Source organism: Sphingomonas sp. CV7422 (assembly GCF_027945725.1).
Taxonomy (GTDB): Bacteria; Pseudomonadota; Alphaproteobacteria; order Sphingomonadales; family Sphingomonadaceae; genus Sphingomonas; species Sphingomonas kyungheensis.
Map to the genome: position 1 here is coordinate 2170255 of NZ_CP115900.1, position 230686 is coordinate 2400940.

Annotated in this window: 194 protein-coding genes and 1 tRNA gene (2 of these 195 running past the window's edge); 134 read left to right on the forward strand and 61 right to left on the reverse strand. The window is 67.1% G+C overall.

Annotated elements, in window-relative coordinates:
* A protein-coding gene (gene secB, locus PBN85_RS10570; protein ID WP_037534356.1) for a protein-export chaperone SecB crosses the window boundary here: on the reverse strand, nt 1–107 show its 5' end (the start). Its footprint begins 403 nt before the window's first position; the window shows 107 of its 510 coding nt (coding positions 1–107); its start codon is at nt 105–107; its stop codon lies off the left edge, out of view.
* 191 nt (nt 108–298) lie between these two features.
* Here secB and PBN85_RS10575 point away from each other — a divergent pair, with 191 nt between their 5' ends.
* The 3 genes from PBN85_RS10575 (at nt 299) to PBN85_RS10585 (ending at nt 3185) form a co-directional block, all read left to right on the forward strand.
* A complete protein-coding gene (locus PBN85_RS10575; protein WP_271298933.1) occupies nt 299–949 on the forward strand; it encodes a Tim44/TimA family putative adaptor protein in 651 nt (216 codons plus the stop codon).
* 330 nt (nt 950–1279) lie between these two features.
* Nucleotides 1280–2641, forward strand: coding sequence for a murein transglycosylase A (mltA, locus tag PBN85_RS10580; RefSeq protein ID WP_271298934.1), 1362 nt, complete (start codon nt 1280–1282; stop codon nt 2639–2641).
* Nucleotides 2622–3185 carry a Smr/MutS family protein gene (locus tag PBN85_RS10585; protein WP_271298935.1) on the forward strand — a complete coding sequence of 188 codons (564 nt, stop codon included), beginning with the start codon at nt 2622–2624 and terminating at the stop codon, nt 3183–3185. Before mltA ends, PBN85_RS10585 begins: the two co-directional genes overlap by 20 nt.
* Nucleotides 3186–3341: 156 nt before the next feature.
* Here the strand turns inward: PBN85_RS10585 and dnaA are convergent, their stop codons facing one another.
* From dnaA to mutM, 3 genes are all read right to left on the reverse strand, one after another.
* Complete coding sequence (gene dnaA, locus PBN85_RS10590) at nt 3342–4766, reverse strand: chromosomal replication initiator protein DnaA (protein WP_037534839.1); 1425 nt, start codon at nt 4764–4766, stop codon at nt 3342–3344.
* Between the two features lie 431 nt (nt 4767–5197).
* Entirely contained in the window at nt 5198–5461 is a 264-nt protein-coding gene (rpsT, locus tag PBN85_RS10595; protein WP_037534840.1) for a 30S ribosomal protein S20, read from the reverse strand.
* Between the two features lie 161 nt (nt 5462–5622).
* On the reverse strand, nt 5623–6438 hold the full coding sequence (gene mutM, locus PBN85_RS10600) for a bifunctional DNA-formamidopyrimidine glycosylase/DNA-(apurinic or apyrimidinic site) lyase (RefSeq protein ID WP_271298936.1): 816 nt from the start codon (nt 6436–6438) through the stop codon (nt 5623–5625).
* 55 nt (nt 6439–6493) lie between these two features.
* Between mutM and PBN85_RS10605 the strand changes: the two genes are divergently transcribed.
* From PBN85_RS10605 to PBN85_RS10655, 11 genes are all read left to right on the forward strand, one after another.
* Entirely contained in the window at nt 6494–7240 is a 747-nt protein-coding gene (locus PBN85_RS10605; RefSeq protein ID WP_271298937.1) for a class I SAM-dependent methyltransferase, read from the forward strand.
* Nucleotides 7241–7259: 19 nt separating this feature from the next.
* A complete protein-coding gene (ubiB, locus tag PBN85_RS10610; RefSeq protein ID WP_037534843.1) occupies nt 7260–8795 on the forward strand; it encodes a 2-polyprenylphenol 6-hydroxylase in 1536 nt (511 codons plus the stop codon).
* A gap of 7 nt (nt 8796–8802) precedes the next feature.
* The gene (locus PBN85_RS10615) at nt 8803–9921 is read left to right on the forward strand and encodes a hypothetical protein (protein WP_271298938.1); all 1119 of its coding nucleotides are present in this window, start codon (nt 8803–8805) and stop codon (nt 9919–9921) included.
* Nucleotides 9918–11117 carry a bifunctional phosphopantothenoylcysteine decarboxylase/phosphopantothenate--cysteine ligase CoaBC gene (gene coaBC / locus PBN85_RS10620; RefSeq protein WP_271298939.1) on the forward strand — a complete coding sequence of 400 codons (1200 nt, stop codon included), beginning with the start codon at nt 9918–9920 and terminating at the stop codon, nt 11115–11117. Before PBN85_RS10615 ends, coaBC begins: the two co-directional genes overlap by 4 nt.
* Before the next feature lie 10 nt (nt 11118–11127).
* On the forward strand, nt 11128–11574 hold the full coding sequence (gene dut, locus PBN85_RS10625; protein WP_271298940.1) for a dUTP diphosphatase: 447 nt from the start codon (nt 11128–11130) through the stop codon (nt 11572–11574).
* Nucleotides 11571–11966: a hypothetical protein gene (locus PBN85_RS10630; protein ID WP_037534847.1), complete on the forward strand. Its 396-nt coding sequence runs from the start codon at nt 11571–11573 to the stop codon at nt 11964–11966. The genes dut and PBN85_RS10630 overlap by 4 nt, the downstream gene beginning before the upstream one ends.
* The gene (locus PBN85_RS10635) at nt 11963–12724 is read left to right on the forward strand and encodes a HesA/MoeB/ThiF family protein (RefSeq protein WP_037534848.1); all 762 of its coding nucleotides are present in this window, start codon (nt 11963–11965) and stop codon (nt 12722–12724) included. The genes PBN85_RS10630 and PBN85_RS10635 overlap by 4 nt, the downstream gene beginning before the upstream one ends.
* Before the next feature lie 23 nt (nt 12725–12747).
* Nucleotides 12748–13881: a non-hydrolyzing UDP-N-acetylglucosamine 2-epimerase gene (gene wecB / locus PBN85_RS10640; protein ID WP_271298941.1), complete on the forward strand. Its 1134-nt coding sequence runs from the start codon at nt 12748–12750 to the stop codon at nt 13879–13881.
* Nucleotides 13865–15163, forward strand: coding sequence for a UDP-N-acetyl-D-mannosamine dehydrogenase (gene wecC, locus PBN85_RS10645; protein WP_271298942.1), 1299 nt, complete (start codon nt 13865–13867; stop codon nt 15161–15163). Before wecB ends, wecC begins: the two co-directional genes overlap by 17 nt.
* A 77-nt stretch (nt 15164–15240) precedes the next feature.
* Nucleotides 15241–16011 carry a metallophosphoesterase gene (locus PBN85_RS10650; RefSeq protein ID WP_037534851.1) on the forward strand — a complete coding sequence of 257 codons (771 nt, stop codon included), beginning with the start codon at nt 15241–15243 and terminating at the stop codon, nt 16009–16011.
* 124 nt (nt 16012–16135) lie between these two features.
* Nucleotides 16136–16381, forward strand: coding sequence for a hypothetical protein (locus PBN85_RS10655; RefSeq protein ID WP_037534852.1), 246 nt, complete (start codon nt 16136–16138; stop codon nt 16379–16381).
* Between the two features lie 130 nt (nt 16382–16511).
* Here PBN85_RS10655 and PBN85_RS10660 read toward each other — a convergent pair whose 3' ends face one another.
* Nucleotides 16512–17111, reverse strand: coding sequence for an FKBP-type peptidyl-prolyl cis-trans isomerase (locus tag PBN85_RS10660; RefSeq protein WP_037534853.1), 600 nt, complete (start codon nt 17109–17111; stop codon nt 16512–16514).
* A gap of 109 nt (nt 17112–17220) precedes the next feature.
* Complete coding sequence (gene rpsU, locus PBN85_RS10665) at nt 17221–17427, reverse strand: 30S ribosomal protein S21 (RefSeq protein ID WP_271298943.1); 207 nt, start codon at nt 17425–17427, stop codon at nt 17221–17223.
* Between the two features lie 351 nt (nt 17428–17778).
* Between rpsU and PBN85_RS10670 the strand changes: the two genes are divergently transcribed.
* The 4 genes from PBN85_RS10670 to PBN85_RS10685 all read left to right on the forward strand — a co-directional run bounded on the left by PBN85_RS10670 (nt 17779) and on the right by PBN85_RS10685 (nt 23227).
* Nucleotides 17779–18918, forward strand: coding sequence for a fumarylacetoacetate hydrolase family protein (locus PBN85_RS10670; protein WP_271300879.1), 1140 nt, complete (start codon nt 17779–17781; stop codon nt 18916–18918).
* Nucleotides 18915–19709 carry an SDR family NAD(P)-dependent oxidoreductase gene (locus tag PBN85_RS10675; protein ID WP_271298944.1) on the forward strand — a complete coding sequence of 265 codons (795 nt, stop codon included), beginning with the start codon at nt 18915–18917 and terminating at the stop codon, nt 19707–19709. Before PBN85_RS10670 ends, PBN85_RS10675 begins: the two co-directional genes overlap by 4 nt.
* A gap of 242 nt (nt 19710–19951) precedes the next feature.
* On the forward strand, nt 19952–20665 hold the full coding sequence (locus tag PBN85_RS10680) for a class I SAM-dependent methyltransferase (RefSeq protein ID WP_271298945.1): 714 nt from the start codon (nt 19952–19954) through the stop codon (nt 20663–20665).
* A 165-nt stretch (nt 20666–20830) separates the two neighbouring features.
* The gene (locus PBN85_RS10685) at nt 20831–23227 is read left to right on the forward strand and encodes a DUF3772 domain-containing protein (RefSeq protein ID WP_271298946.1); all 2397 of its coding nucleotides are present in this window, start codon (nt 20831–20833) and stop codon (nt 23225–23227) included.
* 7 nt (nt 23228–23234) lie between these two features.
* Here PBN85_RS10685 and PBN85_RS10690 read toward each other — a convergent pair whose 3' ends face one another.
* Both PBN85_RS10690 and PBN85_RS10695 read right to left on the reverse strand, forming a co-directional pair.
* Nucleotides 23235–23843, reverse strand: coding sequence for an RNA polymerase sigma factor (locus tag PBN85_RS10690; protein WP_051583478.1), 609 nt, complete (start codon nt 23841–23843; stop codon nt 23235–23237).
* A gap of 95 nt (nt 23844–23938) precedes the next feature.
* Nucleotides 23939–24634, reverse strand: a complete 696-nt coding sequence (locus PBN85_RS10695) for a TetR/AcrR family transcriptional regulator (protein ID WP_271298947.1) — start codon at nt 24632–24634, stop codon at nt 23939–23941.
* 138 nt (nt 24635–24772) lie between these two features.
* Between PBN85_RS10695 and PBN85_RS10700 the strand changes: the two genes are divergently transcribed.
* The gene (locus PBN85_RS10700) at nt 24773–26158 is read left to right on the forward strand and encodes an FAD/NAD(P)-binding protein (RefSeq protein WP_271298948.1); all 1386 of its coding nucleotides are present in this window, start codon (nt 24773–24775) and stop codon (nt 26156–26158) included.
* 10 nt (nt 26159–26168) lie between these two features.
* On the opposite strand, the gene PBN85_RS10705 is transcribed toward PBN85_RS10700, so the two are convergent.
* A complete protein-coding gene (locus PBN85_RS10705; protein WP_271298949.1) occupies nt 26169–28655 on the reverse strand; it encodes a TonB-dependent receptor plug domain-containing protein in 2487 nt (828 codons plus the stop codon).
* A 218-nt stretch (nt 28656–28873) separates the two neighbouring features.
* Here PBN85_RS10705 and PBN85_RS10710 point away from each other — a divergent pair, with 218 nt between their 5' ends.
* The 7 genes from PBN85_RS10710 (at nt 28874) to PBN85_RS10740 (ending at nt 37570) form a co-directional block, all read left to right on the forward strand.
* The gene (locus tag PBN85_RS10710; protein ID WP_443026739.1) at nt 28874–30094 is read left to right on the forward strand and encodes a hypothetical protein; all 1221 of its coding nucleotides are present in this window, start codon (nt 28874–28876) and stop codon (nt 30092–30094) included.
* Nucleotides 30095–30119: 25 nt separating this feature from the next.
* Nucleotides 30120–30749: a LysE family translocator gene (locus PBN85_RS10715; protein WP_271298950.1), complete on the forward strand. Its 630-nt coding sequence runs from the start codon at nt 30120–30122 to the stop codon at nt 30747–30749.
* A 52-nt stretch (nt 30750–30801) separates the two neighbouring features.
* The gene (yghU, locus tag PBN85_RS10720) at nt 30802–31671 is read left to right on the forward strand and encodes a glutathione-dependent disulfide-bond oxidoreductase (RefSeq protein ID WP_271298951.1); all 870 of its coding nucleotides are present in this window, start codon (nt 30802–30804) and stop codon (nt 31669–31671) included.
* Between the two features lie 144 nt (nt 31672–31815).
* Complete coding sequence (locus PBN85_RS10725) at nt 31816–34329, forward strand: TonB-dependent receptor (protein WP_271298952.1); 2514 nt, start codon at nt 31816–31818, stop codon at nt 34327–34329.
* Nucleotides 34323–35495, forward strand: coding sequence for a YdcF family protein (locus PBN85_RS10730; RefSeq protein ID WP_443026740.1), 1173 nt, complete (start codon nt 34323–34325; stop codon nt 35493–35495). Before PBN85_RS10725 ends, PBN85_RS10730 begins: the two co-directional genes overlap by 7 nt.
* A 14-nt stretch (nt 35496–35509) precedes the next feature.
* Nucleotides 35510–36487 (forward strand): nuclease, encoded by a 978-nt coding sequence (locus PBN85_RS10735; protein WP_271298953.1) that lies wholly within the window; start codon nt 35510–35512, stop codon nt 36485–36487.
* Nucleotides 36488–36553: 66 nt separating this feature from the next.
* Nucleotides 36554–37570 (forward strand): LLM class flavin-dependent oxidoreductase, encoded by a 1017-nt coding sequence (locus tag PBN85_RS10740; RefSeq protein WP_271298954.1) that lies wholly within the window; start codon nt 36554–36556, stop codon nt 37568–37570.
* Nucleotides 37571–37576: 6 nt separating this feature from the next.
* Here PBN85_RS10740 and nhaA read toward each other — a convergent pair whose 3' ends face one another.
* Nucleotides 37577–38968, reverse strand: a complete 1392-nt coding sequence (gene nhaA / locus PBN85_RS10745) for a Na+/H+ antiporter NhaA (RefSeq protein WP_271298955.1) — start codon at nt 38966–38968, stop codon at nt 37577–37579.
* Between the two features lie 295 nt (nt 38969–39263).
* Between nhaA and PBN85_RS10750 the strand changes: the two genes are divergently transcribed.
* Nucleotides 39264–39773 (forward strand): MucR family transcriptional regulator, encoded by a 510-nt coding sequence (locus PBN85_RS10750; protein WP_037534867.1) that lies wholly within the window; start codon nt 39264–39266, stop codon nt 39771–39773.
* 342 nt (nt 39774–40115) lie between these two features.
* On the opposite strand, the gene PBN85_RS10755 is transcribed toward PBN85_RS10750, so the two are convergent.
* On the reverse strand, nt 40116–40391 hold the full coding sequence (locus PBN85_RS10755; RefSeq protein WP_037534868.1) for a DUF1488 family protein: 276 nt from the start codon (nt 40389–40391) through the stop codon (nt 40116–40118).
* 153 nt (nt 40392–40544) lie between these two features.
* Here PBN85_RS10755 and PBN85_RS10760 point away from each other — a divergent pair, with 153 nt between their 5' ends.
* The 3 genes from PBN85_RS10760 to PBN85_RS10770 all read left to right on the forward strand — a co-directional run bounded on the left by PBN85_RS10760 (nt 40545) and on the right by PBN85_RS10770 (nt 46375).
* Nucleotides 40545–42281, forward strand: a complete 1737-nt coding sequence (locus tag PBN85_RS10760) for a copper resistance system multicopper oxidase (protein WP_271298956.1) — start codon at nt 40545–40547, stop codon at nt 42279–42281.
* A complete protein-coding gene (locus tag PBN85_RS10765) occupies nt 42278–43291 on the forward strand; it encodes a copper resistance protein B (RefSeq protein WP_271298957.1) in 1014 nt (337 codons plus the stop codon). The genes PBN85_RS10760 and PBN85_RS10765 overlap by 4 nt, the downstream gene beginning before the upstream one ends.
* An 81-nt stretch (nt 43292–43372) precedes the next feature.
* Nucleotides 43373–46375: a ligand-binding sensor domain-containing diguanylate cyclase gene (locus PBN85_RS10770; protein WP_271298958.1), complete on the forward strand. Its 3003-nt coding sequence runs from the start codon at nt 43373–43375 to the stop codon at nt 46373–46375.
* A gap of 4 nt (nt 46376–46379) precedes the next feature.
* Here PBN85_RS10770 and PBN85_RS10775 read toward each other — a convergent pair whose 3' ends face one another.
* From PBN85_RS10775 to PBN85_RS10785, 3 genes are all read right to left on the reverse strand, one after another.
* On the reverse strand, nt 46380–47393 hold the full coding sequence (locus PBN85_RS10775; RefSeq protein WP_271298959.1) for an SMP-30/gluconolactonase/LRE family protein: 1014 nt from the start codon (nt 47391–47393) through the stop codon (nt 46380–46382).
* Nucleotides 47390–48742 carry a carboxylesterase/lipase family protein gene (locus PBN85_RS10780; RefSeq protein ID WP_271298960.1) on the reverse strand — a complete coding sequence of 451 codons (1353 nt, stop codon included), beginning with the start codon at nt 48740–48742 and terminating at the stop codon, nt 47390–47392. The genes PBN85_RS10775 and PBN85_RS10780 overlap by 4 nt, the downstream gene beginning before the upstream one ends.
* A gap of 66 nt (nt 48743–48808) precedes the next feature.
* Nucleotides 48809–50299 (reverse strand): glycerol-3-phosphate dehydrogenase, encoded by a 1491-nt coding sequence (locus tag PBN85_RS10785; protein WP_271298961.1) that lies wholly within the window; start codon nt 50297–50299, stop codon nt 48809–48811.
* A gap of 109 nt (nt 50300–50408) precedes the next feature.
* On the opposite strand from PBN85_RS10785, the gene glpK reads away from it, so the two are divergent.
* A complete protein-coding gene (gene glpK, locus PBN85_RS10790) occupies nt 50409–51914 on the forward strand; it encodes a glycerol kinase GlpK (protein WP_271298962.1) in 1506 nt (501 codons plus the stop codon).
* A gap of 85 nt (nt 51915–51999) precedes the next feature.
* Nucleotides 52000–54291, forward strand: coding sequence for a TonB-dependent receptor (locus PBN85_RS10795; protein WP_271298963.1), 2292 nt, complete (start codon nt 52000–52002; stop codon nt 54289–54291).
* A 67-nt stretch (nt 54292–54358) separates the two neighbouring features.
* On the opposite strand, the gene PBN85_RS10800 is transcribed toward PBN85_RS10795, so the two are convergent.
* Nucleotides 54359–54685, reverse strand: a complete 327-nt coding sequence (locus PBN85_RS10800; protein WP_271298964.1) for a hypothetical protein — start codon at nt 54683–54685, stop codon at nt 54359–54361.
* Here PBN85_RS10800 and PBN85_RS10805 point away from each other — a divergent pair.
* The 14 genes from PBN85_RS10805 to PBN85_RS10870 all read left to right on the forward strand — a co-directional run bounded on the left by PBN85_RS10805 (nt 54657) and on the right by PBN85_RS10870 (nt 71039).
* Complete coding sequence (locus PBN85_RS10805) at nt 54657–56654, forward strand: TonB-dependent receptor (protein ID WP_271298965.1); 1998 nt, start codon at nt 54657–54659, stop codon at nt 56652–56654. The two genes, PBN85_RS10800 and PBN85_RS10805, sit on opposite strands and share 29 nt — an antisense overlap.
* 191 nt (nt 56655–56845) lie before the next feature.
* On the forward strand, nt 56846–57952 hold the full coding sequence (locus tag PBN85_RS10810) for a Gfo/Idh/MocA family protein (protein ID WP_037535404.1): 1107 nt from the start codon (nt 56846–56848) through the stop codon (nt 57950–57952).
* Nucleotides 57949–58428, forward strand: coding sequence for a cupin domain-containing protein (locus PBN85_RS10815; RefSeq protein WP_235199795.1), 480 nt, complete (start codon nt 57949–57951; stop codon nt 58426–58428). The genes PBN85_RS10810 and PBN85_RS10815 overlap by 4 nt, the downstream gene beginning before the upstream one ends.
* Before the next feature lie 222 nt (nt 58429–58650).
* Nucleotides 58651–58968, forward strand: a complete 318-nt coding sequence (locus PBN85_RS10820) for an STAS domain-containing protein (RefSeq protein ID WP_051583539.1) — start codon at nt 58651–58653, stop codon at nt 58966–58968.
* The gene (locus PBN85_RS10825; protein ID WP_037535405.1) at nt 58965–59333 is read left to right on the forward strand and encodes a response regulator; all 369 of its coding nucleotides are present in this window, start codon (nt 58965–58967) and stop codon (nt 59331–59333) included. Before PBN85_RS10820 ends, PBN85_RS10825 begins: the two co-directional genes overlap by 4 nt.
* The gene (locus PBN85_RS10830) at nt 59330–61330 is read left to right on the forward strand and encodes a chemotaxis protein CheA (RefSeq protein ID WP_271298966.1); all 2001 of its coding nucleotides are present in this window, start codon (nt 59330–59332) and stop codon (nt 61328–61330) included. The genes PBN85_RS10825 and PBN85_RS10830 overlap by 4 nt, the downstream gene beginning before the upstream one ends.
* A gap of 3 nt (nt 61331–61333) precedes the next feature.
* Nucleotides 61334–61804, forward strand: a complete 471-nt coding sequence (locus tag PBN85_RS10835) for a chemotaxis protein CheW (protein WP_037535407.1) — start codon at nt 61334–61336, stop codon at nt 61802–61804.
* 41 nt (nt 61805–61845) lie between these two features.
* Nucleotides 61846–63774: a methyl-accepting chemotaxis protein gene (locus PBN85_RS10840; protein ID WP_271298967.1), complete on the forward strand. Its 1929-nt coding sequence runs from the start codon at nt 61846–61848 to the stop codon at nt 63772–63774.
* 97 nt (nt 63775–63871) lie between these two features.
* Nucleotides 63872–65671, forward strand: coding sequence for a methyl-accepting chemotaxis protein (locus PBN85_RS10845; RefSeq protein ID WP_271298968.1), 1800 nt, complete (start codon nt 63872–63874; stop codon nt 65669–65671).
* Nucleotides 65668–66201: a chemotaxis protein CheW gene (locus tag PBN85_RS10850; protein ID WP_271298969.1), complete on the forward strand. Its 534-nt coding sequence runs from the start codon at nt 65668–65670 to the stop codon at nt 66199–66201. The genes PBN85_RS10845 and PBN85_RS10850 overlap by 4 nt, the downstream gene beginning before the upstream one ends.
* Nucleotides 66198–67049, forward strand: a complete 852-nt coding sequence (locus PBN85_RS10855; protein WP_271298970.1) for a CheR family methyltransferase — start codon at nt 66198–66200, stop codon at nt 67047–67049. The genes PBN85_RS10850 and PBN85_RS10855 overlap by 4 nt, the downstream gene beginning before the upstream one ends.
* Before the next feature lies 1 nt (nt 67050).
* Nucleotides 67051–68127 (forward strand): protein-glutamate methylesterase/protein-glutamine glutaminase, encoded by a 1077-nt coding sequence (locus tag PBN85_RS10860; protein ID WP_037533737.1) that lies wholly within the window; start codon nt 67051–67053, stop codon nt 68125–68127.
* Nucleotides 68128–68136: 9 nt separating this feature from the next.
* Nucleotides 68137–69801 carry a hypothetical protein gene (locus PBN85_RS10865; protein WP_271298971.1) on the forward strand — a complete coding sequence of 555 codons (1665 nt, stop codon included), beginning with the start codon at nt 68137–68139 and terminating at the stop codon, nt 69799–69801.
* 41 nt (nt 69802–69842) lie between these two features.
* Complete coding sequence (locus tag PBN85_RS10870; protein WP_271298972.1) at nt 69843–71039, forward strand: histidine-type phosphatase; 1197 nt, start codon at nt 69843–69845, stop codon at nt 71037–71039.
* Here PBN85_RS10870 and PBN85_RS10875 read toward each other — a convergent pair.
* The gene (locus PBN85_RS10875; protein ID WP_037533734.1) at nt 71033–71641 is read right to left on the reverse strand and encodes an NAD(P)-dependent oxidoreductase; all 609 of its coding nucleotides are present in this window, start codon (nt 71639–71641) and stop codon (nt 71033–71035) included. The genes PBN85_RS10870 and PBN85_RS10875 overlap by 7 nt on opposite strands.
* Nucleotides 71642–71693: 52 nt before the next feature.
* On the opposite strand from PBN85_RS10875, the gene PBN85_RS10880 reads away from it, so the two are divergent.
* Together PBN85_RS10880 and PBN85_RS10885 are read left to right on the forward strand one after the other, a co-directional pair.
* Nucleotides 71694–72113, forward strand: a complete 420-nt coding sequence (locus PBN85_RS10880; RefSeq protein WP_271298973.1) for a winged helix-turn-helix transcriptional regulator — start codon at nt 71694–71696, stop codon at nt 72111–72113.
* Nucleotides 72113–72613 (forward strand): metallophosphoesterase family protein, encoded by a 501-nt coding sequence (locus tag PBN85_RS10885; RefSeq protein WP_271298974.1) that lies wholly within the window; start codon nt 72113–72115, stop codon nt 72611–72613. The genes PBN85_RS10880 and PBN85_RS10885 overlap by 1 nt, the downstream gene beginning before the upstream one ends.
* A gap of 119 nt (nt 72614–72732) precedes the next feature.
* Here the strand turns inward: PBN85_RS10885 and PBN85_RS10890 are convergent, their stop codons facing one another.
* On the reverse strand, nt 72733–72996 hold the full coding sequence (locus PBN85_RS10890) for a hypothetical protein (RefSeq protein WP_271298975.1): 264 nt from the start codon (nt 72994–72996) through the stop codon (nt 72733–72735).
* A 117-nt stretch (nt 72997–73113) separates the two neighbouring features.
* Here PBN85_RS10890 and PBN85_RS10895 point away from each other — a divergent pair, with 117 nt between their 5' ends.
* The 6 genes from PBN85_RS10895 (at nt 73114) to PBN85_RS10920 (ending at nt 80575) form a co-directional block, all read left to right on the forward strand.
* Complete coding sequence (locus PBN85_RS10895) at nt 73114–73623, forward strand: TspO/MBR family protein (protein ID WP_271298976.1); 510 nt, start codon at nt 73114–73116, stop codon at nt 73621–73623.
* Between the two features lie 39 nt (nt 73624–73662).
* The gene (gene lldD / locus PBN85_RS10900; protein WP_271298977.1) at nt 73663–74808 is read left to right on the forward strand and encodes an FMN-dependent L-lactate dehydrogenase LldD; all 1146 of its coding nucleotides are present in this window, start codon (nt 73663–73665) and stop codon (nt 74806–74808) included.
* Nucleotides 74809–74883: 75 nt separating this feature from the next.
* A complete protein-coding gene (locus PBN85_RS10905) occupies nt 74884–76035 on the forward strand; it encodes a glycosyltransferase family 4 protein (RefSeq protein WP_271298978.1) in 1152 nt (383 codons plus the stop codon).
* Between the two features lie 421 nt (nt 76036–76456).
* Nucleotides 76457–78106, forward strand: a complete 1650-nt coding sequence (locus PBN85_RS10910; protein ID WP_271300882.1) for an ABC transporter permease — start codon at nt 76457–76459, stop codon at nt 78104–78106.
* A 14-nt stretch (nt 78107–78120) separates the two neighbouring features.
* The gene (locus tag PBN85_RS10915) at nt 78121–79395 is read left to right on the forward strand and encodes an ABC transporter ATP-binding protein (protein ID WP_271298979.1); all 1275 of its coding nucleotides are present in this window, start codon (nt 78121–78123) and stop codon (nt 79393–79395) included.
* A gap of 70 nt (nt 79396–79465) precedes the next feature.
* Nucleotides 79466–80575 (forward strand): ABC transporter ATP-binding protein, encoded by a 1110-nt coding sequence (locus PBN85_RS10920; protein WP_271298980.1) that lies wholly within the window; start codon nt 79466–79468, stop codon nt 80573–80575.
* On the opposite strand, the gene PBN85_RS10925 is transcribed toward PBN85_RS10920, so the two are convergent.
* From PBN85_RS10925 to PBN85_RS10935, 3 genes are read right to left on the reverse strand one after another with little or no spacing between them, the layout of a single operon-like run.
* The gene (locus PBN85_RS10925) at nt 80536–81387 is read right to left on the reverse strand and encodes a carbohydrate ABC transporter permease (protein WP_271298981.1); all 852 of its coding nucleotides are present in this window, start codon (nt 81385–81387) and stop codon (nt 80536–80538) included. The two genes, PBN85_RS10920 and PBN85_RS10925, sit on opposite strands and share 40 nt — an antisense overlap.
* The gene (locus tag PBN85_RS10930; protein ID WP_037533729.1) at nt 81378–82259 is read right to left on the reverse strand and encodes a carbohydrate ABC transporter permease; all 882 of its coding nucleotides are present in this window, start codon (nt 82257–82259) and stop codon (nt 81378–81380) included. The genes PBN85_RS10925 and PBN85_RS10930 overlap by 10 nt, the downstream gene beginning before the upstream one ends.
* Nucleotides 82256–83479: an extracellular solute-binding protein gene (locus tag PBN85_RS10935; protein ID WP_051583381.1), complete on the reverse strand. Its 1224-nt coding sequence runs from the start codon at nt 83477–83479 to the stop codon at nt 82256–82258. Before PBN85_RS10935 ends, PBN85_RS10930 begins: the two co-directional genes overlap by 4 nt.
* A gap of 224 nt (nt 83480–83703) precedes the next feature.
* Here PBN85_RS10935 and PBN85_RS10940 point away from each other — a divergent pair, with 224 nt between their 5' ends.
* Both PBN85_RS10940 and PBN85_RS10945 read left to right on the forward strand, forming a co-directional pair.
* Nucleotides 83704–86619 carry a TonB-dependent receptor plug domain-containing protein gene (locus tag PBN85_RS10940; RefSeq protein WP_271298982.1) on the forward strand — a complete coding sequence of 972 codons (2916 nt, stop codon included), beginning with the start codon at nt 83704–83706 and terminating at the stop codon, nt 86617–86619.
* 49 nt (nt 86620–86668) lie between these two features.
* Nucleotides 86669–87400 carry a glycosyltransferase family 2 protein gene (locus PBN85_RS10945; protein WP_051583380.1) on the forward strand — a complete coding sequence of 244 codons (732 nt, stop codon included), beginning with the start codon at nt 86669–86671 and terminating at the stop codon, nt 87398–87400.
* Here PBN85_RS10945 and PBN85_RS10950 read toward each other — a convergent pair.
* The 7 genes from PBN85_RS10950 to PBN85_RS10980 all read right to left on the reverse strand — a co-directional run bounded on the left by PBN85_RS10950 (nt 87397) and on the right by PBN85_RS10980 (nt 93600).
* The gene (locus PBN85_RS10950) at nt 87397–87996 is read right to left on the reverse strand and encodes a DUF1989 domain-containing protein (protein WP_037533727.1); all 600 of its coding nucleotides are present in this window, start codon (nt 87994–87996) and stop codon (nt 87397–87399) included. The genes PBN85_RS10945 and PBN85_RS10950 overlap by 4 nt on opposite strands.
* Nucleotides 87993–88673, reverse strand: a complete 681-nt coding sequence (gene gntA, locus PBN85_RS10955) for a guanitoxin biosynthesis heme-dependent pre-guanitoxin N-hydroxylase GntA (protein ID WP_271298983.1) — start codon at nt 88671–88673, stop codon at nt 87993–87995. The genes PBN85_RS10950 and gntA overlap by 4 nt, the downstream gene beginning before the upstream one ends.
* Before the next feature lie 133 nt (nt 88674–88806).
* Nucleotides 88807–89652 (reverse strand): Brp/Blh family beta-carotene 15,15'-dioxygenase, encoded by an 846-nt coding sequence (locus PBN85_RS10960; protein ID WP_271298984.1) that lies wholly within the window; start codon nt 89650–89652, stop codon nt 88807–88809.
* Nucleotides 89649–90362 carry a bacteriorhodopsin gene (locus tag PBN85_RS10965; RefSeq protein ID WP_271298985.1) on the reverse strand — a complete coding sequence of 238 codons (714 nt, stop codon included), beginning with the start codon at nt 90360–90362 and terminating at the stop codon, nt 89649–89651. The genes PBN85_RS10960 and PBN85_RS10965 overlap by 4 nt, the downstream gene beginning before the upstream one ends.
* 216 nt (nt 90363–90578) lie before the next feature.
* Nucleotides 90579–91499, reverse strand: coding sequence for a dioxygenase family protein (locus PBN85_RS10970; protein ID WP_271298986.1), 921 nt, complete (start codon nt 91497–91499; stop codon nt 90579–90581).
* Between the two features lie 96 nt (nt 91500–91595).
* A complete protein-coding gene (locus PBN85_RS10975; RefSeq protein WP_271298987.1) occupies nt 91596–92891 on the reverse strand; it encodes a sensor histidine kinase in 1296 nt (431 codons plus the stop codon).
* Nucleotides 92875–93600 (reverse strand): response regulator, encoded by a 726-nt coding sequence (locus tag PBN85_RS10980; RefSeq protein ID WP_271298988.1) that lies wholly within the window; start codon nt 93598–93600, stop codon nt 92875–92877. Before PBN85_RS10980 ends, PBN85_RS10975 begins: the two co-directional genes overlap by 17 nt.
* Before the next feature lie 328 nt (nt 93601–93928).
* Between PBN85_RS10980 and PBN85_RS10985 the strand changes: the two genes are divergently transcribed.
* On the forward strand, nt 93929–94942 hold the full coding sequence (locus PBN85_RS10985) for a cupin-like domain-containing protein (protein WP_271298989.1): 1014 nt from the start codon (nt 93929–93931) through the stop codon (nt 94940–94942).
* Here the strand turns inward: PBN85_RS10985 and PBN85_RS10990 are convergent.
* From PBN85_RS10990 to PBN85_RS11010, 5 genes are read right to left on the reverse strand one after another with little or no spacing between them, the layout of a single operon-like run.
* A complete protein-coding gene (locus PBN85_RS10990) occupies nt 94939–95949 on the reverse strand; it encodes a cupin-like domain-containing protein (RefSeq protein WP_271298990.1) in 1011 nt (336 codons plus the stop codon). The genes PBN85_RS10985 and PBN85_RS10990 overlap by 4 nt on opposite strands.
* The gene (locus tag PBN85_RS10995; RefSeq protein WP_271298991.1) at nt 95946–97472 is read right to left on the reverse strand and encodes a tryptophan halogenase family protein; all 1527 of its coding nucleotides are present in this window, start codon (nt 97470–97472) and stop codon (nt 95946–95948) included. Before PBN85_RS10995 ends, PBN85_RS10990 begins: the two co-directional genes overlap by 4 nt.
* Nucleotides 97469–99067 (reverse strand): tryptophan halogenase family protein, encoded by a 1599-nt coding sequence (locus PBN85_RS11000; RefSeq protein ID WP_271298992.1) that lies wholly within the window; start codon nt 99065–99067, stop codon nt 97469–97471. Before PBN85_RS11000 ends, PBN85_RS10995 begins: the two co-directional genes overlap by 4 nt.
* On the reverse strand, nt 99064–100548 hold the full coding sequence (locus tag PBN85_RS11005) for a tryptophan 7-halogenase (protein ID WP_271298993.1): 1485 nt from the start codon (nt 100546–100548) through the stop codon (nt 99064–99066). Before PBN85_RS11005 ends, PBN85_RS11000 begins: the two co-directional genes overlap by 4 nt.
* Nucleotides 100545–102053 (reverse strand): tryptophan halogenase family protein, encoded by a 1509-nt coding sequence (locus PBN85_RS11010; RefSeq protein WP_271298994.1) that lies wholly within the window; start codon nt 102051–102053, stop codon nt 100545–100547. Before PBN85_RS11010 ends, PBN85_RS11005 begins: the two co-directional genes overlap by 4 nt.
* Before the next feature lie 308 nt (nt 102054–102361).
* Here PBN85_RS11010 and PBN85_RS11015 point away from each other — a divergent pair, with 308 nt between their 5' ends.
* Complete coding sequence (locus PBN85_RS11015) at nt 102362–105814, forward strand: TonB-dependent receptor (RefSeq protein ID WP_271298995.1); 3453 nt, start codon at nt 102362–102364, stop codon at nt 105812–105814.
* Between the two features lie 106 nt (nt 105815–105920).
* Here the strand turns inward: PBN85_RS11015 and PBN85_RS11020 are convergent, their stop codons facing one another.
* Both PBN85_RS11020 and PBN85_RS11025 read right to left on the reverse strand, forming a co-directional pair.
* Nucleotides 105921–108209, reverse strand: a complete 2289-nt coding sequence (locus tag PBN85_RS11020; RefSeq protein ID WP_271298996.1) for a putative bifunctional diguanylate cyclase/phosphodiesterase — start codon at nt 108207–108209, stop codon at nt 105921–105923.
* Entirely contained in the window at nt 108209–109792 is a 1584-nt protein-coding gene (locus tag PBN85_RS11025; protein ID WP_271298997.1) for a ShlB/FhaC/HecB family hemolysin secretion/activation protein, read from the reverse strand. The genes PBN85_RS11020 and PBN85_RS11025 overlap by 1 nt, the downstream gene beginning before the upstream one ends.
* Nucleotides 109793–110040: 248 nt before the next feature.
* Between PBN85_RS11025 and PBN85_RS11030 the strand changes: the two genes are divergently transcribed.
* From PBN85_RS11030 to PBN85_RS11080, 11 genes are all read left to right on the forward strand, one after another.
* Nucleotides 110041–112239 (forward strand): FecR family protein, encoded by a 2199-nt coding sequence (locus tag PBN85_RS11030; protein ID WP_271298998.1) that lies wholly within the window; start codon nt 110041–110043, stop codon nt 112237–112239.
* Between the two features lie 219 nt (nt 112240–112458).
* Entirely contained in the window at nt 112459–113205 is a 747-nt protein-coding gene (locus PBN85_RS11035; RefSeq protein WP_037533707.1) for a Crp/Fnr family transcriptional regulator, read from the forward strand.
* 154 nt (nt 113206–113359) lie between these two features.
* A complete protein-coding gene (locus PBN85_RS11040) occupies nt 113360–114541 on the forward strand; it encodes an inositol-3-phosphate synthase (RefSeq protein WP_271298999.1) in 1182 nt (393 codons plus the stop codon).
* Between the two features lie 5 nt (nt 114542–114546).
* Nucleotides 114547–115470, forward strand: a complete 924-nt coding sequence (locus PBN85_RS11045; RefSeq protein ID WP_271300883.1) for a hypothetical protein — start codon at nt 114547–114549, stop codon at nt 115468–115470.
* Complete coding sequence (locus tag PBN85_RS11050) at nt 115467–116579, forward strand: class I SAM-dependent methyltransferase (protein ID WP_271299000.1); 1113 nt, start codon at nt 115467–115469, stop codon at nt 116577–116579. Before PBN85_RS11045 ends, PBN85_RS11050 begins: the two co-directional genes overlap by 4 nt.
* Nucleotides 116579–117574, forward strand: a complete 996-nt coding sequence (locus PBN85_RS11055; RefSeq protein WP_271300884.1) for a Gfo/Idh/MocA family protein — start codon at nt 116579–116581, stop codon at nt 117572–117574. The genes PBN85_RS11050 and PBN85_RS11055 overlap by 1 nt, the downstream gene beginning before the upstream one ends.
* Nucleotides 117565–118380: a hypothetical protein gene (locus PBN85_RS11060; protein ID WP_271299001.1), complete on the forward strand. Its 816-nt coding sequence runs from the start codon at nt 117565–117567 to the stop codon at nt 118378–118380. The genes PBN85_RS11055 and PBN85_RS11060 overlap by 10 nt, the downstream gene beginning before the upstream one ends.
* A gap of 14 nt (nt 118381–118394) precedes the next feature.
* A complete protein-coding gene (locus tag PBN85_RS11065; RefSeq protein WP_271299002.1) occupies nt 118395–119882 on the forward strand; it encodes a YcaO-like family protein in 1488 nt (495 codons plus the stop codon).
* Entirely contained in the window at nt 119879–120709 is an 831-nt protein-coding gene (locus PBN85_RS11070; protein WP_271299003.1) for a sugar phosphate isomerase/epimerase family protein, read from the forward strand. Before PBN85_RS11065 ends, PBN85_RS11070 begins: the two co-directional genes overlap by 4 nt.
* Nucleotides 120706–121920: a glycosyltransferase family 4 protein gene (locus PBN85_RS11075; RefSeq protein ID WP_271299004.1), complete on the forward strand. Its 1215-nt coding sequence runs from the start codon at nt 120706–120708 to the stop codon at nt 121918–121920. The genes PBN85_RS11070 and PBN85_RS11075 overlap by 4 nt, the downstream gene beginning before the upstream one ends.
* Nucleotides 121917–122606 carry a PIG-L deacetylase family protein gene (locus tag PBN85_RS11080; protein WP_271299005.1) on the forward strand — a complete coding sequence of 230 codons (690 nt, stop codon included), beginning with the start codon at nt 121917–121919 and terminating at the stop codon, nt 122604–122606. The genes PBN85_RS11075 and PBN85_RS11080 overlap by 4 nt, the downstream gene beginning before the upstream one ends.
* Before the next feature lie 49 nt (nt 122607–122655).
* On the opposite strand, the gene PBN85_RS11085 is transcribed toward PBN85_RS11080, so the two are convergent.
* Nucleotides 122656–123720: a spore photoproduct lyase family protein gene (locus PBN85_RS11085; protein ID WP_271299006.1), complete on the reverse strand. Its 1065-nt coding sequence runs from the start codon at nt 123718–123720 to the stop codon at nt 122656–122658.
* Between the two features lie 149 nt (nt 123721–123869).
* Here PBN85_RS11085 and PBN85_RS11090 point away from each other — a divergent pair, with 149 nt between their 5' ends.
* The 7 genes from PBN85_RS11090 (at nt 123870) to PBN85_RS11120 (ending at nt 134644) form a co-directional block, all read left to right on the forward strand.
* Nucleotides 123870–124493 (forward strand): class I SAM-dependent methyltransferase, encoded by a 624-nt coding sequence (locus tag PBN85_RS11090; protein WP_271299007.1) that lies wholly within the window; start codon nt 123870–123872, stop codon nt 124491–124493.
* 29 nt (nt 124494–124522) lie between these two features.
* On the forward strand, nt 124523–125230 hold the full coding sequence (locus tag PBN85_RS11095; protein ID WP_271299008.1) for an ABC transporter ATP-binding protein: 708 nt from the start codon (nt 124523–124525) through the stop codon (nt 125228–125230).
* On the forward strand, nt 125223–127736 hold the full coding sequence (locus PBN85_RS11100; protein ID WP_271299009.1) for an FtsX-like permease family protein: 2514 nt from the start codon (nt 125223–125225) through the stop codon (nt 127734–127736). Before PBN85_RS11095 ends, PBN85_RS11100 begins: the two co-directional genes overlap by 8 nt.
* The gene (locus PBN85_RS11105) at nt 127736–128788 is read left to right on the forward strand and encodes a lipocalin-like domain-containing protein (protein WP_271299010.1); all 1053 of its coding nucleotides are present in this window, start codon (nt 127736–127738) and stop codon (nt 128786–128788) included. The genes PBN85_RS11100 and PBN85_RS11105 overlap by 1 nt, the downstream gene beginning before the upstream one ends.
* A gap of 71 nt (nt 128789–128859) precedes the next feature.
* On the forward strand, nt 128860–129834 hold the full coding sequence (locus PBN85_RS11110; protein WP_271299011.1) for an SDR family oxidoreductase: 975 nt from the start codon (nt 128860–128862) through the stop codon (nt 129832–129834).
* Nucleotides 129835–130346: 512 nt separating this feature from the next.
* The gene (locus PBN85_RS11115; protein WP_271299012.1) at nt 130347–131738 is read left to right on the forward strand and encodes a glycoside hydrolase family 43 protein; all 1392 of its coding nucleotides are present in this window, start codon (nt 130347–130349) and stop codon (nt 131736–131738) included.
* On the forward strand, nt 131735–134644 hold the full coding sequence (locus PBN85_RS11120) for a TIM-barrel domain-containing protein (RefSeq protein WP_271299013.1): 2910 nt from the start codon (nt 131735–131737) through the stop codon (nt 134642–134644). The genes PBN85_RS11115 and PBN85_RS11120 overlap by 4 nt, the downstream gene beginning before the upstream one ends.
* A 176-nt stretch (nt 134645–134820) precedes the next feature.
* Here the strand turns inward: PBN85_RS11120 and PBN85_RS11125 are convergent, their stop codons facing one another.
* Nucleotides 134821–136428 (reverse strand): alpha-N-arabinofuranosidase, encoded by a 1608-nt coding sequence (locus PBN85_RS11125; protein ID WP_271299014.1) that lies wholly within the window; start codon nt 136426–136428, stop codon nt 134821–134823.
* Between the two features lie 765 nt (nt 136429–137193).
* On the opposite strand from PBN85_RS11125, the gene PBN85_RS11130 reads away from it, so the two are divergent.
* Genes PBN85_RS11130 through PBN85_RS11140 form a run of 3 tightly spaced genes read left to right on the forward strand, consistent with a single transcriptional unit; the run spans nt 137194 to nt 140374 of the window.
* Nucleotides 137194–137493 (forward strand): hypothetical protein, encoded by a 300-nt coding sequence (locus tag PBN85_RS11130; RefSeq protein WP_037533674.1) that lies wholly within the window; start codon nt 137194–137196, stop codon nt 137491–137493.
* A 23-nt stretch (nt 137494–137516) separates the two neighbouring features.
* Nucleotides 137517–139859, forward strand: coding sequence for a PAS domain-containing protein (locus tag PBN85_RS11135; RefSeq protein WP_271299015.1), 2343 nt, complete (start codon nt 137517–137519; stop codon nt 139857–139859).
* Entirely contained in the window at nt 139856–140374 is a 519-nt protein-coding gene (locus PBN85_RS11140) for a response regulator (protein ID WP_051583371.1), read from the forward strand. The genes PBN85_RS11135 and PBN85_RS11140 overlap by 4 nt, the downstream gene beginning before the upstream one ends.
* Nucleotides 140375–140441: 67 nt before the next feature.
* Here the strand turns inward: PBN85_RS11140 and PBN85_RS11145 are convergent, their stop codons facing one another.
* The gene (locus PBN85_RS11145) at nt 140442–140822 is read right to left on the reverse strand and encodes a winged helix-turn-helix transcriptional regulator (RefSeq protein ID WP_271299016.1); all 381 of its coding nucleotides are present in this window, start codon (nt 140820–140822) and stop codon (nt 140442–140444) included.
* 102 nt (nt 140823–140924) lie between these two features.
* Here PBN85_RS11145 and PBN85_RS11150 point away from each other — a divergent pair, with 102 nt between their 5' ends.
* The 5 genes from PBN85_RS11150 (at nt 140925) to PBN85_RS11175 (ending at nt 145099) form a co-directional block, all read left to right on the forward strand.
* Nucleotides 140925–141986 (forward strand): SDR family oxidoreductase, encoded by a 1062-nt coding sequence (locus PBN85_RS11150; RefSeq protein ID WP_037533670.1) that lies wholly within the window; start codon nt 140925–140927, stop codon nt 141984–141986.
* Nucleotides 141987–142008: 22 nt separating this feature from the next.
* The gene (locus PBN85_RS11155) at nt 142009–142929 is read left to right on the forward strand and encodes an EthD domain-containing protein (protein ID WP_271299017.1); all 921 of its coding nucleotides are present in this window, start codon (nt 142009–142011) and stop codon (nt 142927–142929) included.
* A gap of 1296 nt (nt 142930–144225) precedes the next feature.
* Nucleotides 144226–144432 carry a hypothetical protein gene (locus PBN85_RS11165; protein ID WP_037533666.1) on the forward strand — a complete coding sequence of 69 codons (207 nt, stop codon included), beginning with the start codon at nt 144226–144228 and terminating at the stop codon, nt 144430–144432.
* A gap of 113 nt (nt 144433–144545) precedes the next feature.
* A complete protein-coding gene (locus PBN85_RS11170) occupies nt 144546–144857 on the forward strand; it encodes a hypothetical protein (RefSeq protein WP_051583370.1) in 312 nt (103 codons plus the stop codon).
* Between the two features lie 20 nt (nt 144858–144877).
* The gene (locus PBN85_RS11175; RefSeq protein ID WP_271299018.1) at nt 144878–145099 is read left to right on the forward strand and encodes a hypothetical protein; all 222 of its coding nucleotides are present in this window, start codon (nt 144878–144880) and stop codon (nt 145097–145099) included.
* A gap of 60 nt (nt 145100–145159) precedes the next feature.
* Here PBN85_RS11175 and PBN85_RS11180 read toward each other — a convergent pair whose 3' ends face one another.
* Nucleotides 145160–145468: a hypothetical protein gene (locus PBN85_RS11180; protein WP_271299019.1), complete on the reverse strand. Its 309-nt coding sequence runs from the start codon at nt 145466–145468 to the stop codon at nt 145160–145162.
* 410 nt (nt 145469–145878) lie between these two features.
* Between PBN85_RS11180 and PBN85_RS11185 the strand changes: the two genes are divergently transcribed.
* The 4 genes from PBN85_RS11185 to PBN85_RS11200 all read left to right on the forward strand — a co-directional run bounded on the left by PBN85_RS11185 (nt 145879) and on the right by PBN85_RS11200 (nt 149073).
* Nucleotides 145879–146133: a hypothetical protein gene (locus PBN85_RS11185; RefSeq protein WP_271299020.1), complete on the forward strand. Its 255-nt coding sequence runs from the start codon at nt 145879–145881 to the stop codon at nt 146131–146133.
* The gene (locus tag PBN85_RS11190; protein WP_271299021.1) at nt 146130–146351 is read left to right on the forward strand and encodes a hypothetical protein; all 222 of its coding nucleotides are present in this window, start codon (nt 146130–146132) and stop codon (nt 146349–146351) included. The genes PBN85_RS11185 and PBN85_RS11190 overlap by 4 nt, the downstream gene beginning before the upstream one ends.
* 600 nt (nt 146352–146951) lie before the next feature.
* On the forward strand, nt 146952–147530 hold the full coding sequence (locus PBN85_RS11195) for a cation:dicarboxylate symporter family transporter (RefSeq protein WP_271299022.1): 579 nt from the start codon (nt 146952–146954) through the stop codon (nt 147528–147530).
* A gap of 67 nt (nt 147531–147597) precedes the next feature.
* Complete coding sequence (locus PBN85_RS11200) at nt 147598–149073, forward strand: carbohydrate porin (protein ID WP_271299023.1); 1476 nt, start codon at nt 147598–147600, stop codon at nt 149071–149073.
* 139 nt (nt 149074–149212) lie between these two features.
* On the opposite strand, the gene PBN85_RS11205 is transcribed toward PBN85_RS11200, so the two are convergent.
* Nucleotides 149213–149824 (reverse strand): TetR/AcrR family transcriptional regulator, encoded by a 612-nt coding sequence (locus PBN85_RS11205; RefSeq protein WP_271299024.1) that lies wholly within the window; start codon nt 149822–149824, stop codon nt 149213–149215.
* Nucleotides 149825–149874: 50 nt separating this feature from the next.
* Here PBN85_RS11205 and PBN85_RS11210 point away from each other — a divergent pair, with 50 nt between their 5' ends.
* Nucleotides 149875–150744, forward strand: a complete 870-nt coding sequence (locus PBN85_RS11210; protein WP_271299025.1) for an oxidoreductase — start codon at nt 149875–149877, stop codon at nt 150742–150744.
* Between the two features lie 305 nt (nt 150745–151049).
* Here PBN85_RS11210 and PBN85_RS11215 read toward each other — a convergent pair.
* The 3 genes from PBN85_RS11215 to PBN85_RS11225 form a co-directional block, all read right to left on the reverse strand.
* Nucleotides 151050–152149, reverse strand: a protein-coding gene (locus PBN85_RS11215) for an IS3 family transposase (RefSeq protein WP_271299026.1) whose coding sequence is annotated in 2 segments (ribosomal slippage) — nt 151050–151897 and nt 151897–152149 — 1101 coding nt in all. Because the reading frame shifts where the segments join, the coding sequence is not laid out codon by codon here.
* A gap of 447 nt (nt 152150–152596) precedes the next feature.
* Nucleotides 152597–153361, reverse strand: a complete 765-nt coding sequence (locus PBN85_RS11220; RefSeq protein ID WP_271299027.1) for an enoyl-CoA hydratase/isomerase family protein — start codon at nt 153359–153361, stop codon at nt 152597–152599.
* Nucleotides 153362–153459: 98 nt separating this feature from the next.
* Nucleotides 153460–154338, reverse strand: coding sequence for a LysR family transcriptional regulator (locus PBN85_RS11225; RefSeq protein WP_271299028.1), 879 nt, complete (start codon nt 154336–154338; stop codon nt 153460–153462).
* A gap of 114 nt (nt 154339–154452) precedes the next feature.
* Here PBN85_RS11225 and PBN85_RS11230 point away from each other — a divergent pair, with 114 nt between their 5' ends.
* From PBN85_RS11230 to PBN85_RS11245, 4 genes are read left to right on the forward strand one after another with little or no spacing between them, the layout of a single operon-like run.
* Nucleotides 154453–155088: a glutathione S-transferase family protein gene (locus PBN85_RS11230; protein ID WP_271299029.1), complete on the forward strand. Its 636-nt coding sequence runs from the start codon at nt 154453–154455 to the stop codon at nt 155086–155088.
* A 24-nt stretch (nt 155089–155112) separates the two neighbouring features.
* Entirely contained in the window at nt 155113–155787 is a 675-nt protein-coding gene (locus PBN85_RS11235; protein ID WP_037534801.1) for a peroxiredoxin-like family protein, read from the forward strand.
* Nucleotides 155788–155837: 50 nt separating this feature from the next.
* Entirely contained in the window at nt 155838–156554 is a 717-nt protein-coding gene (locus tag PBN85_RS11240) for an SDR family oxidoreductase (RefSeq protein WP_271299030.1), read from the forward strand.
* Between the two features lie 25 nt (nt 156555–156579).
* Nucleotides 156580–157266: an SDR family NAD(P)-dependent oxidoreductase gene (locus tag PBN85_RS11245; protein ID WP_271299031.1), complete on the forward strand. Its 687-nt coding sequence runs from the start codon at nt 156580–156582 to the stop codon at nt 157264–157266.
* 116 nt (nt 157267–157382) lie between these two features.
* On the opposite strand, the gene PBN85_RS11250 is transcribed toward PBN85_RS11245, so the two are convergent.
* The 3 genes from PBN85_RS11250 to PBN85_RS11260 are packed head-to-tail and all read right to left on the reverse strand — an operon-like array spanning nt 157383 to nt 159744.
* On the reverse strand, nt 157383–158510 hold the full coding sequence (locus PBN85_RS11250; RefSeq protein WP_271299032.1) for an acyltransferase family protein: 1128 nt from the start codon (nt 158508–158510) through the stop codon (nt 157383–157385).
* Entirely contained in the window at nt 158507–159055 is a 549-nt protein-coding gene (locus PBN85_RS11255; RefSeq protein ID WP_271299033.1) for a sugar O-acetyltransferase, read from the reverse strand. The genes PBN85_RS11250 and PBN85_RS11255 overlap by 4 nt, the downstream gene beginning before the upstream one ends.
* Before the next feature lie 5 nt (nt 159056–159060).
* Nucleotides 159061–159744: a DUF1349 domain-containing protein gene (locus tag PBN85_RS11260; RefSeq protein ID WP_271299034.1), complete on the reverse strand. Its 684-nt coding sequence runs from the start codon at nt 159742–159744 to the stop codon at nt 159061–159063.
* Between the two features lie 100 nt (nt 159745–159844).
* On the opposite strand from PBN85_RS11260, the gene PBN85_RS11265 reads away from it, so the two are divergent.
* From PBN85_RS11265 to PBN85_RS11285, 5 genes are all read left to right on the forward strand, one after another.
* On the forward strand, nt 159845–160414 hold the full coding sequence (locus PBN85_RS11265; RefSeq protein ID WP_271299035.1) for a TetR/AcrR family transcriptional regulator: 570 nt from the start codon (nt 159845–159847) through the stop codon (nt 160412–160414).
* A 368-nt stretch (nt 160415–160782) separates the two neighbouring features.
* A complete protein-coding gene (locus PBN85_RS11270; RefSeq protein WP_271300885.1) occupies nt 160783–161934 on the forward strand; it encodes an alginate export family protein in 1152 nt (383 codons plus the stop codon).
* A 300-nt stretch (nt 161935–162234) separates the two neighbouring features.
* A complete protein-coding gene (locus PBN85_RS11275; protein WP_271299036.1) occupies nt 162235–162840 on the forward strand; it encodes a class I SAM-dependent methyltransferase in 606 nt (201 codons plus the stop codon).
* Nucleotides 162841–162867: 27 nt separating this feature from the next.
* A protein-coding gene (locus PBN85_RS11280; protein WP_271299037.1) for an IS3 family transposase occupies nt 162868–164033 on the forward strand; the annotation gives its coding sequence in 2 pieces (ribosomal slippage) (nt 162868–163129 and nt 163129–164033; 1167 coding nt in all).
* A gap of 631 nt (nt 164034–164664) precedes the next feature.
* Complete coding sequence (locus tag PBN85_RS11285) at nt 164665–164844, forward strand: hypothetical protein (RefSeq protein WP_271299038.1); 180 nt, start codon at nt 164665–164667, stop codon at nt 164842–164844.
* A 740-nt stretch (nt 164845–165584) separates the two neighbouring features.
* Here the strand turns inward: PBN85_RS11285 and PBN85_RS11290 are convergent.
* The 3 genes from PBN85_RS11290 to PBN85_RS11300 all read right to left on the reverse strand — a co-directional run bounded on the left by PBN85_RS11290 (nt 165585) and on the right by PBN85_RS11300 (nt 167365).
* The gene (locus tag PBN85_RS11290; RefSeq protein ID WP_271299039.1) at nt 165585–166037 is read right to left on the reverse strand and encodes a hypothetical protein; all 453 of its coding nucleotides are present in this window, start codon (nt 166035–166037) and stop codon (nt 165585–165587) included.
* A gap of 384 nt (nt 166038–166421) precedes the next feature.
* Nucleotides 166422–167180 carry a Crp/Fnr family transcriptional regulator gene (locus tag PBN85_RS11295; RefSeq protein ID WP_271299040.1) on the reverse strand — a complete coding sequence of 253 codons (759 nt, stop codon included), beginning with the start codon at nt 167178–167180 and terminating at the stop codon, nt 166422–166424.
* Between the two features lie 32 nt (nt 167181–167212).
* Nucleotides 167213–167365 (reverse strand): hypothetical protein, encoded by a 153-nt coding sequence (locus tag PBN85_RS11300; protein ID WP_163956801.1) that lies wholly within the window; start codon nt 167363–167365, stop codon nt 167213–167215.
* 61 nt (nt 167366–167426) lie between these two features.
* Between PBN85_RS11300 and PBN85_RS11305 the strand changes: the two genes are divergently transcribed.
* The 7 genes from PBN85_RS11305 to PBN85_RS11335 all read left to right on the forward strand — a co-directional run bounded on the left by PBN85_RS11305 (nt 167427) and on the right by PBN85_RS11335 (nt 175247).
* Complete coding sequence (locus PBN85_RS11305) at nt 167427–168374, forward strand: alpha/beta hydrolase (RefSeq protein WP_271299041.1); 948 nt, start codon at nt 167427–167429, stop codon at nt 168372–168374.
* Between the two features lie 59 nt (nt 168375–168433).
* Entirely contained in the window at nt 168434–169516 is a 1083-nt protein-coding gene (locus PBN85_RS11310; protein WP_271299042.1) for a catalase family protein, read from the forward strand.
* Nucleotides 169517–169541: 25 nt separating this feature from the next.
* Nucleotides 169542–170648, forward strand: coding sequence for an NAD(P)-dependent alcohol dehydrogenase (locus PBN85_RS11315; RefSeq protein ID WP_271299043.1), 1107 nt, complete (start codon nt 169542–169544; stop codon nt 170646–170648).
* Between the two features lie 62 nt (nt 170649–170710).
* Nucleotides 170711–171262, forward strand: coding sequence for a carboxymuconolactone decarboxylase family protein (locus PBN85_RS11320; protein ID WP_271299044.1), 552 nt, complete (start codon nt 170711–170713; stop codon nt 171260–171262).
* Nucleotides 171259–173307: an L-dopachrome tautomerase-related protein gene (locus PBN85_RS11325; protein WP_271299045.1), complete on the forward strand. Its 2049-nt coding sequence runs from the start codon at nt 171259–171261 to the stop codon at nt 173305–173307. The genes PBN85_RS11320 and PBN85_RS11325 overlap by 4 nt, the downstream gene beginning before the upstream one ends.
* 11 nt (nt 173308–173318) lie before the next feature.
* Entirely contained in the window at nt 173319–174404 is a 1086-nt protein-coding gene (locus PBN85_RS11330) for a catalase family protein (protein ID WP_271299046.1), read from the forward strand.
* 81 nt (nt 174405–174485) lie between these two features.
* A complete protein-coding gene (locus PBN85_RS11335) occupies nt 174486–175247 on the forward strand; it encodes an SDR family NAD(P)-dependent oxidoreductase (protein ID WP_037534818.1) in 762 nt (253 codons plus the stop codon).
* Nucleotides 175248–175449: 202 nt separating this feature from the next.
* On the opposite strand, the gene PBN85_RS11340 is transcribed toward PBN85_RS11335, so the two are convergent.
* Together PBN85_RS11340 and PBN85_RS11345 are read right to left on the reverse strand one after the other, a co-directional pair.
* Nucleotides 175450–176508: an acetate/propionate family kinase gene (locus PBN85_RS11340; RefSeq protein ID WP_271299047.1), complete on the reverse strand. Its 1059-nt coding sequence runs from the start codon at nt 176506–176508 to the stop codon at nt 175450–175452.
* The gene (locus PBN85_RS11345) at nt 176496–178910 is read right to left on the reverse strand and encodes a phosphoketolase family protein (RefSeq protein WP_271299048.1); all 2415 of its coding nucleotides are present in this window, start codon (nt 178908–178910) and stop codon (nt 176496–176498) included. Before PBN85_RS11345 ends, PBN85_RS11340 begins: the two co-directional genes overlap by 13 nt.
* A 519-nt stretch (nt 178911–179429) precedes the next feature.
* On the opposite strand from PBN85_RS11345, the gene PBN85_RS11350 reads away from it, so the two are divergent.
* From PBN85_RS11350 to PBN85_RS11365, 4 genes are all read left to right on the forward strand, one after another.
* Nucleotides 179430–180662, forward strand: coding sequence for a glycoside hydrolase family 27 protein (locus PBN85_RS11350; protein ID WP_271299049.1), 1233 nt, complete (start codon nt 179430–179432; stop codon nt 180660–180662).
* Between the two features lie 356 nt (nt 180663–181018).
* Nucleotides 181019–184150, forward strand: a complete 3132-nt coding sequence (locus tag PBN85_RS11355; RefSeq protein WP_443026741.1) for a PAS domain-containing protein — start codon at nt 181019–181021, stop codon at nt 184148–184150.
* A 477-nt stretch (nt 184151–184627) separates the two neighbouring features.
* Nucleotides 184628–186016: a glycoside hydrolase family 47 protein gene (locus PBN85_RS11360; protein WP_271299050.1), complete on the forward strand. Its 1389-nt coding sequence runs from the start codon at nt 184628–184630 to the stop codon at nt 186014–186016.
* Nucleotides 186017–186125: 109 nt separating this feature from the next.
* On the forward strand, nt 186126–186569 hold the full coding sequence (locus tag PBN85_RS11365; RefSeq protein WP_271299051.1) for a hypothetical protein: 444 nt from the start codon (nt 186126–186128) through the stop codon (nt 186567–186569).
* A gap of 135 nt (nt 186570–186704) precedes the next feature.
* Here PBN85_RS11365 and PBN85_RS11370 read toward each other — a convergent pair whose 3' ends face one another.
* On the reverse strand, nt 186705–187280 hold the full coding sequence (locus PBN85_RS11370) for a TetR/AcrR family transcriptional regulator (RefSeq protein WP_271299052.1): 576 nt from the start codon (nt 187278–187280) through the stop codon (nt 186705–186707).
* Nucleotides 187281–187397: 117 nt separating this feature from the next.
* On the opposite strand from PBN85_RS11370, the gene PBN85_RS11375 reads away from it, so the two are divergent.
* The 4 genes from PBN85_RS11375 to PBN85_RS11390 all read left to right on the forward strand — a co-directional run bounded on the left by PBN85_RS11375 (nt 187398) and on the right by PBN85_RS11390 (nt 191954).
* Entirely contained in the window at nt 187398–188096 is a 699-nt protein-coding gene (locus PBN85_RS11375; protein ID WP_271299053.1) for a glutathione S-transferase family protein, read from the forward strand.
* Between the two features lie 50 nt (nt 188097–188146).
* Nucleotides 188147–188551 carry a VOC family protein gene (locus tag PBN85_RS11380; protein WP_271299054.1) on the forward strand — a complete coding sequence of 135 codons (405 nt, stop codon included), beginning with the start codon at nt 188147–188149 and terminating at the stop codon, nt 188549–188551.
* 1012 nt (nt 188552–189563) lie between these two features.
* The gene (locus tag PBN85_RS11385; RefSeq protein WP_271299055.1) at nt 189564–190196 is read left to right on the forward strand and encodes a tyrosine-type recombinase/integrase; all 633 of its coding nucleotides are present in this window, start codon (nt 189564–189566) and stop codon (nt 190194–190196) included.
* A gap of 267 nt (nt 190197–190463) precedes the next feature.
* Nucleotides 190464–191954, forward strand: coding sequence for a recombinase family protein (locus PBN85_RS11390; RefSeq protein ID WP_271299056.1), 1491 nt, complete (start codon nt 190464–190466; stop codon nt 191952–191954).
* A 40-nt stretch (nt 191955–191994) separates the two neighbouring features.
* Here the strand turns inward: PBN85_RS11390 and PBN85_RS19005 are convergent, their stop codons facing one another.
* Complete coding sequence (locus PBN85_RS19005) at nt 191995–192345, reverse strand: helix-turn-helix domain-containing protein (RefSeq protein ID WP_443026742.1); 351 nt, start codon at nt 192343–192345, stop codon at nt 191995–191997.
* 164 nt (nt 192346–192509) lie between these two features.
* Between PBN85_RS19005 and PBN85_RS11395 the strand changes: the two genes are divergently transcribed.
* The 6 genes from PBN85_RS11395 (at nt 192510) to PBN85_RS11420 (ending at nt 198800) form a co-directional block, all read left to right on the forward strand.
* A complete protein-coding gene (locus PBN85_RS11395) occupies nt 192510–193490 on the forward strand; it encodes an aldo/keto reductase (protein WP_271299057.1) in 981 nt (326 codons plus the stop codon).
* 155 nt (nt 193491–193645) lie between these two features.
* Nucleotides 193646–195643 carry a pilus assembly protein gene (locus PBN85_RS11400; RefSeq protein ID WP_271299058.1) on the forward strand — a complete coding sequence of 666 codons (1998 nt, stop codon included), beginning with the start codon at nt 193646–193648 and terminating at the stop codon, nt 195641–195643.
* On the forward strand, nt 195640–196236 hold the full coding sequence (locus PBN85_RS11405) for a TadE/TadG family type IV pilus assembly protein (RefSeq protein WP_271299059.1): 597 nt from the start codon (nt 195640–195642) through the stop codon (nt 196234–196236). The genes PBN85_RS11400 and PBN85_RS11405 overlap by 4 nt, the downstream gene beginning before the upstream one ends.
* Nucleotides 196233–196886 (forward strand): TadE/TadG family type IV pilus assembly protein, encoded by a 654-nt coding sequence (locus PBN85_RS11410; protein WP_037535354.1) that lies wholly within the window; start codon nt 196233–196235, stop codon nt 196884–196886. Before PBN85_RS11405 ends, PBN85_RS11410 begins: the two co-directional genes overlap by 4 nt.
* Before the next feature lie 652 nt (nt 196887–197538).
* On the forward strand, nt 197539–197994 hold the full coding sequence (locus PBN85_RS11415) for a hypothetical protein (RefSeq protein WP_271299060.1): 456 nt from the start codon (nt 197539–197541) through the stop codon (nt 197992–197994).
* Nucleotides 197991–198800 (forward strand): hypothetical protein, encoded by an 810-nt coding sequence (locus tag PBN85_RS11420; protein ID WP_271299061.1) that lies wholly within the window; start codon nt 197991–197993, stop codon nt 198798–198800. The genes PBN85_RS11415 and PBN85_RS11420 overlap by 4 nt, the downstream gene beginning before the upstream one ends.
* Nucleotides 198801–198806: 6 nt before the next feature.
* Here the strand turns inward: PBN85_RS11420 and PBN85_RS11425 are convergent, their stop codons facing one another.
* Nucleotides 198807–202340, reverse strand: coding sequence for a CHAT domain-containing tetratricopeptide repeat protein (locus PBN85_RS11425; protein WP_271299062.1), 3534 nt, complete (start codon nt 202338–202340; stop codon nt 198807–198809).
* A gap of 160 nt (nt 202341–202500) precedes the next feature.
* Here PBN85_RS11425 and PBN85_RS11430 point away from each other — a divergent pair, with 160 nt between their 5' ends.
* Nucleotides 202501–202944 carry a hypothetical protein gene (locus tag PBN85_RS11430; protein ID WP_271299063.1) on the forward strand — a complete coding sequence of 148 codons (444 nt, stop codon included), beginning with the start codon at nt 202501–202503 and terminating at the stop codon, nt 202942–202944.
* 319 nt (nt 202945–203263) lie between these two features.
* On the opposite strand, the gene PBN85_RS11435 is transcribed toward PBN85_RS11430, so the two are convergent.
* Entirely contained in the window at nt 203264–203545 is a 282-nt protein-coding gene (locus PBN85_RS11435) for a hypothetical protein (RefSeq protein WP_271299064.1), read from the reverse strand.
* Nucleotides 203546–204617: 1072 nt separating this feature from the next.
* Here PBN85_RS11435 and PBN85_RS11440 point away from each other — a divergent pair.
* The 7 genes from PBN85_RS11440 (at nt 204618) to PBN85_RS11470 (ending at nt 210592) form a co-directional block, all read left to right on the forward strand.
* Entirely contained in the window at nt 204618–205109 is a 492-nt protein-coding gene (locus PBN85_RS11440; RefSeq protein WP_271299065.1) for a hypothetical protein, read from the forward strand.
* Between the two features lie 37 nt (nt 205110–205146).
* Nucleotides 205147–205854, forward strand: coding sequence for an NUDIX hydrolase (locus PBN85_RS11445; RefSeq protein WP_271299066.1), 708 nt, complete (start codon nt 205147–205149; stop codon nt 205852–205854).
* On the forward strand, nt 205841–207349 hold the full coding sequence (locus PBN85_RS11450) for an ADP-ribosylglycohydrolase family protein (RefSeq protein WP_271299067.1): 1509 nt from the start codon (nt 205841–205843) through the stop codon (nt 207347–207349). Before PBN85_RS11445 ends, PBN85_RS11450 begins: the two co-directional genes overlap by 14 nt.
* Nucleotides 207346–207978, forward strand: a complete 633-nt coding sequence (locus PBN85_RS11455) for a DUF2924 domain-containing protein (protein WP_271299068.1) — start codon at nt 207346–207348, stop codon at nt 207976–207978. The genes PBN85_RS11450 and PBN85_RS11455 overlap by 4 nt, the downstream gene beginning before the upstream one ends.
* A complete protein-coding gene (locus PBN85_RS11460; protein ID WP_271299069.1) occupies nt 207971–209584 on the forward strand; it encodes a recombinase family protein in 1614 nt (537 codons plus the stop codon). The genes PBN85_RS11455 and PBN85_RS11460 overlap by 8 nt, the downstream gene beginning before the upstream one ends.
* 289 nt (nt 209585–209873) lie before the next feature.
* Nucleotides 209874–210233 (forward strand): hypothetical protein, encoded by a 360-nt coding sequence (locus tag PBN85_RS11465; RefSeq protein WP_271299070.1) that lies wholly within the window; start codon nt 209874–209876, stop codon nt 210231–210233.
* A complete protein-coding gene (locus tag PBN85_RS11470) occupies nt 210230–210592 on the forward strand; it encodes a hypothetical protein (protein WP_271299071.1) in 363 nt (120 codons plus the stop codon). Before PBN85_RS11465 ends, PBN85_RS11470 begins: the two co-directional genes overlap by 4 nt.
* 71 nt (nt 210593–210663) lie before the next feature.
* On the opposite strand, the gene PBN85_RS11475 is transcribed toward PBN85_RS11470, so the two are convergent.
* Both PBN85_RS11475 and PBN85_RS11480 read right to left on the reverse strand, forming a co-directional pair.
* On the reverse strand, nt 210664–211728 hold the full coding sequence (locus tag PBN85_RS11475) for a hypothetical protein (RefSeq protein ID WP_271299072.1): 1065 nt from the start codon (nt 211726–211728) through the stop codon (nt 210664–210666).
* A gap of 470 nt (nt 211729–212198) precedes the next feature.
* A tRNA-Ser gene (locus tag PBN85_RS11480) sits at nt 212199–212289 on the reverse strand.
* 87 nt (nt 212290–212376) lie between these two features.
* Here PBN85_RS11480 and PBN85_RS11485 point away from each other — a divergent pair.
* Both PBN85_RS11485 and PBN85_RS11490 read left to right on the forward strand, forming a co-directional pair.
* Nucleotides 212377–213216, forward strand: a complete 840-nt coding sequence (locus PBN85_RS11485; protein ID WP_037534822.1) for a peptidylprolyl isomerase — start codon at nt 212377–212379, stop codon at nt 213214–213216.
* Between the two features lie 429 nt (nt 213217–213645).
* The gene (locus PBN85_RS11490) at nt 213646–214947 is read left to right on the forward strand and encodes a CitMHS family transporter (protein WP_037534823.1); all 1302 of its coding nucleotides are present in this window, start codon (nt 213646–213648) and stop codon (nt 214945–214947) included.
* A 17-nt stretch (nt 214948–214964) separates the two neighbouring features.
* Here PBN85_RS11490 and PBN85_RS11495 read toward each other — a convergent pair whose 3' ends face one another.
* Complete coding sequence (locus tag PBN85_RS11495) at nt 214965–218093, reverse strand: family 78 glycoside hydrolase catalytic domain (RefSeq protein WP_271299073.1); 3129 nt, start codon at nt 218091–218093, stop codon at nt 214965–214967.
* 246 nt (nt 218094–218339) lie between these two features.
* Here PBN85_RS11495 and PBN85_RS11500 point away from each other — a divergent pair, with 246 nt between their 5' ends.
* Nucleotides 218340–219497: a glycoside hydrolase family 68 protein gene (locus PBN85_RS11500; protein WP_271299074.1), complete on the forward strand. Its 1158-nt coding sequence runs from the start codon at nt 218340–218342 to the stop codon at nt 219495–219497.
* A gap of 9 nt (nt 219498–219506) precedes the next feature.
* Here the strand turns inward: PBN85_RS11500 and PBN85_RS11505 are convergent, their stop codons facing one another.
* Entirely contained in the window at nt 219507–220607 is a 1101-nt protein-coding gene (locus PBN85_RS11505; RefSeq protein WP_271299075.1) for an alpha/beta hydrolase fold domain-containing protein, read from the reverse strand.
* A 177-nt stretch (nt 220608–220784) separates the two neighbouring features.
* Here PBN85_RS11505 and PBN85_RS11510 point away from each other — a divergent pair, with 177 nt between their 5' ends.
* The 3 genes from PBN85_RS11510 to PBN85_RS11520 all read left to right on the forward strand — a co-directional run bounded on the left by PBN85_RS11510 (nt 220785) and on the right by PBN85_RS11520 (nt 225642).
* Nucleotides 220785–222161, forward strand: coding sequence for a neutral/alkaline non-lysosomal ceramidase N-terminal domain-containing protein (locus PBN85_RS11510; protein ID WP_271299076.1), 1377 nt, complete (start codon nt 220785–220787; stop codon nt 222159–222161).
* Between the two features lie 82 nt (nt 222162–222243).
* Nucleotides 222244–223290, forward strand: a complete 1047-nt coding sequence (locus tag PBN85_RS11515; protein WP_271299077.1) for a LacI family DNA-binding transcriptional regulator — start codon at nt 222244–222246, stop codon at nt 223288–223290.
* 168 nt (nt 223291–223458) lie between these two features.
* Nucleotides 223459–225642, forward strand: coding sequence for a TonB-dependent receptor (locus PBN85_RS11520; protein ID WP_271299078.1), 2184 nt, complete (start codon nt 223459–223461; stop codon nt 225640–225642).
* Between the two features lie 72 nt (nt 225643–225714).
* On the opposite strand, the gene PBN85_RS11525 is transcribed toward PBN85_RS11520, so the two are convergent.
* Complete coding sequence (locus PBN85_RS11525; protein ID WP_271299079.1) at nt 225715–226608, reverse strand: SGNH/GDSL hydrolase family protein; 894 nt, start codon at nt 226606–226608, stop codon at nt 225715–225717.
* Nucleotides 226609–226797: 189 nt separating this feature from the next.
* Here PBN85_RS11525 and PBN85_RS11530 point away from each other — a divergent pair, with 189 nt between their 5' ends.
* Nucleotides 226798–228120 carry an SGNH/GDSL hydrolase family protein gene (locus PBN85_RS11530; RefSeq protein WP_271299080.1) on the forward strand — a complete coding sequence of 441 codons (1323 nt, stop codon included), beginning with the start codon at nt 226798–226800 and terminating at the stop codon, nt 228118–228120.
* Between the two features lie 23 nt (nt 228121–228143).
* On the opposite strand, the gene PBN85_RS11535 is transcribed toward PBN85_RS11530, so the two are convergent.
* Nucleotides 228144–229421 carry an MFS transporter gene (locus tag PBN85_RS11535; protein WP_051583361.1) on the reverse strand — a complete coding sequence of 426 codons (1278 nt, stop codon included), beginning with the start codon at nt 229419–229421 and terminating at the stop codon, nt 228144–228146.
* A 110-nt stretch (nt 229422–229531) separates the two neighbouring features.
* Nucleotides 229532–230686, reverse strand: partial view of a metal-dependent hydrolase family protein gene (locus tag PBN85_RS11540; protein ID WP_271299081.1) — the 3' portion only. It continues 123 nt past the right edge of the window; only the last 1155 of its 1278 coding nucleotides appear in the window; its start codon lies beyond the right edge, outside the window — the gene reads right to left on this strand; it ends in the stop codon at nt 229532–229534.

The following is a 230686-nucleotide window of genomic DNA, read 5'->3' on the forward strand; positions in this document are numbered from 1 at the left end:
GACAGATCCTTGACATATTGCGAGATGAGGCCGGCGGCGGGCGCATCGTCGGCGCCGTTGCTGAGCGGCTGCGTGTCGATCGTGGTGCCGTTGTCCTGGTCGGCCATGAGATGATCCTCAAATGAAACGAAAAGAGGGGGACCGAAGCCCGGGGTCGGGCGTTCGATGCCGATGGCGCCCGCGCTAGCAGCGTGCCGACGCGGTTTCAACGGGCTGGGCGCAAAAGCCTGGCCGATGCGCGGGCAGGTTTGAATCGAAGGGGTTTTGCGCCTATGTATCGGGTTGGATCGGAGGCACGGTGTTCTACGTAGTTCTTCTCGCGATGGTGGCGGCGTTCCTGGCGCTGCGCCTCTACAGCGTGCTCGGCAAGCGCACCGGCCACGAACAGCAGCCGTTGCCGCGGGCCGCCGAGGATCGCCCCGCGGCGATCGCCGCGCCCCCGCGTCCCCTCGATACGACGGTCGAGCAGCGCGAGCCGGTCAACCGGAACATCGATCCGCGCGCCGAGGCGGGGCTGCGGGCGATCATCGCCGGCGAACAGGGCTTCGACGTCAATCAGTTCCTTGCCGGGGCGCAGAGCGCCTATCGCATGACGCTGGAAGCCTATTGGGCGGGCGACGAAGCGACGCTCGCCGAACTTACCGAGCCGGACGTGGCGCATGCCTTTGGCGAGGCGATCGCGGCGCGGCGCGCTGCCGGCGAGACGCTGGAGAACCGGCTCGTCTCGATCGAGCGCGCGGCGATTGCCGATGCGTCGCTCGACGGGCGCGAGGCGCGGATCACCGTCCGCTTCGATGCCGACATCGCTGCGGTGACGCGCGATGCCGAGGGGCACGTCATCGCCGGATCGCTGACCGATGCGGTCGAGACGCATGACGTCTGGACCTTCGCCCGTACGTTGAAAAGCCGCGACCCGAACTGGAAGCTGGCGGATACCGACGAGGCCTGATCGGTCCGATCGGCCCTTGATCGACCCGGGCCGCAGCATGGCAGACTGTTAAAGCTCGCTTCCGGCTGCTTTGGCGTCCGTGTGTCGGAACCAGCTTCGCGGGAGCCGACGCACGTGATCAGTGTCATTTGATCGCCACACTCGATCTTCACGCCGGGTGGGCCGGGACTGACGGGCGTCTGGGGCGGATGTACGGCTCGTATCTGACTCCGCCTGCGCTCCGCAAAACCGGCGCCGCTTGCGATCAGCCGCATAGCCCTTGTCGTCTCCTCCGCGGTTCGGCACAGCCGCATCTTTCCGCAATCACGATGCGGACATACGGGGATGTGCATGACCGGTAACCGCGTAATCGCCAGCATCGCGCTGGCCCTTGCCCTCAGTGCCTGCGGCGGCCGGGTCGTGCCGCTCGCCCCCGGTCATACCCCCGTCGCGCAGCCCGGTCGTCAGCCGGTGCGTCAGCCGGCCAGACCCGCGCCGCGCCCCGGCGCCGGTGCGGGCGCACAGCCGATCGCCAGCGGTCGCGCCTTCGATGGACGCATCCAGCCCGCCTCCCCGCTTCCCGCCGCCCCCGTCGTCGCCAACGCCGGCGCGACCACGGCCGCGACCGCCGGTATCACCGCCGGCCCCGCACTGGCGTCGCTGCCGATCACCGAGGCGCAGGCGGAGGCGGCACGGCAGGCGTTCGTCACCAGCTGCCCCGGCCTGATGCGGCGCACCGATGCCTCCGGCCTGACCCACGGCAGCGACTGGCAGGCGGCCTGCACCGCCGCCGCGAGCGTCCCGCGCGGTGGCGCGCGCGCCTTCTTCGCAAGCTATTTCGAAGCGGTGCAGGTCGGCGACGGCAAGGCCTTCGCCACCGGCTATTACGAGCCGGAGATCGCCGCCTCGCGCGAACGCCGCACCGGCTATAGCGTCCCGATCTACGCGCGGCCCGACGATCTGATCGACGTCGATCTCGGCAAGTTCAGCGATGCGCTCAAAGGCAAGAAGATCCGCGGTCGCGTCGATGGCAGCAACCTCGTCCCCTATTATGATCGTGCGGCGATCGAGGGTGGCGCGCTCGACGGCCGCGCTCCGGTGCTCGCCTGGGGCGCCGACGAGGCAGCGGTGTTCTTTCTCCAGATCCAGGGTTCGGGCCGGCTGCGGCTGCCCGACGGTTCGGTGATGCGCGTCGGCTATGACACGCAGAACGGGCGCGACTATACCGGCATCGGCGCGTTGATGAAGGCACGCGGCCTGCTCCAGCCCGGCCAGACCTCGATGCAGGGCATCGTCGCCTGGCTGCGCGAGCATCCCGCCGAGGGCCGAGCGATCATGCAGGAAAACAAGAGCTTCGTTTTCTTCCGCGAACTGAACACGCCGCCGGTGGGGGCGATGGGCTATGTCGTCAACGGCGGAGTCAGCGCGGCGGCCGACGTCAAATACGTGCCGCTCGGCGCGCCCGTCTTCCTGTCGATGGACCGGCAGGATGCCAGCGGCCTGTGGGTGGCGCAGGATACCGGCGGCGCGATCAAGGGCGCCAACCGCTTCGATACCTATTGGGGCGGCGGCGCGGTGGCGGAGGCGACGGCGGGCGGTATGGCGGCGCGCGGCACCGCCTTCCTGCTGCTGCCGATCGGCACGGTCGCGCGGCTTCAGCCCGATCGCTATACGCCCTATGGATCGGGCAGCGATGCGCCAGCTCAACCCTGACGAAGCCGACCTCTGGGCGCGGGTGATGGCGACGGTGAAGCCGTTGCGCGCCGTCGCGACCCCGGTCCGCCCGGTCGCGCCGCCGCCGCCGACGGCAGCCGCCGCCGCCAAGCCGACCAAGGCCTCCAAGGCGCTGACCCGCGCGATGGCGACGCGCGCGCCGGCGCCGCAACCGCTCGTCGCGTCCCCGCCGCCGCGCCAGAACACGCTCGACGGCAGCTGGGACAAGCGGCTGACCCGCGGTATCGTCAATCCCGACGCCTCGCTCGATCTGCATGGCCATACGTTGAGCTCCGCCTATGCGATGCTCGACGACGGCCTCGGCCGGGCGATCGCGCGCGGCGATCGCGTGCTGCTGCTCGTCACCGGCAAGCCGCCGCGCCCCGAAAGCGAGCGTCCGCACGCCCGCGGCGCGATCCGCGCGGCAATCGCCGACTGGCTCGCCGCCTCCCGCCATGCCGATGCGATCGCCGCCGTCCGCGGCGCGCATCCGCGCCATGGCGGCAAGGGCGCGCTCTATATCGTGCTTCGCAAGGGGCGCTGAGAATTCTTTACGCGTTCGCGCGGAGGCGCGGGGGCGCGGAGAAGCGGCGGTTGAGGAGCTAGTGCGCCCGTCACGACGGGACATGGTGAAGTGCCGCTGTCGCGGCAGGCACTGCCTCCGAGACCTCTGCGCCTTGCCGCGAACCCCAGGCCCGCGTTACGCCTCGAGCTCGCGCATCAGCGTGCGGACGGCTGCATCGATGTCGCGATCCTGATCGCGCAATTCCTCGATCTTGCGCACCGCATGGATCACCGTCGAATGGTCACGACCGCCGAACTTGCGGCCGATCTCGGGGAGCGAGCGCGTCGTCAGCCGCTTGGCGAGGTACATGGCGATCTGGCGTGGGCGCGCCACCGCGCGGCTGCGACGCGCCGAGACGAGGTCGAGCGGCTTGAGCTCGAAATGCTGGCTGACCAGCTTCTGGATCTCGTCGATCGTCACCCGCCGCTGCGCGCCGCGCAGCACCTCGCCCAGCGTCGCCACCGCAAAGTCGAGATCGATGCTGTCGCCGGTCAGCTGCGCATAGGCGACGACGCGGTTGAGCGCGCCTTCCAGCTCGCGGATATTGGCGTGGATGCGTGCCGCGAGCAGGTCGAGCACGTCGTTGGGGACCTTTGCCTCGGGCAGGTCTGCAAGTTTCCTGTCCAGTATCGTGCGGCGCAACGTCAGGTCGGGCGCCTTGATGTCGGCGACGAGGCCGACCGACATGCGGCTGACGATTCGCGCCTCGACCCCGTCGAGCGCCTGCGGGCACCGGTCCGCCGAGATGACGAGGCGTTTGCCCGCACTCATGATCTCGTTGACGGTGTGGAAGAACTCCTCCTGCGTTGCGTCCTTGCCGGCGATGAACTGGAGATCGTCGATCAGCAGCAGGTCGGCGCCGCGCAGCCGTTGCTTGAAGCTGTGCGTGTCGCGCGCGCGCATCGCCGCGACGAAGTCGAACATGAAACGCTCGGCCGACATGCAGAGCACGATGGCGTCCGGATGCGCGGCGAGAAAGGCATGGCCGATCGCGTGCATCAGGTGCGTCTTGCCCTGCCCGGTCCCCGAATGGAGGAACAGCGGGCTGAACCGCGGCACGCCCGGCTCGGCGAGCATCCGCGCGGCGTTGAAGGCGACGCGATTGGCCGCGTCGACGACGAAGCGATCGAAGGTGAAGCGCGGATCGAGCGGCGGGCGCTCGGCAGCCGGGCGCGTTGGCGCGGCGGCGGCCACCGGGGCCGCAACCGGCGCGGCGGCGGGAGCGGGAGCCGGCACCGGTGCCGGCGTCTCGGCGACCAGCTTGATCGCCGCGGGCGCGGCGAGCCGCGTCTCGATCGACACGCCGCGCACCTGCGGCAGCAATGCCCGGAATTCGAGCAGCAGCCGGTCGGCATAATGGTTGCGGACCCAGTTGGTCATGAACGCCGAAGGGAGGCCGAGGCGGATCGATTCGGCGTCGCCGTCCTCGATCAGCTCCATCGGCTTCAGCCATTGTTCGAACAGGCGCGCACCGGCCGATTCACGCAGGTTGCTGCGGACACGGGTCCAGGCGCGATGCGCCTCGCTCTCCGTCACCGCCACTGCCTGCCGATCGTTCAATGCATACCCCTTCGTTGCCGAAAGCGACGCATGTCGCCCGGCGGCCGTATTCAAGACAGACAAATCCCCCTGACGGCCAACGGCCGTTCGGCATGCCCACGCTGTTCAGGTCCCCGCCGGCGATGAATATCGCTGCGGTGGAGCGGAGTTATGAGGCCTGGGGCGAGTCGATCAACCCCTCGCCGGGTCACATTGGTGAAATAAACGGGATTGACAGCCCCTGCCCCGCAGAAACGCGTCCGGGAAAATGACAAGTGCTTGTTATTGCTCGATTTTTCGGGCGGACCGCGCGGAAGGGCGCAAATCCGCGGCACTCGAATCGCGGGAAGTCCGTGCTTTCCGTTTTCGTTCCCGATCGACCCGAAATCGACATCAAAAAACCCGCCGGGACGCGTGTCCCGACGGGTCGAAATCGACCTGAAACAGACGGATCAGGCGAGCGTGCTGACCGCCTTGGTCAGACGCGAGAACTTGCGGCTCGCGGTATTCTTGTGGAGCACGCCCTTGGCAACGCCACGCTGCAGCTCGGGCTGCACCGCCGCCAACGCCGTCGTCGCCGCAGTCTTGTCGCCCGAGGCGAGCGCCGCCTCCACCTTCTTGATGAAGGTGCGGATACGGCCGACGCGGTTTCCGTTGATTTCGGCGCGGCGATCGTTGCGACGGATGCGCTTCTTGGCTTGCGGCGTATTCGCCATTCGGTACGTCCTTGCGAGTATAGGGTCTGGTCAGAGCGGCGCCGGATCACCCTACGCCCTCTCGAAGGCAGCGCCCTTAGCGAAGGCGGTGTGCGAGGTCAACCTCGCTCCTTCCTTCGCCCTCCGAGCATCCCGGTCGTGCGGCGAAATGGCGACGCACCTCAATTCCGCTGGCACTTGGGGCAATAGAAGGTCGAACGGCCGCTATCGACGCGCCGCCGGACGGTGCCGCCGCAATGGCACGGCTCGCCCTCGCGACCATAGACGAGGAACTGTTTGGAGAAATAGCCGAGCTCGCCATCCGGCCGGGCATAGTCGCGCAGCGTCGATCCGCCCGCCTCGATCGCCGCGAGCAACACATCGCGCACCGCCACGGCGAGCTGGTCGAGTCGCGGCCGGGTGATCTGCCCGGCGGCGCGGGTCGGCGCGATGCGGGCGACGTGCAGCGCCTCGCAGACATAGATGTTGCCGAGCCCGGCGACGATCCGCTGGTCGAGCAGCATCGCCTTGATCGGTGCGGCGCGGCCGGCAAGCGCGGCGTCGAGATAGGCGCCGGTGAAATCCTCGCCGAGCGGCTCCGGCCCCATTGCCAGGAACGGCGGATAGAACGCCAGCGCCGACGTCTCGAGGAGATCGAGAAAGCCGAAGCGACGCGGATCGTTGAGCGCCAGGCTGCGTCCCTCCGCCGTCTCGATCAGCAGATGATCGTGCGCGAGCGGCTCGGCCGGATCGACGCGCCAGCGCCCCGACATGCCGAGGTGGAAGACCAGGGTGTCGCCGCGATCGGTGTCGATCAGGCCATATTTGGCGCGACGGCCGAGCGCAGTGACGGTGGCGCCGGTGAGCCGCTGGCGCAGGTCGGGCGGGATCGCCTTGCGCAGGTCGGCGCGGCGCGGTTCGACCAGCGTCAGCCGCTGGCCGGAGAGCACCGGGGTGAGACCGCGGACGGTGGTTTCGACTTCGGGGAGTTCAGGCACGTCAAACAGCTAGGTTGCGTTTGCCCCCGCCACAAGCGGCGGCTAGGGCAGAGCCATGACCGACACCGCCCCCCCCGGAACCGTCTCCTTCGGCTATGAGGACGTCGCCCCCGACGAAAAGACCGCGCGCGTCGGCGGCGTCTTCTCCAGCGTCGCCAAAAACTATGACCTGATGAACGATGCGATGTCCGGCGGCATGCATCGCCTGTGGAAAGACCGCTTCGTCCGGCGCGTGCAGCCGCAGCCGGGCCAGCAGATCCTCGACATGGCGGGCGGCACCGGCGACATCGCGTTCCGGCTTGCCGCATCGGGCGCCTCGGTGACGGTGGCGGACATCAATCCGGCAATGCTCGAGGTCGGCATGCAGCGCGCCGCCAAGCGCGGCATCGACGGGCTGGTGTGGACCGAGGCCAATGCCGAGACGCTGACCTTCCCCGACCGGTTCTTCGATGCCTATACGATCGCCTTCGGCATCCGGAACGTCACCGACATTCCCAAGGCGCTGCGCGAGGCGCATCGCGTGCTGCGCCGCGGCGGCCGTTTCTTCTGCCTCGAATTCTCGACGACGACCTGGCCGGGGTTCAAGGACGTCTACGACAGCTATTCGCACAAGCTCGTCCCCAAGCTCGGCCAGTTGCTCGCGCAGGATGCCGACAGCTACCGCTATCTGATCGAATCGATCCGCCGCTTCCCCGACATGCCGCGCTTCCAGGCGATGATCGGCGAGGCCGGTTTCGTCCGCACCAAGGCGGAGCCGATCCTCGGCGGGCTGGTCGCGATCCATTCGGGGTGGAAGATTTGACGATCGTAAGGCGCGTCCGATGACCGCGGCGGTCACCCACGTCTGGCGGCTGCTCAAATGGGGCCGTATCCTCGCCCGTCACGGCGCGCTGCGCGGCATCGAGCGCGATCCCAACACGCCCGCGCCGGTGCGCCGGCTCGCCCGCGTCGCCCGGTTCGGCGCGCGCGTGCCCAAGACCCCGCGCTATGCCGATGCGTTCCAGGCGATCGGGCCGGCCGCGATCAAGCTCGGCCAGACGCTCGCCACCCGCCCCGATCTGGTCGGCGAGGAGGCGACGCAGGATCTGCTGCGCCTGCAGGACCAGCTGCCGCCCGTGCCCTATGCGACCATCGCCGCGGCGATGGAGGCAAGCCTCGGCCGCCCGCCGTCCGATCTGTTCCGCCAGATCGAGGAGCAGCCGGTCGGCGCCGCCTCGATCGCGCAGGTGCATCGCGCGGTGACCACCGACGGCCGCACCGTCGCGGTCAAGGTGCTGCGCCCCGGCGTCGAGGCGGATTTCACTCGCGCGATCGCCACCTATGAATGGGCGGCGGCGCAGCTCGAAGGGATGAGCATCGAGGCGCGGCGGCTGCGGCCGCGGCTGACGGTCGAGAACTTCAAACGCTGGACCGCGCGCGAACTCAACTTCCGACGCGAGGCGGCATCGGCGTCCGAACTCGCCGAGTCGATGACCGCCGAACCCGATTTCGTCGTTCCCGCGATCGACTGGCAACGGTCGACCGCGCGCGTGCTGACGGTCGAGTGGATCGACGGCATCAAATTGTCCGATCGTGCCGCGCTGGTCGCGGCGGGCTATGACCTGCCCAAGCTCGCCAACACCCTGGTCCAGGCGTTCCTGCGCCAGGCGATCGCGGAGGGCTTCTTCCACGCCGACATGCATCAGGGCAATCTGTTCGCTCTGCCAGGCAACCGCATCGCCGCGATCGACTTCGGCATCATGGGGCGGATCGACCGGCGCGCGCGCGTCTGGCTCGCCGAGATCCTCTATGGCCTGATCACCGGCAATTACCGCCGCGTCGCCGAAATCCACTTCGAGGCCGGCTATGTCCCGAGCCACCACAATGTCGCGGAATTCGCCACCGCGCTGCGGGCGGTCGGCGAGCCGATGCGCGGCCTGCCGGTCAAGGACATGTCGATCGGGATGATGCTCGACGGGCTGTTCTCGATCACCCGCGATTTCGACATGGTGACGCAGCCGCATCTGCTGCTGCTGCAAAAGACGATGGTGATGGTCGAGGGCGTCGCGACGCGGCTCGATCCCGACATCAATCTGTGGGAGTCGGCCGCGCCGTTCGTACGCGAATGGATCCGCACCGAATTGGGGCCGGAGGCGGCGATTGCCGACCGGCTGATCGCCGACGTCAAGACGATCGCCGCTCTGCCCGAACTCATCCGCCGGATCGAGGCGCGCTACCCGGCGCCGGGCGGCGAGCCCCCCGCCCCGCCGCTGCGCGAGATCGAGGTGGTGCGGATCGGCGGTGGCTGGCGCTATGCCGCAGTTGCCGCCGCGACGGCGGTGGCGAGCGTCGGCGCGACCTGGCTGGTCGTCCACTGAGCCGATGATGCGGCGCGGTCCCGCCCCGTTATGGCTGGTGCAGCCGTCGCGGTTCGCCGGCCTGTCGCCGCGCAATGCCGCGGCGGCGCTGGCGGCTCTGGCGTTGCTGCTGCTCGCGACGTTGCTCGTCTTCGCTGCGCCGACGCCGCCCGCCGCGAGCGGCGATGCCGGGCGGCGCGACGACGATCAGGCCGATGTCGTGCTGTACGAGACGATCGTCGCCAACGTCCGCCATGGCGCCGGCTATTACGACACCGCGACCGAGGCGATGCGCGCCGGCAATTATCCGCTGCGGCCGTTCGTCACCGTGCGCCTGCCGACGCTGGCGATCGTCCAGGCCTCGGTTCCCCATGCGATCGTCGTGCTGCTGCTCTATCTGCTCGCCGCCGCGGTGATGCTCGCCTGGTGGCAGCGGCTTGCCCCCGTCTTTGCGCGACCGCCGCCGCGGGTGATCGCGATGGTGCTGCTCGCCGGCGGATTGATGGCGTTCGTCCAGCGCGAACTGCTCGCCTTTCACGAGATCTGGGCGGGGTTGCTGATCGCTTTGTCGCTCGGCGTGCACCGGCGCGGCCAGTGGCTGCCCGCGGTCGCCTTCGGCCTGTCGGCGGCGGTGATCCGTGAGACCGCGGGACTTTACCTGCTGCTGATGACGGTCGGCGCGCTTGTCGAGGGCGAGCGGCGCGAGGCGGCGGCCTGGGCGGTCGCCGCGGCGATCCTGACGCTGGCGCTGGCGGCGCATGCCCATGCGGTGGCGCAGGTGGTCGGGCCGCTCGATCCGGCGTCGCCGGGCTGGTCGGGGCATCTCGGGTTCGGCTTCTTCGTGCGGACGATGACCGTGTCGACCGCGCTGATGATCGCGCCCCTGTGGCTGGCCGCACCGCTGGTCGGACTCGCGTTGTTCGGCTGGGCGGCGTGGCGTGACCGGACGGGACTGCGCGTGCTCGCGGTGCTGCTCGGCTATGCCGTGGTGCTGAGCGTGTTCGGCCGCGTCGATACCTTCTATTGGGGCCTGCTGATCGCGCCGCTGCTGCTCGTCGGCCTCGTCTTCGCGCCCGACGGCCTGCGCGACCTGATCGAGGCGGCGGGCGACCGGCGGCGGATTACGGTGAAGAGGGTGGTGCGATGACGCGTATCCTGCTGATCGTCGGCGGCGGCATTGCCGCCTACAAGGCCTGCGAGCTGATCCGGCTGCTGCGCCGGCAGGGGCATCAGGTGCGCTGCGTGATGACCGAGGGCGCCAGCCACTTCGTCACGCCGATGACGCTCGCCGCGCTCAGCGAGGATAAGGTCTACACCAGCCTGTGGGACCTCAAGGACGAGGCCGAGATGGGGCATATCCAGCTCAGCCGGCAGGCCGATCTGATCGTCGTGGCGCCGGCGACCGCCGATCTGCTGGCGCGGATGGCGGGCGGCCTCGCCGACGATCTCGCCACCACCTTGCTGCTCGCCACCGACACGCCGGTGCTGGCGGCGCCGGCGATGAACGTGCGGATGTGGCAGCATCCCGCGACGCTGCGCAACGTCGCGCAGTTGCGCGCCGATGGCGTCACCATCCTCGAACCCGATGCCGGGGCGATGGCCTGCGGCGAGTTCGGCCCCGGCCGCCTGCCCGAACCCGCGGCGATCGCCGCGGCGGTGGCGGCGATGCTCGCCCCGCGCGAACGACCGCTCGCCGGGCGCCACGTGCTGGTCACCGCCGGGCCGACGCACGAGCCGATCGATCCGGTCCGCTATATCGCCAACCGCTCGTCGGGGCGGCAGGGCTTCGCCATCGCCGCAGCGCTCGCCGACCTGGGTGCCGCGGTGACGCTGGTCGCCGGTCCGGTGACGCTCGCCACGCCGCCGGGCGTACGCCGCATCGACGTCGTCACCGCCGCGGAGATGGCGGCGGCGGTGGCGGCGGCGCTGCCCGCCGATGCCGCGGTGATGGTCGCCGCGGTCGCCGACTGGCACGTCGCCGCCGCGCCGCAGAAGGTCAAGAAGGGCGATACCCCGCCGGCGCTGGTGCTCGCCGAAAACCCGGACATCCTCGCGACGCTCGCGCAAGGGCCACAGCGGCCGCGCCTCGTCGTCGGTTTCGCCGCGGAGACCGAACGCGTCGTCGAACAGGCGACGGCGAAGCGCATCCGCAAGCGGGCCGACTGGATCGTCGCCAACGACGTGTCCGGCGACGTATTCGGCGGCGAGGCCAATACGGTCCACCTCGTCACCGCCGATGGCGTCGAATCATGGGAGCGGCTGCCGAAGGCGGCGGTCGCACGCCGGCTCGCCGACCGGATCGCGGCGGCGCTGGTTCTTGATCCGTTCGACAAGGCGGAGTAGCTCAACCCGGATGAGTCCTGACATCGAGCTTCGCCTGCGCCGCCTGCCCCATGGCGAGGGACTCCCGCCGCCGGTCTATGCGACCGCAGGCGCGGCGGGGCTCGATATCGTCGCTGCCGAAACGCTGACGCTTGCCCCCGGCGCGCGCGCGGCGGTGGCGACCGGATTCGCGGTGGCGATCCCGGAAGGCTATGAGGTGCAGGTCCGACCGCGGTCCGGCCTCGCGCTCAAGCACGGCATCACCTGCCTCAACACGCCGGGCACGATCGACTGCGATTATCGCGGCGAGATCAAGGTGATCCTCGCCAATCTCGGCGCCGAGCCGGTCGATATCGCGCGCGGCGAGCGGATCGCCCAACTCGTCCCCGCCCCGGTTCAGCGCGCCACGCTGGTCTTGGTCGACGCACTCGACGATACCGCGCGCGGCAGCGGAGGATTTGGATCGACCGGCCGATGATTACAGCATGGCTTTTGGCGGCACAGCTTGCCGGCGTCTCGGCCCCGCCGATGCCGCCGCAGGACTGGAGCCAGCTCCGTCCCCTCCCCTACAGCCGCGATCCCGATGACGGCGGCACTCTGTCCAGCTTCGTCCGCGCCGAGGTCAAGGCCGGCCGCTGCAACGCGGCGACGCTGTCGGCGCAGGGCTATGTGCTCAAGGTCGATCTGGCGGTGCTGGTCGGGCCCGGCGGCACGCCGAAGCGGGTCGTGCCCCGCGCCATCGCCTGTCCTTCGGTTGAGCAATATGCCGCCGGGCTGGTGTCGAGCATGGCGCGCGGCAATGTCACCCCGGGCGATACCGATGCCGACAGCTGGTATCGCACCAGCCTGACCTTCACCTGGCCGGCGTGACGCTGTCCGACGCGGAGCTGACCCGCTACGCCCGTCATATCGTATTGAAGGAGGTCGGCGGCGCCGGGCAGCAGCGCTTCGCCGCCGCGCGGGTGCTGGTGATCGGTGCCGGTGGCATCGGTTCGCCGGCGATCCAGTATCTCGCCGCCGCCGGTATTGGACGTCTGACCATCGTCGACGACGATCACGTCGACCTCTCCAACCTCCAGCGCCAGACGATCTACACCAGCGACGACATCGGCGCCGGCAAGGCCGAGCGTGCGGCAGCGGCGGCGCGGCGGCTCAATCCGCATGTCGCGGCCGTCGCGGAGACGACGCGCGTCGCTGCGGACACGGTCGCGGCGCTGGTCGCGACGGCGGATGTCGTGCTCGACGGCTGCGACAATTTCACCACCCGGCTCCTCGTCGCCGATGCCGCTTATGCGGCACGGGTCCCGCTCGTCTCGGCGGCGATCGGCCAGTTCGATGGCCAGCTCGGCGTGTTCCGCGGCTGGGAAGTGGACAAGCCCTGCTATCGCTGCTTCGTCGGCGCCGATCCCGACCGGCCCGGCGTCAGTTGCGCCGAGGACGGCGTGCTCGGGCCGATGGCGGGGATGATCGGCAGCCTCGCCGCGCTCGAGGTGATGCGCGCGCTGCACCCGTTCGGTGACGACAGCGCTGGCCGGCTGCTGCTCGCCGACACGTTGGGCCTGCGCTTCCGCACGCTGACCCTGCCCAAGGACCCCGGCTGCCCGACCTGCGGCTTAGCCCGAAATTAAGCCCGGTCGGCTAGTCAGCGCCGATGACCCGTGCCCGCCCCAAGATCCTGACCGTGTTCGGCACCCGGCCCGAGGCGATCAAGCTGTTCCCGGTGATCCGCGCGCTCGATGCGACCGGTGAAGTCGAGACGGTGACCTGCGTCACCGCGCAGCATCGCGGCCTGCTCGACCAAGTGCTCGCCATCGCCGGCCTGACGCCCGACATCGACCTCGACCTGATGGAGCCGGGCCAGTCGCTCGACCGGCTGACCGCGCGGCTGCTCACCGGTCTCGGCGAGGTGATGGACGCGGTGAAGCCCGACCGCGTCGTCGTCCAGGGCGATACCGCCACCGCGATGGTCGGCGCGCTCGCCGCTTATTACCGCAAGATCCCGGTCGCGCATGTCGAGGCAGGGCTGCGCTCGGGCGACATCTACCAGCCGTGGCCGGAGGAGGTGAACCGCCGCATCGTCGCACCGATCGCCGACCTGCATTTCGCCCCGACCGATACCGCCGCGGCGGCGCTGGCACGCGAGACGGTCACCGCGGGGGTGCACGTCACCGGCAATACGGTGATCGATGCGCTGCACTGGACGCGCGAGCGAATCGCCGCCGACCCGACCCTCGCCGCCACGCTCGACCCGTTGGCGGAGCGGTTCGCCGGCAAGCGGATCATCCTCGTCACCACGCACCGGCGCGAGAATTTCGGCGACGGCATGGCGGCGATCGCACGGGCGATCGCCCGGATCGCGGCGCGTGACGATGTCGCCATCCTCTTCCCGATGCACCCCAATCCCAACGTCGGTGCGGTGATGGACCGCTGGCTCGGCACACCGGACAATGTCGCGCGTATCGCGCCGCTCGACTATCCGCATTTCATCCGCGCGCTCGGCTGGTGCGATCTCGCGCTGACCGATTCGGGCGGCGTGCAGGAGGAAGCCCCGGCGCTCGGCAAGCCGGTGCTGGTGATGCGCGACACCACCGAGCGGCCCGAAGGGGTCGCCGCCGGCACCGCACGGCTGATCGGTACCGATGAAGAACGCATCGTTTCCGAAGTCTTCACGCTTCTCGACGACACATCGGCCTATGCCGCGATGGCGCGCGCGCATAACCCGTTTGGCGACGGCCACGCCAGCACCCGGATCGCGAGGATCATCGCCGATGCTATCGGACACTGAATTGAACGTCGTCGTGCTCGGCCTCGGCTATATCGGCCTGCCGACCGCGGCGGTGATCGCCCGCACCGGCGCGAAGGTGCTCGGCGTCGACGTCACCGAGTCGGTCGTCGAAACGGTCAATTCGGGGCGCGTTCATATCGAGGAGGTCGATCTCGACGGGCTCGTCTCGGGCGTGGTCGCGCGCGGCGCGCTGCGCGCCTCGACGCAGATCGCGCCGGCGGACGTGTTCGTGATCGCGGTGCCGACGCCCTTCGCCGCGGATCACGCGCCCGACATCACCTATGTGCTGCAAGCCGCGACGACGATCGCCGCGGTGCTCAAGGCGGGGGATACGATCATTCTCGAATCGACCTCGCCGGTCGGCACCACCGAACGCGTCCGCGACCTGCTCGCGCAGCTTCGCCCCGATCTGCGCGTGCCGGGGCGTGCCGGCGAGGCCGCCGACGTCGCCATCGCTTATTGCCCGGAGCGCGTGCTGCCCGGCCGCATCCTCGTCGAGCTGATCGACAACGACCGCGTCATCGGCGGCATCACCCCGCGGTGCGCGCGCAAGGCGCTGACCTTCTATCGCCGCTTCGTCCGCGGCGCCTGCGTCACCACCACCGCGCGGGCGGCGGAGATGACCAAGCTCACCGAAAACGCCTTCCGCGACGTCAACATCGCCTTCGCCAACGAACTCAGCCTGGTCGCGGATACGATGGGCGTCGACGTCTGGGAGGTGATCCGCCTCGCCAACCGCCATCCGCGCGTCAACATCCTCCAGCCCGGTCCGGGCGTCGGCGGCCATTGCATCGCGGTCGATCCCTGGTTCCTCGTCCATGCCGCCCCCGACCATACGCCGCTGATCCGCACCGCCCGGCTGGTCAACGACGGCAAGACCGATCACGTCATCGCCCAGGCGAGCGCGATGATCGAGGCGCGCCCCGATGCGCCGGTCGCCTGCCTCGGCCTCGCCTTCAAGGCGAACATCGACGATTTCCGGGAGAGTCCGGCGCTCAAGGTCGCGCAGGCGCTGGCGCAGCGCTACGGCGAGCGGGTCCGGATCGTCGAACCCTATGCCAGCAGCCTGCCCGCGGCGTTCGACGGCACCGGTGCGACGCTGATCGACATCGACACCGCGATCGAGGCCTGCCCGATCATGATCGTGCTGGTCGATCATGACGTGTTCCGATCGGTGCCGGTCGAGGAGCGCAGCGACAAGCTGGTGCTCGACACCCGCGGCATCTGGCCCGACCAGCCCGCCGCGGCACGGCAGACGGAGTCGCTGCGGCTCGTCGGCTGAGCGTCACGTCGCGTTCAGACGGTTGCAGCCAGACTCGTGCCGTTCTACCTGCCTTGGCTCACGATCGACAGGATTCCATGCTCAAGAAGCTGCTCAAGGTAGGCCGCGCTCCCGTAGCGCCCACCACCGCCATTCCCGATGGCGAGCGCGTCTATGCGATCGGCGACGTGCACGGCTGCGCCGATCTGCTCGACGATCTGCTCGACCGGATCGACGCGGACGACCGCAGCCGCGCCCCGGCGCGGACGACGATGATCTTCCTCGGCGATCTGGTCGATCGCGGCCCCGCCTCGGCGCGTGTGCTGGAACGGCTGCGCACGCTCGCCGCCGAACGGCCGGACACGCACTTCCTGCTCGGCAATCACGAGGAGGTGTTCCTCGAAGCGTTGAAGGGCGAACCCAAGGCGCTGCGCATGTTCTGCCGGATCGGTGGGCGCGAGACGATCCTGAGCTACGGCATCGACGCCGCCGATTACGACCGGATGGATTATGAGGAGCTGCACGTCGCGATGCGCGCACGCATCCCGGCGGACCATCAGGCCTTTCTCGAACAGTTCGAGAATATGGTGACGATCGGCGACTATGCCTTCGTCCATGCCGGGGTGCGCCCCGGCACCGACCTCGCCTCGCAGCGCGGCGCCGACCTGCGCTGGATCCGCAATCCGTTCCTCGACCACGATCGCGCGCTCGAGAAGATGATCGTCCATGGCCATACGATCAGCGACGGCCTCGACGAACAGGTGCATCGCATCGGGGTCGATACCGGCGCCTATGATACCGGGGTGTTGAGCGCGCTGGGGCTGGAGGGCGCCGCGCGCTGGCTGGTGCAGGCGCGGCGCGACGGCTGACATATTGCTCTGTGGCGCGGCGGCAACACCGTCGCTCGAAACCGCGCCGCTGCGGCTTAACGATTGTTGGCGCTCCCATCATCTGTCATGCGCCGAACGGACGAGCTTATTCGGGAGATTTGACATGACCTTCGGCAAGACCATCCTCGCCCTCGCCGCCGCCACCATGGCGGTCGCCCCCGCCGCTGCGGCGTCGGCCAATCCGGCCGCCAGCCTGTCGGTCGCCAAGTCGGTGCGCACCGGTTCGGCGTCGGCGAAGAAGAACGAGCTTGCCGGCGGCGGCATCATCGTCGCGGTGATCGCGGCGGCTGCGGTGATCGCTGGCATCGTCGTGGTTGCGGACAGCAGCGACAATTCGGACAGCAACTAAGCTGATCGTCCGCTCCGGCGGAAAGGATGGCGGCCCCGACCGGGGCCGCTATTTTTTTGTCCGGCGCAGATCGACGCGAGCGGAAAAGACGCGGGCGGCGGACGATCCGCCGCCGGCGTGAGCGGATCGATCAGCGACCGCCGGGAGCGCCCTGCGGCATCGCGCCGGGAGGCATCGCACCGCGCGGCAGGCCACCGGGCATGCCGCCCTGCTGCGCCTGGGCCTGTGCCTGCATCTGGCGGACCACCGCCTCCGGCAGGAAGTCGATCAGCTCGATATCGAAGACCAAAGTCGAATTGGCCGGGATCGGCCCCTTGGCCTCCGCGCCATAGCCGAGCGACGGCTTGATCCAGACGCGATACTTCGACCCCTTGGGCATCAGCTTCAGCGCCTCGGAAAAGCCGGGGACGACGCCGGCGACCGGCATCGGCGTCGGCTGCTGCGACTTGTCGAAGGTGGTGCCGTTGAGCAGCTTGCCCTCATAGTTGATGAGCGCGACATCGCTGTCGGTCGGCTTGGCGGCACCGGGCGCGCCGGGCTGGATCACCTGATATTGCAAGCCGGAGGCGGTGGTCACCACGTCGCTGCGGCGCGCGTTCCGCGCGAGGAAATCGTCGCCCTGCCGGGCCAGCAGGAAGGCGGCGAGGATCGCGACCGCGATGCCTACCCAGAGGTAGATGAGATAGGTGCGCTTGACGGGGCGCAGCGGGACGGCGGTGACAGTCGACATCGTTGGGGCACCTGAGGGTTACGGTGCCGGGCCGGCCGTCACCGGTTGAGGTTCACGTCGCGCCCCGCGGCTGCGCCCGACCGGCGCGGCCACGGGGCGCGGGCAGTACTTAGCGCGCGCCGTCCTTCTCGACGCGCTTGCGCTCGAGCTTGCGCGAACGGCGGACCGCCGCGGCACGCTCGCGCGCGCGCTTTTCCGACGGCTTTTCGAAGTGACGACGCAGCTTCATCTCGCGATACACGCCCTCGCGCTGCAACTTCTTCTTGAGCACGCGAAGAGCCTGGTCGACGTTGTTGTCGCGGACGACGATCTGCATGGAACTGAAACACCTCGGTCAATAGCAATAGCGGCGGCAGACGATGGTCCGCGCCGTTCGAACGCCGCCCCTACCAGCGAGGGGGCAAAATGGCAACCCGCGCGACCGATCGCGGCCCCCGGCCGCTGCGATCCGGGGCGCCCCGTGTACAAATGGTATGCGGTTTCGGCTTGCGGCGGCGAAGTGGGCAGGTAATGGTAGCGATAACGAGCTGGGAGGATGGAGGGCGACAGCCACGGGCGCGCGGCACCTTGCCCGCCCGCCGCGGTGATGCCAATCCCGTCGCGGCCAGCCCCACCGCCGCGCCGGCCGCTCCGACGGTCGACGCGACCGATCCGGAGACAGATGCTTATGCCGATCCCCTTCGACCCCGCCGATGCGCTCGGCAGCGACTGGCGCAGCGCGCGCTGGATCGGCCGCATCGACTTCGGCGCCGGCCCCAGCCCGGTGCTGATCGTCGACGGCATCGTGCATGACATGGCACGCGTCGCCCCGACCGTCGCCGACCTCGTCGCCGGCGGTCGCTTCGACGCGGCGCAGGGCGAGGCGGTTGGCGCCCTCGACGCGATCGGCCTGTCCGTCGACGGTTTGCCGCGGCTGCTCAGCCCGATCGATCTGCAATGCGTCAAGGCGGCGGGCGTGACCTTCGCGGTTTCGGCGATGGAGCGCGTCATCGAAGAGCGCGCCCGCGGCGATGCCGGCGCGGCGGCCGAGGTGCGCAGCCGCCTCGAAGGCCGGATCGGCGGCAGCATGCGCGCGGTCGTCCCCGGCTCGCCCGAAGCGGCGGCGCTCAAGCAGGCGTTGATCGACGAAGGCCTGTGGTCGCAATATCTCGAGGTCGCGATCGGCCCCGACGCCGAGATCTTCACCAAGGCGCCGGTGCTGGCGACGGTCGGCTGGGGCGCGGACGTCGGCATCCGCTCGGACTCGACCTGGAACAATCCCGAGCCCGAGGTCGTGCTGCTCGCCGGCCCCGACGGCAAGGCGGTGGGCGCGACGCTCGGCAACGACGTCAACCTGCGCGATTTCGAGGGGCGTTCGGCGCTGCTGCTCGGCAAGGCCAAGGACAATAACGCCTCCTGTTCGCTCGGCGCCTTCGTCCGCCTGTTCGATGCCGATTATACGATGGACGACGTGCGCGAGGCGGAGATCACGCTGCGCATCGAAGGCACCGACGGCTATACGCTCGACGGCGCAAGCTCGATGAACCAGATCAGCCGCGATCCCGGGGAGCTGCTCCGCCAGGCGCTGAGCGAGCATCATTATCCCGATGGCCTCGTCCTGTTCCTCGGCACGTTGTTCGCGCCGACGCAGGATCGCGACGTCGCCGGTCAGGGCTTCACCCACAAGGTCGGCGACACGGTGGCGATCGCGACGCCGCGGCTCGGCCGGCTGATCAACACCGTCAGCACCTCCAAGGCGGCACCGGCGTGGCGCTTCGGCATATCGGCGCTGATCCGCAACCTCGCCGGCCGCGGCCTGCTCGCATGACCCTTACGACGGAGACGACCTTGACGACCACCGACGCGCGTGCGGTTTACCCATCCCTGCGCGACAAGCGCGTGATCATCAGCGGCGGCGGATCGGGCATCGGTGCCGGACTGGTCGAGGCGTTCGTGCGGCAGGGCGCGCGCGTCGCCTTCGTCGACGTGGCGGTGGCGGACAGCGAGGCGCTGGTGGCGCGGCTCGGCGATGCCGCTTATCCGCCGCTGTTCCGCCGCCTCGACCTCACCGACCTGTCCGCGCTGGCGACGGTGTTCGCCGAGTTGCAGGGCGAGCTCGGCGGTGTCGACGTGCTGGTCAACAACGCGGCCAACGACGATCGCCATACCGTCGCGGACGTGACGCCGGCCTATTGGGACGAGCGGATGAACGTCAACCTGCGCCATCAGTTCTTCGCGGCGCAGGCGGTGATCCCGGCGATGAAGGCCGCCGGCGGCGGATCGATCATCAACTTCGGCTCGATCAGCTGGCATCTCGGCCTCGAAGACCTCGTCCTCTACCAGACCGCCAAGGCGGCGATCGAAGGCCTGACCCGCAGCCTCGCCCGCGACCTCGGCCGCGACAATATCCGCGTCAACGCGGTGGTGCCCGGCAACGTCAAGACGCCCCGCCAGGAGAAATGGTACACGCCCGAGGGCGAGGCGGAGATCGTCGCCGCGCAATGCCTCGACGGCCGGATCGAGCCGGCGGACATCGCGGCACTGGTGCTGTTCCTCGCCTCGGACGACGCGAGGATGTGCACGGCGCACAATTACTGGATGGACGCCGGCTGGCGGTGAACCGTTCAAAGGTGAGGGCGGACGGGCACCGCCTCACCCAACAGATAAGCACCCCGAATGCGCCTCCGGCTACCATACCGGCGGATTGTGCAATTTGATTCGATTACGCGATAGCGTTCCTGATCGCCCTATAATGCAGCAGAGCGTGGTCGCTCCAAATTGTAACCCGGCCATCTTGGTGGCCGTTGACGGGCGACCGCGTTTCTTGCCTGCCAATTAGGCGTGGATGACGGAACAGCATAATGACAGATCAAATTAGTCGGGATGACCTAAACAACTATATAGAACAGCTTGAGCGAAGACTGGGCGAGGCGGTAAATGCTTCCATCACATGCTCGCAAACGGCGATATCAGCTTATTACGCGTGCACAAAGCAGCTTCCTATCCTGCAATACTATGGAAATTTGCCACCGACTCTCCCAGAAGCCGTCATGGAGAAGGCTCAGCTACTGCCGAATCGGGAAGCCATCATCGCTCGGCTGCCAAAAGGCGGCCGCGGACTGGAGATCGGTACGCAACGGGGGAATTTCGCCAAACATATGCTCCAGGTTGCCGAGCCTGAACAACTTCATCTCGTCGATATAACTTACGATCTTTTCGACAAGCCGTGGTTCGACAACTACATTTCATCGTCTCAAGTAATCCTCCATGAAGGCGTATCGTGGTCTATCGTCAACGATTTTGAACAAGATAGCTTTGATTGGATCTACATTGATGCCGGTCATGACTACGAGAGCGTAACCAAGGATATCGTTGCATCTTGGGACAAAGTAAAACCGGGGGGCTATCTCATATTCAACGACTTTACATCATGGTCGCCTTTGGAAATGATCCCGTACGGCGTGATGCAGGCGGTATGCGAGTTTCAACTTGGACACGCTGAAGATTTTTCAATCGCTTGGTTCGCATTCCATCCGCAGGGGTATCACGACATAGCCCTTCGTCGCGAGAAGTAGACACTCGTAAACGGCAATCGAGAGGCGGGATAGCTCGCCGATCGCATCTGCGGGGGCTGGACTTGGGTGGTTGGCCGGGCCGGGCACGGATCGGAGCCCTGCGCTGTTCGATCCCTCGCTTTGTCGCTCATCTCTCCGTAGACGGACGATCGAACGGAGGGCGTGATGACGGCATTGGCGCGGCGGTGGTGGATCGGTTTGCTGGCGTTGGTAATGCTGGCGCTCGCCCTCCCCGCCGCCGCCCAGACTTCGCCGGTCGATGCCGCGACGAAGCAGCTCGCCGCCGCCGAGGCGGCGCTCGATGCGGTCGACAAGGCGCTCGACACCAAGGTCGATCGCGAGACGCGCGGCAAGTTGCGCGACCAGGCGCTCGGTGCGCAGAGCGATGCGCGCGACGCGGCCGAACAGCTCCGCGACCAGCTCGCGCTGATCGACGCGCGTATCGCCGGGCTCGGGCCGCCGGTCGCCGGCGTCGTCGAGGCTCCCGACATCCGCGCCGAACGTCGTTTGCTCGCGCAGGCGCGCAGTTCGCTCGATTCGAAGGTCAAGCGCGGTCAGCTCGTCACCGTCGAGGCGGGACAGCTCGTCACCGAGATCGACGAGACGCAGGCGGAAGAGATCAACCAGCGCATCGCCGCGCGGACGCCCTCGCCGCTTTCGCCGCATTTCTGGAGCGACATCGTCTCGGCGCTGCCCCGTGACGGACGGCGCGTGTCGAGCTTCGTCGGGCGCGGCTGGTCGCAGGTGCAGATTGGCCTGCGCGGCGGTTTCCCGATCGGCGCGCTGCTCGGCGGCCTCGCGGCGCTCGCGCTGCTGCTGCCGGTGCGGCAGGCGTTGCGGCGGCTCGGCCAGCGCTATCTGGTGGCCGATGCGCCGGGGCATCGCGTCCGCCGCTCCGCCAATGCCCTGTGGCGGGTGTTCGTCGGCACGGTGATGCCGATGGGGGCCGCCTTCCTGTTCGTCCAGGGGCTGCGCTGGTCGTCGCTGCTCGCGCCGTCGTGGAACGGGCTCGCCGACGCGCTCGTCGCCGCCGCCGGGTTCAGCGGCCTGATCGCCGCGGTCGGTGCCGCGTTCCTGATGGCGCGGCAGCCGTCCTGGCGGGTGGTGGCGCTGACCGACGCGACGGCGGCGGCGCTGCGTCCGGTCGCCTGGGGCTGCGCGGCGCTGACCTTCTTCGTCATCCTCGTCAATGCGTTCAACACCGCGGCCGGGGTGAGCCCGACCGCGCTGGTGACGACGCAGGTGATCGAGATCATCCTCCACCTCATCCTGATCGCCGGCACGCTGATCGTCATCGGCCGGCTGCGCGCCGCCGAGGCGGCCGACGGCGAGAGCGCGGCGGAAGCGGCGGCGAGCGCGGGGGTCGGCGCGATCACGCTGGCGCTGTGGCTGGTCGTCGCCGGCGCCGCCATCGCCTTGCTGATCGGCTATATCGGGCTGGCGATCGTCACCGTGCAGGCGGTGCTGTGGGCGACATTGCTCGCGGTCAGCACCTATCTGCTGATGGTGGTGATCGACGATGTCGCCACCAGTCTGTTCCAGCGGGACAGCCGCATTGGGCTGACGCTGCGCCACGGCATGGGGATCGGCGGCAGCGCGGTCGATCAATTCGGCGTGCTGCTGTCGGCGGTGCTGCGGCTCGCCGTGATCGTCGTCGCGCTCGGGCTGCTGCTCTACCCGTTCGGCGCGGGGTTCGGGTCGCTGCTCGACCGGGTCGGCGGGCTGGCGCGCGGCGTCACCGTCGGCGGCATCGCCATATCGCCGGGGACGATCCTGAAATTCGTCGCGGTACTCGCGCTCGGCCTGTTCCTGGTGCGCCAGTTCACCGCCTGGCTCGACCAGCGCTATCTGCCGAGCACCGATCTCGACATGAGCGTGCGCAACTCGATCCGGCTGGTCGCGCGCTATCTGGCGATCGCGCTCGCCGTTGTCTGGGCGCTCGCCTCGCTCGGTATCGGCATGGAGCGGATCGCGCTGCTGCTCTCGGCGCTGTCGGTCGGTATCGGCTTCGGCCTGCAGGCGATCACCTCCAATTTCGTGTCGGGCCTGATCCTGCTGGCCGAGCGGCCGATCAAGATCGGCGACCTGATCCGGGTCGGCACCGACGAGGGTGACGTCAAGCGGATCAGCGTGCGCTCGACCGAGATCGAACTCGCCGATCATTCGACGCTGATCGTCCCCAATTCGGAGCTCATCACCAAGTCGGTGCTCAACAAGACGCTCGCCGGGCCGATGGGGCGGATCCAGATCCACTTCTCGGTGCCGATCGCCACCGACGCCGATCGGGTCCGCACGATCGTGCTGGAGACGTTCGCGATCGAGCCGATGGTGCTCGATACGCCGGGCCCGGTGGCGCTGGTCGACGGCATCGCCGACGGGCGGATCGTCTTCAACTGCCTCGCCCATGTCTCCAGCCCGCGCAGCACCGGCGAGGCGCGCAGCAACGTCTTGCTGACGCTGCTGCGACGGATGCGGGAGGACGGCATCGACCTCGGCACGGTGCCGCAGCGGGTCGAATGGGTGACGATGCCGCCGCCATTCGGCGACGGCGCCAACGCCTAGCGTCGGATCAGCCGATCAGGCCGGTGCCGGCCTGTTTCCATTGCTGATAGGCATGACCCGCCGACGCCGCCACGACCGGCGTGGGGAGCGACGCGACCGGCATGCTGCCGCCGAGCCGGTCGATCACCGCGGCGCGGGCGCGGAAGACGCGGCTGCGCACCGTGCCCATCGGCACGCCGAGCCGCAGCGCCGCCTCTTCATACGACAGCCCCTCCTGTGCGACGAGGACCAGCGCCTCGGCCTGCCCCGGCGTGATGCTGTCGAGCGCCGCATCGAGATCGGCGAGCATCACGCCCGATTCCTGATCCGCCGGCGTGACCAGCCGGTCGTCGTCGACCGCCGGATTCCACGATACGCTGCGACCGGCGCGACGACGACCGCTGAGGAACAGGTTGCGCAGGATACGGAACAGCCAGGCGCGGAAGTTGGTGCCCGGCTGGAAGCGGCTGCGCGCCGCCCAGGCGCGGACCATCGTCTCCTGCACCAGATCGTCACCGTCGCCCTGATCGCGGCTGAGCTGCCGCGCATAGCGGCGCAGCGCGGGAAGCACCGCGTCGATCGCCGCGACAAAGCCGCGTTCGGTCGACACGTCTGGCAGCAGGGCGGCGGTGGTCATGCGGAACTCTCGACACGGGACGCGCGCACAATGAGTGACGCGGGGCGCTGCCCTTAGGCTGCGATCCTGAACGATTACAATACCGCCCGGTTCCTTTATTTTATTGCAGCGCAGCAATTCGGCGGCAGAGCGTAGAGACGCAGGAACACGTCGAAGCGGGCGGAGAACGCCCGGTCCTCGCACATCCCGCCGAGCGCCGTGTCGGGCGCGACGCAATAGCGCATGCGGTTGACCGGCCCGGCGAGCAGATCGAACAGCATATTGGCCATCACCTCGACATCGCCGGGTGCGAGCCGCGCCTGCGCCTGGGCGGTGGCGATCGCGGTCTTCATCGGCTCCATCAGCATGACGTGCCATTGCTGACGGCGGCGGGCGAACGCGACATCGGTGAGCGAGGCATGATCGATGAAGATCGCAAGACCGACATTCTCGGGCTTGCGCATCATATCGAACATATGGCGGGCGAAGGCGCGCAGGCTTTCGATCGGATCAGCGGCGGCGCTGGCGGTATCGCGCGCGAAGGCGTGGAGCTGGTCCATCTTGCGCCGGATCGCCGCGTCGATCAGCGCATCCTTGCTCGGGAAGCGGCGATAGATCGTCTGCTTGGTGACGCCGATATCCTGCGCCAGCGCGTCGATCGACAGCGTCGCATAGCGGGCGTCGCGCATCGCATCGATCGTGCCGTCGAGGATCAAGGCCTCGATCGCCAGCGCTTCCTCACGGCTCGGCCGACCGGCGCGCCGCTGCACCGTCGCCGCGCCGCTGTCGCGGCTCTGGTCGTCGATGGTCACCGTCATCCGTCCCTGCCCTGCTCCGTCCTGCCGCATCCGTCTCTGTCGCACCATGGCCACCGGCCCCGCGCATGTCCACCGCCGGCCCGTTGCCGCGACGCCGCCGAGCGCCTACGGGCGGCGGACAGGAGACCGGCGGTGACGACAAGCGAGACGTGGAGCGACGAAGTGCAGGGCGATCATGTCGCGATCGTCGGCGGCGGCTTTTCGGGCAGCCTGCTCGCGATCAACCTGATGCGGCACGACGGGCCGCGCGCGACGCTGATCGAGCGCCGCCCGACCCAGATGGCGCGCGGCGTCGCCTATAGCGCCGCGCATCAGGATCACCTGCTCAACGTCCGCGCCGGCAATATGAGCGCCCTCCCCGACGATCCGGACCATTTCGTCCGCTGGCTGGAGGGCAAGGCGCTCGGCGATGCGCGCACCTTCGTGTCGCGGCGCATCTACGGCGCCTATCTGCGCGAGATGCTCGATGCCGCGGTGGCCGCGCATCCGCAGCGGCTGACGCTGATCGAGGGGGAAGCCGTCGGACTGGCGCGGGACGATGGCGGCGTGACGGTGCGCCTCGACGACGGCCGCGATGTCGCCGCCGATGTCGCGGTGCTGGCGATCGGCAATCTGCCGCCGCATACGCCGCCCGGGCTCGATCCCGCCGCACTGCCGCCGGGCTGCTACCGCGCCGACCCCTGGGCCGGCGATATCAGCGAGGGGCTGGCGGCGGAGGACAGCGTGCTGCTGATCGGCACCGGGCTGACCGCGATCGATGCGGCGTTGTTGCTCGATGCGGCCGGCTTCACCGGGCAGATCGTCGCCATGTCGCGCCGCGGGCTGGTGCCGCGTGCGCATGCCGATACGCCGGCGCAACCGGGCCTGCGCGAACGCCCCGCGGGCGGGCTCGCGCAGCAGGTCGCGCAGCTCCGCACGCGCGCTGCCGCGATCGGCTGGCGCGCCGCGGTCGACGCGTTGCGACCGATGACGCAGATCATGTGGGGCGCGGCGGATGCGGCGACGCGCCGCCGCTTCCTGCGGCACCTCCGCCCCTATTGGGACGTGCATCGCCATCGCCTCGCCCCCTCGGTCGCCGCGAAGATCGCGGCTTTGCGCGACTCGGGGCGGCTGCACTTCGTCGCCGGCAAATCGGTGGCAGCGGCGGCCGACGGCGATCACGCCCTCTTCCACTGGCGACCGCGCGGCAGCGACGCGGTGACGACGACGCGCGTCGCGCGGATCGTCAACTGCACCGGCCCCCAGGGCGATCTGCTTCGCTCGGACGAGCCGCTGCTGCGCGGCCTGCTGCGCCAGCGGCTGATCCGGCCCGATCCACTGCGCATCGGCCTCGACGTCGATGCCCAGTCGCAGGTGATCGATGCCGACGGCCGGGCCGATCCGCGCGTGTTCTGCATCGGGCCGATGACCCGCGGTGGCCTGTGGGAGGTCGTCGCCGTCCCCGACATCCGTCAGCAGAACTGGACGCTGGCCCGCCGCCTCGCCCATGCGCAATGGGTCGGCGGCGAGGGCCTCTAACCCGCGCGCCTCACCAGTTGAGGCCGACGCGGGCGTAGAGATAGCGGCCGTTGAAGCCGAACGGCGAATAGGACGGGAAGCCGAGCACGCCGGTCGTGTTGTTCGCCGCGATCGTTCGGTCGGGATAGACGTCGAACAGGTTGCTGACGCCGAGCCCGATCTGCGCGCCCTTGGGAGCGGCATAGCGCAGCTCGAGGTCGGTGATCGCATGCTTGCCGGTGTGGACGTCGGCGGTGCCGCTGGCGAGCGTGCCGGGCTGGTTGACGTCGCCGTAATAGGTCACGCGGGCGAGCGCGCCGAGCCGGTCGAGCGACCAGTCGATCTGCCCCGTCACCTTCTCGCCCGGCGTCCCCTGTTCGAGGGTCAGGATGCGGCTGCGCGCGAACAGGGTCGGTGCCGGATCGAGCGTCGCGGTCGAGGTCGGCACGCGGGTGACGTCGATCGTGTTGACGTTGCCGGCGAGCGTGAAGTCGAAGGCGCCGGCTCCGTCGGTGGCGAGCCGGTAATGCGCGACCGCGTCGATGCCCTGGGTCGTCGAGGCGAGGCCGTTGAGGAAGAAGCGCGCTGCCGAGACGTTGTACGGTGCGAGCAGTGCCGCGACCTGGGTGCTGGCGGTCGCCTGGATATTCTCCGACAGGCCGATCTGGTCACGGATCTTGATGAGATAGCCGTCGACCGTCAGGTCGAAGCCGCCTGCGCGGATCACCGTGCCGACCGAGAAGTTGGTCGACTTCTCGGGCTGCAGCGGCAGGCCGCCGAGCGCGCTGCCGACGGAACTGACCGAGGGGAAGGTGCCGGTGAGGATCGGCACGCCGTTGGTCACCACCGACGCGGTCTGGGTGAAATATTGCTGCTGGAGCGACGGCGCGCGGAAGCCGGTCGAGGCGGTGCCGCGCAGCGCGAACCAGCGCGTCAGGTCATAGCGGAGCGATGCCTTGCCGTTCACCGTCGAACCGAAGTCCGAATAATCCTCGAACCGACCGGCGAGGCCGACCAGCAGCTTGTCGGTGACCTGCGCCTCAAGGTCGAGATAGGCGCTGCCGTTGCGGCGGCTGCGCTTGGTCTCATTGTCCGGCGAGAAGCCGCCGAAGCCCTGCGCGCCGGGCGCCGCCGACGCCAGAGCACCGGTGACGGTGCCCGCCGCCGGATAGCCGTAGGACGCAAGCTCGCCGGCGACGATCCGATAGCCCTCGCGCCGTCCTTCGAGCCCGAAGGCGACGTTCAGCGACTGGAAGACGTCGAACTGGCGGCTGACGTCGAGCCCGGCGACATATTGGTCGTAGATCGTCGCGCCGTCGTAGAAGTTGCGCGGCGTTGCCGAGCCATAAGCATAATTGGCGGAGTTAAGCGTCCGATAGTCGATCTTGTTGCGGCCGTAGCTCAGCGACAGGTCGACCGTGAAACCGGACACGTCACCCTTCAGCCCGACCGCCGAGTTGATGTCGCGCGACTTGGTGTTGATGATCGGCAGGAAGCCGTCGGCATAGCCGGCAAGCGCGAGCTGGGCGCGGGTGGCGGCGGCGGCGGCCGTCTGCGCCGCGGGGCTGATGCGCGGGAAGGCGGCGCTGCGGCTGTCGCGATCCTGATAGCCGCCGAACGCATAGAGTTTGAGATTGTCGGTGAGCGAGGTGCCGGCATTGACGAAGCCGGTATATTGCTCGACCTCGGGATCGCCATAGCGGCCGGTCACGCGATTGGGCGCGACGCGCAGGTCGATATCGGCGCGGTTGGTCGGCTGGCGCTTGGTATATTCGCCCGACACGGTGATAAAGCCGTCGTCGCCGAAGCCGATCCCCTGCCAACCGCTCGCAGTGACGGCATGTTCGCCCTTCACGTTACGCCGGTTGTTGGCGGTGTCAATCTGCGTGTCGTAGAAGCCGTATGTGACCGACGCGCCGCCGCCGCTGCGTGCCTCGCGCAGGCGCAGGTTGACGACGCCGGCGATCGCGTCGGAGCCATATTGCGCCGAGGCGCCGTCGCGCAGCACTTCGATCCGGTCGAGCGCGGCGGTCGGCACCGTGTTGAGATCGACCGCCGCCGAACCGCGGCCGATGCTGCCGTTGGTGTTGACCAGCGATGAGGCATGGCCGCGGATGCCGTTGATCAGCACCAGCGTCTGGTCGGGTGACAGGCCGCGCAGCGTCGCCGGGCGGATCGCGTCGGTGCCGTCGGTCGCCGACGGCCGCGGGAAATCGATCGACGGCGCGACGGCGGCGAGCGCGCTGGCGAGTTCGGTCGTGCCCTGCCGCTGCAGCGTCGCGCCACTCAGCACGTCGACCGGCGCGGCGCTGTCGAGGCGGCTGCGGCCGGCGGTGCGCGTACCGGTGACGACGATATCGTCGCTTTCGTTCGGCTGAGCCGCGGCATCGGCGACCGGCGCGGCCTGCGCGGCCTGATCGATCGCGGGCGGCTGCTCCTGACCGGCCGGCGCCGGCGCAGCCTGGGCGGCGAGCGCGGCGGAGCTTGCCGCGAGCAATAGTTCGCTGATGATCGTCACAAACAACCCCTTGGACTGGTGCGCTATTACGCGTGCAGCGCAGCATAGACCGGTCGGGCTGAGTTTGCGGGCGAAGAAAATCTATATCGCGGCGGAGCCCGTGCCGCGGCGCCCATCGCGATCGCCGCCCGGGCCATCTTTTGTAACATCGCCGCTCTGGCCGCGCACGCCCTCGCGACGCTAGGGGCGGCGGACGAGCAGATAGGGGAACTAAGGCGTTGAGACGCATCACTTTAACCTGCGCGCTGCCGGTGCTGGCGGGGATCGCGATGCCGGCGGCGGCACAGACGCTGACGCCGCTGGTCGAGGCGCGGCTGCGCGAAGAGCATGTCGTGCAGGACGGCCTGCCCGACAGCTCCGATGCGGTGACCGCGCGGATCCGCGCCGGCGTGCAGGCGAAGCACGGCGCCTGGACCGCGCTGGCCGAGGCGCAGGGCAATCTCGCGATCGTCGGCGATTATCATGACGGGCTGCACGGATCGGCGACGCAGCGTCCGCAGATCGGCGATCCGCAGAACATCGCGCTCTACCGCGCCCAGCTGCAATATCGCAGCGATCCGTTGACCGTGACCGCGGGACGCCAGCGGTTGCAGATCGACGACGAGCGTTTCGTCGGTGCCGCAGGCTTCCGCAACAACGGCCAGACGTTCGACGCCGTGCGCGCCGAGCTCAAACCGCTGCGCGGCGTCAAGGCGGACCTGACCTATGCGTGGAGCGTCCGCACGATCTGGGGGATCGACGGCGCCGGTGCGCGGCAGCAGGCGGTCGCCGGCGACAACGTCTTCGCGACGCTGGGCGTCGCGACGCCGGTCGGCACGCTGACCGGCTTCGGCTATCTCGTCGATCAGGACGAGCGGCTCGTCCAGGGCTATCGCCTGTCGAGCCAGACCTATGGCGCGCGCCTCGTCGGCTCGCGCCGCATCGGCGGCACGACGCTCGCCTGGAGCGCCAGCCACGCGCGGCAATCCGGCTATCACCGCAACCCCAACGCCTATGCCGCCGATTACTGGCTCGCCGACGTCGCGCTCGATCTCGCCGGGCCGAAGCTCGGCGGCGGCTACGAAGTGCTCGGCGCCGGACGCGGACGCAGCCGCGGCGCGACGCTGGCGAGCTTCCAGACGCCGGTCGCCTCGGTATTCAAGTTCCAGGGCTGGGCGGACAAGTTCACCACCACCCCGGCCGACGGAGTCCGCGACGCTTATGGCAGCGCCGGCTGGAGCTGGCCCCGGCTGGCCGGCCTGCGCGCAGTCAGCGTGCAGGCGATCTACCACCGTTTCGACAGCGACCGGCTGAGCCGCCATTACGGCAATGAGATCGACCTGCTCGCTCAGGCGACGATCGGCCATACCGTCGCCGGCCTGCGCTATGCCGACTATCGCGCCGACCGTTTCGCTGTCGATACGCGCAAGCTATGGCTCCAGCTCGACTGGGCGCTATAGGCGTCGACCCCGGAGGGAGCGGCGCATGACCTTGCATCATTGGTGGCTGTTCGTCGGCGCGGTGTTCCTGCTGTGCGGGACGCCGGGCCCGAACATGCTGCATATCCTGTCGCGCAGCGTCGAGCTCGGCGCCCGGCGCAGCGTCGCGGCGATGGCGGGGTGCCTGACCGCCCTCGTGCTGGTGCTCGCCGCCTCCGCCGCGGGCCTCACCACGCTGCTGCTGGCGATGCCCGGCGCGTTCACGCTGCTGCGCTATGCCGGCGTCGCCTATCTGCTCTACCTCGGCTGGCGGGCGTGGCGGGCGGAGGTCGCACCGATCGACGTCGGCGCGGCGCAATTGCCCCGCACCGTCTCGCTCGCGGCGCTGTTCCGCGGCGGCTTTGCGATCGGCATCAGCAACCCCAAGCTGATCCTGTTCGCCGCGGCCTTCCTGCCGCAGTTCGTCACCCGCGTCGCGCCGCAGGCGCCGCAGTTCGCGATCCTCGTCGTCACCTTCGCCGCGCTCGAATGCTTCTGGTACGGCGTCTATGCGCTCGGCGGGCGCTCGCTCGCCGCGCATCTCGCCGCGCCGCGGGTCAAGCGGGCGTTCAACCGCGTCACCGCGGTGATCTTCGTCGGCTTCGGCCTCGCGCTGCTCCGCTCGCATCCGGCGTGACGCTTTGCGAACCGCTCCACCGCTTCCTATCAAGGGAGCAAAGGAGATCACGATGAGCGACGACGCATCCGCCAATCAGCCCGCCGGCTATGTCCCGCCCCAGGTGTGGACGTGGGAGCCCGGCAACGGCGGCCAATTCGCCAGCATCAACCGCCCGATATCCGGCGCGACGCACGAGCGCGAGCTGCCGGTCGGCAAGCATCCGCTCCAGCTCTATTCGCTGGCGACGCCGAACGGCCAGAAGGTGACGATCCTGCTCGAAGAGCTGCTCGCCGCCGGCCACAGCGGCGCCGAATATGACGCCTGGCTGATCGAGATCGCCAAGGGCGACCAGTTCGGCAGCGGCTTCGTCGCGCTCAATCCCAATTCGAAGATCCCGGCGCTGCTCGATCGCTCGGTCGATCCGGCGATCCCGCTGTTCGAGAGCGGCTCGATCCTCTTCTACCTCGCCGAGAAGTTCGATGCCTTCCTGCCGCGCGACGCACAGGCGCGGGCGCAGACGATGAACTGGCTGATGTGGCAGATGGGATCGGCTCCGTTCCTCGGCGGCGGCTTCGGCCATTTCTATGCCTATGCGCCGTTCCGCATCCAATATGCGATCGACCGCTATGCGATGGAGACCAAGCGCCAGCTCCACGTGCTCGACACGCAACTCGCCGAGCGGCGCCACATGGTCGGCGACACCTATACGATCGCCGACATGGCGATCTTCCCTTGGTACGGCGGCCTGTTCGACGACATCTATTCGGCGCGCACCTTCCTGTCGCTCGACGATTACCCCAACCTGCGCCGCTGGCATGCGGAGCTCAGCGCGCGCGAGGCGGTGCGGCGCGGACGGATCGTCAACAAGGTGAACGGCGATCCCGCCGCCACCTTGCGCGAACGGCATGACGCGAGCGACTTCGACGCGATCCGTTATTGAACGGTGACCGGCGGCGCGGGTGAAGATCCTGCGCCGCCCGACTTTTTCCGCGTGATTGCGCGGAAATGTCACAAACAATGACCAAAGAGCCCCTGCACGCCGCAACGGCGGCACCGATCAGACGATCATCATCAATGGGGCCTTATGTTGACATCCGCTCTCGCCGCCGGCTCGGCGCTCGCATCGCTGTCGGTCGCGCTCGCCGCGCCTGCCACCGCGCAGACCAGCGCACCCGCCGACACCGCCGCCGCACCGGCCGAGCAGAGCGGCGCGACCACGCCCGAGCCTGCGGATCGCGACATCATCGTCACAGGATCGACGCGCGCGCAGCGCCGCTTCGATGCCTCCTATGCGATCAACACGGTGACGCAGACCGATATCGAGAAGATCGCGCCGGTCAATTTCGCCGACCTGATCGGCCAGCTTCCCGGTTTCCAGACCGAGATCACCGGCGGCGAGGTGCAGAACATCTACCGCATCCGCGGCCTGCCCAATGACGGCGGCTTCGTCAGCTTCCAGCAGGACGGCCTGCCGCTGTTCCACGAGAATGACGGCGTCTTCTTCCGCGGCGACGCCATCCTCAAGCCGGATCTGATGACCGAGCGGGTCGAGGTGGTGCGCGGCGGCCCGGCGCCGATCTATGCCAGCTATTCGGGTGCGATCGTCAACGCGATCGAGGTGACCGGGCGCGACACGGTGCGCGGCAAGGCGCAGCTGACGCTCGGCGACACCGGCCTCTATCGTGGCGACGTCGTCCAGTCCGGCCCGCTCGGCAACGATACCTATTACGCGCTCGGCGGCTTCGTCCGCTATCACGACGGCTATCGCGACAATGGCTTCCCCAATGACAAGGGCGGCCAGTTCCGCGCCAACATCAAGCACGACCTCGCCAACGGCTCGCTGCGGCTGAGCGTCAACTACGTCAACGATCACAACGTCTTCTATCTGCCGATCCCGACCGCCGATCCGCGCAACCCGGCGGTGTCGCTGGATCGCTACATCGATTATTTCAGCGGCACGCTCAATTCGCCGGCGCTGCGCAACGTCGATCTGCGCTATCGCAACGGCGCCGGCGTCGTGCAGAACGAGGCGAGCGACCTCGGCGACGGCCGGCATATGCGGATGGTCAACATCGGATCGCAATATGATGCCGAATTCGACGGCTGGCTGGTTTCCGCCAAGGCGGGCTTCACCATGGGGCGGCTCGACTTCACCGCTTTCTATTCGACCACCAATCCGGCCGATGCGACCACCTTCCCGAGCAGCTATGCGAGCAAGGCCGCCGCGGCCTTCGGCCCGGTCGCCTCGTTCGGCTATGTCCTCGCCGGCACCAACACCATCTACGATCCCGCCGCCGCCTCCGGTCTCGTCATGCAGGGCCAGTATCGCGACGTGCGCTCGCGCTTCTATTCGAACCAGGCCAATCTGTCGGTCGCCAAGAAGTTCGACACGCCGATCGGCAGCCACGACCTCAAGCTCGGCGTCTATGGCAGCCTGTACGGTGAGGACAGCCGCACGATCTATCAGAACTATCTGATCGAGGTGGCGAGCCGCCCGCGCCTGCTCGATCTCGTCGCCTATAATGCCGCCGGCGCGCGGATCGGCCGCGTCACCGATAATGGTGCGCTCAACTATGCCGCGACGCTGACCCAGGGCGACTCGGACGCCAAGATGGCGGCGGTGTCCGCCAACGACACGTGGGAGATCATCCCCGGCCTGCGCATCGACGCGGGCATCCGCTACGAAGGCTATAGCTACAAGGGCTATGCGCTGCTCACCGGCGCGGCCAATCTCGGCGACCCGACGACGCTCGCCGATGATTCGACGCGCGCCTTCACCGGCGGCATCCTCAACCAGCGGCTGCGCACGCATGCGACCAACTGGACGGTCGGCGCCAATTACGACTTCAACCGCCATATCGGCATCTATGGCCGCGCCGCACACCTCGAAACGCCGCCGAGCGTGCAGACGGTGATGAGCATCAACCCGACGATCATCACCACAATCGCCAACCAATATGAGGCGGGGCTCAAGCTCGCCGCCGGCCGGTCCTACCTCTACGTCACCGGTTTCTATACCAATTTCGATCCGCTCAACGCCTCCTTCCTCGCCTTCGACCCGACGACCGGACGCAACGACGTCAACGTGCCGTTCATCGGCAAGGCGAAGGTCAAGGGCGTCGAGTTCGACGGTGCGCTGGCGGTGACCAAATGGTTCATGCTCAACGGCGCGCTCACCGTCAGCGATCCGACCTATCGCAACTTCCAGAACGCCAACGGCGCCGACCCCGCCCTCGCCGAGGGCAAGCAGATCATCCGCCAGCCCAAGATCTACGGCAACATCCGCCCGAGCTTCGACTTCGATCTTGGGGACAATGCGATCTCGCTCTACGGCCGCTACACCTATATGGGGAAGCGCTATGTCGACTTCTACAATCGCACGGCGCTGCCCGCTTATGGCACGACCGGCGCGGGTGTGACCGTGCGGCACGGCAGCTGGCAGTTGCAGGTGGTCGGCGACAATCTGTTCAACGCGCATGGCCTGACCGAGGGCAATACGCGCACCGATCAGGTCAGCGGCCAGGGCAGCCCCGAAGCCATTTATGGCCGGCCGATCTTCGGCCGCAACGTCCGCCTCGTCGTCGGTCGGTCGTGGTGAGGCGGGCCGCGCTGGCGGCCGCGCTGATGCTGGCGACACCGGCCGTCGCCGGCGCGCCGCAGGCCGTGATGCAGGCGCCGGTCGGCGATCGCGTCACCGCGGCGCTGTCGGCGCGGCTGTTCCCGCTGCTCGACGCGGTCGGCGCCGATCCGGCCGCCACCGCCCGGCTGACGGCGCAGCCGCAGATCGCCGCGATGCTCGCCGGCCGTGCGGCGCGGCGTACCGCCTGCGCCGCGGACCTCGCCTGCCTGGTGCAGGCGCTGGTCTGGACACCGGAGGAGAGCGCGACGCTCGCCGCCGCGCTGCCCGCCGGGCTCAGCCATGCCGATGACGGCGCGGCGGCCCAGGCGCTGCGCGAGACGGGCGGGATCAACACGATCCTGCGCGATTACGGCTTAGCGCAGGTGCCGCGTTATCCGCAGATCGACGGCGCCGGACCGATCGATCCGCTCGAACTGCGCGCGCGGGTGCAGGCCGCCGATTGGCTGGCGCGGACCCCGCGGGCGCGATCGGCGCAGGCGATCGACCCCAGCGTCGACTTCGCGCTCGCCCTGCTCGACGGTAGCGACCGGACCGACGCGATCGGCTTCGACCCGCTCACCGGCGGGCGCAACGCCGCGGCGACCGCGCGCGCTAGGCGGCTGGACTGGACACGCTGGCACTACACCGCGCTGATCCTCACCGGCGTCGGGCCGGAAACGCCCGACATGCCGCTCAGCCCCTATGGCAAATACCATATCCGCCTCGCCGCCGAGCGGTTCGCGCGCGGTGATATCGCGACGATCATCGTCACCGGCGGCCGCGCCCATCCGCGCGCGACGCGCTTCACCGAGGCCGAGCAGATGCGTCAGGCGCTGATCGACCGCTATGGCATTCCCGCCGACGCGATCCTGATCGAGCCCTATGCGCGGCACACCACCACCAATTTGCGTAATGCCGCGCGGCTGCTCGCCGCGGTCGGTGCGCCCTTCGATCGCGAGGCGCTGATCGTCTGCAATCCCGGGCAAAGCGAGATGATCACCAGCGCCGCCTTCGCACAGCGCAATCAGAGCGAGCTCGGCTACATGCCGGGCCGCATCGGTGCACGGCTGTCGCCGACCGAAGTCGAATTCCGCCCCTCGCCGTCGTCGCTGCGGATCGACCCGCGCGACCCGCTCGATCCCTGACCCGGAGCCTGCCGATGCGCCCCGCCCTCCTCGCCCTCGCGTTCGCGCTGCTGCCCACCCCGGCCTTCGCCTGGGGCGGCACCGCGCATGCGGTGATCGACCGCGCCGCGATCGAGGCGATTCCCGCCGATGGCCCGGTCTTCCTGCGCCGCCACGTCGATTATATCGCCGCCTCCGCCGCGCTGCCCGACAGATGGCGCAACAATGCGGAGAATTTCGCCAAGATCGAGGAGGACCCGAACCACGGCTGGTTCCGCGAGCAATTCGCCTTCCTCAAACCGATCCCGCGCTCGCGCTACGCCTTCGTGATCGCGCTGTTCAAACGCTATGAGGCGATCAAGGCGAGCGACCCCGCCACCGCGGCGCGCACCAACGTACGCTGGACCGGCACCCTGCCCTATGCGGCGATGGAGGCCTATCAGCGGATCATCGTCTGCATGCGCCAGGTCCGTGCCGCGCAGGCGACCGGCGGCGACCCCGCCTTCGCCGAACAGCATTGCGCCTTCGACGTCATCCGCCTCGGCCATTATATCGGCGACGGCGCGCAACCGTTGCACGATTCCGTCAACAGCGACGGCTGGCGCGGCCCCAATCCGCGGCATTACACGACCGACCGTTCGATCCACGGCCGCTTCGAAAGCGGCTTCGTCGACGGCATGAAGCTGACCGTGGCGGACATCGCGCCGCGGCTCGGCACGCCCGGCCATCGCACCGGCGACATGTTCGACGCGATCCTCGCCTTCCTCGATACCGCCGGCAACCGGATGGAGGAGGTCTACCGGCTCGAACAGCGCAACGGCTTCCACGATTTCGCCGATCCGGACGTGCGCGCGCTCGTCTACGAACGCACCGGCGCGGGGGCGGCGATGCTGCGCGACATGCTGTGCCGCGCCTGGGCGGAGAGCGCGACGCCGCCCGCACGGATCACGCCCGAGCCGCTCGACTTCACCAATCCGGCGTTCGATCCGGAGACCGGCTCCGCGCCGGGCTGATTTGCGAAACGCTGCCATTCCGGGTGAAGCCTTGCGGCCGGCGGCGCCAACGCCCAGCTTCGTGCGATGAAGAACATCGGCTTTCTATCCTTCGGCCATTGGTCGGACGCCCCCGGTTCGGCGACGCGCACCGCGCAGGACGTGCTGCTCCAGTCGATCGACCTTGCCGTCGCGGCGGAGGAACTCGGCGCGGACGGCGCCTATTTCCGCGTCCACCATTTCGCGCAGCAGCTCGCCTCGCCCTTTCCGCTGCTCGCCGCAGTGGCGGCGCGGACGAAGCGGATCGAGATCGGCACCGGCGTCATCGACATGCGCTATGAGAATCCCTTCTACATGGTCGAGGATGCCGGCGCGGCCGATCTCATCAGCGGCGGTCGCCTGCAACTCGGCATCAGCCGCGGGTCGCCCGAGCAGGTGATCGAGGGCTGGCGGCATTTTGGCTATGGACCGGCCGCGGGTGAGAGCGATGCGGACATGGGCCGGCGCCACGGCGAGTTGTTCTTCGAGCTGCTCGCCGGCAAGGGTTTTGCCAAGCCCAATCCCCGACCGATGTTCCCCAATCCGCCGGGGCTGCTGCGGCTCGAACCGCATGCGCCGGGCCTGCGCGAGCGGATCTGGTGGGGCTCGGGCAATGACGCCACCGCCATCTGGGCGGCGCGCAAGGGGATGAACCTGCAAAGCTCGACGCTGAAAGCGGACGAGAGCGGCGAGCCCTTCCACGTCCAGCAGGCGAAGCAGATCCGCGCCTATCGCGCCGCCTGGGCGGAGGCCGGCCATGCCCGCACCCCGCGCGTATCGGTCTCACGCTCGATCTTCGCGCTGATGACCGATCGCGACCGGCAATATTTCGGCCGCGGCGACAGCAGCGATCAGATCGGCGTGATCGACAATATGCGTGCCGTCTTCGGCCGGTCCTACGCCGCCGAGCCCGAGGCGCTGATCGAGCAATTGCGTGCCGACGAGGGCATCGCCGAGGCCGATACGCTGCTGCTCACCGTGCCCAACCAGCTCGGCGTCGCCTATAACACGCATGTGATCGAGGCGATCCTGCGCCACGTCGCGCCGGCGCTCGGCTGGCGCTGAGCGCGGTCAGCCGGCGTCGGCGGCGGGGCGGCTGACCTTCCAGAACATCGCATAGCCGAACAGCCCCGACACGATCGAGGCGACCAGGATGCCGAGCGCCGCCTCTTCGGTCTGCACCGCATCGGTGAAGGCGAGCTCGGCGATGAACAGCGAGATGGTGAAGCCGATGCCGGCGACGCCGCCAATGCCAAGCACCATCGGCCAGGTCACGTCCTTGGGCAAGGCGGCGCGACCGATCTTGGTCGCCAGCCAGCTCGCGCCGAGAAAGCCGAGCGGCTTGCCGATCACCAGCCCGGCGACGACGCCGCCGGTCAGCGGCGAGTGCACCGCCTTGCCGATCAGCTCCGCGGAGAAGTGGATGCGGACGTTCGACAGCGCGAACAGCGGCAGCACGACATAGGACACCCAGGGTGTGAGCAGCCGCACCAGCCGGTCCGCCGCCTCGTCGGTCGCCGCCGCCATCTCGTGGATATAGCCCAGCCGGCGCTGCGCCTTGTCGCGCTGCTCTTCCTCCTCCGCCGGATCGTCGGCGCGTTCGGCGGCGGCCTGTGCTTCCTTGAAGCGGTCGACCGGGTCCTGCACGCGCTTCGCGAACACCGCCTCCGACAGGCGCGAGCTGGTCGGCAGCAGCAGCCCGACCGCGACGCCGGCGATCGTCGGATGCACGCCCGATCCGAACACGCCGATCCACACCACCAGTCCCAGCAGCACATAGGGCACCGATGCGACCCAGCGCAGCCGCAGCAGCGCGAGGATGCCGGAATAGGCGCAGCCGGCGAGCGCCAGGAAGCCCCATGCGATCGACGTGGTATAGGCGAAGGCGATGACGAGCAGCCCGAACACGTCGTCGATCGCCGCAAAGGCGAGCAGCACCGCGCGCACCGCCATCGGCAGCCGGGTGGTGAACATCGCGACGATGGCGAGGCTGAAGGCGGTATCCATCGCCGCGACCACGCCCCAGCCATGCGCCGCATCGGTGCCGTGGTTGAAGGCGACGTAGAGCGCGACGGGAACGACGAGGCCGCCGATCGCGCCGGCGATCGGGAAGACCGCGGTACGCAGCGAGGCGAGCGAGCCCTTGACGAATTCGCGCTTCACCTCGGTGCCGACGATCAGGAAGAACAACGGCATCAGCGCATCGTTGATCCATTCGGCGGCGGGGCGGGCGACGCTCCAGGCGCCGTAGCTGAGTCGCAGCGGCCGATCCCACATCCGCGCATAATCGGCCCCGATCGGGGAGTTGATCGCGACCAGCGCGATGATCGTGGCGATCAGCAACGGTCCACCCGATACCTGCCCGATCGCGAAGAACGGCTCCATCTTCTGCAAAATCGCCGCGGCGGGCGAATGGTGCGCCCGTGCCGCGACACGCCCGGACAGGCGGGGGTTGAGAGCCATGATAATCCTGTTTGCCAAGCGGACGTTATCGATACGGTTAAGCGCCGCCATGCGTTCCCCGCCGCCTGATCGAACCCACGTTCGTCGCGCTGCCACTTGCCGGCCCGCGCCGATACATTGCTCCGACAAGAGGCGAAAACGGCAAACGTGTGTTACAAATGTTTCAAGATTTGCGCGGTCCACCGTTTTTCGCAAATTGACCTTTGACTTTACCTCGATCAACTGCATGAACGCTTGTCGCCGCGTCTCCCCCAAGACGTCGGCGCGATATGTCCGACTAAGCGAGAACCCCCCGATGACGACGGAAACCAACACGGTCGAGCTGGCCACCGAATTGACGATCGCCTGGCTCAGCAACCCCAACACCCGCACCACCGCCGATGACGTGCCCGCCTTCCTCCAGTCGATGCACGCCGCGGTCGAACGACTCGCCAGCCCAGAAGCCGGTGACGGCGATACGGCCTCGCCCGAGCATGTGCCGGCGGTGTCGGTGCGCAAGTCGCTCGCCTCGCGCGATCACATCATCTCGATGATCGACGGCAAGCCCTATCGCACGCTGCGCCGCCACCTGACCACGCACGGCCTGACGCCGGACGACTATCGCGCACGCTACGGCCTGAAGTCGGATTATCCGATGGTCGCGCCCTCCTACAGCGAGAGCCGCAGCGCGATGGCCAAGACGATCGGCCTCGGCCGCAAGTCCGGCCAGAAGCGCGAGGACGGCACCGACGCCCCCAAGGCGCCGCGCAAGAACGCCAAGGCGGCGTTGCAGGCCGCCAAGGATACGCTCGGCACCGAAGAATAAGACAGTCGGGGCGGCACCGCTATCGCTGCCGCCCCTGCCCCGCGCACGCGGCGTCTAGGCTTTCCGCCAGGTCGATGATCGGGCGCTTCACCAAGCCACTCCGATATTCCCGCGCAGGCGGGAATCGAAAGGCCAATCAGACCCACCGCTTGCGGGCCGAAGAACACTAGGCGCCCGCCTTCGCTGGAGCACTGGCAGGTCTGCGACCGTCTTGCTTCGCTCGAAACCTGAACCAGCCGAAGCAGAAAAAAGGACCGTGCCGCCTCCGGTTTAAGCCGAAGCGGTCACCGCCGCCACAGGCCGGGCACCTGCGGGAGGTCCCGCAAGCGCCGAAGATTCCGCCTATTCGAGATCGTTCTCGCTGATCACGATCAGCGACTGGTCCGGATTGCGCGCCAGCGCGGCCAGCCCCGCCTCGGCGATCTCGTCCGAGAAGCGGTTGAACATCTCGACCGCATCGTCGTCTTCGGGGGCATCGCCGCTCAGCGCCTCGAGCACGTCATATTGCACCGCGAACTGCAATTCTTCGGCGTCGACCTCGCCGGAGAACTCCACTTGCCGTTCGTTCGGATTGTCGAGCACGGATGCGGTGTCGATGTCGAGCTTGTCTGCGGCCACGGGATACCTCTTTGGTTCTGACTGCCCCGCGATTGGCGGGGATCGCCGGATAGCGCAAGGCGCGTGTCGATGTTCCGTGGCGGTGCATCGCCATCGCGCGCGCGCGACGTGACACACCTTGCCAGCGGCCGTCGCGATGCGCAGATGTCGGCGATGACATCCCCTCTCCGTCCGTCGCGTCGCGGGCTGTTGCGTCACGCCGGCCTGGGGCTCACTGCGATCGCGGTACCGGGCTGGGCGCAGCGGGTCTCGTCCGGCCTGGCCGCCCGGCCGACCCTCGCCGGACCGGACATCGCGCTCACCGTCGACCATGTCCCGGCGACGATCGACGGCCGCACGGGCCATGCAATCAGCGTCAACGGCAGCTGGCCGGCGCCGCTGCTGCGGCTCCGCGAGGGGCAGAGGGCGCGGCTGGCGGTGACCAATCGCCTCGCCGAGCCGACCTCGATCCACTGGCACGGGCTGCTGGTGCCGTTCCAGATGGACGGCGTGCCCGGGATCAGCTTTCCCGGCATCGCTCCGGGCGAGACCTTCACCTATGAATTCCCCGTCGTCCAGTCGGGGACCTATTGGTATCACAGCCATTCGGGGTTGCAGGAGCAGATGGGGCATTACGGCCCGATCGTCGTCGACCCGGCCGGGCCGGACCCGGTTGCGGCGGAGCGCGAGCATGTCGTCGTGCTGTCCGATCATAGCCCGCTGCATCCGCACCGCATCTTCACCAAGCTCAAGCAGCAGGGCGGCTATTTCAACTATCAGAAGCAGACGCTTGCCGGCCTGATCGCCGGGCGCGACCAGCCCGCTGCCGAGCGACGCGACTGGGGCCGGATGCGGATGGACCCGACCGACGTCTCCGACGTCACCGGCGCGACCTATACCTATCTCGTCAACGGCCATGGCCCGCAGGACGACTGGACTGCCCTGTTCGCGCCGGGCGAGCGCGTCCGGCTGCGCGTCATCAACGCTGCGGCGATGACCAACTTCAACCTGCGCATCCCCGGCCTTGCGCTCACCGTCGTGCAGGCGGACGGGCAATATGTGCGGCCGGTGACGGTCGACGAACTGCAGATCGCCGTGGCGGAAACCTACGACCTGATCGTCACGCCGGAGGATCGCGCATATACCCTGGTCGCGGAGGCCTGGGACCGCTCGGGAATGGCACGCGCGACGCTGACCCCGCGTCCCGGCCTGACCGCCGCAGTGCCGCCGCTCCGCGCCCGGCCGCTCGCGACGATGCGCGACATGGGGATGGGCGCGATGAGCGGCATGAGCGGCATGGCGGCGATGCCCGACATGCCGGGGATGACGCACGACGCGGCGCCGATGCAGCATGGCATGCGCGACTTCGCCACCGCGCCCGAACTGCCCCGCACGCCCGCAGTCCAGACAATCGCGCCGATGCCGACCGATCGCACCGGCGAACCGCCGCAGGGCCTCGCCGATACCGGCCACCGCGTGCTCGTCTATCGCGATCTCGTCGCGCTCGCCGCCAATCCCGATACCCGCGCGCCGTCGCGGCAGCTGCGCATCCACCTCACCGGCAATATGGAACGCTATATGTGGGCGTTCGACGGGGTGAAGCTCAACGCCGTCACCGCGCCGATCCCCTTCCGTCAGGGCGAGCGCGTCCGCGTCACCCTGGTCAACGATACGATGATGGCGCACCCCATCCACCTGCACGGTCATTTTTTCGAGCTGGTCACCGGCCATGGCGATCACGCGCCGCGCAAGCACACGGTCAACGTCGCGCCGGGCGGCACGGTGACCTTCGACCTGACCGCGGACGCCTTCGGCGACTGGGCGTTCCACTGCCATCTTCTCTATCATATGCATGCGGGCATGATGCAGGTGGTCAGCGTCCGCCCCGACGGCGCGGTGGCGGGGGCATGATCGCGCTCGCCCTGCTGCTCGCACCGGTCGCGCAGATGCAGATGCATGACATGCCCGGCATGACGATGCCGATGCCGCAGGCCAGGCCCGCCCGCGCCAAACCGAAGCCCCGGCCGAAAGCCGCGCCTCTCCACAAGGCTGCCCCGGCGACACCGGCCCCCTGCCCGCCGGAGCATGCGGCGATGGGCCATTGCGCCGCCGCCGGCCAGCCACCCCGGATAGCGCCCGCCATGCCGGACAGGCCCGGCATGGCCATGGCTCCCGCGAAGCCCGCAGCCGCCGCCACAATCGGTACCGATCAGCCCGCCGGCGATGCGCTGCCACCCGCCCCGCCCGGCGATCGCGCCGCCGCGCGCTTCTATGATCCGGCAGCGATGGCGGCGGCGGATCGGCAGATGCGCCGCGACCATGGCGGGATGCGTTTCGGGCAAGTGATGTTCGATCTCGCCGAGGTGCAGATCCGCGACGGCCGCGACGGCTTGCGCTGGGACGGGGAAGGCTGGTTCGGCGGCGATCGCGACCGGCTCGTCGTCAAGAGCGAAGGCGATGGCCGCATCGACCGGATCGATCGCGCCGAGGTGCAGGCGCTCTATTCGCGTGCGATCGGCCCCTATTTCGATCTTCAGGCGGGCCTGCGCCAGGACGTCGGCGCCGCGTCGCGACGCAGCTATGCGACGATCGGGGTCGAGGGCCTCGCCCCTTATTGGTTCCAGGTCGAGGGCGCGCTGTTCCTGTCCGATCGCGGCGACCTGCTCGGCCGGGTGCAGGCCTATACCGACCAGCGCATCACCCAGCGCCTGATCCTGCAACCGCGTGTCGAGCTCAACCTCGCCGCCCAGGCCGTGCCGCAGGACGAAATCGCGGCGGGCCTGTCGCAGGCCGAGGCGGGGGTGCGGCTGCGCTACGAGATCCGGCGGGAGTTCGCGCCTTATGCCGGCATCAGCTGGGAGCATCGCCGCGGGGATGGCGACGGCGCGGCGCTGGTGCTCGGCGTGCGAAGCTGGTTCTGATGATAAGAAACAAAGTGATCCCAAACGGATCACATAACTTACATTAAGCAGTCTTCAACCGCCTCTCAGCAATGAAGCATCATGGCGTGGCGCTATGGTTTCTCTGCGATGATGGTCGCGGTCGCGATGATCGCTGCGCCGGTGCGTGCGCCGGCCGCGGCGGCCGCGCGCACCGATCCCTGGGTCGCCGCCGCCGATTTGTTCTTCAAGATCGCCGCGCGCGACGATGCGATCCCGGACGCCGGCGTGCCGCGCGCGGTCGCGCAGGACGGCGAGGGTTTCATCTGGCTCGCCACCGATGGCGGACTGGCGCGCTGGGACGGCACCGGCTTCAAAAGCTATGTGACCGATCCGACCGACGGGTCGGGCGCATTGCCCGAGCTGATGGTCAACATGGTCTACGCCGACCGTGCCGGGCTGCTCTGGCTGGGCATGAGCGCCGACGGCCTGTGGTGGCGCGATCCGCAGAGCGACCGGTTCCGACGCCCGCTCAACCGCACCGCACTCGACCAGGCGCATATCACGCTGATCGTCGACGACGGCGGTGACGGCCTGTGGGTGGGCAGTGACGTCGGGCTCGGCCGTGTGCGCGGTCCCGATCATCGCGCCACGATGGTTCGCGATCTGCCCGCCGGCGCGATCACCGCGCTCCACCGCAGCCGCAGCGGCGCGCTATGGGTCGCCGTCGGCACGCGGCTGTTCCGTCAGGCGGGCGCACGCTTCGTCCCGATCGCGCTCGCCGGCGTCGACGGCGAGATCACCGGGCTGCACGACGATGCCGCCGGCGGGCTGTGGCTGGCGACGCATGGATCGGGGCTGCATCGGCTCGCCGCCGGGACCGTGCGCCACTGGCCGCTGCGCGTCGATGGCCGGTCGCCGCCGCTCGGCGCGATCATCGATGCCGGCGCGGGCCAGCTCTGGGTCACCTCGCGCGCGGGCATCGTGACGATCGATCCGGTTCGCGCGCGGATCGACCGGCTCGTCCACGACGCCAATTTGGCGGCGACCTTGCCCGAGAATGGCATCAACCACCTGTTCCGCGATCGATCGGGGCTGGTATGGGTCGCAAGCGATGCCGTGCTGAGCTACGTCGATCCAGCGCCGCGCCGGGTGCTCGGGCTGGTCGGCGCGCTGCGTCCGACGCCGACGCAGGCGGTGGATGTCGCCTGGACGCTCGGCGCCGCACCCGACGGCGCGATCTGGTACGGCTCGCCCGACGGTCCCGCGTCCCGCCTGGCGCCGAGCGGCAAGGGCCAGCCCGGCGCTGTCCGGCGATTGTCCGGCGCGCGCCGCGACGCGCAGAGCTTTGCCTTCACCCCGGCCGGCGACGGCTTCGTCGCCGGGGGCGATGGCCTGTATCAGGTGTCGCGCGACGGGCGGCGCAGCCGCATGCTGTCGCCGCTGCCCTGGTCGCGGCTGCTGATCCGGGGGACGCAGATGTTCGTCGGCGGCGGCAGCGACAATGGACGCGCACGCAGCGGCGGCGTCGCGACGGTCGACCTGCGGCACCCCGGTGCGCCGGTGCCGACGCCATGGAGCGGCCGGCTGACCGATCCACGCGTCCGCTCCTTGGCAATGATGCCCGGCAACCTGCTCTGGGTCGGCACCGCGCGCGGCCTCAATCGCGTCGATCTCGCCAGCGACGCGGTGACGCGGCTGGTCCGCGGCGACGCAATGTCCGGCCTGCGCGGCAATTACGTGTCCACCCTGCTCGCCGACCGGCAGGGGCGGCTGTGGGCCGGCACCGTCGGCGGCGGCATCACCATCCTCGCGCGAAGACCGGCGGGCTGGCGGGCGGTGGCGCATATCGGACGGCGCGACGGCCTGCCGCACGATACGGTCGACAAGTTGCTGGCCGACCGCGGCGGCACGATCTGGGCGAGCACCGACGGCGGCATCGCGCAGATCGACCCCGCCAGCCTGACGGTGACGCCGCTCCGCGCGGCGGACGGCGTGCCGTTCACCGCTTATTGGACCGGCGGCGGCGCGACGATGGGCGACGGGCGGCTGATGTTCGCCGGCTTCGGCGGCCTGACCCTGGTCGATCCCGCCGCCCCGGCCCGCCCCGCCACCACCGCCCCGCTGCGCTTCACCGCGATCCGCGCCAATGGCCAGCCGGTGATCGCACCGGCCGGACAGCCGCTGACCGTGCCGACCGGGCAGCGCAGCCTCACCGCGGAATTCGCGCGGCTCGATTATGCCGGCGCGCGGGACCAGATCTACGCCTATCGGCTGCTGCCCTATGAGACCGGCTGGACGCGCACCGACGCGCTGCACCGCGTCGCCCGCTACACCAATATCCCGCCCGGCCGCGCGACGCTGATGATCGCGACGGTGACCCCGGGGGCGCATGGCGGCTGGCGCATCGCCGCACCGCCGCTGACGCTGGAGATCGACGTCGCGCGGCGGTGGTTCGAGACCATCGCGTTCCGCATTCTCGCCGCGGTCGCCGCATTCGCGATCGTCTATATGCTGGTTCATCTGCGGCTGCGTCACGCCCGCGCCCGCCAGAAGCATCTCGAACGACTCGTCGAACGGCGTACCGCCGAACTGCTCGCCAGCCAGTCAGAGCTCGAGAAGCTGGCCTATACCGATACGCTCACCGGCCTCGGCAACCGCCGGCTCTATGGCGAGACGCTGAGCCGCCATCTCGGCGCGGCGCGGCATGCGCCGTTCGCGCTGCTGCTCATCGACCTCGACCGGTTCAAGCAGGTCAACGACGAACTGGGCCATGACGTCGGCGATGCCCTGCTGGTCGAGGTCGCCGACCGGCTGACCGCAGCGATCCGCCAGCAGGACAGTATCTTCCGCCTCGGCGGCGACGAATTCGCGATCATCATCGCCAGTCTCGACAGCTCCCGCGCGATCGGCGACATGTGCCGCCGCCTCTACGCCGCCTTCGCCGATCCGGTGATCGCCGGGCCGCACCGGTTGCAGGTGATGCTCAGCATCGGCGCAGTGGTGGCGCGGGCCGAGGGGCTGTCGACCGAAGCGGTCTACAAGCTCGCCGACCTCGCCCTTTACGATGCCAAACGCTCGGGCCGCGGCACGTGGCGGCTTTCGCCGACCGAGCCGGGCGGCTGACCCCCTAGCCCTGCCACCCCGGCCGGAGCGCCAGCCGCAGCACGCGATCGTTAGCGGTCAGGTAGAGCGCCCGGCCATTCTCCCCGAACGCACAATTGGCGATCGCCGCGCCGCTCTCGATCAGGCCGAGCGGTTCCGCCGCCGGGGTCATCAGCATCATCCCGCCCGGCACGGAACAGACGAGCGTGCCGTCGCGCGCCACCTTCATCCCGTCGGGCAGGCCGGCGCCGCCCTTTGCCTTCATCGCCCGTGCGTCGAGCAGCACGCGGCCGCCACCCGGTTTGCCTGCCGCATCGAGATCATAGACCATGATCCGCGGCATCTGTTCGTCGGAAACCGAAACGTAGAGCCGGCGCTCGTCGGGCGACAGCGCGATGCCGTTGGGGCGGGTCAGCCCGCCCTCGATCAGCACGACCCGGCCATCGGGGAAGCGCCGGTAGACGCCGTTGACCGACTGTTCCTTGAGCGGCGAGGCGTCGCCGTCGGCAAAGCCGTAGGGCGGATCGGTGAACCAGATGCTGCCGTCGCGCCCGACGTGCAGGTCGTTGCAGCTGTTGAAGCGCTTGCCGTCATAGCGATCGGCGAGCACGGTGCGCTTGCGGGTGACGAGGTCGAACCGGTCGATGCTGCGCCCGCCGCTGTTGGCGATCAGCAGCCCTCCCCCGGCGTCGAGCGCGAGACCGTTCGACCCCGCCTCGCGCACCAGCTTGGGATCGGTGCCCGCCGCGCCCGACGGGTTGAGGAACGGCACCGCACCGCGCCCGCGCTGCCAGCGGCGGATGAGATTGGCGGGCGGATCGGAGAAGAGCAGATAGCCGCCTTTCGGTACCCATACCGGCCCCTCCGCCCAGCGGATGCCGGTCGCGATCACCTCTGGCTCGGTGCCGGGGGCGATCATCCGGTCGAGCGCCGGCGACAGGCGCCGCACGCGCGGAGCATCCGGGGTCTGCGCCGCCGCCGGCATGGCGAACAGCGCCAGACCACCGGCGATCACGGTGCGACGGTCGGGGCAGGTCATCGGCTCGTCTCCTCGGCGGTGCCGGCGCGGGTCAGCGTCAGCAGCGGCTGTGTCTTGGCGTCATAGCGGTGCCACGTCGGCAGCCCGGCGCCGTTCGGATCGCCGGTCTTGACGAAATTGACCAGATAGCGGCTGATCGTCCGTGCCGCGGCGCGATCGGTCGCGCTCGTCGCCGCGCCGTATTTGATCGCCGCGGTGTCGAAGAAGAAGGGGATGTCGGTGGCATGGCCCGCACCCTTGGTATCGGGCGTGGTCGCCGAGGTCGCGACATAGTCGAAGCGGTAATGATAGACCGGCACGCCCTGCTGCGTCAGCACCCCGGCCAGATCGCGCGCACCGGCGATCATATAGCCGTCGGGGCCGCCGATGTCGGCGCTGGTCGCGCCGATCATCACCGGCACGTGCGCGAACCGACCGGCGCGATAGGCCTCGCCCGCGTCGACGAAGGTGCGGCCGTCGGGTACCGGGCCGCTATAGCCCGGCCGGTTCATCGCCGCGAGATTGAGGCCGTCGATCACCCGCTCGGCCGGCAGCGCGCGCAGCTTGGCGGCGGCCTGCGGATCGTCGGCGGCGATGCCCTGGGCGGTGGCGAAGGCGACACCCGCCTGCTGCGCGGTCGCCACCGTCTTGCCGTTGGACGATCCGTCGCCGCCCGATTGCACGACCGCGCGGCGGAACAGACCCTGCGCCGCGGGCGAGGTGACCAGGGCATGGACCGACATGCCGCCCGCGCTCTCGCCGATGATCGTCACCTGATCGGGGTCACCGCCGAAGGCCGCGATGTTCGCCTTGACCCAGCGCAGCGCGGCGAGCTGGTCGAGCAGCCCGTAATCGGCATCGGCCGGGCGGATCGCAGGGTGAGCGAACGTGCCGAAGCGTCCGAGCCGATAATTGAAGCTGACCACGACGATGCCCGACTGCGCCAGCGCCGCGCCGCTATAGGTCGGCGGCGACGAGCCGCCGTTGACGAAGCCGCCGCCATAGATCCACACCATCACCGGCAGCCGCTTCGCGCTGCCCGCGGGGCGCCAGACGTTGGCGTAGAGGCAGTCTTCCGCCGGCGCCGTGCCGAGCGGCGCCGCATCGCTCGGAAAGGGCAATTGCATGCAATCGGCGGCATAGCTGCTCGCGTCGCGCACCGCCGTCCACGGCTTGGGCGGCTGCGGCGCCTGCCAGCGCAACGCGCCGACCGGCGGCGCGGCGAAGGGAATGCCCTTGAACGCGATCACCGACGCATCGGCGACGCCGCGCACCGGACCGGCCGTAGTCCGCACCACCGGCCCCTGCTGGGCCGACGCCGCGCCGGCGCTCATCAACGCCGCCAGCGCCAGTCCTGCTCTCCATGTCATACACCGCTCTCCGGATTATCGCTTACGACCCCCGATGACACGGCGGCGGCCGGTCGGGCAACGCCTTCATGGTAGTAGATCGCGGATCCCCGCGGCGAGATAGGCGGCCAGCCGCGCCTCCGTCCCTGCCGGGACATGCAGCCCGAGCTTGCTGCGCCGCCACAGCACGTCCTCGGCCGTCCGCGCCCATTCACGCGCGACCAGATAATCGACCTCGCCGGTGCACAGCCCGCCGCCGAGGTCGCCACCGAGGCCATGGGCCAGGATTCGCATCGCCAACGTCCCGTAGGCGCGCGCCAGCCGCCGCAGCAGCGCCTCCGGCACGTCCGGCGCCTGCGCCACCAGCGACGCCACCAGCCCGGCGATATCCCGGTCGGGCAGGTCGCCACCCGGCAGTACCGCCCCGGCGGTCCACGCCGGCGCGCGATTGCCGAGCAACGGCGCGAGGTCGTGCAGCGCCTGCTCGGCAAGCCGGCGATAGGTGGTGATCTTGCCGCCGTAGACGCTGAGCAGCGGTGCCCGACCCTCGCCCGCGTCGAGGTCGAGCCTATAGTCGCGCGTCACCGCCGACGCATTCGCGCTATGATCGTCGTAGAGCGGCCGGATGCCGGCATAGCTCCACACGATGTCGCGCTCCCCGACGCGGCCCGCGAAATAGCGGGCGATGGTGTCGAGCAGGTAGCGCGTCTCCGCCGCGTCGATCGCCGCCGGGCCGGGTGCGGCCTGCCACGGCACGTCGGTGGTGCCGACCAGCGTGAACCGCCCTTCATAGGGGATGGCGAAGACGATCCGCCGGTCGGCGTTCTGCAGCATCAGCGCATGGTCGCCGTCGTAGAGCCGCGGCACGACGATATGGCTGCCCTTGACGAGGCGGACGCCGCGATCCGCGCTTGCGCTGCCGCTGCGGGCGCGCACCGCGCCGACCCAGGGTCCCGCGGCGTTGACCAGCGCCCGCGCCGCCACCTGCCGCGAGCCGCCGGCGGCATCGCGCAGCTGCGCGCGCCAGCCTTCCCCCTCGCGTTCGGCGCTGAGCAACTGCGTCCGCGTGCAGATCGTCGCGCCGCGATCCGCCGCGTCGCGCGCGTTGAGCACGACGAGCCGGCTGTCCTCGACCCAGCAGTCCGAATAGACGAAGCCGCGCCCGTCGCGATCCGCCAGCCCCGCGCCGAACGGCGTATCGGCCAGCGAGACGGTCTGCGTCGCGGGCAGGCGCTTGCGCCCGCCGAGATGATCGTAGAGCCACAGTCCGGCTCGGACCTGCCACGCCGGCCGCGGCGAATGCGTCTGCGGCAGCACGAATCGCAGCGGCCAGATGATGTGCGGGGCCATTCCCCACAGCCGCTCGCGCTCGATCAGCGCCTCGCGGACCAGCCGCAGTTCGCCATATTCGAGGTAGCGCAGACCGCCGTGGATCAGCTTGGTCGATGCCGACGAGGTATGACTGGCGAGATCGTCTTGCTCGACGAGCAGCACCGACAGTCCACGCCCCGCCGCATCGCGCGCGATGCCGGTGCCGTTGATGCCGCCGCCGACGACGAGCAGATCGACCGTTTCCATGACTGTCCTTCCGCAGCATAGCCTAGCGGCTATAGCCGTGGCGCGACAGGCTTGACCGTCACGCCAAAGCGGCGGAGCGTCGGCCGGTCAGTCGAAGGAGGGGATCGCATTGGCCAAGACGCATATCCTGGTCATCGATCAGGGCACGACCTCGACGCGCAGCATCGTCTTCGACGGCGAGGCGCGCCGGGTCGGCATCGCCCAGGCGGAGTTCGCGCAGCATTATCCCGCCCCCGGCTGGGTCGAGCATGATCCCGACGACATCTGGCGCGACGTGCTCGCCACCGCGCGCGCCGCCCTCGCCGACAGCAGCGTCGCCGCGCATGATCTCGCCGCGATCGGCATCACCAACCAGCGCGAGACGGCGGTGGTGTGGGATCGCGCCACCGGCGTGCCGATCCACCGCGCGATCGTGTGGCAGGACCGGCGCGGCGCGGGCGAGTGCGAGCGATTGCGAGCCGACGGTGCCGAGCCGCTGATCCGCGCGCGCACCGGTCTGCTGATCGATCCCTATTTCTCCGCGACCAAGATCGCCTGGCTGCTCGATCACGTCGCCGGCGCGCGGGCGCGGGCGGAGCGGGGCGAACTCGCCTTCGGCACGATCGACAGCTTCCTGCTCTGGCGACTCACCGGCGGCGCGGTCCATGCGACCGACATCACCAACGCCGCGCGTACGATGCTGTTCGACATCCACCGCCAGCAATGGGACGACGATCTGTGCCGGCTGCTGCGGGTGCCGGCGGCGATACTGCCGCAGGTGCATGACAATGCGCACGTCTACGGCACCACCCTGCCCGACCTGCTCGGCGCGGCGGTGCCGGTGGCGGGGATCGCCGGCGATCAGCAGGCGGCACTGTTCGGTCAGGCGTGCTTCGCGCCGGGCATGGCCAAATCGACCTATGGCACCGGCTGCTTCATGCTGCTCAACACCGGCGCGACGGCGGTCGCCTCGCACCACCGCCTGCTCACCACCCCGGCCTATCGGCTCGGCGGCGAGACGGTCTATGCGCTGGAGGGCTCGATCTTCGTCGCCGGCGCGGCGGTCAAATGGCTGCGCGACGGCCTCGGCGTCATCACCCATGCCAGCCAGACCGACGATCTGGCGACGCGCGTGCCCGACAATCACGGCGTCTATATGGTCCCCGCCTTCGCCGGGCTCGGCGCGCCGCATTGGGACCCGCACGCGCGCGGCGCGATCTATGGCCTGACGCTCGGCGCCGGCGCGGCGCATCTCGCCCGCGCGGCGCTGGAGGCGGTGGCGTTCCAGACGATGGACCTGATCGGCGCGATGGCGGCGGACGGTGGCGGTCGGCCGGCGACGCTGCGGGTCGACGGCGGCATGGCGGCGAACGACTGGCTGTGCGCCTTCCTCGCCGACATGATCGACACGCCGGTCGAACGGCCGCTCGATCTCGAGACGACCGCGCGCGGCGCCGCCTTCCACGCCGGCCTCGCGACCGGTGTCTGGTCGGGGCTCGACCATCTGTCCCGGCTCTGGTCGCGCGAACGGCGCTTCACCCCGGCGATGGACGCAGCGACGCGCGCGCCGCTCGCCGCCGGCTGGCACGATGCGGTCCGGCGGACGCTGAGCGCGGCTGTGGTTAGCGGGACATAAATCACGGAATAACCGGCCGTTCGCCTCCGGCGCTTCCCCCCTCCCTCTACAATGGGGGCGACGCTTCTCGTCGCCGGGGGTTCCAGTGCCTTTTTGTATCGATCGCCACGCCGTCAGCCGCTGCACGCTCGCTGCCGCCGCACTCGCCGCCAGCCAGATCGCCCGGGCGGAGGCGCCCGTGCCGCAGCACGGTCAGAGCGGCTCGGTCACCAGCGGCAAGGACGGCGAGATCATCGTCACCACCACCGCGCAGAAGCGGTTCGAGAACATCCAGTCGGTGCCGCTGCCGGTGCAGGTCGTCACGCCGGCGCAGCTCGAGCTGCAGGGCGTCCACCATTTCCAGGAGCTCGACCGGGTGATGCCCTCTCTCGTCGTCCGTCCGGCGGAGCATCCGGTCAACACCAACGTTTCGATCCGCGGCGTCGGCACCTTCGCCTATGCCGTCGCGGTCGAATCGAGCGTCGCGGTCACCGTCGACGGCGCCCCCGTCGCCTTCCTGGCGCGCGCCAACACCGACCTGCCCGACGTCGCGCAGATCGAGGTGCTGCGCGGGCCGCAGAGCACGCTGTACGGCAAGGCGGCGTCGGCCGGCCTGATCAAGATCATGACGGTGCAGCCGACCGACGATCTGCATATCCGCGCCAATGCCCGGCTCACCGGCGATCACGAATTCGCCGAGACGCTGAGCATCACCGGGCCGCTCACCGATCGGCTCGGCTATGTCTTCTCGGGTGGCTATACGCATTGGGACGGCAATGTGACCAATCTCGTCACCAGCAAACACGTCGGTGGTCACGATACGTTGAGTTCACGCGCCAAATTGCGCTGGAAGGTCAACCCGGCGCTGACCTTCACGCTGTCGGGCAATTATTTGACCGGCAGCACCAGCGTCGGCCGGCCATTCGTCCATATGGCGCCCGAGGCGCGGCTGCGCGGCGTCGACAGCGAGCGCGCGGACGTGGTGCTCCCCGGCGTCCGCGTCGGCCCGACCAACCGGGCCGTGACCTACAATTCACCGGCCGGCACCACCTATCACGGCGGCGGCGGGCTGCTGCGCACCGACGTTGCCTTGGGCAAGATCACCTTGCTCGGCCTGACCAGCGTCGACCGCTTCCGGCTCGACAATTTCCTCGACTTCGACGACACCGCCTCGACCGCGCCGACCGGCTATGTCGTCGAACGCGGCACCTTCCACTCGCAGCTGTTCACGCAGGAGGTGCGGCTGCTGTCGCCCGACGACGCGCCGTTCCGCTACGCGCTCGGCCTCTATTATGCCGACGCCGCATTCGAGCGGCCGGCGACGCGCGGTCCCGGCTTCGCGCTGTCCGACTATCATTTCACCGCCGGCTCGCGGCAGATCGCCGGCTTCGGCCAGATCGACTGGGCGTTCGCGCCGCGGCTCACCGCCACCGTCGGCGGGCGGCTGCAGAACGAGCGCGTCGCCTACACCTTCACCGACCGGCTCGCCGCGCGCCGCCACCCGGCGGCGACGACCAGCTGGGCGGGTGCGGCGAGCGACGATGCCGCCACCTATCGGCTCGGCCTCGACTATCGCGCGACGCCCGACCTGATGCTGTTCGCCAGCTATGCCACCGGCTACAAGGGGCAAGCCTATGACCTGTCGACCGGCTTCGATCAGGCGCGGGCCGATGCGGGGCCGATCCGCCCGGAACGCTCGCGCGACAAGGAGATCGGCATCCGCAGCCAGTGGCTCGATCGTCACCTGACCGCCAATCTCACCTTCTTCAACACGCATTACCGCGACATGCAGGCGCAGACGATCGAGTTCCTGCCGGGCGGGACCTATATCAACCGGATGACCAACGTCGGCCGGCTGCTGACCCGCGGCATCGAGATCGAGACGGCGGCACGACCGAGCGGCGCGGTGACGCTCACCGCCAATGCCGCCTATCTGCGTGCGCATTATCTCTCCTTCCCCGGCGCGCCCTGCTATCCGCTGCAAAGTCCTGCGCTCGGCTGTACGGGCAATCCGCTGCGCCAGGACCTCAGCGGCGAACGCGTGCCGCAGGCGCCGAGCTGGCGGCTCAACGCCAGCGCCGATTATTCCCCGGCGCTCGGTCACGATCGCCGCGGCGTGATGCAGATCGCCTGGCAATATCAGAGCGCGATGCAATTCGCCGCGCGCGACCCGGAACTGTTCCAGCGCGGCTATCATATCGTCAACGTCGATCTCGGCGTCCGCGACCGACAGCATCGCTGGCAGGCGGTGGCATTCCTCAACAACGTCTTCGATCAGCAGCATTATACCGCGCTGGTCAACGTCGCGAACAACTTCGGCCGACACTCTGCGACGGAGGCGCTACTGCCGCGCGACTTCCGGCGCTATGGCGGCATCCGCGTCGGCGTCGATTTCTAGCGCGCGCCGGCGAAACGCAGCCGCGACGGCGGCGCCCCCGCATCCCCCTCTACAATGCTCATGAGGATCAGTAACACCACAGGGGGATAGGGTGAACGTTTCGATGTCGACGCGGACGATGAGCCGCCTCACCCTGTCCATCGCCGCGCTCGCCACCGCGCAGGTGGCGGCGGCCGAGACCCTGGCGCCGCAGAAGCCCGGCCAGTTCGGCGTCGTCACGGCCGGCGACGACGGCGAGATCATCGTCACCACCACCGCGCAGAAGCGGTTCGAGAATATGCAGCGCGTGCCGCTGCCGGTGCAGGTGATCACCGCGACGCAGCTTGAGGCGCAGGGCATCCACCTTCCAGGATCTGGACAGGGTGATGCCGTCGCTGGTCGTGCGGCCGGCCAATCACCCGGTCAACACCAACGTGTCGATCCGCGGCATCGGCACGTTCGCCTATGCGATCGGCGTCGAATCGAGCGTCGCCGTCACCATCGACGGTGCGCCCGTCGCCTTCCTCGCCCGCGCGATCAACGACCTGCCCGATGTCGCGCAGATCGAGGTGCTGCGCGGCCCGCAAAGCACCCTCTACGGCAAGGCGGCGTCGGCGGGCCTCATCAAGATCATGACGACGCAACCGACCGACGATCTGAACATCCGCGCCAACGCCCGCGTCACCGGCGACCATGAATTCGGCGAATCGCTGAGCATCACCGGTCCGCTGACCGATACGCTCGGCTTCGTCTTTGCCGGCGGCTATACGCATTGGGACGGCAATGCGCTGAACGTCATCAACGGCAAGCGCGTCAACGGCCGCAACACGCTCAACAGCCGCGCCAAATTACGCTGGAAGGCGAGCTCGCAGCTCACCTTCACGCTGTCGGGCAATTATCTGACCGGCGACACGACGGCGGCGCGCCCGCTCATCCGCCTGTCGCCCGAGGCACGGTTGCGCGGCGACCCCGAGCTGACCCGAGCGGTCGTTCTTCCCGGCGTCGCGATCGGCCCGGACAATCACACCGTTGCCTATAATTCGCCCTCCGCGACGCGCTATCACGGCGGCGGCGCGTTGCTGCGCAGCGAGCTCGAGCTCGGCAAGATCAGCCTGCTCAGCCTGACCAACGTCGACCGGTTCAAGCTCAACGATTATTTCGACTATGACGATACCGCGGCGACCAAATTCACCGGCATCTCGCAGGAGATCGGCATCTTCCGCTCGGAACTGTTCACGCAGGAATTCCGCCTGCTGTCCCCCGACGATGCTGCCTTCCGCTACGCGCTCGGCGTCTATTACGCGGACACCGGGTTCGATCGCCCCTTCTACCGTGGCCCCGGCTTCGCCCTGTCGCGCCTCCACGCCACCGCCGGCTCGCGGCAGATCGCCGGCTTCGGCCAGATCGACTGGCAATTCGTTCCGGATCTCACCGCCACCGCCGGCGCCCGCGTCCAGAACGAACGCGTCCATTATACCTATGACGCCCAGCTCACCGGCAAGAGCTATGCCGGCCATGACAGCGACGACGCCTTCACCTATCACCTCGGGATGAACTATCAGGCGACGCGCGACCTGATGCTGTTCGCCAGCTACGCCACCGGCTACAAGGGCCAATCCTACGATTTGTCGACCGGCTTCGATCAGGCGCGCGCCGATTCCGGGCCGATCCGTCCGGAACGCTCGCGCGACAAGGAGATCGGCATCCGCAGCCAGTGGCTCGATCGGCGGCTGACGGTCAACGTCACCTTCTTCAACACCCATTATCGCGATCTGCAGGCGCAGACGATCGAGACCTTCGCCGACGGGCGGTTCATCAACCGCCTGGCCAATGTCGGCAGCCTGGTGACCCGCGGGATCGAGGTCGAGGGAGTGGCGCGTCCGACCGGCGACCTCACCCTGAACGGCAATGCCAGCTACCTGCGTGCCAATTATCTGAAATTCGCCGACGCGCCCTGCTATCCGCTCCAGACGAGCGCGGGCGGCTGTCCGGACCGGACGCGCCGGCAAGACCTGTCGGGCGAGCGTCTTCCGCAGGCGCCCACCTGGCGGCTCAACGCCACCGCCGATTATGCGCCGGCGATCGGCGGCAACCGTCGCGGCGTGATGCAGGTGACGTGGGAATATCAGGGCGCGATGACCTATGCACCGCGCGATCCCGAAGTCGCCCAGGCCGCCTATCAGATCGTCAATTGCAGCCTCGGCATGCGCGACGATCATCATCGCTGGGAGGCGGTCGCCTTCCTCGACAACGTCTTCGACCAGCGCCACTACAGTTCGATGGTCAACGTCGCGGGCAATTTCGGCCTCAACGTCGCCACCGCCGCGCTGCTGCCGCGCGACTTTCGCCGCTATGGCGGCATCCGCGTCGGGTTGAATTTCTGATCCTGTCCGACAGGCGGCCGCGGCAACCGCCGCCTTTCTGCTAACCCTCGCGAAAGTCGCGATAATCGCGCTTGAATCTGTCCGACCGCCTCGACTACCACAAGGCCGGGTCGTGAGTCGCGGCCCGGGACAGATCGCTCGTCGGAGCGACGTCAAACGGCGGAGCGCGTCTTCGCCAGGGGAGGAAGCGCTTGGATATCGCCCGTCGTGATCTGTTGCTCTCGGCCGCTGCGCTGACCGTCGGCGCCAGCGGCATCGCGCGTGCCGCGCCCGATCGTCCGCTCGGCTATGCGATCGTCGGGCTCGGCACCTACGGGCTCGGCGTCATCATCCCGCAATTCGCCAATTGCACGCACAGCCGCCTTGCCGCGGTGGTCAGCGGCGATCCCGCCAAGGCGCAGCGCGTCGCCGCGGAGCACGGCCTGCCCGCGCGCTCGGTCTATTCCTACGCCAATTTCGATTCGATCCGCGACAATCCCGATGTCGACATCGTCTATGTCTGCCTGCCCAATTCAATGCACGCCGAATATACGATCCGCGCCGCCAAGGCCGGCAAGCACGTCATGTGCGAAAAGCCGATGGCGGTGTCGGTGGCGGAATGCGAGGCGATGATCGCCGCGTGCAAGCGCGCCAATCGCAAGCTGATGATCGGCTATCGCTGCCATTTCGAGCCGTTCAACCTCGAGGCGATGCGCCTCGCCCGCAGCGGCGCGGCCGGCAAGATCCGCTACGTCCGCACCGAACACGGCTTCACCCAGGGCAGCCCCTCGGCCTGGCGGCTCAAGCGCGCGCTCGCCGGCGGCGGCTCGCTGATGGACATGGGCGTCTACAGCCTCCAGGCGGCGCGCTACATGACCGGCGAGGAGCCGATCGCGGTGACCGCCCGCGAATCCACCGACCGGCGCGATCCGCGCTTCACCGAGGTCGAGGACATGATCGAGTGGACGCTCGAATTCCCCTCGGGCGCGATCGCCGGCTGCCAGTCGATGTACAGCGCCAACCAGAACCATATCCTGCTGATGGGCGACAAGGGGCGGATCGAGCTCGAACCGGCAACGCGCTACGACGGCAATCACATGTGGACCGGCCGCGACGGCCGCGAGCGCGAGGTGACGCCGCCCGCCGGCCCCGCCAAGACGCAATTCGCCGGCCAGCTCGATCACCTCGCGCAATGCGTCCGCAGCGGTGCCGAGCCGATCGTCTCGGGCGAAGAGGGGCTGCGCGACATGCGGATCGTCGAGGCGATCTACCGGTCGGCGCGCGAGGGGCGGACGATCCGGCTGGACGGCCGGGCGTGATCGCCGCCCGCTCCGCCGCGCTGCTATGCGCGGTCGTCGCCGCCGTGCCGCTCGCGGCCCAGAGCAGCGCCCCCGCCCGCCATGCGACGGGTCAGGCGCTCCACGCGCAGGTCGCGGCGATGGACCGCGCGATGAAGCCCGGCCAGGGCTTCGCCTATCAGCCGCTGGTCGAGGCCGATGGCCAGACCGCGGCGCTGGAGATCTGGAAGGCGCCCGGCCGGCCGGCGGTACATCCCGATGACGCCGAATATGTCATGGTCGTCGACGGCGCCGGCGAGATGATCTCAGGCGGCAGCCTCGTCGATGCCAAGACGACGCGCGCCGACCTGATCGAGGGCAGCCGCATCGCCGGCGGCACGACCCAGCCGCTCAAGACCGGCGACGTCTTCCTCGTCCCCGCCGGGGTGCCGCACTGGTTCGGCATCCGCGGCCCGCGGCTGGTGCTGCTCGGCACCAAGATCCGCACCCACCGCTAAGTCTTGCTCCGGCCGCATCGGGTGACGATGCGGCCCGCCTGCCCCCCGACAGCGGGCGGCACGCCGCTGCGCCGGCTGCGCTTTTCCGCCGCGCGCGCGGCAGCGTTAACCTATCATCAATTCATCCTGTCCATATCCGACATAGTTTCTCTTACACCCGCTTCCGGCTGACGCTTCGTCGCAGTCGCGGGGCGACAGTAGGATCGGGTCAGTGAGGCAAAGATGATGGCCACCAATAGCTTGGTGTTCAATGAGAATGCGTGCCTGCAATCGATCGGCGACATCGCCGGTCCTTTGCTCGAGTCGATCGACGCGCATGCCGATACGGTGATCGACCTCAGCCAAGCGACGCGGATCGACCTCAGCATCCTGCAACTGCTGGTCTCGGCGCGGCGGCATGCCGATCAGATCGGCCACGATCTGCGCCTCGCCCAGCCCGCCGACGCCCGCCTCACCACGCTGCTCGATGCCGCGGGCTTCCTCACCGCCATCGTCCCTGCCGACGCAACATTCTGGTTCCACGGAGATCTGCCGCAATGACCGCTTCCATCCTCACCGTCGATGACAGCGCCAGCCTGCGCATGGCGATCCGCATCGCGCTGACCGGCGCGGGCTATGCGGTGACCGAGGCGGGCGACGGGCTCGAAGGGCTGGCGAAAGCGGCGGAGACGCGGTTCGACCTGATCGTCACCGATCTCAACATGCCCAACATGGATGGGCTGACGATGATCCGCGAGCTGCGCAAACAGCCCGATCAGGCCGGCGTGCCAATCCTGTTCCTCACCACCGAATCGGATGGCGACATCAAGGCGCAGGCGCGCGAGGCGGGCGCGACCGGCTGGCTGGTCAAGCCGTTCGAGCCCGAGCAGCTGATCAAGACCGCGCGCAAGGTGCTGGGCCGGTGAGCGAGGATCCCGCCGCCGCCTTCCGTGTCGAAGCGGAGGAACTGCTCGACGGGCTCGAGCAGGATCTGCTCGATCTCAACCATCAGCTCGGCGACAAGACGCTGGTCGATGCGGTGTTCCGCGGGCTGCACACGCTCAAGGGGTCGGGCGCGATGTTCGGCTTCGACGCGCTCGCCGCCTTCACCCACCATTGCGAAAGCGCCTTCGACAAGGTGCGCAAAGGCGTCGTACCGGCGACCGCCGCGCTGGTCGCGGTGATCCTGTCGGCGGCGGACCATATGCGCGCTTTGCTCGACGGCGATGCCGCGCCGGGCGAGGATGCGGCGATCCTTGCGCGACTGGAGGCCGCGGTCAGCGCCGCCGCCGGTGCCGAGCCGCCCGCGCCGGTGTCGCGCCGCGGCTGGCGCCTCTATTTCCAGCTGCCGCGCGATTCGATGCGCAACGGCACCAATCCGCTGATGCTGCTCGACGAGTTGCGCGCGCTCGGCGACTGCACCGTCACCGTGCGGACCGATCGCGTGCCGCCGCTGCCCGCGCTCAACGTGCGCGACTGCTATCTCGGCTGGGACGTGACGCTGATCGGTGACGTCGGCCGCGAGGCGATCGAGGACGTCTTCCTGTTCGTCATGGACGACATGCTGCTCGAGATCGCGCCGATCGCGGCGGAGGCGGTGCCGGCCGGGGCCGACGCCCTGCCGATCGACGAGGCGCCGGTCGACGAGGCGCCGGTCGCGCACGAACCCGATCCCGTCGTCGCGGCGCAAGGCCAGGCGGCGAACGACGACGACGGCGAGCCGGCCGCCAAGCTCCTCGTCCGCACCGCGGCGCAGAGCGTACGCGTCCCCGCCGACCGGCTCGACCTGCTGATGGATCGCGTTGGCGAACTGGTCATCGCGCAGAGCCGGCTGTCGCAGCTCGCGCAGCAGGACGGCGGCGTCGCGCTGCGATCCGTCTCCGAGGAGATCGAGCGGCTATCCGACGAATTGCGCGCGACGATGATGGGGCTGCGGATGGTGCCGGTCGGCACCTTGTTCAGCCGCTTCCGCCGCCTGATCCACGATCTCGCCCGCGATACCGGCAAGACGATCGATCTGATCACCGAGGGCGAGGCGACCGAGATCGACAAGACGGTGATCGAGCGGCTGTTCGATCCGCTCGTCCATATCGTCCGCAACAGCTGCGACCATGGCCTCGAACCCGCCGAGGTGCGCCAGGCCGCCGGCAAGCCTGCCACCGGCACCGTCCGCCTGTCGGCGCATCATGCCGGCGGCGAGGTGGTGATCACCGTCCACGACGACGGCCGCGGCATCGACCGCGCCCGCGTCCGCGCCCGCGCCGAGGAGAACGGCCTGATCCAGCCGGACCAGCCGCTCACCGATAACGAATTGCTCGCGCTCATCTTCGCGCCCGGCTTTTCGACCGCGACGCAGGTCACCAGCCTGTCGGGGCGCGGCGTCGGCATGGATGTGGTCAAGCGGACGATCGAGACGCTGCGCGGCACGATCGACCTCGCCTCCATCGAGGGCGAGGGTTCGACGATCACGCTGCGCATCCCGCTGACGCTGGCGATCATCGACGGATTGCTCGTCCGGGTCGGCGACGGGCGCTACGTGCTGCCGCTCGGCGCGGTCGAGGAATGCCTCGAACTCAGTGCCGAGGAGGACCGCCGCTCGCACGGCCGCAGTCTGATCAGCCTGCGCGACCGGCTGGTGCCGTTCGTCCGGCTGCGCGAGCTGTTCGCCACCGGCACCAAACCCGACCCCTATCAGAAGATCGTCGTCGTCTCGATCGGCAGCGAGCGCGTCGGCCTCGTCGTCGATCAGATCATCGGCAACCATCAGACCGTCATCAAGTCGATGTCGATGCTCCACCGCAACGTCGGCGCCTTCTCCGGCGCGACGATCCTCGGCGACGGTCACGTCGCGCTCATTCTCGACATCGGCCATCTGGTCGATCTCGCGCAGCCCCGGGAGGAGCGGCGCTACGCCGCGGTATAAGCCATGACCGATACGACTTCCCTGCCCTGGTCCGCCCATGGCGACCTCGAGATGCTGCTGTTCGACGTCGGCGGCGAGACCTTCGGGCTCGAAGCGGTCAAGGTGCAGGAAATCCTCGACCTGATGCCCGAAACCGTGGTGCCGGGTGCCGATCCCCTGGTCGGCCACGTCATCAACTTCCGTGGCCGCGTCATCCCGCTGGTCGACCTGCGCCAGCCGTTCGACATGCCGCCGGCGGCGACCGGGCGCGACAATCGCATCGTCGTGATCTCGCAGCAGATCGGCGACACGAGCGAACTCGTCGGGCTGCGCGCCGATCGCGTCAACGAGGTGACGACGCTGTCGGCGACCGATTGCGAGCCACCGCCCGCGGTCGGGCTGCGCTGGCGCCGCGAGCACGTCCGCGGCCTCGTCCAGCGTGACGGCGGCATCGTCGTGCTGCCCGATCTCGACCTCATCTTTTCCGCCGCCTGATCCCGCCCCGCCAAACCAAAGTATCGGAGAGGACCCGCCTCGTGAACGCCTTTACCAACCTGTCGATACCCCAGAAGCTGTTCGTCTGCTTCACCGTCCTGCTGCTCTGCGCGATCGGCGCGAATGCGGTCATCTATAGCAAGTCGAACGCGCTCAGGGCGGCGACCGAGATGAACCAGCACACCTTCGCGGTGATCGGCGCGGCGAACCGTATCCAGGAGAATGCGGTCAATCAGGAAACGGGCTATCGCGGCTATCTCCTGTCGGGCGACACGCGCTTCCTCGATCCCTATCGCAAGGGCGCCAGCGCGCTCGACGCCGCCGTCCAGGAAGCGCAGCGGCTGACCGCCGACAATCCGCGCCAGCAGCAGCGGTTGCAGACGATCCGCGGGCTGGTCGACGACTGGCGCAGCCGCGTCGCCGAACGGGCGATCGCGCTGATGCAGGATCCGCGCAGCGTCGCGCAGGCGCGTGCGATCGAGACGAGCGGCAGCGGCAAGCAGGTGTTCGACGCGCTGCGCAGCGAGATCGCCGCGGTGATCGGCGAGGAGAATCGGTTGATGGCGGAGCGGTCGCAGACGCAGGCCGCCGCCTTCGCGACGATCGTCACGACGATCCTGATCGGCACCGGGCTCACCCTGGTGACGGTGGTGCTGATCGGCATCGGCATGACGGTGACGATCGCCCGCCCGGTCGGACGGGTCGCCGAGATGCTCGGGCGGCTCGCGACGCCCCTCGCCAGCGATCGCCGCGACGAGGTCGGCCGGATGATGGGCAGCGCGCAGGCGGTCGAGGCGGCGTTCCGCGACGTGTCGCGGGTGGTCGGCGCGGTATCGCTCGGCGACCTGTCGCAGCGGCTGGAGCGCGACTATGGCGGGCTGAGCAGCGAGGTCGGCACGCTGCTGACAACGATGACCACCAATCTCGGCATCGTCGCGGGGCTGGCCGACCGGATCGCCAATGGCGACCTGACCGTCGAGCATCGCCCGCTGTCGGATCGCGACACGCTCGGCCTTGCGCTGGTGCTGATGATCGACCGGCTGACCGCGGTGGTCAGCGACGCGATCGCCGCCTCGAACAGCGTCGGCGCCGGCAGCCAGCAGCTTTCCTCGACCTCCGAACAGGTCAGCCAGGGCGCGACCGAACAGGCCGCCGCCGCCGAGGAGGCCTCGGCATCGATGGAACAGATGGCCGCCAACATCAAACAGAACGCCGACAATGCGTTGCAGACGGAGAAGATCGCCCGTCAATCCTCCGCCGAGGCGGAGCGCAGCGGCGTCGCGGTCAACCGCGCGGTCACCGCGATGCGGACGATCGCCGAACGGATCGGCATCGTCCAGGAGATCGCCCGCCAGACCGATCTGCTCGCGCTCAACGCCGCGGTCGAGGCGGCGCGCGCCGGTGACCACGGCAAGGGCTTTGCCGTCGTCGCCGCGGAGGTGCGCAAGCTCGCCGAGCGCAGCCAGGCCGCCGCGGCGGAGATCAGCACGATGTCGTCCGACACCGTCAATGCCTCCGCCGAAGCGGGCGAGATGCTGACCCGCCTCGTCCCCGAAATCCGCCGCACCGCCGAACTGGTCGCCGAGATCAGCGCCGCCTGCCGCGAACAGGACGTCGGCGCGACGCAGATCAACCAGGCGATCCAGCAGCTCGACACGGTGACGCAGCAGAACGCCTCCGCCTCCGAACAGATCAGCGCGACATCGGGCTCGCTCACCGAACAGGCGGAGGAATTGCAGGCGAGCATCGCCTTCTTCCGGATCGACGACCGCCGCCGCGAGGCGACGGTGACGCGCGTCTCCCCCGCCGCGCCGCCGCGCCGCGCCGCCAAGCTGGTCAAGGGCAGCAAGGCGCCGATGCCGCGGACCCGGGCGATCCCGGCACCGCTGCCGTCGCGCTCCGGCTATCCGCTCGACCTCAGCCACGGCGCGGGCGACGCCGAGGACGCCGATTTCGGCCGCGCGGCATAAGCGCCGCCGCCCGCGCGGGGATGATCCTCCGCGCGACATGACCCGCCGACCGGCCACCGAACAGACAAGGAACAATATCGTGCGTGCAACTTTGAAAATGAAACTGGCGGGCACCTTTGCGTTGCTTACCATATTGCTGCTCGTCGTCGTCACCCTCGGCATATCCCGGTCGAACACGCTCAACACCGCGATCAGCGCGATCGTCGCCGGACCGGCGAAACAGCTCGATACCGCCGGACAGATGGATTCCGATCTCGGCTATATGCTGTCGAACCAGAAGGCGCTGGCGCTGAACACCGATCAGCGGATCATGGCCGACTATAGCGCCGACACGTCGCGCCGGCAGCGCGAGTTCGAGGCTCTGCTCGCCGCCGGCGAAGCGCGCGCACCCGACAGGAACAAGCCGTTGTGGCGGCAGACCACGCAGGATTGGCAGACGCTGAAGCCGGTGTTCGACCGGATCAGCACGCTCGGCGTCAACAACGAGAATGCCAAGGCCGCGGAGCTGACCGAGATCGAGCAGAAGAAGCTGGTCGAGGCGCTGGTGCGCGACGTCGCGACGATCGTCGAACGGCAACGCGCGGCGATGCGTGACGCGGATGAGGCGACCAACGTGCTCTATGCCGACGCGCGCAACCTGCTGCTCGGCGTCGGCCTCATCGCGGTGCTGCTGTCCAGCGGCGCTGCGATATGGATCTCGACCGCGGTGTCGCGCGGCTTGAAGCGGGTCGGCACCGCGCTCGACGCGGTGGCGATCGGCGACCTCGACCAGCAGGTGGTCGTCACCAGCAACGACGAGATCAAGGACCTCGTCGACACGGTCAACCGCATGGTCGCGTCGCTGCGCCAGAGCGCGACGCTCGCCGACCGGATCGCCGCCGGCGACCTGACCGTCGATCATCGGCCGCTGTCGGACAAGGACCGCTTGGGTCAGGCGCTGATGACGATGACCGCGCGGCTGCGCGATGTCGCGCAGAACGCGACCGTCGCCGCCGATCAGGTCGCCGCCGGCAGCCAGCAGCTCTCCTCGACCTCGGAACAGGTCAGCCAGGGTGCCACCGAACAGGCCGCCGCCGCCGAACAGGCCTCCGCCTCGATGGAGCAGATGGCCGCCAATATCAAACAGAACGCCGACAACGCGATGCAGACCGAGAAGATCGCCCGCCAGTCCTCGGCGGAGGCGGAGCGCAGCGGTGCGGCGGTGCAGCGCGCCGCGGGCGCGATGCGGACGATCGCCGGCAAGATCGGCATCGTCCAGGAGATCGCCCGGCAGACCGACCTGCTCGCGCTCAATGCCGCGGTCGAGGCGGCGCGCGCCGGCGACCACGGCAAGGGCTTTGCGGTCGTCGCCGCCGAGGTGCGCAAGCTCGCCGAGCGCAGCCAGAGCGCCGCGACCGAGATCAGCGCGATGGCCGCCGATACGGTCGGCGCGGCGACGGAGGCGGGCGAGATGCTTGTCCGGCTCGTCCCCGAAATCTCGCGCACCGCGGAACTCGTCGCCGAGATTAGCGCCGCCTGCCGCGAACAGGATATCGGCGCCGGGCAGATCAACCAGGCGATCCAGCAGCTCGATACGGTGACGCAGCAGAATGCCTCCGCCTCCGACCAGATCAGCGCCACCGCCGCGACGCTCGCCGATCAGGCGGGTGACCTGCAGCAGAATATCGGCTTCTTCCGCGTCGAAGGGCCCCGCGGCGCCACCGCCGCCGTCGCGCCGCGGCGAGCGGCCCGCGCCGAGCGGACATCGCGCGACGCCCTGCCGCGGACGACGCGTACCGCCCGGCTGACCCATGCCCGCCCCGATGCGTCGGATCCGACGCAGGTGCGCGGCTATGCGCTCGACCTCAGCGCCGGCGGTGCGGATGCCGAGGATGCCGATTTCGGACGCGCGGCATGAGCGCCCCCGCCCCCGCCCCCGCCTCCGCCTCCGCCTCCGCCGCGCCGCTCCAGACGATCGTCTTCGGCATCGGCGAAGAGCTGTTCGCGTTGCCGATCGCCGTCGTCCGCGAAATCCTCGATCACACCAATGCCTTTCGCGTCCCCAACGCGCCCGACTGGCTGATCGGGTTGTGCGACGTGCGCGGCCTGTCGGTCCCGCTGGTCGATTTCCGCACCTGCCTCGGCCTGCCGACCGTGCCGCCGACGGTGGCGACGCGCGTGCTGGTGGTCGAGGCGGTGACCGCTGCCGACCGGCCGCTGGTCATCGGCCTCGTCGTCGATCGCGTCCTCGACGTCAGTACCTGGGCGGCCGAGGCGATCGAGGCGGTGCCCGACACCGGCACCGCCTGGCATTCGCGCTACGTCGTCAGCGTGCTGCGGCGCGAGGGCGGCTTCGTCGGACTGCTCGACCTGCGGGGCGTGCTCGACGGCATGGAGGCGGTGCTGACGCAATCGACCGCCCCCGGCGCGAGCGTGGTGGCGACGTGAACGATCTCGCCTCGCAGCCGATCGCCGAGGATGTGCTGTCGGCGCGCGACTTCGCCCGCCTGTCCGCCTTCGTCACCGACATGTCGGGCATCAAGATGCCCTCGAACAAGACGACGATGCTGAGCGGACGGTTGCGCCGGCGGCTGCGTGCCACCGGCCATGCGACGCTCGGCGACTATTGCGCCTGGCTGTTCGACGACGACGGCCTTGCGGTCGAGGCGGAGCATCTGCTCAACGCGGTCACCACCAACAAGACCGACTTCTTCCGCGAGCCCGGCCATTTCGACTTTCTGACGCGGACGCTGCTGCCGGTGCTCGCCGCCGAACGCCGCCCGCGGCTGCGTCTCTGGAGCGCGGGATGTTCGACCGGGGCCGAACCCTATACGCTGGCGATGCTGCTCGACGCCTATATGCAGGATCGCGGCGGCCCCGCCTTCGACATCCTCGCCACCGACATCGATACCGAGGTGCTGGGGATCGCGCGGCGCGGCATCTTCCCGCGCGCCGCGGTCGACCCGGTGCCGCCGGCGCTGCGCCAGCGCTACGTACTGCAGGCGACCGCCCCCGATCGCGAGGAGGTCCGGATCGTCCCGGCGCTGCGCCAGGCGATCAGCTTCGGCCGGCTCAACCTGATGGACGATCATTATCCGGTCGGCGTGCCAATGGACATGATCTTCTGCCGCAACGTGCTGATCTATTTCGACCGGCCGACGCAGGAACGGGTGGTGCGGCGGCTGCTCGACACGTTGCAACCGGGCGGCCACCTGTTCCTCGGCCATTCGGAATCGCTCGCCGATCTCGGCCTGCCGCTCGAACTGGTCGGCAATACGATCTTCCGGAAGCGCTGAGATGGGCGCCAAACCGGTCCGCGTGCTGATCATCGACGACAGCGCCAGCGTGCGCCAGGCGATGACGCAGATCCTCTCCGCCGACCCGGGGATCGAGGTGATCGCCGCCGCCGCCGACCCCTTCGCCGCGGCGCGCTACATCCAGGCGGAGGTGCCCGACGTCATCACGCTCGACGTCGAGATGCCGCGGATGGACGGCATCACCTTCCTGCGCCGGCTGATGGCGCAATGCCCGACGCCGGTGGTGATGTGCTCCTCGCTGATCGAGGACGGATCGGAGACGTTGCTCCAGGCGCTCGACGCGGGCGCGGTCGACGTCATCCTCAAGCCGAGGGTCGGCGTCGCCGATCATCTGATCGAGGCGCATACCCAGATCTGCGAGACGGTGAAGGGCGCGGCGCGCGCACGCCTCGGCCGGCGACCGGCGGCGACCGGCACGCCGCAGCGCCGGCTCACCGCCGATGCGGTGCTGCCGCCGCCGAGCGGCCGCGCGATGAGCCGCACGACCGAGATGGTGGTGTGTGTCGGCGCCTCGACCGGGGGGACGGAGGCGCTGCGCGAGGTGCTCACCGCCTTGCCCGCCGACTCGCCCGGCATGGTCGTCGTCCAGCATATGCCCGAAAGCTTCACCCGCGCCTTCGCCAAACGACTCGACAGTATGTGCGAGGTCGACGTCAAGGAGGCCGAGGACGGCGATTCGGTGCTGCGCGGCCGCGTGCTGATCGCGCCCGGCGGGCTCAACCATACGATGCTCAACCGCCAGGGCGCGCGCTATGTCGTCTCCGTCCGCAACGGCCCGCTGGTGTCGCGGCACCGGCCGTCGGTCGACGTGCTGTTCCGGTCGGCGGCGCGCAGTGCGGGGGCGAATGCGGTCGGCGTGATCATGACCGGCATGGGCGACGACGGCGCGCGCGGCCTGCTCGAGATGAAGGAAGCGGGCGCCCGCACGATCGCGCAGGACGAGGCGACCTCGATCGTCTTCGGCATGCCCAAGGAGGCGATCGCGCGCGGCGCCGCCGACCGTGTCGTCCCGCTCGAATCGATTGCGGCGGAGCTGTTGCTCGCCGCCACCCGCTAGGAGGAGCCGATGATGTCGCCAGGCACGCGCGAGCTGGTCGTCGCCAGCCCCCCGCCCCCGCCGATCCGCTACGCGCTGACGCAGATCGCCGCCGAGCTCGACGCGCGCTTCGTCCGCGCCGGCGACGCGCTGGCGGCGGCGATCGAATTGAGCGAGCAGATCGTCGGCGGGCTCGACGCGATCGTGTCCGCGCTCGATGCGCGCGACGCCGACGCCGCCACCGACGATCTTGCCGAGGTCGCCGCGGCGATCACCGCGCTGCCCGCCGCGCTGACGGCACGCGGCCGGCGGATCGCGACGATCACCGACATCGCCGCGCTGCTTCGCGCGCACGTGCTCGACATGCACCGCTCGCTGCGCATGCTCCGCGCATACGGCATGAACATCAAGATCGCCGCCGCGGGCGAGGCGCAGTTCGTCAGCTTCGTCGAGGGGATGGAGGACAAGATCGCCGCGGGCGAGGCGCTGCTGATCGAGGTGATCCGCGCGCTCAACGCGCTCGATGCGGCGGTCGTCGGCGTGCAGCAGGCCGACCGGCGGCTCGCCGGCGATTGCGCCCATGCGGTGCCGGCGCTGCCGCAGCGGCTGCTCGCCGACGCCCGCGCGCTCGGCGAGCATCGTTCGGGCAGCGCGCAGATCGCCGTGCGCGTCGGCGCGATCGCGCGGGCGATCCAGGCGAAGGTCGCGCGGCTGCTGCACGCGATGCAGATCGGCGATCGCACCCGCCAGCGGCTCGACCATGTCGTCGCCGCGCTCGAGCTGCTCGATGCCCGCGCCTACCCGCCCGCGGCGCGCGCGCATGTCGAGCGGCTGCTCGCCGCGCAGCTCGCCCAGATCGTCCAGGACTTCGAGCGCGAGACCGGCGCGCTGATCGGCAATCTCCAGGGTCTGCTCCCCGACGTCGCCGCGCTCGGCGCGCTCCTCGCCGATCGGGCGGGGGAAGTGGATCGCGGAACGCTCATCCGGCTCGACCGCAGCGTCAGCGACGCCGATCGGATCATCGTCCCGCTCAGGGCGGCGCAGCGGCAGGCGGAGGAGATGGGCCGGCTGATCGCGGCGACCGTCAGCGATCTGACCGCGCGTCTCGACGGGCTCGGCGCGATCCGCACCGACGTGCAGGAGATCGCCACCAATACCCGGCTGCTGTGCCGGCAGCATAGCGACATCGGTCGCGCCGTCGCGGTGGTGGCGCAGGAGGTCGAGCTGTCGGCGTCGGGACTTGGCACGACCGCGACCGAAGTCGGCCGGACGATCGGCGAACTCGGCACCGCGCAGCGCCTGCTCGGCGACGAGGGTGGCGGCATCGACGGCGGCGCGCGGCTCGGCCGCGCGCTGACCACGATCCGCACCGCGGTGACGCGGACCGAGCGGCTGGTCCGCGACGGCAGCGAGGATGCGCGCCGGCTGGTCGCGCTGCTCGAGACGAGCGCGGCGGAGCTGGGCCGCGAATTCGCACTCGGCGGACCGATCACGCAGGTGCAGGCGCTGCTCAGCGAACGGGCGGAGGCGGCGCCCGTCCCCGCCCCGGCGGACGAAGGCGCGTTGCGGACGCTGCTGCCGGCGATCGCCGATCTCTATACGATGGCGAGCGAGCGCGACATTCACGTCGACTTCCTGCTGCCGGGCATGGCGCTGATCGGCCACCCCGCCCATGACGAGGACGGGCTGTTCTGATCTGTCACCGGGCTGACTTACAGCCGCGATAGGCGCGTGCCATGACCCTGCCCCGCCTGCTGGCCGCCGCCCTGCTGCTGATCCCCGCACCGCTCGCCGCCAGACCGGCGTTGCGGGTCGAGCGGGTGGTGATGCTGGTCCGCCACGGGGTGCGTGCGCCGATCGACGGCGAGGCACCCGCCGGTACGCGCACCGCCGCGCCCTGGCCGCACTGGCCGGTGCCGGCGGAGCATCTCACCCCGCACGGTGCGCAGGCGCTGACGCTGCTCGCCGCGGCGGATCGTGCGGTGCTGCTCGCCGACGGCCTGTTGCCGAGTGACGGCTGTCCGGCGGCGGGGGCGATCCGCATCCACAGCAACACCGCCGAGCGGACGATAGCAAGCGGCGAGGCGTTCGCGCGCGGTCTCGCGCCCGGCTGTCCGCTTCCGGTCGAGCACCTTACCGCCGATCGGGCCGATCCGCTGTTCGAGCCGCTGCGCGCCGGCGTCACCCGCTTCGACGCCGCCGCGGCCGTCGCCGATATCCGGCGTTACACCGGCGGCGTCGATGCGCTTGCCCGCCGCCATGCCGCGGACATCGCCGCGCTCGACCGGCTGCTCGGCTGCGGTGACCCGCAGGGATGCAGCCCGATGCTGCCGTCCCGCGTCACGCCCTCGGCGGACGGACGCGGCATCGACCTGACCGGGCCGATCCGCACCACCTCGGGTACCGCGCAGGTGTTGCTGCTGCAATATGCCGAGGGGCTGGCGCTGCCCGGCTGGCCACCGGTCGATGCCGCCGCGCTGCAACGCGTCGGCGCGCTGCACGCCGCCTTGTTCGACGTCTTCACCCGCCCCCCCTATATGGCGGCGCACCAGAGCGCGGCGCTCGGTCGCGCCCTGCTCGCCGCGCTGACCGACGCCGAGGCGCCGGCGGTGACGGTGCTCGTCGGCCACGATACCAACGTCACCGCTCTCGCAGCCGTGCTCCATGTGCCGCTGCGCGCGCCGGGCTATGCCGAAGGTGATGTCGCCCCCGGTGGCGCGATCTGGCTCGAACGCGTGCTCGATCCGGCAAGCGGCCGCCGGTTCGTCCGGGCGAGCTATCGCACGCAATCCCCCGACACATTGCGCGCGCTGTCGCCGGCGGTCGATGTGACGCCGCTCGCCATCCCCGGCTGCGCGCCCGACAGGTGCGACCTCGCCCGCTTCGCGACGATGCTGCGCGGCCGCCTCGCGCCGCTGCGCGCCGCTCAATAAGCGACGGTGAAGCGGCTGCGGCTGTGCTGCGGCCGTTCATATTCATCGACCATCGCGATGGCATAATCGGCGAAGCTGATCCGGCTTTGCCCCTGCGCATCGGTAAGCAGGCGATCGCCGCCGGTGCGATAGGAGCCGGTGCGCGGCCCCTCTTCGATCCATGCGGGTGGCGACAGGAAGGTCCAGTCGATCGCGCGCTCCTGCCGCAATGATTCGAGGAAGGCGATGCCGCCGGCGGCGATCGGCTTCCATTCGGGCGGAAAGTCGGGCGTATCGAACAGCCGCTGGCCCGTCGCGACCTCCAGGCTCGCCGCCCCGCCGGTGACGAGCAGGCGCTGCACCCCCGCCTTGCGCAAGGCGGCGAGCAAGGTGTCCGCGGTCACGTCGAAATGCAGGGCGCTGATCACCGCGTCGCTGCCGCGCACCAGCTCGGCGAGCGCCCCGGCATCCTGCGCATCGCCCGCCACCGGCGCCACCCCGTCGGCGACCGGGATCGCCTCCGGCCTGCGCGCGACACCGCGCACGCGATGCCCCCGCGCCGCAAGCTCCCGCGTGATCGCCGCGCCTGCGCGCCCGCTCGCCCCCAGCACCGTCACCGTCATGTCGACTCACCTCATGGTTTCCGTTGGTGACCAACGTCGCTATGGGTGACCGATGACGCAAGACGGCACTTCGACCATATTTGGTATCCCGCAGGTAACCTCGGCTGTCCTGCGCGGCGACGCCTATGCCGCCGATTGTCCGACGCGCCGGCTGCTCGACCGGATCGGCGACAAATGGAGCGTGCTCATCCTGCTGCTGCTCGGCGATGGCGAGCTGCGCTTCGGCCAGCTCAAGCAGCGGATCGGCGGCATCTCGCAGAAGATGCTGAGCCAGACGCTGCGGGCACTCGAACGCGACGGGCTGGTGACGCGTCATGCCGAGGCGACGGTGCCGGTCACCGTCCGCTATCGCGCCACCCCGCTCGGCAGCGATCTGCGCGCGGCGCTGCGGCTGATGATCGATTGGGCGGAAACGCGCATGCCCGAGGTGCAGGCGGCGCAACGCCGTTACGATGCGCGCGTTGGCGGCTGATGGCCGTCTTCTTCACCGCCGACACCCATTTCGGCGATCACCGTACGATCAACATCCAGCGCCGCCCCTTCGCCGATACCGCGGCGATGGACGCAGGCCTGATCGCACGCTGGAACGCCCGCGTCGCCCCCGACGACACCGTCTGGCATCTCGGCGACGTCGCGCGCCGCGCCGGTGATGTCGCCGCATTACTCGCCCAACTCAACGGCACCAAGCATCTGCTCGCCGGCAACAACGATCCCGACGCGACGCGCGCCGCCGCCGGCTGGGCGAGCGTCGGCGACTATGCCGAACTGACGCTCGACGGCCAGTCACTCGTCCTCTGCCATTATCCCTTCCGCAGCTGGAACGGCCAGCATCGTGGTGCGCTCAACCTGCACGGCCACAGCCATGGCCGCCTCAAGCCCATGCCGCGCCAGTTCGATGTCGGCGTCGATCCGCGCGGCTTCGCCCCCGTCACGCTCGCCGAGCTGCTGAGCCCCGCCAAGGAGACGCCCTGATGCCCGACGACCGCAACGCCGCCGCCGTGCGCCGCATCATCCTGCTGGCGATCGTCTGCCTCGCCGTCGCGATGGCGGGGATGGTGGCGCTCGGCGTCGCCCTCACCCGCAGCTGAGGCTCAGTCCTCCGGGAGCAGCCGCGCCGACAGGTCCATCCAGTTTCGCGCCGCGTCGCGATCCGCCGCCTCGGCGAAGACCTCATCGAGCGGCGGCGCCGCGTCGAACATGTAAAGCAGTGTCCACAATGCGAACCGGCGGGCGCGGTCGCGCTCCAGCCAGAGGTCGACCGTCATCCGCTCGATTCCGGCGGCGAGCGCCGGCGGCGGCACGGCATCGAGCGTGTCGCTGCCGAAATAATGGCGGATCTGATCGTCGAGGTCCATCGCCGCGCTGGTAGCGACCGCTGCGCGCCGGGCAAGCATCCTCGTGCCGGAACCTCGCCGCCGCCCCGACGCTCTGTCGAGGACGGTGCCTGCCGCGCCGCGCCACGAGGATCCGCCATGACCGACGCCCCCCGCCCCGCCTTGCCGCGCCTCGCCGCTCTGGGGATCGTCGCCGGCGTGCTCGGCGCCAGTGCCTGGCTCGGCCGCCGCAATGCGCCCGCCGGCGACCATCCTGCGATCCGGCGCTGGTATCGCCGGCTCGACAAGCCCGGCTTCACGCCGCCCGATGCGGTATTCGGCGCGGTCTGGCCGGTGCTCGAGACCGGCATGGCGATCGGCGGCTATCGAGTCCTGCGTCAGCCCGCCGGCCCCACACGCACCGGGGCGGTGGCGCTGTGGCTCGGCACCAGCGCGATGATCGGCGGATGGACGGAGATCTTCTTCCGCCGCCACGCGCTCGCCGGCAGCACCGCCGCCGCCGGGGCGATGCTGGTGACCAGCGCAGGATTCGCCGCCACCGCGGCGAAGATCGATCGCCCCGCCGCAGCGACGGCGGTGCCGCTGGTCGCCTGGCTCGGCTTCGCGACCGTACTCAGCGAGCGGATCCGCGAGGCGAACGACGGTTGATGCTCGCCGCGGCGGCGGTGCTCTGGCATAACGCGCGGCATGAAAGCCGCCTCTACGCTCGATTTCCGCGAGATTGCCCGCCGCCGCCTGCCCCATTTCCTGTTCGAATATATCGACGGCGGTTCCTATGCGGAGGTGACGCTACGCCGGAATATCGAAGATCTTGAAGCGATTGCGCTGCGCCAGCGGGTGCTGACCGACGTCTCCTCACTCGATCTCTCGACCCGCCTGTTCGGCACGACTCAGCGGCTGCCGCTCGCGCTCGCCCCGATCGGCCTTGCCGGGCTCAACGCGCGGCGGGGTGAGGTGCAGGCGGCGCGCGCGGCGCACAAGGCCGGCATCCCCTTCTGCCTGTCGACCGTCTCCGCCTGCCCGATCCCGGAGGTCGCCGCCGCGGCCGACGCGCCCTTCTGGTTCCAGCTCTACATGATCCGCGACCGCGGCTTCATGCGCGAGCTGATGGCGCAGGCGCGCGACGCGGGGTGCAGCGCGCTCGTCTTCACCGTCGATATGCCGGTGCCCGGATCGCGCTATCGCGATTACCGGTCCGGTCTCGCGGGGGCGGCGGGGCTGCGCGGCGCGGCGCGGCGGACGTGGCAGGCGATGCGCCGGCCCGGCTGGGCCTATGACGTCGGCGTGCGCGGCCGACCGCATCAGCTCGGCAACGTCGCGCCGGTGCTCGGCAAGAACACCGGGCTGGAGGATTTCTTCGCCTGGATGCGCGACAATTTCGATCCGACGGTAAGCTGGCGCGATCTCGAGTTCATCCGTGAGAGCTGGACCGGGCCGCTGATCATCAAGGGCATCCTCGACGTCGAGGATGCCGAGGCGGCGGCCAGCCTCGGCGCCGACGGCATCGTCGTCTCCAACCATGGCGGCCGCCAGCTCGACGGCGTCCCCTCGACCGCGGCGGCGCTGCCGGCGATCGCGGCGCGGGTGCGCGACCGCCTGACCGTGCTCGCCGACGGCGGCGTGCGATCGGGGCTCGACGTGGTGCGGATGCTGGCGCTGGGCGCGCATGGCGTGCTGCTCGGCCGCGCCTGGGTCTATGCGCTCGCCGCCGGGGGCGAGGCGGCGGTCACGCAGATGCTGCAACTGGTCGAGGCCGAGATGCGCGTTGCGATGGCGCTGACCGGTCGCACCGCGATCGATCGGCTCGACGCCAGCGCCCTCGTCGCTACGTGATGGGGACCGAAGCGTAATCTTAACGCCGCCGCCGCTACAGGAACGCCGCTACGATCATTGGCGAGGGCCTGCGGCATGTTCTACGATCCCATCCGGCGTACCGCCGCCGAGATCGTCATCAACGGCAAATTCCTGCTCGCGACGCTGGAGGGCATGCCGCGCGTCGCGCGCGAGGTGACGGGCGCGATCGATACGCTGCTCGCTGCGCCGGAGTATCGCGGCGTCACCGTCACCTTGCTCGCGCCGCCCGGCGGGGCAGAACGGATCACGCTTCAAAGGATCGCGGTCGCGGAGGTCGGCCGTCATACCGGCCTGCTGTGGGAACAGCTCGACCTGCCGCGCGCGCTGCGCGGCCGCTATTGCATCAACTTCACCAATACCGCGCCGGTCGTGCGCCGCAGCGGCTGCGTCGTCGTCCACGATGCGCAATTCCGGTCGAGCCCCGCCTCGCACGGGCTGCGCAGCAAGGTGCTGTACGGGATGATCACCCCCTATGTCGCGCGGCACTATCAGCGGCTCGTCACCGTCTCGCACTTCTCGCGCGAGCAGCTCGTCCGCTATGCTGTCTGCGACCGCGCGGATATCGAGGTGGTGCCGAACGGCATCGATCACGTCCTGACCCAGCCGGTGTCGGACGCGGTGCTGACGCGCTTCGGCCTGATGCCCGGCGGCTATGTGCTGACCAATTCGAGCTTCCATGCGCATAAGAACGTACAGACGATCTTCGACGCGGTCGCGCCCGACGCGGATCTCGCCGGCCGGCTGGTGCTGTTCGGCGGTCCCGATCGCGGAACGCTGAGCGAGCGCGGGCTGCGCGTCCCGGACGGCGTCCGCTTCACCGGCCGCGTCGACGATGCCGACCTCGCCGCCCTGATGCGCCACGCCGCGCTGTTCCTGTTCCCCTCGACCACCGAAGGCTTCGGCCTGCCGCCGCTCGAGGCGATGGCACTCGGCTGCCCGACGATCGCCTCGCACGCCGGCGCGATGCCGGAGGTGTGCGCGGACGGCGCGATGCTCGTCCCCGCGCTCGATGCGGCGGCGTGGCGCGCCGCGATCCGCCGCCTGCTCGCCGACCCGGAGGCGCGCGCCGCGCTGTCCGCCGCAGGCCGCGCCCGCGCCGCGCGATTCCGGTGGCGCGAGGCGGCGCGGCGCTATCTCGATCTCGCGCTGGCCGACCTCGGCGTCGCCGTGCCGATGCCGGTCGCCGACGTCCATATTCCAGCTTGATCCATTTCGGCCCGGGTGTATGGGCGCGACAGCCGGGCGAGCGGATCGCCCGGCGGACACAGGACGACAATGCCCCGATCCAGCCCCACCACCGGCGACGGAGACAGTAGACGCTGCGGCGTCTCTGCATCCGATCGTCTTCCCCGGGCCTGACGGGGCGCACGCGCCAGCGACACGCTGACCGCCAGCGATCCACCGGGCCCGAACCGCCTTGGAGGTCGCATGACACTCGCTTTCGCTCGCGCGGCTGCGCGCGTTTCGTCAACCGACGCCCCCGCCGGGGCGCTGCCGATCGGGTGCGGCCGTGGCCGGGCCTGAGGCACGCGCGCTCCATCGCATCGGTTTCCTCGGCTTCAGCCCGCGGCGGCTGGGAGCGACACTCGGCTGGTCCGATCTTGCGGTCTTCGCGATCCTCGCGGCGGTGGCGGTCGGAACGGTATCGGGCGTACGCGACGCGGTCGAGCCGCTCAGCCGGCTGCGCGTCGAACCCATCACGCTCGATGCCGCCGCGCTGCCGCGCTACGCGCTGCTGACCACGCTGCGGCTGTTCGCCGCGCTCGCCGCCTCGTTCGTCTTCACGCTCGTCGCCGCCACCGCTGCCGCCAAGAGCCGCCGTGCCGAGCTGGTCATCATCCCCGCGCTCGACATCCTGCAATCGGTACCGGTGCTCGGCTTCATGACCTTCACCGTCACCGCCTTCATGGGGCTCTTCCCCGGCAGCCGCATCGGCGTGGAGTGCGCGGCGATCTTCGCGATCTTCACCAGCCAGGCGTGGAACATGGCGTTCAGCCTCTACCAGTCGCTGCGCCAGGTGCCGGGCGACCTGGAGGAAGTGGCGCGCGGCTTCGGCCTGTCGCCGCTGCGCAAGCTGCTGCGCATCGAATGGCCCTTCGCCGCGCCCGGCCTCGTCTGGAATGCGATGATGTCGATGTCGGGCGGCTGGTTCTTCGTCGTCGCGTCGGAGGCGATCAGCGTCGGCCGTACGCAGGTGATGCTGCCCGGCATCGGCTCGTGGCTCGCGGTGGCGATCGACCGGCGCGATCTCGGCGCGGTGGCGCTGGCGGTGGCGGCGATGGCGATCGTCATCCTGCTCTACGATCAGCTCGTTTTCCGCCCGGTGATCGCCTGGGCGGACCGCTTCCGCGTCGAACAGACCGCAAGCGGCGATCCGCCGCGATCCTGGGTGTTCGACCTGTTCCGCCGCGCGCGGCTGCTCCCCCCGCTGACCGCGCCGTTCCGCGGCGTCGCCGCGCTCGTCGCGCTCGCCGAGCCGGCGCCGCGGCTGATGGTCCAGCATCGTCGCTTCACCACCAGCGCCGCGGCGCGTCCGCTCGGGCTGCGGCTATGGACGGGGCTGGTGCTGATCGCGGCATCCGCCGCCGCCGTCTATGCGGTGCGCTTCCTCGGCACGACGCTGACGCTCGCCGACGCCTGGACCGCCTTCGGATCGGGTCTGCTGACGCTGCTGCGCGTCGTCGTGCTGATCGCCATCGCCAGCCTGATCTGGGTGCCGATCGGCGTCTGGATCGGCCTGCGCCCGCGCTGGACCGCGCGCGTCCAGCCGATCGCGCAATTCCTCGCCGCCTTCCCCGCCAACGTGCTCTTCCCGATCGCGGTGGTGGCGATCGTCCGCTGGCATGCCGATCCCGACGTCTGGCTGTCGCCGCTGATGGTGCTCGGCACGCAATGGTACATCCTGTTCAACGTCATCGCCGGCGCGAGCGCGATCCCCAACGACCTGCTCGAGGCGCACCGGATGTTCGGGGTGCGCGGGCTGCTCTGGTGGCGGCGGCTGATCCTGCCGGGCATCTTCCCCTATTACATCACCGGCGCGCTCACCGCGTCGGGCGGATCGTGGAACGCCAGCATCGTCGCCGAGGCGGTATCGTGGGGCGACACCCACCTCCGCGCGCGCGGCCTCGGCAGCTATATCGCCGATGCGACCGCGGCGGGGGACGGTGCGCGCGTCCTCCTCGGCATCATGGTGATGTCGGTGTTCGTCATCGCAATCAACCGCCTGCTGTTCCGACCGCTCTACCGTATCGCCGAACGCCGGCTGCGCCTGTCGTGAAGGAGCCCCTGCGCATGAATCCCGTCGTCACCATCTCCGGACTCGGTCACAGCTATGGCGGCGCCGAGGGTGGCGCGCCGATCCTCGACGATGTCGCGCTCGAGGTGCGCGAGGGCGAGGTGGTCGGCCTGCTCGGCCGCTCAGGTTCGGGCAAGTCGACGCTGCTCCGCTCGATCGCCGGGCTGGTCGAGCCCAGCCGCGGCGAGCTGCGCTTCGTTCCCGACGCCGCGGGCAAGCCGCGCTCGGTCGCGATGGTCTTCCAGTCCTTCGCGCTGATGCCCTGGCTGACCGTGCTGCAGAACGTCGAGCTCGGGCTGGAGGCGCAGCACGTCCCCGCCGACGAACGCCGCCGCCGCGCGATCGCCGCGATCGACCTGATCGGCCTCGACGGCTTCGAGAATGCATTTCCCAAGGAACTGTCGGGCGGCATGCGCCAGCGCGTCGGCCTCGCCCGCGCGCTGGTGGTCGAGCCGTCGCTGTTGCTGATGGACGAACCCTTTTCCGCGCTCGACGTGCTCACCGCCGAAACGCTGCGCAGCGACCTGATCGAATTGTGGGGCGAAGGGCAGCTCGGCATCGCCTCGATCCTGATCGTCACGCACAATATCGAGGAAGCGGTGCTGATGTGCGACCGTATCCTCGTCCTCTCTTCCAACCCCGGCCGGATCGCGGCGGAGTTCCGGGTCGACCTGCCGCAGCCGCGCGACCGGCTCGATCCGCGCTTCCGCGATCTCGTCGAGCAGATCTATGCGCGGATGACGCAGCGCGCTGCGGCGCCGGCGCTGCCGGTCGATCATGGCCTCGACCGGCCGCTGCCCGAGGTGTCGGTCAACAGCCTCGCCGGGTTGATCGAAGAGGTCGAGGCGCCGCCCTTCTCGGGCCGCGCGCCGCTGTCGACGCTCGCCGACACGTTGCAGCTCGAGATCGACGAGCTGTTCCCGATCATCGAGACGTTGCAGATGCTCCACTTCCTCGACGTCGATGACGGCGATGCCGTGCTGACCGAGCGCGGTGCGGCCTTCGCGCAGCAGGGTGTCGATCAGCGCAAGGCCAATTTCCGCCGCACGCTGGAGCAGCACGTCCGCCTCGCCAGCCATATCCGCAAGGTGCTCGACGAGCGCCGCTCGCATCAGGCCCCGGCGCGGCGCTTCCGCGACGAACTGGAGGATCATATGTCGCCGGACTTCGCCGCGACCACCTTGCGCGCGGTGATCGAATGGGGCCGCTATGCCGAATTGTTCGCCTTCGACGATGACGAGGATCAGTTCTCGCTCGAGGACCCGGCCTGACCGGTCGCGGCATAACTAAGGTTTGACATAGGTTTAGTCCCCCGCCACGCGAGCGCGTGAGGGAGAGGACATGGGCACGGTCGACATCGCCGGACTGACCAAAAGGTTCGACCAGTCGGTCGCGCTTCACCCCACCGACCTGCACGTCGAACAGGGCGAGTTTCTCGTCCTCGTCGGACCATCGGGCTGCGGCAAGTCGACGCTGCTGCGGATGATTGCAGGTCTCGAACAGCCGAGCGCCGGGCGGATCGCGATCGGCGGCCGCGACGTCACCGATGCCGCGCCGTCCGACCGCGGCGTCGCGATGGTGTTCCAATCCTATGCGCTATACCCGCAGATGACCGTCGCGCAGAATATCGGCTTCCCGCTCAAGGTCGCGGGCGTCGCCAAGGCGGAGATCGCGACGCGCGTCGCCGCGGTCGCCGAGATGCTCGACCTCGTCGCGCTGCTCGATCGCAAGCCGCGCGCGCTGTCCGGCGGCCAGCGGCAGCGCGTCTCGATCGCGCGCGCGATCGTCCGCAGGCCGCGCGTGCTGCTGCTCGACGAGCCGCTCTCCAACCTCGACACCGCGCTGCGCGCGCGGATGCGGCACGAATTCGCCCGGCTCCACCAGCAGCTCGGCGCGACGATGATCTACGTCACCCACGACCAGCTCGAGGCGATGACGCTCGCCAACCGCATCGTCGTGATGAGCGCAGGCCGGGTCGAGCAGGTCGGCGCGCCGATCGACGTCTACCGCCGGCCCGCCAGCCTCGCGGTCGCCGCGGCGATCGGCTCGCCGGGCATGAACCTGCTGCCGGTGACGATCGTCGAGGCCAGCGACGCGGGCGCGCGGATCCGCCTGCCCGATGGCGGCGTGGTGCAGACCGATGCGCAGGTCCCCGCCGCCGCGACCGGCGCGACGGCGACGCTCGGGGTCCGCCCGGAGCATCTCGTCGCCGCGGCCGACGGCCCGTTCGCCGGGGCGGTCGAGCTGTTCGAGCGGCTCGGGCCGTTATCCTTCGCGCATCTCGGCGCGCAGGGCGCGGTCGGCACGATCGTCGCGCAACTGCCCGGCGACCGCGCCGTCGCACTCGGCGAGACGCTGCGATTCACCGTCGCGCCGGTCGACACGCACCTGTTCGACGGCGACGGCCGCGCCTATCCCTTGATGCTGCCGCCGAGCAGCCCGGTCAGGTAATAACGCTGCAGCGCGAGGAAGAGCAGCAGCACCGGCATCGTCGTCACCACCGCCGCCGCCATCATCAGCTCGCCGTCCGCGGCATGTTCGCGCCCGATCGCCGCGATCGCCACCGGCAGCGTATAGAGATGCTGGTCGGCGAGCACGATCAGCGGCCAGAGGAAGTCGTTCCAGCTGCCGAGGAACAGGAACAGCGCCAGCGTCACCACGATCGGGGTGAGCAGCGGCAACACGATGCTGACGAAGATCCGCACCTCGCCCGCGCCGTCGATCCGCGCCGCGTCGATCATCTCGTCCGGAATGGCGAGCGTCGCCTGGCGGACGAACAGGATCGCGAATATCCCGGCGAGGCTCGGCAGGATGACGCCGGCATAGCTGTTGACCAGCCCCAACTCCTTGAAGATCAGGAACAGCGGCAGCATCGCCACCTGCCCTGGCACGATCAGCGAGGCGATCAGGATCTGGAGTAGCCGCGCCCGCCCGCGGAAGCGCAGCTTGGCGAAGGCATAGCCCGCCGGGACGGTGAGCAGCAGCCCCAGCGCGGTGGCGATCGCGGCGATGGCGAGGCTGTTCACCAGCGCGGGCACGATGCGGTAATCGAACCACGCGCCGTCGATCGACCGCCGTACCAGCAGCTCGTAATAATTCTCGCCCGACCAGTGCGACGGCCACAGCGGCGTCGGCAGCGTCGTCGACTCGCCGCGCGGCATGAACGAGACGACGACCATGTAGAGCAGGGGCGCGATCGTCAGCGCGGTGATCCCCGCGACGAGCGCGGTCGACAGCAGCGGGCGCAGGCGTCTCACAGCCATTCGTAGCGCCTGCCGATCCGCGTCTGCACCAATGTCACCGCAAGGATCATCAGGAACAGGATGAAGGCGACCGCGCTCGCCTGGCCGAGGTTCCACCATTTGAAGCCCTCGTCGAACATGAAATACAGCACCGTCGTCGTGCTCTGCGCCGGGCCGCCCTGCGTCATCACATAGGGTTCGGCGAAGATCTGCAGGAAACCGGCGACGCTCATCACCGTGGCGAGCAGCAATGTCGGCCCGATCGCCGGCAGCGTGACGTGGCGGAACCGCCCCCACCGCCCTGCCCCGTCGAGCCGCGCCGCCTCGATCAGCTCGCCCGGCACCGCCGACAGCGCCGCGGTGAAGACGATCATATTGTAGCCGAAGATCTTCCACGTCACGAAGATCAGGATCGCCGGGATCGACAGATGCGGATCGCCGAGCCAGTCGACGGGCGCGATGCCGATCGCGCCGAGCGCGCGGTTGATCAGCCCGAAGCGCTCGTTGAACAGGATGCGCCAGACCACCGCGGTGGCGACGACGCTGGTGACATAGGGTGCGAACAGCAGCACGCGCCACAATGGTTTCCACCGCACCGTGACGTCGTCGAGCAGCAGGGCGGTGAACAACGAGGTGCCGATCGCCATCGGCACGCCGATCCCGGCGAACAGCATTGTATTGCCCAGCGCGCGCCAGAACAAAGGCGTCGAGAGCAATTCGGTGAAATTGCCCAGCCCGACGAAGCGCAGGTTCGACCAGTCGGCGAGCGCGTAGATCGAATAATCGGTCACCGACAGGGCCAGCGCCAAGCTGGTCGGCAGCACGAAGACGAGCGCGATGATCGCCAGCACCGGCGCGGTGAACAGCCAGGCGGCCCGCTCCTGCCGCGTCATGCGATCGCCCCGGCATCGAGCAGCGCGCGGCGCTTGGCGAGCAGCCGGTCGACCCGGTCGTCGAGCGCGGCGAGCGCGGCGTCCATCGTCTGCACGCCGCGGACGATGCGTTCGGCGGCATATTGGATCTCGATCTGGATACGCTCCCATTCGATCACCGGCGGCAGCGTTGCGGGCTGGTGCATCTGTTCGGCAAAGGGTCGCAGCACCGCCGTCGCGAGTTGTGGCGACTGGTAGGCGTCGATCCGCGCCGGCAGGTTGCCGATCAGCCGCTGATACCGCAGCTCGCTCGGGATCGAGGTGAGGTGGCGGACCAGCGCCCAGGCCGCATCCGGCCGGCGCGTCTGCGTCGAGACGCACAGGCTGGAGGCGAGGCCCGACACCGCGCCGGGGCCGTCGGGGGCCGGCAGGCGCGCGGTCGACCAACGCTCGCGCGGCAGGATATCGGCACGGCGGGTGAAATCGACCAGCGTCGTCGGCCCGCTCGGCCAGACCGCGCAATAGCCGGCGGCAAAGGCGGCGACCGGGTCCTGTATCTCGGTGGACAAGGCCATCGGCGCATAGCCGTCGGTGTAGAGCGAGACATAATAAGCGAAGGCTGCGCGCGCCTCCGGCGTCTGGAAGGCGCCGCGCGTATCGCGGTCGCGCAGCATCGTCGCGCCCGCCTGCACCAGCATGGTGATCAGCGCGGTCGGCCAGTTGAGCAGCATCAGGAAGACGTAGTCGTCGGGCCGCCGGCGCTTGACCGCTTTGGCCATCGCCCGCCAGCCCGCCCAGTCGCTCGGCGCCGCGTCCCATCCCGCCGCGGCGAGGATGTCGCGGCGGTAGAATTGCACCTGCGGCGCGACCGACCAGGGCACTGCAAAGTCGCGCCCGGCGACGCGTGTCGACGCGAGGATACCCGGCACCATCTGCGCGAGCAGCGCCGGCCGCGTCACCGGCGCGATCGCACCGATCGTCGCGAATTCATGCACCCAGCTGTTGAACAGCATCAGCACGTCGGGGAGCGCGCCGCCGGCGAAGGCGGTGAGCAGCTTTTCATGGCTCGCCGTGGTCGGCAGCGACTGGACCTCGACATCGAGCCCGGTCGCGGCGGTGAAGGCGGGGATCAGCAGCGGCGAATAATCGCCTTCGTAACTCATCGCCCATAAGGACAGCGGCCGGTGGTCGGCGCGGGCCTGACAGCCGGCGAGGCCGATCACCGGAACCGCCGAAAGCATCGCCCTGCGCGTCCACCCGCCCTCGCTGATCCCCGCTCCCATCCCCGCGACGATGGCGCATCCATCGCCGCCGCACCACCCGTACAAGCGGGTAAAGCGCTAGGATCATGACTGTTTTTTCTACTAGCGGCGGCATGTCCGATTGTGTCGGCCTGTAACATGGCCGTACAACATAGGTGACGAGACGCCGGCGGGGGCCCGAGCCGGCACACAGGGAGAAGAGTATGTCGCGTTTCCATCGCAGCCGCTGGCTGCTGTCCGGCGTGGCCATACTCGTCGCCCCGCTCGCCCAGGCGCAGCAGGTCGCTCCCGCTGCCGAACCCGCACAGGCGACCCCGGCGGAGGCAGACGCCCCGGCGGCGGATATCGTCGTCACCGGGTCACGCATCCAGCGGCCCGATTACGCCGCGCCCAATCCGATCGTCTCGTTCGGCGCCGCCGATCTGCAGCAATCGGGCAATACCAACGTCACCACCTTCCTCCAGCGGGTTCCGGCGCTCACCAACTCGCTCGACAACACGCGTACCGCCGGCAGCAATCAGGCGGACGGCAGCTTCGGACAGGTCGGCCTCAACCTGCTCGACCTGCGCGGGCTCGGCCCCAACCGGACGCTGGTGCTGGTCAACGGCCGCCGGCATGTCGCCGGTCAGCCGGACACCGCCGCGGTCGACATCAACGCGATCCCGACCGACCTGATCGACCGCGTCGACGTGCTCACCGGCGCCGCCTCCGCCGTCTATGGTGCCGATGGCGTGTCGGGCGTCGTCAATTTCGTGATGAAGCGCGATTTCGACGGCATCACCGCGCGTTCGCAATTCGGCATCTCGCAGCGCGGCGACGCCGCCAACCGCTTCGCCTCGATCGTCGCCGGGCGCAACTTCGCCGACGGTCGCGCCAACGTCACCCTCGCCTACGAATATAACGCCGACCAACCGCTCGCCAACGACAGCCGCAGCTATCTCGCCGCCGGTCAGCGCCGCTATTTCGTCAATGTCGACAATTATACACCGGGGGTCGCGGGCAGCTACCAGAAGGCGCCGCTCGGCGACCTTCGCTATCCGTACAGCTCGAACCAGGGTATCGTCTACATCGGCGACCAGACGTTCCGGGGCGACGGCGCGGTCTACACGCCGGGCCGGTATTTGCAGAACGACGGTTATAGCATCGGCGGCGACGACACTCCGGTCGCCGGCTATATCGGCGACATCTATCCCCGCACCCGCCGCCATGCGGTGAACGCGCTGGCGCATTACGATGCCTCCGACGCGTTCAAGATCAGCCTGGAGGGCAAGTTCGTCCAGTCGACGATCACCAGCTTCAGCGGCTATGGCGGCAATTATCCGGCGACGATCGCGCTCGACAACCCCTATATCCCGGCGAGCATCCTTGCCGCGGCACAGGCGGCGGGGCTGACCTCGGTCGACGTCAACCGCAACAATTTCGACATCCCGCGCCGCGGCGAGACCGACCGGCGCCGGACCTATCGCGGTGTCGTCGCGGTCACCGGCCGGATCAACGATCATAGCAGCTACGACGTGTCGTACACTTATGGTCAGACCGACGTCCGCGCGACCAAGCTCAACGACAGGCTCAACAGCCGCTTCCTTGAAGCGCTCGACGCGGTGCGCGGGCCGAACAACACGATCGTCTGCCGCTCGGCCGCGGCGCAGGCGGCGGGCTGCGTGCCGGTCAACACCTTCGGCGGCACCACCGTCGATCCGGCGTCCTACGCCTATTATCTCGACAATCCGGTCAGCGACGCGCGGATCACCCAGCAGGTCGCCAACGCCTCGGTCACCGGCGACTTCGGCCAGTTGTTCGAACTGCCCGGCGGGCCGGTCGCCTTCGCCGTCGGGGGCGAATACCGGCGCGAGACGAGCCGCTTCACGCCGTCGCAATCGCTGGTCGACAATCTCTATTATCAATACGACGAATATATCATCCCGACGCCGTCGTCGGGCAAATTCGACGTGTGGGAGGCGTTCGGCGAGCTCAACGCGCCGCTGATCAAGGACAAGCCGTTCTTTCACCTGCTGTCGGTCGGGGCGGCAGGGCGCTATTCGGACTATTCGACGGTCGGCTCGACGCGCGCCTATCAGTTCAACGGCATCTGGGCGCCGATCCGCGCGATCAGCTTCCGCGGCTCCTACGGCCAATCGGTCCGCGCGCCCAATATCGGCGAGCTGTTCCGCCCGGCAACCGGGTCGAGCGCCTTCTTCTCCGATCCCTGCTATATCGGCAACCGCAATGCCGGCAGCAGCAGCCGTGCCGCCAATTGCGCCGCGCTGATCAACGGTCTGGGCGGCAATTCGGCGACCTTCACCGCGCAGAACAATCCCAATGCGACGATCTTCATCCCCGGCACGGTCTCGGGCAACGCCAATCTGAAGGCGGAGATCGCGCGGACATGGACCGCGGGCATCGTGCTCCGCCCCGATTTCATCCCCAATCTGTCGATCGGCGTCGACTGGTACGACATCCGCCTGCGCGATGCGATCAACAACCCGGACGGCGGCGCCGCCAACAGCATCGCCGCGCTCTGCGTCGACCAGCCGTCGCTCGACAACGCCTTCTGTGGCCAGATCAGCCGGCAGACCGGCACGGGCTTCATCAACGGCTATACGATCAGCCCGCAGAACGTCTCGGCGTTCCGCACCTCGGGCGCCGAGCTCAACATCGCCTATCGCGTCACCATGGCGAGCGCCGGCACCTTCGACCTGCGCCTGGTCGGCGGCTATCTTCATAAGCTCGAACAGATCGCCACGCCGGGCGCGCAGGCGGAGGACAATGTCGACCAGCCCTTCCGCCCGCGGTGGAATGCGACGCTGTCGCCGACCTGGATCAACGGCGCGTTCACCCTGAGCTACAATCTGCGCTGGCAGGACGCCGTCCGCCGCTTCACCCGCTTCGAGACCGACGGCAATCCGACCTATGTCGATCCGCGCTACTTCCGCCATGCGGCGCTGTGGCAGCACGATATCCAGGGGCAGGTCGAGGTCGGGCGCGATTTCGCCTTCTACGGCGGCGTCAACAATGTCACCGACCAGAAGCCCGATATCGGCTTCGAGACCAACGTGCCGATCTCGCCGGTCGGCCGCTATTTCTACGCCGGCGCCAAGGTCCGGTTCGGCGGCCGCTGACGCGGATCGGCCCCTTTGCCGCGGCGGTGAAATCGGGCATGGGGCGGCGATGCTCCATGCTTCATCGTGTTTCGCGCCGTTCGCGGCGTATGACGTCGTTATCCCGTGCCACAATCGCGCGCATGTCGTGGCCGACGCGGTCGCCAGCGTCCTCGCGCAGGATCACCCGCCGCAGCGCGTCATCGTCGTCGACGACGGCTCGTCCGACGACAGCGCCACCATGATCCGCGCGCTCGCGGCGCAGCATGATGCGGTGGTGGCGATGATCCTGCCGCGCAACGTCGGCGCATCGCAGGCGCGCAACAGCGGCGCGGCGCTGGCGCGCGCCGACTGGATCGCCTTCCTCGACAGCGACGACATCTGGCTGCCGGGCGCGGCACGGTCGCTGCTGAGCGGCGCGGCCGGAGGCCATGATATCGTCGTCGGGCACTTCGCGCGGATCGAAGGCGACGGCGCGCCGCAGCCGCCCGAATGCGGCTGGGACGGGGCGAGCATCCGCGCCGGCCTCGCCAGCGGCGGGGTGATCGGGCCGAGCTGGTCGATCGTCCGCCGCGCGATCGTCGAGCGGGTCGACGGCTTCGACCCGAGCTTCCACAATTGCAACGACTGGGACTTCTACACCCGCGCCGCGGCGGCGGGCGCGCGCTTCGTCCGCATCGACGCCTGTGTCGCGCTCTATCGTACCGTGCCGGGTAGCCGGCTCGTCAACGATACCGCGATCGGCGCCCGCAACGCCGCCCGCGTTCTCGCCCATCCCTATCTCGTCGAGGTGGCGGCCTAGGCTGCGGCGTCCTCGACGCGATAGTGGATCGGCTTGAACGATCCGCCGTTCGATGCCGGCGCCGAACAGGCGGTGAGGCCGATCACCAGATCCATCGCCGCGACGAAGACGATCCGGTCACCGGCGCGGCTGACCGGTGGCAGCACCGACAGCCGCCCGCCGGCGTCGACGGGCACGTTCATGAAGCAGTTGAAGGCGACCGGTATTTGGTCCGGCACCACGCCATAGGGCGCCAGCGCCTCGGCCAGGTTGCCGAAACAGCCGCGATGCCGCGGCAGGTCCGGGTAGAAATGGTCGAAGGTCGCATAGGAGCAGGGCGTCAGCAGGAAGTCGTGCACGCCGACGCTATCTTCGACGATCTCCAGCATCACGTTCGATCGGTTCGAATAGAGCCTGTGCCCGGTGGTCAGCCGGATCGTCTCGGCATAATCGAGCGTCCGCCCCGACGACAGCACCTCGCCGAGATCGGCCGCGTTGAACGCGAGCAGATCGGCGACCTGACAGCCGCGCGGGTCGATCACGGTCAGCCGCTGCCCGGCCTTGAGCGGAAAACCGACGCCGCTGCGCTCGGCGATCTCGTGCACCGCGCCGCTCATTCGCCGGCATACCGGAACGGGCAGCGCCAGTCACCGTCGACAGCGCGGCCGCTATATTGCCGCGCCTCGCTCATCTCGCCGTGGCGCGACAGCATCGGATTGCGCGAACCGGCGAGCGTCTCGTCACGGACCATGATCTTCTCGCGCATCGTCTCATAGCGTCCCTGCGCGCGCAGCGTCTCGAACTGGTCGTGGAGGTTGAAGATCATCGTCGGGCGCGCAAAGCGGCGGGCCGGGCGGCTGGCATGCGGATGCAGCCCGACGACGAAGAAGGCCTCGCCACCGAACGACAGCGAGAAATGCGGATTGGCGGGATCGGGACTGACGCGCTCGTCCCATTCCTGCCCCAGCCAGACGTCCTTGTCGGACAGCGACTGGATACGCTGCCAGATCGCCTGTTCGAACGCCTCTTCGCTGAGGTCGTCGGGTCCCGAAAAGACGACCGCGAAACTGCGGAACAGCGACGGTTCGGCGCGATAGCGCGCGGCGAAGCAGCGCAGCCGCTCATGGATACGCAGATCATCCCAGGCGCTGGCGATATCGCGTGCGCCAAGCACGTCGAGCGTCCCCTTGGCCAGCGCGGCCTTGGCCCCGACGCAGGGAAAGCCGTGGTCGGCGATATAATCCGACAGCATCGTCCTGGCCTCGTCCTCATGCGGATCCGCCCAATTGAACATCGATTTCGAGGGTAGCATGGGTAGGAAACGACCCGGCGGAGGGCAGCGTTCCGGGATTCCGCCGCCGACTTGATCCGCCTCAATGCGAAAGACTGGGAGGGATGACCGGCATGTCCGTACGGCCCCGGCTGCATCAGACCGGGACGGATCGCGCCGGGGTCGTCACGGGATCCGCCGCCTCCGCCTCGAACCACGGCGTCACCAGCAGGTGCGGCATCGCCAGCGCCGCGATGGCTGCGAACAGCGGCCGGACACCGCTATCATCCCACCGCCAGACGATCCCGCCGATCAGCAGCACCAGCAGCATCGCCGCGCCGAGCACCGGCGCGATCGCGCGGAGATAGGATTGCGCCGTCATGCATCCGATCCGCTCGCACCGTTGCCACGTCTGCGGCAGCGCATGCAGGATCAGGAAGCCGAGCGAGAAGCCGATCAGCGGCGGCAGCAGCAGCAGCGCCGCCGTTCCCGCGAACAGCCGGGGGTCGCGCCGCACGATGGCGAGCGCCAGCAATCCGGCCGCGGCGATCCCGCCGAGCCACGTCAACCCGGTGATCAGATCGGGCAGCATTGCCGGCGTAATGCCGCCATGCTGCAGGATCACCGTCAGCGAAGCGGCGTGCAGCGTCGCCGGGGTGGCGATCAGGCTCACGCCGCGCGCCACCCGCTCCACCCACGTCCCCTCCGGTGCGTCCTCCATCGCGAAGTGGATCGCCGAGGCGAGCAGGAAGGCCGGCAGGGCCACCGCCGGATCGGCGATCCACCAGCCGAGGCAGATCAGGCAGACCAGGCCATAACAGGCGAGAAACAGCGGGCGCCGCCGCGGTGCGACGATTGCCAGATCGCTCGCCCCGTGCGCCATGCCGATGACGCCGATCGCGACGCCCGCAAAGGCGAGTTGCAGCAGCAGCGGTCCGCATGCGGCGACCACCGCCGCGACGGTGAGCGCGCTCCAGCCGATCGCCGGAGCGCGCCCGCTCACCACCGGTCGCCGCGCGAGTCGGCGTGCTGTGCCAGCGCCTTTTCGAGATTGCTCGCCGCGTAGAAGGCGTAAACCACCTTGGCGAGCACATCCATGATGAGGATCGCCCAGACCGAGGCGGGATCGCTGATGATCTTCAGCCCCTCCGGCCCGACGAGGAAGACGATCGGATAGAGGAACCAGATCACCGTCAGGAAGGCGAGGTTCTTGTTATAGGCGCCACCCAGCGCCGCGCCGCGTTCCACCGCCTTGGCCCGCAACGGTCCCCACAGCAGGTAGAGCACGCCCAGGAAGGCGACGCACGACCAGGCATACCAGACCCATTTGATCAGCGGCGGTCCGGCAAGCGCCGAGACGAGGCCGGTGACGATCATCAGCACGTCGAGCACGATGATCGCGGTCAGGTGGCCGCCGACTTCGCCGGTACGCCCCTGTTCGTGGAAGGCGAGCAGCACCAGCCCGGCGAGCAGGATCGGCGTCGTCACCGACCAGTCGAGATAGCGCGCGACATAGACCGCCGAGCCGTCGACCTTGAGCAATGTGCCGATGCCGAACGCCATCGCCAGATAGGCGGTCGCGGCGATGAACGGCACGCTCGAATGCAGCAACGTATGATGACCCGACGGCGGGGTCTTCTTGCCCGTCGCATAAATCGCCAGCGAGGCGAGCGACATGATGGCGAATCCGAGGAGAAAGGCAGTCTGGTCCATAGGGTGTCATCCCTTGCCGGGAACGACCCAATGTCGACCCAAGCGCATAACGGCGTGTGTGACTTTTTGTGTCCCGATCCTCGAAACTTATCCTGCATCAGCCCGGCCAGCCGCGCTCCCGGCTGGTTTCGTCACTAGCGTTCAGGGTGCCTGCCGCCGACCGGCGCGACCCGGTATCACCCGCCGCCGGCGGCCGGCGGCGGGCGATGGTGGCACTCAGGTGGCAATGCCGATCGTCGCGGTCCCGACCAGACCGGCCGATGCCGAACCGGTGATCGTCGGCGTCTGCACCGCGAGCTGCGCGCTGCTGTTGTCTCCGAAGACATTGTCGCTGGCGAGTGTCACCTGCGCGAAATTGGTCTTGCTCGTCGGATAGACGCTGGTGTCCGCGAAGATGGTCGTGCACGTCGCCGCCGGCATCGCCAGCTGTGAGGTCAGCACCGCATATTTGCCGCCGAGCGCGTTGCTGAGGCTCGAGAACACCTCGAAATGCATATGCGGCCAGCGGCCCGAATAGCAGGCGGGGAAGATCGTCGTGAACGTCACCTGCCCGTTGGCGTCGGTCACCTGCACGCCGCGCAGATAGCTCTCCGCGGTCGCGCCCGAATAGAGCGAATAATTGCCGTTGCGGTCGCAATGCCACAGATAGATCGCATAGCCGACGAGCGGGGCGCAGCTCGCATTGACGTTGACCAGGGTCAGTGTGATCGTCAGCTGCACGCCGGTCGCGACCGTGGTGCTCGAAATGAAGCTCGGCCGGATGTCGCTGCGCACGACGCCGCTGACGGTGAGGATGTTCGAGGTCGATCCTCCCGACGTGTTGGTCCCGTCGGCGGGATAAGGACCGGAGGTTTCGGTGGGATCGGCGATACAGGCGGTGCTGGTCGACGTGGCGGTCGGTGTCGGCGTCGCCGTTGCGGTGGCGGTCGGCGTCGGCGTGGCGGTACTGCCGGTGGTGACGGCGACGGTGTCGCTCGAACTGCCGTCGCTGCCGCCGCAGCCGGCGACGAGCGCGGCGGTGCCGACCCCCGCGAACCATTTGAGCGCGCGCCGCCGGGCGACGAGCGCCTCCATCCGTTCGAGGTCTTCGGCGAGGCTGTGGCCGTGGTCGTGATCTTGGTCGTGCTGGAAGGTCATGGCATCCGCTGTCCTGTTGGCGTGGCAGCAGGATGACCGCGCTACCGCACCGCCGTATGTCATCGATGGTAGCAGTGTTGCAGGATGTTGCGCCGGTCAGGCGAGCGGCAGCGTCACCCGCGCGCGGCCGCCGGTAGGGCCGTTCTCCAGCGTCGCGCCGCCGCCGTGCCGCGCCGCGATCGCGCGGACGATCGCGAGACCGAGGCCCGTGCCGCCGGTGGCACGGTTGCGCGAGGGATCGCCTCGGACGAACGGCTCGAACAACCGCTCGACCGTCGCCGCATCGATGCCCGCGCCGCGATCGTCGATCGTCACCTCGACCATGCCGGGATCGACCCGCCAGCCGATCGCCGCGGAGCCGCCATAGCGGATCGCATTGTCGATCAGATTGCCGAACAGGCGGCGCAACGCCGCCGAATCACCGCGGATCACCGCACGCGGACCGGGATCGAGCGTCACCGGCATGCCCGCCACCTGCATGTCGTCGGCGAGGCTGTCGAGCAGGCTGCCGAGATCGAGCCGGTCCTGCGCCTGCGCCTCGCTGTCGTCGCGCGCGAAGACCAGGGCGGTGCGGATCATCGCGCTCATCTCGTCGATATCGGCGGCGGCCCGGTTGCGGGCCTGATCGGGCAGTTGCTCGATCCAGAAGGCGAGCCGGGCGAGCGGCGTGCCGAGATCGTGCGCGATCGCCGCGAGCATCGTCGTCCGCCCCTCGGCATGACCGGCGAGCCGCGCGTGCATCGTCGCGACGGCGCGCGCCAGCTCGCGCACCTCGCGCGATCCGCTGTCGGGCAATGCCGGCAGATGTGCCCCTGCCCGCGCCTGATCGGCAGCGGCGGCGAGGCGGCGGAGCGGCTGCGAGATCGCGCTCGCCAGCCACCAGGCGGGGATCGCCAGCAGCAGGATCGCAACTAGCATCGACGCGAGCGTGACCCAATGCCAGCGGCGCAGCAGCGGCGGTTCGACGCTGTCGAGCCGTCGCCAGCGGTCGCCTATCCGCGAAGAAAGGCGATAATCGCCGAACAGCGCGTCGCCCGGTCCGGGGGCCTGTCCCTCGGCCCGCGCCAGCGCGACGACATCGGCCCGCGCCACGCCGAGTTCACCGGCGAGCGCCGCGGCCAGCCGCGGGTCGGCATGCCATCGCTCGTCCGCGACCGGCGGGGTCGTGGCAATGCTCAGCCGCCAGCGCCTGTCGCCGTCACGGGGCAACCGGCCGGTGCGCAGCGTGCGGGCGATTGACGACAGCGACTGCGGCGCGTCGCGCGGCGGCGGCCCGTTGAAGGTGACGACGAAGAACACCGCCGTGGCGACCAGCACCGAGGCGATGACCAGCGCGAAGATCGATTGGGCGATCGACCGCGCCGGCGCCGCGCGGTCAGCGCTGCTCGACATCGGCGACGAACATATAGCCTTCGTTGCGTACGGTGCGGATCAGATCGTCACCGCCATTGCCGTCGGTCCGGCTGAGCTTGCGGCGCAGTCGGCTGATCTGGACGTCGATGGCGCGATCGAAATGCTCGGCATTCGGGCCGCGCGCGTGGTCGAGCAGGAAATCGCGGGTCAGCACGCGGCGGGGATGATCGACCAGCGTCATCATCAGCCGCAACTCGCCGTCGGACAGGTTGATCGCGACGCCATCGGGATCGAACAGCAACCGCCCGAGCGGATCGAGCCGCCAGCCGGCGAAACGCTTGAGCGGCCGTGCCGCCACCGCTTCCGCCGCGGCGGGACCCGCCTGCCTTCGCAGCACCGATCGGATGCGGGCGAGCAACTCGCGCGGGTTGGCGGGCTTGGCGAGATAATCGTCGGCGCCCATCTCCAGCCCGACGATCCGGTCGACCTCCTCGCCGATCACCGACAGGATGATGACCGGCGGCGCGCTGCTGCGGTCGAGCGAGCGCAGGATGGTGAGCCCGTCCTCCCCCGGCATCATCACGTCGAGCACGACGAGCGCATAGCTCTGCCGATCGAGCGCCGCCCGCATCGCCGCGCCGTCCGCCGCGGTATCGACGATATAGCCGTGCGTGGTGAGAAATTCCGCGGTCAGTTCGCGGATGCCCGGATCGTCATCGACAATGAGCAGGCGGGTGTCAGCGGCCATGGGATCAGGGGTCCAGACGGGATCGGCGATGGGAAGCATGTCTAAGGCTGACCGGCGTCTGTGTCGCCGGTTTTGCGATGCTGCAACATCCGGGTACGTTCGGACGGAATCGACAGCGCTACAATCGTTTCCGACGCCGAAGGGGCGTCGGTACAGCGGCGCCCCGGTCGATTGCTGCCCTGCCGCTCGTCGCGCTGCGGCATTGGAAGGCAGCGGTCGGGATCGTGGCTTTGCCGGTGAATGACTTTGACCAGACCACCCGACTAACCTACGCATTTTGCATGAGAACAGAGCCACGCACGGCGGCTTTGGCCGAGCGTTCCGGCCGATGACGCCCGCCGTCATCGACCGGCCCGCCGTCGACGCCGCGACCTTCGCCGGCGAGATCGCGAACGGCTACGTCCCCGTCGTGCTGCGCGGGCAGGTCCGCGACTGGGCGGCGGTGCGCGCCGGCCGCGGTGGCGACCGCGCGATGGCGACCTATCTCGCCCGGTTCGGCGGCGGTCAGCCGCTCGACGTGATGATCGGCCCGCCGGAGATCGGCGGCCGCTTCTTCTACAACGACGATCTCAGCGGCTTCAACTTTCACAAACAGAAGGTCGCGCTCGGCCAGTTGCTTGGCCAGCTCGTCCGCTACAGCGAGGCGGCGGCGGCCGATGCGCATGCGCTCTACGCCAATGCCGCGACCGCGCCCGAGCATCTGCCGGGATGGGATGAGGACAATTGGCTCGACCTGCCGACGGGCGACGCTCCGGCGCGCCTGTGGATCGGCAATGCGACCCGCGTCGCGACGCATTACGACGAATCGAGCAACGTCGCCTGCGTCGTCCACGGCCGCCGCCGGTTCACGCTCTTCCCGCCCGACCAGATCGCCAACCTCTATGTCGGGCCGCTCGACCAGACGATGGCCGGCCCGCCGTCGAGCATGGTCGATCCCGAACGGCCCGATCTCGCCCGCTATCCGCGCTTCGCCGAGGCGCTCCGCCACGCGCAGGTCGCCGAGCTCGAACCCGGCGACGCGATCTTCATGCCGGCGCTCTGGTGGCATCATGTCGCCGCGCTCGATCCGCTCAACGTGCTGGTCAATTACTGGTGGGCGGATGCGGCGGCGCCCTCGCCGTTCGGCGCGCTGGTCCACGGCCTGCTGGCGGTGCGCGACCTGCCGCCGGCGCAGCGCGCCGCGTGGCGCGGCTGGTTCGATCATTACATCTTCGCCGACGACGCGCAGGACGCCGTCGCCCATCTGCCCGAGCAGGCGCGCGGCATCCTCTCCCCCGCGAGTCCGGCGCGGACCGAACGGCTGCGCGGCTTCCTCATCCGGTTGCTCGGCGGCGGGCGTTAGCTCCGCGCGAGACTGTCGCGCAGCGTCGCGCGGATCCGCGCCGCGGCGGCGGGATGGATCGTGCCGAGCACGCCCTTCGCCGCCTCCGGCAGATGCGCGGCGGGATCGCCCTCGCCGCGGAAGACGAGATGCTCGAACATCGCGCGAAAGGCGTCGCGCTGGTCCGCCGGCAGGGGCGCAATCGTCAGCAGCGCGTGGAGCAGCGCATCATAGGGATTGCCGAGATCGGCGCGCGCCGGATTCCACCAGTAATTGACGAAGGCGTTGACCGGATCGAGCGATTCGACGGCATGCCACCAGTGGAACGGGATGTAGATCGCATCGCCCGGCATCAGCGTCGCCGTCTGTGCGACCTTGGCGGCCTCGGCGAAACGCGGGAAGCGCGCCAGATCGGGCGCGTCCGGATCGACGAGGCTGACCGGCGTGCCCGCGGGTGTCAGCTCGAGCGGCCCCATATAGAGGTTGCCGACCTGATCGGGCGGGAACAGCGTGAACCGCCGCCGCCCCATCACGACGACGCCGACATTCTCCATCAGATCGTAATGCGTCGCGACGCGGATCGCATTGCCCAGCCAGATGCGCGGCACCACCTCCGCCGCGACCAGATCGGTGGTATTGGCCTGGGTGAAGCCCGGCAGCAGTTGCGGCAGCGGCACCGACTGGATCGCCATCGCAAACGGCTCGGCGCGGTCGCGATCGCGCAGCAGGCGTTCGAGGAACGGGTCGAGCGGCGTCTGGCCGCGCATGAAGTTCATCGCGCCGAGGTCGGGCGTGTAGAAGAAGCGCCCGCCGATCGACGGTTCGCCGAGGATCGCCGCGACCGGCTCCGCATGGCTGAACTGGCGCAGATAGCCGATGCCCTCCTCCGCCGAGCGTTGCGCCGCCCGCACCGCGGGCCAGTCCCGCGCGATTCCGCGCAGCACGACGGGGCGCCCGGCCGGCCGGATCTCCGTATCGAAGGTACGCCGGTCGATGCCGGTGATTTCGGGAAGGGGGTGCGCGGTCATGCGGCGGCTCCGGTCAGTGTGCAGCCATAATGCGCGAGGATATCGTCCTGCCGCGCCAGCAGGTGCGCCGTCTCCGCGACGACGGTGCGAATATGGCCGAGCCGCGACAGCGTCTCCGCGTCCGATAGCAGGTCGGCGGCGGGATGATAGCCGCCCGCCCTCACCCCCTGCCCGACCATCACCGACAGCCAGCTCGTCTCGGTGAACAATTCCTCATGCTCGCGGAAGATACGGCCGTTGGCGGCGAAGATCGCCAGCTTGTCGGCAAGACCGGGCGGCGGCGGCAGCGTGCGGCAATAGTCCCAGAAGGCGGTGTCGTCGCGCTCGGTCGCCTTATAGTGGAGGACCAGGAAGTCGCGGATGTCGCGATAGTCCTCGACATGCGCGGCATTGAACCGGTCGATCTCGCGCTGGTCGAACGCCCGCGTCGGCCAATAGGTCAGCAGCCGGGCGATCGCCGACTGGACGAGGTGGATGCTGGTCGATTCGAGCGGTTCGAGGAAGCCGCCGGCGAGCCCGAGCGCGACGACATTGCCGACCCAGGCGCGGCGGCGATGCCCGGCGGTGAAGCGCAGGAAGCGCGGCTCCGCCAGCGGTGCGCCGTCGAGATTGGCGAGCAGCGTTGCCGCCGCCTCGTCATCGGACAGATGCTCGCTCGCATAGACATAGCCGTTGCCGATGCGATGCTGGAGCGGGATGCGCCACTGCCACCCCGCGCTGCGCGCGGTCGAGCGGGTGAGCGGCTGCCGGTCGCCGCCATTGGCGCACGGCACCGCGACGGCGCGGTCGCACGGCAGCCAGTCGCGCCAGTCCTCGAACCCCGCCTGCATCTCGCCCTCGATCAACAGCCCGCGAAACCCCGAGCAGTCGATGAACAGGTCGCCCTCGACGCGCGCGCCGGACGCGAGCGTCACCGCGGCGACATGGCCGCTTTCGCCGTCACGGTCGACGCCGACGATCCGCCCCTCGGTCCGGCGCACGCCGTTCGCCTCCGCCAGCCGGCGGAGCAGCCGTGCATAGAGACCGGCGTCGAACTGGAAGGCATAGCCTAGCTTCGACAGCGGCGATCCCGGCTGATCGGGTCGCGGGTGGCCGAACCGCCCCTGCAGGCCGGCAACGATCGCCAGCGAATAGGCGTCGAGCGGCGTCGTGTCGCCGAGCTCACGCCCCTTGAGCCAGAAATGGTGGAACTCGATCCCCTTCATGTCGAGCCCGTAGCTGCCGAAGGGATGGACGTAGCGATGGCCGGGACGGACCCAGTCGACGAACTCGATGCCGAGCTTGTAGGTCGCCCGCGTCTCGCGCATGAACATCGCCTCGTCGAGGCCGAGCATCGTGTTGAACAGCACGATCTGCGGGATCGTCGCCTCGCCGACGCCGACGGTGCCGATCTCCTCCGATTCGACCAGCTCGATGCTCAGCCCCGGCATGTCGCCGAGGATGCGGGAGATCCCCGCTGCCGCCATCCAGCCGGCGGTCCCGCCGCCGACGATCACGACGCGGCGGATCGCGTCCTGCCTCACAGCGGATCGGCCGAGAAATCGAAGGGCGATTCGGAGGCGAAGGAGAAGGTCGGCGTCTCCGGCGAGGTGGGCGGCGGCGGCGGCGGCGCGGCCGGCCGGCCGGCGACATGGCGCAGGAAGTCGCCATGGCTCGGCAACCGCGCGGCGACGTCGAGATAGCCGCGACGCATCTCTTCCAGCGCGCCGGCCACCTTCTCCTCGTCGAGCGCATCGACCGCGGGTTCGTGATCGTCCGGCACGATATGCTGGCCGAGGCAGACGCTGACCCAGCTGGTCGTCGCGAACAGCTCGCGGTTTTCGCGGAAAACGCGGCCCTTGGCGCGGAACAGCTCGATCTTGCGGGCGAGGCTGTCGGGCACGCTCATCGTCCGGCAGCGATCCCAGAACGGCGTGTCGCTGCGCCGCGTCGCCTTATAGTGGAGGATGACGAAGTCGCGGACGTCGGCATAGAGCTCGTCCATCTGCGCATTATATTCGTCGCGCTCGACCGGGTTGAAGCGGCGGTCCGGGAACAGCGCGATCAGCCGCGCGATGCCGGACTGGACGAGGTGGATCGAGGTCGATTCGAGCGGTTCGATGAAGCCGCTCGCCAGCCCGAGCGCGACGACGTTGCGATGCCAGCTCCGCTTGCGCCGTCCCGTGGTGAAGGACAGGTGACGCGGCGCGGCGAGCGCCTCGCCCTCCAGGTTGGCGAGCAGCTCGCGCTCGGCCTGCTCGGACTGCTGGAAGTCGCTGCAATAGACGAGGCCGTTGCCCATCCGCTGCTGCAACGGAATGCGCCATTGCCAGCCGGAACCGCGTGCGGTCGCGCGGGTGAAGGGATCGGGATCGCCGGCATAGGCGCTCGGCACCGCGACCGCGCGGTCGCACGGCAGCCAGTGGCGCCAATCCTCGTATCCGGTCTCCAGCGTCTCCTCGATCAGCACGCCACGGAAGCCGGAACAGTCAATGAACAGGTCGCCGACGACGACCTGCCCGTCCTCCAGCTTGAGCGCGGTGACGTGACCGTCCTCGGGCCGCTGCGCCACCGCCGTCACCTTGCCCTCGATCCGCTGCACGCCATTCTGCTCGGCGAAGCGGCGCAGGAAGGCGGCATAGCGGGCCGCATCGAAATGATAGGCGTAGAACAGGTCCTTCACCGCCGACTGCGCCTGTGCCGCCGGGGGTGCGAACTTGCCGGCCTGCGCCGCGACCGCGCTCATCGACCAGGCGGAGATGTCGGGCATCACCCGCCGCTGCCGCTCGCGCAGGTAGAGCTGGTGGAAATGCACGCCGGCAAGGTCGTGACCATGGGCGCCGAACGGGTGGAAATAGCGTTCGCCAAGGCCGCCCCAGTCGACGAACTCGATCCCCAATTTGTAGGTGCCGCCGGTCTGGCGGATGAACTCATGCTCGTCGATGCCGAGCATGGTGTTGAAGGTCCGCAGCGGCGGGATCGTCGCCTCGCCGACGCCGACGGTGCCGATCTCCTCCGATTCGATCAGCGTCACCCGCGTGACGCCATTGTTGAGGAAGCGCGACAGCGCCGCCGCCGCCATCCAGCCTGCCGTTCCCCCGCCGAGGATCACCACGCTGCGGATCGTATGTTCGTTCATCTGCTCAGCCGTTTCCGCTGTGAGTGATAATAGTCGTCGAGCGTCGGACAGCGCATCACCGCCTCTGCGACGGCGCCGCGATAGGACGCCATCGCACGGTCGCTGTCTGCCGCATCGGTTCCGTCGATCAACGGGTCGATCCGCCGCGGCAGCGCACCCTGCCCGATCAGCACCGCAAGCCAGTCGTCGCGCGAGAAGGTCTCCTCCTCGAAGAACGGCAGCCGCCCGCGCGCGCCGAACAGCGCCAGCGTCTCGGCGAGGCTTGGCGGCAAGGCGACCGGCTCGCGCCAGAAGGGCTCGGGCCGCCGCGCCGTGGCATAATGAGCGAGCACGAAGTCGCGCACCCGCATCACCTCGGCCGAGGCCTGGCGATTATAGTCGGCGATTTCCAGCGGATGACAGGCGCGCCCCGGCAGCATCGAGATGATCCGGTCGATCGCACTCTGCGCCAGGTGGAGATGGGTGAAGTCGAGCGGTTCGATCACCGTCGCCGCATCGCCGATCGCGACGCAATTGCGGGCCCATGGCGCAGGCCGCGTCCCCTGCCGGAAAGACGCCGCCGGGGTCACCATGGTCGCGCCCGCCGCGGTCAGCGCCTGCTGCGCCTCCGCCTCGGAAAGGAACTCCGCCGCATAGCACAGCCCATGCAGCGTCCGCCCCACCGCTGCCGATCGCCAGCGCCAGCCGGCGGGCAGCGCCGACACCGTATCGAGGGCGGTCAGCGGTGCGGCTGCGCCCTCTCCGGTGACGAGACGGTCGCAGCGCAGCCATGGCTGCCAATCCTCCCATTGCGCGTCGATCGCGGTCCGCACGAATGCGCGCGGACCGGAGGCATCGACGAAGACATCGGCCGTCACTTCGCCGCCATCGGCCAGCGCCAGCGCAGCGACGAAGCCGTCGTCGCCGCGCAACCGCACCGATGCGACCGTGCCGTCGCGCACCACGACGCCGAGATGCCGTCCGAACGCCTCGAGCATCCCCCGATAGCGCGGCACGTCGAGCACCAGCGCCGCCTGCACCTCCGCCATCGGCCCGGCCGGCGGGACCGGCATCCGCCCGGCGCGCGCCAGTGCCGCCGCGGGCGCGTGCGCCTCGAACGGCGCCGCGGTCCCCGCCCGCGCCGCCCGCAGCCAGTGATGGTGGAACGACGCGGTGCCGAACGGCTGACCGCACGGGCCATAGGCATGGACATAGGGCGGCTGCCCCTCCGCCCAGCCGTCGAACAGCGTGCCGAGCCGCCAGACGCCGCCCGCGCGCAGCACTGCATCCTCCTCGCGCAATCCGAGATCGTCGTGGAAGCCGATCGTCGAGGGCAAGGTCTGCGCGATCCGGTCGGCAAGCGCGTCGGGCGAGGGCGGCGTCGCGACGATCGTCACCGCGACGTCCGGCACGCGCCGGCGCAACGCCACCGCCGCCGACCAGCCGACGATGCCGCCGCCGACCACGACGATCCGCTCGATCGGTGCGTCGATCGCGGTCATGCCGCCGGCATCGGGCAATAGTCGGCGAGGAACGCGGCGTGATCGGGCATGGCGCCGACCGCGCCGGTGATCTCGCCGCGCATCCGCTCGAGCCCGGCGAGCAGGCTGTCGGTCGACGGTGCCGAGGCGCGCGGGTCCGCCGCCGCGGGCACGATGCGCTGGCCCAGATAGACCGACACCCAGCTCGCATCGAGGAACGCGCCCTCGCGATATTTGACGACGCGCCCCCGCCGGCGGAACAGCGCCATCTTCTCGGCAAGGCTGTCGGGCACGGCCATGGTCCGCATGTGACGCCAGAACGGCGAATCGTCGCGCTCGGTGGCGTGATAATGCAGGATCAGGAAGTCGCGGACCCGATCATATTCCATGTTGATCAGGCGGTTGAACGCGTCGCGGTCGACATCGGCGATGGTGCGCTCGGGGAACAGCTCGACCAGCGCGGTGATTGCCTGCTGGACCAGATACAGGCTGGTCGATTCGAGCGGTTCGAGGAAGCCCGAGGCGAGCCCGATCGCGACCACATTCCCCACCCAGCTGCGCGTGCGCCGCCCCGCCTTGAAGCGCAGCACGCGCGGATCGGTGAGCGGCGTCCCCTCGACCGAGGCGAGCAGGGCATCCGTCGCGGCGCTTTCCGACAGGAAGTCGCTCGCGAAGACATAACCGTTGCCGGTGCGATGCTGAAGCGGAATGCGCCAGCGCCAGCCCGCCGGCATCGCGATCGCGCTGGTATAGGGCGTCACCGCCGTCTCGGTCCGGCACGGCATCGCGACGGCGCGGTCGGCGGGCAGCCATTGCGACCAATCCTCGAACCGCTCCGCCATCTCCCGGCCGATCAGGATCGCGGCAAAGCCCGAACAGTCGACGAACAGATCGCCCTCGACACGCCGGCCGTCCGACAGGATCAGCGCGGTCACGCTGCCGCTCGCCGGGTCACGCTCCGCGGCGACGATCCGCCCTTCGGTCCGGCGCGCGCCGAGCCGTTCGGCGAGGCGGCGCAGATAGGGCGCGAAGGCGACCGCGTCGAACTGATAGGCATAGCCGAAGGTCGAGGCGATCTGCTGGGGATCGCGCGCCGGCGGGCCGAACCGATTCGCCCGCGCCAGCGAACAGGCCATCGAATAGGCCTCGATCGGCGGCAGCGTCACGCCGGCGCGCAGCAGGCGCGTGTAATAATGGTGGAACTGCACCTCGCCGCTGCCGCGGCCGAAGGTGCCGAACGGGTGGATATAGCTGTCCCCCACCCGCCCCCAGTCGCGGAATTCGATACCGAGTTTGAAGGTCGCCCGCGTCGCCGCCATGAACTCCGCCTCGACGATCCCGAGACGCTCGTTGAAGGCGCGGATATGCGGCAGCGTCGCCTCGCCGACCCCGATGATCCCGATCGCCTCCGATTCGACCAGCTCGACGGTGCACCGGGTGGGCAGCAGCTTGGCCAGCGCCGTGGCCGCCATCCAACCAGACGCCCCCCCGCCGACGACCACCACCCGCTGCCGCTTGCCGTCCATCCGCCCCTTCCATGACCGGCGCCTGTCCCGCGCCGTGATGAGCCGTGTCATACCGTAGTTTCGGCGTCCGCAAACCGTCATTTAGATCAATGTTTTAGAATCGTGGTAGCGCAAACAAAATTGCTTGCGTCGAGGCCGCCGGGCTCGTACCCAATGCAGCAAGATGCCGCGCGGCGTGCCGCGACGAGACATCGATAGGGACTGTAAGTTGGGGATGCTAGACGATGGCCGACGATAGGCAGCTTGCGCGCGTGGTTCAGACGCGGTTTCGCAGCAAAGCAATTCTTACCAGTGTATCCGTCACCGCGATGTGCGTGTTCGCCCTGAGCGCCCCGGCCTATGCGCAGACGGGTGCGGCGAGCGGCCAGAATACCGCGGGCAGCGCGACCTCGCCCAATACGCCGGGCACCGATCCGGCCGCGCCGCAGACCGGCGATGCCGCCGCCACCGACGATGCCGGCGCCAATGACATCGTCGTCACCGGCATCCGGCAGAGCCTTGCCAACGCCCAGACGATCAAGCGCAATTCGGATACGGTCGTCGACGCGATCACCGCGCAGGACATCGGCGCTTTGCCCGACCGGTCGGTGACCGAAGCGTTGCAGCGCGTCCCAGGCGTCTCGATCAACCGCTTCGCCGGCAACAACGATCCAGACCATTTCTCGGTCGAGGGCTCGGGCGTCAACGTCCGCGGCCTCAACTTCGTCCGCTCCGAGTTCAACGGCCGCGACACCTTCTCCGCCGGCATCGGCGGCCAGGCGATCAACTTCGCCGACGTGCCGTCCGAATTGCTCGGCTCGGTCGAGGTCTACAAGAACGCGACCGCCGATCTGATCGAGGGCGGCCTTGCCGGCACGGTCAATCTCAACACCCGTAAGCCGTTCGACAACAAGGGCTTCCACATCGGCGGCGGGATCGAGGCCAATTACGGCGATTTCGCCAAGAAGTGGGCGCCGACCGGATCGCTGCTCATCTCCAACACCTGGGACACGCCGCTCGGCCGGTTCGGCATCCTCGCCAACGGCTCCTATTCGCGCCTGCGCAGCCGCGCCGATGGCATCCAGGTCACCAATTATCAGACGCGCGACGGCGTCCAGGCGGCGACTGGTACCGGTACCAACACCACCGTGACCTGCCGCAACCAGCTGCCGGGCACCACTGATGCCTTCACCCTCATCCCCGGCACCGTCAACAACGCCGCGGGCGAAGCGGTACCCAATCCGGCCAACGTCTGCGGCGCGGCCGGCACGGCGGGAGCGGACGGCTTCGCCGATCCCATGGGCCTCGCCTATGCGCCGATCGGCGGCCAGTTCCGCAGCCAGGATTACGATCGCCGCCGCGATGGTCAGGCGCTCGCCGTCCAGTGGGAGAGCAACGACGAGCGCACCACCTTCACCGCGCAGTTCCTCCGTACCCATTCCACGAATGCGTGGGGCGAGCATACGTTCGAGACCGCGCCAGACCTGTCGGAATACAATACCTATCCGGCCGGCTGTCAGCAGAACGGCAACGGTCCGCTCAACGGCGCCGGCAACGCCACGACACGCGCGGAATGCGCGCTCAACGGCTCGGGTCAGTTTCAGTTCGGCGCCAATCAGCGCGGCAACGGCTACAATCCGGATGCCGGCGCCTATCCGAACTTCGTCTATGACAACAACGGCCTGTTCCAGAGCGGTTTCGTCACCCTGCCCGGCTCCGGCTGGCGGACTGCGTCGAGCGGCACGGCGACAACCACCGTCCCGACCGGCGGTGCGCAGCAGTCGCTGTCGCGGCGTCAGGTCTATGACGAAAACCTCGTCAAGGATGCCGGCTTCAACCTGAAGTTCAATCCGGACGACCATTGGTCGATGAACCTCGACGTCGACTATACGTATGCCAAGCACGACGTCACCGATCTCAGCGTGTTCGGCTCGACCTTCGCGGACTCGGAGCTTGATCTGACCGGCAATATCCCGGTCGTCATCCCGCACAAGCCGCTGACGCTCGCCGCCAATTGGGCGACGCCCAATCCGGCGCTCGCCGCAGCCTCCGACAGCCAGTATTTCTCCAGCCGGGATTTCCAGTTCTGGCGTGCCGCGATGGATCACATCGAGCATAGCGAAGGCTCGGAATATCAGATCAAGGGCGACTTCGCCTACAAGTTCGACGACGGCAAGTTCCTCAACCGGATCAAGTTCGGCGCCCGTTACGCCGAGCGGACGCAGGACGTGCGCTACACGGCGTACAATTGGGGTGCGATCAGCGAGGTCTGGTCCGGCGCGCCGGTGACGTTCAACCAGGGCGACACCAGCCGCTCGTCGCTCTACAGCTTCGACAACTTCTTCCGCGGCAAGACCAACGCACCGCCGAGCGCCTATTATTACAATGGCGATCTGATCAACGGCTACAATTCGGCGGTCAGCTTCTTCCAGACGCAGAACGACATCTGGCGCAACACCAACGGCGCGACGGCGACCAATCGCTTCCTCGCGGCGGGCCAGCGCGCCGGCGCGATCCCCGGCACCGCGTTCCTGCCCTCCGAAGTCTCGCGCGTGACGCAGGAAGACAGCGCCGCTTATGCGATGCTGCAATTCGGCAGCAACGATCCGATGTTCGGCAACATCCGCGTCTCGGGCAATGTCGGCGTGCGCTACGTGCACACCACGGTGTTGTCGCAGACGCAGACGGCGGTGCCGAACCGCACCGAATTGGGTGTCGTCGATCCCTATGCAACACGCTGCGTCGCGACGACGCGGACCTTGCCTGACGGGACGGTCGTGACCACCCAGCCCGGCGGCGTCTGCAGCCTAGGCGAGTCGGAATACAACCGCCTGCGCAACTTCGCGACGGACGGCTATGCCTCGCAACCGGCGTTCTTCACCAACAGCTACGGCTATTTCCTGCCGAGCGCCAACCTCAAGCTGGGCCTGTCGCGCGACGTGATCTTCCGCCTTGCGGGATCGAAGGTGCTGACGCGTCCCGACTTCGCCAACATCCGGCCCTATGTCACCTATGCGCTGGAGCCGGGTTCGGGCACCGTCACCATCAACGCCGGCAATCCCTATCTGAAGCCCGCCACCGCCTGGCAGTTCGACGCCACCGCGGAATGGTATTTCGCCCGCGTCGGCCAGTTGTCGGTCGACGCCTTCTACAAGACGGTCGACGGCTTCTTCTACCAGTCGCTGGTCAACCGTTCGATCACCAACAACGGCATCACGCAGAACATCCAGGCGCGTGGTCCGGCGAACTATGCCGGCAAGGGCAAGATCAAGGGGTTCGAGGTCGCTTATCAGCAGACCTTCGACTTCCTGCCCGGCTTCCTCAAGGGCCTCGGCTTCGCGGGCAACTATACCTATATCGACAGCTCGGGCCTGCCCAACTCGTTCCTCAACGGCGGTACGCCCTCGTCCGACTCGACGATCGCCAAGGGCAATCTGCCGCTCGAAGGCCTGTCGAAGCATAACTTCAACGCCACCGCCTTCTACGAAATGGGGCCGATCTCGCTGCGCGCCGCCTATAACTGGCGCTCGCGCTTCCTGTTGACCGCCGCCGACGTGATCTTCCCCTATACGTCGATCTTCAACGACGCGACCGGCCAGCTTGACGCCTCGGCGTTCGTCAACCTGACCAAATACGTCAAGCTCGGCGTGCAGGGCGTCAACCTGACCAACACGACGACGAAACTGCTTCAGGCGTATAAGGCGGGCTCCAACGATCTGGCCCCCCGCTCCTACTTCACCAACGATCGCCGGTTCTCGGTCATCCTGCGCGCGAATTACTAAGCCGTCGCGCCGATACGTTGAAAATGCGAAGGGCAGCGCCGCGGCGCTGCCCTTTTGTTTATGGAGCGTCGTCTACGTCGCGACGCCCCCGAGGCGGATCGGCCGGCTATGCGGCCGCCGCCTTCCGGTGTTCGACGAACGTCATCAGCTCCGCAAACGGGGTCGGCCGGCTGATATGATAGCCCTGCGCCATGTCGCAGCCGCTCGCCCGCAGGAAGTGCAGGCACTCCGCATCCTCGATCCCCTCCGCGACGACCTTGAGGCCGAGGCTGTGGGCGAGATCGATCGTCGAGCGCACCAGGATCGCATCATGGTGGTTGGTGTGCGCGAATTGCACGAAGCTCCGGTCGATCTTGAGCTCGTTGAGCGGCAGCAGCTGCAGATAGCTCAAGGTACATTGGCCGGTGCCGTAATCGTCCATCGATACCGCGACGCCGAGGTCGCGATAGCGCCGCAACGCCGCCACCGCCGCGTCGGGATCGTCCATCGCAGCGGATTCGGTCACCTCGAAGATCAGCGTCGCCGGCGGTACGGGCGATGCCGCGATGCGCCGCTCGATCGCATCATTAAACGAGCGGGAAGTCAGCAGGGTCGCCGAGATATTGATGCCAACGGCCAGGTCATGACCGCGCGCGCGCCACGCGGCCGCGTCGTGCAGGACGCGATCGAAGATATGGAGCGTCAGCTTCTCGATACGGCCGGATTTCTCGGCGAGCGGGATGAACTGGTCGGGGCCGATGAAGCCGCGCTCCGGGTCGCGCCAGCGCACCAGCGCCTCGACGCTGGTGACGGCATCGACGGTGAGCGACAGCTTCGGCTGATAGAAGACCTCGATATGGCCCGCCGTCATCGCGTCGTCGAGGTCGCTCATCAGCGACAGCGCGCGTTCCAGATCGTCGTGCCGGGCGGCGCTGCGCGTCCAGAACAGGCTGGCCGCCTCTGCCTGTTCCGCGGCCAGTGCCGCCTCGGTCAGCAACCGGTCGGGGTCGCTGCCCTGGCTCGTCCCGACGCAGGTGCGGATATCGATCCTGCGACCGCCGACCTCGACCGGCTGCATCAGCAACGCCCGCAGGCCTGCCATCGCCTCGTCGAGCTGCTGATCGGGACCGATCACATAGGCGAGATGGTGGCCGCGGACCCGATAGACCTGCTGGTCGATGCTGACGATCTTGAGCCGCTCGGCCGTGCGGATCAGCGCGTTTTTCAGATCGTCGGGACCGACCACCGCCATGATCGCGTCGAGATTGCCGATTTGGACCACCGCGACATCGACCGGTGCGGCGAAGCGGCGATCGAGGAAGGCGGCGCGGTTGGGCAGAGCGGTCTCCCCGTCGGTGTGCCGCTGGATGCGGAAGCGGCGCACGATGTCGCGGATCAGGCAGCCGCCGGCGACCAGCAGGATCGTGCATACGGCGCCGGCCATCGGATAGATCACATGGAGCCGATATTGCGCGATCAGGATCGAACCGATCAGCACCGCCAGCGCCGCGGAGGTGGTCAGGACCAGACCGACGGTGCGCCGCCGCCACAGAATGACGACCCCGAGCAGCAGCGCGGCGAGCAGCGGCAGGCCCGCCGACCCGGTCATCGGCAGGCCGGCGATCAGCGTCTCGGCCGCGAGCGCCTGGATGACGACGCCCGGCAACACGCCCCAGCGCGGCACCGCATAGCGGTCGCCCATCTCGATCGCGGTCGTGCCGATCAACACGGTCTTGCCGCGCACGGCCGCCGGATCGAACCGGCCCCGCATGACCGCGGCGAAGCTCAGCCGCGGAATCGTGCCGGGATCAATCGACAGGTCGACGGGAAAGGTCTGATCCGCGCGCCCCGACCGGCCGGCGATGAAGGCGGAGAGCGTCGGGCGCGGCAGGCCCGCGGTCATCGTCGCCAGCGGCACCGACCGGACGAGGCCATCGGCGTCGGGCGCCATGCTGACCGACGCCAGCGCGACATGCGGCCGGAACGCCGGAATGGGCAGCGCGTCGAGGCTGCGGCTGTCGGCGACGCCGGCCTTTTGCGCGAAGGTCGGCAGGGCGACCTGCCCCTCGGCGCGGCGCAACGCGTCGGCCATCGCGCGATCGTCGGCCGGATCGGAGGGCGAGGAGAAATCGACGTCGAAGACGATCGTGGCGGCGCCCGCCTGCCGCAGCGCGTCGATCACCGTGGCATAATGGCGCCGGGGCCACGGCCAGCTCCGGATGACCGCGACGCTCGCGGCATCCATCTCGACGATCGCCACGCTCTGGCTCGCCGTGCCGCTGCGCAATGCCAGCCGCAGCGGGTCGATCGCACGATCGATCGGCCCGCCCAACCCCGGCAGGAGCAGCAACACACCACAGAGCCCGGCAAGGATCAGGATGGCGATGGACGATCGGCGCGGCGCTCGGACGGTCATCAGAAGCCCTTGGACAGGCGCAGCGAAACACGCGGGCTGCGATCGCCCGTGTCGAAGCGATCCGCGTTGAGCGGCAGCGCGATCTCGATCATGCCGTCCGCCGTACCGATCCCGAACCGGCCGCCGGCGCCGGTCGAGAACAGCTCGCCGCCGCCGAAGCCGTCGCGCAGATTGCTGACCTTGCCGCCGTCGACGAAGCCGTACAGCTGGAGCCGTTCGATCACCCCCGGAATGACGCGCCCGGCGTCGGCCCGGATCTCCATCGATGCCATGATGCCGTTGTCGCCGGTGCGCTCGGCATAATCATAGGCACGGGCGAAGGCGGGGCCGCCGATGCCGATCTCCGCGGTCGCCAGCAACGGCCGCGAGGCGAGCTGCCCTGCCGACGCGAGGACCAGCGTCAGCGGCTTGGCCAGCTTGGTCGTCCAGTCCACGGTATAGCCGACCAGCGCAAAACGCGCGTCGCCGTCGAACCGCGACGTCATCGCGTCCCCCTGATGCGTCACCCCCGCCAGCGGCAGACCGGCGGTCACGCCGACCTCGCCGCGCAGCGTACCGGGCCCCGCGGCGGTGAAGCCGATCAGCGATTCGGTCAGCGTCGCCAGCCGGTCGTGACGGATCGTCCGGCCGGCGAGCGTCTGATCGATCGACGCCGCGCGGAATTCGGTGGTCGACGACAGGCTGGTGGCGCGGCTGCGGGCGATCGGCCGGCTGTACGCTACCGCCACGTCGACACTATGGCCGATGACATCGAGCGGCTTGAGCGACGCCCCCGGATGCGAGCGGCCATAGGACGCCGCCACCGAGAGGACCGAGCCGACATCGTCGACCGGCGCGCTGTAACGGCCGCGGACGAAGGCGAATTCGGTCGGCTGCACCGGCGTCTGCGCTGCGAGGAAGGCAAATTCGTCGCCCGATTGCAGCAGGCTGCGGGCGCTGGCGAGGATCGTCGAGCGGATCGGTCCGACTTCGGCGCTGCCGCGGTTGTCGAGCTGCGCATAGGCGCTGAAGCGATCGACGCTGATCGTGACGAGCAGGATGCCGAAGCCATTCTGCCGGACGTAGCGGCTGTTGACGACGCGCACGCCCGGCACGTCGCCGACGAGCAGGATCGCCTTTTCGAGCTGGTCGCGCCGCACGGGCTTATCCGTCACCAGCAAGCGATTGAGGATCGCGTCGGCCTGCGGACTCGCCGCGCCGATGACGCGCACCGCATCGATCTTGCCGAGATCGAGCGTCACCCGGACGACGCCATTCTCGACGCGCTGCGCACCGATCGAGGCGACGGCGAACGGATAGCCGTCCTGCCGCGCCACGTCGGCGATCCGTCCGGCCAGGCCGGCGAGCTCGGCCTCACCGAGCTCACGCCCGATGACGGAGAGATAGGCCGGTGCGTAGCGCGCGGCATCCGCGGGATCGATCCCGTCGATGACCACGGCGTTGATCATGCCGGTCACCGCGGGACCTGCTGCCTTGCCGGCCGCCGCGGTGTCGACCTGGACGGCGGGCTGCTGCGGCGGTGGTGCGACCGGGCGGGGCAGCGCCTGTTCGACGATCGTCGGATCCGCCTGATCGAGTCGCACCTGCGCGGAGACCGACGTTCCCAGTACGACCGCTCCGATAGAACCAATAAGACGTGAAATGCGCACCGCCGCCGACATCCTGCTTCCCCTGAACATGCCTGCGCCTATCCGGAGAAGTCTTTGGATTTAGTTAGCTTAAGCGAGCTCCTAAGCGGCCGTTTACCTTGGCACGCAACGTCCTCGAAAGCTGCGGGGACAGATAGCGTCAAATCGGGTGGAACAGGGGCCCCCCAGGTCTGGAGTTGGGAATGCGTAGCAAGCTGTTGGTGATGCTGGCCGTCACCTGTTCATCGGCGGCATTGGCCGGTCCGCGCGAATGGACGCTCAGCGAAGCTTCCGGGCCGGTGCAGGTGTCGCATGCCGGGCTCATCAAGGCGGGCGCCCGCGGCCTGGTGGTCGCCGCCGGGGATACGGTGACCACCGGCAAGGGGGGACGCGCCGTGCTCGTCCGCGGTACGGAATATATGATGGTCGCCCCCGCGTCGCAGCTGCGCCTCCCCGCCGCGCAGGAGGAAGCCGGCGGCTTCACCCGGGTGTTCGAGGATTTCGGCAACGTCGTCTTCATGATCAAGAAGAAGATGACGCCGCATTTCGAGGTCAAGACGCCCTATCTTGCCGCGGTCGTCAAAGGCACGACGTTCAGCGTCGGGGTCGGCGAGCAGGGCACGGCACTCCAGGTGCTCGAAGGCGCGGTCGATGTGTCGACGGTCGACGGGGGCGCGCATGATCTCGTGCTGCCGGGCGCGGTCGCGTTGATCTCCTCGAGCAACCGCTATCGCATGCAGGTCGAGAGCGGCGGCGTGACCAAGGTGATCACCTCCCCCGCCGCGCCGGCGGAAGCCGCGCCGACGGCGACCGCCGCCTCCGCCTCGACCGCCACGCCGGCCGAAGCGACCGCCGCGCCGACGGCCGATGCAACGACGACCGCTGCCACCACCACGACGACGGCTGCCGCGACCGCGGTCGTGGAGACGGCCGCGGCGCCGGTTCCGACGATCACCGCCGCCGTGTACGAACAACCCGTCTCGCTGTCGGGGACGACGGGCGGGCTGGTCGACGGCATGCTCGGCGGCGGCGCCGACATAGCGGAAGTCGCCAAGGCGACGCGGGTCGCCACCGAAGCCTCCACCGCGACCGTCAAGGTGGTCGAGGTCGCGGCCACCCTCAACGCCGCGCAGCGCAGCGGCGAGCAGGCGGCGGAAATGGCGCAACGTTCGGCCGCCGAGGCCGACGCCGCTGCCAAGGCGAAGGCGGATGCCGACCGTACCGCGCAGGCGGCCGCCGCCGCCGCCGCACAATCCGCGGCCGAAGCCGCCGCCGCCAAGGCCGATCAGGATCGCAGCGAGGCGGCCAAGGCGGCCGCGGCGGCGGCCGCGGATCAGGCGACCAAGGCCGCCGCCGCGGCGGCAGCAGACGCCGCCAAGGCAAGCGCCGAACAGGCCGCACGCGATGCCGCGCAGGCGCAGGCGCAGGCGGCCGCCGTCGCGGCGGCCAAGGCGGCGGACGACGCTGCGGCTGCCGCGAAGAACGATACCGCGCAGACCGCCGCGGCCGCCGCCGCCGCGGCCGCCGCCGCCCAGACGCAGCAGGAGGCTACGAACGCCGCCGCGCAGACGCAGGCGCTCAAGGCCAGTCAGGACGCCGCCGCCGCCGCCAAGGCTGCCGCCGATGCCGCCGCCCTCGCCGCGGCGCAGGCCGCCAGCGACAAGGCGGCGCGCGATGCGGCGGAGCAGGCGGCACTCGCCGCACAGGCTGCAACCGGCGATCAGCGCGCGGCGGCCGAACAGGCGGCGCACGACGCGGCGCAGGCCGCCGCCGACCAGGCCGCCCGCTCCGCGGCCGCCGCAGCGGCCAATCAGGCCGCGCAGGCCTCGGCGGCGCAGTCGGCGCGCGATGCGGCCGCTGCCGCTGCCGCCGCCGACAAGGCCGCCAAGGATGCCCAAAAGGCCGCCGACGATCGCGCCGCCAAGGATGCACAAAAGGCGGCGGCGGATCAGGCCGCCGCGGCGCTCAAACAGGCCGAGGATGCGGCGCGGGCGGCGGCGGACAAGGCCGCGCGCGACGCAGCCAAGGCCAATGCCGATGCCGCCGCCGCCGCCGCCGACAAGGCGGCGAAGGATGCGGCAAAGGCGGCGACGGACAAGGACGCCGACAAGGCGGCGAAGGACGCGCAGAAGGCCGCCGACGAGGCTGCCAAGGCCAAGGCGGATCAGGCGGCGAAAGATGCGGAGAAGGCGGCCAAGGCCGCGCAGCAGGACGCCGCCAAGGCGGCCGCCGATGCCGCCGCCAAGGCGGCGAAAGACGCCGCGGACGCGCAGAAGGCCGCCGACGATGCCGCCAAGAGCGCGCTCCAAGCCGTCCAGGACGCCGCCAAAAAGGCAGGCAAGGACGCCGAGGAAGCGGCAAAGTCCCTGCTCGACAAGCTGAAGGGACCCGGCAAGTCGTAAGCGGTTGCCGGGCATCGGTCGGCCATCACAGCGACCGGCGCCGGTTCTTCAGGACTCGCAAGCCGGCCGGCGCACGGCCGGCATCGGCGAGCGGCGCGCTTTGTCCCCATCAACGGATGTCACCCGCTTTGCATATCCGCCGATGCGACACCTCCGGCCGCGCCGTTGCGGGAAACGGCCATGGCGGGAAAGCTTCGTCATCTGCCGCGTTTGGCCCCCATGCTGTCAAGCCCGCTCGAAGCCCGTCTCGCCACGCATCTCGACCTCACCTTTTCTGAACGTGAGACGTTGCGCGCGCTGGAGCGGCGGGAGCGGTCGTTCAAGGCGGGGGAAGTCGTGGTGCGCGAGGGCGAGCGGCTCGACAGCCTGTACATCGTCGCGAGCGGCTGGCTGCATGGCTCGACCGAGATGAAGGGCGGCGATCGGCAAATCCTCCGCTTCTATTTCGTCGGCGATGTCACCACCACCTTCTCGATCGCCTGGGGCTATAGCGCCGCCACGCTACAGGCGGTGAGCCACACCACCCTGTTCCAGATGCCGAAGGAGGCGTTCGGCCATCTCTTCCGCAAGCATCCGCGGCTGGGGGCGCTGATGTTCGCCATTGCCTCCTCCGAACAGGTCGCGATGGCCGATCGCCTCACCTCGATCAGCAAGACTGACGGCTTCACCCGCATCGCGACGTTGCTGCTCGACATCCGGTCGCGGCTGCGCGTCGTCGACAATCTCGAAGGCTGTTCGTTCGAACTGCCGCTGACGCAGAAGGATCTCGGCGACGCGGTCGGTCTGACCAAGACCCACGTCAATCGCTCGCTCAAGGCGCTGGAGGCGACCGGGCTCGTCTCGCGTGTCGGTCGGGTGATCCGGATCAGCGATATCAACAAGCTCGCGGCGCTGGTCGACTTCAACGACCGGCATAGCCAGATCGACGTCGACTGGCTGCCGCCGGTCGGCGCAGAACCGGCGTAAGAAAATGATCTAAGTCACCGCGAAAGCGCCGCTCGGTGACGTAGGTCATCGCCAGCGCCGAATATCTTCCGGTTCGCGCGAAACGCGGGAACGGGGGCATCCGCCCCGACCTTTCCGCCCCACTGGCCCGATCGGGTGTTGGCGGGGACGATAAGTGGCGGAACGTTTGGGTGTGGCGATCGTCGGGGTCGGCGGCGCGGTGGCGACGACGGCGATCGCCGGGATCGAGATGATCAAGGCGGGGTCGAACAGCTTCGACGGCCTGCCGCTCGCGCATCGCGACATCGCCGGGATGATCGCCTATCGCGATCTCGAATTTGGCGGCTGGGACCTATCCGAGGAAACGCTCGGCACGCTGGCGCTGCGCCACGGTGTGATCGGTGAGAAAGAGCTCGCCGACGGCGCCTCCGCGCTCAACGACATGCGCGCATGGAAAGCGGCCGGCTCGACCGGCTATTGCGCGAATATCGACGGCGGCAACAAGCTGGCCAGCGGCCATCGGGCGGCGGTTCGCCAGATCCAGGACGATCTCAAGCGCTTCGCCGCGGACCGCCAGCTCGACCGGGTGGTCGTCGTCAACCTCGCCTCGACCGAGCGCGTGCCGGACTTCGCGGAGGCGGCGCTGCAATCGCTCGAGGGGTTCGAGCGCGGGCTCGATACCGACGATGCCGCGATCAGTCCGGCGATGCTCTACGCCTATGCGGCGATCGACGCGGGCACGCCCTACGCGAATTTCACGCCCTCGGTCGCGGCAGACGTCGCGCCGCTCGCCGCGCTGGCGGCGGAACGCAACGTGCCGATCGCCGGCAAGGACGGCAAGACCGGCCAGACCTTCATGAAGACGGTGATCGCCCCGGCGCTGCGCGACCGCGCGTTGCATGTCGACGGCTGGTTCTCGACCAACATCCTCGGCAATTCGGACGGTCTCGCGCTCGACGATCCCAAGTCGCTGCAATCGAAGCTCGGCACCAAGGGCAGCGTGCTCAACTCCATCCTCGGCTATCCGGTCGAGGATCATATCGTGATGATCCATTATTACCGGCCGCGCGGCGACGACAAGGAAGCGTGGGACAATATCGACCTGACCGGCTTCATCGGCCAGAAGATGCAGCTCAAGCTCAACTTCCTCTGCAAGGACTCGATCCTGGCGGCACCGCTCGCGATCGAGATCGCGCGCTGCCTCGACCTCGCGCAGCAGCGCGGCGAGGGCGGCGTGCAGGAACAGATGGGCCTGTTCTTCAAGCTGCCGCAGACGCAGGGCGCGGGTGATCCGGTGCACGGCGTGCCCGAACAGCAGCTGATCCTCGACACCTGGTTGAACGGCACGCGCGCGTGAGCCTGATGGCGGCGGACGCGGCGGGGGCGGATAGGCTCTCGCCGGCCGCCCTCCCCCTCTTCCGCGAACTCGGCGACCTGAAGCGGATTCATTCTGCCACGGCGCCGGGATCGATCGCCGAGCGCCTGTTCGTCTCCGGCTGGGCCGCACTGGTCCGCGGCGACGCCCCGGCACAGGTGATGGCGCAGGTCGTCGGCGCGGCGCTGGTATCGTCGCGGCTGGGCGACCTCGATCTGGCCGCGTTGCAAGCGCTCGGCGCGGGAGACGGCGCGGTCGACGTGCTGGCCCGCGCCTTCGACGCGATGACGGCGGATCTCGATCCGTCGCTGCGCGCGCGGCTGCGTCGGGCCTTAACGCAGGGCAGGCCGACGCCGGGCGCCACGCCGGCCTTCGTCGGCAAGCTGGCGCGCCAGCCGCGCGCCGGCGTGACCTGCCCCGGCGCACCGCGCATCGTTTTGCAGCCGGCCGAGAACCATGCCGAACACTGCCTGATGGTCGCGGTCTACGGCGTGCTGGCGAGCCCGTGGCACGGCGCCGATCCGGTGCGCGTCTTCCTCGCCGGCATGGCGCATCACCTGCACAATGCCGACATGCCGGACAGCGGTTACTCCGGCGAGATGCTGCTCGGTGATTTGCTGGAGGCGGTGATCGAGCGGGCGCGAGAGGCCAGCCTCGACGAACTCGCCGCGGCCAACCCGGCGCTGGCCGAGACGATACGCGAGGCGCTGGCGCCGATCGCCGGCGACCAGACCCCGGAGGCGCGCGCCTTCCACGTCGCGGACGTGCTCGATCGCGTCCTCGAGATCGAACAGCATTTGCGCGCCGCGCGCCTGTCGATGGGGATCGTGCTCGATGAGTACGGGCTCGTCCACTACGGCCCGGTCAAGGCGTTTCACGACCGCATCCTGGCGGACGCAGGTCTGGCGTGAGCTATCGTTCGCCCGTCACCGGCCGCCTGCTCGTTGCGGACAGCCCCCACTCGCTGACCGCGCCGGGCGAGCGCTGGCCGGTCGTCGACGGCATCGCCTATCTGCGCACCGACAGCGAGGGGCTGGTCGCGGTCGCGCTCGACCATCTCGATGCCGGCTGTCCGGACGATGCGCTCGTCGCGCTGCTGACCGATCAGGACGATTGGTGGACCGGCCCGGCGACCGAGCTCGGCGAGCTCAAGCAACTGGTCCGCCGACGCGACGAGATGACGCTGCGCGAGGCGATGGCCTTGCTGCGGCTGGGGCCGGTGGCGGATTATTTCGCCTATCGCTGGAGCGATCCGACCTATCTCGCCGGCCTCGCGCTGGTGGAAGCGCATTGGCAGGCCCCCGCCACCGCCTTCGAACTCGCCTGCGGTATCGGCCATTACCTCCGCGAATTGACCGCCCGCGGGGTCGCGTGCACCGGCGCCGACGTCGTGTTCGCCAAATGCTGGCTCGCCAAAAACTGGGTAGCGCCGGCGGCCGATTACGTCGTGTTCGATGCGGCGGCGCCGTGGCCGGTCGCCGATGCGCGCTTCGATCTCGTCACCTGTCACGACGCCTTCTACTTCCTGCCCGATCAGCCGCGCGTGGCGGACAGCCTGCGCGCCGCGGTCGCACCGGGCGGCGTGCTGGCGATCAGCCATCTCCACAATCTCGACTATGCCGGCGGCGCCAAGGGACCGGCGCGACGCGCGGACGCATGGCAAACGATTTTCGCCGACGCGATCGTCTACGATGAACGCACCCTGCTCGACGCGCTGATGCGACGGACCGCGCCGGGCCCGGTCGGGTGGGTGGCAGATACGGGCGTCGAGGCCTGGTCGCTGGTCGAGCGGCACGGCGACGCCCCCGCCCGCCCCGTCGACGGCGGCCTGGCGATGCCGCTCCCCGGCGCGACGCTGCGCCCCAACCCGTTACTGGGTCCGCATGGGGCGGTGTGGCCGTCCGATCGCTATCGCGACGAATATGGCGAGGGCTGCCTGTGGGCGCAGCCGGATGCGGCTGTACCGACCCCCGACGCCGCCCGGCTGCGCCGGCTCGTCGATCTGCCGGAGCGCTGGTGATGCGCTGGGGCATCGCCGGATACGGCTGGGTGGCACGCGACTATATGGCACCCGGCATCGCCGCGGCCGGCGGCCGGATCACCGCCATTGCCGACCCGTCGCCCGCCGCCCGCGCGCGAGCGGAGGCGCAGGGATTGGCGGTGTTCGACGACGTGGCGGAGATGCTCGCCGCGGGCGCCTGCGACCTCGTCTATGTCGCGACGCCGAACGACGCGCATCTCGATCCGGTGCGCGCCTGCGCCGCGGCGGGCGTGCCGGTGTTGTGCGAGAAGCCGATCGCCGCGACGCTCGATCAGGCGGAGGCGATGGCGGCGGCGGTGTCGGGCGACATGCTCTACGGCACCGCCTTCGATCAGCGTCACCATCCCGCGCATGACGCGCTCGCGCGCGTGATCGCCGAGGATGGGATCGGGCGGCCGGTCGCGGTGCGGATCGTCTACGCTTGCTGGGTCGATCCGGCCTGGACGCCCGACGGCGGGGCGCATGACAATTGGCGCGCCGATCCGGTGCGCGCGGGCGGCGGCGCGGTGATCGATCTGGCGCTGCACGGCCTCGATCTGTGCCAGCGCCTGCTCGACGAGCCGCTGGTGCGGCTGTCGATCGCGCTGCAACGGCGGATCCACGCCTATCCGGTCGACGACGGCGGCATGTTGACCGGGGTGACGGCGAGCGGCGTGCTCTTCCAGAGCCACGTCGCCTACAATTGCGCCGAGGTCCTCCCGCGCCGCCGGCTGGAGGTGCTTGGCGAGCGTGGTCTGCTCGTCGCCACCGACACGATGGGGCAGACCGCGGGCGGCACGCTGGTGCGGCGCTGCGCGACGACCGGCGACGAGACGCCGATCACCTTCGATGCCGCGACGTCGCCCTTCACGGCACAGGCCAAGGCGTTCATGCGGGCGGCATCGGGCGCGCCGCACGACTTCTCGATGACGCGCGACCTCGCGCTGATGCGGCTGTTCGACAGCGCCTATGGAGAGGCCCGATCATGGCTTTGAGCTGGTTCGCCTGCGCCAATTGCGGCTTCTGGCAGCATCATTTCGCCCCGCCCGACTGCCCGGTGTGCAGCGACGTGCGCAACGACCTGCCCGAGGACGGCTGGCACTTCCTGCCCGAGGCGGAGGTCGCCGCGACGCATGACGGCGGCGGCCGCGAGGTCGCGCCGGGGCTGTGGGCATTCACCACCCGTCCCGCGCTCGGCCTCGCCGGTACCGGCTGGCTGATCGTGCGGGACGGCGGCAACATCGCCTTCGAGGCGGCGCCTTATTATTCGGACGCGATGCTGGAGCAGATCGCCGCCCTGGGCGGCATCGCCTGTCTGTCGGCCAGCCATGCGCACGGCTATGGCGCCCTGTTCCAGCTGCAACGCCGGTTCGAGCCCGAGATCGTCGCGATCCAGCGCGACGACCTGCGCATGACCAAGGCGTTCCGCGTCACCGCGCCGTTCGACGACGCGCTCGAGCTCGCTCCGGGCTATAGCCTCCATCACGTCGGCGGCCATTACGAGGGGCAGGCCTGCCTCTACGATGCCCCCGGCCGGCGGCTGTTCTGCGGCGACATGTTCAAGATCGACCAGGATGGCGAGGGACGCAGTTACGCGATCTCCAGCCACAAGGCGTTCCACAAGGACATTCCGCTGACCCATGCCGAGCTGCGCCGGTACCGCGCGGTAATCGAACCGCTCGCCTTCGACGCGGTGCTGACGCCGTTCGAATTCGCCCCCGACATCGACCGGACGCTGGCGCTGCGCGCGCTCGACGACGGGCTGGCGCGGGCGCCCGGCGTAAAGAGGATGACGCTGTGACATCGACCCCGCGAATGACCGGAATGCCGGCCGACCTCGGCCCCGCGGCGCAGCGGTATCTCGCCGCCTTTCCCAAGGGCGACGTGGTCGCCTTCCCGATCCACGCGCTCGACCGGCTCGGCCTGCCGGTGTGGGTGGTCGCCCTCTTCCCGGACGATCCGGCTCTCTCGGGGATCATGCCCTATGGCGTCGGCTATGGCGCGACCGACGAGGCCGCGATCCTCGGCGGGCTCGGCGAGATCGCGGAGATGGTCTGGCCGACGCTGACGCTCGCCCGCCGGGCGAAGACGCGGGGCAGCTACGCCGATCTCGTCCGTACCCTCGGGAGCCGCGCGGTCGCCGACCCGCTGACGCTCGGCCTGCCCGCGGGATCGCCGGTCGACTGGGACAGCGAACTCGACTGGGTCGAGGCGAAGCGCTGGGCGGACGGCTCGACCGTGCTCGTGCCGATCGACCTCGCGGCGTATTCGTCGAAGGAACTGGCGCCGGGCTACGTGCCGTTCACCACGATCATCTCGAACGGTATGGGCGCCGGTCCCGATCTCGACTGGGCGATCGGCCACGGCCTGTGCGAGATCCTGCAGCGCGACGGCAACGGCCTGCTGTTCCGCGCGCTCGACCAGGGCGTGATGCTCGATCTCGACGAACCGCTGCCGCCCGCGACGCAGGCGATCCTCGCCCGGTTCGACGCGGCGGGTATCCGCGCGATGCCGAAATTCGCCACCGACCAATATGGTCTGCCCAATCTCTATTGCGTCGGCGTCGATACGCGCGGCGAACCCGCCGCGCCGATCATGGTGACGGCGTGCGGCGAGGCCTGCCACCCCGATCGCACCGCCGCGCTGGACAAGTGCCTGACCGAATATGCCGCCAGCCGCGCACGCAAGGCCTTCGCCCACGGCCCGCGCGCACTGGTCGAGACCGTCGCGCCGGATGGCTATGTCCGTCGCTTCATGGCGCAGGCCGGCGGCGCGGCGAAATCGAGCGACCCGCGCGCCTTCACCGCGATGCAGGAATGGACGCGGCAGGATGCGGCGACGCTGCGCGACTGGCTCGGCGACAGCGTCCTCTCCGAACGGTCGCGCCACGCCTTCTCCGCTTTGCCCTCCGCGCCCGCGCCGGACGGCCATGCCCGCGCTGCAGCCGCGCGTGCCGCGGTCGAGGCAGCGGGGTTCGACGTCCTCTACGTCGACATGTCGCCCGACGATCGCGCGGTCAGCGTGGTCAAGGTGATCGTCCCCGGCATGGAGGTCGAGACGATGAGCTATTACCGCATCGGCACGCGCAACACCGAGAAGCTGCTGGCGATGGATTCGCCGCTGATCCAGTTCGGTGAGGCCGGGGCGGCGTTGCAGCGCATCCGCCTGCCCGCCGCCGATGCCGACCGCCTCGGCCATCCGCTGTTCGATACCGAGGCGGCGGATCGCCTCGTCGGGCCGCTCTACCCGCTCTATCGCGAGCCTGAGGCGCATCACGTCGGCTGGCGGGGAGCGCCGGCATGAGCCTGCGCTATGCCTACAACACCAACGGCGCCGCCAATCACCGGCTCGACGATGCGCTGCGGCTGATCGCCGACGCGGGCTATGCCGGCGTCGCCCTGACGCTGGACCATCACCACCTCGATCCCTTCGCACCCGATTGGGAGCGCGAGTCGGCGCGCGTCGCCGATCTGCTCGACCAGCTCGCGCTGGGCAGCGTGATCGAGACCGGCGCGCGCTATCTGCTCGATCCGCGCGACAAGCACGAACCCACGCTGATCGCCGCGACGGCGGACGGGCGCGCCCGGCGCGTCGCCTTCCTGTGCCGCGCACTCGACGTCGCGGCGCGGCTGGGCAGCGAGACCATGTCCTTCTGGGCCGGGGTGCCGAAGCCCGGCGTCGGGCGGGAGCAGGCGCACCTGTGGCTCGACGAGGGTCTCGACCGCGTCCTCGACCATGCCGAGGCGGTCGGCGTCGAGGCGAGCTTCGAGCCGGAGCCCGGCATGCTGATCGAGACGGTCGGCGAATATGCGGCGCTGGCCGAGCGTCATCCCCGCCTGCGGCTGGCGCTCGACACCGGCCACTGCCTGGTGACGCAGGACATCGAGCCCGCCGAGGCGATCCGTCGCTATGCCGACCGGATCGGCACGGTCGCGATCGAGGACATGCGGCGCGGCGATCATACCCATCTGCCGTTCGGCGAGGGGGACATGGACATGCCCGCGGTGCTGTCGGCGCTGGAGGCGATCGGCTTCGACCGGCTCGTCTGCGTCGAGCTGTCGCGGGAGAGTCCGCGGGCGCATGCCGCGATTCCCCAGTCGATCGCCTATCTGCGGGGGATCGCGGCGTGAGGATCTGCTTCGTCTCGCGCCGCTTCTTTCCCGCGATCTCGGGCATGTCGATCTATGCGATCAACCTGCTGCGCCAGCTCGTCGCGGCCGGTCACGACGTGACGATGATCAGCCAATTCTACGGCGATCCGGCGCGCGCGCGCGTCTACGGCGGCGGGCCGCCGCCGGCGGTCGCGGGCGTGCGCGTCGTCGGACTGGAAGCGCTCGGCGAACAGGCGGGCGGCGATTTCGAGCGGGACGTCGACGCGATCGTCGCGGCGATCACCGCCGAACATGCGCGTGCGCCGTTCGACGTGCTGCACGCGCAATATGGCTATCCCACCGGCTGGGCGACCCTGCTCGCCGCGCAGGCGCTCGGCCTGCCCTGCGTCGTCTCGATCCAGGGCGGCGACGGCCATTGGGTGGGATCGTGCTGTACCACGCACCGGATCGCGATGGAGCGGGTACTCGCCCACGCCAATGCGCTGCTGATCGGCGGCACCAGCTTCGCGCAGGAGGTGCACGCGCGGCTCGGCACACCGCTGGCGCGCTTCACGATCGTGCCCGGCGCGGTCGATACCGAGCGCTTTACCCCGCCCGCAGCGCCGCGGCCTGCCGACGGGCCGGTCCGCCTCTTCTATCACGGCCGCGTCGATCGCCGCAAAGGCGTGCTCGACATGCTTCACGCCCTGCGCGCCGTCGAAGGCGAGTGGCGGTGCACCGTGTCGGGGATCGGCCCGGACTATGACGCCGCCCGCACGCTCGCCGCGGACCTCGGCCTCGCCGACCGCGTGACCTTCAGCGGCTATGCCGATTACGACACCGTTCCCGCCCTGTATCGCGATCACGACGTCTTCGTCTCGCCGACCTATGCGGAGGGCTTCTCCAATACGATCCTCGAGGCGATGGCGAGCGGACAGGCGGTCCTCTCCTGCCGGTCGGTCGGCGTCGTCGATTGCATCCGCGACGGGGAGAACGGCCTGCTGATCGAGCCGGGCGATGTCGCGGCGCAGGCGGCCGCGCTCTCCCGCCTCGTCAACGACGAGGGCCTGCGCCATTGGCTTGCCGACGCGGCGCTGATCGAATGCCGGCGGACCTACAGCTGGCACACGGTGGGCCGGCAGATCATGGCGATCTACGACAGGGTGCGCGCCGCGCCGCCGCCGGCCGGGGTCAGCGCCGCGATACCGCTCGAGCCCTGCCGTTTTCGCGCGGAGCCGCACCTGCTGTGACCCATATCGTCGCCATCTCGCCGCACCTCGACGACGCCGCCTTCTCGGTCGGCGGGTATCTCGCCGCGCGGGCGCGTGCCGGCGACCGCGTCACCATCGTCACCTGCTTCACCGGCGACGTCGCGCGGCCGACCGGCTTCGCGCTCGCCTGTCAGCTCGACAAAGGCCTTTCCGCCGACGTCGACTATATGGCGCTGCGTCGTGGCGAGGATTGCGATGCCTGCGCCGTGATCGGCGCCGAGGCGGTGCACCTGCCGTTTCTCGAGGCGCCGCACCGCGGCTATGCCAGCGCCCCCGCCCTGTTCGCCGACCGGCGGAGCGACGACGGGCTGCTCGCGCCGCTGACCGTCGCGCTCGGCGAGCAGATCGAGCGACTGGCGCCCGATCGGCTGCTCGGTCCGCTCGCGATCGGCGATCACGTCGACCATTGGCTGGTCCGCGACGCGCTCGCCGCGACCGGCGCGGACCATCTGCTCTGGGAGGATTGGCCCTATCTTCGCCGCGCCGCCGCCGCACCCGACGAGACGGTGCGATTGCGCCACACACTGACCGGGCAGGATCGCGCCGACCGGCTCGCGATGTGCGCGGCCTATGTATCGCAGGTGTCGTTCCAATTCGGCTCGATCGCGGACCTGCAGGCCGCCACCGCCGCGGTCGCGGAAGAACGCCTCCATGGCTCTGGCTAGGACGACGCTGCGGCCACGCCATCGTGCCGGCGCGGTCGATCGGCCTTTTTCAGAAAGCGTAGCGGACCTCGCAGAACGGCAGCGCCGCGTCGAGCCAGCCGAGGAAGCGGTCGAGCCATTGCCGTTTCCACGCCGCCTTGTAGCGCAGGTTGCGCATGCCCGACTGGCTCCACTTGGCTTCCTGGATGTCGGGCCGCCACAGCCAGTCCTCGGCGCGCGGATGCCAGCGGAGGTTGAGGTCGTGCAGCCCGTCATTGTGGGTGAGGAAGATGATCTCGCATTTGAGCTGTGCCCGCGCCGCGGGCGACAGGGCCGCCTCCAGCTCGGCGAACAAGGCCTTCCATTCCGCCTCCCACCCCTCGTGGACGATGACGGGCGAGAAATTGACGTGCACCTCATAGCCGGCCGCGACGAAGTCGTTGATCGCGGCGATGCGTTCGCTCATCGGCGAGGTGCGGACATCGACCACCCTCGCGATCGTCTCCGGCATCAGGCTGAAGCGGATGCGGGTGCGGCCCTGCGGATCATAGTCGAGCAGGTCGCGATTGACGTATTTGGTCGCGAACGAGCCCTTGGCGTTCGGCATGCCCCGGAACGCGGTCACCAGGTCGCGGACATTGTCGGACAGCGAGGCGTCCACGGACAGGTCGCCATTCTCGCCGAGGTCGTAGACCCAGTCGCGCGGATCGATGGTGTCGGGCTTCGGCTTGGGCCCGAGTTTGGCGGCATGGCGGGCGAGCGCCCGCGTCACATCGTCGATGTTGACGAAGACGCTGATCGGATTGGCATAGCCCTTCCGACGCCCGACGTAGCAATAGGCGCAGGCCATCGCGCAGCCGTTCGACGACGACGGCGCGATGAAATCGGCGGAGCGTCCGTTCGGCCGCATCGCCATGCCCTTCTTGACGCCGAGCACGAGGATCTCGCGTTTGACGCGCAGCCAGTCCCCGGCGAGCGCCGGGTCGGCGAGCTGCGGGATCTTCCAGTGGCTCGCCACCTCGACCAGCTCCGCATCGGGAAAGCGTGCCAGCACCTCCCGACCGCGCGAATAGTCGCGCACCGCCGGTTCCAGATAGATGAGCTTCGGGTCGATCAGGGTCCGCGGCAACGCCATCGCCCGGATATGGGAACGCGCAGGCCGGGTAGCCACCGGGTGCAGGGCTTGCGGAACGTTGCAGGTCGGCCTGCGTCTCGAACCTATGGATGCCGCCCGGCCAGCTCCGCAGCCGACCGCGCGCTAATATGCGAAGACCGGGAGGCGCTGTGAGCGATGCTGAGGAACTGGGCCTGCCCGCGCATGCCTTCGACAAGCAGGACGACGGGGGCGATCTTGCCTTCTACGCCGACCCGCGCCTCGTCACGCATATCGACGCGGGCGCCATCGCCGCGCTCACCCTCCATTATGCCGCGTTGCTCGCGCCGGGGGATCGCGTGCTCGACCTGATGTCGAGCTGGATCAGCCATCTGCCTGAGACGCTCGACCTCGACGTCGTCGGCCACGGCATGAACGCCGCTGAGCTCGCCGCCAACCCGCGCCTGTCCCGCTGGTTCGTCCAGGACCTCAACCGTGATGCCCGGCTGACCGAGCCCGATGACAACTTCGATGCCGTGCTGATCTGCGTCGGCGTCCAGTATCTGCAACGGCCGCTGACGATCTTTCGCGAGCTGCGGCGGGTGCTGCGCCCGGGTGGCATGGTCGTCGCCAGCTATTCGAACCGTTGCTTTCCCACCAAGGCGGTGGCGGTCTGGCGCCACCTCGACATGGAAGGTCAGGCCGCGCTCATCCGGCTCTATATGGAGACGGCCGGCTTCCACGACATCCGGCCGCTGGTCCTGGCGGACGGGCGCTCCGGCGATCCGTTGATCGCGGTCGACGGGCGCGCCTGACCGTCTATGGACCGTCTGGACCGAAGCCGATGCGGGACCGTTTTGTGACGATGCATGCGATCGAGACGCTGGGGCTGGCGAAGACGGTGGGGCGCGACCGCCGGCTGTTCCACGACCTGTCGATGGCGGTGGCGCCGGGCGAGCTCGTCGCGATCACCGGCGATTCGGGCGTCGGCAAATCGACGTTGCTCAACATCCTCGCCGGGCTCGACGATGCCGATGCGGGCGAGGTCCGAATCGAGGGCATCGCGCTCGCCGGTCTGGCCGAAGCGCCGCGCACCCGCCTGCGCCGCGAGCGGATCGGCTTCGTCTTCCAGGCCTTCCACATCCTGCCGTATCTGACCCTCGAACAGAATGTCGCACTGCCACTCGCGCTGATCTCGCCGGACGCCGCCGCTGCTCGGGATCAGGCGCGCGCGATGCTCGGCGAGGTCGGCCTCGCCGATCGTGGCCGCGACTATGCGCGCGATCTGTCCGGCGGCGAGTTGCAGCGGGTCGCGATCGCGCGGGCGCTGGTCCACCGGCCGGCGGTGATCCTCGCCGACGAGCCGACCGGCAATCTCGATCCCGATACCGCGACGCGCATCCTCGACCTGTTCGCGCGCGCGGTGCGCTCGCGAGACGCGGCGGCGGTGATCGTGACGCATTCGGTGGCCACCGCCGCGGTCGCCGACCGGGTGCTCCGGCTCACCGCACACGGCCTGGTCGAGCAGCCGCTCGTGGCCGTGGATGGCTGAGGCGGGACTGCTCCGCTCGCGGCTGGCGCTCGCCTGGCTCGTCCTCGGCGAATGGCGCTGGCATCCGGGTCGCTTCGCCGCCACCGCGGTGGCGATCGCCGTCGGCGTCGCGCTCGGCTTTGCGGTGCATCTCGTCAACGGCTCGGCGCTCGCCTCGTTCGAGCAGGCGGTGACCGGCGTCAACGGCGCCGCCGACCTCCAGGTCCGCGCCCGCACCCCGCTCGGCTTGGACGAACGCCGCTATCCCCGCATCGCGACCGCGCCGGGCGTGACGGATGCGAGCCCGGTGATCAGCCTGTCGGCGCGGGTCGGGTCGGGTCGGTTCACGCTGCTCGGCCTCGACGCGATCCGCGCCGCCGCGGTGACGCCCAGCCTCATCGGCACGCGGCCCACCGGACCCGACGCACGCAGCGACGCCGTTTTCGCCGACGATGCATTGTTCCTGTCACGCGCCGCGCTGACCGCGACCCGGACCCGCGTCGGCGACCGCCTGCCCGTCACCGCCAACGGCCGCACCGTGAGCCTGCGCGTCGCCGGCACGCTGCCCGGCGCGGCGGCCGGTCAGGCGCTCGGCACCATCGATATCGCCGCGGCGCAATGGCGCTTCGGCCGGCTCGGGCGGATCGACCGGCTCGACCTCAAGCTCGCCGACCGCAGCGCCGCCGAGCGCGCCCTGCCCGCCCTGATCGGTGCGGACGCGACCATCGTGTCGGACGACAGTCAGGCGCGACAAGGCGACGCGCTCAGCCGCGCCTATCGCGTCAATCTCGACATGCTCGCGCTCGTCGCGCTGCTGACCGGCGGCTTTCTGGTCTTTTCGGCGCAGACGCTCTCGGTGACCCGCCGGCTGCGCGCCTTTGCGCTGGTGCGCACGCTCGGCCTGCCCCGCAGCGGCATCGTCGCCGCGGTGGCGCTGGAGGGGATCATCATCGGCCTCGTCGGCGCGACGCTCGGCCTGATCGCCGGCTATGCGATGGCGTCGGCGGCGCTGCGCCTGTTCGGCGGCGACCTCGGCGGCGGCTATTTCGGCGGCGGCACCGCGCGGGTCGTGTTCCAGCCGGTCGCCGCCGCGACCTTCTTCGCGCTCGGCCTGGCGGCGGCCTTGCTCGGCAGCATCCTGCCGGCGCGTGCGGCGGCACGGGCGGCGCCCGCCGCGGCGCTCAAGAATGCCGGCGACGTGCTCGATCCGCGCGCCCCGGTGCCGTGGCGACCGGCGCTCGTGCTGCTGCTCGCCGGCGGCGGCACGGCGCTGCTGCCGGCCGTGGGCGGCCTGCCGGTGTTCGGTTTCGTCAGCATGGCGCTGCTCCTCGCGGGTGGCGTCGCCGGCGTGCCGTGGCTGGTCCGCTGGCTGCTGTGGCCGTGGCGGGAGCGTGAGATCGCGTCGGTGCCGCGGTTGCTGGCGATCCGCCACGTGCAGGGTGCGCCGGGCCAGGCGGCGATCGCTCTGTGCGGGATCGTCGCCTCCACCGCGCTGATGATCGCGATGGCGACGATGGTGACCAGTTTCCGCGGCGCCGTCGACAGCTGGCTCGGACAGGTGTTGTCGGCCGATCTGTACCTGCGCGCCGAAAGCGGCGATCTCGATCCTGCGACGCAACGCCGGATCGCGGCGATCCCCGGCATCGGCCGGGTGGCGTTCAGTCGCCAATTGCCGCTGACGGTCGCGGCGGACCGCCCGCCGGTGACGCTGATCGCCCGGCCGGTCCGCGGTGATGCCGGCGACCCGCTGCTCGTGCTGCTCGACCGGGCGGCGGTACCCGCCGGCGCGACGCCGGTCTGGGTGTCGGAGCCCGCGGCGCGGCTCTACGGCTGGTCGCCCGGCCGCACGCTGCAGCTTCCGATCGGCGGTCGACCGGCGCGCTTCTTCGTCGCCGGCGTCTGGCGCGACTATGCCCGCCAGCAGGGTGCGCTGGTGATCCGGGATGGCGACTATGTCCGCCTGACCGACGACCGCGGCCGCGACGAGGCGGCGATCACCCTCCCCCCGCATGCCGATATCGCGACGGTGCGCCGCGCGGCGGCGGCGGTGCTGCCTGCGGGCGTGTCGATCGCGGAGCCCGCCGCGCTGCGCCGCTTCGCGCTGCAATTGTTCGATCGCAGCTTTGCGATCACCTATGTGCTGGAGGCGGTCGCGATCCTCGTCGGCCTCGCAGGGGTCGCGGCGACGATGTCGGCGCAGACGATCGCGCGATCCAAGGAGTTCGGCATGCTCCGCCACCTCGGCCTGACCCGCGGACAGGTGACCGCGATGCTGGCGAGCGAGGGCGCGCTGCTCGGGCTGATCGGCGCGGTCGCCGGCGTCGCGCTCGGCGCGCTGCTCGGCCAGGTGCTGATCCATGTCGTCAATCCGCAGTCGTTCAACTGGACGATGACGACGCTCTGGCCGGTCGGCACGATCGCCGGGGTGACGGCGGCGCTGACCGGCGCGGCGGCGCTGACCGCGATGCTGGCCGGCCGGCGCGCGACCGCCGGCGATGCGGTCGCCGCGGTGAGGGAGGATTGGTGATGCGCGCGCTCCTCGCGCTGGCCGCCGCCGCCGGGCTGGCGGCGCCGGCGCCCTATCCCGTGGTGCGTCCCGGCATCCGCCTGTCCTTCCCCGCGGACCACGGCGCGCACCCCGCGTTCCGCACCGAATGGTGGTACGTCACCGGTTGGCTGAAGGGCGAGGACGGCCGCGACATCGGCTTCCAGATCACCTTCTTCCGCGTCAATCCGCATGCCGCCGGCGACAATCCCAGCCGCTTCGCCGCGCGTCAGGTGATCTTTGCCCATGCGGCCCTGTCGGATTCGCGGGTCGGCCACATCCTCCACGCCGAGCGCGCCGCGCGCGCCGGCTTCGGGCTCGCGGGTGCGGCGACCGGCGATGCGGACGTGCGGCTCAACGGCTGGACCTTCCGCCGGCTGGCCGATGGCCGCTTCGCCAGTCGGGTGGGCGGCCGCGACTTCGCGCTCGACCTGACCTTCCGGCCGACGCAGCAGCCGCTGCCGCAGGGGCAGGACGGGTACAGCCGCAAGGGGCCGAAGCCCGAACAGGCGAGCTATTATTACTCCATGCCGCATCTCGCGGTGACGGGGGCGGTCGTCCGCGCAGGCCGGACCGAGCGGCTGCGGGGCGAGGCCTGGCTCGACCGGGAATGGTCGTCCGACTATCTCGCCAGTGACGCTGCCGGCTGGGACTGGACCGGGCTCAACCTCGACGATGGCGGTGCGCTGATGGCCTTCCGCATCCGCCGCAAGGGCGGCGGCATATTATGGGCCGGCGGCTCCTATCGCCGCGCCGATGGGCGCATGACCCGGCTGTCCCCCGCGGATGTCGCCTTCTCGCCCACCGCGACGTGGCGCTCGGCCCGGACCGGCGCCCGCTATCCGGTCGCGCAGATGCTGCGCATACGGCTGCCCGGCGGCATCCGCGCCTTTCCGCTCCGCCCGGTCTTCCCGGATCAGGAGGTCGATGCGCGCGCCGCCGGTCAGCCGATCTATTGGGAGGGCGCCGTGCGGACCGACGGCGGACGGGGCTATCTGGAGCTGACCGGCTATACCACGCCGCTGACGATGTAGCCAAAGCCGCCGCCCGGAACGATGCGCGCGACCGATCGTCCCGCTTGGTGACGTCTCAGCGAGGATATAGCGTGACCGACAGCACGACAGCGAAACGGATCGTCATCACCGGTGCCTCCAGCGGCATCGGCGCGGCCACCGCGGTGGCGTTCGCCGAGCGCGGCGCGCGGCTAATGCTCGCCGCCCGCGGGCAGGACGGCCTCGAGGCGATCGCCGACCGCTGTCGCGCCGCGGGAGGCGAGGCGGTCGTTCGGGTCGTCGACGTCACCGACGCCGGGGCCGTGGCGCGGCTCGCGACCGAAGCGCGCGAGCAGCTCGGCGGGATCGACGTCTGGTTCAGCAACGTCGGGGTCGGCGTCGTCGGCCGCTACGAAGACGTGCCGATCGCCGAGCACGCGCAGGTCATCGCCACCAACCTCGTCGGGCATATGAACGATGCGCATGCCGTGCTGCCGATCTTCCTGGCGCAGGACCACGGCATCTTCATCAACATGATCTCGGTCGGCGGCTTCGTCGCGACGCCCTATGCAGCGGCCTATTCGGCGAGCAAATTCGGCCTGCGCGGGTTCAGCGAGGCGCTGCGCGGCGAGCTGTCGAAGCGCCCGCACATCCATGTCTGCGATGTCTATCCGACCTTCGTCGACACGCCCGGCATCGATCACGCCGCCAATTACACCGGGGCGGCGCTGTCGCTGCCGCCGGGCTCGCTCGCCCCGGCGACGGTCGCGAAGGCGGTGGTGCGCCTCGCCGATCATCCCCGCAACACCACGGCGATCGGCGCCCCCGCCCTGGCGCTGAAGGTCAGCCAGTTCCTCGTCCCCAACCTCGCCGCCGCGATGATGAACGGCTTCATGGACAGCTGGAGCGGAAAGGCCGCGCCCGGCGAGGACGGCAGCGGCACCTTGTTCGATCCGCCCGCCGCGCCCAGCGGGATCGAGGGCGGCCGCCGCCATCCGGAGCGACGCCGCAAGGCTGCGACTGCGGCAGGCGTCGGGGCGGCTGTCGGGCTCGCGGTGGTCGGCGGCCTGCTGTGGCGGAGACGCTGAGCGCGCATAGCCGCACCCGAGCGTCTCATTGCGCACGCTCTACCGACGATCCTGCGGTGACGCGGGCGGACCGGCTTGGCCGACGCCGCCGCCTCATCTGGCCGCACGCAGCAGGTTGATCGGACACAACCCACTACAGGAACATTTGGTAGGACAATTGCCGCTTCCCGAGCTAGATTATCCGGCAAAGCCGGACACACGGTGCTACGGGAGATCAAGGGTGCGGACATTCTGGTCCTGCCGGGATGCGCAACGATGCTGAGCGGGATCCCCGTTCGCCAAGCGCCTCGCGCCGCTGCCGTCACCCGGCGCACCCCGAAGGTGTCGAACGATGGCGACGTCGGTAGGATGTTCATGACTCCGGTCGTGCGCGCCAAGTCCACGGTCGGCTCCGCCTCCGCCCGGCGCAAGACGCGCACCCACCGCAAGGTACGGCCCGTTCCCCCGCACCGCGCCGCCGAATGTCCGACAGCGGACCGGCCGCCGTCGCACCGTTCAGGGAGACGCCCGCGATGACAGGCTTCCGCCATCCCCTCGCGCTCGCCCTGCTCGCGGCGACCCTGCCCGTCCCCACGCAGGCAGACCCCATTATCCAGACGCGGTTCACCGCCGATCCCGCGCCGATCGTGCATGACGGCGTCGTCTATCTCTACACCAGCCATGACGAGGACGATGCCGACGGCTTCAGGATGCTCGACTGGCGCCTGTACAGCTCGACCGACATGGCGAACTGGACGGATCGCGGTACGGTCGCCTCGCTGAGGACCTTCCCCTGGGCGAACCAGACCAACGACGCCTGGGCGCCGCAGGTGATCGCGCGCAACGGCAAATTCTACCTCTACGCGCCGATCACCGTCGCGGGATCGCCGCGCAACGTGATCGCCGTCGCGGTCGCCGACAGTCCCGCCGGGCCGTTCCGCGATGCGCTCGGCAAGCCGCTGATCGCGCCGGGCGAAGGCTTCTTCGATCCCACCGTCTGGATCGACGGGGACGGGCAGGCCTATCTGTATTGGGGTAATCCGGACCTGTGGTACGTCCGGCTCAACCCCGACATGGTGAGCTATTCCGGACCGGTCACCAAGGTGCAGCCGCGCCTCACCGACTATCAGGAAGGGCCGTGGTTCTATGGTCGCAACGGTCATTATTACATGGCCTTCGCCTCGACCTGCTGCTCCGAAGGCATCGGCTATGCGATGAGCGAGCGGCCGACCGGCCCGTGGACGTACAAGGGGCCGATCATGGACCACGACAGCCGCGCCACCGGCAACCACCCCGGCATCATCGACTATAAGGGCGGGTCCTATCTGTTCGGCTTCAGCTACGATCTCAACTTCGCGCTGACGCCGATCCATCACGAGCGTCGCTCCGTCTCGGTCGCGAAGTTCAGCTACAATGCCGACGGCACCATCCCCAACCTCCATTGGTGGGACAGGACCAGCGCACCGCAGATCGGCACGCTCGATCCCTACAGACGGGTCGAGGCAGAGACGATCGCCTGGACGTCGCGGATCAAACGCGACCGCGATCGTCCCTATGCCTGGACGCCCGGCGTCACCACCGCCGGGGATGGCAACGGCGCCGTCTATGTCACCCGCACCGGCGATCGCAGCTACATCAAGGTCGCCGGCGTCGATTTCGGCGCGGGCGCACGCGCGTTCCGCGCCCGCATCGCCAACGGCACGCCCGGCGCGACGATCGAGCTGCGGCTGGATCGTACCGACGGGCCGGTGATCGGCACGCTGCCGGTCGGCGACGCGGGCGCGTGGCGGGAGAAGACCGCCGCCGTCTCCGCCGCGCGCGGCGTGCACGATCTGTACCTGATCTTCCGCGGCGGTGACGCCGCGTCGCTGGTGGATGTGGATAGCTGGCAGTTCGATGCGATGCCGAGGGGAGCGAAGGCATGAAGGGGTATTGGATCGCTCCCGCTGCGGCGCTGTGCGCGGCGGCCCCCGTCGTCGCGCAGGCGCCCACCGGCCTCGATGCGCTCGGGCAGGTGCAGGCGGTCGCGCCGGCGCCGGCCGATGCCGGATTCCACTACCGGCGCCTGCGCAACGGCGTGCAGTTCACGCTCGGCGGCGTGACCAAATCGCTGATCTTCTACGCCCCCGGCGTCGTGCGGGTGAGCGCGAACCTCGGCAAGTCCTATTGGACGGCCCGCAGCCTCGTCGTGATCCGCGCGCCCGGCAACGTGCCCTTCACCGTTGGCGACGACGCAGACACGCTTACGGTGAGCGACGCCAGACTGCGCATCGTCATTGACAAACGATCCGGTGCCGCCAGTTATTATGACGCGGCGGGCCGGCTGCTCACGCGCGAGAAAGCCGACGCGCCGCAGACGATCAGCAGACGCATGATCTCCGGCGCGCCGACCTACGAGGTGGAAAACCGGTTCACGCTCAAGCCGGACGAAGGCATTTATGGCTTCGGCTTCACCGGCGACGACGAGGTCAACCGGCGCGGCAAGGATCTGCTGCTGGTGCAGACCAACGTCGGCATCATCATCCCCGTCATGGTCTCGACGGAACGCTATGGCGTGCTGTGGGACAGCTATTCGCAGATGCGCTTCAGGGACGATGCGGACGGCGCCCGGCTCTGGGCGGAGAGCGCGCCGGGCGGTGTCGATTATTACGTCATGGCCGCCGACACGATGGACGGCGTGGTCGGTGCCTATCGCTGGCTGACCGGCGACGCGCCGATGTTTCCCAAACAGGCCTTCGGGCTGTTCATGAGCAAGGAGCGCTATCCGACGCAAGACCGCCTCGTCGACGTCGCGCGCACCTTCCGGCGCGAAGGCTTCCCGCTCGATTACATCGTGCAGGACTGGCAATATTGGGGCGGCGACAAGGACGGCACCTGGTCGGGGATGATGTGGGACCCGAAACGCTATCCGGACCCGGTGGCGATGAGCCGCGACATCCACGATTTGCACATGAAGCTGATGGTGTCGATCTGGCCCTCGGTCGGCAACGACACGCCGCTCGCCCGCGCGCTCGACCGCCACGGCCTTCGCTTCCAGCCGCTGCACTGGATATCCAAGCAAGCGCGCGTCTACGACGCGTACAGCCCGCTCGGCCGCCAGATCTATTTCCGCTACGTCAAGTCCGGCCTGCTCGACAAAGGCGTCGACGCCTTGTGGATGGATGGCACCGAGGTCGAGGTCAGCTCGGCGATGTGGAATCCGGTCGACAATGTGCGGGACACCAAGGCGCTGGGTCGCAACGCGCTGGGCGACTTCACGCGCTACCTCAGTCCCTATTCGCTGCTGACGACGCAGGGCACCTATGACGGCGAGCGCGCCAGCAGCGACAAGCGCGTCTTCACTCTGACGCGCTCGGCCTGGGCGGGTGCGCAGCGTACCGCGGCGGCATCGTGGTCGGGCGACATTTACGCGAACTGGCGCACCTTCGCGCAACAGGTGTCGGGCGGCGTCAACGTTACCATCACCGGCAACCCTTATTGGACGCAGGACACCGGCGGCTTTTTCGTCAGCGACTTTCCCGGTGGCGGGAAGAATCCGGCGTGGCGCGAGCTGTTCGCCCGCTGGTTCCAATATGCGACCTTCAACCCGATCATGCGCGTCCATGGTACCAGCGTCGAGCGCGAGCCGTATATCTTCAAGACGCTCGATCCGGCGGTCTACAAGACCCTGCTCGACAGCGCGCACCTGCGCTATCGCCTGCTGCCCTATATCTACAGCCTGAGCGCGCGGGTGACGTCGGACGGGTATACGCTGATGCGGGCCTTGCCGATGGATTTTCCCGACGACCCGGCGGTGCGCAGCATCAACGACAGCTTCATGTTCGGATCGTCATTGCTCGTCCACCCGGTGACGCGCGCGATGTACCATATCCTGCCCTCCGCGGCGGGTACGGTGCCGGCCGACGTCTTGCGCAGCGCAGACGGCAAGACCGGGCTGACCGTCCAATATTTCGCCGGCGAGAATTTCGACAGGCCCGCCGGGCGTGCGCTCGATGCGACGATCGATCACACCTGGCCCGATCCGCCGCTCGCCGAACTGCCGCCGGGCCTCGGCTCGCTCGATCATTTCTCCGCGCGATGGCAGGGCGATCTGATCGCGCCGGAGGATGGCGAATATGAGATCGGCCTCACCGGCAACGACGGCATGCGCCTGTTCCTCAACGGCAAGCCCGCCATCGACGACTGGAATCGCAGCGCCACCCGTACCCGCACGGTGCGCTATACGCTCAAGAAGGGGGAACGGCTGCCGGTGCGGCTGGAGTTCTTCCACCCCGAAGGCGGACGCGTGTTCCGCTTCATCTGGCGGACGCCGGGTGCGTTGGCCCGCGATGCGGCGGTGCGCAACGCGCCGCGCGATCTGACGATGCGTACATATCTGCCGCGCGGCACCAGCTGGTATGATTTCTGGACCAACGACCGCTATCCGGGTGGTCAGACCGTCGCACGCGCCGCGCCGCTGGACGTGATCCCGCTCTACGTGCGCGCCGGGACGATCCTGCCGATGGGACCCGTTCTCCACTATGCGACGGAGCAGCCGGATGCGCCGTATGACGTGCGCATCTATCCGGGCGCGGACGGCGATTTCACGCTGTACGAGGACGATAACGAGACCTACGCCTATGAAAAGGGCCAGTCGGCGCGCTACGATCTGCATTGGGATGACGGCCGGAGGACCCTGACGATCGGGGAGCGCCGTGGCACCTTCCCTACCCTCGTCAAGCGGCGGACGCTGCGTGTCACGCTGATGGCCGGTGCCGGCGGAGCGCCGGCGCGGCCACCGCAGACACGCCAAACCGCCTATGAAGGTCGGGCGCTCACGCTGCGTTTCTGACCGGATGCCTGCCGCGCGTGTTCTGCGCCGGCGTGATGCGGCTCATTGGGCTCCCCTCGCCTGAGGTGCCGTGGAAAGGCCGGGCAAGCCCGGACAGAGGTGCGCGTGCTGCGAAAAGGTGCAGGATGCATGTCGTCGATCGACATGCCCGACCTTTTCGCGCGTCTTGCCGCACCTCATGGTTCGACAGAAATCACCGCCACCGACTTCGACGGCAGGGTCACCTGCACACGCCCCTGATCAACGCGCGCGGTGATCGGGCGCGGCACCACGCTATCGGGATGCTCATAGCTGTTGATCGCGTCGACGCGGTCCGCGGTCAGCACGGTTCCCGACGCCGAACGCCCACGGACACCGTCGATCTGCACGTCGATCCGCGCGGGCTGATTGGGATCGACGTTCGTCAGCGCGATCCACACCTTGCCATCGGTGCCGCGCGCCGCGATCGCATCGATGCGTGGCACGGTCACGTCGCCGAAGCGATAGCTGCCGGCATCGAAGCTGATCGGCAGCCGCGTCGCATCCTGGAACGGCACATACATTTTGAACAGATGATAGGTCGGCGTCAGGATCATCTTCGGACCATCGGTCAGGATCATCGCCTGGAGCACGTTCACCATCTGGGCGATCGCGGTCATCCGCACCCGGTCGGCATGGCGCGTGAACATGTTGAGGTTGATCGACGCGATGATCGCGTCGCGGATCGAATTCTGCTGGTGCAGGAAGCCGTCGCGGCTGCCGGGCAACTTCTCCAGCCAGACGCCCCATTCGTCGATGACGAGCGGCACCCTCTTCTCGGGATCGTAGGTGTCCATCACCGCCGAATGGATGCGGATCATGTCCTCCATCTTCAGCGTATCCTTGACGAGCGTGGCATATTCGCGCTCGCCGAAGCCAGTGCTGGCATATTTTGGCGGCCAGGCGACCCAGGTATAATTGTGCATCGACAGCCCCTCGATGCTCCACGCCCAGTCATGTCCCTTCCAGGCACGCATGACCGCCTCGGTATAATCGGTGTTGGGCGATCCGGGGCCGACCGCGATCCTGCGCATCGGGTCGGTGCCGGCGACCGAGCCGCCGGCCGGATTGTCGGTGCCGTTCTGCTCTATGTTGAGATTGCGTGCGAAGCGCGCGTAGCGCTTCATCTCGTCGACATAATAGTCCGGCTTGTACGCACCGCCACAGCTCCAGCTTTCGTTGCCGATCCCGAGGAACTTGACCCGATAGGGCGCGCGGTGACCGTTGGCGGCGCGTTCCGCGCCCGCCGTCGTCCCGGGATCGGCGGTCATATAGGCCATCCAGTCGGCGGCCTCCTTGACGCTGCCCGATCCCATGTTGACCGAGATATAGGCGCCGGACCCGATCTGATCGAGGAAGTCGAAGAATTCGTCGGTGCCGAAATCGTTCTTCTCGAGCGCATTGCCCCAGCTGCCGTTCACCGTCACGGCACGCTTCGCGCGTGGGCCGATGCCGTCACGCCAGTGATATTCGTCCGCGAAACAGCCGCCCGGCCAGCGCACGCTCGGCACCTTGAGCGCGCGCAGCGCGCCGACGACGTCGCTGCGGATCCCTCGGACATTGGGGATCGGCGAGTGGTCCCCTACCCAGATGCCGCCATAGATGCCCGACCCCAGATTTTCGGCGAACTGACCGAAGATGTTGCGATCGATCCGGGGGCCGGTGCCGTTGCCGGTGACCGTCACCTTTACCGCAGCCTGCTGCGCCGGCGCGGCGCTGCAAACCGTCGCCAGGGCGATCGCCGCCATGCCAAACCGTGCTTTCATGCCGCCCTCTCCCACCATCGCCGTCTGTCACGCGACGCTTTGCCGGAAGGGTAGGAACAGTTGGAGCGCGGCGCAACGATCATCACGGGCGGGCCGGACTGCTGATGGGCGAGGCCGATCACCGCTGGTCCGTTGCCGAACTGCCGGTGGAGAAGGCGGAGCGCACGCTAGCCAAGGCGTCCGCGTACGGAAGGTCAGCGCTGCGAACCGCGGAGGCCAGCCTGCAGCCCCGGCAAGAACCGAGATAGGTTGGACGAATTCCGTTTGATATGCCTTTCTCGATTGCCGACGGCTGCGAGCGCTGACGGCGGTCGCAGCCTCCACCGGTGAGCCTTTGTCGATCGATGTCGACCCAAGGATTGGCGCACCGTCTGGATCGGCGATGACGCGATCATCGGAGCTGGCGGCAGCGTCACGGGCGATGGTGCCGCCACGTCACGGTCGCGGGAATCCTGCATGCGCACTGGCCTCGACTATAGTTCAACAGTGATCATCGGCCTGATCGCTGTAACTGCAGGCATTCGACTCGCTGCATACGCCGCCCGACGTCCGGCACCTGTTCATCAATCTTGGCCCGGCGGCGCCCCGACACGCCGCGGCGCAAGGCGCAAACGCAACGTCAACAATAGGTTATCGACAGGACGAACAGGCGGATGGTAGCCTCCCGCGATACGGCGAAGGGGGTGTCAGCTGTCTAGAGTTCTCAAGGCGGCGGGAGTAGACCCACGGTTCGCGCCGACGACCACCAAGAAGCTTGCCCAGCGCATGCTGAGTGCGTCTCGCGAGATCGCAGCCTCCCTCCCCCATGGCTATCACGCGTCGACGCCGCTCGACACACTCCTGCTGCTCCATGTGGCGGAGGACGACGCCCGCTATCTCGAGATCGGCGAACTCGACGTTCCCGGCGCGACGTCGCCAAGAGTCGTGGCACGATGGGTGGCGGCACTGGAAAAGGAAGGGCTGATCGACCGGCGGGACAGGTTCCTGGCGCTCAGCGAGAAAGGGCATCGGCTCGTCATCGCCACCATGGAGGCCGTGTACGCGGCTCAGCGAGCGCTGGATTGACCATGCGAAACCGAGCCGAAGGCGTGGCACCCTCCGACGATGGCCCCTCCGTGTCGCCTATCGGCGAGATCGGGGATCGGCCGAGCTTCATGCGACGCCTCGGCGCCGCCGTTCGACCGATCGACGACGCCGCGGAGATCCAAGCGACGGCCTGCGCCATGCTGGACGAGGAGTTCCGGGCGGATCGGAGCGGCTATGCGGAAATCTCGGCGACGGACGGGTCGGTGACGGTGGTCAGCGACACCGCCATCGTCTCTCCATATCTGATCGGGGATCATCAAACCGCCGCTTTCGCGATACCGTTATGCGACCGACTTCGCCGGGGCGCGGTCGATGTCCGTAGCGATGTCGCCGATGATCCCGCTTTGACCTCTGTCGAGAAAGCCGCTTATGCCGGCATGCGGGTCGGAGCCGCGATCGCCCTTCCGCTGTTCGAAGGTGTCGCGCTGCGCGCCTTCATCTTCCTGCACTACCGGCATCCCCGGACCTTCAAGGATGCCGATGTCGAAATCCTGCAGGAGACGTCGGACCGATTGTCGACGGCCATCGATGCTTCGCGCGCCAAAGCCGCTCTGCGCATCAGTGAGGCACAGCTCGCGGCGGCATTCGAAAGCGTACCCGCCGGGATTGCCATGCTCGACACGCAGGGCCGCATCGTCGTCGCGAACAGCGAATATCGCCGCTTTTTGCCGGGAGGTATCATGCCGTCGCGCGATCCGGCCAACCGGGGCCGATGGCAGGCATGGAACGACGAAGGCGGGGTACTCGCGCTTAACGATTATCCCGGCGCCCGCGCCTTGCGCGGTGAGCGCACCGTGCCTGGACAGGAAATGCTCTTCCGCGTCGATCAGGATCGACATGTGTGGACCAGGGTCGCCACCGTTCCCATTCACGACGAACAGGGACGGGTCACTGGCCAGGCGAGCGTGATCAGCGACATCGATGCGCTGAAGCGCGCCTCCGAGGCGTTGCGGGAAAACGAGGCGCGTGCGCAGCTGCTGATCGACGGCGTCGCTTTGGCGACTTGGGAAACGGCCAGCGACGGGCTCGTTGAGACGGACAGCCCGAACTGGCGCGCCTATACGGGGCAAAGCTTCGACGAGTGGAAGGGCCAGGGCTGGCTCAGCGCGATACATCCGGACGATCGTACCGCCATCAGCGAGAAGTGGCGCGAGACTGTTCGTAAGCGGCGCAGCATCGACGCCGAATATCGGCTGCGCAAGGCGAACGGCACCTACCGCTGGATGAATGTCCGCGCCGTGCCGCTGCGCGACGAGGCGGGTCACGTCGTCAAGTGGCTCGGCATGAACATCGATATCGACGAGCGCAAGCGGCTGGAACGGGCACTGGAGGGCAGCGAACGCCGCACCCGAGTCGTGCTCGAGGGAATCCCCCAGCTGCTCTGGCGGGCGGACTGCTCCACAGAATGGACTTGGGCCAGCCCGCAATGGCTGACCTTCACCGGTCAGTCCGAGGCGGACAGCCGAGGTTTCGGCTGGCTGCGCATCCTCCATCCCGAGGACAGGGCCGCGACCTTGTCCGCCTGGACCGAAGCGGCAGCGGTCGGCTGCTTCGAGGGTGAGCACCGGTTGCGCCGGCAGGACGGCGCCTATCGGTGGTTCGCGATGCGCGCCAAGCCGATCCGCGACGCAGCCGGACACATCGTCGAATGGCTCGGCACCGCGAACGACATCGACGATCTCCGTCAGGCGCAGGCGCGCCAAGGCGTGATGGTCGCGGAGCTCCAGCACCGGACCCGCAACCTTATCGCGGTTGTGCAGGCGCTGTCAGAGAAGACGCTCGACGGCGCATCGTCGCTCGCCGACTTCAAGACGCGCTTCGCCGATCGCCTGTCGGCCCTCGCCCGTGTGCAGGGCCTGCTCTCGCACGCCTGCGCCGGCAGGAAGGTCACCTTCGACGCACTGCTGCAATCCGAACTGTGCGCGCTCGGCGCCAACGATGGCGATACCCTGGATGCCCGCATCATCCTGCGCGGGCCATCCGGCATTCCGCTGCGGTCGGGCGCCGTGCAGGCTTTGGCGTTGGCGCTGCACGAGCTCGCCACGAATGCGGTCAAGCACGGCGCGTTGACCGTCGCATCGGGCAGGCTGGCGATTGCCTGGTCGGTGACGCGGCAGGATGGCCAACGCGGGATCCTGACGGTCGAATGGATCGAAAGCGGGCTGGCACCGCCCCGCGCCGCCGGGAAGGATACGCGCGTCGGTTACGGACGCGAGCTGATCGAACGGGCGCTCCCGTTCCAGTTGAAAGCCAGAACGAGCTACACCTTTACCGACGACGGCCTCCGCTGCACGATCAGCGTACCGGTGGTCGCGGATCGCCACGAGAGTGAGGAAGACCGATGAGCGAAGCCCTGCTGCACGATCGTCGCGTTCTGGTCGTCGAAGACGAATATATGATCGCCGAGGCGGTGAGCCGCAATCTCCGCAAGGCCGGCGCGACGGTGATCGGCCCCGCATCGGACGTGGAAGGGGCGCTGGCCTTGCTGCTGGAACACGACGATGTCGATTCCGCCGTGCTCGACATCAATCTGGGAGAGGCGAAGGTCTATCCGGTCGTCGACGTCCTGCTCGCCCGCGGCGCCAGATGCGTCTTCGCCACGGGCAACGATCGCGCCGATGTCCCCCCCGCCTATGCGTTGCTCAAACGGTGTGAGAAACCGATCGATACATCCTGCATCGTCAAGGCATTGCTCGACGGTGACGGGGGCGGGACACGCGCTGCGGGAACGGACGATCCATCCGCCATGACGAATCTCCGCGAATGCCTGGCTTACCTGATTACCGTTGCCGAGGAACACGGCGAAACGCTGCTCGTGGCAAAACTATGCGAAGCCGCAGACGTCGCAGCCGAGATATAAACGGCACCATCGTCGCGGGCATGAGGCGGCACGGCGGTCGATTCAAACACCCCTGACGCGGCCTCGATCAGATACGCCGGGCGGTCGGGCGGCTTCCGAGCTGATCGAGCGCGTCCGCATTGTCGCGACCCCAGGCGTAGAGCAGCTCCACCGGTTCGACGAAGCGTTGACCGAGCGCCGTGAGCCTGTACTCGACGGCCGGCGGAATGGCGCTGAGCACATGACGGGTGACGAGTCCCACCTCCTCCATCTCGCGCAGGGTCTGGGTCAGCATCTTCTTGGACACGCCGGGCAGGCTGCGCTGCAACGCCCCGGTCCGGCAGGCGCCCTGATGCCGGGCGTGCAGCGTGTGCAGAACCATGCTCGTCCACTTCGTCGCGAACAACGCCAGCACGCGCCGCGGCGCGCAATCCTCACGCCATTCGTCCTCGATCGATCCCGGCTGCATATGTGGTTACCTCCCGGTGCCTGGCCCCCTGTTTGGTGCCGTCTAGAACCCGGGCGATCCGCTGCCTAGCTCTGGACGATCGAGACACTGGGAAGGATCATCATGGCCAAGACAGCATTGGTGGTGGGCGCGAGTGGTATTGTCGGCAGCGCGACGGCAAAGCTGCTCGTCGAGCAAGGCTGGACGGTATACGGGCTCGCCCGACGTCCCACCGGACAAGCCGGCCTCCGTCCGATCGCGGCCGATCTGCAGGATGCCGCAGCGACGAAGTCGGCGCTCTCCGGCATCCATCCGGACGCCGTGTTCATCACCACCTGGCTGCGTCAGGACAGCGAGGCGGAGAACATTCGCGTCAATTCGGCGATGGTGCGCAACCTCCTCGATGGCTTGCCCAAGCCGACCGGGCCGAGACACGTCGCGCTCGTCACCGGCCTCAAACATTATCTCGGGCCGTTCGAGGCCTATGGCAAAGGCACGCTGCCGCAGACGCCGTTCCGCGAGGAACAGGGCCGGCTTGACGTCGAGAATTTCTATTATGCGCAGGAGGACGAGGTGTTCGCGGCGGCGGCGCGGGACGGCTTCAGCTGGAGCGTCCATCGCCCGCACACCGTGATCGGCAAGGCCGTCGGCAATGCCATGAACATGGGGACGACGCTGGCCGTCTACGCCACCCTCTGCCGCGAGACCGGCCGCCCCCTCGCCTTCCCCGGCTCGGCCGCCCAATGGTCGGGGCTGACCGACATGACCGACGCCGGCCAGCTGGCCCGACAGCTGCTGTGGGCCGCAGAGACGCCGGCCGCGCACGATCAGGCGTTCAACATCGTCAACGGGGATGTCTTCCGCTGGGCATGGATGTGGGGTCGCATTGCCGATTGGTTCGGGCTGGAGGTCGCGCCCTTCGATGGCACACCGCGGCCACTCGAACAGCAAATGGCGAATGATGGCCCGACGTGGCGTCGCATCGCCGAACGCGAAGGATTGGCCGAACCCGATCTTACCCGGCTCGCCTCCCCCTGGCATACCGATGCCGATCTCGGCCGCCCCATCGAAGTCGTGACCGACATGTCGAAGAGCCGCCGGCTCGGCTTCACGGCCTATCAGCCGACCGACGATGCCTTCTTCGCGCTGTTCGAGCAGCTGCGTGTCGATCGCCTGATCCCCTGACCCGACTTATACGAGAACGCCCATGACCCATGATCATCGCCACGATGCCGATTACGCCAGCCGCGACGCTGCCATCGCGATCAACACCTACACCACCGTCCTGAAGCGGCCGCAGGTTCCCCATGAGGTGTTCGCGACCTATTGGCGGGACGTACACGGACCGCTCTGCTCGCGGGTGCCGGGATTGGGGTGGTACGTGCAATATCATCTCGACCGCGAACAGGACGCGCACCTCTGGCCGGCGCAGGCGGGAATCGAACCCTTCCCCGACTATGTGCTCGATGGCGGGGTGGAGATCGGCTTCGCCGATGCTGCCGATCAGGCGACCTTCAACGAAGCATCGTCGATCCTCTTCTCCGACGAGCAGAATATGTTTGCTGCGACGATCGCCTATGCGCTGCCGCACGGCTCGCGGACGTTGGTCGACCGGATCGTCGACCCCAGTCCGAACGGCAACGATGCGTTCGATCGCATGCACATCCACTTCGGCCCGGGTGCCAAATACCCGGACGCGTTCGCTGCGTTCATGACGGCTTTCGCCGAAACGCTCGCCGCCGACCCGGCGCTGCTGCGCGTCCGCCTGCATCTGCCAGAAGTCTATGATAATGGCGATCCCGCGCCCCCCGCGCCGGACGTGGCGCACACCGTTCCGCCGGAACGCGAGCGCCTGGCGATCCTCGATCTCACCTTCGCCACGCCGCTGGTTCGGCGACGCTTCTTCGCGTCCGACGTCTTCTCCGATACGGTCGAGGCGCAGAAGCAGCATATCGGCCACGTCACGGCGTTCGCGGTCAGCGGCATGTACACCTATGTCCGCGACAAGACGCTGACGCTTGCCGGTCTGAGGGGCAGCCGGCCGGCGCAGCTCATCGAGCGGCTCGGCGCGGTCAATCAGGCCGATGAGGCTGTTCGTCATCTGATGCTGACCGGCAGGCTCGATTGACGGTCGCGTGTCGGCTGCCGTCGTCAACGAGGATGGCCGCCGACCGACCCGCCCCTGAAGACCCACATTCGGCCGACCGAGGCGAACGGCTTGCGTCCCTGCCGATGCCGTTCGTCGATGAGGACCGCGTGCTGCCGCGCGCGGCGGCCACCCCGGAAGCCGGCGCCTCAGCCGGCCGATAGCCCGCCCATTCCATCGTAAGGTCCGCGGGTCATGGTCTCGTATCGAGCCGCCGTGACGATGCGGAGACTATGACACGACGCTCGGCTTCGTCCCTGGCTGCATAGACAGCAGCCTGATCCAAATGGGCCTTCTTCTCTTGAGGCGAGGCGGAAGCCGCTGCTGCTTCGAGTTCGGCAAGAGCGAGTCGCGCAAAATCGGTCTCCGCTGATCGCTTGGACAAGGCTGCTCCAGTCTCTCTGATCGGATTCGGGGTCTGGAGGTACGCACACCGCCGGGAAAATACGCCTCGACCCGACAGCAAGATCGTTCACCCGTTTGATCACGTCGACCAGCCGCGCCCGATACGTCTGGAGATTGGCTCTTGATTGTCGGTGGCCGGCCATCGGATCGACCTGTCGCAAGCTGGTCCAACGTTGGGACCCATTTGATGTGAGCATCGTACCGATTGAGCGGCTGTAACCGTATCGTCCCAAGAGCCATGGCAAGCCTCTGGTGAGCAACCCGCGGATGTTGCGCGGCATCATCTTCGTCGAACGCAACGGGCGGCTATCGATCCCCCGCCCGGGGCACAAATTCTCGACGGTCCGCAGCGACTGCGGGAGGCGCACGGACAGCAGCACCGCCAAGCGGATCACCGCAGGTGACGCGTTGACGTAGCGAAACGGACTGCCGAGCTTGCGCGGGCGGAACATATGCCCGCCCCACCCGCGTTCGCTTGGCAGCCGGTGCACCTGCTTTGACGGAGCCATTGGGCATCCTCCGCCCGCTGATCGAGCCTCGCGATACCGCGTCGACCATTTCGCGACGTCAAGCAGCAACGTCGCGCCAATCCTGCGGCTCGCCTTGATCATCGCTGTGTCGGCGGCAGGCGTAGCTGAACCGCGTCAGACGATCGTGTTCACGGTCTATGCAATCCGAGCTCGCCATCAGGGGGCATGGCCCGCCGGAAGACCACTTACCGCGATCGACGCCGCATGACGCCAAGGCCGCCAAAAGGTGTTCGCCGCCCTTGGCTGGAACGGATCAGACGCTGGTGGCGGATCGTAAGGCGTGGGTTCTAAGCGAGGTCTGACCGTCGCTTGATGCGGCCGGCGGGCGACGATCACGAGGGGTATGATGCAAGATCCACTGTCGCCGGCCGAACGCAGGATGCTGCACGTCTTGCACCGTAGCTGGCTCATTCCAGCGGTCGTGAAGAATGCGGTCAGGCGCGAATATGCTCAAGGCAATCCGGGCTTGGCGCTCGGCTTTCTGGCGCTGTGGCAGGTGGCTTTTTACGGCGCGACGACCGGACTGGTTCTGGCGATGATGAGGCTGTGAGGTCGATCGATCCTGCCGCGTGCATGGTTTCGGATCGCCATGGACGGCGCGGGTCCCAAATTGACCCCCAACCTTTTCTGGTAGGAGCATTGGAACGCGGATAGGCGGCCAGAATGAGCGAGATTGAAAGACTGGTCCCATCAGGGGTTATTGATCAATGGGTGTCCCATCTGAGGCGGCAACGCTCGCGGGCGCAGGATGCGTTATGGTTGCTCGATCAGGGCTTCACGATCCACGACGGTCGCGACGGTATCGCCACTGCCGATGCTTCCGATCGCTGGCGACGAGAGCAGGCCGCGGTCGTGGATGATGTCAATCGGCTGCTGGAGCTCTACGATCGTATCAACCTGCGCTCCTCGGAGTTCGTCGCCGCGGAGCGTACGACGGGACGCAGAGCGACGGATCCGAAAAAGGCTAAAGAATAATCCAAGGCAGGGGCAAAAGCGTGAGCAGAGACAACACCATCAGCACGATCGAACGGGCGTTCCAGCTTGCGCGTGCCGGAGCGTGCCATTCGGTCGGCGACATCCGATCACAGCTGACCGCGGAAGGCCATGACGGCGTTCATGGTCATCTCAACGGGGCCAGCATCCAGCGTCAGCTGCGGGACGTTCTGGCGGCACGCGGCGTGGACGCAAAACCGGATGACGCAGACATAGGGTCTTGAGGCGGGAGTTGGGCAAGGTGCCATCGATGATGGTGCCGCCGAGCCCGACAACGATCCCGCTCAGTGCGTCTCGTGGAATTGTGGTGGATTAGGTCCGAGCTGGGCCGCACTTACGGCAGGCGAGGCATTGCCCTTGCCGACGAGCCGGGCCGTCCGACACTCCTCTTCCTCCTCGCTGCGCCAGGTCTCTGCCTGGCCTGTATCATCCGCCTTCTGATAGGCCTGCTTCACCGCCCGCGCAGCCGCGCAGCGCTCGGCGGCGCTGCCCTTGGCAAATGCGAGGTCGTAGGTCTGCTCAGCCTGTTTCGCCGGGCTTGAGCATGCCGCCAGCGCCAGGCCCATTCCCATCCCCACCAGAAGCCACCGCATCGCACGCTCCTCACCCATTCCGCGCCTGGCGCGATGGTACGGACACCGTCACGATCGACGGCGTCATCGCCTGCACAAAGCTCTGAGCGACCGAGGACGTTCCCATTTTCCGCGACACGACAGGGTTGCCATTGTCAGAACATATGTAGAACATCGTCGGTATCGATGAACTCGGAGTCGCCCATGTCGCCCCGCGAAAACCTTCGTCCACTCGCTGCTGCGTGCGGCGAGAGCCTCGCCGATCTGCCTGCGCTGATCGGGCGGTCCGCCACCTATTCCGATCAATTTGTCACGCGAGGATTGCCTGGACGCCTGCCATCGGATGGCTGCCTCCACCTCGTGAGCTGTCGCACCGTCGAAGAGCGGACGTTCGACGCCCGCGACCCATGGGAGCCGGCACATTGAGGCTGATGACACGCTCCGAGTTGCGGACACTGATCCGGGTGGCGTTCACCGTGCTGAAGCCTGCGCCGAAGCGGGTGATGGGCCTGACCGACGAGGCAGCGCGCGATGCGGTGGCCGAGGATCTGGTTCAGCGAATCATGGGCGAGCCGCGCAGCGAAACGGTGATCCTGCAACCCGACCTGACGGGCGGCGCCTATTCGCGCGTCGGCGAATGGGACGTCCACGAACCGCACCCATGCCCCGATCTGCTGAAACGATGATCGCGCGCTGTCGCCCCTGCCCAAGCAACGCCGTGGAAGCCGTCGACGAGCTTCATGTCGAGACGCTGTGGCACAGCCGCATCGCCACGATCCACGAACATCTCCCGGGGGATGGAGCCGACGCGAAGTGGCAGGCTGCGTTCCGCGCCTTTGCCCGTGCTGCACGGCAGGCGCTTCGATCGCAGATGCTGCCCCGCCTGCGTGCCGCTACTTCGTAACGTCGGGCAACCGGTTATTACCTCGCCGATCAAAGGCATTGTCGGTATCGACAGCATCGTGCGCCCGAATGGCGTTCCATTCCGCTTTCGTGTGGCAGATCCGTTTCGGCAGAATGGTGCCGGTGCTTGGATCTTGGCGGCATATCCTCTTCTCGCTGCCGTCGTTGCGGCTTGGGGATGGAGCGGCTTGGCCAGTGAAAGTCAGTGCGACGGAGGCCATCAACGCAAGAGCTATCATGGTATTCTCTCCCTTCGGCGGGAGGCTACGCCAATAGGTTACGTAAGCCAAGCTGACCCTGCTCGGCGCGACTGTATGGCGCGCGATGACGGATGACCATTATCGACCATTCAGAAGCACTGTGTCTTCACTCAAAAGCGGTCTTTTATTCATCCCGATTCGCAGTCGCTATCCGACTCGGGCTTCCCGGCCGCCATGATCCAGACTGCGCTCATATGTCACCTGGTGCCTGACGCGGCCGAGCACCGATGGCGGCGCTGATGCAACCGGCATACACCGCATACGGGCCGCCGCCTCGATAAGAACGGGCGAAAGTCCTGGAGGCGACGGTGCTCCGTGTATGGCGTCATTAGCCAGGATCCGTGCTGGGCGGGGTCGCCTGGTATGGCGGCGTCAGCCTGTGGCGGCTGCTTGGCTATATCTGGGACGAGATCGTCATCGTCGCCGCCACGACGTCGACCGAGACGGTGCTGCCGCGGCTCATCCAGAAGCTGCGCAAGCTCGGCTGCGAGGAGAGCGTCGTCGGCTTCGTCATTCCGGCCGGCTATTCGTTCGATCTCGACGGCACCTGCCTGTACCTCACCACCGTCGCGGTGTTCCTGGCGCAGGCGACCAACACACACCTGACCCTCTGGCACGAATTGGGGTTGATCGCGGTGCTTTTGCTCACGTCGAAGGGCGCGGCGGGGATCGCCGGGGCGGCGTTCGTCGTGCTGGCGGCGACGCTCAACACGACCGGGACGATCCCGGTGGCGAGCATCGCGCTGATCCTCGGCATCCATCGCATCCTCGCCGAAGGGCTGACCTTCGTGAACCTCGTCGGCAATACCGTGGCCACGATCGTCATCGCCAAATGGGAAGGCAAGCTCGACGAGCGCACGCTCGCCGCCGCGGTCGGCACCGATGCGGCCCGGCGGCGATGGGGCATTGCCGCCGCCTGACCCTGCCCTGCCCCCGCCAATGACATAGACCGGTCGCGCGACATCGCGACCGGTGAAGGAGAGACGTATGTCCGCCACCCTCGCGCTCCTGCTCGCCGCCCAGGCGATCATGCCGCAATCGACCGGCCCGACCGCGCCGCAGCAGACCGATCCGGCAGCCCCGACGAGCAATGCGCCGCCACTGACCGGCGAGGGCGAACGCGAGACGGTGCGCGATCCGGCGACCGCCTTCTCGTCGGGGCGAACCGACGCGGCGCCCGCCGAGCAGAGCGCGGCGCCACGCGGCTTCACCCGGTGGCAGCGCGACAATGCGATCGGTAAGACGCTGCGCGGCCTCAAGGCGGACGGCGTCACGCTCGCGCTGGATGTGGTCGACAACGTCGCGGGCAATCCGGTCGGCGGCGTCCGCCAGGGCGTGCGCGAATCGCACTGGGTCAGCGGCGCGGCCGATCTCGATCTCGACAGGCTGCTCGGCTGGTCCGACACGCGCGTCCACGTGCAGGGCGCATGGTTCACTGGCGAGAGCCTCGGCCGCGACGTGATCGGCAATTCGATCAGCTTCCAGCAGACCTGGCGGCCGGTATCCGGTCCGCGCCTGACACAGCTCAACATCGAGCATGATTTCGGCAGGCTCAACCTGATGGTCGGTCGTGCGGCCGTGAACAGCTATTTCAACAATTCGCCGCTCAACTGCGTGTTCATGACGAACACCAGTTGCCTCACCGCTTATGGCGGGATCAGCGACATCGGCATCACCGCCTTCCCCAATTCCTCCTGGGCAGCAAAGGCGCGCTACGCGGTAGATCAGCGGCGCTACGTCCAGATCGGCGTGTTCGAATACAACAATGCGCTCAACGCCACCGGCAAGGGCGGGCTCGATTTCTCGCTCGGCAAGGGCACCGGCGTGCTGATCGCCGGCGAGGCGGGCTATCAGACGAGCTTCGCGCAGGAACGGCTGCCGCGCCGCTATAAGCTCGGCTTCTATCTCAACACCGACGGCGGCAGCAGTCTCTATTATGATCGCAACGGCGGGTCGTCGGCGCTCACCGGCCTGCCGCGCATCGCGCTCGGCGGCCGTCGCGTCGGCCTCTACGCGATGGTCGATCAGACGATCGCGCGCGCCGCCGGTACGAGCAAGCGCAACCTTGCGCTGTTCGCGCGCGGCTATTGGAACGTCGGCAATGTGCAGCAGCTCGACTGGTTCGCCTCCGCCGGGTTCGTCAAGACCGGGACGTTCAAGGGCCAGGACAATGACACGATCGGGTTCATCGTCTCCAACACCCATTTCAGCGATCAGCAGATCGATTATCTGCGCGACCTGCGCGCCAAGGCGGGCGGCACCGGCTCACCGCACCACGACGAGATCGTCGGCGAGATCAACTACGGCTGGGCCGCGCTGCCCGGTCTGCGCATCCTCCCCAACGTGCAATATGTCATCAATCCCGACCCAATTTATGCGTCCAGGCGCACGACCAACATTCCAAGCGCCATCGTGCTCGGCGTGCGTATCGACGTCAAACTGGGGCAGCTGTTCGGCGGATGAAGACATCCGTGGTTCGGGTGGCGCGGCTCGGCTTATGAAGACAGCTTCAGGTGACGACGACGCTTGTCCGGCTCCTGCGACCCTGCGTGATTTGGTAGACGCTCGTATGGCCGCTCTGGCGGCTTCATAAGCCAGAGTTTCAAGACGACTGCTGCTCGGCAAAGCCAAGCAGCAAGGTGCCAGCGAGGTCTCGCGCGGTGGACGCGAGTGCCCCGTCGGGCAATTCGCCCGCAGTCCAGAACGACAGCACCCCACGAAAGGCGAAGGCGAGTTGCCCCGGCAAAGATCGTAACGCCTCTTCCCGCCGGGCCGGGATCAACCCGTCTCCCGCGCCGAGCGCGAGCGTCCAGAGCGCCGTCGAGCGCGCCCAGACCTGTCCGGGCGACGAACTGGCGGTGCCGAGCAAGCCCATCACCGCGCGGTTGATCGCAGGTTCCTCCAGCATCACCGCCGCCGCCGTATCGATGGCCAGCATGACGCGCGCGGCCGTATCCGTCAGCCGCGGCGCAGCGGCGAAGCGGATTTCCATCGTGTCGATCCGACGCTGGGAGAGCGTCTGCATGATCGCCGCCTTGCATCCGAACTGATTGAACGGTGTCGCGAAACTAACCCCGGCCTCCGCTGCGAGGTCGCGCATCGAAAAGTCGGCCTTGCCGTCGCGGAGCAGCCGTTCGGCGGCGTCGATCACGCGCTGACGCAGCGGCTCGCCTCTGGAGCCGGGGGAAGGAGGATCGACCTTGCTGTTCGCCATGTCCGCATCTATATCATGATATAGGTATCGTGAGTTTGCGGAGTGTAGTCATGACGATCCCCACTTCTAAGACTTTCCTCATCACCGGTGTCAGCTCCGGCCTCGGCAGGGCATTCGCCGAAGGCGCGCTGCACGCCGGCCATCGGGTGATCGGCACCGTGCGCCGGGCTGCCGATGCCGAAGCCTTTGCCGCACTCGCACCCGACCGCGCGCATCCGCTGGTGCTCGACGTGACCGACTTCGATGCCATTCCGGTAGCTGTGACGGCGGCCGAGCGGCAGGTCGGCATCATCGACGTGCTGGTGAACAACGCCGGATATGGCCATGAGGGCGTGCTGGAGGAATCGTCCATCGACGATCTGCAGCGGCAATTCTCGGCGAACGTGTTCGGTCCGGTCGCGATGATGAAGGCGGTGCTGCCCGGGATGCGCGAAAGGCGTCGCGGCCGCATCATCAACGTCACGTCCATGGGTGGCTTCATCACCATGCCGGGGATCAGCTTCTACTGCGGCAGCAAGTTTGCCCTGGAGGGCATTTCGGAAGCGCTCGGCAAGGAACTAGCGAGTTTCGGCATCCGGGTGACGGCGCTCGCGCCGGGCCAGTTCCGCACCGATTGGGCCGGCCGGTCCATGGATCGCACGCCACGCACCATCGGCGATTATGACGCGGTGATGGACCCGATCCGTGCCGCCAGGCACGCCAAGAGCGGCAACCAGCCCGGCGATCCGGCAAAGGCCGCGCAGGCCCTGCTCGCACTGGTCGAGTCAGCAAATCCGCCAGTCCGGCTATTCCTGGGCGATGACGCGCTCGACTTGGTCGAACAGAAGTTGGAGGCAATGAAGGTGGAACTCGGCGCTTGGGACACCCTCTCACGCTCGACGAGCTTCGGGTGTGATCGAGGGGCCACGCGTTCGGCTTAGGGCGGCGGTGCACTTGCTGCGCGACAGCTTCGGCCCACCTGCAGACGCTCGGGTCGGGACCCGATGATGTGAGGGAAGCGATCTGATTTCAGGCTCCATGAGGCAATCGGTTTGGGCGAGCTGTTTGGCTGTCTGACGAACAGATGGAGCATCTGCGGCCGTTCTGTCTCGAGAGCTACCGCAAGCCCCGAATTGGCGACCGGCGGTGACCTGACCCCAGTCTTTCATCCAGCGGCAACCAGAGACCGACCGGGTGTTGAGGGTCCCCCGGTTTCTCATCCGGGTCGAGGGTGAGTTTCCGGCGTTCATTCGGCCGCGATCTTGGCCGTGGCAGCAGCATATTCTACCGGCGTCAGCCAGCCAAGCGATGTGTGAGGGCGGCTCTCATTGTAGTCCCGCCGCCAGGCCTCGATCTTGGCCCGCGCGTCCTCCAGGGACAGGAACCAGTGCGTGTTCAGGCACTCGTCTCGCAGGCGACCGTTGAACGATTCCACGAAGGCATTGTCCGTCGGTTTGCCTGGACGGCTGAAGTCCAGCATGACGCCGTTCTCATAGGCCCATCGGTCGAGCGCCTTCGAGATGAACTCCGGCCCATTGTCCACCCGGATGGTTCGGGGCGCACCGCGGATCGACGAGATCCGCGCCATCACCTCGACCACCTGTTCACTCTTGATGCCCTGGTCGACGTCGATCGCCAGCGCCTCGCGCGTGAACGCGTCCACCACCGTCAGCGCCCGCAGCCGCCGACCGTCGAACAGCGCGTCCGAGATAAAATCCATCGACCACATCTCGTTGGCCGCCGCAGCCGCGGGTTGCCGGTCGCGGTTGGCGGCGCTGACGTTGCGGCGAGGCTTCTTGAGCCGCAGGCTCAGTCCATCATCCCGGTAGAGCCGGTAGACTCTCTTGTGGTTCACGATCCATCCTTCCCTGCGCAGCAGAATGTAGATGCGGAAGTAGCCGTACCGCGTTCGCGTCGTGACCAGATCACGGATGCGCAGCATCAGCGGTGCCTGATCCGGCCGATGCGACACGTAGCGCACCGACGACCGGTCGACGCCCAACGCCAGGCAGCTGCGTCGCTCGCTGACGCCGTGAGACGCCTGGACGTGCGCGACGAGCTCGCGCCGTCGTCCAGGCGTCAGGGCTTTTTTGCCAGAACGTCCTGCAGAATATGCTTGTCCAGGCTCAGGTCCGCGACCACCTGCTTGAGCTTGCGGTTCTCCTCCTTGAGCAGCTTCAACCGCCGCAGCTCGCCCACCCCCAACCCGCCGTACACCTTCTTCCAACAGTAGAACGTCTGCTCCGAGATCCCCATCCGGCGGATCACCTCCGCAACCGACGTACCCGTCTCCGCCTGCTTCAGCGCGAACGCGATCTGCTCTTCCGTGTGCCTCATCTTCTTCATGTCCAGCTCCTCGCCCGCAGGCTTCAAAGGGCCGGAAAACTCTCACTCAACATGGATGAAAAAACAGGGGGGACGTCAAGCGGCACGCCGACATTTCTCTAGCCCGTATGCATGATGTTCTTGAGCGCCTCTTTGCCGGACATTGCGTCGCACGCTTGTGGCATCGTTATCTTCTGCCAAGCGACGTCAGCAAGGTACGCACAAAGTGGCTGGACAGCTGCAGCGGCATGCAGACCAGCTCGGGGCGATCGGCACTTACCCCGCCAAATTTCAAACCGCGCGCGATGCCGTGATGCACTGGGATGGTTGGTCGGTAAAAGCGCCCGATCTTGCGGCCTAACCCAAATCCAGTCATCGGGGTCCGACCGTCACCTTCTCGAAAACGGCCACTCATTCAGGCATAGGTGGTGCCACCCGGCGATTATGCGTGGCACCCAATAAAGAGCGCTATGCGGCCACTTCCCTCGCGACTTGAGCTGCACTGATACCCTCAAGCGCAAGGCCATAGGCGGTGCCTTCCTCAACCAGGCGACGCAGCCGATGGGTGAGCGCCATGCGGGTGTAGCGGCCGGTCAGCGGCGGCAAGGCAGCGATACCGTCGGCGATCTCATGCGCGCGGGCGAGCAGGCGGTCGGCCGGGACGATCTCGTTGACGGCGCCGTATTCCTTGGCTGTCCGCGCATCAAGAATCTGCCGCGTCAGCAGGAAGTAGCGACCACGTACCGAACCGATCACATGCGGCCACAGGATGTGAACGCCGTCGCCGGGTACGATGCCGAAGTCGAAATGCGGCTTATCCTGAAAAACGGTGTCGGGGGTGACCAGGACGATGTCGGCAAGCAGCGCATATTCGCTGTGGAGCAGCACCGGGCCGTTCAGTGCGGCGATCATCGGCACCTCGATATCGAGGATGTTCGACAGCACCTTGCGCCCCTCGCGCAGGATCTTATCGTACCCCTGCGGCGTGAAGAAGTCGAAGCCGTCCGGCTCGATCGCATCCATGAAGGCATTGCCCGATCCGGTCAGGATCACCGCGCGGGTATCCCGGTCCTCGCCGATCTGGTGGAACAGCTCCACGAACTGCTCATGGGTGTGCCCATTGAAGACGAGCTTGCCGCCATCGGTGTGCAGCGCGACTTCCAGCACACCGTTGTCCTTCCGGGTCAGGTGTGCATTGGGAAAGGCATCGCGATAGGTGTCGAACTTGGCCATGGTGCTGATCCTTGATCTTGGCGCGACCGGGTTGGTCGGCATGACGATCAGCTAGGCCGTCGAGCGCGGAAGCGGACGACGGCGTGTGGCGATAAGGCTTATGCCGGTTGGGAATAGACCTCGTCGAGTGCGGCTGCGACGAAGCTTGCGAACGCGCGGGCCTTCGCGCTCGCCATGCGCCCAGCCGGGAATACGGCCCAGAGATCGATCGGCGGCAGCGACCAGTCGGTCAGCAGACGCCTGATCCGGCCATCGGCCAGTTCGGGACCGAACATCCAGTCTGACCCGATCGTCAGCCCCATGTCGGCGAGCACCGCCGCGCGAAGGCCCTCCGCCGCATTGACGCGCATCCGGCCATGAACGGTCACCGACGCCTCGGTACCCTCCCGCGTGAAGGACCAGACGTCGGTCAGCTGGCTGTAGATGATGGTCTCGTGGACGGCGAGATCGGCTGGGCTCTCCGGCTCGCCAGCTCGCGCCAGATAGTTGGGCGTTGCGAACACCGACCGCCCGCCGGTCGCCAGCTTGCGTGCGACGGCCGCAGAATCCGGTAAATTGCCCATCCGCAACGAGACATCGATACCTTCTGCGATCAGGTCGATCACCCGATCGTCTAGGATGACGTCGATCTCGAGATCGGGATGATCGTCGAGAAATCGCGGCAGCAGCGGCAAGATGTAGAGCCGGGCGAAAGTCGTCGCGGCCGACACCCGCAGGCAACCGGATAGCCCTGCCCCAGCGCCGCGGGCAGCGAGCTCCGCCTCGTCCGCCTCTCGCAAGGCCGCCTTGGCCCGTTCATAGAATCGCAGCCCCGCCTCCGTCGGCGTCAACCCGTGGGTGGAGCGGATCAGAAGGCTGACTTGCAGACGCCCCTCCAGCTGCGCGATCGTCTTGGATACGGCGGGCTGGCCGACATTGAGCTGGCGTGCCGCCGCGGAAAAGGAGCCGGTTTCCACGACCCGCACGAGCGTCGCCATCGCTTGATATCGATCCACGTCATTCCTCCTCGGAATGAGCGTTATCGCTCATGGCCTGCTGCCGTGTCGAGCGGGAGCGCGGCATCTGTTCCTCACACCGCCGAGGAGCCCGCCATGATCGACGTCTACGCCTTCGCCACCCCTAACAGCATCAAGGTACTGATCGGTTTGGAGGAACTGCGGCTCGACTACACACTGCACGGCGTCAACGTTCGTAAGGGCGAGCAGAAGGATGCTGCGTTCGTCGCGCTCAATCCCAATGCCAAGGTGCCGGTGCTGGTCGACACGGCGGCCGATGGCGAACGCTTCGTGCTGACCGAGTCCGCGGCGATCCTCGTCTATCTCGCCGAGAAGACGGGCCACCTGCTGCCCGAAAGCGGCGAGGACCGGGCGCGTGTCTTCGAGCAGCTCTTCTTCCATGCCTCCGCGCTCAGCCCCGCCTTCGGCCAGTCCGGCTTCTTCCAGCGCTTTGCCGCAAAGCCGCAGCCGATCGCGATCGACCGCTTCACCACGGAAGCTCGTCGGGTCGTGACGGTCCTGAACGGTGTACTGTCCGCGCGCCGCTTCGTCGCCGGTAGCGAATTCAGCATCGCCGACATCGCCCACTACGGCTGGCTGTGGCGGCGTGAGTTCGCCGGGATCGACTTCGACGATGCGCCGCATGTCGCCCGCTGGTTCGCCGCGATCGACGCCCGCCCCGCCGTCCAGCGCGCGGTCGCCCGCGTCAACGCTCTCGCCCCCTCTGCCTGAACTTCAAATCCGAGGAGAAGACCCATGACCCTGCAAGCCCAGCTCGACGCCTTCAAGACCGACTTCGAAGCCGGCAAACCGCCTTATAACGTCCCGCCATCGGTCATCGAGACGATGCACCGCGCCACGGCCGAACTGATCGCAAGTGGCGCAGCGGGGCGCGCGTTGAAGGCGGGCGACCGGGCACCGGCCTTCACGCTCGATGATCCCGATGGCAAGCCCGTCTCCTCGGCGAAGCTGCTCGCCCAGGGGCCGCTCGTCGTCAGCTTCTATCGCGGCGTGTGGTGCCCCTATTGCAATATGGAGCTGCAGGCCTTGCAGGCCGCATTGCCGGACTTCGAAGCATTGGGCGCAAAGCTCGTGGCCATCTCGCCCCAGACCGCCGTCAACAGCCGCAAGTCGGTACGTCAGAACGCGCTCGGCTTTCCGATCCTCTCGGACACGCACAACGATGTCGCGGCCAGCTTCGGGCTGCGCTTCGAACTGCCGGACTATCTGGTCGAGCTTTACAAGGCGCTGAAGAACGATCTGCCCTCGTTCAACGGCGATCCGAGCTGGACGCTGCCGATGCCGGGCCGCTTCGTGATCGGGCAGGATGGCATCATCCTCTATGCCGAGGTGAACCCCGACTATACGCGCCGCCCAGAGCCCGAAGACATGCTGCCGGCACTTCGCCGCGCCGCCAGTGTCGCCGCCTGACCGATCGGCCCGGTCGCGATCGCGACCGGGCCTTCCCGACGGAGCATTCCATGTCCCGCACCTTCCTCGTCACCGGCGCCAGCAAGGGCATCGGCCTGGCGCTCGCCCACCGCCTGGTGCGCGCCGGCGATCATGTCGTCGGTCTTGCGCGTGGCGTCGCGCCGGACTTCCCCGGCACATTCCGCCAGGTCGATCTTGCGGATGCCGAGGCGACCGAGGCGGCCCTTACCGACCTGACGACGCGCTTCGCGTTCGACGGGATCGTCAACAATGTCGGGCTGGTCGCGCCCCAGCGATTGGGTGAGATCGCGCTGCCAGCGCTCGATGAGGTGCTTCGCGTCAACCTCCATCCGGCGGTTCAGGCGGTGCAGGCGCTGCTGCCCGGCATGAGCACCCGTGGCTGGGGCCGCATCGTCAACATCACCAGCCTCACCGTCCTCGGTGCGGTCGATCGGACCGCCTATGCCGCCGCCAAGGCCGCGCTCGCGAGCTTCACCCGCAGCTGGGCGCTGGAGCTGGCGACAACAGGCATCACCGTTAACGCCGTGTCGCCGGGCCCGACCGAAACCGACCTCTTCCGTGCCAACAATCCGCCGGGCAGCGAAGGCGAACGCCGGTATCTGGCGAACGTGCCCATGCTCCGTTTCGGCCAGCCGAACGAGATCGCCGCAGCGATCGCCTTCCTGCTGTCGGACGATGCCGGGTTCATCACCGGCCAGACGCTACACGTCGATGGCGGAGCCTCGATCGGCAAGGCCGCGTTCTGACCGCAAAACAATATTGGAGAAGATCATGACCCTACAGACCGTTCTCGTCCTCGGCGCCTCGCGAGGCCTGGGCTTTGCGCTTACCGAAGAATGGCTTGGGCGGGGGTGGCACGTCATCGCCACCGCACGCGGAAAGTCGGACGCGCTCGACCGCCTGAGCGAGCGACATCCCGGAAAGATCGACGTCGAGACGGTCGACATCAACGATGGGAACGGCGTGCGCGCCCTGCATGACCGGCTGCGCGATCGCCGCCTCGACGTGCTTTTCATCAACGCTGGCATCGCCCGTGCGATCGAAGCGAGCCCCGCCACCGCCAGCGAGGGCGACTTCCTCGACATGATGCTGACCAATGCCTTCTCGCCGATCCGCGCGGCTGAGGTGCTGCGTGACCTGGTTCCGGAGGGCGGGACCATTGCAGTCATGACGTCCGAACTCGGCAGCATCGCCAATGCGAACGGCGGCTGGCAGCTTTACGCATCCAGCAAGGCCGCGCTCAACATGCTGATGAAGGGGTATGCCGCCAAGCAGGCGCGCGACGGCCACACGCTCCTCCTCGTCGCACCGGGGTGGGTGCGGACGGACATGGGCGGCAGCGACGCCTCCCTTTCGATCGAGGAGAGTATTCCATTGGTCGTCGATATGATCGACGCCAATCGGGGCAAACCCGGGCTTCGCTATGTCGATCGCTTCGACACGACCTTGCCTTGGTGACGAAGCCCGCGGTCACCTCCCGATTCGTCCTCAACTCCGGCCATTCATTCGGGTGGGATGCCATGGACATCAGCATCGGGGCATTCGCCGGAACCGCTCTGGCCAACGGTGACATGTCAGTAGCGGCCCCTTTGCGCGACCCGTCGCCGCTGCAAGGCCAGACGAAGCGGCAGGTCCCACCAGCGGTAAGCGGCAAAGGCGAAGGCTATCGTGAAAGCATAGAGGGCCGCCGCAACCGACACCGTCACCCATGTCGTCGTGCCACCGGCAGCGATCCAATTCATGTATAGGTACACGAAGGGGTAATGCGTGATGTACAGTGGGTAGGATAGCTGTCCTGCCGCACGACACAGGCGGCTCACCACCCGACCGCCGCCCGAATGCCGCCCCAACACGATGATTGCTGGAAACAACAGCAGCACGCACACTGTCTGATACAGGCCGTTCAACTTGAGGCCACCGTAGCTGGGCAACACGGGGGCGGCGAAGATGACGCCGAGGCTCAGACTGAGCGGCACGAAGCCGATACGCCATCGCGGCAGCCGGTCATGTAGGCGGAAGATCAGCAGACCGGTGATGAACGGATAAGCAAGCCGCACGGGCGCGCCCCAAAAATTGGCGAGCCCCCAACCGGTATCGTAAGACCCCAGCGACAGCGCCATCGCCGCGGACATCAGTCCGGCGATAAGCGCCGTTATCGCCAGCGCACGCGTTTCGAGCCGCCGGAGCACCAGCGCATAGGCCAGGTTGCCGATATATTCCTGCAACAGCGTCCAGGCGGGGGCATTCAGCGGATGGCTGTCCCCCAAGCGGTTGGCCAGCGGCGCGGATGGCAAAGCGAACAACGCCATGACGAACGCAAATGCGATGCGTATTCCCGGCGCATTTTGCCGATTGCCCGCGAACGGGTCCGCCACATAGCTGAGCAGCCCGAGCACCGCGCCCAGCACGACGAGGGGATGCAGCCGGATCAACCGGCGGACCAGGAACTGGCGTGTCGACATCGTTCCCCATCGATCGTCATAGGCATAGCCGACGACGAAGCCCGACAGCGCGAAGAAGAAATCGACTGCCAGATACGCATGCGGCAGCAGCAGTCGCGGCGCGTCGAACAGCACCGTGATGCCCTGGATATGGAACGCTACCACCAGCAGCGCTGCGGTGCCGCGCAGCCCATCGAGAACCTCGAAATGAGCCTTGCCGTCGCGGATAACCACGGCATCCGGTGGACACTGCGGGATCATCGTCGTGCTGCTCGTGCGGGGTTACCCACGACTGTCTCTCCAACTGCGACATCACGGGTGACCACGCTGCCGGCGCCGACAATCGCATCGTCACCGATCGTCACGCCGGGCAAGATCAATGCGCCACCGCCGATCCAAACGTTCGCGCCGATCCGGACTGGCCGTCCGAATTCCAGCCGCCGCGCCCGCAGAGCGGGGTCGCGGGGATGGTCGGCGGTCAGGATCTGCACGCCCGGCCCGATCTGCGTACCGGCACCGATATCGACGCGCACGACGTCGAGCACGACGCAGCCGAAGTTTAGGAACGCTCCCGTGCCGAGATAGATGTTATAACCATAGTCGCAGTAGAATGGCGCTCGGACGGTAACCTGTTCTCCGACGTCCCCGATTGCCTCGCGTAGCAATTGATCGCGATCGGCCGCTGAGGCGTCAGCCATGCCGTTGTACCGAGCTATCCACGCCGCCGTGCGCGCCGCGTCGGCGGTCAGTTCGGGATCGTCGGCGGTGTAAAGCTCGCCCGCCAGCATCTTGGTCTTCTCGCTCATCACACTCAGCTCAGATCATGCAGGTCTTTGCCGAGCGGCGGGGTAATCCGCAGATCGGAAAACCGTACACCCAGCCCCTCGCGCTCGGGCGTGCAGGCCATGGGGCCGACGCGATAGGAAGACACCACGGGAAACGGTGCCAATCGAACAAGAGGCCACGTCATGCCATCCGCCGAGACCTGCAAGCGCAGCACACCGTTGGCGACCGTGGCCCGCATCCAAAAATCGCGTGGATCGTGTGCGTAAGGGCTGGTCGCCCAGTCCGAGCGACCATCGGTCAGGACGCTGCTCAACATCGCGCGGCCATCGGACAGTTCGATTCCGGCCTTGATCCAGCGACGCTCGTCGATCCGGATCATGATGCCTGCCTGATCATAAAGCTGTCGATACTCCCCGCGAATGCGCAGCTGCGCCGTGAACGCGGCTGGAGTGGCGAAACCGAGGAAATGACCGGAATCCCGCGCGAAGCCATAATGGGTTTCGCGCCAGAAATCGGTGGCCCGATCGGTGATCAGTGTCACTTCTCCGCTCGCATCGACGTTCCAGCGACGGGGCGCGTTCAGCCAGACGCCGTCGCCTCGCCCCAGTACGGTATGTACCAAGCTACCGCTGCCGCGTGCGATCGACGGGACCGCCAGCGCCGTCGCACCACCCATGACCGTGCGCCGCGATACTATTGCTTCCTGCATGCCCCCCGTCCTCCCTATAGGCTACGGCAGCGAGCGACGCCCGCTGACTGAAGATATGTACAAATGTACATATGTGCATATGCTTTGCAAAGGGGGTGCCGTGAGCGGCGGGACGAAGCGGAACGATCCTGAACGTCGACAGCGGATCATCGAAGCGACGCTGGATGTCGTCGCCGAATACGGCGTGACGGGCACCACGCATCGTCGCATCGCGGCGGCTGCAGCCGTGCCGCTAGGGTCCGTCACCTATTATTTCGCGACACTTGACGACCTTATCGCAGCGGCATTTCTGCAATTGGCCGAGCAATCGTCGGAGGAATTTGCGAAGCGGATGGCAATGGCAGGCGATCGGAACAGCGCCAAGGCGGCGATCGTCGCCATCATCGCGGGATCGATATGGGCCACACCGCGCACCTTGCTGCTCAGTTATGAACTCTATGCCTTTGCCGCACGCCATCCGCCCGTCGCCGCGGTGATGCGGCGGTGGATGAGCAACAGTCGCGCGGCGCTCGAGCGCTTCTTTGATCCGTTGACGGCAAGGGCGCTGGACGCGCTGGTCGAGGGCATCGGCATCCACAATTCAATCGACACCGAGCCGCTTGATGAAGATGCCATTCGGATGATTGTGGATCGCATAACCGGCATGGATAACAGCATGAGACAAAACTGACGGTTTGGACAAAGTGACCCGAAAACGGACATTCGCGGCCTCTTATTCGGCTCCTCACCTTCTGCCATTCATTCACGTTGGCAGCGAAGGAGGTACTGAGCCTCAGCCCTGCCGGCTGCCCCGCCAGCTTTTTCAAAAAGGATCGAACGATGGGAATAAAAGGCTTCTCAAAACTCGGCCCTAACGAGCATCGGGACGCGGGACTGATGATTGACATCGCACGATAAGCATGGCTGATGAGGCGCATGGGGATTGCGACCTCCCCACGAGGCGTCAGCCAGAGCATCGCGTCCAGCACGATCACGCAAGGGACGCATCATGCCTGCTCCAAACGCAATAACACCCGATAAGCTCGCCCGCCTCGTCGCATCGGTCGGTACGAGGACGGCCCCGTCAAGGTGGTGGGCGAGCTGTGGGACAGCCGCGTCTCCGGCGACAATGCAGGGACGCCGCTTTTGACCGGCGAGGTGAATAGGTTCGAGCTCATCCAAGCCTACTATGTCGAATGGAAGCCGACCGCCCCATTCGGGCGCGACACGAACGCGACGATCCAGGCTGGGCGGTTCCTACTCAATCTCGGCTCACGCCGGCTGGTCGCGGCCGACGACTATCGAAATACCACCAACGGCTACACCGGCGTCCGCGCCGATCTCGCCTGGCGCGGTGGGTGGAGGTCGACCGCCATCTACGTGCTGCCGCAACAGCGCCGCCCCAAAGACGTGCCCTCGCTGCGACGGAACAGCGTCGCACCGGATCGCGAGGGTTTCGATCTCGTCCTGTGGGGCGGATTGCTGAGCCGCTCGAAGACAATCGGGCGTGCGACCGTCGAAACTTCGCTCTTCCATCGTGGCGAACGCGACCGGCCAGGCAGACCGACCCGCGACCGGTCGCTCAACACGGGCGCCCTGCGCGTCATTGCCGAACCCATTGCAGGCGGCGTCGACTATGAAGTGGAGGGGATCATTCCGCGCGGACGCATCTCCACAAGCCTCGCCGCCAATGCGCCGCGCCAGGACGTCGCTCCATGGTTCTTGCATGGCGACATCGGCTACACGTTCCAGGGCGGCTGGAAGCCGCGCGTCGCGGTCGAATACGACCATGGGAGCGGAGATCGGCCGGGCGGCGACTACGAACGGTTCGACACGCTGTTCGGCATGCGCCGCGCCGACCTCGCACATGCCGGGCTCTACAACGCCATCATCCGCAGCAATTTCGTCAGTCCGGGCGCGGGGATCGAGGCTACGCCTGACAAGCGGACCAATTTGATGGCCTCGCTCCGTCCGTTCTGGCTGGCGGCTCGCCACGATATGTTCTCGTTTACGGGCGTGCGCGACGCGAGCGGCCGATCGGGTTCGTTCGCTGGCACGCAGTTTGACGGGCGGGTACGGCATCACCTGTTGAAGGCGTTGCGCCTCGAACTCGGGCGCGGAAAGACGGTGATGCCCACCATGCGAGTCTTCTATGATACCCGCGATCCAGGTCGTGTGGCTCTCTTTGGCCCGATGGGCGCTGCTTTCTGATGTTTCGTCTAGGCGGCTGCGCTGGTCTATATGCTATGGCTATCGCCGGAAATTGCCACTTTGTCTCGATAACGCAAAAGACGAAGAGGCAGAATGTCTGCGGTGGGGCAAAAGAGACTGCCCCCCTTTGTCACGATGACCCACTACCAGACGTTCAAGCTCCCTTTCCTGTACGCCAACTTCGGACACTCGTTCATCGCATCAAGAAATAGGCCTCTCGTCCCGCCCCGTGTCCGTGATTGTCCGAACCCCCTGGACAGCCGCACTTGGCACGAGCGCAACCTTCTGTATTATGAGACAATGTCTCACCCACTCCTACGCTCCCCGCCCAATCCGGCCAATGCTCCCAGTGCACGCTTCTTCGGCGACATCGGCATAACTCCCGGTGCGCGGGTGCTCGATGTCGGTTGCGGCAATGGTGACCTCAGTCGATTTGTGGCTGGGCTTGCCGGGCCAGACGGCGAAGTCGTGGCGATCGACCGGAGTGAACAGGCGCTGGCGGTAGCGCAAGAGACCGACGCAGACCTGGGTGTCGCGCGCATCCAGTATCGCGCGGTCGATCTTTCGGGTGACTTGCCCGATCTTGGCCGTTTTGACGCGATCGTCGGCCGGCGCGTGCTGATGTACCTACCCGATGCCGCCAAGGCACTGGAGCGGCTACCGATGATAGCCAATCCCAATGCCGTCTTGGCATTTCAGGAACATGCACGCACCGCCCTTCCCGCAGGACTTGGGGACCTCGCGTTGCACCGCCAGCTTTATGACTGGAACTGGAGCACGGTTGCAGCAGAAGGAGGGGATGTTGGGTTGGCGCTCCGGCTCGTCGAACTGATGCAGCAACTGGAGCTTTCGGTCGAGGAGGCGCGCGGTGACGTGCCCCCCGTTTCTTCATCCACCTGGAACTAGAGACCGGCCCTTGGAGGGACGGACGGAATGAAACGGAAGCAGTTTTCGGAAGAGCAGATCATCGGCATCCTGAAGGAGGCCGAGGCGGGTGCGGTGGTGACGGAGCTGTGCCGCAAGCACGGGATGTCGAGCGCGACCTACTATGCCTGGAAGGCGAAGTTCGGCGGCCTGGAGGTATCCGACGCAAAGCGTCTGCGGTCGCTCGAGGAAGAGAACGCACGGCTCAAGCGCCTGCTCGCCGACACGATGCTCGACAACGCCGGTCTGAAGGACCTGCTGTCAAAAAAATGGTGACGCCCGCCGCGAAGCGGCAAGCAGTCGCGCATCTCCAGACGACGCTGGGGATGAGCGAGCGGCGGGCGTGTGCTGTCGTCGGAGCGGATCGCACGAGTATGCGATATCGCTCGTGTCGAGCAGATGATGGTGACCTTCGGTCGAGGTTATGTGAGCTGGCGCAGCAGCGCCGGCGGTTCGGCTATCGACGTCTACACATCCTGCTTCGCCGGGACGGCATCACGATCAACCGCAAGAAGACCCAGCGGCTCTATCGCGAGGAGGGTCTGACGGTCAGGCGCCGGAAGGGGCGAAGGCGCGCCGTGGGCGCGCGGGTGCCTGCACCGGTGCTGGCACTCCCCAACCAGCGGTGGAGCCTGGACTTCGTCCACGACCAGCTCGTCGCCGGCCGACGGTTCCGCGTGCTCAACATCGTCGACGACGTGACGCGCGAATGCCTCCGGGCGGTGGTGGACACCTCGATCTCGGGCCGGCGGGTCGTGCGCGAGCTGGCCGATCTGATCGTCGAGCGCGGCAAGCCGAAGATGATCGTCAGCGACAACGGGACTGAACTGACGTCGAACGCGGTGCTCGCCTGGTCGGGAGATGTCGGCATTGAGTGGCATTACATCACGCCTGGCAAGCCGACGCAGAACGGGTTCGTCGAGAGCTTCAATGGTCGCATGCGCGACGAGCTGCTCAACGAGACGCTGTTCTTCACCATCGGTCAGGCCCGCTCGATCCTGGCGCGCTGGGTCGACGACTACAACACCGAGCGGCCGCACTCATCGCTCGGCTACGCGACCCCGGCCGCATTCGCTGCCGGGCTCGAACAGCAACGGGCGGGGTTAACCCCGCCCATTGCTTCACCTGCGCTCATGCGCGACAACACCCGTCGGTCTCTGGTCGCAGCTGGATGAAAGACAGGGGTCACGTCACGACGCATTCTGCTCATCGGCCGCAAGGCGAGATCGCTCTCGTTCTCACTCCGCCACGCGGCGCGAGAACTCCGAGAAGTCGCAACCGCTCAAAGCCAGTGCCGCGATCGTGAGACTGAAACCGCCAACCGCGCACCGCCTTTGAAACGGCCATCGCCGCCGAACACATGATTTCATGCCGCTCGTCTAGCGTCTGGCGGTTAATGTCTGCTTCTGGGAGGAAATCGGCCCGTCTGCTTTTGGGGATGTGGGGGCGATAGCTGGCATCGCGCCGATGCCGGCGCAGATTGATCTTATGAATGAATTGTCATGAGCCAGTATCAGTGCCGATGTTTACCTCTAGGGAAAGTCTTGTAAGAAAAAGGTGACGACAGTGATCGCACTTCTCAGCTTCAGTGTAGCTACCGCAACAGCGGAAATCGCAACCATCCCAGTGCCCCCACCACAAGCAATAGCGTTGGCCGAAGCCCACCCTAATTGGGCAATTACGGGCGTTTTTACGATGAAGGTAGCTGCTGCTGAAAGACGGCCAAACGCTCTGTAATTAAAATCCGACGCCGATTATTGGTCATCAAATAACATCACGTTCAACATCACACCAATAGTAGCGAATATGCTGGAAAAGCGTTTGGGTTCAAAACCGGAAATTGCGCTGATTGGAAAGAACATCACAGTCAAAGGCGAGCTGAAGCTTCTTCCGGTAGCCAACATGCTGGCGGGGCAACCGCGTAGCCTCAATCGATATCAGCACACCGTTTTTGTGCGCGACGCTAGTCAAATCGTTATTCAATAAGCCTGCGAGATAACAGCCTGCGCATGCGATGATGGCTGATTCAGATGAAGTATGCTGAGGCCATGGTGGGTTGTCAGCGTTCCGACCAGGGAGCGCTCAGCGCGGGGGGAACGCCGTATTCTATTAGAGAAAGGCTGCTAGCTTTCAGCCGCCAAATGGCAAAGTTGCAAACGGCCGGGGAACCAGCCGGCACCCTTCGGTAGGCCGCCGTAGCGATACGCCTACCAGATGCGTCACGCGGTTACGTACAAGGTTTGTGTGAAGCCCGTCGTTACGCAATATCCGGTTTCAGGTGGCGCGGTTCGCTGTCGGAATGGCAATGTTTGGGCGGAAGCAGCCGCCCTGCTCTGCCGCCGAGGAGACCCAGTTATGGTCATTCGAAGTGCTCTGCTGTCTTCCCAGCTCCTGCCATTCGTTCAGCTTCAGAATGACGCACCACCTTAGGCCACGTTGTGTGGGTGAACGGCTGCCATTAGGCGAAGCGGACGCGGCACCGTTCGAACGATCCGTGATGAGCGCCGAGGCATGTTCTCAAGATGCGGGCTGCCTCAGCTCGATGTTACCTCCCAAGAACGCAAGAGGATAGATAACGCGTTCTTCAAGCCGCATACGGTCGCCGGCTCTTACCAAGATTATATTGGTTGCCAAAGCAAAGCTTGACCAGCGGCTGGCTATACGCCCCTCATCCCAGTAGAAAAGGTACTGCTTCCAGTCTCGTTCGATTTCGCCGGTGAGACTCGTCAATTTTCGTTCAAGCGACTAAAGAGTTGCACCTTGCCTCGTTCGAGGGGCCCATAAAAACAACGCCGTTCCGACGCGCGATGAGCCTCGATAAGGGCCTTAAATTCCGTCAGTTGCCGCCATGCCTCACCTGGATCAGGCTCCTCTCTGACGAGTTGCAGCAGCGACTTACGCCTGCGGTCGAGGTTCTCATGTTCGAGTAAAAGTTGCTGTAAAGAGTCGCTGTTGCGAAGTTGTACAAATTCGCCTTCACCATGACGGCCGCCCATTTCGCTGAGGACGGGTGGCAAGGTTGATTTGGATTCCAACGCGTCCGCCCAAGCATTGCCGTCTTTTCCAAGCGCGACACGGGCTTCTTCGAGCTGGATGCTGGTGAGGCTAAGACCGAGCTCATCCGCAAGCATCAACGCCCGCTCAATCAGCTGAGCAACTTCGTCGATTCCATGGACCATATGCGACCTCCAAGGCGTCGGTCACGTCTGAATGACCTTTGTAGTAGCGTCGTCGCCGTCGCAGGCAAGGTGGGCCGAGCTGGAAATGGGCATGCCCGCCGTTTGGGGCTGGTTCAGGCTTGCTCAACGAATGACGCGATGGGTCCATTCGACGAAGATGTCTCCCCGAGCGCGAGCGCTATTGAGCGAAAGCTGCCGCCCTCCCCTTCGCGGCGATGACCCATATTCGGTCGTTGGCGAAGTATTTGCCCCGCCCCAACTTCGGCCATTTGTTCATCTCGAGTAAGCGTCCAATCTCACCGGTGAGGGCAAGTCGGCGAGATATGGGTATTTCAAGCCACTCATGGGGTCATCCGGGGGCGGCAGTCGGCAGATTCAATTTGATCAGAGGCCGAGTAGGCGCCGATGTTCCGCCTCGGCGAACCCGTAGGTGTCGCCGGCGAGCCTCAGCAGCCGCTCGCGATCACGCACGATCACGCGCCCGCGCACGGACCGGACAGCCTCATCCTCTTCGAGCTTGTGCAGTGCGTCGGTCACGCTGCTACGGCGGACGCCGAGCATGAGCCTGAACTCCTCGTGCGTCATGCAGATGTCGTCCTCCTGCACACGATCGTGGTAGAGCAGGATCCATCGCGCCATCCGCCGCTCGATCGAATGCGCGAGCGACGAGACGATCGTCCTAGACATTTGAATCATGACCACGTCGACGAAACGGAGCAGAACGGTTCGGATCGCCGGACGGTCGGCCAGTATCTCGTTCAACGCCGCAGCCGACAGCCGCATCGCCGTGCCGTGTTCGGCCCTCATCACCACGTCATGCGACCAACGCTCGTTGCCAAGCAGCAACTGCCAACCGATGAACCCTTCGCTGCCGACCAGCGCGACTGCGTAGCGGCGGTCACCCTCGACCGAGTCAAGTATTGCAGCGATACCGGTCAACGGAAAGCAGATGCTGTCGGCCGCATCGCCAGCGCGTGCGATCATGTCGCCATTGCGAAACGGTACCGGTTCCAGATTCGGCGCAAGGGCGGCGCGGTCAGCGTCATTCAAGAGACGCAGCAGCCCATTCGCCTCACAGGGCAACGCGTTAGACCTGCGCGTCCCATCCACGATCGAAGCCTGATCATCCATGCCGCCGCCCATACTCCCGAATTTCGCAGCCCAAACGCTTGCGTCTACTTTCGTACCGAAACGCCGAAGCGCGCTCGATGGTTGAGAAACGGATAGTTACAGGAGGGATTTTTGCGCAAAACCATTTCCATGCTGATCGCCGCGTCGACGGCGATCGCAGGCGTTCCGGCTCTCGCCCAGTCAGCCCGCTCGGTCACGGCCCCTCCTCCGCCACCTCCGCCCCCGACATCCGTGCAGCCCCCGAAAGCCGCACCCGACATGCAGTCGGTCCTGGACGCGCTTGCGTCGCTCGGCGGCAAGCCGATCGAGACGCTCACGCCGGCCGAAGCCCGGATGCAGCCCTCGGCTGCGGACGGAGCCAAAGCGGCGATGCAGAAGAAGGGTATGTCGACGGCGCCTGATCCGTCGGTAACGACGAAGGACCTGCCGTACGGCAGCGACCCCAAGCAATTCGCGCGCATCTACAAGCCGGCCGGTGCACCCGCCGGTGGCAAGGCCATGCCGGTCATCGTTTACTACCATGGCGGCGGCTGGGTCATCGCCGACGTCGACACCTACGATGCTGCGCCGCGGGCCATGGCGAAGGCGCTGAGCGCCATCGTCGTCTCGGTCGAATACCGCCATGCGCCCGAGTTCAAGTTCCCGGCGCAGCATGACGATGCGGCCGCTGCCTATCGCTGGACGCTCCAGAATGCGGCAAGCTGGGGTGGCGACCCTGCACGGATCGCGACGGTCGGCGAGAGTGCCGGCGGCAATCTTGCGGTCGCGACCGCGATCTACGCGCGGGACAACGGCCTGACGGTGCCGCGACACGTCGTGTCGGTCTATCCGATCGCAAACAGCAGTATGACGCTTCCCTCGCGGCGGGACTCGGCGAACGCCAAGCCGCTCAACACTGCGATGCTGCCGTGGTTCGGCTATTACTATCAGATGAGCAAGGCCGATGCGCAGGATCCGCGTCTCAACCTGGTCGCCTCGAACCTGCGTGGTCTGCCGCCGACGACGATCATCAACGCGCAGATCGATCCGCTCCGCTCGGATGGCGAAACGCTGGCGGCCGCGATGCGGGCGGCCGGCGACAAGGTCGAGCAGAAGACCTTCCCGGGCGTCACCCATGAGTTTTTCGGCATGGCCAAGGTCGTGAACGGCGCCAAGCAGGCGAACGACCTCGCTGTCGCGCGGCTCAGAGCAGCGCTGGCGCGTTGATCGATATGGAAGGGCGGCGACTGCCGCCCTTCTCCCCTTTCTAATCACGAGGCCGTGCCATGACCGGTTCCCCTGTCCGCTATGCACCCGACGTCGAGCAGAAGCAGCCCGATGAAGCTGATACCATCCAGCAGCTCAACGAGGCGTTCGACGTCATCCTAAAACGGACGGCGGAGGATTACGGCCATGCGGTCCGCTCCGTCCATGCCAAGGCGCATGGCGTCTTGAAGGGCGAACTCGTCATCGACGATGCCCTGCCGCATGAGTTGGCGCAGGGAGCGTTCGCCTCTCCCGGCACCCATGAGGCGCTCATCCGCATCTCGACCAATGCCGGCGACATCTTGCGCGACGGCATCAGCCTGCCACGGGGTCTCGCGATCAAGGTTCTCAATGTCCAGGGCGAGCGTCTTCCGGGTGCCGATGGAACGGCACAGGATTTCGTCACCAATAACGGCAAGGTGTTCGTGGCGAAGGACGCCAAAACCTTCCTCGGCAACGTCAAGATGCTGGCCAAGACAACCGACCGCATGGAGGGCGTGAAGGAGGTACTCTCGACCACATTGCGGGGCGTACACAACGCGCTGGAAGCGGTCGGGCTTTCCAGTCCAACTGTCGACACGCTGGGGGGTACGCCCAACGCCGATCCACTGGGCGAAACCTACAATTCGGTCACGCCATATCGCTGGGGCGATTACATCGCCAAGTATCGCCTCGTACCGATCGCGTCCGATCAGGTCGCGCTCACCGGGCGCACCGTCGAAGCGGCAGATCGCCCGGATGCGATCCGTGAGGATGTGCGTGTCGAGATGGCCCGGCTCGATGCGGAATGGGAATTTCAGGTCCAGCTTTGCCGCGACCTCAAGAAGCAGCCGATCGAAGACCCCACGGTCGAATGGGACGAGGAGGTCTCGCCGTTCCAGCGCGTCGCCGTCCTGCGCGTGCCGGCGCAAGATAGCTGGGATCCGGCCCAGGTGCGCCAGATCGATGAGGAAACACGCTTCAGCATCTGGACCGGGCTCGCGGCACACCAGCCGCTCGGCAACGTCAATCGCGCACGCAACGAAACCTACCGCCATTCCGCGGACTTCCGGGCGCGCGTGAACGGCTGCCCCTACCGCGAACCTACCAGCGCTCGCGCTTGATCACCCGGAACGAGGAAGACGCACCATGACCAAAGCCCTCGGCTACGCCGCCAAGCATTCGTTCAGCCGCCTGAAGCCCCTCGAGTTCGATCGCCCCGAGCCGAAGGCCAACGAGGTGCAGATAGACGTCCTCTATTGCGGCGTCTGCCATTCCGACATTCACCAGGTCGAGAACGACTGGGGCAATACCGTTTATCCCTGCATGCCGGGGCATGAGATCGTCGGCCGCGTCTCGGCTGCCGGGGCGGGCGTTTCGCGGCACAAGGTCGGCGACCTCGTCGGGGTCGGCTGCATGATTGACAGCTGCCGGCAGTGCGAGCCCTGCCGCGAGGGCGACGAGCATTATTGCGAGGGGCATAACAGCTGGCTGGCGACCTACAACGGCCCGATGAAGCCCGCCGCGCAGACCGAGGATGGGGTCAACACCTACGCCGAGGATAACACCTACGGCGGTTATTCGAACGTCATGGTAGTGCCTGAGGATTTCGTCCTGAAGGTGCCCGAAAGCCTGCCGATCGAAGCGGCGGCACCGATCCTTTGCGCAGGTGTCACCACCTATTCGCCGCTGAAGCACTGGGGCGTGAAGGCGGGCGACAAGGTCGGCATCGTCGGCCTGGGTGGGCTGGGCCATATGGCGGTGAAGCTCGCGGTCGCGATGGGCGCGGACGTCACCATATTTACGACCGACAAGGACAAGGTCGAACCAGGCAAGGCGCTGGGCGCCAGCCAGGTCGTGATCGAAGGTGACAAGGATGCCTACAAGGAACTCGAGCTGAGCTTCGACTTCATCCTCTCGACCATCCCGGAAAAGCATAAGGTCGACCCGTTCATCACGCTCTTGAAGCGCAACGCGACCTATTGCGCGGTCGGCGCGCTCGACCAGATTCCCGGCTACAACAATCAGGAGCTGATCATGCACCGCCGGACGCTGGCGGGCTCGCTGATCGGGTCGATCGCCGAGACGCAGGAGGTGCTCGACTTCTGCGCCGAGAAGGGCGTCGCGCCCGACGTCCAGTTGATCGACATCCAGGACGTCAATGCGGCCTACAAGAAGGTCAAAAACGAGGACGTGCGGTTCCGCTATGTCATCGACATGGCCAGTTTGAAGCGTGAGATGGACGAGGCCGCCTGATGCGCGCGCCTCCATTTCCTCCGGCAGACATGCCGGAGGATCTCCGCTCACTGCACGATGAGATGAGCGGATACATCGCCGAGCACCTCAAGGGGTTCGTATCTCGTCGGACCGATGGCGCGCTCATCGGACCATTCGCACCGATGCTCCGATTCCCGGCATTCGGTCGCGCCGCCTGGATCTACACAAAGGCGCTGATCGACAATGCGAGCCTCCCCAAGGCAGCGCACGAGGTCGCAATCCTCGCCACCGGCGCGGCGATGAATTCCCGTTATGAACTTTACGCGCACGAACGGGTCGGCGAGGCCGCCGGGCTGTCTAACGAGAAGATTGCCGCGATCGCCGCAGGGCAGCGGCCCGCCGATCTCACCGAGAAAGAACAGGCCGCCTATGACGTGGCGGCGACCTTGGCCGGCGGACGCCAGTTACCCGCCTCTACTTATGGTCGCGCCGTTCGCGCGTTCGGCGAAGATCAGACGGCAGAGCTGATCTACCTGGTCGGTGGCTATTGCCTCGTGTCGCTACTGCTCAACGCATACGACATGTCCGTGCCCGGCCGCGAGGAGGGCTTGCCCGACGACGCCCGAGAGGAAGCGGCCGGGGACCGATCGTGAGCGGTGACCAAGGTTTGGCATACTTTGCGACCGACACGCTCGACATCGTTTATCGCGACCAGGGCCCGCGGGACGGTACGGTAGTCGTGTTGCTCCATGGCTGGCCGGACGATGCCTCGACATGGGAGCATGTCAAAGGACGCCTGAACGAGGCTGGCCTGCGTACAATCGTACCGACGCTTCGTGGTTTTGGGGCGACGCGGTTCCGGAACGATGCATCGCCCCGGACGGGTAATAGCGCGATCCATGCCATGGACGTGGTCGCGCTGCTCGACGGCCTGGAGATCGACCGGTTCATGGTGGCCGGTCACGATTGGGGATCGAACATCGCTGAAGCGCTTGCGGTAGGCTGGCCAGAGCGGGTGGAACGGCTGGCGATGCTGTCGACCCCGCCCCGGCTCGGCGGCATGGCGAATCCGCCCTTCGAGCAGACCCAGCTGCAATGGTATCACTGGTTTATGGCGACCGCGCGCGGGGCGGAGGCGGTCCGTGCAGACCGCCGCGGCTTCGCCCATCTCCACTGGGTCAATTGGTCGCCGCCTGGCTGGTTTGACGAAGCAACGTTCGCTCGTGTCGCGCGGTCGTTCGACAATCCCGACTGGGTCGACGTGACGCTCCATAGCTATCGTTCCCGGTGGGATGAAGCGGCGCCCGACCCGGGCAGTGCATGGCTGGAGGAGAAGGTGAAAGCGGCTCAGACGCTGTCGCTGCCAACGCTTTACCTCCATGGAGATGCGGATGGTGTAAACCCGCCCTCTACAACTGAGGACGTCCCCTCGAAGTTCGCCGGCCCGTTCGCGGCCGTCACGCTGGCAAGCGTGGGTCACTTCCCGCAGCGCGAGAACCCAGAGGCGGTCGTCCGCCACCTTCTCACCCTCTTTACCGGCGACCCCGCCGCGCTCACCGATACGACCGACAGGAGCCTGACCATGAAGAAAGCCGCCCCCTATGCCGCCGGGATCGCCGCCATCGGCCTGATCGCCGCTGCCGCAGCCGGCGTCGCCCATGCCCAGGGACGCAGCGCGCAGCTGACGCAGGTGGCCCAGTTCGATCATCAGGCGACGGGCGTCGCCGTGACCGAGGATGGCCGTCGCTTCGTCAACTTTCCCCGCTGGACCGACGACGCGCCCATCTCGGTTGCCGAGGTGATGAAGGACGGATCCTTGCGTCCCTATCCCGACGCCAAGTGGAACAGCTGGCGCAACGCCCGCGCCAACGAACTGCCGGTCGGTGATTATTTCGTCTGCGTGCAGTCGATCGTACCCGATGGCCATGGCAACCTCTGGGTGCTGGATCCTGGCGCGCCCGGAAACGAGAAGATCCTCGAAGGCGCGCCCAAGCTCGTCCGCATCGATCTGTCATCGAACACCGTGACGAAGACGATTCTGGTTCCCGGCGACGTCGCGCTGCAGGGTACCTATCTCAACGACATCCGCTTCTCGCCCGATGGCAAGACCGGCTACATCACCGACAGCGGCACGCGCGGCGCGATCATCGTCGTCGATCTGGAAAGCGGCAAAAGCCACCGTGCGCTCGACGGGCACGCCTCGACGCAGATCGACAAGACGGTGAAGGTCACGCTGGACGGCAAGCCGCTCGTCCGTCCCGATGGCCGCCAGCCCGCCTTCGCCGCCGATGGCATCGCGATCTCCAAGGACGGCAAGACGCTCTACTATCAGGCGCTGACCGGCAAGACGCTCTATTCGATCGACACCGCCAAGCTGCGGTCGGACGTCAGCGAGACCGACAGGTCAGCTGCTGTGAAGACGGTCGCGCAGACCCACGTCGCTGACGGCCTGTGGATGAGCAAGGCAGGCGTGCTCTACCTGACCTCACCGACCGACTATGCGATCAAGCGGCTGAACGGTGCGTCCGTCGAGACGGTTCTGACCGACCGCCGGCTGCGCTGGCCCGACACCTTCTCCGAAGGGCGTGACGGGACGATGTACGTCACCGCCAGCCATATCCAGGACACCAACTGGTTCACGCCCGGCGCACCGCCGTCGATCAAGACGCAGCTGTTCTCCTTCACACCCGCCAAGTGATCGGACATCCCATGACTTATCTCCGCTATTCGGCCGACATCGAGACACGCGAGCCCGATGAACAGGAGAGCATCGACGGCATCATCCAGGGTATGACCCAGGAAAGCCAGACGGTGGAGAAGCGGGACGGGCACGCGGTACGGGCAAGCCATGCCAAGAGCACGGCCTGTGTGATCGGCCAGCTCACTGTCGCGCCCGGGCTGCCGCCCGAACTCGCACAGGGCCTGTTCGCGGAGCCGGGCACGTTCGATGTCGCCGTCCGCTTCGCGCAAGGACCCGGTGAAAAGCTTGGCGACCGTGTCTCGACCCATCGCGGCATGTCGATCAAGGTGTTCGGCGTCGAGGGCGCCAAGCTGCCTGGCCATGACGCACCGACGCAGGACTTCGTTCTCGCCAGCGGGACAACCTTTCCGGCGGGGACCGCCGGGGGCTTCCTCTCGCAAGCCAAGAAGATAGGCTTGACGGTTCCCATGCCTGAGGGAGTGAAGAGCGCGGCCGCCTCTGTCGCTCGCAACATCAACAAGGTGCTGAACGCCGTTGGTGCGGGTCCAAGCCCGACGCTGGACTTCTATGGCCACCCCTTCAGCCACCCGCTGATCGAGGAATATTTCAGCCAGTGCCCGGTGCGCTACGGCGACCATGTCGCGAAGATCGGGGCCTTTCCCGTTTCAGCCGAGCAACATGCGCTCGCCGATTGGCAGCTCGACCCGCATCAGGATGAGGATGGCTTCCGCCATGCCTCGGTCGAGTACTTCGAGGGCAAGGAAGCGGTGTTCGAGCTTCGGGCGCAGCTGTGGACCGATGCCGAGACGCAGCCGATCGAGGACACCTCCGTCGATTGGCCGACAAGCGAAAGCCCATATCGTACCGTCGCCACGATCCGATTGCCGCGGCAGTCGGCCTATGGCCCCGACCGCGTCCGCTACTTCGACGAAGTGATGACGTTCCGCCCGGCCCATAGCCTTGAGGTCCATCGCCCGCTGGGCGGCGTGATGCGCGCGCGCATGCAGGTCTACCAGGCGCTCAGCGACTTCCGTCACCGTGAGAACGGCATCGCCGCCGCCAACACCGCTACCATCCAGGACATTCCAGCCTGAGCTGAACACCAGTCCTGACGACAGTGAGAGGACAATCATGAAGCTGCAAGGCAACCACGACGCTCAGGCGGGGAATGCATAATGGCGCGCTTTTCCAACAAGGTCATCGTCATCACGGGTGCCGCCTCGGGGATCGGTGAAGGGGTCGCGCGTCGCTTCGCTGAGGAAGGCGCAACGCTGGTATTGGGCGACATCGACAAGGCCGCGCTCGACAAGCTGGCGGGCGAACTGCACGGCACAGTCGAAACCCGCGAGACCGACGTGTCCGATCACGCTGCATGCGAGACGCTCGTCCAGGCTGCGATCGATCGCTTCGGTCGGATAGACGTGCTGGTTAACGATGCGGGCGTCGATCATCTCGGCAAAGTCGATGAAGGCGACTTCGCCGAATTCACCAAGGTGATTGAGACCGACCTCTACGGCGTCGTTCACATGAGCCGCGCGGCGATCCCCCATCTGCGCCAATCGAAAGGCTGCATCGTCAATGTGTCGTCGGTGTCCGGGCTGGGCGGCGACTGGAACCATAGCTTCTACTGCGCGGCAAAGGGCGCAGTGAGCAACTTCACCCGTGCGCTGGCGATGGACGAGGCGAAGCACGGCGTCCGCGTTAACGCGGTCAACCCGTCGCTCACCTACACCGCGCTGACCGCGGGCATGAAGGAGCAGCCCGAGTTGATCACCAAGTTCGAAGAACGCATCCCATTGGGCCGCGGTGCCGAGCCCGCCGACATTGCGGGGGTAATCGCGTTCCTCGCGAGTGAGGATGCGCATTTCGTGACGGGCGTGAACCTGCCAGTCGATGGCGGCCTTACTGCCTCAAACGGGCAACCGCCGCTGTCTTGATGGATGTGAGGCGGGCCCTCGCGCCCGCCCAATATTCGGGATGTGAGCATGCCCCTGATGCCAGATTCATTAAAGGGCAAATTGCTCAAGCCGATTGATTCACGTCGCAGCAATTTGACCCAGAAGACGACATTCAGACCGACTTGCCGGCTTCCCGACTTCGGCCATTTGCTAATCGGCGCGCTGCCACCGGCAGGCGATGTCACGCCGCCGTGTCACGCGCGACGTCCGCCCGCATAAGCTTCGACGCATCCCACGCGATCTGCTCTTCCTCATCAGCCGAGCAGACTCTGACGTTCCCCGCATCTGCACCCTCTGCGACTCCGGCCCAGGCGAGATCGGCGCATATCGCGTTCCGCGTCTCGGCATCATGCTCGCCGATGCCACCGCTGAAGACGAGCAGGTCGATGCCGCCCAGGCTGGCGGTCATCGCCGCGATCTGCTTGGCGACCGATCGGCAGAAGATGTCGATGGCAAGCCGGGCGTCGGGAGCGGCGGGTGCCAGCCGACGGAGTGTCTGCAGGTCGCCGCTCCGGTCCGAGATGCCGAGGAGGCCGGATTCACGATCGAGCAACTCCTCAAGCCGACCAGCCGTCATTCCGTGTTTGCGCAGCAGGAACATCAGCAGGCCGGGATCGAGATCGCCGCTCCGGGTGGCCATCACGACGCCCCCCGAGGGAGTTAGTCCCATCGAGGTATCGACCGAGACGCCGTCCAGGATCGCCGTGACGCTTGCCCCGCTGCCGAGGTGCGCGATCACCAGCCGCTCGGGCAGGTCGGCGCCGAGCTGGCGCACGATCGACTGACAGGATAGGCCGTGAAAGCCGTAGCGTCTGACCCCGACCGTCCGGAGCGCTTTGGGAACGGGCAGAACGGCGGCGATCGCCGGTAGGTGTTCGTGGAAGCCTGTATCAAAACAGGCGATCTGCGGTGTGCCCGGATAGCGGCGCCGCGCCGCCGCGATCAGGTCCAGCGCGGCGGGCCCATGCAGGGGCGCAAACGCGCATGCCGCCTCGAGGTCGGCAATGACACCGTCGTCGATCAGCGTCGGCCGGAACAGCTTTGAGCCGCCGTGGACGACGCGGTGGCCGATCGCATCGGGCAACCTGTCTAGCTTCGCCGCGATCCCGTCGAAGCTGTGATCGTGCGCAGTCTCAATCGCACCAGAGACTACCGTCTCCATCCGGTCGTTCCCGACGGTGAATGCACCGTATTTCAGCGACGAGGAGCCGCCGTTGATCGCCAGGATCAGCGTGTCCACTGCCAGTCCCGCACCTCGGGCAGGTCGTCACCCTGTTCGGCGACGTAGAGCTTGTGGCGCTCCATCATCCCCCAGTAGCGGGCAGTCTCCGCGGGCACGCGATCCTTCAGGCGCGGCACGCGCTCGATCGCGTCGAGTGCGAGCCGGTATCGGTCAAGGTCGTTCATGACGACCATGTCGAACGGCGTCGTCGTGGTACCCTCGCCCTTGTAGCCGCAAACGTGAAAGTTGTGGTGACCGTGACGGGCGTAGGCCAGCCGGTGCACCAGCGAAGGATAGCCGTGAAAGGCGAAGATCACCGGCCGGTCGGTGGTGAACATCGCGTCGAACGCACGATCGTCCATCCCGTGCGGATGTTCCGACTGCGGTTGCAGCACCATGAGGTCGACGACGTTCACCACCCGAATGCGGATATCGGGCACATACTCCCGCAATAAGGTCGTTGCCGCGAGCGTCTCCAGCGTCGGCACGTCGCCGGCACAGGCAAGCACCACATCGGGGTCGCCGTCGTCGCTCGCCCAGTCCCAGATGCCGGCACCGGTCGTGCAGTGGCGCACCGCCTCGTCGATCGTCAGCCACTGCCATTCGGGCTGCTTGCCGGCGACGATGACATTTACATAATTGCGGCTGCGCAGGCAGTGATCGGCGACCGACAACAGACAATTGGCGTCGGGCGGCAGGTAGATGCGCGTGACCTCGGCCGTCTTGTTCGCCACGTGGTCGAGGAAACCCGGATCCTGGTGTGACGAGCCGTTGTGATCCTGCCGCCAGACATGCGACGTCAGCAGGTAGTTGAGCGAGGCGATCGGTTTGCGCCACGGGATCGTGCGCGTGGTCGTCAGCCACTTCGCGTGCTGGTTCACCATCGAGTCGACGATATGGACGAATGCCTCGTAGCACGAGAACAGGCCGTGGCGTCCTGTCAACAGATAGCCCTCCAGCCAGCCCTGGCAGAGATGCTCGCTCAGCACCTCCATCACGCGGCCGTCCTGAGCAAGGTCGGTATCGTTCGGCTCCGTTTCCGCCATCCACGTCTTGCCTGTAACGTCGTACACCGCCTGCAAGCGGTTCGAGGCGGTCTCGTCGGGGCCGAACAGCCGCATGTTCGACGCGCCCAGGTTGAGCGCCATCGCCTCCTTCAGGTAGCTGCCGAGCGTCGCCGTGGCAGGCGCCCTGACGCCCCCGGGCGCCGTGAGCGCGACGGCGTGCGACCGGAAATTGGGCAGCGCCAGCGAGCGCATCAGCTCCCCGCCATTGGCGTGCGGGTTGGAGCCAATCCGGCGGTGACCGGTCGGCGCCAATGAAGCGAACTCTTCGCGGAACTTGCCGGTGGCGTCGAACAGCTCTTCGGCGCGATAACTCCGCATCCACGCCTCTAGCAGGACGAGATGCTCAGGATTGTCGAAATCGGCGATCGGCACCTGATGTGCGCGCCAGGTGCCCTCGACCGGCTTGCCGTCGACAATCTTCGGCCCGGTCCAGCCCTTCGGCGTGCGGAGCACGATCATCGGCCAGCGTGGCCGCAACCCGCTTGGCGTGGCCGACCGGGCCTCGCGCTGGATCGTGCGGATATGGTCGAGCACCGTGTCGAGCGCCCCCGCCAGCTGCTGATGGACGAACATCGGGTCGTCACCTTCGACGAAGAACGGCTCGTGACCGTATCCGCGCAGCAGGCTGGCAAGCTCCTCGTCGCCGATCCGGGCGAGCACGGTCGGGTTGGCGATCTTGAAGCCGTTGAGGTGCAGGATCGGCAGCACCGCGCCGTCACGCGCGGGATTGAGGAACTTGTTGCTGTGCCAGCTTGCCGCGAGCGCGCCTGTCTCTGCTTCGCCGTCGCCGATGACGCAGGCGACGATCAGGTCGGGATTGTCGAACGCGGCGCCGTATGCGTGGGCGAGCGAATAGCCGAGCTCACCGCCTTCGTGGATCGATCCCGGCGTCTCCGGCGCGACATGGCTCGGGATGCCGCCCGGCCAGGAGAACTGCCGGAACAGCCGCTCCATGCCGCCGCGACTGCGCTCGATTGCGGGGTAGCGCTCGGTGTAGGAGCCTTCGAGATAGGTCTGCGCGACGATGCCGGGGCCGCCATGGCCGGGCCCGATGATCGCGATCATGTCGAGGTCGTGCTCGACGATCAGGCGGTTGAAGTGGACGTAGAGGAGGTTCAGCCCCGGCGTGGTGCCCCAATGGCCGAGCAGCCGCGGCTTGATGTCGGCCAGCGTCAGAGGACGTTCCAGCAACGGATTGGCGCGCAGGTAAATCTGGCCGACCGAGAGGTAGTTCGCCGCCCGCCAGTAGCCGTGCATCCGCCGCAGCAAATCCGGCGACAGCGGCGACGCCTCTGCCGCGCGGATGTCCGTGTGAGGGTTCCCGAGGGGCGAGCGTTCGAGCAGCGCGTCCATGCTCAAGCCGACCCGCCGTCCGCCGACGGTCTACCGGTTCGAGTGTGGCCGGCCGCCCAGTGCAGGTCGGCAAGCTCGGTATGGATGATGCGCGCCATGTTGGTAGTTGAGAGTTCGGCCATCTTCCGTTCGAACCGTGCGCGAGCGAGATGATTGCGGCGAATAAGCGGCATAGCCGTCTCCCGTTGGTAAGCGGGAGCGCTGACGGTCTCTCAGTCGTCGCGGTGCCCAGGGCGGAAGCGACGATGACCTTCATTACCACGTTGGCGCTTTACCCCCTAACGATCTCTGGCCGGTAAACGAGGAGCCGGCGTGCAGTACAGTCGCCCGCGACAAGACCCACGACCGGCCGTTCTCGGTGACGCCGAGCCCTCCCAACTTCGGCCATTCGTTCACTTCGGTGTCGCAGCCCCTTCTGCCCCTTCCGGCCTTCCGATAGCAGCCGCCTGCAAAGTTGAGGCTGGAATCGCGTGCGAAGGTGCTGCACGTGCAGTCCATAGGAAACGAAAGAGGTTCGGCGTGCTGAACAAGGTGTTGCTCCGCGTCATTACTGCGGTTCTGCTGCTTCACATGGCCACTCCGCTTCGGGCACAAGAGGTGCTCGATCCCGACCCGAATACGCTGGCACCGTCCAAGGACCCGAGGCGTACTGCGAACGGCCTGGCGCAGCAGCCGCCGATGGGCTGGAACAGCTGGAACAAGTTCGCCTGCAAGGTGGACGAGACCACTATCCGTGCGGCCGCTGACGCGATCGCCACTAACGGGATGAAGGGCGCCGGGTATAACTATGTCGTTATCGATGATTGCTGGCACGGCGCCCGCGACGCGAACGGATTCATCACCGCGGACAAGACGCGCTTCCCCAGCGGGATGAAGGCGCTGTCGGACTATATCCACGCCAAGGGGCTCAAGTTCGGCATCTACTCAGACGCCGGCACGAAGACGTGCGGGGGGCGTCCGGGTAGCCAGGGACACGAATATCAAGATGCCCTGCAATATGCACGCTGGGGCGTGGACTACCTCAAGTATGACTGGTGCTCGACAGGCGTTCGCAACGCCGAAGAAGCCTATGCGCTCATGTCGGACGCGCTCCGTGCGTCGGGTCGCGATATCCTGTTTTCGATGTGCGAATGGGGGAATTCGAGGCCGTGGATATGGGCGTCCAAGATCGGCAACATGTGGCGCACGACCGGCGACATCACCGATAAATGGACTGGCCGTTATGGCTATAGCTGGGGTGTGGCGTCGATCGCCGACATGAACGAGCCGCTATGGCCCTACGCCGGACCGGGTCATTGGAACGATCCCGATATGCTGGAGGTCGGGAACGGCGGCATGACCGACACCGAATATCGTTCGCATTTCTCGCTCTGGGCGATCATGGCCGCGCCGCTGATCGCCGGCAACGATATCGTCGGCATGACCAATGCGACCCGCGCGATCCTTCTCAACACGGACGTCATTGCCGTCGATCAGGATCGGCTTGGCATACAAGGCCACCGGGTGTGGAAAGACGGTGACCGCGAAATTTGGTCCAAACCTCTGTCAGACGGGGGGCGTGCCCTGCTGCTGTTCAATCGCGGCGACGCCGCCGCGGCCATCGCCGCCGACTGGACAATGCTCAGCTTGCCACGACAAGTACGGATGGAGGTGCGCGACCTCTGGGCGCACAAGAGCCTCGGCAAACGCTCTGGCCGCTTCGAGGCGTCGGTCGCACCTCATGGTGTCGTCATGGTGCGATTGAAGCAATAATTCCGAAAAGAATGCCTGCGGATACGATCTCGGCCCGGTGTTGGGGCGGATTTTTCCGTTCGGTATGTGTAGCGCGACGACCCAAAACCGGCCACTCGGAGCGCCCTGCCCGCTTCCCGGATTCTGCCATTCATTCATGAGCGCTGAGCATAGTGAGGAGCACCAGAAGCCAAGAAACTTCGCTGGGAAGTCACCGCGTGGGCAGGCGGATTCCAGGGGCGATGGATGAGCGCGCCGATTAGACAAAGCGCACGCGGCGCGGACCGCTGTGGTTGCGCGTATAACCTAGCTGTACTCCCAGATGTCGAGGTGTGCCATCTGTTGACACGATCGCGGTACGTACGCAGAGCCGGGTGATGATCACGCGCCTTTCCTGCAACGTATCGCTGACCCCCGAGCTGAAGAGCTTCATCTCAAGTAGCTTGGCCACGGGTGATTACGCCAATGTCAGCGAGGTCGTGCGAGCGGGGTTATGTGCGCTGCGAGACGGTCCGCGCCGCGCCTCTCAGACGGTGGTGGATGGCTGGCCCGTGGGCGGTGGTGAGTGCGGCACCCTGATCCGTAACCGCGACTGGAGCCGCACGGCGCTCGGAATGCCGGAAGCATGGTCGCACGAAATGCGCGCCACCATCTCCAATCTCGTCAACTCGCCGGTCGCCAAGGTGCTGATGTGGGGACCAGACCACATCATGTTCTACAATGATGCCTATCGGGAGATCGCCGGCGAGCGGCACCCGTTGGCGCTTGGCACACCGGTGGCGGAGGCGTTTCCCGAAGTATGGGACTGGAACCGTCCGATACTGGCGGCGGTGCGTCAGGGCGAGACGCAATCCTACCTTGATCAGCCGATCGTCTTTCAGCGCGCCAATGGCCCGCAGACGCTGGGCCTCAGCCTGTTCTACACACCGGTCTACGATGCGGATGGAACGCCCGGTGGCGTGCTGTGTACCATCGTCGACAACAGCGAACGGATTGCCACCGAGCAAAAACTTGCCGCAAGCGAAGCCGAATTGCGCCGGATCGCGGATGCCGTGCCGATGCTGGTGTCGTACGTGGATCGCGATCACGTCTACCGCTTCGCCAATGCCGACTATGAAAGCTGGTTCGGCATCTCGCCCGATGCGGTCGTCGGCAAGTCCGTGCGGGAAGTCATCGGTGACGAGGCTTACCGCACCCGCGCAACGGATCTCGACGTCGCGTTGACGGGCAGCCCGCTCGTCGCGGAGACGGTATTGCATCACCGGACCCTTGGCCCACGTCAGACCGAGATCCGCTATGTACCCCATGTCGGGGACAGCGGCGAGACGCTCGGCGTCTATATCCTCGGCATCGATATCGGCGATCGCGCCGAGCGCGAAGCAGAGATCAAGGCGAGCAACAGCCGTTTCCGCACTGCCATGGAGGCCGTGCACGGCGTGCTTTGGACCAATAGCGCCGATGGCCGGATGGTGGGCGAACAGCCAGGCTGGAGTGCGCTCACCGGGCAGAGCCAAGACCAATATCAGGGATTTGGCTGGGCATCGGCCGTTCATCCGGATGACGCAGCGGCAACCGTCATCGCGTGGAATCAGGCCGTGTCTGCCCGCAGCATGTTCGTGCACGAACATCGCGTGTGCCGTCACGATGGCGAATGGCGGACCTTTGCTATTCGGGCCCTGCCCATCCTCGACGATGCCGGCGAGATTTCCGAGTGGGTCGGCGTCCATACCGATATCTCACATCAACGCGCGGCGGAGGCGAGCTTGCGCGAGCATGCCGAAAGCCTCTCACGGCAGGTCCGGCATCGCGAACGGGCAGAGGATCAGCTCAGACATCTCAATGAAAATCTAGAAAGCCGTGTCATCCAGGAAATTGCTGATCGGCGAGAGGCTGAGGCTAAACTTGCTCAATCCCAGAAGATGGAGACGGTTGGCAAGCTGACAGGCGGCGTCGCGCACGACTTCAACAATCTGCTCCAGGTGGTCGGCGGCAATCTTCAGCTGCTCAGCCGCGACGTTGCCGGTAACGAGCGCGCCGAGAAACGCGTCAACAACGCGATGGCCGGCGTGTCACGGGGTGCAAAGCTGGCGGCCCAGCTCCTGGCCTTCGGGCGCCGTCAGGCGCTCGAGCCGAAGGTCGTCAACGTCACGCGCTTCGTGCAGGGAATGGACGACATGCTGCGCCGTGCGATCGGTGAGGCAATCGAGGTGGAAACCGTCTTTTCCGGCGGGCTGTGGAACACCTTTATCGATCCCGCGCAGATCGAGAACGCGCTGCTCAATCTCGCGATCAACGCGCGCGATGCGATGGAGGGTCGCGGCAAGCTGACCATCGAGCTGGCCAATGCGCATCTCGACGACGCCTATGCGCGCTCCCATGACGAGGTGACGCCGGGCCAGTACGTCATGCTGGCGGTGAGCGATACCGGGTCGGGCATGTCGCCCGAGATCATCGCCAAGGTGTTCGAACCATTCTTCTCGACAAAGGCCGAGGGCAAGGGATCAGGTCTTGGCCTGTCGATGGTCTATGGCTTTGTCAAACAATCCGGCGGTCACGTAAAGATCTACTCGGAACCCGGCGAGGGCACGACCATCCGGCTCTACCTGCCGCGCGCGACCGAGGCCGAGGACCTTGAGGTCGTCAGCGATGCAGGACCGGTCACTGGCGGCACGGAAACAGTGCTCGTTGTGGAGGATGACGAGGAGGTTCGTGCCACTGTCGTCGAGATGCTGACCGATCTTGGCTACAGCGTCCTCAAGGCGCCCGAAGCGACCAGCGCATTGGCGGTGATCGAAAGCGGTGTGGCAATCGACATGCTGTTCACTGACGTGGTCATGCCGGGAGCATTGAAGAGCCCGGAACTCGCTCGCAAGGCCCGTGAGCGGCTACCCGACCTCGCTGTGCTATTCACCAGCGGCTATACCGAGAACTCGATCGTGCACGGCGGCAAGCTCGACAAAGGGGTCGAGCTGCTTTCCAAGCCATACACGCGCGATGCGTTGGCTCGAAAGTTTCGGCACGTGCTGGCCAATCAGCGCCAGCGGAAGCAAACATTTGCCACGACAGCTGCAAACGCCGAGCTTGTCACCACCTGCTCCACGCCGATCGCATCTTCGGCGACGATCCGTCAGACCGCACTATTGGTCGAAGATGACGATCTGATTCGCGGCAACACTGGCGAGATGCTGGAGAAGGCCGGCTTCGTCGTGGTCGAGGCAGCCAGTGCCGAAGAAGCGTTGATGGCGCTGCAGACGGCCCCTGTCGACGTTCTGGTCACCGACCTCAACCTGCCAGGAGCTTCCGGACGCGAGCTCGCCGAAAAAGCACGCGCGTTGCGGCCTGATGCCATCGTCATATTCGCGACCGGCGATCCCGGAGCCGTGGCGAACGAGATCGACTGTGTCGTTCTGCCGAAGCCATACAACGCCGCAGCGTTGGCGTCAGCCATACGCTTTGGCCGCAGCAATGAGCCCGTTCCCAACGCGTCGACCGACAAAGTGGCAGGATAAGTTAAGATCTAGCCGCAGGGGTGTGTCCATTCACACCCTATCGCAATCGAACGAAAGAGTGCTGCAAACGCAATGTCTGATGAGCAGCTTGCTTCGATCACGAGCGTCCTACGTCGAGCGCCCGAATGGATCAGGCACGATCTGCTCGCTAAAGATCCTGCCGGGCGCCAGCGGGCTGAGGAAGCTTTAGCCGCGATGATCGCAGCGGCCCTTTCTCATACCGCAAAGGTCACCGATCGAGCAGGCTAGCTCCGATGACAAGGCGACGGCGAGGACCCACAAGTGGACATTCGAGGCCCCTTCCCCGCCTCTCACTTCCGGACATTCGTTAATCTGTTTGAATGGCAGTTCCCTCGCCGACTGAACGAGCCGCTTACCCTACTCGGATGAGCCTGCAGCAATCACCGCCGGTAGACGTCGGGAACGGTAGGCTGCATTCCCTTACATAAAGTCGCAATGAAAAGAGGATGAGGCCGCGTGCAGATTACCAGGCGAACCGTCATCGGCGCGACAACCGTGCTGGCCGGCACAGTGATATCGAGCCCATCCCACGCGCAAGACGATACGCGATGGCATGCTCTCGCGCAGGATGTGAAAGCGCAAATGGCATGGTCCTGGGATTGCTACTGTGATCATGCCTGGGGCAAGGACGAGATCAAGCCGGTAAGTGGCACCTTCTCAAGCTTTCAGCTCAAGACGCATCATCTCGGGCTCAGCCTCATCGAAGCGCTCGACACGCTGTGGGTAATGGGTCTCGACTCCCGGTTCAAGGACGGCGTCTCGTGGGTCAAAACCCACTTCGACGCGGACGTCGATGGCGAGGTCTCGGTGTTCGAGACATCGATCCGTCTCGTCGGCGGGCTGCTCTCCGCCCACCTCGCGTGCGGCGACGCGGTGTTGCTCGCCAAGGCGCGCGATCTGGCGGATCGATTGCTGCCGGCCTTCGCGACGCCGACCGGCATGCCCTACCGCTTCATCAACCTTAGAACCGGCGCGCCGCGCGAGGCGGTCACCAGCCCTGCCGATATTGCCACCTATCTACCCGAATGGGGCACGCTCAGCCGCCTGACCGGTGATCCTCGTTATGCGGCCGCCGCGCGCAAGGCGGTGATCGCGGTCTTCGAGCGGCGCTCGCCCCTCGATCTTGTGGCGACCAAGATCGACGTGATCAGCGGTGCCTGGCGCTCCCGCACCGCGACGATCGGCTCCTATTGCGACAGCTTCTTCGAGTATCTGTGGGATAGCTGGCAGCTGTTCGGCGATGCCGAGTGCAAGCGCATGTACGATGTGTGTACTGCCGCCATCCTCAAGCATCAGCAGGTCTGGAAGGATCGTCAGCTGTGGTTCGCCGACGTCGACTTCGAAACCGGCGCCGTGATCTCGACCGAGCAGGACGAGCTCGCCTCCTTCTATGGCGGCCTGCTCGGCCAGGGTGGCGCGCTCAGACAGGGTGCCGCCTACACCGAGAGCTGGGCCAAGGTGCAGGCGCGCTACGGTGTTCTGCCGGAAGGTTATGATTATGCGACATCACGCCCGACCCAGGTCACCAACGCCCTGCGCCCCGAACTCGCCGACGCGGCCTTTACACTCTGGTTGATCGATCGAAGCCCACGCTGGCGCGAGATCGGTCGCCTCCACTTTGAGGCGATGAAGCGGTGGAACAAGGCTCCCTATGGCTACACAGACCTTGCCGACGTGACAGCAACGCCGAAGCGTCAGGCCGATCACTGCCCAGGCTATTGGTGGTCCGAGCAGATGAAGTATTACTATCTACTGTTCGCCGATACGCCGCGCTTCGACTATTCGGACAACTACCTGTCGACCGAGGGCAACATTCTCAAGGGCCTGCGTCGCAACCAAGCGTAGGATAAAGGTTACACCCACTCCGTCTCATCTGAGTAGCTCGTCAACCGAACGATCACCTCGCCGGCAGATTTCCCTTTTGTTCCAGCCGCGACTGACTCATAGAATCAGCATGCCGATCCGCCCCGAGAACCGATGGCTTTATCCGATAGACTGGCAGCAGCTGTCGGCGACCGTGCGCTTCCGCCGCGCCGGCGCGCGCTGCGAACAATGCGGAAGGCCGCATCTGCGCCGTGTCGCGCATCTCGGTGATGGGCGCTGGTGGGATGGCGAGGCGCGCTGCTGGCGGAGCGACCGCGGCCGGCGCATCGCGATCAGAACCGGGGTCGCGCTCGGTGCGGTTCGGATGACCAAGGTGGTACTTGCCTGCGCGCATCTCGACCATGATCCGGGCAACAGCACGCCTGGCAATCTCAAGGCGTTATGCCAGCGCTGCCATATCCTTCACGATGCCGCCGAACATCGCTGGCAGCGCTGGTGGAACCGCTTCCGGCTGCGTGCCTGCCGCGACCTCTATGAGGATCCTCGCCTCACCCGGCAGCGGCTAAGCCGATAAAACCATCTGCTAAAATCAGAAGCTCGCCGACGACCCAATTGCGACCGTTCAGCCCGTACCCCGCCAAATCACAAACCGGCCACTCGTTCATATCGAGCGAGTGTGTAGCTACGCGAGTTAGGGGGGCATAACAAACTAGCCCGGAAGCGGCCCCGCCTCACGGTAGCTTTCGATCAGGGCGTCAAACACGGCGATGTCGGACCTGCTACGCGCGATGATCTGCGCGCCGGCAACGGCCGCATAAATCGCGAGTGCCCTTGCCCCCACGCTTTCCGGCAGTCCGATCCCCGCGGCGACGAGCTGTTTTGTCAACCATGCCACGTTGACGTCGGCGAAAGCCTGGACCTGCTTCAAGACCGGTCCAGGTAGCTCGTCACGCTCCGCCGCCATGAAGCTGCTGAGACACATCCGGTTGTCGCGCTCCAGCGAGGCCCGAAAGATACTTGGATATCGCTTTAACGCGTCCACAGCATCCTTCGCGTCGGCCGAGATCGCCGCCAGATCATGGTCGATATCTTCCTGATAGCGGCGCGCCACAGCCTCCCCGAGCAGCGCCTTGTTGGCGAAGTAATAGTTGATGCTGGCCGCCTTGATGCCGACCGTCGCCGCGAGGTCGCGAAAGTTGATGCCGCCATAGCCGCGCGTCATCGCCGCCTCTCGCGCGGCAAGCAGGATCGCCTCCCGCGCATTCTCTCTCGTTGCTACCGCCATCGTCGCGCCTCCACCTGCCATATGGCAGGCAGGGGTTGACATGGCAAGATTTAAGACGCAGATGATTACCTGTCATCTGACAGGCAGGTGATGTGATCGATGAACGCGAGACCCTCGATGGCCGATAAGCTGACGCTCTTCACCTCCCCCTCCGCCTTCCCCAACCCTCAGCGGCTGCGCATCTTCATGCATGAGAAGGGCATCGCCGACCGGTTCGCCGAGACGGTGTATGACATGTCGCCTGTGGGGGAACAGCGCGGGTGGCGGCATCTGAAGATGAACCCTTGGGGCGAAACGCCGACGCTGGCATTGGCCGACGGCTCGTTCCTGAGCGAGACGTCCGCCATAGCGCGCTACCTTGACGACAGCTTCGAGGGCCGCAAGATCATGGGCGAAACGGCGCATGAGCGTGGCCTGGACCAGATGTGGGACAGCCGAGTCTGGGTTCACATCCTCTACCCGATCGTCACCGCCTTCCATGTCATGCATCAGGGGCTCGGTCCCAAGCTGGAACTGACGCACAACCCCGCATGGGGTGAGCATTCGCGCAAGGTGGCGCTGGCCCACGCGGCACTGGTCGACCAGCATCTTGCCGATGGACGTGCATGGCTGCTCGGCGGGGACCAGCCGACCTTTGCCGACATCACGCTGGCCACCGCGATCGCGTTTTCCAAATACCCGGTGAACGCAACCCCGCTGGACGAGCGTTTCGAGCATATCGATACGCTCTGGCGGCGGTGGCAGGCCCGCCCGGCCTTCAGGGCCGCCTATGCCGATGGGCAGAGCGGTGTCCCGGAACTGGATGACCGCTCGTAGCATCCGCGTCATTCGTCTTCGCTAAGTACGTCCCAAGCAGGAGAGTTATCATGCTGTTTCACACCATGGTCGGATCGAACGACATCGAACGATCGAAGCGCTTCTACGACACGGTGCTCGGCACGCTCGGTGTCGGCGAACCGGCGCGCAATATCGCCGATAGCGGCCATACCCGGCTCATCTACAATAACGGCAACGGCACGAACTTCATCGTCAGCCAGCCTATCAACGACGAACCGGCGACCGTCGCGAACGGCAGCACCGTCGCCTTTTCGTGCAACTCGCCCGAGCAGGTCAGGCAACTTCACGATACCGCAGTTGCCAATGGCGGCACCTCGATCGAAGCGCCGCCCGGCCCTCGAGAGACCGCGTCAATGGGTACGATAGAGCTTGCCTATTTCCGCGACCCCGACGGCAATAAGCTTTGTGGGATCCATTTCCCCAAGTCATTATAGCCGTCGCATATCGGCTCTGAGGCGACGCCCGTCCCTGGCACGGACGGGCGGTAAATCTGGCCACGAAGAAGTGCCGCAGACGATACTTTCTTGAACGACCCACTATCGGCCATCCCCAACCCGCATTCAGCCGCCGAAACATGCCGCTCGTTCAAGTTAGCGTACCGAAGAGGTTGCTACTGACGTTCGACCGGCAGAAGGCGGGCTGCGCCACGCGCACATTGGTATTTGACGTTGCTAAAGATTATACGCAGCATTGCTAGACCCGTTCACCGAATGGAGGATGCCCAATGCATAAGCTTGTGTTCGCCGCCGTCAGCGTATGTCTTCTCGCGTCAGCAACCCCATCGATTGCCGCGCCTTGTCGCGATGCCAGAGGCAAATTCATCAAATGCCCTCCGAAGGCCCCGGTGAAGGCGACCCGCTGCAAAGCCAGCAACGGCAAATTTGTAAAGTGCGGCACGCCGGGAGCGAAGCCCATCTAGGGGGGATACAACCCCGCCAGTCGTATCGGTACGATCACTGACTGGCGAAATGCGCGGGATCTACGATCCGTCGTATCACACCGGCGCTTTGTCTGAGCGTCGTGCCGGGGGGTGATCAATAGGGAGCTATAGAGCTTCCCTTATCATGAGCCTTCGGTCTGCGCCCGAGGCTGCTAAACCGCTTTAATAACGCCTCATTCGACCGCCGCCCTTCAGCACTGACTGACTACCCGGCGCGATCCGCCTGCGGTAAATTCCTTCCTTTCGCCCTCCTTCGGAGTCGCCGTGGGCTTGTGGTAAGCGCGATAGGCCAAGCAACATCATCACATACAGGCGGTGCGTAGCTCCGAAAAATAACTGCTCCGATAAGGGCGGACCTTAGCAACATCTGGTCCGCTCGCTGTCGGCTTCAATGTTGCATGATCTGTTTAGAACCCCGCCCTCGTCTATGAACCACATTCTTGAACGATCTTTATACCATAAGTTGATATTCCCGTGCATTCGACTCGACATGAAGGATATCGGTGATGGGACATTCATCGGTGGATCCCGCCTTTAATGAGCTTCGTCCCTGGAATGAGGGTCGCCTGATTGGCGCAAAGAGGGCGCTGAAGCAGCAACAGGTATGGGCGATCCGCTTCTACCTCGACCAGCATAGACGACTGCGAGATCGTGCGCTCTTCGATCTGGCTATCGATAGCAAATTACGTGGATGCGATGTGGTCAAGGTACGTATAGGAGATTTGGTCTCAGGCGGTCGGATCCGTGACCGCGCCGTCATTGTGCAGCAGAAGACGAGGAGGCCGGTGCAGTTTGAATTGATGGAGACGGCTCGCAAGACCCTGCGGGCATGGCTCGAGCGTCGAGGAGGCACCCTCAACGACTTCGTGTTCCCAAGCCGCAATGACTACATGGCTCACATGAGCACCAGACAATATGCCCGCTTGGTGCGCGAGTGGGTCATCGGTATCGGCCTCGCACCCCAGGAATACGGCACCCACTCGCTGAGGCGCACAAAAGCTTCGATCATCTACAAGGCGACAGGTAATTTGCGCGCTGTTCAAATCCTTTTGGGCCATGCAAAGATCGACAGTACAGTCCGCTATCTTGGTGTGGACGTAGAGGATGCCTTAGAGCTAGCAGAACGCACCGAGGTCTAAGGTATCCACGAAACGGTCGATAGCGCCCCTGCCCCTCAGCATCTGCCTTCCGAGCTCCATGACGAATGAACACGACGCTCGCATCTTGAGAACGATACCGATTATCAAGAAACTCAGCACCGGCACGCCGGCATCATTGGGATATATGACTCAATGTCATATATACGCTCGCCCTCGGATAGCCGTGCTAGACTTTTTTTGAGTGATAAGCTTTTTACGCGATAGTCCTAATGCTACGGTATGGGCTCATCTAATGCTTGGTCTACCATGACAATCGTCGCCTACTCGTATCAGCGTTTCAGCAGCCTGGATCAGATTGGAGGGGACAGCCTTACTCGTCAGTCCACTCTTGCCGAGTCGTATGCGCGTGATCATGAGCTGGAGCTGGATAACCGCCTTACCATTCGTGATCTCGGTGTATCAGGCTATCGAGGTCAAAATGCCGTTCACGGCGAGCTAGGCCATTTCCTGACTGCCGTGCGGAATGGCCGGATCGCACCCGGCAGCTACCTGTTGATTGAGAGCCTTGATCGCCTCAGTCGATCGAATATCTTGCAGGCGCAGAACCTGCTCACCGAGTTGATCCTCGCCAAGATCAACGTCGTCTCGCTGGTCGACAATCGGACCTATTCAGAAGCATCGCTAACCGCCGATCCTCTCGCGTTGATTTTTGCCCTGATTGTCTTCATCCGCGCCAACGAGGAAAGCTCGCTGAAGTCGTTCCGAGCGAAGCAGGCCTGGATCCGAAAGCGTGACAGCGCCGGCACCCAGGTCATGACGAGCCGGGTGCCAGACTGGCTCATCGTCTGTAAGGCAACAGGACAGATCGTAGCGCGATCCGAACGCGCAGAGGTTCTCTCGACCATTTTCCAATTGGCCTTGGATGGCCGATCTCCATTCGAGATTGCGGATCACCTCAATGCGCGAGGCGTCTGCAGATGGCGGGGGTCGCAGCCGTGGACACGGCCGACCGTGTCGACGCTATTGCGGAATAGACGGGTGACGGGCGTTCTCCCGTTGTACATCGCGACGCACGATAATGGAGAGACTAGCAGGCGTCCGATTAAGCTTCTTGCGGACTACTTCCCGCGGCTGATCGAACCAGAAGCCTTCCTCAAGGTGCAGGCTCTGGCGAGCACGAGAAGGCGCGGAGGGAACGCGGCTAAACTCAACGTCTTTGCCAACATGCTGTTTTGCGCCGGTTGCGGCGCACCGGTACGACACCATTCATATGGTGAGTATGGCCGTGCCATTTTAGCATGCGACGGAGCTCGCATACTTCATGGATGCAACGCATCCGGCTTTGACTACGACGCCTTCGAGATCATCACCAAGAAGCAGCTTAGCCGATGGATTCACGACGACCTTCCATGGCACCAAGTTTCCGACCCCAATCAACACGTGTTCCGAGCCGTACAAGAACTATCGGACCTTCAAAGCAGCCTTTCGCCCAGATCGCCCGGGGGTGCAAAGCGACGAGCAGGCGCCACCTTCTATGCCGAGGTGGCAAAACTAGAAGATCAGATAGACGACCTTATTTTCAATGAACATGGATTCAACGCTAAGGCTGTGAAGCTCACATCGAAACTGGCAGCCTACCTGGACGAGGAAATCTACGAAAATACCGTGCGGGTGAAATGCAACATGCTGCTGAGGCAGCTCGGCGCACGCCTCGTCGTTGACTTCGATACGGGATGGGTAGGCTTGTCTCACAACAAGGGCTTTGAACGCTCGTGGAGCATGGAAGAAAACCCTTGACGATCCATCATTGCAGCCGGCTTAGGTCTACATTCCGTAACTAGGCGATTGCTTTGACAGCTTCAGTATAACGTGAAATTCGATTGGCAGCGTCCTGTTCCAGCCTGATAAATGAGACACGTTTATCGGCATGACCACCGCGCCGCTCGATGAATCCATACGACTCGAGTACAGCAAGCCGTCGCAGTACCGTCGTTCGTGGCTCACTCGAATGGGCGCATATAGCGCCGACGTTTACCGGGCTGGCCTGCCTTGAGAAAAGATAGAGCAAAATGCTCCAGGCCCCGCCATCGTTGGCGATTTCTGGAAGAAGCCTATCCCGCTCCGCGTGACGCCGCAGCTCTAGCTCCACTTCTGCCATAGCGGCACGCATATCAGATGAGCAAATCATCACACTTATGTGTCATAATCCGACATAGATTGAAAGGGCATGACGCTCGTGGAATCAGGCTGTCACTGGCATCCCGTGAGCACGCTCATCGCTCCTCGCGATGGGTTTGAGCCGTAATCACGCGCTGTTCGTTCAGACGGAAAACCAGATGAGTGAGGCAAACTATGGACTACATCAAGCTGGGCAACACCGGCCTCGACGTATCACCTCTGTGCCTCGGCTGCATGACCTACGGCATCCCGGATCGTGGCAATCACGCCTGGACACTTGATGAGGAAGCAAGTCGTCCGATCCTGCGCCAGGCGGTGGAAGCAGGCATCAACTTCTTCGATACGGCAAACGTCTATTCGGACGGGACGTCGGAGGAGATCGTCGGACGCGCGCTCAAGGATTTCACTCGCCGCGATGACGTCGTGATCGCGACCAAGGTTCATGGCCGCATGCGTCCTGGTCCGAACGGTGCAGGGCTTAGCCGCAAGGCGATCATGACCGAAATCGACGCCAGCCTTACTCGGCTCGGGACCGACTATGTGGACCTCTACCAAATCCACCGCTTCGATCATGAGGTTCCTATCGAAGAGACGCTGGAGGCACTGCACGACGTCGTTAAAGCAGGAAAAGCCCGTTACATCGGCGCATCGTCGATGTTCGCTTGGCAGTTTGCAACGATGCTCCATGTGGCAGAGGCGAACGGCTGGACGCGCTTCTCGACGATGCAGAACTACGTCAACCTGCTCTACCGCGAGGAAGAGCGCGAAATGCTGCCTTTGTGCGCTGCAGAGGGGATCGGCGTGATCCCGTGGAGTCCACTTGCGCGAGGGCGACTAACCCGTGATTGGGACGCAGCTACCGAACGGTCAAACACCGACGAATTTGGTCGGACGCTATACGCCGCGACTGTTGAGGCTGATCGCAAAGTGGTTGAGACGGTATCCGTCATTGCCGCCGAACGCGGCGTTCCCCGCGCGCAGGTTGCACTGGCCTGGGTGCTTGCCAAGCAGGAAGTCTCGGCGCCAATTATCGGGGCATCCAAGCCGACCCATCTGACTGACGCGCTAGCAGCCCTCGACCTGACCTTATCAGATGCAGAAATCGGGAGGCTGGAGGCACCTTACATACCCCATGCGGTGGTCGGCTTCTCGTGATTGCAGTGAAGACCCAAAGCAATGGCTTTGTGAAGCGTGGCCCCCGCCTCGTCGTATGATGAAGATCACGCCGATACGGCCTAATTATTAACCAATCTGAGTTAGTTCCGCTTCAAGCCATACCGAGCAACTCACCGGATGGCCAACGGGGCACTATGGCTATTGGCTCAATACACCTGCTCAGCCGCATCGCACGTGACGAGCGCGGCAATGTCATGATCCTTTCGGCTTTAGGTATGTCATTGCTACTGGCAATGGGTGGTGGTGCGCTGGATCTAAGTCGCATTTACCTGATCAAGACACGAATGCAGCAAGGCTGCGACGCTGGTGTGCTTGCCTATCGTAAGTCGATGCAAGGTACGAACGTCGTACCAACGACGTATCCTACGGCGCTGGCTTATTTCAACGCTAACTTTTCTCCGGGCCGATACGGATCGTTCAACACGCAGTTCCCACAGCCCAGCGTTGATGCGAATGTCGTCGTTCACGGCACCGCTTCAACTTCGGTGCCGATGGCGATCATGCAGATCTTCGGCGTCAGGCAGGTCAATCTCGTCAGCAAATGCGATGCGCAGCTACAGTTACCCAACACCGACGTCATGTTCGTACTTGATACGACCGGCTCGATGACGGACACAAATCCTGGCGACTCGGCTAACAAGATCACCGGACTGCGCAATGCCGTTCTCAATTTCTACAACACGCTTGAGCAAGCGAAGATCGCCGGTACGCAAGTCCGGTATGGCTTTGTGCCGTATTCCAATACAGTCAACGTCGGGTTGCTTTTGCGGCGCGAGTGGATGGTGGACAATTGGACCTACCAGTCTCGCCAGTTCGATCGTCAACAGCAAACCCAGACGGGTACGCAGGGAGCGACGACCACAAGCTATTCGGCTTGGTCTCCTTCGATCACGCCAACCACATCCACTAGCTATGGTGACCCTGAAAACTGCACGGCCCCCGCGAATACAGCTACCAGCACCAATACCTCCAGCTCTGCATGGGACCCGTCCGCCTCCGCGGTTCCACGCTCACGAACCAATTACAGAACCTATGGGGGCGACACCTATTCGGCTTCGGTTAACAGTGGTGGACAATGCGTCATCACGAAGAATAGCTATGCCAGCACACAGCAGCAACAGACCCAGACTGTCTCTAATAATCCAAACGCCGGCCAGCCAGTTTATACAACCTACAACTATTTCTGGTATCGCCCGGTTAGCTACAGCGTAGCCACATTCAAGGGTTCGGCCAGCACCGGACTCATGGCAGGCGCCTCCAATGTGTCGATGGCTAACGTCAACGCACCGTCTGGAACAGACACCGTCGGCAGCGACCAGAAAGTGTCTTGGACTGCATCGAACGCCTGCATCGAGGAACGGAAGACACTGCGGCCCTACGAAACCGGCACAGCCTGGGACATGGATGTCGACAGCAAACCTGATCCGTCCAACCCTGACACGCAGTGGCGCCCGTTCCTCCCAGCGCTCGTCTTCGCGCGTCAGGTCTCGAACTATAACACCAGCACGCCGACAGGCTGGAACGTCAACGCGGTCAATACGACTGCGGGCTATACCCTCCTTTCGAGTTACACGACTAGCCGCGCCGCCTGCCCTAGCGCGGCGCGCAAACTGCAGAGCAAGGAAGCGGGCCTCACCGCTAGTGTGGTGCAATCGTACTTGAACGCGTTGCTGACGCGCGGCGATACCTATCACGACATCGGCTTCCTCTGGGGACTTCGACTGATCTCCAAGGAAGGCATCTTCGGCAGCGAGAACACCGCCGCTCCGGATGGCAGCTCGATCGCCCGCAACATCATTTTTATGACCGACGGTGATACCGAGTCGCACATTCAGGACTATGATGCCTACGGCTTGTCGGCGCTCGACCGACGCCGCACCGATACCGGCTCTCTACCGAACGACAACGATCAGAATACGATCGTCGAGGACCGGCTGACCAAATATTGCGGCATCGCCAAAAACCAGAAGGGCATTACCGTCTGGGTGATCGCCTTCGGCACCACCCTCACCCCGCTGCTTAAGAATTGCGCATCGACGGGGCGGGCTTTCCAGGCCAACAACACCCAGCAGCTCAACGACACCTTTGCTGAAATCGCGGCGAAGATCGCACAACTGAGGCTGACCCGATGACGATGCCGCTTCTAAAGCGACTGGCTCGATCGACGCGCGGAGCAACCCTGGTCGAGTTCGCGATCGTCACGCCCCTACTGCTTCTGCTGCTCCTCGGTGGCCTTGAGACATGCCACACCATGTACGTTCGATCGGCGCTTGTCGGATCTCTGCAGAAGGCCGCGCGCGACCTCAGTCTTGAGGGCGCGAGTTCATCGGTAAGGGTTAATGCGATCACCGCGAGCGTCACGGACGCAGTCCACCAGATCATGCCAGCGGCCAACGTCAGCCTCGTCGCTAAGAGCTATCATGACTACAGCAACGCAGCAAATCCTGCCGAAGAATATAACGATGCGGATCATGACGGTCGATGCGACCACGGAGAGGCCTTTGTCGACAGCAATCGGAATGGCAACTGGGACGTCGACGGGTCAGTGACCGGAAGAGGCGGCGCGCGAGACGTTGTCTTGTTGGTTGCTACGGCGAGCTACAATCGCCTTGGTCTGACCGCCCTTCTTCCGTCAGCACCGCAGACGGTGCTGACGGCTAAAACACTCATCCGCAATCAGCCGAACGATCAGCAAGCCGATCCCCCTACAGGATACTGCTCATGACCGTATCTTCGATGCTCCTAAAGCACATCAGGCAGGATACGCGCGGCCTCGCGCTGATGGAATTCGCGCTGTGCCTGCCGCTGCTGATCATAGGATCGCTGTGGCTGCTCGAATTCGGCAACTATTGCATCGTTCGCCAGCAGATCAGCCAACTAGCGCTGCAAATTTCAGACAATGCGGCACGCATCGGCACGCAAAATTCGGTGCAAACAGAGATCGATGAAAAGCAGATCAACGACCTCTTCGTCGGTGCCGGGTTGCAGAGCGGCCCGCTTAACCTAGCACGCAATGGACGGGTGATCCTGACGAGCTTAGAAGTCGACGCCGACCAACCGCGCGGTCAGTACCTACATTGGCAGCGCTGCTATGGTATGCTCACCTATCCCTCGACCTATGGCAAACAGGGTGACGGAAAGGGCAATTTGACGGTCACGGGCATGGGACCTGCCAATGCCCGCATCGTAGCAGGATCGAGTGCTCCAGCTATGTTCGTCGAGATAGCCTACCAGTATCAGCCGATTATCTCTGCGCGGTTTGCGCCCCCACCTTTGATGCATGAGATTGCTGCAATGATGGTGCGCGACAATCGCGATACCTCTGATCCGGGCGTCAATCCCGTCAATGGAGTCACCGCTTCCACGTGCAACTAGCGATACATACGAGACGGCCAGTCAGGCGCCCTCCCCACCTTCAGTTGAGCCTCCGCCTCTCATGATTGCCGGCCGGGAACCGTCGGTCTGCCGTTCGTCACGCGCAAAAGATCGAGCCACTTGCCCTACCACTAAACGAATGTCCGATCGCGCCGGGCGCCAGCCGAAAGCGGACGAGCCGTTATCTACCACCGGCAGGCATTTGGCCCCCCGCCCCGAAGGACGAATACGTCCACTTCTCGCGATCGCCATCCCAAAGCGGACTGGCGACATTTCACCATCGACGGGCATTTGAGGCCCCTCCCCCGCCACCTGAACGAATGGCCGCTATGTCGTGATCACCGCCGAAAAGCGGACGGGCCGGTTTCCACCACGGCAGGCGCCCGAGCTCCCCTCCCTTGCACCGACAACAGCTTACCACGCTGGGTCAACCGGAAGCGGGCAGGCAGCTCCTCAATCGATCTCAGTGGAAAACGTAGACCTTGATAAGGGGCTGTGGCTCCTACGTTTAGGCGTACCTCACGTTTACCGATCCGGCGGCCCGAGTAGACGACCTAGAGGAAGGCCTTGCTACGGTGGCTACCCTCGAGCAGAATACACAGGCGATCGTTGGTAACGAGTTCGCGCGATCCGTTATACGAGGCGAGGGTACATGGATTTCGTGAAGCTCTGCTTAGCAGCGTCCGCTTTGCTTGGGCCGATGAACGAGCCTGCTCCTAAAGTCGGACAGCCTCTCGTCACAACCGAAGAAGCAGCACGACCCGACGCCACTATCGAGCCGCGGCGCAGCCTATTTCCAGGTCCGGCGATCCGGTTGCTTTCACCGACGCCGCAGGATCTCAGCCGGCCGCTGACGTCGCCGCTTCACTTCAAGGTCGCATTCGTACCGAGCAACAGCGCGACGATCGCCCCATCGGCGGTCGCCGTCCACCTTATGAAGCAGCCCTCGGTCGACTTGACCTCGCGCCTTGGAAAGTCGATCACCTCCGGTGGCATAGATCTGCCAGTCATGACACTGCCGGCCGGACGGTTTCCACTCCTGATCTCCGTCACCGACAGCAACGGCGACAGTCGCTTGGCGGTTTACACTCTGACCGTTGCGAAATGATCGAGTGCCCGTTCTGTATCGCTGAGATCGACGATGACGCTCTTGCGTGCCGGCATTGCACACGCGACCTGACGAACCAGGTTTACATCTTGCGCAAGGTAGCCGACCTCCAACGGGCCGTCGCTGATCTGACGTCGCGGCTCGCAGCGGCAGATAGTTTGGCGACGACCGCTCCGCCGAAGATCGAGCCGGAACGATCGGCGCCGAAAGGAACGGCGATCGCCGTTGATGTCGCTGATCTAGCCGGGTTGGCGCTGGGGCCGACGGCTCTCCTTATCGGCGCCCATTACCTCTTTGCTCTGCACCTCGGGCTGCACCCGGTTGCCTTACTGTTCGCCACGCTGCTTATACCTCTCCCCTTCGGCTTCCTCGCTATCGCCCGCACAAAGCGCGGCCTGATCTATTGGGGCGCCGCTTTTCTGATCGCTTCCTTTGTCTCTGTGATCGTCATGGGAGTGAGCACGTATTGGTCCGTGCGGCTTTCTGCGGAATTCGTACCGGGAATGGAGGCGTTCATGTCGCCGCTTCCGCAGACGAAGGCGGGGTGGCTGCAGGACTTCCATTACGCCCTCAGCGTCTTCTTCAGCTTTACGACGGGTATGCTGCTCGCGGTGCTGTATCTTCGCGCACGGCTGCCGGACCATCCGAAGAACGCCTTTTTGAAGAGCAACTTCGCATTCATCGGGCGATCGCTCGTGACTGTCCTGTCGCCCCCGACCATCGAGCGTCTGAGTAGGTATGCGACATCCGTGACGACCATCGCCACCACGGGGGGCGCCATCTACTTCGGCATCGGCAAGCTTTGACTCGCATCAGTCGGCTTCCCGTGAGACGACGGTGAACGCCGCCCAGTAGCTCGGATGGCGCCATTTCTCCGACCATCCGGGGACGGGGCTTCCGTCGCTTGTGCGACCGATGCGGACGGCACGCATGGCGAACTGGAGCGCTTCGGCGCGGCCTGTTCCACGGCTCTCCCTCTGCCGCATCGCCTCTACGGTGAGGGCCGCCGTCGAAGCGTCCGAGACCCGCCAGTGGCTTGCGAGGAGCGCATGTGCGCCCGCATAGATGAAGGCACGTGACAACGCGGAAAGGTTGTCGCCTCCGACATCGTTCTGAGGGGAGGCAGTGTTGCAGGCGGAGAGGATTAGCCAGTCGGCGGAGAACGTCATCCGCGCCGCCTCGGACGCGGTCAGAACGCCGTCGTTGTCCGCATCGTAGTCGACGCCGGACGCCGGCGGCGTGAACACGAGTGCAGGCTCGGTGAACCCGGCGCCCCGCCCTTCGCCGGCGAGCGATCCGTGAGTAGCGATGGCCAGGAAGCGCGCTTCGGCGACCGTCCGATCGGCCCGGAAGGCCCGTTCCGACGCCGCGTCCTGGACGTGTATGCTGTCCCCGGTAGCGCCTGCCGCGCGCCCGAGCGCCGTGAGTTCGACGAGGGTGCCTGGCAGAGGGCAGAGCGTCCGCAGGGCGTCGGCGTTCGCCTTCGAGGAACTCGCCGCCGGCGACGCGGCCGTCGTGGGGGCGGCCCGCCCGCATCCTTCTCCCTCGCCTAATAGGGTCGGATCGCCGTAGCCGACGAAGTTGACGCCCGCTCGCGCGCTGGCGCTTTTTCCGCTGCCGGTCAGTGCTGAAACCGATGGGATGTAGGTGAAGGCGAACCGGTCCGCGAGCCACGAGACGCCTTCCAACGCGGAAGCGGCCGTCCGATCGCCCCCCGGCGGCGGCTCGCTCGTCGAAATGAGCGCCAGCGGTAGATCGGCCAACTCCCGCGTCGCAGCCACGTACAGCCTGTTCACTCCCTGCAGGGCGTCCTCCACCGGAGCGATCAGGGTGCGGTAGAGGCCGTATGAGGCGTCGAGATCGTAGACCGACGCATCGTCCGCGCCCAGGGCGACGCCTGAGCAGTTGAACGCGTCCACGTTGCATCGGAGCTTTCGGACGCGGGCCGTCAGGGCTCCTCTCTGTCCGAGTGCCCTGTAGCTCGCCACTCGGGTCTGCGAGAGGACGAACACGTAGACGTCCTGAAGTAGCGGCACGAGAACGATCACCGCCTCTCCGGGTCGGAGGGCCGCACGAGTCTGCGCGAGAGGCCTTGGGGTTGGGCTGGCGAGCTGCAGATAGTCGGGAAAGGCCTTCGACATGCTTGCGTCGATCGAGGCGATCTGCTCGGCGACCTGCGTCCGTCTCGCCATGTCGACTTGCCCTGCGAGGACGTTTTCGCTGGAGATGGCAGCGAGCTCTCTCTCGTCGATGCTGCGAGCTTCCTGCTCGAGGTCCTGCTTGCGGCGTACCATCGCGGCGAGCGCGGGAGTCTTGGCCGCCTCTCTCGCCGCAGCCAAAGCGAGAGCGCGGGCCGATGTGGAGTTCACAAGATCCTGCATCACCTGGAACGACTCGTCGGTCAGAATCGCCTCGCCGCTTCCACGTCTGGTCGAAACGTCGAGAAACGTCGCGAACGCGAATGCCGTGGGATCGTCGTCCGTCGTCGTGGAGGCGGTGACCCCCGGCGATCCTCCGGGAGCAGACGCGCGTCGGACCTGCCCACGCGCCAGTGCAACCGCCTCACGCGAGATCCGGAGCACTTCCTCGCCCTTGGGGTCGTGGGTCGCGAGTGAGGTGGCGAGCGACGTCAACGCCGGAATGCGTAGCGGGCTGTCGGGACCGAGGGCGGCCTGATCGATGGCGATCGCCCTGCGCAGATAGCCCTCGGCCTCTTCGTTCCGATGCAGGCCGATGAGCGAGATGCCGAGATTGTTGTAGGAGGCGGCGATGAGGGGATGGCGTGTTCCCAACGCCTTTTCGCGGATCGAAACCGCTCGTGAAGCGGCGTCCGCAGCCTCCCCCCACCTGGCCCGCTCGATATAGATGCCGCTCAGCGTGTTGTAGCTGTTCCCGACGCGGGCGTCCGCGTCACCGAGCAGGCGTTTGAACATCGTCAGCGCCTCTCCCGCGCACTGCTCCGCCTCGTCCAGCTCGCCCCGCCGCTTCAGCAGCTGCGCGAGGCTGTCGAGGGCGGTGGCCTCGACGATGCCGTTGGAGTTCGACGACCGTTGGGCCGCCACCAGCTGCCGGTAGAGGCGCTCGGCCTCGGGCGTCTTCCCCTGCCGAGATACCGTCCGGGCAAGATTGCCGAGCGAGATCAGAGTGTCGGGGTGCGTTGGGCCTAGACGCGCGGTGCGGACGCGCAGCGCGGCGAGATGGAGCTGGTAGGCGGTCTGAAGGTCGCCTAGGTCGTCCAGGACGAGACCGAGATTGTCCGCCGTCGTTGCGGTCGCCGGGTCGTAGTCTCCTAGAATCTCCTTCCTGGTCCTGAAGGCGGCGAACAGAAACGCCTTGGCTTCCTCGGGTCTGCCGAGGTTCTGGTAGACCATGCCCGTGGCGTTATCGATCACAGAAAGCTCGTATCTACCCTTCGGAGCCACCTTGCGTCGGATTTCGCGGGCGTTGTCCAGCCAATCGAGCGCCTCTTCGTTGCGGCCGAGCTCGACGAGGGCAGCCGCGGCGTTGACGTAGGCCGTGGCGGTGGGCTCACTCTCTTCCCCGAAGAAACGACGGCTGAGCTCCAGAGCCCGCTGGGAGGTCGATGCGGCCTCTTGCGGCTTGCCCGCGCGATAGAGTACCGCAGCGAGATCGTTCAGCGTGGCAGCGAGATAGCGGTCTGTGGGGACGGTCTTCTCGCGAATGGCGGCGATGCTTCGAAAGCCGGCCTCGGCTTCGGCTAGCCGCCCCGCCCTGAACGCCGCAGTCGCGGCGTTCATCGCCGCGGCGAGTTCGGGCTTATCCTCGCCTAAGGTCTCGAGAGGCCGACGGGCGGGACGCTCGGGCTTCGGCCCGGCCTCGGGCGACAGGGCCCGAATGTCTTGCAGCAGTTCGCTGAAGGTCGCCGACGCGAAGCCGTCAGTGTCGGGGTGGTGGGCGACGAAGTCGGTCTTCGCCCGCGCGATACGATTCAGCAGCTCGGCTATCGCGGCAGGGCCGCCCCCAGCCGGCAGGTCCTTCAACTGTGCCGCGGCCGCGCGACAAGCGGCAAGGACGTCCTCTCCAACGTTATAGGCGCGCCCCTCCGCCGTGATGGTGCTCCAGTAGGTGGAGCTTGCCTTGATGAGACCGTCGGCGAGCCGGCGGGCGAACGCGTCCTCAAGCCGACTGCGCAGGGGTGACAACTCCGGCGGGAGGCCGGCCGCGTCGAACGTCTCCTTCAACTCCCGCTCGGCGCGGATCTTTGCCGTCTCGTCCGCCTCGGACCGCTGCTTATGCTGGATCGCCGCGACCGGGTGGGGCGGCAGTAGGCCGCAGAGACCTATGGCGGCAGGTAGCATCGCTAGAACGGTCTTGGCAGGGAACATCTGCGCTCCGGCGTTCTCGGTGGATTTCGCCTCTTCCAGCCGGCCGCCGGTCGGAATATGCTAGATTGATGATGGGGCAAGTCGGCGCGTCTGCCAAGCCGGATGCGAACTGCTCAAGTCGCCGTGGGCCGTGTCCGTGGCGGGCTGGAAGGGAGCCACGATGGGTAGGCTGATCGCCATGCTGCTGTTCACGTGGACGTCGTGGTGGATCCTGCCGGCCGAGGCGCAGGAGACGCGATACGACTTGGTCTGCGTCGGAACGAAGGCAGCCGCGAAGCTGACCGACGACAAGGATGTCGTTCCGACCAGTCGACCTGCGCCATTTCGCGCCGAACTCAAAATTGATCTGGATGGCGGCACGATTTCGACGCTTGAGGATCCTACGCCGATCCACGTCTCGATCGAGGCCAGCCAGCCCCCAGAGCTATACCTCTTCAAGCAGGAGCGATACCTGCTGGGGGACGGGGAGGTGAACGCCGCGATCGAGTTTATCGAATTTCAGCCCGAGGTTCTTAGCATCCACTGGTCCAGCCGCGCCCTTGGCTCCAAGACCTTCATGACCGACAACACTTGGATCACGGAAGCGACTTGCAAGAAGCGCTGAAATTCGCAACGGCTTCGTATCACGTGGATAGGGACTGAGGGGAACATCTCTCGCGTCGCCAGTGTATGCGCGAGGCGGAAGAAATTGAGACGAGGGACGATTGGCGTCGCCCGGTGCTTGGATTGATGACCTGCTTGATGAAGAAGAACCTTCGGTAGCCGTCCGACGACCTTCCGCATCGGAACGGAACAGCCCCGCGTTTTACACCCAGTTCCTGCGGGCCGCTTTTCATGCCATTATCTGTCTCTGCCCGTTGAGGCCTGGACGATCTAGGCGGGGCGTCCGGCGTCGAAGATGGACCCATTTTTGATCATGCCCGCTATGGGAGGGGCGGACGAACGGAGGTGGTCTCGATATACCAGCAGGACGAACCGACGTCTGTGGTTAGGCTTCTGTAAAGCGCCCATTGCGGCCTCACGCCGTCTGAGATGCGCCATGCTGCGCCGAAATGGCTTCCGGTGGCGCTTTCGCGGATCGGCGTCCCAAAAAACCGGTAAGTCGCCAGCTCGAGGCTGGCACAGGCCGCACGGCCATCGGAAAACCAGGTCAGCTCTGCAATCTTGTTTGCCGAAAATGACAGTTGGGCGTAGCGGTAGCGCAAGCCAAATTGCTTGTAGCCGGAGATACGGGCAAGCCCGTCCCGGACGATCAGCTTATATCCAAGTCTCCGGACAGCATTCGCGGAGAGTCCGAGCCGAAGAGCACCCGAAGGACGATGTGGGCCCGCCGCGTAGGCAGCGACTGGCACATCAGCTGCCACCATATTGCTGTGCTCTGAACGAGTGCATGAGGCATCTTCCACGGTTGCGCCGGTGTGGTGCGACTTCGGTCGGCTTACTTCAGACGAACGAGATGAGCATCCGGTCCCAGTATGCTAGGACATCGTCGTCGCTAAGTCGTGGTTGCTGTCCATGAGAGGCTTCCGAATTCGCTAGTGCCGTTTCCGCGATCGACCTTTGTATGAGGTTTACGGGTGCCGCTTGAGGCCACACGTCTTTTGAGACGCCAAGCGTCAGCGGAGTGGATGGCGTGCCTCGGTTGGTAATCTGCATCATGCGAAACCCAAAAAATTCACAGGTCGTAACTTAGTGAAGGACGAAGCTAGAACAAGCGGCAGGCCGAATGTGCGCTATCTTTCCCACTATAGTAACGAATGTTACTTTACGCGGGTAGGTCACGAGAGCGGTTGTTCTGCTCGCCACCACTCCGGCATTCTAGCCCGACCCTGCCGTGTGACCGGACGTCTGCTTTGTCGCGATCGATGCCGGAAAGCGGACCGGCGGCTTCCATCATCCGAAGACGTCTGAGGCCCCTGCCCCGCCGCCTGAGCAGACGGCCGCTATCTTGTCATCACCGCCGAAAAGCGGACAGGCCGGTTTCCACCAACCAGAGGCGTTCGAGGTCCCTGCCCCGCTCCCTGAACGAGTGGCCGCTTACCGGCGATCGCCTCCCGAGAGCGGACAGGAGGCTTTCCACCATTTGCAACGCCCGAGGATGATTGCCGCGGCGGTGGCTTTCAGCCCGACGACGCGCACCGATCGAAGGGAGTAGCCGGCTCACCTTTTAATCTGATGGCTTGCTCTCAGACCCGTGGCACCCCACGATGTCGCCGTATGAGGGAAAAGACAGGCATTGAAGTTCTGGGAAGGCGGCTCTTCGCCACGCCTCACCTCGTGTACAAGGTACTGCAGAGGCTACCGCGCAACGTCGAAGAGCGCATGCGGGAGTTGCGCGTAAGTCAGCCTGACCTAGAGCCTGACGTATTGCAAGCGCTTCTGATTGAGGAGTTCGCAATCGAGCCTCTCGTCATCTGCCCCGTTAGCGCTATACGTGTTGAGCTGATCCGACGCGATTTCTGGAACGAATACAATTCCCTCATGTCAGCTCACCTCCATGAAGCTGAAGTTCCGTACCAGGGAAGCAAATTTTACTGGCGCAACAAGATGGTAGAGCCAGACACCTTCGGCTACCATGGTAAGATCGGCCCGTCTGTTGTTCGCATACGCCAGTACATCGATGTTGAAGATTACGACGGTTTCAAGCGGGGCATAGAAAAGGCTCTGGGTGAGGTTCGTAGCACGCTCGCGCAATCTAGGATCATCCACGAGGAGCAGGCTGAGGAAGCGAGAGCCATCATCGAATGCACCGTGGCCAATGATATGTAATTGACGTATATCCATTTGACGTCTAACTAACGTCGTCATGGATGATGCCACCTTCCTCGCGAGCTACGACCCCACCGCATTCCCGCCCCTGGCGGTTGCGGTCGACATCGTGCCGCTCACTTTCGCCAACGGCGCGCTTCACGTTCTGCTCAACAAGCGCGCCGAACAGCCCGCGCGCGGGCGGCTCGCCCTCCCCGGAACCTTTGTCCGTGCAGATGAGGAGCTGGGTGCAGCGGCTCAGCGTGCGTTGCGCGACAAGGCGGGTCTCGACGCGCCAGTGCGGCAGTTCCATGCCTTTGGCGCGGTCGACCGTGATCCGCGCATGCGCATCGTCAGCATCGGCTACATGGCCGTGGTTAATGCTGAGGCCATGGCGGCAGCCTGCGACTCGCTTGGCGGATGCGAGCTACTCGCCATCACCGGTGGCAGCGTGCGCACCGCGGCCGGGCGCCGCGCCACCTTGCCCTTCGACCATGATGCCATCATCGCCCGCGCGCTGTCGGATCTCCGCCGCGACCTCGACCGCGATGACTGGGCCTTTGGCCTGCTCGCGGCCACCTTCTCACTGCGCGAATTGCAGGCGCTCCACGAGGCTATTCGTGGCCAGACGCTGAACAAGCCGGCGTTTCGCAAACGCCTCATCGAAAGCGGCCGCCTCGAAGCCACCGGAGAGATGGAGACCGGCAAGGGCTTTCGGCCGGCCGAACTGTATCGCGCAAGGAGAAGCGATCATGCCACAGACTAAACCGATGCGCGGCCAGACAGCCAAAGCGCGTACCAGCGTGTCTCACCCTCTGCAGATTGCGATCGTTGCCGCAGGTCCGGGGCTTGGCAGCGTTGGCATCACCTTCTGCCCCGGCAAACAGCAGCCGCATAGCGCCACGGGCGCTTGGGCACGCGACCTTGCTCTTGATGTTGCGGCTATCGTTGACTGGGGCGCCGCAAGTGTCATCACGCTGGTGGAGGACCACGAGCTAGCCGCCCTCGGCGTTACGGGGTTGGGGACAGCAGTGCAGGCCGCCGCGATGGAGTGGCACCACCTTCCCATCCGCGATGTGTCCTTGCCCTCACCTGCATTTGAAACGGCGTGGGCTGCTATTGGACCAGGCATTCGCGACCAGCTGAGAGCTGGCTTCAACGTGCTGGTGCACTGCAAGGGCGGTCTCGGCCGCGCAGGCACAATTGCCTCGCGCCTGCTTGTAGATCTTGGCTGGTCACCCGCCGCGGCTTTGTCCGCCGTTCGTGGGGTACGCCCCGGTGCGGTCGAGACCAAGGCACAGGAAGCCTATGTGCTGGCGCTAACGCCGCTACCGCAAGCGCAGCCAGATCGCTCGGCGGCCAGCATTCGCGACCGCAGCCTTGGCGCGATGCTGGGACTGGCAGTGGGCGATGCAGTTGGGACAACACTGGAGTTTGCCCGGCGCGATAGCGGCGTGGTGGTGTCTGATATGGTCGGCGGCGGCCCCTTCAAGCTTCGCGCAGGCGAATGGACCGATGACACGGCAATGGCGCTCGCGGTTGCCGACAGCCTCGGTGAAGCGCCCGACCTCGATGCCCGTGATCTGATGAGCCGCTTCGTCAGCTGGTGGCGCGAGGGCGAATATAGCTGCACCGGTCGCTGTTTCGATATCGGGGTCACCACGCGGCAGGCGCTGGCGCGCTTCGAGCGGGATCTCGACCCTTATGCCGGCAGCGATGATCCGATGAGCGCTGGCAATGGCTCGCTGATGCGCCTTGCTCCTATCGCCGTGCGCCACTGGCGCGACCGCACGAAGCTCGCCGACGTTGCCGCGCGGCAAAGCCGCACCACCCATGCCGCGCCGGAAGCCATCGCTGGCTGCGTTGCCTATGCCGAACTGCTGGCTGACGCCCTCTCAGGCATGGCACGTCACGATGTACTGACTGCGCAGCGGAGCAGCGATGCGCCCGCCATTGCGGCTATCGTAGCGGGTAGTTGGCGAGGCAAGTCGCGCCGCGACATACGCTCTTCAGGTTATGTCGCGCATTCGCTGGAAGCGGCTTTGTGGTGTGTTGCTCGCACCTCCAGCTTTGCCGATGCGGTGCTGCTTGCCGCCAACCTTGGCGATGATGCCGACACGACCGCCGCCATCACCGGGCAGCTTGCTGGCGCCCTCTACGGCGCCAGCGCCATCCCGGACCATTGGCTGGAGCGTCTCGCTTGGCGCAGGCGACTTAGCGATGCTGCGGACCGGCTTACTGATGCGAGCGAAGCAGAATGAGCAAGGCCTCACCGGCCATGCCGGCAACGCTGACGTCGAGTGCCGGATCATCGGACAGTAACGTGCGCTGGACCGTGTTGTTCGGCTGTCCGGCACCTCAGCGACTGCCAAGCCTGATCGAGCAGGCGGTCGCCTGGCGTGAGCAGGCCATGCAGCATGGCGATGTTTCGCTGGCCGTCGTGCACGACCTCAAGCTTGCTGCCGAGCATGCGCTGGCACGGCGCGGCGTTGGCCAGAAGGATGGCGCTACTGCGAATAGCGATGCCATTAGCTTGGCACCGGCACTGATCGACGATGCTGACGTTTCTATTGCGACAGCAACGCCAGATACAGCAGCATCGTCGAGAAAGGCGGCGCCCTCCTCTCGCAATCGCACCACCGCCCGCACGGCCGCCGCACTACCCCCCGCCGCAAGTCAGCTGCTGCCTGGAAGCCAGCTCATCAAGGCGCACGGCGGCCGCAACCACATCGTCGCCGTCGAAGAAGGCGGCTTCCGCTACGAAGGGGCCGTGTTTAGCTCGCTGTCGGCGATCGCCAAGCATATCACCGGCACGCATTGGAACGGCCTGCTCTTCTTTGGTCTGAGGAAGCGCCGCAGCTATCCGCCAAAGCCTCGTCGTCATGACTGAGCCGACAATCCGCTGTGCGGTCTATACCCGCAAGTCGAGCGAGGAAGGCCTGGAACAGTCCTTCAACTCGCTGCATGCGCAGCGTGAGGCGTGTGAGGCCTATATAGCCAGCCAGAAGCATGAAGGCTGGCAGCTCATTCTCACCGCTTATGATGATGGTGGCTTTTCTGGCGGCAGCATGGAACGGCCGGGCCTGAAGGCGCTGCTTGCCGATGTTGAAGCAGGGCTTATCGACACCGTCGTCGTCTACAAGGTTGACCGGCTGACCCGCGCCTTGTCGGACTTTGCCCGCATGGTCGACCGCTTCGATGCACGCAAAGTCTCGTTTGTCAGCGTGACACAGGCGTTCAACACCACCACGAGCATGGGGCGGCTGACCCTCAACGTGCTACTGAGCTTCGCCCAGTTCGAACGCGAGGTGACCGGCGAGCGCATCCGCGACAAGATTGCCGCTTCAAAGGCCAAAGGCATGTGGATGGGTGGCGCCGTGCCGCTCGGCTATGACGTCGTCGACCGCCTGCTCGTCATCAACGCTCCCGAAGCCGAGCAAGTGCGCGACCTCTTTCGGCTGTACCTCAAACATCGCAACGTCGATGCGCTTGTCGCCGCTGCCGACATGGCGGGCATCCGTTCGAAGTCGCGTACCTTCGCCAGTGGCCGAACGTCAGGCGGCGGCAAGCTCGGTCGTGGCTCACTCTACAGCATCCTTGCCAATCCGATCTACGCCGGTGAGATCGGCCACAAGGGCAAGCGTTTCCCCGGACAGCATGAGCGCATCGTTCCAGCTGACCTCTATGACCCCGTGCAGCAGCTCCTTGCGACGAACCGCCGTAAGGCGCTTGGGTCAACATCGACAGGGTCGGGCCTAATCCTGTCAGGGCTCGTCCACGATGCAGCTGGCAACAGGATGACCGCGACGCATACCGGCAAGGCCAACCGTCGCTATTGCTACTATGCCTCCGCCATGACTCGGGTGCCGTCGGGCGACCTCGACAGCCTGGTTCTCGGTGAGCTGCGAGAGACGCTAACCTCCCCTGCCCGCCTTGCCACCGCACTACCAAGCCTCGACTTCGTGTCCCCCGCAGTAATCGCCAAAGCAGCCGCGCTGGCCACGCCCCTCGCCGGCAACGATATCGAGGCAAAGCATAAGCCAATTCGGGACATGGTCGAGCGGATCGATGTCACCGAAACCGGCGTCACCACCACCTTTCGCCTAGAGCCGCTTGGCCTCGTCGGAAAGACCGGCTGCATCGTCACGCCAGCCACCCTTGGCCGGGCTAAAGCTCGGCTGAGCCTGGTTGTGCCAGGGCACAGCAACCCGAAGCCGGATAGCAGCCTCATCGCAGTTATCGCCCAGGCGCGCGGCTGGCTGGGCGAGCTGACCAGCGGCCGGCAGACTTCCATTCATGGGGTGGCAAAGGCTTCTGGAGTAACACCTGCTTACATCAGGCAGCATATCGGCGCAGGCTTCCTAGCGCCTGATCTCGTCACCCGCATCGTTGAAGGCCGTCAGCCAACGTGGCTGACCCTCACCCGCCTGACCGACATGCTCCCGCTGCCGGCGGACTGGTCGGCACAGCGCGCGCTCTTCGCCGCACAAAACTGACGCTTTTACGTCGTTTTCGCTTGCGTCTTTTCAGACGTCAGACGATCACCGTGCCGCTCCCGAGATACGCGGGAGCGGGGCGTGGAAACCTCTCCAAACAGAACTCGGTCGACAGTTTCACTGTTGCCGGGTGGCATGCGCGCATGTCCAGCCGGCTTGCCGGTAAAGGCGCATGCGCCTGACTGTTTGGCAGGTTTCCAACATCCGGCTCCGGCCGTCGCCCCGAGAGGAACATAGGGGCGACCATCGGCGAAGCTGCGCGAGGCGCCTTGCAACAGGGGAGTGCCTCGTGAAAGCTAAAACAAAAATAATCACAACTTTGCTGCCGTTGGCCATCAGCGCTTGCATGCCGGCCATGTCAGTCAATGGCATGCAAAAGCGAGCGCCCGTCCTGGTCGCTGACAGTCCGCGCGGTAGTGATGCCATCATCACCTGCGTGACTGCGGCCTGGCTGAAGCTCGGTGGTCCGACGCCAAAGTCGGTGCCGCGGGAAACCGGCGCCATGCTGGTCGTGGGCGACAATTGCCCGCTCCTTATGGTGGAAACAACGCCGATCCCGACCGGCACCCACCTCGTCATGCATCAGTTCAAAACGGCATGGTCCGATAACGATCGTCACCGGGTCGAGGAGGTGCGCGCATGTCTGTGAGCGAGCACCAGGGTGGCCGCCGGTTGCAGCGCCGCCAGCGCTACTTCGATCCGATGCGTGTCACCGCCATCTACGAAAACCCGGCCACCGGCTGGCGCGAAGCCGTGCCGACACTTGCCTGGGTATGGTTGCTGCTGTTTGGCGGCTTCTACCTGGCCCTTCGCGGCCTTTGGCGCCCAGCCCTCTTCATGCTCGTTGTGATCACCATCACCTCCATGATCTTTGCACCGCTTCTGGTCATCGTCATGCCTGCCTTCTGGATCCTGGCCGCGACGCAAGCCCAAAAGGTGTTCCACGAACATTACATGCGCGCCGGATGGTACGAGATCGACCCGTGGCAACAGGATGATGAGGCGTAAACGGTGAGGTCGCCAGCATCGCCCCTCGTGGAAGCTTGCGGGCGATCCCCACCAGGACAACAAAAATGAGATTATGCCCTCTGTAGCCGGCGCCGGTTGTGCCTCACCCAGCCGAGCGCCAGATCGTGACGCGAATTGTTGAACAAGGTGAGGGCTTCCTCGACCCGCGCTAGTCGGCAGCTGACCTCGTCACGGGCCGACTCGAGGTCAGCGTGTGGGTCTGACCTCCCTTCCAGCGACGGTCGCACTCGCAGCATGATGATATGCTCGTCGAGCACAGCCTGCAGGACGCGCCTGTACGGCTTGGTACCGGGACCAACGCGCCATAGCGTTGGGTCGCCGGTATAGGTTGCCGTCACGACGAACTCTGGGCGGCCCGCCTCCCCAATGATGCTTGTCACGTCGCTCCAGGCGCAGGTGATGACCAGCGGCCGCGTGACCAGCCGCTCGGCAAGCAAATTGGCAAACTCCCGGACCGTGATGCTGGCCGTAGTACCCGCCTCCTTCCTGAGATCCCGCACCAGCTGCCTCGCGCAGTCAGCTTTATGGCGGGTAAGCCATGGAGAGAGAGGACGGTCGAGGATCAGCGAGCCGACCAGCTGACCAGGCGTAGCCGGCTCGCATGCCGGTGGCAGAGGTCGGAAAAACGCCAGCCCTCTATCAGAGCTCGAAGCAGTACCGTCGTCGACTCGCAGAACGCCTTGCCTCGCCGCCTCGCCGGTTCCACTAGCAACGTCTTCTGTGGGCCAGTCCGAATAGGTCCGAAAAAGCAGTTCCTGTGGCAGCGAGGTAAACCCCTCGCGCGCAAGTTCGCGGTTGATGCGATCGAGATGACGTTGCTGGTTATGAAACCAGCGTCTGCGCTGCTCCTGCTGAGGCACCTCTTGGAGCACAGCAAGCAGAACATCACGCTTGTGGATACGCTTGTTTACAGATCCAAGTCTTTGCTTTAAGTAGACCAGGTCATGGCAGCCTCTGCACGCCCATTTTTCCGCTACGTAGAAGAGCTTCTGCGTTGGCGCCTGACATCCAGGGCAGGCAAAGCTTGGACGAACGACGTTCGGATTTCTTCGACTGCCGGTAATATCGACATTCAGGACGTCATCTTTGGCAGCTATGTTGGCGCTGCCAGCCATATGATAAGCATACCTGGCGCTTGTCTGCTCGAAGGCAACCACTTGCCCGCGCCCCACCAAGACGCCGCGCTCGTCATGCCATTCGCACCTACCATTGCCGGCACTCCAGCTTCGCAGCGCCTGCAATATGTCGAGTGCCGGGAAGGCCTCGCAATGAGGCTTGCCGCGCCTGGTGCTCCGCTGACCCAAAACCTCGTTCCCGCAGGCCGCGCTTTGACGCCCCCTTTTTTTAGTACTCCGATAACTTCGTGACCACCAATCTAAATCCTATGCGACCGACGCTTGCCGTGCCCTTGCAGTCGCCGCACGTAACCCGCTTTAGAAACGGTGATTTGCGCCCTCGGAGACGCGATCGGATCGCACAGGGGGCATAGGTGCGGATGAGGGCGTCTATAGACGCCCTGGAGCAGGCATAACGCCCTCAGAAAATTGCGAAAATTTCAGAGTAGTTCAGACACCGGTGGACGGTGTGGCGGAGCGGGAGGGATTCGAACCCTCGATACGCTTTTGACGTATACTCACTTTCCAGGCGAGCGCCTTCGACCACTCGGCCACCGCTCCGCATGTCCTGGAACAGCGCGCCTAGCCGCTCCTGGGCCGGCTCGCAAGTGATTGCGTGATCCGTCGCCTTGCGCCAATCTTGCGGCCATGATCAGCCTGCTCCTCGCCGCCGCGCCGCTGCAAGCCGCTGCCGCCACGCCCGCCGATCCGATCGACGCGGACTGGCAGGCGGTCCCCGATGACGAGCTGCTGGTGATGACGCTCGCCTCGGGCAAGCAGGTCGTCATCCGCCTCGCCCCCGCCTTCGCGCCGGCCCATGTCGCCAACATCCGTGCGCTGGCGCGGGCGCGCTGGTGGGACGATGCGAGTGTCTATCGCGTGCAGGAGAATTGGGTCGCGCAATGGGGCGATGCGACCGAGAAAAAGCCGCTGCCCGCCGGGATCACCGATCACCCCGCCGCCGAATTCGAGATCGCCGGCTTCCAGCCCGCCGTACGCCTCGCCAAGGCGGACAGCTATTCGAGCGCGAGCGGGATCACCGCCGATGGCTGGCCGGTCGCGACCAACGGGCGGCAGGCGTGGCTGACGCATTGCTATGGCATGGTCGGCGTCGCGCGCGATGCCCTGCCCAGCACCGGCTCGGGCGCCGAGCTGTTCACGCCGATCGGCCAATCGGCGCGGCGGCTCGATCGCAATTACACCGTCGTCGGGCGGATCGTCGACGGCATGGGCTATCTGTCGGCCCTGCCGCGCAGCGACGCACCGATGGGTGTCTATGCCGATCCGGCCGAGCGCACCGGCATCGTGTCGGTGCGGCTCGCCAGCGATATGCCGGCCGCCGGCCGACCGCATTTCCAATATCGCCGCGCCGACAATCCGCGCTTCGCCGCCGCCGTCGCCAAGCGCGAACATCCCGATGCGCCGACGGTCGGCCTGGGCGGGGCGGCGGTGTGCGAGGTGCTGCCGGCGGTCCGTCGCGCGCGCTGAGGCCAGCCGCTTCCGTATGCCTTCGGATAGGCCGTGCCCCTCGTCCGGCACTGCGGGCCCACGGCATGGTCAATCGCGCGAGGCCGGAAATCTCACCGACGAGACCATCGCAAGCACGGCGCGTCCTATAAGGGAGAGATCGTCTCCACCGTCAGCGATGTGCCCGAGACCGGGGCGCCATCGTGTCGACCCATCCGATCGGCCGTAAGCATCATCTCGAACCATGGCCGATCCCGTCACGATGCTTCTCTGCGCCCACGGCCGATCGCAACGCAGCCGGTTCCACAAGCGACCGATCCGATCCCGTCGTGGAAGGTCGGGCCGTCGCCCCCGCGCCATCTGTAGCAGCGACGATGCGGCGCACCCACCCCGAAGTTTGGCGGCGATAGCGCGCCCCGCTGATCTTCCACCAAGACGGACCTTCCTGCGATGAACCTCGCCCTGCTCGGCTTCCTGATGGTCGCCACCTTCATGACGCTCATCATGACCAAGCGGATGACGCCGCTCGTCGCGCTGATCGTCGTGCCGACCGTCTTCGCGCTGATCGCCGGCTTCGCCAGCGGCGTCGGCGCGATGATGATCGACGGCATCACCGCGCTCGCGCCGACCGGCGTCATGCTGCTGTTCGCCATCCTGTTCTTCTCGACGATGACCGATACCGGGCTGTTCGATCCGCTGGTCAACCGGCTGCTCCGCCTCGTCCATGGCGATCCGCTCAGGATCCTGGTCGGATCGGTGCTGCTCTGCGCGCTCGTCAGCCTCGATGGCGACGGCTCGACCGCCTATATCATCACCATCGCCGCCATGCTGCCGCTCTACCGCCGCTATGGCATGAACCGTCTGTACCTGTGCTGCCTGCTGATGACGACCAGCGGCATCATGAACCTGACGCCCTGGGGCGGCCCGACCGCGCGCGCGGCGAGCGCGCTCAAGCTCGACCCGGCGGCGCTGTTCCTGCCGCTGATCCCCGGCATGATCGCCGGCCTCGCCGCGCTGGTCGCGCTCGCGCTGATATTGGGGCGGCGCGAGCGCGCGCGGATCGGGATCGTCCGCCAGCCCCAATCGGGCGACGCGCCGGCGATGGCGGTGTCGCAATGGCCGGAGGCGCGCCGGCCCAGGCTCCGGTGGTTCAATGCCGCGCTGACGATCGCGCTGCTCGCCGGGCTGGTGCTCGGCCTGTTGCCGCTGTCGGTGCTGATGATGCTCGCCTTCGCGGTGGCGATGCTGGTCAATTATCCCCAGGTCGCCGAGCAGAAGGCGCGGATCACCGCCCATGCCGGCAATGCCCTGTCGGTGGTGTCGCTGATCTTCGCGGCGGGTATCTTCACCGGCATCCTGTCGGGGACCGGGATGGTCGCGGCGATGAGCAAGACAGTGGTCGGGCTGATCCCGTCGGCGCTCGGCCCCTATATGGCGCCGATCACCGCGGCGCTCAGCCTGCCCTTCACCTTCTTCATCTCGAACGACGCTTTCTATTTCGGCATGCTGCCGATCCTCGCCGAGGCGGGGGCGCATTACGGCGTCGCGCCGATGGCGATCGCCCGCGCGGCGCTGATGGGCCAGCCGGTGCACATGCTCAGCCCGCTCGTCCCCTCGACCTATCTGCTCGTCAGCCTTGCCGGCGTCGAGCTCGCCGATCACCAGCGCTTCACCCTGGTGCCCGCGGCCCTGGTGTGCGTGGTGATGACGCTGGTCGGCATGGCGGTGCTGGCCTTTCCGCTCGCCGGCTGATCGATGAGCCGCGCCCGTCACCCGATCCCGGTGCGGAAGGCATACCGGCCCGACGGCACCTCGATCCCCGGCCGGCCGTCGCGGTCGACCACCGGCGCGAAGCGCGACGGAGCCGCTCCCGCCTCGTGCACGTCCGGCAGGAACAGGGCGGCGGTGGCACCCGGCGGGACCAGCAGGTCGAGGCTCAGCCCCGCACTGCCCTGCCGGCGCCAGCGCGTCTCGATCCGGCCGAGCCGCGAGTCGTAGCGCGCGCCCGCGCGCTCCATCCGCGGGTCGAGCACCGGTCGCACCACGAAGCGGCGGAAGCCGGGTGCGGTCGGCGCGATGCCGGCGACGCGCCGGAACAGGAAGCCGACCACCGCGCCGAGCGCATAATGGTTGAACGAGTTCATCGACCGGTCGCCGGCATCGCTGTTCCAGCGTTCCCAGGTCGTCGTCGCGCCCTTGGCGATCATATAGCCCCAAGACGGAAAGTCGGTGCGCAGCAAGAGGTCGTAGACCAGCGCATCCTCGCCCGCATCGGCGAGCACGTCGAGGCTGTACGGCGTGCCGAGGAAGCCTGTCGACAGCAAGGTCCCGCGGCGCCGGATATCAGCGACCAGCCGCGCAACCGCCGGCCGGCGCTGCGCCGCGTCGAGCAGGTCGAAGCGCAGCGCGAGGATATAGCCGGTCTGCGATCCGTTGCCGATGCTGCCGTCGCCGCGCACGAAGGCGGTGCGGAACGCGCGCGTCAGATCGGCCGCCAGCGCGGCGTAACGCGCCGCCTCGCCCGTGCGGCCGCTTGCCCGCGCCATGTCCGCCATCTGGTCCGCGGCGGCCTTCCAGAAGGCGGTGCCGATCAGGTCCTTGGGCGTGGTCGGATCTCCCGGCTGCTTGGCGTCGAGCGCGAGCCAGTCGCCGTAATCGACGCCGCGCGCGTGCGACCAGACGAGGTCGGGATTGCTCGCCCGGATCGATTCGAGGAACTGCGTCATCGACGCCCAATGCTGGTCGATGAGGCTGGTGTCGCCATAGCGCTGCCACACCGTCCACGGCAGTGCGACCCCGGCGTCGCCCCAGCCGGGGGACGAGCCCGGCTCGGCGAAATGGTCGCGGCGCGCGACCGGGGCGATATCGGAATAGGCGCCGTCGTCGCGCTGCGCATCGCGCATGTCGCGCATGAAGCGCGCGGTGAAGGCGGCGGTGTCCATGTTGAAGCTCGCCGCGTCCCAGAAGACATGCGCGTCGCCGGTCCAGCCGAGCCGCTCGTCGCGCTGCGGGCAGTCGGTCGGGATGCCCATGAAGTTGGAGCGCTGGCTCCAGCGGCTGTTGATCCACAGCCGCTGCGGCACATAGGCGGACAGTTGCAGGGCGCTGGTCTCGGGCAGATCGGTGCGGATGACGATGCCGGTGATGTCCGCGGCGGTGACCGGCTGGCTCGCGCCTTCGATCTGGACGTAGCGGAAGCCGTGATAGGTGAAGCGCGGCTCGTAGCGTTCGACCGCGCCGTCGGTGGCGAAGGTATAATGATCGGTCGCATCCGCCGCGCGCAAATTGCTCTGGTCGACGCTGCCGTCGGGGTTGAGCAGCTCCGCGTAGCGCAGCCGGATCGTCTGCCCGCGCCGGCTCCTGAGCGCGATGCGCACCCAGCCGGCGACATTCTGACCGAAGTCGACGACGCTGGCGCCATCGGCGAGGCGGACGATCGCCTGCGGTCGCAACTGCTCCTTGCGGCGGATCGGCGGCACCGTCGCCGCGACCAGCGCCGCGGTCGCGGGCGGGGCGGGCTCGGCCGCGCTCCAGCGCGCGTCGGGCGTAAAGCCGGGACGGCTCCAGCCGGGCTGTTCGCGGCGCGCATCATAGGCTTCGCCGTCATAGATCGTCGCGCTGGTGATCGGCGATTCGGCGACTGACCAGCCCGGCCCGGTCGCGACGCGCACGACGCGGCCATCGGCGTAGCGGATCTCGAGCTGGCCGAAGAGGCGCAGCGGCGGCTCGCCGTAGGAGAAGCGGCCGTCGGGCGAGATATAGCTGCCGTACCAGCCGTCCGCGACATGGACGCCGAGGACATTGTCGCCGGGCACCAGCAGGTCGGCGACATCCTCGACGCAATAGAGGCAATGTTTGCGATAGTCGCTGAATTCGGGGCGGAGCAGCGCCGCATCGAGGCGCTTGCCGTTGATCTCCGCCTCGTACAGGCCGAGCGCGGTGAGGTAGAGGCGCGCGCTGGCGACACGGCCGGCGACGCGGAACGGCTTGCGCAGCAGCGTCGCCGCGCGCGCCGGCATCACCGCCTGTCCCGCGGCCGCGCTCGTCGTCGTCCAGTCGCTGTCCGCGCCGCCCGCGCGCCACGCCCCGCGCGGCGCGAGCGCGCTGTCCAGCGTCTCGCCGTCGAAGCGCAGCGTCCGGCCGTCGGCGAGCGTCGCGCGGACCAGCGCCGCCGCCTGCACCGGCGTCTCGCCGCGGCTGCAAGTCTCGATCACCAGCGCATGCGGTCCCGCCGCGGCGGAGGCGATCGCGCTGCGCGGTCCCGGCGAGCCCCAGCCGCCGCGCTTGGGCGGGATGATCTCCTCGCCGTCGAGCCAGATGCGGCTGCCGGCGCTGCACGCGGTCAGCGCGGTCAGCGCCGCCGGCTGCGGCAGCGTGAAGCGCAGCCGGAACGCCTGCGTCGCGCCCGCCTTGCCGGCCGGGCCGACCCGCCAGCCGAGCCCGGTCGCGCGGTCCTGCCGCTGCGCCGCCGTCTCCGCCGACAGCCATTGCGCCGACCAGTCCGACGCGGCGAGCAGCCCCATTTCCCAATAGGCGACCGGCGAGGTCGCGGCGATGCCGCGCTCGTCCCAGGCCGTCACCCGCCACCAGACCCGCTGCCGCGCGGTGAGCGGCGTTCCGGCATAAGCGACGTCGAAACAGCGATCGTCCGCGATCCGGCCGCTGTCCCACAGGTCGAACTGCCCCTGTTCGGCGGCCATGCGGCTCGACGCCACGCCGACGCGCCAGGCGGTCTGCCGCGCGCCACGCCGTTCGCTGCGCAACTGCCACGACAGCCGCGGCGCGGCGCTGTGCAGCCCGAGCGGATCGAAGAGGCCGTCGACCAGCAACGCCGCCACCGCCCAGTCCGGCGTCGTCGCCGCGGCGAGAGCCCCGGACTCGAGCGGCCACAAGGCCATACCCGCACCGCCCCCCAGCAGCACGGAACGCCGATTCGGCATAAGCGTATTCCCCCCCAGACAGGTGTCCGTCCCCCGGCCGCAATGGGCCGGCGCACCGATATACATCCGAAACAGACCTACCATCTCATCGATCGAAGTCCACCCGGCGATGATCGCTCCAAAACGATGAGCAATCGTTTGCCACCCGCGCTTCTTCGCGATAAGCCAGCAGCTTGCCGGGGTCGGCGAAGCGACGGAGAGAAGATGCTGCGGGTTGAGGAAACGTCGGGGCGGGTGCGTGCGGCGCCGGCACGCTGGACCGTGGGCGACGTCGCCCGGATCGATCCGGCCCGCTGCCCTGCCGCGCCGCTGATCGGTGCGGACGATGTAACGCGGATTTCCGACGATCTCGACATCTGGGATGCCTGGCCGGTGCAGGACGATGACGGCACGCCCGCGGCGATCGGCGCCGGCGAGACCTTGTGGATGGCGCTCGGTGCGCCGCGGTTCGACGATCCGGACGCACGCCACGGCCATGCCCGGATCCACCTGCTGCGCCATCGCGATGGCCGATGGCAGGACCTCGGCCCGGCGATGCCCGACGGCTTCGCGCCGGGCAGCCGCGAATGGTCGGGATCGGCGGTGCTGGAGGCCGACGGAGCGACGCTGACGCTCTATTTCACCGCCGCGGGTCGTCGCGGCGAGGCAGAGACGAGCTTCGAACAGCGGCTGTTCCGTGCGCACGCGCGGCTGGTGATCGAAGACGACACGCCCGCCTTGCGCGACTGGCGCGACCTTGCCGAGATCGTCGTCCGCGATCCGCGCTATTATATGGCGAGCGATGCCGGCACCGGCGCGATCGGCACGATCAAGGCCTTCCGCGATCCCGCCTATTTCCGCGACCCGGCCGACGGCCGCCGCGCCTTGTTCTTCGCCGGATCGCGCGCCGAGGCGACGGGCGAGTTCAACGGCGTCATCGGCCGCATCGATGCCGATCGGGACGCTGCGCCGCACTGGCAATTGCAGCCGCCGATCGTCGACGCGACCGACGTCAACAACGAGCTCGAACGGCCGCATGTCGTCGCCCACGGCGGCCGTTATTATCTGTTCTGGTCGACGCAGCGCCACGTCTTCGCTCCCGCCTGCGCGCATGCGCCGACCGGCCTGTACGGCATGGTCGCCGAGTCCCTCGACGGCGACTGGACCCCGCTCAACGGCAGCGGCCTGGTCTTCGCCAACCCTGCCGACGCACCGCGGCAGGCGTATAGCTGGCTGGTGCTGCCGGATCTGTCGGTGATCAGCTTCATCGACGATTGGGGTCGCGGCACCGCCGACGCGGGCGCGCGGCGGTTCGGTGCCACCTTCGCGCCGGTGCTGCACCTGACGCTCGACGGCGCGCGCGCGACCCTCGCCGGCGACTGAGCGCCGCGGTCAGCGCGTCATGTGGGTGGCGAAGAATTTCGCCATCACCGCATAGGCCTCGCGCGATTCGGGAAGGTCGGCGTTGTAGAAGAAGCCGTGGAACATGCCGTCCCAGGCGTGGAACTGCGACTCGACGCCGACCCGCGCCAGCGCGTTATGCGAGTTGAGCGCCGCGCTCATCTCGAAGGCGCGCGTGCCGGTTATGAACAGGGTCGGCGGAAAGGCGCGCAGCGTGTCGGGCGAGACCAGCGGATAGGCCTGGGGATCGTCGGCACGCGCCGCCGCGAGATAGGCCATCGGCGGCATCGCCGGCCGCTGGCCGGGTGGCGGCGGCGGAAATGTGAAGCCGTTGAGCGGCCCGGCCAGCACCGCCGAATCCCCCGCGGCCAAAGCGCCGAGCGAGGCGCAGAACACGCCCGCCGCCGCCGGCATCGGCAGCTTGCGCTGGTGGAAGCGCGACAGCACCTCCGCGGTCAGCATGCCGCCTGCCGAACAGCCGTACAGCACCATATGCTCGGGCCGATAGGTCTTGAGCAGCGCGCGATAGACCGCCTCGACATCCTCGCTGCCGGCCGGAAAGGCATATTCGGGCGACATGCGATAATCGACCGAGATCACCTTGATCCGCATGATCGCCGCCAGCGGCACCGATTCGACCAGCGAGGCGGAACGGCCGCCGGTGGTGAAGCCGCCACCGTGCAGGTTGATCAGCACGCGGTCGCGGTTTTCGGGCGCGATCCCCGCCGAGGGCGTCACCACGTCGGTGACGATGCCGCCGATCCGCTGCTCCGCGATATCGACCGCATAGCGGCGGCGCATCGGTGCGAGGAAGTCGCGCATGATGCCGTCCTGCCGCGCCCGCTCCACCCTGATGTCGGCAGCGGGGGCGCCGAACGGCTTGTCGACGATCAGGTGCCGCAGATAGTCCGCGCCCTCGCGGCTCATCAGGTCGGAGAGCGGCACGCGCACCCCGTCGAGCGCGACGGTGCCGTCCTGCGCCGCTGCGGGCTTGGGCGCCGGCGCGGTCTGCGCCGCCGCGGTGACCGCCATGCCGCCAGCGAGGATCGCCGCCATCGCCGCGCGCCCTGCCCGCCCCTGTCCGTGCCGCATCCGTCTCTCCTGTCGCCGCCGTTACCGCGGTATCGCACCATCCTGCGCAACCCCGTTCGCTTTGGCAATCGATTTGCCAAATCACGATGACCGGGGCCCGTCGATAGCTATCGAGCGCTGTTGTAATCGATTGTCGAGCGGTTATGCTGCGGTAAAACAAGCAGACAGGAGAGGTCGATGACAAGGATTCCGCTGGCGATGGCTGCGTGCGTGCTCGCATTGCAGAGCCCGGCCATGGCGCAGGCGCAAGCGCAGGCCGAGGCACCGGCGGCTGCCGTGCCGTTCCGCGCCGGCGCCGCCAAGATCGACATCACCCCCGCCAAATCCTCGCTCCCCAAGGGGTTCGAAGGCGTCAACGATCCGATCTACGCACGCGTCGCGGTGCTCGACGACGGCAGCAGCCGCGCCGCGCTGATCTCGGTCGACGCCGGTGCGATCCCCAATGAGATCTGGTCGGCGGTGACGCAGGGCGCACAGACGGAATTGGGCATCGCGCCCGAACGGCTGATGATCACCGCGACGCACACCCACAGCGTCCCCTTCCGCATGGATCCGACGATGAGCGGCAAGATCATGACCGCGCTGCGCGAGGCGGCGGGCAGGTTGCAGCCGGCGCGGATCGCTTATGGCCAGGGCGTCTCCTACATCAACGTCAACCGCAACATTATCGACTCGAAGACGCATCGCTGGTGGGAAGGGCCGAACTACGAGGGGCCGTCGGACAAGACCGTCGCCGTGGTGCGGATCGAGACCACCGCCGGCCAGCCGATCGCCATCTATTACAATTATGCCGTCCACGCGGTCATCAACGGCCAGCTCGACCAGGTCAGCGGCGACATTCCCGGTGCGACCTCGCGCTACATCGAGGATTCGCTCGACAACAAGGCGGTGGCACTGTGGAGCGAGGGCGCCGCGGGCGACCAGAACCCGATCTTCTTCCAGCAGACCTACGACCTGCGCGCGATCCGCGTCGCCGATTACGCCAAGCGCGGCGAGGATATCAGCAACGCCATGCCGCCCGGCGGCCAGGGCCTCAACAAGCGCGACCCGCAGGTCGTCCGGCTGATGAACCAGCAGCGCCAGCTCGCCAACGCCATGGGCCAGATGCTCGGCGAGGAGGTGCTGCGCGTCAATCGCGACACGCTCGACCGGCCGGAGGTCGCGCCGCGCCTGTTCGGCGCGAGCAAGACGATCACCTGCCCCGGCCGCACCCGCACCGATCAGGGGCGCGCCGGCTATCCCGGCACCTATACCGACGGCGATCCGCTGCCGATCCGGCTGAGCATGCTCAAGATCGGCCATATCGAGATCGGCGGCGTCAATGCCGAGGTGTTCAACCCGATCGCGCAGCGCTTCAAGGCACGGGCCGGCTCGGCGCGGACGATGATGGCGACGCTGACCAACGGCATGGCCGGCACCGGCTATATCCCGAATGACGAAGCCTATGGCCAGAACACCTTCGAAGTCGTGTCGTCGCGGCTCAAGCAGGGTTGCGCCGAAACCGGCATCATCAACGGCCTGCTCGATCTCGAACAACAGGCGGACCGCCGCTGATTTGCCGGACGGCGGGGCGGCCGGCCTTGACGGGGCCGCCGCCTTCGCGTTCGGTGACCGCCCGTTGACGAAGAGGCGCCCCTTGGCCCGCAAGCCCGATCCCTCCCCCGCCGCCACCCGCGCCAAGCCACAGAATATCCAGGAGCTTGCCCGGATCGCCGGCGTCTCCTCCGCGACGGTGTCGCGCGCGCTGGCCGGCACGGGCAATCTGTCCGTACAGACGCGCGAGCGGGTGCGCGCGCTGGCCGAGGAACTCGGCTTCCGGCCGAGCAGCATGGCGCGCAACCTGCGCACCGGCCGGACCGGGGCGATCGGCGTCGTCGTGCCGCTGGGGCACGAGCGGACGCAGCATATCTCCGACCCGTTCTTCATGACCCTGCTCGGCCATATCGCCGACAATGTCACCGAGCGCGGCTACGACCTGCTGCTCACCCGCGTCGTGCCCAACGATCCCGCCTGGCTCGACGCGATCGTCGACGCCGGCCGCGTCGACGGCGTCATCGTCGTCGGCCAGTCGGATCAGGCGGAGGTGCTCGATCAGGTCGCGCAGCGCTACGCCCCGATGGTCGTGTGGGGCGCGCGGATCGAGGGGCATCATTACACCACGGTCGGCAGCGACAACCGGTTGGGCGGCCGGATCGGCGCCGAGCATCTGCTCGCCCGCGGCTGCCGCAAGCTCGCCTTCTTCGGCGATCCGCGCGTGCCGGAGGTCGAGCAGCGGCTGCACGGCTTTCGCGATGCGATCCGCAGCGCCGGACCGGGCCATGTCGGCGCGCTGCTGCCGGTGCATTTCGTACCGGAACTCGCACTCACCACCATCTCCGACTATCTCGCCATCGCCGAGGGGATCGACGGCATCTTCGCCGCTTCCGACACGATCGCGATGATGACGATCCAGGCGCTCGCCGATCAGGGTCGTGCGGTGCCCGACGACGTCAAGGTGATCGGCTTCGACGATCTCGACATCGCCCGCCACACGCTGCCGCCGCTGAGCTCGGTCCGGCAGGACCTCGCCGCGGGTGCGGGCGCGCTGGTCGATGCGCTGATGCGCCGCCTCGCCGGCGCGCCGGCCGAGGCGATCAGCCTGCAACCGACCGTCACCGAGCGCGCCTCGACCAGCGCCGGCTGATCCGCCGCCCGCCGCGTCCTGCACGCGGCGGCTGTGGTATCGAAGACGCACCCGCGGTGTCGTCTGCAATCGTTAGCCAGGATAACGGACTTCCCCTTGCATTGTGCGTCGATTGGGTTACGCAATCGATTGTCACGATAGATCAAAACGATCATCAGGGAGAGGAACATGCATTTGAAGACGGGAGCCGCGATTCTCGCGCTCGCCGCCGGCCTGGCCGCCGGCACCGCCGGCGCACAGACGACGTCGACCACCGACGGCGCGCCGCAGATCACCTCGCCGAGCGCCACCGCGCAGGAGACGACCTCCGCCGACCCGAGCCAGGCGCCCGAACAGGCCTCGCCCGATACGCAGGACATCGTCGTCACCGCATCCAAGACCGGCGCGCAGACGTTGCAGACGGTCCCGCTCGCCATCCAGGCGTTCGGCGGCGAAGACCTGCGCGAACGCAACATCAACAATGTCGCCGACCTGATCTCGAACATTCCCGGCGCGTTCGAAAGCCAGCGCCAGTCGGTCGCCTCGCGCTCCTACAGCATCCGCGGCGCCGGCGCCGGCGCGGCCAACGGCGACTCGCCGATCGGCTATTACGTCGACGACGTGCCGTTCGTCGTCACCAATTTCGGCATCGCGCCGCCGATCCGCTTCCAGGACCTCGACCGCGTCGAGGTGCTGCGCGGCCCGCAGGGCACGCTCTACGGTCAGGGCTCGGCCGGCGGCGTGTTCATCTTCCACACCCGCGATCCCGACCTCAAGAAGATCGAGGGCGCGGTCGAGCTGGAAGGATCGTCGACCAAGGGGGCGGACGCGCTCAATTACGGCGTCGCGGGCGTCATCTCGGTGCCGATCGTCAAGGACCTGCTCGCGATCCGCGTCAGCGGCGGCCATTCGTTCAATCCGGGCTGGGCCGACGAATATTACGGCGCCTATGACGGCACGCCGGACCGCAAGGGCGTCAACAAGGTACGGAACGACGACATCCGCGTCGTCGCGCTGTTCAAGCCGGCCAGCAACCTGACCTTCCGTGCGCAATATTGGCATTTCCGCCCGCGGCAGGATTTCCTCGGCAGCCTGCAATCGGTCAGTCCGCCCTATTACGAGAATACCGCCGCGCAGCCGAGCTTCGGCAACGGCGACTTCAAGCTGTACAGCCTGTCGGCGACCTGGGATCTCAAGCATTTCTCGGTGACGAGCGCGACCAGCCAGCTCGACGGCAATTTCGGCATCTATGTGCCGATCTCGCCCGCCGGCTTCTTCTCGAGCCAATTCTATCCGACGATGTTCAGCCAGGAGGTGCGGATCAATTCGAACGGCATTGGGCCGTTCCACTGGCTGTTCGGCGGTGCCTATCAGAACGGCAAGGGGCCGCAGGCCAACCAGCTCGACATCCCGCCCTTCGTCTCGATCAACGCCGACAACAATACGATCACGCGCAACTATGCGGTGTTCGGCGAAGTCAGCTACGATCTGTTCGACGGCAAGCTGGTGCCGCTCGGCGGCCTGCGCTTCTATCACGACAAGCGCACCTTCGAGGATGCGAGCACGACCAACAGCAACACGCGCGACGTGACGACGTGGCGGCTCAATCTCTCCTATCTGCCGACCAACGCGCTCACCGCGTTCATCACCGCGGCGACCGGCTTCCGCGCCGGCATCGTCCAGTCGCAGGTGCAGGCGGATCTGCTCGGCCAGATCGGCATTCCCGCCGGCACGCAGACCAAGCCCGAACGCTCGCGCAATTACGAGGTCGGGGTGAAATGGCGGACGCCGGACCGCAACCTCAGCATCGGCCTCAACGGCTATATCACGCAATATAAGGACCTGCTGACGCCGACGCCGACGCTCAACGCCAGCGTTTCCGGCTTCTCCAACTTCGGCGACGGCACGACGCGCGGCGTCGACATCGACGTCCACTGGCGCACGCCGGTCACCGGCCTGTCGGTGGGCGCGGTCGCCAACTTCAACCACGGCGAATATGACCGCGTCGATCCGGTCGTGCAGGCGGCGCTGCCCTATCTCCAGAAGGGCTCGCGGCTGGTCAACACGATCGAGCAGAACTGGCGCGTCGACGCCGCCTACACCCATGCGATCACCACCGACTGGGAGGGCTTCGCCAATGCCGCGTGGAGCCACACCGGCAACCGCCTGCAAAGCCTCAACCTGACCGCGCGGCCCTATGAGAATTTCACCGCCAGCGTCGGGGTGCGTCACGGGCCCTATGAGCTGGTGCTGTTCGGCGACAATCTGTCGGACGCCAAGGGGCCGACGATCATCCTCAACAACAATCCCAACGCCGGCGCGCGCCCGACCCCGCGGACGATCGGCCTGCGCCTGCGCGCCAACTTCCAATGAGCTGGCCGCCCCCTCCTGCCGAGGGGGCAGGAGCCGCCGTGATCCTGCGTTCGCAGGAGCACGGAAGGCGCCCTAGCGCGGCGCCTTGGCCAGCGCGCTCGACAGGGCGCGCTGCGCCAGTGGCTCCATCACCGCATAGCCGGCGCGGGTCGGGTGCACGCCGTCATTGGCATAACGCGGATCGAACGCGCCGTCCGGCTGCGCGAACGGCGTGTAATAATCGATAAAGGCGATCCGCCGCTCCGCCGCGAGCGCCTTGAGCCGCGCGTTGAGCGCGCGCACCACGGGCCGCAGGTTGAAGTCCGGCCGCGGCAGCAGGCGCGACATCGGCGGAATGCTCGCCAGCACGACGGTGATGCCATTCGCCTGCGCCAGGTCGATCATCGCGCGGACGTTGTCGATCGATTCGTCCTCGGTCACCGGACCGGTCGCGCCGCCGATGTCGTTGGTGCCGGTCATGATATGGACGACGCGTGGATGCAGCGCGACGACGTCGTGATAGAAGCGCACCACCATCTGGCTGCTGCTCTGCCCGCTGATGCCGCGGTCGACGTAATTATAACTGGTGAAGAAGCTGGGGTCGGCGTTGATCCAGCCTTCGGTGATCGAATCCCCCATGAATACGACATCCGGACGCCGGCCGGATTGCTTGAGCGCGGCATTGGCGTCGCGATAGCGGCACAGGAACGGCCAGTCGTTCGCCTGCTGCTCCGCCTGCGTCTTGCGGAAGCCCGCGCCGATCGGATTGGCCGGGTCCATGAAGCGCTGCGCCATCGCCGACATCTCGTCGAGGTTGCGCGGCCGCGTCTCGAACTGCGCCGCCTGCTGCGCCGCGGCGGGCGGCACCGGCAACGGACAGCGGATCGTCGTACCGTTGACCGCCGGAAAGGCTTCACCGAGTTGCGGCGTCGGCGGCGCGACCGGTGCCTGCGCCATGGCGGTGGTCGCTCCCAGGGCCGCGATCATGGCGGCCCGTATCATGATACGCGGCATATCCCCTCCTGTCTTTGCGCCAGCATAGCTGGGGGAGCCGGTCAGGCAAAGGATTGTCGTGAGCCTGACAGCGCGAGATGTCGCCTCCCCGGGTCGTGGACGTAATGGTTTGCACAGGGGCTGGAGCGGTCCTAATCTCCCCGGAAAACAGGAGAGACGGGCATGAAGACACGGGCAAACGGGCGCATCGCCGCGGCGGCATCGACGATCCTGATCGCACTGGCCCCGCCGGCCGGCGCGCAGACCGCCGCGTCGCCCGTCGCCTTGCAGACCCCGGCGATGGCCGGCTGGATCGAAAGCTGGGGCACCGCCCAGCCGCTCGGCCCGGTGCCGCCGCCGCCCGCCTTCGCGCGGCCCGCCCCGTCCCGCAATGCGGCCCCGACGCCGCCCTCGCCGATCGTCCCCGTCCCGCCGACCCTCGCCGACCAGACGGTGCGGATGATCGTCCGCGCCAGCGTCGGTGGACCGCAGGTCCGGCTGGTTTTCCGCAATGCCGCCGGTGGTCCGACGGTGACGCTGGGGGCGATCCACGCCGCCCTCGCCCAGCCGGACGGTGGCATCAGCACCGCCAGCGATCGCGTCGTCACCTTCGGTGGCCGGCGCAGCGTGACGATGTTCCCCGGCGCGACGATCGTCAGCGATCCGATCCCGCTCGCCGTCGCGCCGCTCGCCGACGTCGCGGTCTCGATCCACCTGCCGGCCGCCACCCCGACCAACACCGTCCATCCGCTCGGGCTCAATCCCGCCTATATCGCCGCGGGCGACCAGACCGCCGCGACGACGCTGACCGCACCGCAGACCGTCCGGTCCTATTTCTGGCTGTCGGGCCTCAGCGTCCCCGCCGCCGCTGCGGATGCCGGCACCATCGTCGCCTTCGGTGATTCGATCACCGACGGCTATGCGACGACACCCGGCGCGCACCGCGCCTGGCCCGAGCTGCTCGCCGCCCGCCTCCAGGCAGAGGGCGGCGGTAGGCTCGGCGTGGTCAACATGGGCATCTCGGGCAATCGCATCCTCAAGATGGGCGCGGGCGAGAGCGCGCTGCAACGCTTCGACTCCGACGTGCTGGCGCGGCCCGGCGTGCGCTGGGTGCTGCTGCTCGAAGGGATCAACGACATCAACATGAGCATCATCCCCGGCGTCCCCGCCAGCGAGGGCGTGACCGCGGCGCAGATCATCGCCGGCCTCGACCAGCTCATCACCCGCGCGCATCAGCACGGCATCCGCATCGCCGGCGCGACGATCCTGCCGACCAAGGGCCTGCCCTTCTATTCGGCGGCGGGCGAAGCAATGCGCGGCGCGGTCAACGCCTGGATCCGCGGCAGCGGCCGGTTCGATGCGGTGGTCGATTTCGACGCGGCGGTGCGCGACCCCGCCGATCCGCTGCGGCTGCGCCCGTCGTTCGATCCGGGCGACCATGTCCATCCCAACGACGCCGGCAATGCCGCTATGGCGCGGGCGATCCCGCCGACGCTGTTCCGCTGAACCGCCGTGCCGTGCCGTGCCGGTCAGGCCGGCACGGCGGTGGCGAGCGTGTCGGCCGGATCGGCGGCATAATCCTCGCGGTTCCGTCGCGCGAGCCGCGCCGCGGCGGGCTTGCGCACCAGGTTCCAGCCGCACAGCGCCGCGAGCAGCGTCGCGAAGCCGCCGCCGAGCACGATGCTGTAGACGCTCGTCCCCATCAGGTCGCCGACCGCGCCCATCGCCAGCGGCGCGAGCACCGCGCTGATGCAGGTGAAGAACAGCAGAAGCCCGGCGATCGAGCCATGCCGCTGCCGCTCGAAACAGCTGATCCCGGTCGAATTGATCGTCGGATAGAGGACCGACATGAACAGCCCCGTCGCCGGCAGCGCATAGGCGGCGACATCGCGTCCGAACACCACCGCCAGCCAGAACAGGACCGCCATCGCGCCGCTGCACGCCGCGATCACGATGCTCCAGTCGAGCCGCGCGAGCAGCCACGCGCCGAGGAACCGCCCCGCCGCGCGCAGCACGAAGAAGACCGACACCGTATAGGCGACCAGCCACGCCGCCGGGCCCTGATAGCCCGCAAAATAGGTCGGCGCCCATACGTAGATCGCCGCTTCCGCGCCGACGTAGAGCATCAGCAGCGATCCGAAGAACCACGCCATCGGATCACCCAGCAGCGCGAGGCTGCCGCGCATGTCGACCGGCGCGTCGGCTTTCGCCGCCGCCGGTTTAGGAAACGGCGTCACCACGGCGCCGACGATCAGCAGCACGCACAGCGCCGCCGCGACCAGATAGACCCATTTCCAGCTCGCCCCCATCGCGAGCGATCCGCTCACCACCGCCGGACCGACGATCGCGCCGACGCCGAAGAACGCCTCGATGAGGTTCATCGTGCGCGCATGTTCGCGCGTCGAGGTGGAGATGTCGCCGATCAGCGCCAGCGCCGCCGCCTTGAACACGCCGATACCGATCCCGGCGACGAACAGCAGCACGACGAACAGGCCGAAGCGATGGCCGAGCGCGAAGAAGGCGGAACTCGCGCAGAACAGCACCAGCCCGGCGAGGATCGCCCGCTTGCGTCCGATCCGGTCGGCGAGGAAGCCGAGGCCGATCGCCGCCAGCCCGATCCCCGACATGGTGGCATATTGAAAGGCGCCCGCCGCGGTCAGCCCGAGCCGGAACTCACGGATGATTTCCGGAATCACCGTGCCGACCGAATCGGTGGTCATCGCGAAGGCGGCGAACATCAGGAAGACCAAGGCCTTCACCGCACGCGCGGCGCCCCTGCCGCCGCCATCGTGCCCCTGTGCCGCCATGTCCGATCCTTCCCTGTCTTTTTCGTCGTTGAAGCGAGTGTAGCCATGGCGGGCAGGATTAGGCAATCGGTTGCGTCGCGGCTTCATCGGGCGGGGCGAATCGCCGGCGGCTATCCGTCGACGACGATACCGCCCTTCATCACCAGCCGTACCGACCGGACGGCATCGATGTCCGCGGTCGGATCGCCCGCGACGGCGACCAGGTCGGCGAGCAGGCCCGGCTTCACCGCGCCGAGCCGGTCGCCCATCCGCATCCAGCGCGCATTGCCCGAGGTGGCGGCGAGCAGCACCTGCGCCGGCGTCATCCCGGCCGCCGCCATCAGCGTCATCTCCCGCGCATTCGTGCCATGTGCGAAGACGCCGACGTCGCCGCCCATGCAGATCGGCACGCCCGCGGCGCGGGCCAGGCGGAACGCCTCACGGCTCGTCCGCACCGCCGCGGGCGCCGGCTCGGCGCCGCTCCAGCCGCGGTAGCGCGCGCTCGCGTCGGCCGCGGCGAGCGTCGGGCAGAAGGCGATCTTCTTCGCCGCCATGCTCGCGAAGATCGCTGGCGTGCCGCCATAGCCATGTTCGATCGTGTCGACCCCCGCAGCGATCGCGCGGCGCATGCCTTCCGCGGTCGCGGCATGGACCGCCACCGGCCGGCCCGCGTCATGCGCTGCCGCCACCGCCGCCTCGATCTCGGCGAGGCTCAGCGTCGCGCGGCTGTCCTCGCCGGCCCGCCAGCGATAATCGGCGTAGAGCTTGATCCAATCGGCGCCGGCGGCGATCTGGCGGCGCACCGCGGCGACGATCGACTCGACGCCCGAAACCTCCTCCGCCCCCTGCGGGATGGCGACGCCCGGCTCGAACCCCTTGGGGCCATAAGCGCCGAGCGCGACGATCGCGCGCGTCGCGACGCTCAGCCGGGGCCCCTCGACGATCCCCTGATCGATGGCCGCCTTCAGCCCGACATCGGCATAGCCAGCGCCTTCGGTGCCGAGGTCGCGCTCGCTGGTGAAGCCGGCCCGCAGCGTCGCGCGCGCCTGCGCCACCGCGCGCGCGGTGCGGAGCGCGAGTGGCTCGTGCAGCACCTGATCGTCCCAGCTCGCCTCGTCATAGGGGTGGAGGAAGAGATGGCCATGCCCCTCGATCATGCCGGGCATCAGCGTATCGCCGGGCAGATCGATGCTCCGCGCGCCCGCGGGCGCGACAAGGCCGGGTCCGACCGCGACGATCCGGTCGCCGCGCACCAGCACCTGCCAGCCGGCTTGGCGCGTCCCGTC

Bases quoted from the DNA above. Each gene is read 5' to 3' on its own strand.
- mltA (WP_271298934.1), top strand. From the start codon at position 1,280: ATGACCGGTAACCGCGTAATCGCCAGCATCGCGCTGGCCCTTGCCCTC.
- PBN85_RS10585 (WP_271298935.1), top strand. From the start codon at position 2,622: ATGCGCCAGCTCAACCCTGACGAAGCCGACCTCTGGGCGCGGGTGATG.
- rpsT (WP_037534840.1), bottom strand. From the start codon at position 5,461: ATGGCGAATACGCCGCAAGCCAAGAAGCGCATCCGTCGCAACGATCGC.
- PBN85_RS10605 (WP_271298937.1), top strand. From the start codon at position 6,494: ATGACCGACACCGCCCCCCCCGGAACCGTCTCCTTCGGCTATGAGGAC.
- ubiB (WP_037534843.1), top strand. From the start codon at position 7,260: ATGACCGCGGCGGTCACCCACGTCTGGCGGCTGCTCAAATGGGGCCGT.
- PBN85_RS10615 (WP_271298938.1), top strand. From the start codon at position 8,803: ATGCGGCGCGGTCCCGCCCCGTTATGGCTGGTGCAGCCGTCGCGGTTC.
- coaBC (WP_271298939.1), top strand. From the start codon at position 9,918: ATGACGCGTATCCTGCTGATCGTCGGCGGCGGCATTGCCGCCTACAAG.
- dut (WP_271298940.1), top strand. From the start codon at position 11,128: ATGAGTCCTGACATCGAGCTTCGCCTGCGCCGCCTGCCCCATGGCGAG.
- PBN85_RS10630 (WP_037534847.1), top strand. From the start codon at position 11,571: ATGATTACAGCATGGCTTTTGGCGGCACAGCTTGCCGGCGTCTCGGCC.
- wecB (WP_271298941.1), top strand. From the start codon at position 12,748: ATGACCCGTGCCCGCCCCAAGATCCTGACCGTGTTCGGCACCCGGCCC.
- wecC (WP_271298942.1), top strand. From the start codon at position 13,865: ATGCTATCGGACACTGAATTGAACGTCGTCGTGCTCGGCCTCGGCTAT.
- PBN85_RS10650 (WP_037534851.1), top strand. From the start codon at position 15,241: ATGCTCAAGAAGCTGCTCAAGGTAGGCCGCGCTCCCGTAGCGCCCACC.
- PBN85_RS10655 (WP_037534852.1), top strand. From the start codon at position 16,136: ATGACCTTCGGCAAGACCATCCTCGCCCTCGCCGCCGCCACCATGGCG.
- PBN85_RS10660 (WP_037534853.1), bottom strand. From the start codon at position 17,111: ATGTCGACTGTCACCGCCGTCCCGCTGCGCCCCGTCAAGCGCACCTAT.
- rpsU (WP_271298943.1), bottom strand. From the start codon at position 17,427: ATGCAGATCGTCGTCCGCGACAACAACGTCGACCAGGCTCTTCGCGTG.
- PBN85_RS10670 (WP_271300879.1), top strand. From the start codon at position 17,779: ATGCCGATCCCCTTCGACCCCGCCGATGCGCTCGGCAGCGACTGGCGC.
- PBN85_RS10675 (WP_271298944.1), top strand. From the start codon at position 18,915: ATGACCCTTACGACGGAGACGACCTTGACGACCACCGACGCGCGTGCG.
- PBN85_RS10680 (WP_271298945.1), top strand. From the start codon at position 19,952: ATGACAGATCAAATTAGTCGGGATGACCTAAACAACTATATAGAACAG.
- PBN85_RS10685 (WP_271298946.1), top strand. From the start codon at position 20,831: ATGACGGCATTGGCGCGGCGGTGGTGGATCGGTTTGCTGGCGTTGGTA.
- PBN85_RS10690 (WP_051583478.1), bottom strand. From the start codon at position 23,843: ATGACCACCGCCGCCCTGCTGCCAGACGTGTCGACCGAACGCGGCTTT.
- PBN85_RS10715 (WP_271298950.1), top strand. From the start codon at position 30,120: ATGACCTTGCATCATTGGTGGCTGTTCGTCGGCGCGGTGTTCCTGCTG.
- yghU (WP_271298951.1), top strand. From the start codon at position 30,802: ATGAGCGACGACGCATCCGCCAATCAGCCCGCCGGCTATGTCCCGCCC.
- PBN85_RS10725 (WP_271298952.1), top strand. From the start codon at position 31,816: ATGTTGACATCCGCTCTCGCCGCCGGCTCGGCGCTCGCATCGCTGTCG.
- PBN85_RS10735 (WP_271298953.1), top strand. From the start codon at position 35,510: ATGCGCCCCGCCCTCCTCGCCCTCGCGTTCGCGCTGCTGCCCACCCCG.
- PBN85_RS10740 (WP_271298954.1), top strand. From the start codon at position 36,554: ATGAAGAACATCGGCTTTCTATCCTTCGGCCATTGGTCGGACGCCCCC.
- nhaA (WP_271298955.1), bottom strand. From the start codon at position 38,968: ATGGCTCTCAACCCCCGCCTGTCCGGGCGTGTCGCGGCACGGGCGCAC.
- PBN85_RS10750 (WP_037534867.1), top strand. From the start codon at position 39,264: ATGACGACGGAAACCAACACGGTCGAGCTGGCCACCGAATTGACGATC.
- PBN85_RS10760 (WP_271298956.1), top strand. From the start codon at position 40,545: ATGACATCCCCTCTCCGTCCGTCGCGTCGCGGGCTGTTGCGTCACGCC.
- PBN85_RS10765 (WP_271298957.1), top strand. From the start codon at position 42,278: ATGATCGCGCTCGCCCTGCTGCTCGCACCGGTCGCGCAGATGCAGATG.
- PBN85_RS10770 (WP_271298958.1), top strand. From the start codon at position 43,373: ATGGCGTGGCGCTATGGTTTCTCTGCGATGATGGTCGCGGTCGCGATG.
- PBN85_RS10775 (WP_271298959.1), bottom strand. From the start codon at position 47,393: ATGACCTGCCCCGACCGTCGCACCGTGATCGCCGGTGGTCTGGCGCTG.
- PBN85_RS10780 (WP_271298960.1), bottom strand. From the start codon at position 48,742: ATGACATGGAGAGCAGGACTGGCGCTGGCGGCGTTGATGAGCGCCGGC.
- PBN85_RS10785 (WP_271298961.1), bottom strand. From the start codon at position 50,299: ATGGAAACGGTCGATCTGCTCGTCGTCGGCGGCGGCATCAACGGCACC.
- PBN85_RS10805 (WP_271298965.1), top strand. From the start codon at position 54,657: ATGCCGTCGCTGGTCGTGCGGCCGGCCAATCACCCGGTCAACACCAAC.
- PBN85_RS10820 (WP_051583539.1), top strand. From the start codon at position 58,651: ATGATGGCCACCAATAGCTTGGTGTTCAATGAGAATGCGTGCCTGCAA.
- PBN85_RS10825 (WP_037535405.1), top strand. From the start codon at position 58,965: ATGACCGCTTCCATCCTCACCGTCGATGACAGCGCCAGCCTGCGCATG.
- PBN85_RS10835 (WP_037535407.1), top strand. From the start codon at position 61,334: ATGACCGATACGACTTCCCTGCCCTGGTCCGCCCATGGCGACCTCGAG.
- PBN85_RS10845 (WP_271298968.1), top strand. From the start codon at position 63,872: ATGAAACTGGCGGGCACCTTTGCGTTGCTTACCATATTGCTGCTCGTC.
- PBN85_RS10850 (WP_271298969.1), top strand. From the start codon at position 65,668: ATGAGCGCCCCCGCCCCCGCCCCCGCCTCCGCCTCCGCCTCCGCCGCG.
- PBN85_RS10860 (WP_037533737.1), top strand. From the start codon at position 67,051: ATGGGCGCCAAACCGGTCCGCGTGCTGATCATCGACGACAGCGCCAGC.
- PBN85_RS10865 (WP_271298971.1), top strand. From the start codon at position 68,137: ATGATGTCGCCAGGCACGCGCGAGCTGGTCGTCGCCAGCCCCCCGCCC.
- PBN85_RS10870 (WP_271298972.1), top strand. From the start codon at position 69,843: ATGACCCTGCCCCGCCTGCTGGCCGCCGCCCTGCTGCTGATCCCCGCA.
- PBN85_RS10875 (WP_037533734.1), bottom strand. From the start codon at position 71,641: ATGACGGTGACGGTGCTGGGGGCGAGCGGGCGCGCAGGCGCGGCGATC.
- PBN85_RS10880 (WP_271298973.1), top strand. From the start codon at position 71,694: ATGACGCAAGACGGCACTTCGACCATATTTGGTATCCCGCAGGTAACC.
- PBN85_RS10885 (WP_271298974.1), top strand. From the start codon at position 72,113: ATGGCCGTCTTCTTCACCGCCGACACCCATTTCGGCGATCACCGTACG.
- PBN85_RS10890 (WP_271298975.1), bottom strand. From the start codon at position 72,996: ATGGACCTCGACGATCAGATCCGCCATTATTTCGGCAGCGACACGCTC.
- PBN85_RS10895 (WP_271298976.1), top strand. From the start codon at position 73,114: ATGACCGACGCCCCCCGCCCCGCCTTGCCGCGCCTCGCCGCTCTGGGG.
- lldD (WP_271298977.1), top strand. From the start codon at position 73,663: ATGAAAGCCGCCTCTACGCTCGATTTCCGCGAGATTGCCCGCCGCCGC.
- PBN85_RS10905 (WP_271298978.1), top strand. From the start codon at position 74,884: ATGTTCTACGATCCCATCCGGCGTACCGCCGCCGAGATCGTCATCAAC.
- PBN85_RS10915 (WP_271298979.1), top strand. From the start codon at position 78,121: ATGAATCCCGTCGTCACCATCTCCGGACTCGGTCACAGCTATGGCGGC.
- PBN85_RS10920 (WP_271298980.1), top strand. From the start codon at position 79,466: ATGGGCACGGTCGACATCGCCGGACTGACCAAAAGGTTCGACCAGTCG.
- PBN85_RS10925 (WP_271298981.1), bottom strand. From the start codon at position 81,387: ATGGCTGTGAGACGCCTGCGCCCGCTGCTGTCGACCGCGCTCGTCGCG.
- PBN85_RS10930 (WP_037533729.1), bottom strand. From the start codon at position 82,259: ATGACGCGGCAGGAGCGGGCCGCCTGGCTGTTCACCGCGCCGGTGCTG.
- PBN85_RS10935 (WP_051583381.1), bottom strand. From the start codon at position 83,479: ATGCTTTCGGCGGTTCCGGTGATCGGCCTCGCCGGCTGTCAGGCCCGC.
- PBN85_RS10940 (WP_271298982.1), top strand. From the start codon at position 83,704: ATGTCGCGTTTCCATCGCAGCCGCTGGCTGCTGTCCGGCGTGGCCATA.
- PBN85_RS10945 (WP_051583380.1), top strand. From the start codon at position 86,669: ATGCTCCATGCTTCATCGTGTTTCGCGCCGTTCGCGGCGTATGACGTC.
- PBN85_RS10950 (WP_037533727.1), bottom strand. From the start codon at position 87,996: ATGAGCGGCGCGGTGCACGAGATCGCCGAGCGCAGCGGCGTCGGTTTT.
- gntA (WP_271298983.1), bottom strand. From the start codon at position 88,673: ATGTTCAATTGGGCGGATCCGCATGAGGACGAGGCCAGGACGATGCTG.
- PBN85_RS10965 (WP_271298985.1), bottom strand. From the start codon at position 90,362: ATGGACCAGACTGCCTTTCTCCTCGGATTCGCCATCATGTCGCTCGCC.
- PBN85_RS10970 (WP_271298986.1), bottom strand. From the start codon at position 91,499: ATGACCTTCCAGCACGACCAAGATCACGACCACGGCCACAGCCTCGCC.
- PBN85_RS10975 (WP_271298987.1), bottom strand. From the start codon at position 92,891: ATGTCGAGCAGCGCTGACCGCGCGGCGCCGGCGCGGTCGATCGCCCAA.
- PBN85_RS10980 (WP_271298988.1), bottom strand. From the start codon at position 93,600: ATGGCCGCTGACACCCGCCTGCTCATTGTCGATGACGATCCGGGCATC.
- PBN85_RS10985 (WP_271298989.1), top strand. From the start codon at position 93,929: ATGACGCCCGCCGTCATCGACCGGCCCGCCGTCGACGCCGCGACCTTC.
- PBN85_RS10990 (WP_271298990.1), bottom strand. From the start codon at position 95,949: ATGACCGCGCACCCCCTTCCCGAAATCACCGGCATCGACCGGCGTACC.
- PBN85_RS11000 (WP_271298992.1), bottom strand. From the start codon at position 99,067: ATGAACGAACATACGATCCGCAGCGTGGTGATCCTCGGCGGGGGAACG.
- PBN85_RS11005 (WP_271298993.1), bottom strand. From the start codon at position 100,548: ATGACCGCGATCGACGCACCGATCGAGCGGATCGTCGTGGTCGGCGGC.
- PBN85_RS11010 (WP_271298994.1), bottom strand. From the start codon at position 102,053: ATGGACGGCAAGCGGCAGCGGGTGGTGGTCGTCGGCGGGGGGGCGTCT.
- PBN85_RS11015 (WP_271298995.1), top strand. From the start codon at position 102,362: ATGTGCGTGTTCGCCCTGAGCGCCCCGGCCTATGCGCAGACGGGTGCG.
- PBN85_RS11020 (WP_271298996.1), bottom strand. From the start codon at position 108,209: ATGACCGTCCGAGCGCCGCGCCGATCGTCCATCGCCATCCTGATCCTT.
- PBN85_RS11030 (WP_271298998.1), top strand. From the start codon at position 110,041: ATGCGTAGCAAGCTGTTGGTGATGCTGGCCGTCACCTGTTCATCGGCG.
- PBN85_RS11035 (WP_037533707.1), top strand. From the start codon at position 112,459: ATGCTGTCAAGCCCGCTCGAAGCCCGTCTCGCCACGCATCTCGACCTC.
- PBN85_RS11045 (WP_271300883.1), top strand. From the start codon at position 114,547: ATGGCGGCGGACGCGGCGGGGGCGGATAGGCTCTCGCCGGCCGCCCTC.
- PBN85_RS11055 (WP_271300884.1), top strand. From the start codon at position 116,579: ATGCGCTGGGGCATCGCCGGATACGGCTGGGTGGCACGCGACTATATG.
- PBN85_RS11060 (WP_271299001.1), top strand. From the start codon at position 117,565: ATGGCTTTGAGCTGGTTCGCCTGCGCCAATTGCGGCTTCTGGCAGCAT.
- PBN85_RS11065 (WP_271299002.1), top strand. From the start codon at position 118,395: ATGACCGGAATGCCGGCCGACCTCGGCCCCGCGGCGCAGCGGTATCTC.
- PBN85_RS11070 (WP_271299003.1), top strand. From the start codon at position 119,879: ATGAGCCTGCGCTATGCCTACAACACCAACGGCGCCGCCAATCACCGG.
- PBN85_RS11085 (WP_271299006.1), bottom strand. From the start codon at position 123,720: ATGGCGTTGCCGCGGACCCTGATCGACCCGAAGCTCATCTATCTGGAA.
- PBN85_RS11095 (WP_271299008.1), top strand. From the start codon at position 124,523: ATGCGGGACCGTTTTGTGACGATGCATGCGATCGAGACGCTGGGGCTG.
- PBN85_RS11100 (WP_271299009.1), top strand. From the start codon at position 125,223: ATGGCTGAGGCGGGACTGCTCCGCTCGCGGCTGGCGCTCGCCTGGCTC.
- PBN85_RS11105 (WP_271299010.1), top strand. From the start codon at position 127,736: ATGCGCGCGCTCCTCGCGCTGGCCGCCGCCGCCGGGCTGGCGGCGCCG.
- PBN85_RS11115 (WP_271299012.1), top strand. From the start codon at position 130,347: ATGACAGGCTTCCGCCATCCCCTCGCGCTCGCCCTGCTCGCGGCGACC.
- PBN85_RS11120 (WP_271299013.1), top strand. From the start codon at position 131,735: ATGAAGGGGTATTGGATCGCTCCCGCTGCGGCGCTGTGCGCGGCGGCC.
- PBN85_RS11125 (WP_271299014.1), bottom strand. From the start codon at position 136,428: ATGAAAGCACGGTTTGGCATGGCGGCGATCGCCCTGGCGACGGTTTGC.
- PBN85_RS11130 (WP_037533674.1), top strand. From the start codon at position 137,194: ATGCTGAGTGCGTCTCGCGAGATCGCAGCCTCCCTCCCCCATGGCTAT.
- PBN85_RS11140 (WP_051583371.1), top strand. From the start codon at position 139,856: ATGAGCGAAGCCCTGCTGCACGATCGTCGCGTTCTGGTCGTCGAAGAC.
- PBN85_RS11145 (WP_271299016.1), bottom strand. From the start codon at position 140,822: ATGCAGCCGGGATCGATCGAGGACGAATGGCGTGAGGATTGCGCGCCG.
- PBN85_RS11150 (WP_037533670.1), top strand. From the start codon at position 140,925: ATGGCCAAGACAGCATTGGTGGTGGGCGCGAGTGGTATTGTCGGCAGC.
- PBN85_RS11155 (WP_271299017.1), top strand. From the start codon at position 142,009: ATGACCCATGATCATCGCCACGATGCCGATTACGCCAGCCGCGACGCT.
- PBN85_RS11165 (WP_037533666.1), top strand. From the start codon at position 144,226: ATGATGCAAGATCCACTGTCGCCGGCCGAACGCAGGATGCTGCACGTC.
- PBN85_RS11170 (WP_051583370.1), top strand. From the start codon at position 144,546: ATGAGCGAGATTGAAAGACTGGTCCCATCAGGGGTTATTGATCAATGG.
- PBN85_RS11180 (WP_271299019.1), bottom strand. From the start codon at position 145,468: ATGCGGTGGCTTCTGGTGGGGATGGGAATGGGCCTGGCGCTGGCGGCA.
- PBN85_RS11185 (WP_271299020.1), top strand. From the start codon at position 145,879: ATGACACGCTCCGAGTTGCGGACACTGATCCGGGTGGCGTTCACCGTG.
- PBN85_RS11190 (WP_271299021.1), top strand. From the start codon at position 146,130: ATGATCGCGCGCTGTCGCCCCTGCCCAAGCAACGCCGTGGAAGCCGTC.
- PBN85_RS11200 (WP_271299023.1), top strand. From the start codon at position 147,598: ATGTCCGCCACCCTCGCGCTCCTGCTCGCCGCCCAGGCGATCATGCCG.
- PBN85_RS11205 (WP_271299024.1), bottom strand. From the start codon at position 149,824: ATGGCGAACAGCAAGGTCGATCCTCCTTCCCCCGGCTCCAGAGGCGAG.
- PBN85_RS11210 (WP_271299025.1), top strand. From the start codon at position 149,875: ATGACGATCCCCACTTCTAAGACTTTCCTCATCACCGGTGTCAGCTCC.
- PBN85_RS11220 (WP_271299027.1), bottom strand. From the start codon at position 153,361: ATGGCCAAGTTCGACACCTATCGCGATGCCTTTCCCAATGCACACCTG.
- PBN85_RS11225 (WP_271299028.1), bottom strand. From the start codon at position 154,338: ATGGCGACGCTCGTGCGGGTCGTGGAAACCGGCTCCTTTTCCGCGGCG.
- PBN85_RS11230 (WP_271299029.1), top strand. From the start codon at position 154,453: ATGATCGACGTCTACGCCTTCGCCACCCCTAACAGCATCAAGGTACTG.
- PBN85_RS11235 (WP_037534801.1), top strand. From the start codon at position 155,113: ATGACCCTGCAAGCCCAGCTCGACGCCTTCAAGACCGACTTCGAAGCC.
- PBN85_RS11240 (WP_271299030.1), top strand. From the start codon at position 155,838: ATGTCCCGCACCTTCCTCGTCACCGGCGCCAGCAAGGGCATCGGCCTG.
- PBN85_RS11245 (WP_271299031.1), top strand. From the start codon at position 156,580: ATGACCCTACAGACCGTTCTCGTCCTCGGCGCCTCGCGAGGCCTGGGC.
- PBN85_RS11250 (WP_271299032.1), bottom strand. From the start codon at position 158,510: ATGATCCCGCAGTGTCCACCGGATGCCGTGGTTATCCGCGACGGCAAG.
- PBN85_RS11255 (WP_271299033.1), bottom strand. From the start codon at position 159,055: ATGAGCGAGAAGACCAAGATGCTGGCGGGCGAGCTTTACACCGCCGAC.
- PBN85_RS11260 (WP_271299034.1), bottom strand. From the start codon at position 159,744: ATGCAGGAAGCAATAGTATCGCGGCGCACGGTCATGGGTGGTGCGACG.
- PBN85_RS11275 (WP_271299036.1), top strand. From the start codon at position 162,235: ATGTCTCACCCACTCCTACGCTCCCCGCCCAATCCGGCCAATGCTCCC.
- PBN85_RS11285 (WP_271299038.1), top strand. From the start codon at position 164,665: ATGCTGGAAAAGCGTTTGGGTTCAAAACCGGAAATTGCGCTGATTGGA.
- PBN85_RS11290 (WP_271299039.1), bottom strand. From the start codon at position 166,037: ATGGTCCATGGAATCGACGAAGTTGCTCAGCTGATTGAGCGGGCGTTG.
- PBN85_RS11295 (WP_271299040.1), bottom strand. From the start codon at position 167,180: ATGGGCGGCGGCATGGATGATCAGGCTTCGATCGTGGATGGGACGCGC.
- PBN85_RS11305 (WP_271299041.1), top strand. From the start codon at position 167,427: ATGCAGTCGGTCCTGGACGCGCTTGCGTCGCTCGGCGGCAAGCCGATC.
- PBN85_RS11310 (WP_271299042.1), top strand. From the start codon at position 168,434: ATGACCGGTTCCCCTGTCCGCTATGCACCCGACGTCGAGCAGAAGCAG.
- PBN85_RS11315 (WP_271299043.1), top strand. From the start codon at position 169,542: ATGACCAAAGCCCTCGGCTACGCCGCCAAGCATTCGTTCAGCCGCCTG.
- PBN85_RS11320 (WP_271299044.1), top strand. From the start codon at position 170,711: ATGAGCGGATACATCGCCGAGCACCTCAAGGGGTTCGTATCTCGTCGG.
- PBN85_RS11330 (WP_271299046.1), top strand. From the start codon at position 173,319: ATGACTTATCTCCGCTATTCGGCCGACATCGAGACACGCGAGCCCGAT.
- PBN85_RS11335 (WP_037534818.1), top strand. From the start codon at position 174,486: ATGGCGCGCTTTTCCAACAAGGTCATCGTCATCACGGGTGCCGCCTCG.
- PBN85_RS11345 (WP_271299048.1), bottom strand. From the start codon at position 178,910: ATGGACGCGCTGCTCGAACGCTCGCCCCTCGGGAACCCTCACACGGAC.
- PBN85_RS11355 (WP_443026741.1), top strand. From the start codon at position 181,019: ATGATCACGCGCCTTTCCTGCAACGTATCGCTGACCCCCGAGCTGAAG.
- PBN85_RS11365 (WP_271299051.1), top strand. From the start codon at position 186,126: ATGCCGATCCGCCCCGAGAACCGATGGCTTTATCCGATAGACTGGCAG.
- PBN85_RS11370 (WP_271299052.1), bottom strand. From the start codon at position 187,280: ATGGCGGTAGCAACGAGAGAGAATGCGCGGGAGGCGATCCTGCTTGCC.
- PBN85_RS11375 (WP_271299053.1), top strand. From the start codon at position 187,398: ATGGCCGATAAGCTGACGCTCTTCACCTCCCCCTCCGCCTTCCCCAAC.
- PBN85_RS11380 (WP_271299054.1), top strand. From the start codon at position 188,147: ATGCTGTTTCACACCATGGTCGGATCGAACGACATCGAACGATCGAAG.
- PBN85_RS11385 (WP_271299055.1), top strand. From the start codon at position 189,564: ATGGGACATTCATCGGTGGATCCCGCCTTTAATGAGCTTCGTCCCTGG.
- PBN85_RS11390 (WP_271299056.1), top strand. From the start codon at position 190,464: ATGACAATCGTCGCCTACTCGTATCAGCGTTTCAGCAGCCTGGATCAG.
- PBN85_RS19005 (WP_443026742.1), bottom strand. From the start codon at position 192,345: ATGATTTGCTCATCTGATATGCGTGCCGCTATGGCAGAAGTGGAGCTA.
- PBN85_RS11395 (WP_271299057.1), top strand. From the start codon at position 192,510: ATGGACTACATCAAGCTGGGCAACACCGGCCTCGACGTATCACCTCTG.
- PBN85_RS11400 (WP_271299058.1), top strand. From the start codon at position 193,646: ATGGCTATTGGCTCAATACACCTGCTCAGCCGCATCGCACGTGACGAG.
- PBN85_RS11405 (WP_271299059.1), top strand. From the start codon at position 195,640: ATGACGATGCCGCTTCTAAAGCGACTGGCTCGATCGACGCGCGGAGCA.
- PBN85_RS11410 (WP_037535354.1), top strand. From the start codon at position 196,233: ATGACCGTATCTTCGATGCTCCTAAAGCACATCAGGCAGGATACGCGC.
- PBN85_RS11415 (WP_271299060.1), top strand. From the start codon at position 197,539: ATGGATTTCGTGAAGCTCTGCTTAGCAGCGTCCGCTTTGCTTGGGCCG.
- PBN85_RS11420 (WP_271299061.1), top strand. From the start codon at position 197,991: ATGATCGAGTGCCCGTTCTGTATCGCTGAGATCGACGATGACGCTCTT.
- PBN85_RS11425 (WP_271299062.1), bottom strand. From the start codon at position 202,340: ATGTTCCCTGCCAAGACCGTTCTAGCGATGCTACCTGCCGCCATAGGT.
- PBN85_RS11430 (WP_271299063.1), top strand. From the start codon at position 202,501: ATGGGTAGGCTGATCGCCATGCTGCTGTTCACGTGGACGTCGTGGTGG.
- PBN85_RS11445 (WP_271299066.1), top strand. From the start codon at position 205,147: ATGGATGATGCCACCTTCCTCGCGAGCTACGACCCCACCGCATTCCCG.
- PBN85_RS11450 (WP_271299067.1), top strand. From the start codon at position 205,841: ATGCCACAGACTAAACCGATGCGCGGCCAGACAGCCAAAGCGCGTACC.
- PBN85_RS11455 (WP_271299068.1), top strand. From the start codon at position 207,346: ATGAGCAAGGCCTCACCGGCCATGCCGGCAACGCTGACGTCGAGTGCC.
- PBN85_RS11460 (WP_271299069.1), top strand. From the start codon at position 207,971: ATGACTGAGCCGACAATCCGCTGTGCGGTCTATACCCGCAAGTCGAGC.
- PBN85_RS11475 (WP_271299072.1), bottom strand. From the start codon at position 211,728: ATGGCTGGCAGCGCCAACATAGCTGCCAAAGATGACGTCCTGAATGTC.
- PBN85_RS11485 (WP_037534822.1), top strand. From the start codon at position 212,377: ATGATCAGCCTGCTCCTCGCCGCCGCGCCGCTGCAAGCCGCTGCCGCC.
- PBN85_RS11490 (WP_037534823.1), top strand. From the start codon at position 213,646: ATGAACCTCGCCCTGCTCGGCTTCCTGATGGTCGCCACCTTCATGACG.
- PBN85_RS11495 (WP_271299073.1), bottom strand. From the start codon at position 218,093: ATGGCCTTGTGGCCGCTCGAGTCCGGGGCTCTCGCCGCGGCGACGACG.
- PBN85_RS11500 (WP_271299074.1), top strand. From the start codon at position 218,340: ATGCTGCGGGTTGAGGAAACGTCGGGGCGGGTGCGTGCGGCGCCGGCA.
- PBN85_RS11505 (WP_271299075.1), bottom strand. From the start codon at position 220,607: ATGCGGCACGGACAGGGGCGGGCAGGGCGCGCGGCGATGGCGGCGATC.
- PBN85_RS11510 (WP_271299076.1), top strand. From the start codon at position 220,785: ATGACAAGGATTCCGCTGGCGATGGCTGCGTGCGTGCTCGCATTGCAG.
- PBN85_RS11520 (WP_271299078.1), top strand. From the start codon at position 223,459: ATGCATTTGAAGACGGGAGCCGCGATTCTCGCGCTCGCCGCCGGCCTG.
- PBN85_RS11525 (WP_271299079.1), bottom strand. From the start codon at position 226,608: ATGATCGCGGCCCTGGGAGCGACCACCGCCATGGCGCAGGCACCGGTC.
- PBN85_RS11530 (WP_271299080.1), top strand. From the start codon at position 226,798: ATGAAGACACGGGCAAACGGGCGCATCGCCGCGGCGGCATCGACGATC.
- PBN85_RS11535 (WP_051583361.1), bottom strand. From the start codon at position 229,421: ATGGCGGCACAGGGGCACGATGGCGGCGGCAGGGGCGCCGCGCGTGCG.